The sequence below is a fragment of the Glutamicibacter sp. JC586 genome (assembly GCF_009805585.1).
GTDB lineage: Bacteria > Actinomycetota > Actinomycetes > Actinomycetales > Micrococcaceae > Glutamicibacter.
In genome coordinates, this window is the sequence record NZ_VHIN01000002.1 from 230,687 (window position 1) to 461,372 (window position 230,686).

At 55.3% G+C, this 230,686-nt stretch carries 195 protein-coding genes, 11 tRNA genes, 1 pseudogene and 1 riboswitch (2 of these 208 cut by a window edge); of the genes and pseudogenes, 70 read left to right on the forward strand and 137 right to left on the reverse strand.

Features of this window, described 5'->3' with window-relative positions:
* The 3 genes from uvrA to FJV47_RS01270 form a co-directional block, all read right to left on the reverse strand.
* Positions 1–1,864, reverse strand: partial view of an excinuclease ABC subunit UvrA gene (gene uvrA, locus FJV47_RS01260; RefSeq protein ID WP_159609329.1) — the 5' portion only. 1,007 nt of this gene lie to the left of the window's left edge; the window shows 1,864 of its 2,871 coding nt (coding positions 1–1,864); its start codon is at positions 1,862–1,864; the stop codon falls past the left edge of the window.
* Positions 1,865–1,970: 106 nt separating this feature from the next.
* A complete protein-coding gene (locus FJV47_RS01265; RefSeq protein WP_159609330.1) occupies positions 1,971–3,527 on the reverse strand; it encodes a hypothetical protein in 1,557 nt (518 codons plus the stop codon).
* Between the two features lie 168 nt (positions 3,528–3,695).
* The gene (locus FJV47_RS01270; protein WP_159609331.1) at positions 3,696–4,073 is read right to left on the reverse strand and encodes a GntR family transcriptional regulator; all 378 of its coding nucleotides are present in this window, start codon (positions 4,071–4,073) and stop codon (positions 3,696–3,698) included.
* A 94-nt stretch (positions 4,074–4,167) separates the two neighbouring features.
* Between FJV47_RS01270 and FJV47_RS01275 the strand changes: the two genes are divergently transcribed.
* Positions 4,168–4,821 carry an MBL fold metallo-hydrolase gene (locus FJV47_RS01275; RefSeq protein WP_159609332.1) on the forward strand — a complete coding sequence of 218 codons (654 nt, stop codon included), beginning with the start codon at positions 4,168–4,170 and terminating at the stop codon, positions 4,819–4,821.
* 83 nt (positions 4,822–4,904) lie between these two features.
* Here FJV47_RS01275 and FJV47_RS01280 read toward each other — a convergent pair whose 3' ends face one another.
* Positions 4,905–5,699 (reverse strand): methyltransferase domain-containing protein, encoded by a 795-nt coding sequence (locus FJV47_RS01280; protein WP_159609333.1) that lies wholly within the window; start codon positions 5,697–5,699, stop codon positions 4,905–4,907.
* Positions 5,700–5,776: 77 nt separating this feature from the next.
* Between FJV47_RS01280 and FJV47_RS01285 the strand changes: the two genes are divergently transcribed.
* From FJV47_RS01285 to FJV47_RS01295, 3 genes are read left to right on the forward strand one after another with little or no spacing between them, the layout of a single operon-like run.
* Positions 5,777–8,308, forward strand: coding sequence for an RNA helicase (locus FJV47_RS01285; protein ID WP_159609334.1), 2,532 nt, complete (start codon positions 5,777–5,779; stop codon positions 8,306–8,308).
* Positions 8,309–8,314: 6 nt separating this feature from the next.
* Positions 8,315–8,725 carry an NUDIX domain-containing protein gene (locus tag FJV47_RS01290; RefSeq protein ID WP_159609335.1) on the forward strand — a complete coding sequence of 137 codons (411 nt, stop codon included), beginning with the start codon at positions 8,315–8,317 and terminating at the stop codon, positions 8,723–8,725.
* A 32-nt stretch (positions 8,726–8,757) separates the two neighbouring features.
* The gene (locus FJV47_RS01295; RefSeq protein WP_159609336.1) at positions 8,758–8,952 is read left to right on the forward strand and encodes a hypothetical protein; all 195 of its coding nucleotides are present in this window, start codon (positions 8,758–8,760) and stop codon (positions 8,950–8,952) included.
* A 17-nt stretch (positions 8,953–8,969) separates the two neighbouring features.
* Here FJV47_RS01295 and FJV47_RS01300 read toward each other — a convergent pair whose 3' ends face one another.
* Together FJV47_RS01300 and FJV47_RS01305 are read right to left on the reverse strand one after the other, a co-directional pair.
* Positions 8,970–9,155, reverse strand: coding sequence for a hypothetical protein (locus FJV47_RS01300; RefSeq protein ID WP_159609337.1), 186 nt, complete (start codon positions 9,153–9,155; stop codon positions 8,970–8,972).
* A gap of 38 nt (positions 9,156–9,193) precedes the next feature.
* A complete protein-coding gene (locus FJV47_RS01305) occupies positions 9,194–9,946 on the reverse strand; it encodes a metal-dependent hydrolase (RefSeq protein WP_159609338.1) in 753 nt (250 codons plus the stop codon).
* A 62-nt stretch (positions 9,947–10,008) separates the two neighbouring features.
* Between FJV47_RS01305 and FJV47_RS01310 the strand changes: the two genes are divergently transcribed.
* Both FJV47_RS01310 and FJV47_RS01315 read left to right on the forward strand, forming a co-directional pair.
* The gene (locus FJV47_RS01310; RefSeq protein WP_200831923.1) at positions 10,009–10,494 is read left to right on the forward strand and encodes a GNAT family N-acetyltransferase; all 486 of its coding nucleotides are present in this window, start codon (positions 10,009–10,011) and stop codon (positions 10,492–10,494) included.
* A 2-nt stretch (positions 10,495–10,496) separates the two neighbouring features.
* Positions 10,497–11,780: an alpha/beta fold hydrolase gene (locus FJV47_RS01315; protein WP_159609339.1), complete on the forward strand. Its 1,284-nt coding sequence runs from the start codon at positions 10,497–10,499 to the stop codon at positions 11,778–11,780.
* Positions 11,781–11,882: 102 nt separating this feature from the next.
* Here the strand turns inward: FJV47_RS01315 and FJV47_RS01320 are convergent, their stop codons facing one another.
* The 5 genes from FJV47_RS01320 to coaE form a co-directional block, all read right to left on the reverse strand.
* Positions 11,883–12,335 (reverse strand): MarR family winged helix-turn-helix transcriptional regulator, encoded by a 453-nt coding sequence (locus tag FJV47_RS01320; RefSeq protein WP_159609340.1) that lies wholly within the window; start codon positions 12,333–12,335, stop codon positions 11,883–11,885.
* 98 nt (positions 12,336–12,433) lie between these two features.
* On the reverse strand, positions 12,434–13,471 hold the full coding sequence (locus FJV47_RS01325; RefSeq protein WP_159609341.1) for a TerC family protein: 1,038 nt from the start codon (positions 13,469–13,471) through the stop codon (positions 12,434–12,436).
* Positions 13,472–13,714: 243 nt separating this feature from the next.
* Positions 13,715–15,802 (reverse strand): excinuclease ABC subunit UvrB, encoded by a 2,088-nt coding sequence (gene uvrB / locus FJV47_RS01330; RefSeq protein WP_159609342.1) that lies wholly within the window; start codon positions 15,800–15,802, stop codon positions 13,715–13,717.
* Between the two features lie 73 nt (positions 15,803–15,875).
* Positions 15,876–16,124, reverse strand: coding sequence for a hypothetical protein (locus FJV47_RS01335; RefSeq protein WP_159609343.1), 249 nt, complete (start codon positions 16,122–16,124; stop codon positions 15,876–15,878).
* A gap of 14 nt (positions 16,125–16,138) precedes the next feature.
* Positions 16,139–16,723 (reverse strand): dephospho-CoA kinase, encoded by a 585-nt coding sequence (coaE, locus tag FJV47_RS01340; protein ID WP_159609344.1) that lies wholly within the window; start codon positions 16,721–16,723, stop codon positions 16,139–16,141.
* A 25-nt stretch (positions 16,724–16,748) separates the two neighbouring features.
* Here coaE and FJV47_RS01345 point away from each other — a divergent pair, with 25 nt between their 5' ends.
* From FJV47_RS01345 to FJV47_RS01355, 3 genes are all read left to right on the forward strand, one after another.
* The gene (locus tag FJV47_RS01345) at positions 16,749–17,423 is read left to right on the forward strand and encodes a YigZ family protein (protein ID WP_159609345.1); all 675 of its coding nucleotides are present in this window, start codon (positions 16,749–16,751) and stop codon (positions 17,421–17,423) included.
* A complete protein-coding gene (locus FJV47_RS01350) occupies positions 17,420–18,586 on the forward strand; it encodes a class I SAM-dependent methyltransferase (RefSeq protein ID WP_235026296.1) in 1,167 nt (388 codons plus the stop codon). Before FJV47_RS01345 ends, FJV47_RS01350 begins: the two co-directional genes overlap by 4 nt.
* Before the next feature lie 79 nt (positions 18,587–18,665).
* The gene (locus FJV47_RS01355; protein WP_159609346.1) at positions 18,666–20,312 is read left to right on the forward strand and encodes an HNH endonuclease signature motif containing protein; all 1,647 of its coding nucleotides are present in this window, start codon (positions 18,666–18,668) and stop codon (positions 20,310–20,312) included.
* A gap of 943 nt (positions 20,313–21,255) precedes the next feature.
* On the opposite strand, the gene rpsA is transcribed toward FJV47_RS01355, so the two are convergent.
* The 3 genes from rpsA to polA form a co-directional block, all read right to left on the reverse strand.
* Positions 21,256–22,734, reverse strand: a complete 1,479-nt coding sequence (gene rpsA, locus FJV47_RS01360) for a 30S ribosomal protein S1 (protein WP_159609347.1) — start codon at positions 22,732–22,734, stop codon at positions 21,256–21,258.
* Between the two features lie 219 nt (positions 22,735–22,953).
* Positions 22,954–24,267, reverse strand: coding sequence for a GNAT family N-acetyltransferase (locus FJV47_RS01365; protein WP_159609348.1), 1,314 nt, complete (start codon positions 24,265–24,267; stop codon positions 22,954–22,956).
* A 181-nt stretch (positions 24,268–24,448) separates the two neighbouring features.
* Complete coding sequence (polA, locus tag FJV47_RS01370; protein ID WP_235026322.1) at positions 24,449–27,061, reverse strand: DNA polymerase I; 2,613 nt, start codon at positions 27,059–27,061, stop codon at positions 24,449–24,451.
* Between the two features lie 85 nt (positions 27,062–27,146).
* Between polA and FJV47_RS01375 the strand changes: the two genes are divergently transcribed.
* The gene (locus FJV47_RS01375) at positions 27,147–27,629 is read left to right on the forward strand and encodes a hotdog fold thioesterase (protein WP_159609350.1); all 483 of its coding nucleotides are present in this window, start codon (positions 27,147–27,149) and stop codon (positions 27,627–27,629) included.
* On the opposite strand, the gene FJV47_RS01380 is transcribed toward FJV47_RS01375, so the two are convergent.
* From FJV47_RS01380 to FJV47_RS01395, 4 genes are all read right to left on the reverse strand, one after another.
* The gene (locus FJV47_RS01380; protein WP_159609351.1) at positions 27,630–28,175 is read right to left on the reverse strand and encodes a dihydrofolate reductase family protein; all 546 of its coding nucleotides are present in this window, start codon (positions 28,173–28,175) and stop codon (positions 27,630–27,632) included. It abuts the gene before it with no gap.
* Between the two features lie 89 nt (positions 28,176–28,264).
* Positions 28,265–28,513, reverse strand: coding sequence for a hypothetical protein (locus FJV47_RS01385; RefSeq protein ID WP_159609352.1), 249 nt, complete (start codon positions 28,511–28,513; stop codon positions 28,265–28,267).
* On the reverse strand, positions 28,510–29,742 hold the full coding sequence (locus FJV47_RS01390; RefSeq protein ID WP_159609353.1) for an inorganic phosphate transporter: 1,233 nt from the start codon (positions 29,740–29,742) through the stop codon (positions 28,510–28,512). The genes FJV47_RS01385 and FJV47_RS01390 overlap by 4 nt, the downstream gene beginning before the upstream one ends.
* Positions 29,743–30,047: 305 nt before the next feature.
* Entirely contained in the window at positions 30,048–30,665 is a 618-nt protein-coding gene (locus tag FJV47_RS01395; protein ID WP_159609354.1) for an ANTAR domain-containing response regulator, read from the reverse strand.
* A 189-nt stretch (positions 30,666–30,854) separates the two neighbouring features.
* On the opposite strand from FJV47_RS01395, the gene FJV47_RS01400 reads away from it, so the two are divergent.
* Positions 30,855–30,939: transfer RNA gene (locus FJV47_RS01400), tRNA-Leu, on the forward strand.
* A gap of 182 nt (positions 30,940–31,121) precedes the next feature.
* On the opposite strand, the gene pyk is transcribed toward FJV47_RS01400, so the two are convergent.
* The 11 genes from pyk to hisI form a co-directional block, all read right to left on the reverse strand.
* A complete protein-coding gene (pyk, locus tag FJV47_RS01405; protein ID WP_159609355.1) occupies positions 31,122–32,633 on the reverse strand; it encodes a pyruvate kinase in 1,512 nt (503 codons plus the stop codon).
* Positions 32,634–32,718: 85 nt separating this feature from the next.
* Complete coding sequence (locus tag FJV47_RS01410; RefSeq protein WP_159609356.1) at positions 32,719–34,188, reverse strand: glutamate synthase subunit beta; 1,470 nt, start codon at positions 34,186–34,188, stop codon at positions 32,719–32,721.
* Entirely contained in the window at positions 34,181–38,800 is a 4,620-nt protein-coding gene (gltB, locus tag FJV47_RS01415; RefSeq protein WP_159609357.1) for a glutamate synthase large subunit, read from the reverse strand. Before gltB ends, FJV47_RS01410 begins: the two co-directional genes overlap by 8 nt.
* 597 nt (positions 38,801–39,397) lie before the next feature.
* On the reverse strand, positions 39,398–40,396 hold the full coding sequence (gene lgt / locus FJV47_RS01420) for a prolipoprotein diacylglyceryl transferase (protein WP_159609358.1): 999 nt from the start codon (positions 40,394–40,396) through the stop codon (positions 39,398–39,400).
* Positions 40,396–41,178: a tryptophan synthase subunit alpha gene (gene trpA / locus FJV47_RS01425; RefSeq protein ID WP_159609359.1), complete on the reverse strand. Its 783-nt coding sequence runs from the start codon at positions 41,176–41,178 to the stop codon at positions 40,396–40,398. Before trpA ends, lgt begins: the two co-directional genes overlap by 1 nt.
* Positions 41,179–42,510 (reverse strand): tryptophan synthase subunit beta, encoded by a 1,332-nt coding sequence (trpB, locus tag FJV47_RS01430; protein WP_159609360.1) that lies wholly within the window; start codon positions 42,508–42,510, stop codon positions 41,179–41,181.
* A 108-nt stretch (positions 42,511–42,618) separates the two neighbouring features.
* Positions 42,619–43,443, reverse strand: coding sequence for an indole-3-glycerol phosphate synthase TrpC (trpC, locus tag FJV47_RS01435; RefSeq protein ID WP_159609361.1), 825 nt, complete (start codon positions 43,441–43,443; stop codon positions 42,619–42,621).
* Position 43,444: 1 nt separating this feature from the next.
* Positions 43,445–43,693: an HGxxPAAW family protein gene (locus FJV47_RS01440; protein ID WP_159609362.1), complete on the reverse strand. Its 249-nt coding sequence runs from the start codon at positions 43,691–43,693 to the stop codon at positions 43,445–43,447.
* A 154-nt stretch (positions 43,694–43,847) separates the two neighbouring features.
* Entirely contained in the window at positions 43,848–44,441 is a 594-nt protein-coding gene (locus FJV47_RS01445) for a Trp biosynthesis-associated membrane protein (protein ID WP_159609363.1), read from the reverse strand.
* Entirely contained in the window at positions 44,438–46,009 is a 1,572-nt protein-coding gene (locus FJV47_RS01450; protein ID WP_159609364.1) for an anthranilate synthase component I, read from the reverse strand. Before FJV47_RS01450 ends, FJV47_RS01445 begins: the two co-directional genes overlap by 4 nt.
* Before the next feature lie 43 nt (positions 46,010–46,052).
* Positions 46,053–46,454 (reverse strand): phosphoribosyl-AMP cyclohydrolase, encoded by a 402-nt coding sequence (hisI, locus tag FJV47_RS01455; protein ID WP_159609365.1) that lies wholly within the window; start codon positions 46,452–46,454, stop codon positions 46,053–46,055.
* Positions 46,455–46,570: 116 nt separating this feature from the next.
* Between hisI and FJV47_RS01460 the strand changes: the two genes are divergently transcribed.
* The 3 genes from FJV47_RS01460 to FJV47_RS01470 all read left to right on the forward strand — a co-directional run bounded on the left by FJV47_RS01460 (position 46,571) and on the right by FJV47_RS01470 (position 49,221).
* Complete coding sequence (locus tag FJV47_RS01460; RefSeq protein ID WP_159609366.1) at positions 46,571–47,230, forward strand: TIGR03085 family metal-binding protein; 660 nt, start codon at positions 46,571–46,573, stop codon at positions 47,228–47,230.
* A 435-nt stretch (positions 47,231–47,665) separates the two neighbouring features.
* Entirely contained in the window at positions 47,666–48,292 is a 627-nt protein-coding gene (locus FJV47_RS01465) for a DUF6318 family protein (protein ID WP_159609367.1), read from the forward strand.
* A 104-nt stretch (positions 48,293–48,396) separates the two neighbouring features.
* A complete protein-coding gene (locus FJV47_RS01470) occupies positions 48,397–49,221 on the forward strand; it encodes a hypothetical protein (protein ID WP_159609368.1) in 825 nt (274 codons plus the stop codon).
* Between the two features lie 51 nt (positions 49,222–49,272).
* On the opposite strand, the gene hisF is transcribed toward FJV47_RS01470, so the two are convergent.
* From hisF to FJV47_RS01535, 13 genes are all read right to left on the reverse strand, one after another.
* Complete coding sequence (hisF, locus tag FJV47_RS01475; RefSeq protein WP_159609369.1) at positions 49,273–50,043, reverse strand: imidazole glycerol phosphate synthase subunit HisF; 771 nt, start codon at positions 50,041–50,043, stop codon at positions 49,273–49,275.
* 20 nt (positions 50,044–50,063) lie between these two features.
* A complete protein-coding gene (gene hisG, locus FJV47_RS01480; RefSeq protein WP_159609370.1) occupies positions 50,064–50,912 on the reverse strand; it encodes an ATP phosphoribosyltransferase in 849 nt (282 codons plus the stop codon).
* Between the two features lie 138 nt (positions 50,913–51,050).
* Complete coding sequence (locus tag FJV47_RS01485; protein WP_022876460.1) at positions 51,051–51,314, reverse strand: phosphoribosyl-ATP diphosphatase; 264 nt, start codon at positions 51,312–51,314, stop codon at positions 51,051–51,053.
* A gap of 71 nt (positions 51,315–51,385) precedes the next feature.
* Positions 51,386–51,877 carry a 6,7-dimethyl-8-ribityllumazine synthase gene (gene ribH, locus FJV47_RS01490; RefSeq protein ID WP_159609371.1) on the reverse strand — a complete coding sequence of 164 codons (492 nt, stop codon included), beginning with the start codon at positions 51,875–51,877 and terminating at the stop codon, positions 51,386–51,388.
* Between the two features lie 29 nt (positions 51,878–51,906).
* Positions 51,907–53,154, reverse strand: coding sequence for a 3,4-dihydroxy-2-butanone-4-phosphate synthase (gene ribB, locus FJV47_RS01495; RefSeq protein WP_159609372.1), 1,248 nt, complete (start codon positions 53,152–53,154; stop codon positions 51,907–51,909).
* The gene (locus FJV47_RS01500) at positions 53,154–53,777 is read right to left on the reverse strand and encodes a riboflavin synthase (RefSeq protein ID WP_159609373.1); all 624 of its coding nucleotides are present in this window, start codon (positions 53,775–53,777) and stop codon (positions 53,154–53,156) included. The genes ribB and FJV47_RS01500 overlap by 1 nt, the downstream gene beginning before the upstream one ends.
* Positions 53,778–53,805: 28 nt before the next feature.
* A complete protein-coding gene (gene ribD, locus FJV47_RS01505) occupies positions 53,806–54,843 on the reverse strand; it encodes a bifunctional diaminohydroxyphosphoribosylaminopyrimidine deaminase/5-amino-6-(5-phosphoribosylamino)uracil reductase RibD (protein ID WP_159609374.1) in 1,038 nt (345 codons plus the stop codon).
* Positions 54,844–54,855: 12 nt separating this feature from the next.
* On the reverse strand, positions 54,856–55,557 hold the full coding sequence (gene pnuC, locus FJV47_RS01510; protein ID WP_159610036.1) for a nicotinamide riboside transporter PnuC: 702 nt from the start codon (positions 55,555–55,557) through the stop codon (positions 54,856–54,858).
* Between the two features lie 115 nt (positions 55,558–55,672).
* A riboswitch (FMN riboswitch) is annotated at positions 55,673–55,809 on the reverse strand.
* A 42-nt stretch (positions 55,810–55,851) separates the two neighbouring features.
* Positions 55,852–56,514 carry a ribulose-phosphate 3-epimerase gene (gene rpe, locus FJV47_RS01515; RefSeq protein ID WP_159609375.1) on the reverse strand — a complete coding sequence of 221 codons (663 nt, stop codon included), beginning with the start codon at positions 56,512–56,514 and terminating at the stop codon, positions 55,852–55,854.
* A gap of 37 nt (positions 56,515–56,551) precedes the next feature.
* Positions 56,552–58,075, reverse strand: a complete 1,524-nt coding sequence (locus tag FJV47_RS01520) for an RsmB/NOP family class I SAM-dependent RNA methyltransferase (RefSeq protein WP_159609376.1) — start codon at positions 58,073–58,075, stop codon at positions 56,552–56,554.
* Positions 58,072–59,004: a methionyl-tRNA formyltransferase gene (gene fmt, locus FJV47_RS01525; RefSeq protein ID WP_159609377.1), complete on the reverse strand. Its 933-nt coding sequence runs from the start codon at positions 59,002–59,004 to the stop codon at positions 58,072–58,074. Before fmt ends, FJV47_RS01520 begins: the two co-directional genes overlap by 4 nt.
* Positions 59,005–59,007: 3 nt before the next feature.
* The gene (gene def / locus FJV47_RS01530) at positions 59,008–59,571 is read right to left on the reverse strand and encodes a peptide deformylase (protein ID WP_159609378.1); all 564 of its coding nucleotides are present in this window, start codon (positions 59,569–59,571) and stop codon (positions 59,008–59,010) included.
* Between the two features lie 93 nt (positions 59,572–59,664).
* Positions 59,665–60,507, reverse strand: coding sequence for a PD-(D/E)XK nuclease family protein (locus tag FJV47_RS01535; protein ID WP_235026297.1), 843 nt, complete (start codon positions 60,505–60,507; stop codon positions 59,665–59,667).
* A 192-nt stretch (positions 60,508–60,699) separates the two neighbouring features.
* Here FJV47_RS01535 and FJV47_RS01540 point away from each other — a divergent pair.
* The 9 genes from FJV47_RS01540 to FJV47_RS01580 all read left to right on the forward strand — a co-directional run bounded on the left by FJV47_RS01540 (position 60,700) and on the right by FJV47_RS01580 (position 63,134).
* Positions 60,700–60,775, forward strand: a tRNA-Gly gene (locus tag FJV47_RS01540).
* A gap of 18 nt (positions 60,776–60,793) precedes the next feature.
* Positions 60,794–60,866 (forward strand) — tRNA-Gly (locus FJV47_RS01545).
* Positions 60,867–60,918: 52 nt separating this feature from the next.
* Positions 60,919–60,990 (forward strand) — tRNA-Val (locus FJV47_RS01550).
* A 24-nt stretch (positions 60,991–61,014) separates the two neighbouring features.
* Positions 61,015–61,087 (forward strand) — tRNA-Gly (locus FJV47_RS01555).
* Between the two features lie 54 nt (positions 61,088–61,141).
* Positions 61,142–61,212 (forward strand) — tRNA-Cys (locus tag FJV47_RS01560).
* A gap of 27 nt (positions 61,213–61,239) precedes the next feature.
* Positions 61,240–61,311, forward strand: a tRNA-Val gene (locus tag FJV47_RS01565).
* A 45-nt stretch (positions 61,312–61,356) separates the two neighbouring features.
* Positions 61,357–61,432: transfer RNA gene (locus tag FJV47_RS01570), tRNA-Gly, on the forward strand.
* A 162-nt stretch (positions 61,433–61,594) separates the two neighbouring features.
* The gene (locus tag FJV47_RS01575) at positions 61,595–61,816 is read left to right on the forward strand and encodes an antitoxin (protein ID WP_159609379.1); all 222 of its coding nucleotides are present in this window, start codon (positions 61,595–61,597) and stop codon (positions 61,814–61,816) included.
* A gap of 133 nt (positions 61,817–61,949) precedes the next feature.
* Positions 61,950–63,134, forward strand: coding sequence for a benzoate/H(+) symporter BenE family transporter (locus tag FJV47_RS01580; RefSeq protein WP_159609381.1), 1,185 nt, complete (start codon positions 61,950–61,952; stop codon positions 63,132–63,134).
* A 35-nt stretch (positions 63,135–63,169) separates the two neighbouring features.
* On the opposite strand, the gene zapE is transcribed toward FJV47_RS01580, so the two are convergent.
* Entirely contained in the window at positions 63,170–64,210 is a 1,041-nt protein-coding gene (gene zapE / locus FJV47_RS01585) for a cell division protein ZapE (RefSeq protein WP_159609383.1), read from the reverse strand.
* A 214-nt stretch (positions 64,211–64,424) separates the two neighbouring features.
* Here zapE and FJV47_RS01590 point away from each other — a divergent pair, with 214 nt between their 5' ends.
* From FJV47_RS01590 to ybaK, 3 genes are read left to right on the forward strand one after another with little or no spacing between them, the layout of a single operon-like run.
* A complete protein-coding gene (locus tag FJV47_RS01590) occupies positions 64,425–65,339 on the forward strand; it encodes a sulfurtransferase (RefSeq protein ID WP_159609385.1) in 915 nt (304 codons plus the stop codon).
* Positions 65,336–65,776, forward strand: a complete 441-nt coding sequence (locus tag FJV47_RS01595; RefSeq protein ID WP_159609387.1) for a SufE family protein — start codon at positions 65,336–65,338, stop codon at positions 65,774–65,776. The genes FJV47_RS01590 and FJV47_RS01595 overlap by 4 nt, the downstream gene beginning before the upstream one ends.
* Before the next feature lie 3 nt (positions 65,777–65,779).
* On the forward strand, positions 65,780–66,283 hold the full coding sequence (ybaK, locus tag FJV47_RS01600) for a Cys-tRNA(Pro) deacylase (protein WP_159609389.1): 504 nt from the start codon (positions 65,780–65,782) through the stop codon (positions 66,281–66,283).
* A 77-nt stretch (positions 66,284–66,360) separates the two neighbouring features.
* On the opposite strand, the gene FJV47_RS01605 is transcribed toward ybaK, so the two are convergent.
* Positions 66,361–67,584, reverse strand: a complete 1,224-nt coding sequence (locus FJV47_RS01605) for a S9 family peptidase (RefSeq protein WP_159609391.1) — start codon at positions 67,582–67,584, stop codon at positions 66,361–66,363.
* A 62-nt stretch (positions 67,585–67,646) separates the two neighbouring features.
* Between FJV47_RS01605 and msrB the strand changes: the two genes are divergently transcribed.
* From msrB to FJV47_RS01650, 9 genes are all read left to right on the forward strand, one after another.
* The gene (msrB, locus tag FJV47_RS01610; protein ID WP_159609393.1) at positions 67,647–68,090 is read left to right on the forward strand and encodes a peptide-methionine (R)-S-oxide reductase MsrB; all 444 of its coding nucleotides are present in this window, start codon (positions 67,647–67,649) and stop codon (positions 68,088–68,090) included.
* A 150-nt stretch (positions 68,091–68,240) separates the two neighbouring features.
* Positions 68,241–69,626, forward strand: a complete 1,386-nt coding sequence (locus FJV47_RS01615) for a DUF6421 family protein (protein ID WP_370514877.1) — start codon at positions 68,241–68,243, stop codon at positions 69,624–69,626.
* 24 nt (positions 69,627–69,650) lie between these two features.
* The gene (locus FJV47_RS01620) at positions 69,651–70,355 is read left to right on the forward strand and encodes an SDR family oxidoreductase (protein WP_235026298.1); all 705 of its coding nucleotides are present in this window, start codon (positions 69,651–69,653) and stop codon (positions 70,353–70,355) included.
* 36 nt (positions 70,356–70,391) lie between these two features.
* The gene (locus FJV47_RS01625; protein WP_159609395.1) at positions 70,392–71,453 is read left to right on the forward strand and encodes a low specificity L-threonine aldolase; all 1,062 of its coding nucleotides are present in this window, start codon (positions 70,392–70,394) and stop codon (positions 71,451–71,453) included.
* 60 nt (positions 71,454–71,513) lie between these two features.
* Entirely contained in the window at positions 71,514–72,152 is a 639-nt protein-coding gene (locus FJV47_RS01630) for a DUF3000 domain-containing protein (protein WP_159609397.1), read from the forward strand.
* A 49-nt stretch (positions 72,153–72,201) separates the two neighbouring features.
* Positions 72,202–73,452, forward strand: coding sequence for an HRDC domain-containing protein (locus FJV47_RS01635; protein WP_159609399.1), 1,251 nt, complete (start codon positions 72,202–72,204; stop codon positions 73,450–73,452).
* Positions 73,453–73,609: 157 nt separating this feature from the next.
* Positions 73,610–74,860, forward strand: a complete 1,251-nt coding sequence (locus FJV47_RS01640) for an acetyl-CoA C-acyltransferase (RefSeq protein WP_200831924.1) — start codon at positions 73,610–73,612, stop codon at positions 74,858–74,860.
* A gap of 10 nt (positions 74,861–74,870) precedes the next feature.
* The gene (locus FJV47_RS01645; protein ID WP_159609401.1) at positions 74,871–76,994 is read left to right on the forward strand and encodes a 3-hydroxyacyl-CoA dehydrogenase NAD-binding domain-containing protein; all 2,124 of its coding nucleotides are present in this window, start codon (positions 74,871–74,873) and stop codon (positions 76,992–76,994) included.
* Between the two features lie 118 nt (positions 76,995–77,112).
* A complete protein-coding gene (locus tag FJV47_RS01650) occupies positions 77,113–77,583 on the forward strand; it encodes a ubiquinol-cytochrome c reductase iron-sulfur subunit (RefSeq protein WP_200831925.1) in 471 nt (156 codons plus the stop codon).
* A 97-nt stretch (positions 77,584–77,680) separates the two neighbouring features.
* On the opposite strand, the gene FJV47_RS01655 is transcribed toward FJV47_RS01650, so the two are convergent.
* Complete coding sequence (locus FJV47_RS01655; protein WP_159610048.1) at positions 77,681–78,655, reverse strand: aldo/keto reductase; 975 nt, start codon at positions 78,653–78,655, stop codon at positions 77,681–77,683.
* Positions 78,656–78,787: 132 nt separating this feature from the next.
* On the opposite strand from FJV47_RS01655, the gene argG reads away from it, so the two are divergent.
* A complete protein-coding gene (gene argG / locus FJV47_RS01660) occupies positions 78,788–80,215 on the forward strand; it encodes an argininosuccinate synthase (RefSeq protein WP_159609403.1) in 1,428 nt (475 codons plus the stop codon).
* 149 nt (positions 80,216–80,364) lie between these two features.
* On the opposite strand, the gene FJV47_RS01665 is transcribed toward argG, so the two are convergent.
* The 7 genes from FJV47_RS01665 to FJV47_RS01695 all read right to left on the reverse strand — a co-directional run bounded on the left by FJV47_RS01665 (position 80,365) and on the right by FJV47_RS01695 (position 85,941).
* Positions 80,365–80,697, reverse strand: a complete 333-nt coding sequence (locus FJV47_RS01665; protein WP_159609405.1) for a hypothetical protein — start codon at positions 80,695–80,697, stop codon at positions 80,365–80,367.
* A gap of 2 nt (positions 80,698–80,699) precedes the next feature.
* Positions 80,700–81,191, reverse strand: a complete 492-nt coding sequence (locus FJV47_RS01670; RefSeq protein WP_370514878.1) for a GNAT family N-acetyltransferase — start codon at positions 81,189–81,191, stop codon at positions 80,700–80,702.
* A 15-nt stretch (positions 81,192–81,206) separates the two neighbouring features.
* Positions 81,207–81,776: a hypothetical protein gene (locus FJV47_RS01675; protein WP_159609408.1), complete on the reverse strand. Its 570-nt coding sequence runs from the start codon at positions 81,774–81,776 to the stop codon at positions 81,207–81,209.
* A 43-nt stretch (positions 81,777–81,819) separates the two neighbouring features.
* Positions 81,820–82,410, reverse strand: a complete 591-nt coding sequence (locus tag FJV47_RS01680) for a DUF402 domain-containing protein (protein WP_159609410.1) — start codon at positions 82,408–82,410, stop codon at positions 81,820–81,822.
* A complete protein-coding gene (gene dxs, locus FJV47_RS01685) occupies positions 82,407–84,374 on the reverse strand; it encodes a 1-deoxy-D-xylulose-5-phosphate synthase (protein WP_159609412.1) in 1,968 nt (655 codons plus the stop codon). Before dxs ends, FJV47_RS01680 begins: the two co-directional genes overlap by 4 nt.
* Positions 84,375–84,538: 164 nt before the next feature.
* Positions 84,539–85,396 carry a phosphotransferase gene (locus FJV47_RS01690; RefSeq protein WP_159609414.1) on the reverse strand — a complete coding sequence of 286 codons (858 nt, stop codon included), beginning with the start codon at positions 85,394–85,396 and terminating at the stop codon, positions 84,539–84,541.
* A gap of 2 nt (positions 85,397–85,398) precedes the next feature.
* The gene (locus FJV47_RS01695) at positions 85,399–85,941 is read right to left on the reverse strand and encodes a GNAT family N-acetyltransferase (protein ID WP_159609416.1); all 543 of its coding nucleotides are present in this window, start codon (positions 85,939–85,941) and stop codon (positions 85,399–85,401) included.
* 84 nt (positions 85,942–86,025) lie between these two features.
* On the opposite strand from FJV47_RS01695, the gene FJV47_RS01700 reads away from it, so the two are divergent.
* Positions 86,026–86,637 carry a class I SAM-dependent methyltransferase gene (locus tag FJV47_RS01700; protein ID WP_159609418.1) on the forward strand — a complete coding sequence of 204 codons (612 nt, stop codon included), beginning with the start codon at positions 86,026–86,028 and terminating at the stop codon, positions 86,635–86,637.
* Positions 86,638–86,744: 107 nt separating this feature from the next.
* Here FJV47_RS01700 and acnA read toward each other — a convergent pair whose 3' ends face one another.
* From acnA to FJV47_RS01715, 3 genes are all read right to left on the reverse strand, one after another.
* The gene (gene acnA, locus FJV47_RS01705; protein ID WP_159609420.1) at positions 86,745–89,453 is read right to left on the reverse strand and encodes an aconitate hydratase AcnA; all 2,709 of its coding nucleotides are present in this window, start codon (positions 89,451–89,453) and stop codon (positions 86,745–86,747) included.
* 191 nt (positions 89,454–89,644) lie between these two features.
* Positions 89,645–90,967 carry a class I SAM-dependent RNA methyltransferase gene (locus FJV47_RS01710; protein WP_159609422.1) on the reverse strand — a complete coding sequence of 441 codons (1,323 nt, stop codon included), beginning with the start codon at positions 90,965–90,967 and terminating at the stop codon, positions 89,645–89,647.
* 26 nt (positions 90,968–90,993) lie between these two features.
* Complete coding sequence (locus FJV47_RS01715) at positions 90,994–92,991, reverse strand: APC family permease (RefSeq protein WP_200831927.1); 1,998 nt, start codon at positions 92,989–92,991, stop codon at positions 90,994–90,996.
* 144 nt (positions 92,992–93,135) lie between these two features.
* Here FJV47_RS01715 and FJV47_RS01720 point away from each other — a divergent pair, with 144 nt between their 5' ends.
* Together FJV47_RS01720 and FJV47_RS01725 are read left to right on the forward strand one after the other, a co-directional pair.
* Positions 93,136–93,813, forward strand: coding sequence for a TrkA family potassium uptake protein (locus FJV47_RS01720; protein ID WP_159609424.1), 678 nt, complete (start codon positions 93,136–93,138; stop codon positions 93,811–93,813).
* Between the two features lie 14 nt (positions 93,814–93,827).
* A complete protein-coding gene (locus FJV47_RS01725; RefSeq protein WP_159609426.1) occupies positions 93,828–94,493 on the forward strand; it encodes a TrkA family potassium uptake protein in 666 nt (221 codons plus the stop codon).
* On the opposite strand, the gene FJV47_RS01730 is transcribed toward FJV47_RS01725, so the two are convergent.
* The 4 genes from FJV47_RS01730 to dut form a co-directional block, all read right to left on the reverse strand.
* Positions 94,490–95,218, reverse strand: a complete 729-nt coding sequence (locus tag FJV47_RS01730) for a DUF3159 domain-containing protein (RefSeq protein WP_159609428.1) — start codon at positions 95,216–95,218, stop codon at positions 94,490–94,492. The two genes, FJV47_RS01725 and FJV47_RS01730, sit on opposite strands and share 4 nt — an antisense overlap.
* Positions 95,219–95,282: 64 nt before the next feature.
* Positions 95,283–95,657 (reverse strand): hypothetical protein, encoded by a 375-nt coding sequence (locus FJV47_RS01735; RefSeq protein WP_159609430.1) that lies wholly within the window; start codon positions 95,655–95,657, stop codon positions 95,283–95,285.
* Positions 95,658–95,659: 2 nt separating this feature from the next.
* The gene (locus tag FJV47_RS01740) at positions 95,660–96,349 is read right to left on the reverse strand and encodes a DUF3710 domain-containing protein (protein ID WP_159609432.1); all 690 of its coding nucleotides are present in this window, start codon (positions 96,347–96,349) and stop codon (positions 95,660–95,662) included.
* 39 nt (positions 96,350–96,388) lie between these two features.
* Positions 96,389–96,844, reverse strand: a complete 456-nt coding sequence (dut, locus tag FJV47_RS01745; RefSeq protein ID WP_159609434.1) for a dUTP diphosphatase — start codon at positions 96,842–96,844, stop codon at positions 96,389–96,391.
* 140 nt (positions 96,845–96,984) lie between these two features.
* Here dut and FJV47_RS01750 point away from each other — a divergent pair, with 140 nt between their 5' ends.
* Positions 96,985–97,518 carry a DUF3093 domain-containing protein gene (locus FJV47_RS01750; protein ID WP_159609436.1) on the forward strand — a complete coding sequence of 178 codons (534 nt, stop codon included), beginning with the start codon at positions 96,985–96,987 and terminating at the stop codon, positions 97,516–97,518.
* An 86-nt stretch (positions 97,519–97,604) separates the two neighbouring features.
* Here FJV47_RS01750 and FJV47_RS01755 read toward each other — a convergent pair whose 3' ends face one another.
* Positions 97,605–97,904, reverse strand: coding sequence for a DUF4193 family protein (locus FJV47_RS01755; protein ID WP_159609438.1), 300 nt, complete (start codon positions 97,902–97,904; stop codon positions 97,605–97,607).
* A 259-nt stretch (positions 97,905–98,163) separates the two neighbouring features.
* On the opposite strand from FJV47_RS01755, the gene sepH reads away from it, so the two are divergent.
* Positions 98,164–99,222 (forward strand): septation protein SepH, encoded by a 1,059-nt coding sequence (sepH, locus tag FJV47_RS01760; RefSeq protein WP_159609440.1) that lies wholly within the window; start codon positions 98,164–98,166, stop codon positions 99,220–99,222.
* Between the two features lie 74 nt (positions 99,223–99,296).
* Here the strand turns inward: sepH and FJV47_RS01765 are convergent, their stop codons facing one another.
* The 3 genes from FJV47_RS01765 to FJV47_RS01775 are packed head-to-tail and all read right to left on the reverse strand — an operon-like array spanning position 99,297 to position 103,782.
* Positions 99,297–100,487: an alkaline phosphatase family protein gene (locus tag FJV47_RS01765; RefSeq protein WP_370514879.1), complete on the reverse strand. Its 1,191-nt coding sequence runs from the start codon at positions 100,485–100,487 to the stop codon at positions 99,297–99,299.
* The gene (locus FJV47_RS01770; RefSeq protein WP_159609442.1) at positions 100,484–101,071 is read right to left on the reverse strand and encodes a DUF5998 family protein; all 588 of its coding nucleotides are present in this window, start codon (positions 101,069–101,071) and stop codon (positions 100,484–100,486) included. Before FJV47_RS01770 ends, FJV47_RS01765 begins: the two co-directional genes overlap by 4 nt.
* 50 nt (positions 101,072–101,121) lie before the next feature.
* Positions 101,122–103,782, reverse strand: coding sequence for a GNAT family N-acetyltransferase (locus tag FJV47_RS01775; RefSeq protein ID WP_159609444.1), 2,661 nt, complete (start codon positions 103,780–103,782; stop codon positions 101,122–101,124).
* Positions 103,783–103,880: 98 nt separating this feature from the next.
* Between FJV47_RS01775 and FJV47_RS01780 the strand changes: the two genes are divergently transcribed.
* Complete coding sequence (locus FJV47_RS01780) at positions 103,881–106,502, forward strand: DNA topoisomerase (ATP-hydrolyzing) subunit A (RefSeq protein WP_159609446.1); 2,622 nt, start codon at positions 103,881–103,883, stop codon at positions 106,500–106,502.
* 74 nt (positions 106,503–106,576) lie between these two features.
* Here FJV47_RS01780 and cydC read toward each other — a convergent pair whose 3' ends face one another.
* Genes cydC through FJV47_RS01795 form a run of 3 tightly spaced genes read right to left on the reverse strand, consistent with a single transcriptional unit; the run spans position 106,577 to position 112,556 of the window.
* Positions 106,577–109,885 (reverse strand): thiol reductant ABC exporter subunit CydC, encoded by a 3,309-nt coding sequence (cydC, locus tag FJV47_RS01785; RefSeq protein ID WP_159609448.1) that lies wholly within the window; start codon positions 109,883–109,885, stop codon positions 106,577–106,579.
* 26 nt (positions 109,886–109,911) lie between these two features.
* Positions 109,912–110,937 (reverse strand): cytochrome d ubiquinol oxidase subunit II, encoded by a 1,026-nt coding sequence (cydB, locus tag FJV47_RS01790; RefSeq protein WP_159609450.1) that lies wholly within the window; start codon positions 110,935–110,937, stop codon positions 109,912–109,914.
* Positions 110,938–110,960: 23 nt separating this feature from the next.
* Entirely contained in the window at positions 110,961–112,556 is a 1,596-nt protein-coding gene (locus FJV47_RS01795) for a cytochrome ubiquinol oxidase subunit I (protein WP_159609452.1), read from the reverse strand.
* A 350-nt stretch (positions 112,557–112,906) separates the two neighbouring features.
* Here FJV47_RS01795 and FJV47_RS01800 point away from each other — a divergent pair, with 350 nt between their 5' ends.
* Entirely contained in the window at positions 112,907–113,278 is a 372-nt protein-coding gene (locus FJV47_RS01800) for a BlaI/MecI/CopY family transcriptional regulator (protein WP_159609454.1), read from the forward strand.
* 22 nt (positions 113,279–113,300) lie between these two features.
* Positions 113,301–114,266, forward strand: coding sequence for a M56 family metallopeptidase (locus FJV47_RS01805; RefSeq protein WP_159609456.1), 966 nt, complete (start codon positions 113,301–113,303; stop codon positions 114,264–114,266).
* Positions 114,267–114,341: 75 nt separating this feature from the next.
* On the opposite strand, the gene FJV47_RS01810 is transcribed toward FJV47_RS01805, so the two are convergent.
* Entirely contained in the window at positions 114,342–116,450 is a 2,109-nt protein-coding gene (locus FJV47_RS01810; protein ID WP_159609458.1) for a type IIA DNA topoisomerase subunit B, read from the reverse strand.
* A 221-nt stretch (positions 116,451–116,671) separates the two neighbouring features.
* Between FJV47_RS01810 and FJV47_RS01815 the strand changes: the two genes are divergently transcribed.
* Entirely contained in the window at positions 116,672–116,896 is a 225-nt protein-coding gene (locus tag FJV47_RS01815; protein WP_131088526.1) for a hypothetical protein, read from the forward strand.
* A 119-nt stretch (positions 116,897–117,015) separates the two neighbouring features.
* On the opposite strand, the gene FJV47_RS01820 is transcribed toward FJV47_RS01815, so the two are convergent.
* From FJV47_RS01820 to FJV47_RS01835, 4 genes are all read right to left on the reverse strand, one after another.
* The gene (locus FJV47_RS01820) at positions 117,016–118,218 is read right to left on the reverse strand and encodes an RNA polymerase sigma factor (protein ID WP_159609460.1); all 1,203 of its coding nucleotides are present in this window, start codon (positions 118,216–118,218) and stop codon (positions 117,016–117,018) included.
* Between the two features lie 252 nt (positions 118,219–118,470).
* Entirely contained in the window at positions 118,471–119,574 is a 1,104-nt protein-coding gene (locus FJV47_RS01825; RefSeq protein WP_159609462.1) for a DUF4192 domain-containing protein, read from the reverse strand.
* 83 nt (positions 119,575–119,657) lie between these two features.
* Positions 119,658–120,920, reverse strand: a complete 1,263-nt coding sequence (locus tag FJV47_RS01830) for a nitrate/nitrite transporter (RefSeq protein WP_159609464.1) — start codon at positions 120,918–120,920, stop codon at positions 119,658–119,660.
* Entirely contained in the window at positions 120,917–121,969 is a 1,053-nt protein-coding gene (locus tag FJV47_RS01835) for a proteasome assembly chaperone family protein (protein WP_235026299.1), read from the reverse strand. The genes FJV47_RS01830 and FJV47_RS01835 overlap by 4 nt, the downstream gene beginning before the upstream one ends.
* Positions 121,970–122,138: 169 nt before the next feature.
* On the opposite strand from FJV47_RS01835, the gene FJV47_RS01840 reads away from it, so the two are divergent.
* The 4 genes from FJV47_RS01840 to FJV47_RS01855 all read left to right on the forward strand — a co-directional run bounded on the left by FJV47_RS01840 (position 122,139) and on the right by FJV47_RS01855 (position 127,632).
* The gene (locus tag FJV47_RS01840; RefSeq protein WP_159609466.1) at positions 122,139–123,650 is read left to right on the forward strand and encodes a leucyl aminopeptidase; all 1,512 of its coding nucleotides are present in this window, start codon (positions 122,139–122,141) and stop codon (positions 123,648–123,650) included.
* Positions 123,651–123,935: 285 nt separating this feature from the next.
* The gene (gene lpdA, locus FJV47_RS01845; protein WP_159609468.1) at positions 123,936–125,315 is read left to right on the forward strand and encodes a dihydrolipoyl dehydrogenase; all 1,380 of its coding nucleotides are present in this window, start codon (positions 123,936–123,938) and stop codon (positions 125,313–125,315) included.
* 117 nt (positions 125,316–125,432) lie between these two features.
* Positions 125,433–127,172: a 2-oxoglutarate dehydrogenase, E2 component, dihydrolipoamide succinyltransferase gene (gene sucB, locus FJV47_RS01850; RefSeq protein WP_159609470.1), complete on the forward strand. Its 1,740-nt coding sequence runs from the start codon at positions 125,433–125,435 to the stop codon at positions 127,170–127,172.
* Between the two features lie 109 nt (positions 127,173–127,281).
* Complete coding sequence (locus tag FJV47_RS01855) at positions 127,282–127,632, forward strand: hypothetical protein (protein ID WP_159609472.1); 351 nt, start codon at positions 127,282–127,284, stop codon at positions 127,630–127,632.
* 75 nt (positions 127,633–127,707) lie between these two features.
* Here FJV47_RS01855 and FJV47_RS01860 read toward each other — a convergent pair whose 3' ends face one another.
* Entirely contained in the window at positions 127,708–129,072 is a 1,365-nt protein-coding gene (locus FJV47_RS01860; RefSeq protein ID WP_159609474.1) for a protein kinase, read from the reverse strand.
* A gap of 240 nt (positions 129,073–129,312) precedes the next feature.
* Between FJV47_RS01860 and lipB the strand changes: the two are divergent.
* The 3 genes and pseudogenes from lipB to FJV47_RS01875 all read left to right on the forward strand — a co-directional run.
* Positions 129,313–129,972 (forward strand): annotated as a pseudogene (gene lipB / locus FJV47_RS01865) (lipoyl(octanoyl) transferase LipB); the annotation flags it as partial.
* Between the two features lie 32 nt (positions 129,973–130,004).
* Entirely contained in the window at positions 130,005–131,003 is a 999-nt protein-coding gene (gene lipA, locus FJV47_RS01870) for a lipoyl synthase (protein WP_159609478.1), read from the forward strand.
* Positions 131,004–131,170: 167 nt separating this feature from the next.
* Complete coding sequence (locus FJV47_RS01875) at positions 131,171–131,923, forward strand: DUF4191 domain-containing protein (RefSeq protein WP_159609480.1); 753 nt, start codon at positions 131,171–131,173, stop codon at positions 131,921–131,923.
* Between the two features lie 70 nt (positions 131,924–131,993).
* Here FJV47_RS01875 and FJV47_RS01880 read toward each other — a convergent pair whose 3' ends face one another.
* On the reverse strand, positions 131,994–132,431 hold the full coding sequence (locus FJV47_RS01880; protein ID WP_159609482.1) for an RDD family protein: 438 nt from the start codon (positions 132,429–132,431) through the stop codon (positions 131,994–131,996).
* A gap of 284 nt (positions 132,432–132,715) precedes the next feature.
* Between FJV47_RS01880 and glnA (FJV47_RS01885) the strand changes: the two genes are divergently transcribed.
* Both glnA (FJV47_RS01885) and FJV47_RS01890 read left to right on the forward strand, forming a co-directional pair.
* Entirely contained in the window at positions 132,716–134,140 is a 1,425-nt protein-coding gene (gene glnA, locus FJV47_RS01885) for a type I glutamate--ammonia ligase (protein ID WP_159609484.1), read from the forward strand.
* Between the two features lie 91 nt (positions 134,141–134,231).
* On the forward strand, positions 134,232–134,600 hold the full coding sequence (locus FJV47_RS01890; RefSeq protein WP_159609486.1) for a hypothetical protein: 369 nt from the start codon (positions 134,232–134,234) through the stop codon (positions 134,598–134,600).
* On the opposite strand, the gene FJV47_RS01895 is transcribed toward FJV47_RS01890, so the two are convergent.
* Genes FJV47_RS01895 through glnA (FJV47_RS01905) form a run of 3 tightly spaced genes read right to left on the reverse strand, consistent with a single transcriptional unit; the run spans position 134,587 to position 139,501 of the window.
* Entirely contained in the window at positions 134,587–135,075 is a 489-nt protein-coding gene (locus FJV47_RS01895) for a DUF1990 family protein (RefSeq protein WP_159609488.1), read from the reverse strand. The two genes, FJV47_RS01890 and FJV47_RS01895, sit on opposite strands and share 14 nt — an antisense overlap.
* A 5-nt stretch (positions 135,076–135,080) precedes the next feature.
* A complete protein-coding gene (locus tag FJV47_RS01900; RefSeq protein WP_159609490.1) occupies positions 135,081–138,107 on the reverse strand; it encodes a bifunctional [glutamine synthetase] adenylyltransferase/[glutamine synthetase]-adenylyl-L-tyrosine phosphorylase in 3,027 nt (1,008 codons plus the stop codon).
* A gap of 53 nt (positions 138,108–138,160) precedes the next feature.
* Complete coding sequence (glnA, locus tag FJV47_RS01905) at positions 138,161–139,501, reverse strand: type I glutamate--ammonia ligase (protein WP_159609492.1); 1,341 nt, start codon at positions 139,499–139,501, stop codon at positions 138,161–138,163.
* Between the two features lie 137 nt (positions 139,502–139,638).
* Here glnA (FJV47_RS01905) and panB point away from each other — a divergent pair, with 137 nt between their 5' ends.
* Positions 139,639–140,475, forward strand: coding sequence for a 3-methyl-2-oxobutanoate hydroxymethyltransferase (gene panB, locus FJV47_RS01910; protein ID WP_159609494.1), 837 nt, complete (start codon positions 139,639–139,641; stop codon positions 140,473–140,475).
* Positions 140,476–140,582: 107 nt separating this feature from the next.
* Here the strand turns inward: panB and FJV47_RS01915 are convergent, their stop codons facing one another.
* Positions 140,583–140,777, reverse strand: coding sequence for an SPOR domain-containing protein (locus tag FJV47_RS01915; protein ID WP_159609496.1), 195 nt, complete (start codon positions 140,775–140,777; stop codon positions 140,583–140,585).
* Between the two features lie 134 nt (positions 140,778–140,911).
* Between FJV47_RS01915 and map the strand changes: the two genes are divergently transcribed.
* Entirely contained in the window at positions 140,912–141,787 is an 876-nt protein-coding gene (gene map, locus FJV47_RS01920) for a type I methionyl aminopeptidase (RefSeq protein WP_159609498.1), read from the forward strand.
* Between the two features lie 76 nt (positions 141,788–141,863).
* Here the strand turns inward: map and nrdR are convergent, their stop codons facing one another.
* The 24 genes from nrdR to dinB all read right to left on the reverse strand — a co-directional run bounded on the left by nrdR (position 141,864) and on the right by dinB (position 170,269).
* Positions 141,864–142,352, reverse strand: a complete 489-nt coding sequence (gene nrdR / locus FJV47_RS01925) for a transcriptional regulator NrdR (protein ID WP_159609500.1) — start codon at positions 142,350–142,352, stop codon at positions 141,864–141,866.
* Positions 142,353–142,434: 82 nt separating this feature from the next.
* Positions 142,435–143,787: a histidinol dehydrogenase gene (gene hisD / locus FJV47_RS01930; protein WP_370514883.1), complete on the reverse strand. Its 1,353-nt coding sequence runs from the start codon at positions 143,785–143,787 to the stop codon at positions 142,435–142,437.
* Positions 143,788–143,856: 69 nt separating this feature from the next.
* On the reverse strand, positions 143,857–147,420 hold the full coding sequence (gene dnaE, locus FJV47_RS01935; protein WP_159609502.1) for a DNA polymerase III subunit alpha: 3,564 nt from the start codon (positions 147,418–147,420) through the stop codon (positions 143,857–143,859).
* A gap of 110 nt (positions 147,421–147,530) precedes the next feature.
* Positions 147,531–148,475 carry an RluA family pseudouridine synthase gene (locus FJV47_RS01940; protein WP_159609504.1) on the reverse strand — a complete coding sequence of 315 codons (945 nt, stop codon included), beginning with the start codon at positions 148,473–148,475 and terminating at the stop codon, positions 147,531–147,533.
* A complete protein-coding gene (lspA, locus tag FJV47_RS01945) occupies positions 148,472–149,041 on the reverse strand; it encodes a signal peptidase II (RefSeq protein WP_235026300.1) in 570 nt (189 codons plus the stop codon). Before lspA ends, FJV47_RS01940 begins: the two co-directional genes overlap by 4 nt.
* A gap of 109 nt (positions 149,042–149,150) precedes the next feature.
* On the reverse strand, positions 149,151–149,933 hold the full coding sequence (locus tag FJV47_RS01950; RefSeq protein WP_159609506.1) for a DivIVA domain-containing protein: 783 nt from the start codon (positions 149,931–149,933) through the stop codon (positions 149,151–149,153).
* 229 nt (positions 149,934–150,162) lie between these two features.
* A complete protein-coding gene (locus tag FJV47_RS01955; protein ID WP_200831928.1) occupies positions 150,163–150,459 on the reverse strand; it encodes a YggT family protein in 297 nt (98 codons plus the stop codon).
* Positions 150,460–150,481: 22 nt separating this feature from the next.
* Entirely contained in the window at positions 150,482–151,036 is a 555-nt protein-coding gene (locus FJV47_RS01960) for a cell division protein SepF (RefSeq protein ID WP_159609508.1), read from the reverse strand.
* A 125-nt stretch (positions 151,037–151,161) separates the two neighbouring features.
* Positions 151,162–151,884, reverse strand: coding sequence for a polyphenol oxidase family protein (locus FJV47_RS01965; RefSeq protein WP_159609511.1), 723 nt, complete (start codon positions 151,882–151,884; stop codon positions 151,162–151,164).
* A 19-nt stretch (positions 151,885–151,903) separates the two neighbouring features.
* On the reverse strand, positions 151,904–153,103 hold the full coding sequence (gene ftsZ, locus FJV47_RS01970; RefSeq protein ID WP_159609513.1) for a cell division protein FtsZ: 1,200 nt from the start codon (positions 153,101–153,103) through the stop codon (positions 151,904–151,906).
* A 219-nt stretch (positions 153,104–153,322) separates the two neighbouring features.
* Positions 153,323–154,057: a cell division protein FtsQ/DivIB gene (locus FJV47_RS01975; protein WP_159609515.1), complete on the reverse strand. Its 735-nt coding sequence runs from the start codon at positions 154,055–154,057 to the stop codon at positions 153,323–153,325.
* 61 nt (positions 154,058–154,118) lie between these two features.
* On the reverse strand, positions 154,119–155,516 hold the full coding sequence (murC, locus tag FJV47_RS01980) for a UDP-N-acetylmuramate--L-alanine ligase (RefSeq protein WP_159609517.1): 1,398 nt from the start codon (positions 155,514–155,516) through the stop codon (positions 154,119–154,121).
* 4 nt (positions 155,517–155,520) lie between these two features.
* The gene (murG, locus tag FJV47_RS01985; protein ID WP_159609519.1) at positions 155,521–156,642 is read right to left on the reverse strand and encodes an undecaprenyldiphospho-muramoylpentapeptide beta-N-acetylglucosaminyltransferase; all 1,122 of its coding nucleotides are present in this window, start codon (positions 156,640–156,642) and stop codon (positions 155,521–155,523) included.
* Positions 156,643–156,737: 95 nt separating this feature from the next.
* Positions 156,738–157,988 carry a putative lipid II flippase FtsW gene (gene ftsW / locus FJV47_RS01990; RefSeq protein ID WP_159609521.1) on the reverse strand — a complete coding sequence of 417 codons (1,251 nt, stop codon included), beginning with the start codon at positions 157,986–157,988 and terminating at the stop codon, positions 156,738–156,740.
* Between the two features lie 43 nt (positions 157,989–158,031).
* Entirely contained in the window at positions 158,032–159,576 is a 1,545-nt protein-coding gene (gene murD, locus FJV47_RS01995; RefSeq protein ID WP_159609523.1) for a UDP-N-acetylmuramoyl-L-alanine--D-glutamate ligase, read from the reverse strand.
* Positions 159,558–160,661 (reverse strand): phospho-N-acetylmuramoyl-pentapeptide-transferase, encoded by a 1,104-nt coding sequence (gene mraY, locus FJV47_RS02000; RefSeq protein WP_159609525.1) that lies wholly within the window; start codon positions 160,659–160,661, stop codon positions 159,558–159,560. The genes murD and mraY overlap by 19 nt, the downstream gene beginning before the upstream one ends.
* On the reverse strand, positions 160,658–162,115 hold the full coding sequence (gene murF, locus FJV47_RS02005) for a UDP-N-acetylmuramoyl-tripeptide--D-alanyl-D-alanine ligase (RefSeq protein WP_159609528.1): 1,458 nt from the start codon (positions 162,113–162,115) through the stop codon (positions 160,658–160,660). The genes mraY and murF overlap by 4 nt, the downstream gene beginning before the upstream one ends.
* Before the next feature lie 50 nt (positions 162,116–162,165).
* Positions 162,166–163,758 (reverse strand): UDP-N-acetylmuramoyl-L-alanyl-D-glutamate--2,6-diaminopimelate ligase, encoded by a 1,593-nt coding sequence (locus FJV47_RS02010; protein WP_159609530.1) that lies wholly within the window; start codon positions 163,756–163,758, stop codon positions 162,166–162,168.
* Positions 163,752–165,566, reverse strand: coding sequence for a penicillin-binding protein 2 (locus FJV47_RS02015; protein WP_235026302.1), 1,815 nt, complete (start codon positions 165,564–165,566; stop codon positions 163,752–163,754). The genes FJV47_RS02010 and FJV47_RS02015 overlap by 7 nt, the downstream gene beginning before the upstream one ends.
* A 73-nt stretch (positions 165,567–165,639) precedes the next feature.
* Positions 165,640–166,422, reverse strand: a complete 783-nt coding sequence (locus FJV47_RS02020; RefSeq protein ID WP_159609532.1) for a hypothetical protein — start codon at positions 166,420–166,422, stop codon at positions 165,640–165,642.
* 1 nt (position 166,423) lies between these two features.
* The gene (gene rsmH, locus FJV47_RS02025; protein ID WP_159609534.1) at positions 166,424–167,416 is read right to left on the reverse strand and encodes a 16S rRNA (cytosine(1402)-N(4))-methyltransferase RsmH; all 993 of its coding nucleotides are present in this window, start codon (positions 167,414–167,416) and stop codon (positions 166,424–166,426) included.
* 171 nt (positions 167,417–167,587) lie between these two features.
* Positions 167,588–168,001, reverse strand: coding sequence for a division/cell wall cluster transcriptional repressor MraZ (mraZ, locus tag FJV47_RS02030; RefSeq protein ID WP_159609536.1), 414 nt, complete (start codon positions 167,999–168,001; stop codon positions 167,588–167,590).
* Positions 168,002–168,538: 537 nt separating this feature from the next.
* Positions 168,539–168,922: a DUF3040 domain-containing protein gene (locus FJV47_RS02035; protein ID WP_159609538.1), complete on the reverse strand. Its 384-nt coding sequence runs from the start codon at positions 168,920–168,922 to the stop codon at positions 168,539–168,541.
* Between the two features lie 180 nt (positions 168,923–169,102).
* Entirely contained in the window at positions 169,103–170,269 is a 1,167-nt protein-coding gene (gene dinB / locus FJV47_RS02040) for a DNA polymerase IV (RefSeq protein ID WP_159609540.1), read from the reverse strand.
* A 162-nt stretch (positions 170,270–170,431) separates the two neighbouring features.
* Between dinB and FJV47_RS02045 the strand changes: the two genes are divergently transcribed.
* A complete protein-coding gene (locus FJV47_RS02045) occupies positions 170,432–171,538 on the forward strand; it encodes a polyprenyl synthetase family protein (RefSeq protein ID WP_159609542.1) in 1,107 nt (368 codons plus the stop codon).
* Positions 171,539–171,648: 110 nt separating this feature from the next.
* On the opposite strand, the gene FJV47_RS02050 is transcribed toward FJV47_RS02045, so the two are convergent.
* On the reverse strand, positions 171,649–172,002 hold the full coding sequence (locus FJV47_RS02050; RefSeq protein WP_159609544.1) for an Rv2175c family DNA-binding protein: 354 nt from the start codon (positions 172,000–172,002) through the stop codon (positions 171,649–171,651).
* 206 nt (positions 172,003–172,208) lie between these two features.
* On the opposite strand from FJV47_RS02050, the gene FJV47_RS02055 reads away from it, so the two are divergent.
* Positions 172,209–173,927, forward strand: a complete 1,719-nt coding sequence (locus tag FJV47_RS02055) for a LysM peptidoglycan-binding domain-containing protein (protein WP_159609546.1) — start codon at positions 172,209–172,211, stop codon at positions 173,925–173,927.
* A gap of 76 nt (positions 173,928–174,003) precedes the next feature.
* On the opposite strand, the gene FJV47_RS02060 is transcribed toward FJV47_RS02055, so the two are convergent.
* The 5 genes from FJV47_RS02060 to FJV47_RS02080 form a co-directional block, all read right to left on the reverse strand.
* Complete coding sequence (locus tag FJV47_RS02060) at positions 174,004–175,491, reverse strand: sensor histidine kinase (protein WP_159609548.1); 1,488 nt, start codon at positions 175,489–175,491, stop codon at positions 174,004–174,006.
* A gap of 9 nt (positions 175,492–175,500) precedes the next feature.
* Entirely contained in the window at positions 175,501–180,309 is a 4,809-nt protein-coding gene (locus FJV47_RS02065; RefSeq protein ID WP_235026303.1) for an NAD-glutamate dehydrogenase, read from the reverse strand.
* An 87-nt stretch (positions 180,310–180,396) separates the two neighbouring features.
* On the reverse strand, positions 180,397–181,668 hold the full coding sequence (locus FJV47_RS02070; RefSeq protein ID WP_159609550.1) for a P-loop NTPase: 1,272 nt from the start codon (positions 181,666–181,668) through the stop codon (positions 180,397–180,399).
* On the reverse strand, positions 181,665–182,327 hold the full coding sequence (locus tag FJV47_RS02075; protein WP_159609552.1) for a hypothetical protein: 663 nt from the start codon (positions 182,325–182,327) through the stop codon (positions 181,665–181,667). Before FJV47_RS02075 ends, FJV47_RS02070 begins: the two co-directional genes overlap by 4 nt.
* A gap of 91 nt (positions 182,328–182,418) precedes the next feature.
* Positions 182,419–182,979, reverse strand: coding sequence for a hypothetical protein (locus FJV47_RS02080; RefSeq protein ID WP_159609554.1), 561 nt, complete (start codon positions 182,977–182,979; stop codon positions 182,419–182,421).
* A 122-nt stretch (positions 182,980–183,101) separates the two neighbouring features.
* On the opposite strand from FJV47_RS02080, the gene FJV47_RS02085 reads away from it, so the two are divergent.
* Together FJV47_RS02085 and FJV47_RS02090 are read left to right on the forward strand one after the other, a co-directional pair.
* The gene (locus FJV47_RS02085) at positions 183,102–183,821 is read left to right on the forward strand and encodes a LysM peptidoglycan-binding domain-containing protein (RefSeq protein ID WP_159609556.1); all 720 of its coding nucleotides are present in this window, start codon (positions 183,102–183,104) and stop codon (positions 183,819–183,821) included.
* Between the two features lie 41 nt (positions 183,822–183,862).
* Positions 183,863–184,399 (forward strand): Rv3235 family protein, encoded by a 537-nt coding sequence (locus tag FJV47_RS02090; RefSeq protein WP_159609558.1) that lies wholly within the window; start codon positions 183,863–183,865, stop codon positions 184,397–184,399.
* On the opposite strand, the gene secA is transcribed toward FJV47_RS02090, so the two are convergent.
* From secA to FJV47_RS02155, 13 genes are all read right to left on the reverse strand, one after another.
* The gene (gene secA, locus FJV47_RS02095) at positions 184,396–187,044 is read right to left on the reverse strand and encodes a preprotein translocase subunit SecA (protein ID WP_159609560.1); all 2,649 of its coding nucleotides are present in this window, start codon (positions 187,042–187,044) and stop codon (positions 184,396–184,398) included. The genes FJV47_RS02090 and secA overlap by 4 nt on opposite strands.
* Positions 187,045–187,177: 133 nt before the next feature.
* A complete protein-coding gene (locus FJV47_RS02100; RefSeq protein WP_255474734.1) occupies positions 187,178–188,350 on the reverse strand; it encodes a winged helix-turn-helix domain-containing protein in 1,173 nt (390 codons plus the stop codon).
* Positions 188,351–188,370: 20 nt separating this feature from the next.
* Positions 188,371–189,069: a ribosome hibernation-promoting factor, HPF/YfiA family gene (hpf, locus tag FJV47_RS02105; protein ID WP_159609564.1), complete on the reverse strand. Its 699-nt coding sequence runs from the start codon at positions 189,067–189,069 to the stop codon at positions 188,371–188,373.
* A 168-nt stretch (positions 189,070–189,237) separates the two neighbouring features.
* Entirely contained in the window at positions 189,238–189,840 is a 603-nt protein-coding gene (locus FJV47_RS02110; RefSeq protein WP_159609566.1) for a ComF family protein, read from the reverse strand.
* Positions 189,841–190,094: 254 nt separating this feature from the next.
* Complete coding sequence (locus FJV47_RS02115; protein ID WP_159609568.1) at positions 190,095–191,798, reverse strand: LpqB family beta-propeller domain-containing protein; 1,704 nt, start codon at positions 191,796–191,798, stop codon at positions 190,095–190,097.
* Positions 191,798–193,603 carry an MtrAB system histidine kinase MtrB gene (mtrB, locus tag FJV47_RS02120; RefSeq protein WP_159609570.1) on the reverse strand — a complete coding sequence of 602 codons (1,806 nt, stop codon included), beginning with the start codon at positions 193,601–193,603 and terminating at the stop codon, positions 191,798–191,800. The genes FJV47_RS02115 and mtrB overlap by 1 nt, the downstream gene beginning before the upstream one ends.
* Positions 193,600–194,280: an MtrAB system response regulator MtrA gene (gene mtrA, locus FJV47_RS02125; RefSeq protein WP_159609572.1), complete on the reverse strand. Its 681-nt coding sequence runs from the start codon at positions 194,278–194,280 to the stop codon at positions 193,600–193,602. Before mtrA ends, mtrB begins: the two co-directional genes overlap by 4 nt.
* 136 nt (positions 194,281–194,416) lie before the next feature.
* Complete coding sequence (locus FJV47_RS02130; protein WP_159609574.1) at positions 194,417–195,475, reverse strand: hypothetical protein; 1,059 nt, start codon at positions 195,473–195,475, stop codon at positions 194,417–194,419.
* The gene (locus FJV47_RS02135; protein WP_159609576.1) at positions 195,468–195,839 is read right to left on the reverse strand and encodes a chorismate mutase; all 372 of its coding nucleotides are present in this window, start codon (positions 195,837–195,839) and stop codon (positions 195,468–195,470) included. Before FJV47_RS02135 ends, FJV47_RS02130 begins: the two co-directional genes overlap by 8 nt.
* A 104-nt stretch (positions 195,840–195,943) precedes the next feature.
* The gene (locus tag FJV47_RS02140) at positions 195,944–197,635 is read right to left on the reverse strand and encodes an ABC transporter ATP-binding protein (RefSeq protein WP_159609578.1); all 1,692 of its coding nucleotides are present in this window, start codon (positions 197,633–197,635) and stop codon (positions 195,944–195,946) included.
* Positions 197,632–198,618 (reverse strand): ABC transporter permease, encoded by a 987-nt coding sequence (locus FJV47_RS02145; protein WP_159609580.1) that lies wholly within the window; start codon positions 198,616–198,618, stop codon positions 197,632–197,634. Before FJV47_RS02145 ends, FJV47_RS02140 begins: the two co-directional genes overlap by 4 nt.
* A gap of 2 nt (positions 198,619–198,620) precedes the next feature.
* Complete coding sequence (locus FJV47_RS02150; protein ID WP_159609582.1) at positions 198,621–199,709, reverse strand: ABC transporter permease; 1,089 nt, start codon at positions 199,707–199,709, stop codon at positions 198,621–198,623.
* A gap of 138 nt (positions 199,710–199,847) precedes the next feature.
* Positions 199,848–201,476, reverse strand: coding sequence for an ABC transporter substrate-binding protein (locus FJV47_RS02155; protein WP_159609584.1), 1,629 nt, complete (start codon positions 201,474–201,476; stop codon positions 199,848–199,850).
* Positions 201,477–201,704: 228 nt separating this feature from the next.
* Here FJV47_RS02155 and FJV47_RS02160 point away from each other — a divergent pair, with 228 nt between their 5' ends.
* A complete protein-coding gene (locus tag FJV47_RS02160; RefSeq protein ID WP_159609586.1) occupies positions 201,705–202,064 on the forward strand; it encodes a hypothetical protein in 360 nt (119 codons plus the stop codon).
* A 73-nt stretch (positions 202,065–202,137) separates the two neighbouring features.
* Here FJV47_RS02160 and mnmA read toward each other — a convergent pair whose 3' ends face one another.
* From mnmA to FJV47_RS02175, 3 genes are read right to left on the reverse strand one after another with little or no spacing between them, the layout of a single operon-like run.
* On the reverse strand, positions 202,138–203,274 hold the full coding sequence (gene mnmA, locus FJV47_RS02165; RefSeq protein ID WP_159609588.1) for a tRNA 2-thiouridine(34) synthase MnmA: 1,137 nt from the start codon (positions 203,272–203,274) through the stop codon (positions 202,138–202,140).
* Entirely contained in the window at positions 203,271–204,506 is a 1,236-nt protein-coding gene (locus tag FJV47_RS02170) for a cysteine desulfurase family protein (RefSeq protein WP_159609590.1), read from the reverse strand. Before FJV47_RS02170 ends, mnmA begins: the two co-directional genes overlap by 4 nt.
* A 20-nt stretch (positions 204,507–204,526) precedes the next feature.
* Positions 204,527–205,345: a hypothetical protein gene (locus FJV47_RS02175; protein ID WP_159609592.1), complete on the reverse strand. Its 819-nt coding sequence runs from the start codon at positions 205,343–205,345 to the stop codon at positions 204,527–204,529.
* 113 nt (positions 205,346–205,458) lie between these two features.
* Between FJV47_RS02175 and folP the strand changes: the two genes are divergently transcribed.
* Both folP and FJV47_RS02185 read left to right on the forward strand, forming a co-directional pair.
* A complete protein-coding gene (gene folP, locus FJV47_RS02180; protein ID WP_159609594.1) occupies positions 205,459–206,385 on the forward strand; it encodes a dihydropteroate synthase in 927 nt (308 codons plus the stop codon).
* Positions 206,386–206,399: 14 nt separating this feature from the next.
* Positions 206,400–207,143, forward strand: a complete 744-nt coding sequence (locus tag FJV47_RS02185) for a pyrimidine reductase family protein (protein ID WP_159609596.1) — start codon at positions 206,400–206,402, stop codon at positions 207,141–207,143.
* Here FJV47_RS02185 and FJV47_RS02190 read toward each other — a convergent pair.
* Positions 207,127–208,029, reverse strand: a complete 903-nt coding sequence (locus FJV47_RS02190) for a diacylglycerol kinase family protein (RefSeq protein ID WP_159609598.1) — start codon at positions 208,027–208,029, stop codon at positions 207,127–207,129. The two genes, FJV47_RS02185 and FJV47_RS02190, sit on opposite strands and share 17 nt — an antisense overlap.
* 114 nt (positions 208,030–208,143) lie before the next feature.
* On the opposite strand from FJV47_RS02190, the gene FJV47_RS02195 reads away from it, so the two are divergent.
* From FJV47_RS02195 to FJV47_RS02205, 3 genes are all read left to right on the forward strand, one after another.
* Complete coding sequence (locus tag FJV47_RS02195; RefSeq protein WP_159609600.1) at positions 208,144–209,043, forward strand: J domain-containing protein; 900 nt, start codon at positions 208,144–208,146, stop codon at positions 209,041–209,043.
* A 44-nt stretch (positions 209,044–209,087) separates the two neighbouring features.
* On the forward strand, positions 209,088–209,549 hold the full coding sequence (locus FJV47_RS02200) for a tRNA (cytidine(34)-2'-O)-methyltransferase (RefSeq protein WP_159609602.1): 462 nt from the start codon (positions 209,088–209,090) through the stop codon (positions 209,547–209,549).
* A 123-nt stretch (positions 209,550–209,672) separates the two neighbouring features.
* On the forward strand, positions 209,673–210,239 hold the full coding sequence (locus tag FJV47_RS02205) for an anti-sigma factor domain-containing protein (RefSeq protein ID WP_159609604.1): 567 nt from the start codon (positions 209,673–209,675) through the stop codon (positions 210,237–210,239).
* 91 nt (positions 210,240–210,330) lie between these two features.
* Here the strand turns inward: FJV47_RS02205 and FJV47_RS02210 are convergent, their stop codons facing one another.
* The 4 genes from FJV47_RS02210 to FJV47_RS02225 all read right to left on the reverse strand — a co-directional run bounded on the left by FJV47_RS02210 (position 210,331) and on the right by FJV47_RS02225 (position 214,619).
* Complete coding sequence (locus FJV47_RS02210) at positions 210,331–211,092, reverse strand: PIG-L deacetylase family protein (protein ID WP_159609606.1); 762 nt, start codon at positions 211,090–211,092, stop codon at positions 210,331–210,333.
* Positions 211,089–212,033: an electron transfer flavoprotein subunit alpha/FixB family protein gene (locus FJV47_RS02215; RefSeq protein ID WP_159609608.1), complete on the reverse strand. Its 945-nt coding sequence runs from the start codon at positions 212,031–212,033 to the stop codon at positions 211,089–211,091. The genes FJV47_RS02210 and FJV47_RS02215 overlap by 4 nt, the downstream gene beginning before the upstream one ends.
* Before the next feature lie 12 nt (positions 212,034–212,045).
* Positions 212,046–212,867, reverse strand: a complete 822-nt coding sequence (locus FJV47_RS02220) for an electron transfer flavoprotein subunit beta/FixA family protein (RefSeq protein ID WP_200831929.1) — start codon at positions 212,865–212,867, stop codon at positions 212,046–212,048.
* 189 nt (positions 212,868–213,056) lie between these two features.
* Positions 213,057–214,619, reverse strand: coding sequence for a S1C family serine protease (locus FJV47_RS02225; protein ID WP_159609610.1), 1,563 nt, complete (start codon positions 214,617–214,619; stop codon positions 213,057–213,059).
* Between the two features lie 246 nt (positions 214,620–214,865).
* Here FJV47_RS02225 and FJV47_RS16670 point away from each other — a divergent pair, with 246 nt between their 5' ends.
* Positions 214,866–216,947: a TPM domain-containing protein gene (locus FJV47_RS16670; RefSeq protein ID WP_159609612.1), complete on the forward strand. Its 2,082-nt coding sequence runs from the start codon at positions 214,866–214,868 to the stop codon at positions 216,945–216,947.
* A 70-nt stretch (positions 216,948–217,017) separates the two neighbouring features.
* The gene (locus FJV47_RS02235) at positions 217,018–217,785 is read left to right on the forward strand and encodes a PspA/IM30 family protein (RefSeq protein ID WP_159609614.1); all 768 of its coding nucleotides are present in this window, start codon (positions 217,018–217,020) and stop codon (positions 217,783–217,785) included.
* Between the two features lie 134 nt (positions 217,786–217,919).
* Here the strand turns inward: FJV47_RS02235 and FJV47_RS02240 are convergent.
* From FJV47_RS02240 to FJV47_RS02260, 5 genes are all read right to left on the reverse strand, one after another.
* Positions 217,920–217,996, reverse strand: a tRNA-Met gene (locus FJV47_RS02240).
* A 209-nt stretch (positions 217,997–218,205) separates the two neighbouring features.
* Positions 218,206–218,279: transfer RNA gene (locus FJV47_RS02245), tRNA-Met, on the reverse strand.
* Positions 218,280–218,431: 152 nt separating this feature from the next.
* A tRNA-Met gene (locus tag FJV47_RS02250) sits at positions 218,432–218,505 on the reverse strand.
* Positions 218,506–218,567: 62 nt separating this feature from the next.
* Positions 218,568–221,606: a UPF0182 family protein gene (locus tag FJV47_RS02255; protein WP_159609616.1), complete on the reverse strand. Its 3,039-nt coding sequence runs from the start codon at positions 221,604–221,606 to the stop codon at positions 218,568–218,570.
* 128 nt (positions 221,607–221,734) lie between these two features.
* Entirely contained in the window at positions 221,735–222,850 is a 1,116-nt protein-coding gene (locus tag FJV47_RS02260; protein WP_159609618.1) for a PDZ domain-containing protein, read from the reverse strand.
* 180 nt (positions 222,851–223,030) lie between these two features.
* On the opposite strand from FJV47_RS02260, the gene FJV47_RS02265 reads away from it, so the two are divergent.
* Entirely contained in the window at positions 223,031–224,464 is a 1,434-nt protein-coding gene (locus tag FJV47_RS02265) for a zinc-dependent metalloprotease (protein WP_159609620.1), read from the forward strand.
* Positions 224,465–224,524: 60 nt separating this feature from the next.
* Here the strand turns inward: FJV47_RS02265 and FJV47_RS02270 are convergent, their stop codons facing one another.
* The 3 genes from FJV47_RS02270 to nudC all read right to left on the reverse strand — a co-directional run bounded on the left by FJV47_RS02270 (position 224,525) and on the right by nudC (position 228,236).
* On the reverse strand, positions 224,525–225,085 hold the full coding sequence (locus FJV47_RS02270) for a M48 family metallopeptidase (RefSeq protein WP_159609622.1): 561 nt from the start codon (positions 225,083–225,085) through the stop codon (positions 224,525–224,527).
* Positions 225,086–225,186: 101 nt separating this feature from the next.
* Positions 225,187–227,310 (reverse strand): ATP-dependent DNA helicase UvrD2, encoded by a 2,124-nt coding sequence (locus FJV47_RS02275; RefSeq protein ID WP_159609624.1) that lies wholly within the window; start codon positions 227,308–227,310, stop codon positions 225,187–225,189.
* The gene (gene nudC, locus FJV47_RS02280; RefSeq protein ID WP_159609626.1) at positions 227,307–228,236 is read right to left on the reverse strand and encodes an NAD(+) diphosphatase; all 930 of its coding nucleotides are present in this window, start codon (positions 228,234–228,236) and stop codon (positions 227,307–227,309) included. The genes FJV47_RS02275 and nudC overlap by 4 nt, the downstream gene beginning before the upstream one ends.
* Positions 228,237–228,402: 166 nt before the next feature.
* On the opposite strand from nudC, the gene FJV47_RS02285 reads away from it, so the two are divergent.
* Entirely contained in the window at positions 228,403–229,773 is a 1,371-nt protein-coding gene (locus FJV47_RS02285; RefSeq protein ID WP_235026304.1) for a phosphotransferase, read from the forward strand.
* 33 nt (positions 229,774–229,806) lie between these two features.
* Here the strand turns inward: FJV47_RS02285 and FJV47_RS02290 are convergent, their stop codons facing one another.
* On the reverse strand, positions 229,807–230,686 hold the 3' end of the coding sequence (locus tag FJV47_RS02290; RefSeq protein ID WP_159609628.1) for an ATP-dependent DNA helicase. 2,438 nt of this gene lie beyond the right edge of the window; only the last 880 of its 3,318 coding nucleotides appear in the window; its start codon lies beyond the right edge, outside the window; the stop codon is at positions 229,807–229,809.

The following is a 230,686-nucleotide window of genomic DNA, read 5'->3' on the forward strand; positions in this document are numbered from 1 at the left end:
GACGCTTAGCTGGGATGTCAATCTGCTTACGTCCGGAGAGATAGTCACCGGTCAATGATCGCGTATTGGCCTTCAAGCCCTCGACAGACCCGGAATGAACTACTTCACCGCCGTGCTCGCCAGCGCCTGGACCGATATCTACGATCCAATCCGCTTCGGCAATGGTGTCTTCATCGTGTTCAACGACGATCAAGGTATTGCCTAAGGAACGAAGATGTAGCAGGGTGTCGATCAGTCGACGGTTATCACGCTGGTGCAACCCGATGGACGGCTCGTCCAACACATACAGCACACCAACCAACCCCGAACCGATCTGGGTAGCTAAGCGAATGCGCTGCGCTTCCCCGCCAGACAGTGTTCCGGCAGCTCGCTCAAGGGTCAGGTATTCAAGGCCCACATCAAGTAGGAACTTCATGCGAGCGTCGATTTCTTTGAGCACCTGTGCTGCAATCTTTGCTTCACGCGTCGAAAGCTCGATGGTCGCAAGGAAGTTTGCTGCGCTGCGTAGATCCATGGCGGAGACTTCGGCGATGGATCGACCTCCCACGAGCACCGACAGTGATGCTGGGTTCAGACGCGCACCACCACAAGTTGGGCATGGAATCTGACGCATGTACTGCTCGTAACGATCCCGGGCGTGGTCCGATTCGGTCTCTTCGTGCTTGCGATGCACGTAAGAGATCACGCCTTCAAAACCGGTGGAGTACTTTCGCTCCCTACCAAAGCGATTCTTGTACTGAACTACGACCTTATGGTCCTTACCGCTCAAGATTGCTTCACGAGCGGTAGCAGGAAGATCCTTCCATGCCGTGTTCATCGTGAACCCAAGCTCTTGACCCAAACCCTCGATCAGGCGGTTCCAGTACTCGGTGGTCGCCTTGCCCAATGACCACGGTGCAATGGCACCCTCGGCAAGGGTGACTTCTGGGTCTGGGACGATCAGGTGCTCGTCAACCTCAAGCTTCGTACCGATACCCGAACACGCAGAACATGCTCCAAATGGGTTGTTAAAGGAGAACGTGCGAGGTTCGATCTCGTCAATTGCCAGTGGGTGCTCGTTAGGGCAAGCCAAATTTTCGGAGAAAGCTCGTACTCGCTGCGGATCATCCGCTTCGAGATCGACAAAGTCAGCCAAGACTCGACCGTCAGCAATCCCCAATGCCGTTTCAATTGAATCGGTGAGACGTTGCCGCGCATCTTCCTTGATAGCCAGACGGTCAACCACCACCTCAATGGTGTGCTTAACCTGCTTGGCTAGTTTCGGTGGATCCGTTAGTTGAATGGTGGTGCCGTCAACACGTGCACGAGAGAAGCCTTTTGAAGAGAGCTCAGCAAAGAGGTCAACAAACTCTCCTTTACGCGAGCGGACTACAGGCGCAAGAATCTGGAAACGAGTTTTCTCCGGTAGTTCCATCAGCTGGTCCACAATTTGCTGGGGAGTCTGCTTAGAGATTGGCTCGTGACAAATTGGACAATGCGGACGACCTACACGAGCCCATAGCAGGCGCATGTAGTCGTAAACCTCGGTGATTGTACCGACGGTCGAACGGGGGTTGCGGCTGGTCGATTTCTGATCAATCGACACCGCAGGAGACAAGCCCTCAATAAAGTCAACGTCTGGCTTGTCTACTTGCCCGAGGAACATACGAGCATACGCAGAAAGCGACTCGACGTATCGACGCTGACCTTCGGCGAAGATCGTGTCAAAAGCCAGAGAAGACTTGCCGGAACCGGATAGTCCAGTAAAGACGATCATCGAATCACGAGGAAGGTCGATGTCGACATTCTTTAGATTGTGTTCACGCGCGCCCTTAACAACCAGGCGAGTGAGGTCTGTTTTCTTGCTGTCTGCAGTAGTAGCCACGTGCCCATACTAATCGAAAACTACTTCGAATAAGTGTACGAGTGGACCTATCTCACAGAAATTTTTTTACAAGTTTTCCCCGGGCTCGGCGAGCGCAGTTGCGAACCTACTTTCCTTCTTCGGGCGTCATTCGGTAGGCAGTCATGCCCTCCAACCCGCTGAACACAACTAACTGTTCATCCCTAAAACCGGCTCTCTTGAACTCGTCAACGTTAGGAATTGCTTCAGTTGGCTTCCATGTACCGCGTTTGCAAACTGATTGCGCGTCAACAAAATAGGTTTCTCCAGAAGCCTTATGCTCCCACGGAGCTTCGGTTCCCAAAGTGGAAGAGTAAATATAGTAGGAATCTCGGTCGACGTTACATAGTACGTTTTCACCGATCTCGTCTTGCAAAGGTGCTTCCTCCCCAGCGACATTAACAATCTTGTCACCACTCGCCGTTGGGAGAATCCATGAGGAATCTGAGGAGAACGGGCGGCCAGCGCCTTCCTTGCGCTTCGAGAATTCGTAAGGGTCCTGTAATCTTTTCCGCCATTTCACTTCACCAGATCTGACAGCAATTCCTACGACCTTCCACGTGGCATCTTCGCTCTTGGATTTGTATCGATCCTGTCGAGTCGAAGTTAAAGTTTGTTTGCCGCTGTCGTAATAGCATGTTGCGAGAATCCCATTCTTGACCGACATTCCTTGCCCTTCCATAGACCCACAAGACCAAGCAACGCCTTTTTGATGCCATAGTTCGCGACCAGATGTTGCGTCAAGAGCGACTACTTTTGAAAGGTCCGCAAGGGAGTACGTGACCTTCTTCTTATCATCTTCGAAAAATTCGTCCTGGGCGTGGGCTCCATAGCCGAGTAAAACATTTCCGCTTTCTCCGGTTGCTTCCCAAACAGCACCTTCCCAAGATGAATAGCCGTTGGCGAAAACATTTTCATAATGACGATTCCAAAGGGTCTTACTTCCACGCGTGTAGCTGAGCATTTCTTGGTCATCATCCCAATACGAGATCACGCCTTGGCCTAATCGTTCGCCGTCTTTTTTGAGTCCCAGCGCAACATCATCGTCTGGAAGCGAACGCCACTGCTTTCTTCCCCAGTCAAGTTTGAGATGGATTTTCCCTTGAAACTGATTGTCTCGGGCCATGGCACCTGACGTACAAAAAGTCTCGCCACACACGTACGGTCGCTCGCCCCAGTAATCAAAGGTGTTTTTAACCTTGAATTTCTTGCCTGTGGCAACGTTTGCAAGATTGAGTTCACCGTAGCCGCCGGTTCTCGCACCAAGGTAGGCAATGTATAAGTTGTCCTCATGATCGAGAATTTGGACTTCTGGGGGTACTCCCCGCATATCCGATGCTCCCAGAGCTTCGTCTTTCCAAATTTGCTTACCGGTCTTCAGATCCCTCGCAATGATTTCCAACTGAGGACCTTGGCGCCGATAAGCAATAGCTACGTTGCCCTCAACATACACATCAGAGACGAGCACCTCTTTGCTTTTCCATGCGACAGTGGCCGGAACAGCTGCTTGTATATGAGGTGTTTGCTCTGTTGATTGGCCGTGGCTCGTGGTGCAACCTGACACAGCTAGGCTGAAAATCCGTGCGCTGGACGTCGCCAGCTTGGCAGCAATGGATGCCTTGGAGCCACTTCGGTCCGAAATCATGGTGTTTCCCTACCCCGTGAAACGTTGAATAGTTCCAGAGTCTAGGCCCAGATTTCAAAATGATTCGGGGGTTATCCACAAATTTCCGTGAACCGTTTCTCTCGGTTCGAGTACCTAGCTTCGCTGACGCTGCAGCGCCCTCATTCGATACTTTCCAACGACACGTGTCTAGCGTGGCAGGGAGCTAAAGGCGGCTCGAAGGTATTTGACCGCTGTGGCTTCGTCCACTGACCAGAGCTGGGCAATTCGAGCGAGGTCTGCGGCAGCATCACTCACTTCTTGTTCGCCACGGTCATCGGCTGCCTGTACTACGGTTCCATGTCGACCACGGGTGACTACAGCTCCCTGCAGTTCGAGTTCTTTGTACACTTTGGCAACGGTGTTGACCGCCAGATTTAGGGTCCCTGATAACGCCCGAACAGAAGGCAACTTAGTACCCGGGGCCAGTTTGCCTTTGGCAATCGCAGAGAGGATTTGTTCGCGGACCTGTTGGTACGGCGCCACGGAGGACTTGGGGTCAATTTTGATGAATGCTAATTCGCTCATGCTACGCTCCTGTCGTTGAACCTGTATCTTCTGCTGCACCGAGCCTATCTTTAATGGTCGCATTGACCATGTATTCCGTCGTAGTGTGAGTGGTATGAATGAACTATTGCTAGATGATGTGACCATTCGCTGGACCTCTGTTTCAGACATGGCTAACAATGTTTACCTCGTGACCAATCGTCGCTCGGGCGAACAACTTTTGATTGATGCCGCCGACGACGCTCCCGCAATTGCAGAGCTCATTCAGGCTGCACAGGGTGATGCGCAAAACGCTCAGATCGTGGCAGTGGCAACCACCCATCAGCACTGGGACCATGTTCGTGCGCTGGCCGACGTGATCGAAAAGCACCCGGTTACAACCTACGCCGGGGCTGAAGACATGGCTGGCATTGCCGAAGAATCCGGGGTTCAGATCACGAATGGACTGAATCACGGTGACCAGCTCAAACTTGGGGACGTGGTAATTGAAGCCATTCACCTACGCGGACATACGCCTGGCTCCCTCGGTTACGCGCTGGTCGATTCCTCCGGCCAGCCTGTCCTTTTTAGTGGTGACAGCCTGTTCCCTGGCGGAGTGGGCAACACCTGGAAAGACCCGCAGCGATTCTTATCGCTCATTACCGACGTTTCCGAAAGAGTCTTCGATCGTTTCCCCGACGCAACCAAGGTACTGCCGGGTCACGGAGATACTACAACGCTAGGCACCGAGCGCCCACACTTAGATGAGTGGCGCGAGCGCGGCTGGTAAACAACTTGGTGAGGTGCCCGGAGACAGTTCTCCGGGCACCTCATTGCTTGTATTCTCGTGCACGCGTGCAGTCCCGTAGTGAATTACCGGGCCAATTTGTGACCAACCATGAACAGACGACGGAACGGGAAGTTCGTCAGTCTCGTCCCATCAGGCGCTTGGAAAGAAGGATAGGACGCAGAAACCGCAGCACGATAATCGTTTTCGAATTCCACATACTCCGACGAATTCAAGGTCGCCTTTACGGGCAGCAATGCAGTGCCGCGTACCCAGTCAACGATGGGGTCATCGCCCATGAGTAGCTGATGGAAAGTACTCTCCCAAACATTAGCCTGGAACCCTGCGCTCAACAGCAAACGTTGATATTCATCTGGTTCTCCCACAACAGTGCCGCCGCGAAGGATTCCCCCGAGTTTGTGAACCCATTTGGGACTCTCGGCGACCTCCCTCATTAACGCATGTGATGGGGAGGCGAAGTTGCCCGGCATCTGAATGGCTACGTAGGATCCTACCTTCATGTTCTCCAGCCATGAGGTCAGTAGCTCACGATGCTCCGGAAGCCACTGCAACATCGCGTTGGAAAACAACAAATCGGTCTCTTCTTCTGGTTGCCAGACTCTCGCGTCGGCCAGCGCAAACTCCAAGTTCTCTTCATGTTCGGCAGATTGAGCTTTGGCGATCATTTCTGCCGACGAGTCAAGCCCCGTCACCTGAGCGTCGGGCCACCGTTGCGCCAATAACCGAGTCATATTTCCCGGGCCGCAGCCCAGATCGACAATCTTCTTAGGGTTAATCTCGGATAATTGTCCGAGCAGATCCTTATATGGCCGTCCGCGATAGTCGGAGAATTCTGTGTACTTTGCTGGATCCCATTTCATGCCCTAAGCCTAAACCTTTAGCTCTGCGCCTCAATAGGCACTCAGCCACCGGTCTCACCCGATAGGCTAGTAGCATCATGTTGCTCACCGATTACTTGCCAGCAGACAGCAAAAGCGTTTCCGACGACGAAATCTATGAGGCTTTCGGCCAATGGGTTACCTCCCGCGGCATCAACCTCTACCCCGCCCAAGATGAAGCCTCAATGGCGCTGGCCGGCGGCAATAATGTCATCCTTGCCACCCCAACAGGCTCCGGCAAGTCAATGGTCGCCATCGCCGCTCACTTCTACGCGATGTCCCGCGATCAAATCAGCTTCTACACCGCCCCAATCAAGGCGCTCGTCTCGGAAAAGTTCTTTGATCTATGCAAGATTTTTGGGGCCGAGAACGTTGGCATGGTGACCGGTGACTCCTCGGTAAATGCCGATGCCCCGATCATCTGCTGTACCGCAGAAATCCTGGCAAATATTGCGTTGCGCGAAGGATCCAAGGCCGACGTGGGCTGCGTGATTATGGATGAGTTCCACTTCTATGCTGATCCGCAGCGAGGCTGGGCGTGGCAGGTTCCGCTCATTGAACTGCCTCAGGCACAGTTCCTCCTCATGAGTGCTACCTTGGGCGATGTGACCCGCTTTGAGAAGGAACTCGAAGAGCGCACCGGCACACCAACAGTAACCGTCGCTCATACCGAGCGTCCGATCCCTCTGCACTTCTACTACTCTATGGAGCCGGTGCAAGAGGCCGTAGAGGAACTGATCAAGACCAAGCAGGTCCCGATCTATATAGTTCACTTCTCCCAGCTCGACGCGATCGATCGAGCAACCGGGTTGATGAGCATCAACGTGGCAACTCGTGAGGAAAAAGAAAAAATTTCCGAAATGATTGGCGGCTTCCGTTTTGCCGCTGGTTTTGGCAAAACGCTAAACCGTTTGGTTCGGCATGGCATCGGCATCCACCACGCCGGAATGCTTCCGAAGTACCGCCGACTCGTTGAGCAATTGGCCCAAGCAGGTCTGCTCAAGGTGATCTGCGGTACCGACACCCTGGGCGTGGGAATCAATGTCCCCATCCGCACAGTAGTACTCACGGCCTTGTCGAAGTTCGATGGTACGCGCACTCGCATCGTTAATGCTCGTGAATTCCACCAGATTGCTGGGCGTGCGGGGCGGGCCGGTTTTGATACTGCTGGCACCGTCTTGGTTCAGGCCCCTGAACACGCGATCGAAAATCACAAGGCCATGGAAAAGGCACTGAAGAAGCACGGCGAAGGCTCCTCGAAGCTCAAGCAGATTCCGAAGAAAAAGCCACCACAGAACTTCGTCACCTGGGGCGAGAAAACTTTCGAAAAGATCGTCGCCGCTGCCCCAGAAACGCTCAAGTCCTCTTTCCAAGTCTCGCACTCCATGCTGCTGAACCTGCTAGAACGCGAAGATAACGCCTTCGAAGCAGCCGTCCGGTTGCTCAGCGAGAATCACGAGACTCCGGCAACTCAGCGCAAGTTGAAGCTACGCGCCTTGGGGATCTTGCGCGAGTTGATCGCCACCGAGGTCGTCGTCCGTCGAGACGAGCCTGATGAATACGGGAACTACTACGAGCTGACCGTGCATTTGCAGCAAAACTTTGCACTCAACCAGCCGTTGTCGCCCTTCGCACTCGCGGCCCTGGATCTCTTGGATCCAGATTCAGCCAGCTACGCACTGGATGTGGTATCGGTCATCGAAGCTACGTTAGAAAAGCCACGCCAGGTGCTCTCCGGTCAGGAGAAGAAGGCCCGCGGTGAAGCTATTGCCGCGATGAAGGCTGATGGCATGGACTACAACGACCGGATGAATGCTCTGGATGAGATCACCTATCCAATGCCACTGGCCGAAAAGTTGGAATCGGCCTTTGAGCAGTACCGTACAGGTGCGCCATGGCTCGCCGATTTTGAGGTGCAGCCAAAGTCGATCGTGCGCGACATGTACGAACGAGCCATGGGCTTCTCCGATTTTGTTCAGTACTACCAGCTGGCACGTTCTGAAGGGGTGCTCTTGCGCTACCTGACCGACGCGTACAAAGCGCTGCGCCAAACGGTTCCGCAAGATGCACTTCGCGAAGATCTCGAAGATTTGATCGAGTGGCTCGGCGAAATGATCCGACAGATTGACTCCTCGCTGCTGGACGAGTGGGAAGAGCTCTCTCGCGGTGAACTGCACGAGGAAACCGAAACTGCGCCACCTCCGACTCCGGAAAAGCTGACCAGCAATAAGCGGGCCTTCCGTGTGATGGTGCGCAATGAAATGTTCCGCAGGGTCAAGCTTTTTGCCGATGAACAAGACCATGCCCTCGGTGAACTCGATGCTCACAGTGGCTTCGACGCCGATGCTTGGGCCGATGCCTTGGACGGTTACTTTGATGAGCACGATGACATCGACGACGGTCCGGCCGGTCGTAGCAATGCTCTATTCATCGTCAACGAACTACCCAACCGTGTGTGGGAAGTTCGCCAGATTTTCGCCGACCCAGCAGAGCACCACGACTGGGGAATCAGCGCTACGATCTCATTGGACGACTCAGATGAGGTCGGCTCCCCCGTGGTGACGGTAACGTCCGTGGGCCGATTGGACTAGCTTTAGTTGACGGCGATTGTTTATGCGCTACTAATTCGTGAATGCCAGGTCTTGCTGCAACTGCGGCAAGGCACTGGTTTCATGGACGGCATGTGGAGCGCGGCTGCTGCCGGACACATCGAACCCGGGGAATCGCCCACAGCGGCAGTGATTCGTGAAGCCCGGGAAGAACTCGGACTCTGCCTTGAGGAGGCAGATTTGCACCCACTTGCCGTTGTGCAACGGCGAGATGACCGGACCGATTCAGCAAAGTTCGTCGAAGACCATTTCTTCTTCACGCGGAAGTGGTCAGGAAATCCAGCGATTGCCGAACCGGATCGGGCAGCAGATCTCCGCTGGTTTTCCCTCAAGGATCTTCCGCCCAACGTTGTTCTTCATGAACTATCTGCCTTGCATCGGCTAGCACAAAAACAGTAGCCAAGGACGAGCCGTTGTCGTAGGGTATGGCCATGAACGGATTCCAGCTTCGCCTCTTGGGGGCGTGCGTCGTGCTGTTTGTGATGATCGGCTTGCTCAGCGGCTGGTCAGCGCTGTTTGCCACCGAAGCGCTCGTATTTACGCTCTTCCAGTTCGGGGTTTTGGCGCTCGGTTTGGCATTGATCTATCTCGGGGAAAACCTACGGATCCCCAAGGCCAATAACTGATAAGTAGCAAACGTTCGTTAAGGGGCCTTGGCAAAGACCACTCTGCCGTCGCGCAGTTCAAGGAGATCTGCACTTCCCGGCGAAGAACCGCCAAAATGGCTGGTAGCTTGGACCACCGCTGCGCCTAGCGCCCGCTCGATCAGTGAACGTAACTCACTAGGAATCTCAGCCCATGGCAACCGTCGGGTGAATTCGATGTGCATAAAACGGATGATGCCAGATCAAAAAAACAGTCAACAACCTAGGCAACGATCAGTGCGATACCTACGTAGGTAGTCAGCAAGGTTGCTAAAAGCCATTCGGCCGTCGAGCCTGTCTCTGCAAGGACCGGAATTGCTAATCGTCCATTGGCCTTCCAACAACCGCCGATCAACGGCAATCTGCGGAACCAGCGCGGGGAGCCAATTTTAATCGGCCAAATCAAGTTGCAGCCGCCCACGGTCAGCATGTCACCGACCACGTGGACTATCACTCCGACGGCCACCGCCAACAGGAACCAAGCGTTTTCTTCCGGCGCGTTCACCCCGACAAAGGCGCCGGTAGCCAAAGCTATGATCCAGCAAAGCATCGGCGGCATGAACTTCACCGACTTCACTGCGAAGGAAATGAGCAGAATCGCGAACAGCGCCGCGCCTGGGTAAATAGTTCCCAGGGCCGCGGTGGCAACATCCCACCCGTTGGCCAACCACGCGAGAAGAATGAAGAAGGCGATCCCGATGATGGAGTGTGTACCGTTTCGGTGTCCGCCGGATACTTCACCAACCACTCTGGCAAAAATCGACGAAAATGGTGGCAGTGATCGAGCGATCGTTGCACCGTGGTGGTCAGCGTCCGGCAACAGTGCGGCACCCGCGCATACGATGGCGCCGGCTAGGGTTTCCCAACGGTCCATATGGAAGGTGCCAAGCCCCAGGTTCACCGTTCCCACGGTGACTGGAGTTGTAATTGCCAACCATGCGGCTGCGCCGCTCACCGCGTGGTGTCCACCCATCATGCATTCAACCTTAGGACTGGTCACCGACGTTTTAGCGACATGACAGCGGTAAGCTAGAACACATGAGTATTGTGCGCGAAGCGGTCGTCGAGGACTGCTCTGAGATTTTGGAACTAATTCAGGAACTGGCGGTGTACGAAAAGGAGCCGGATGCGGTACGCAATACCGTGGCCCAGCTAGAAACGCACCTCTTCGGTCCTAGCCCACGGGCTTTCGCTCACGTCGCTGAAGATCAGCAGGGCCAGATCGTTGGCATCGCCATCTGGTATCTCACCTACTCCACGTGGGAGGGGCGACATGGTATCCATCTGGAAGACCTTTACGTACGTTCCAGCCAGCGAGGCTTAGGCACCGGAACGGCTCTACTTCGTCAGCTGGCACAGATTTGTGTCGAGCGCGGCTACAAACGTTTGGAATGGGACGTGCTGGATTGGAACGAACCCGCCATCAAATTTTATGACTCAATCGGCGCGGGATCTCAGGATGGCTGGACTACCCGCCGACTAGATGGCTCCGCTTTGGAAGCACTTGGATCGCAAGGAGAATAGCCATGGCACAGTACCGGGGCATGAACGTCACCGATCATCGCATCGACGTTCCGCTAGACCACTCACGTCCTGAAGGCGAACAAATTACGGTTTTCGCCCGTGAGGTGAGTACCGATTCGACCAAACCCTACTTGCTCTTCTTACAGGGTGGACCTGGCGGAAAGTCTCCTCGACCTGGTTCGCTTTCTGGCTGGTTGGCCGAGGCGACCAAGCATTTCCGCGTGCTATTACTCGATCAGCGCGGCACCGGCCTATCCACGCCAGCCAACCGACAGACCCTGCCACTGCGCGGAGATTCCGCTGCTCAAGCACGCTATCTAGAACATTTCCGTGCCGATTCCATCGTGAGAGATGCCGAGGCGCTTCGTATGCATCTCGGCGTGGAGAGGTGGAGTACCTTTGGTCAGAGCTACGGCGGATTCTGCACCCTGACTTATCTATCAATGTTTCCGCAGTCGCTCACCCGCAGCGTGGTCACCGGCGGTCTAGCATCGCTAGATCAGGACGCAAAAACGGTGTATCGGGCAACCTATGCACGAATGGCTGAGCGCAACCGTGAGTTCTTCTCTTGGTACCCCCAGGACCTGAACGCTCTGCATGATATCTATCAGCACGTGAGGGAGAACCACGACGAGCATCTGCCCAATGGCCAACAAGTCACGGTACCGCTAGTACAAATGTTGGGCATGTACCTTGGCGGTAATACCCGAGTGCACCTGTTGCACCACATCTTTGAAGAGGCCTTCTGCCAGACTCCAGGCGGTCGTCGCCTCTCAGATACGTTCTTGGACGCGTTGCAGGCACAGGCCTCGTTCGCATCGAACCCACTGTATGCGCTGATGCATGAGACGATTTATGCTCAGGGTCAGCCAACGAACTTCGCTGCCGAACAAGTGCTTGCCGAGTTCCCGGAGTTCACCTCGCAGGCTGACACACCGTTACTCACCGGCGAAATGATCTTCCGTTGGCATTTCGCCGAAGACCCCGCTTTGCGCCCTCTCGAAGACGTGGCACGCATCTTGGCCGAGCACGAACATTTCGCCCCACTGTACGACCTCGAGGTGCTGGCGAAAAACACAGTTCCCGTGGCTGCAGCGGTGTATCACGACGACGTTTACGTCGATCGGGAACTGTCCTTGCGCACCGCCTCGCAGGTGGCAGGTCTGCAGACCTGGGTCACCGATCAGTACCATCACGATGGAATCGGCGACGATGGACCAGCCATCTTCCGCCGCCTACTAGCCATGACCAACGGTGAGGATCCCGAAGTAGCCGCCAAAGACTAACCTGACCAAAACAGCAAAGGCGTGTGCCTCCCATCCTCATAGTGGGAAACACACGCCTTTTTCTGTGCGGTACTGATACTGCCTAGTTACTACGACCAGTGGCTAGTCATCTAAGTCGTCCGCCATCTCAGCGTTGAGCCGTTGCATGAGTACTAAGGCCCTTGCTAAAACTGCTTGGTCTTCTTCACTGAACGCTTCGATGCCATCAAGCAAAAGGTTTGTGGCCCGTTCGCGATAGCGACCTACAGCCTTCTGCCCGCGCTTAGTCAGATTCACTAGGGCTACACGGCGATCTTTTGGATCACCATGGCGCTTGACCATTCGATCTTTTTCAAGCCGGATCACCAGACCGGTCATCGTTGGTTGAGCGACCCGCTGTTCGGCGGCCAGCTCACCAACACGTTGCGACTTCACACGTTCCAACGAACCGAGCACACGCCACGCTGTATCTGAACGACCCTCCCCGACGCTTTCACCCAGTAAACGTGTCATCTTCCCCGAAGCCTGCGCCAGCTCAGCCGCTATCGCGCCAAGATCAATCGGTGCATCGCTCATGAGATTTCTCCCTCCAAAGATGTTCGATGGTTTCAATGGGGCCAGAAAAGCCCGCCAGAGCGATCCCTAAGGATCGTCCGGCGGGCATCCGGGAATTATTAGATGTCGTCGCGCGAAGCACGATCCGAGCTCGAGGTCATCGACTCTGCCTCTGCGTTGGCCGCAGCACGCTTGCCCCATGGAGTCCACAGAGAGAGCACCGTGGCAACAATAATCGCACCAAGGATCACCAGCAGGGATAGTCCGGTGGAGATATCCAGCCATGGGTAATCCAGGTGATGGCCACCGTTGATGAATGGCAGGTTGTTTTCGTGCAGTGCGTGGAAGACCAGCTTTACACCGATGAAAGCAAGGATGAAGCTCAGCGCGTGCTTCAGGAAGACCAGTCGGTTCATTAGACCGCCGAGCAGGAAGTAGAGCTGGCGCAAACCCATCAGCGCGAAGATGTTCGCGGTGAATACGATGAAAGCAGACTTGGTCAAACCGAAGATTGCGGGGATCGAGTCAAAGGCGAACAAGAGGTCGGTCATACCGATGGTGACGAAGACCAACACCATTGGGGTGAACAGCTTCTTTCCGTCGACCACGGTGCGCAGCTTGGCGCCGTCGAAGTCATCGGAGATTGGCATGCGGCTGGTCAGCTTCTTAACCAGGCCACTTTCTTCGTCCTCGTCTTCGTCCTTGAGCTGGTTCCAAGCGGTCCAGATCAGGAAGGCACCGAAGATATAGAACACCCACGACCACTGCTCGATGAGCGCTGCACCAAGGACGATGAAGATCGCGCGCAGGATCAGCGCAATAATAATGCCGAACATCAGCACTTCTTGCTGATACTTTCGCGGCACCGAGAATCGCGCCATGATAATGATGAAGACGAACAGGTTATCTACGGACAACGCGTATTCGGTGACCCAACCAGCGTAGAATTCTTGGCCGATCTGAGGTCCTGCCTGCCACCAAAGAATACCGCCGAAAATGAGTGCAAGGGCGATATAGATGCCGACAAAAATGCCGGCTTCCTTCATGGAAGGAATGTGCGGGCGCTTGGTGACGTATAGCAAGTCTGCGATAAGTACCGCACACAGCACGACTAGCGCGATGATCTCGAATTGAATGGTTAACCCATGAGTGCCCACGGACGAGCGACCTTTCGTTGGAGGGTATGGAAAATCGCCGCAAGTCTCTCCGCCCTCACCCTGACCTCCGAATACATCGCAAGTCGGTTTCGTGATCGGCTGCTGCGCCCGGCGAATCGCCATTGATTCGCGTGTTGACGTTCACAGCATTGGGATACTCCCCTACGTCCAAGCATCCATTGTAGCGCACAGCATTTGCACAGACTTATTTACTCACGCAATCGTGGATTAATCTACCGAGGACTAAGCGTGACCGGCCGCCTTCATCTGACGCAGTTCCTTCTTGAGCTCTGACACCTCATCACGAATACGAGCAGCCAGCTCAAATTGCAGCTCGGCCGCTGCCGCGTGCATCTGTTCGGTCATCTCCTCAATCTGCGTCAGCAGGTCCTCCGCCGGCGCGGCGGCCAAACCATCTTTGCGGACCGATGAGGAAGCCTTGGTGCGCTTTGCATCTTTAGCTAAACGATTATTGTTCAGTAACTCCTGTGTGTCGGCGTCTTCACGAGCCAACTGATCGGTGATGTCGGCGATCTTCTTGCGCAGCGGCATCGGGTCAATGCCGTGTTCCTTGTTATGAGCTTCTTGAATAGTCCGACGGCGATTGGTTTCTTCGATCGCTTGGTCCATGGCGTCGGTGATCTTATCCGCGTACATGATCACCTGCCCCGACACGTTACGCGCGGCACGACCAATAGTCTGGATCAGCGACGTGGCCGAGCGCAGGAAGCCCTGCTTGTCGGCATCCAGGATGGCCACAAGCGAGACCTCGGGCAAGTCCAAACCTTCACGCAGCAAGTTGATGCCCACCAGCACATCAAATGAGCCCATACGCAATTCTCGCAACAATTCCACACGGCGAATGGTATCCACATCGGAGTGCAAATACTGCACCCGCACCTGATGCTCGGTCAGATAGTCGGTCAGGTCCTCGGCCATCCGTTTGGTCAAGGTCGTTACCAGAACACGTTCATCACGATCCACGCGGGTGCGGATCTCATCAAGCAGATCGTCAATCTGGCCCTTGGTCGGCTTCACTATAATTTCGGGGTCGATCAGTCCGGTCGGACGAATAATCTGCTCCACGAACCCATCGGATTTGCCTAGCTCGTACTTCCCTGGGGTAGCCGAAAGGTAGACGGTCTGCCCAATGCGCTCCAAGAACTCATCCCACTTCAGCGGACGATTGTCCATGGCGCTAGGCAGACGGAATCCGTGCTCCACGAGTGTACGTTTGCGCGACATATCACCCTCGTACATGGCACCGATCTGCGGAACGGTCACGTGCGACTCATCAATCACCAACAAGAAGTCATCCGGGAAGTAGTCGATCAAACAGTGCGGGGCAGACCCCGCGTCACGGCCATCAATGTGGCGCGAATAGTTTTCGATGCCGTTGCAGAAGCCCATCTGCTCCATCATTTCCAAGTCGTAGGTGGTGCGCATGCGTAGTCGCTGGGCTTCAACTAACTTATTTTGGGATTCCAGTTCTTTGAGGCGCCCCGCGAGCTCGTCTTCGATGCGTTTGATGGCTTTGCCCATCCGCTCGGCGCCGGCAACATAGTGACTGGCCGGGAAGATGTACATTTCGGTTTCTTCACGAATCACTTCGCCGGTCACCGGGTGCAGGGTGTAAATGGCTTCAACTTCGTCGCCGAAGAATTCGATGCGTACCGCTTGCTCTTCGTACATCGGGATAATTTCGACCGTGTCTCCACGTACACGGAAAGTACCGCGATGGAAGTCCATGTCGTTTCGGGTGTACTGCATGGCCACAAACTGGCGTAGCATCGCGTCGCGGTTCAGCTCTTCCCCCGCACGAACGGTCACCATACCGGCCACATACTCTTCTGGAGTACCCAAACCATAAATACACGACACCGTGGCGACCACGATCGTGTCTCGGCGGGTTAACAGCGAATTGGTGGCCGAGTGGCGCAACCGCTCGACTTCCTCGTTAATAGAGGAGTCCTTTTCGATGAAGGTATCGGTCTGCGGCACGTAGGCCTCGGGCTGGTAGTAGTCGTAGTAGGAGACGAAATACTCCACCGCGTTATTGGGCATCAGCTCGCGGAATTCGTTGGCCAGCTGCGCCGCCAAAGTTTTGTTTTGCACGAGCACCAAGGTGGGGCGTTGTACCTGTTCGACCAACCACGCGGTGGTGGCGGACTTACCGGTACCAGTCGCACCGAGTAGCACAATGTCTTTTTCACCATTGTTCAGCCGCTGTGTCAGTTGCTTAATTGCCTCCGGCTGGTCACCGGCTGGCTCATATTCGCTGATAACTTCGAATGGGGCGACGACCCGCTTAATCGGCTGTGCAAGACTCATGCTTCCAGCATATCCACTGTGTCCCACGCTTTGGGACCCAGCCTAGCCAGCTTTCAGCTTAAAGACCTGCTGACTACTTACGCATCCCATAGCGGATGGCGTTACGGCGCACGGTGCGGCCGATCGATTGCGAGAAGAAGCCCATGGTCACGATCGTGGCTGCGATAATTCCGAGCAGGGCTAGCCACCCTGAAATGTAAACCACCGGTGAGTACGGGCCTTGTTCCTGGCTGACAAATTCGGCTCGACCGCCAAAGCCTAACCAGAGCACTAGGGCCACCGCGAAGGAAGCGAGCATCGTCCATTTGGCAATTTTGCGCATTTTTCTCCTACTGCTTACGTCAGCTGCTGGTACAGGGCACTCACTTGCGCCTGTAATTCGTCTAAGGTACCGGAATTATCCAACACATAATCTGCGACCGCGGCCCGCTGCTCATCGGTCGCCTGCGCCGCCATACGGGATTTCGCTTCTTCTTCGCTCCATCCGCGGTCCTGAATCATCCGTCGGATTCGTTCATCATGAGGGGCCTGTACGACGATGACCGCGTCGAACCTGTCGGCCTGTGAAGATTCAACGAGTAACGGGATGTCTTCGACCACGAGCGCATTGACCGGTGCTTGGCTACGAAGCTTGGCTGCCGCCTCACGCACCAACGGGTGCACGATGTTGTTGAGCTTGAGCCGTTGTTCCTCATCAGAGAAGACGATCGCACCCAACGCCTTGCGGTCCAAGGAAGAATCGGGCAACAGAATATCTGGACCAAAAGTGTTGTTGATGGCATTTAGCCCCGGGGTGCCGGGAGCCACGACCTCGCGCGAAAGCGCGTCGGCGTCGATCACTACCGCGCCGAGTTCAGCCAATTTAGTCGCCACCGCCGATTTTCCCGAGGCCACTCCCCCGGTCAGTCCCACATGCACCATGCTTCCACCCTATAAACTATTAGCGATGAACACCAACGAATCGGTCGCAACCCGCTACACTACTTTGCGCAGCGACAGCGTGCACGAGCTGGAAATTAAGCGCTCGCGCTTCATCACCTACCTGTTCCGGGTTGAATCCGAGTCCGCCGCGCGCGAGCACATTGCGGCTTTGCGCAAGACCCATTTTGATGCTCGTCACCATTGCACCGCGTTCATTCTTGGCCCTGACCGGATGACCCAACGTTCAAATGACGACGGTGAGCCCTCGGGGACCGCCGGGATTCCGATGCTTGATGCCCTAGCCAAGCGGGAAACCGGCGATGATGGGGTATTGACCGACGTTTTGGCGGTGGTCGTCCGTTACTTTGGTGGCATTAAGCTTGGTGCCGGCGGCTTGGTTCGTGCCTATTCAGAGGCCGTCTCCAGTGCCTTGGATCAGGCTGCGCTGCTCCCCCGCCAGCGCCTGCGAATTTACACCATGCCCGCAGCTCATGCCACCGCCGCCCGCTACGAAAACGAACTGCGCGCCGCCGGCTACCAGATCGAACCGACGCAGTGGTTGGCCGAATCCGCGCTAGTGCACATCGGCATCCCCGATACCCCGGCCGCCGCTGACGAACTACACACCCACGTCGCCACGCTCACCGCCGGCGCCGGAAAACTCACCGCCGCCGACACCCGATGGGTTGATCTGATTTGAACACCGTACCCGAGCCAACTGCCGACCTTGACCAGCTGTTCACCGCGCTGAGCCGTTGGCCCGACGTGCAGGCGCCAAACCTCTTTGCCGCGGACGCCGCCGACCGGCTGATCATCGATACCTGCGCACAGTCCCACTCCACCCAGGATCAACCTTGGCCGGCGTCCATCACGATCGTCGGCGATCACTACGGCGCACTGACCCTCGGCGCGCTGGCGCTGGGCAGCACTCAGGTTCGGGTTCACACCGATTCGCTTACCGCCCGCCGCGCGATCGAAGCCAATGCGCAAAAACTTTTGCCGCAATTGACGGATCGGTTGAGCTTCTACACCCTGGCGCAAGTCGCCGATCAGGCCTCGACGATTCTTTTGGCCCTACCCCGTGGCTTGGATGTTTTGGACGAGCAGGTCGCTGCCTTGGCCAGCTCCGCCACACCTACCGCACGGTTATTCGCCGGCGGCCGCATCAAACATATGAGCCGTTCGATGAACGAGGTTTTATCCTCCCGCTTCGCTCGTGTTGATGTCTCACTCGCACGACAAAAATCCCGCGTTTTGACGGCCAGTAATCCCCTAGCCGAACAAACCGCCAGTAATTTCCCGGCCACCGCCATCCACACCGTGCGTGGCACCAGCTTCAACCTGCACGCCGGCGCCGGCACTTTTGGGGCAGCCCGGCTGGATCCTGGTACCCGTCTACTCCTTGAGCATTTGCCCGACCTTTGTGCACACGCCACCCTAGTGGACTTGGCCTGCGGCAACGGATCCATCGGCGTATATGCGGCGCTGACCCACCGCCACTTGCGTGTCGACGCCTCGGATCATTCGGCCTCCGCGGTAGCTTCCACTTTGGCCGCCGCCGAAGCTAACGAGGTGTCCGAGCGCATCACCGCCGTGCAGGACGACGCCCTGTCCCGACTGCCGGAGAACTCGGCCACGCTAATTACCCTCAACCCGCCCTTCCACATCGGCAATACGGTCACCGCAGACATCGCATTCAAATTGATCGACGATGCCGCCCGCGCTCTTACCCCCGGTGGCACCTTGTTGTGCGTTTTTAATTCGCACCTACGCTACCGCCACGAATTGGAGCGCCGCATCGGGCCGACCACACAATTGGCGCGCGACAAGACCTTCACCGTCACCTCCACGATCAAGCTCTAAGCGCGAACGCACCGTCGAACTTTTCCACATCCGGCGGCGACGTGTTGTCAGCGCCGTTTTGCCGGTGCATCCTTGGTCCATGAGCGAATCTGTTGGCCAGGCGATTGCCGTCCTTACCCTAGCGATCACGGAATCTTCGTGCCTCACAGCCGATGATGCCCTAGAGATCGCCACGCTCATCGCGACCCTGCAACGGAGCATCACCCCAGATTCTGTTGCAGGGTCGGCACTCTCGCCGGAGCATACGCAGGACCCGCGCTTTGCACTGGCTCTGGCCAGCAGCGCCGAAACGATCGCACAGGAATCTCTGCGGACCCAGATTTACACCGCTCACTTGGTCGAAGCTACCAGCGCCCACACCCTCACTGTTGAAGAGCTCGACGCTGCACGCGCGGGCATCGTTGATTTTGACACTTCCGCTCAGCGAACTGGTCAACGACCCTCCATGCCATCGGCCACTGCTTTGAGCGCGACCTGGCTGCACATTGAGTACTTCGAAGCCACACGTCGTATGGATAGCGCCCACCACGTTTATGCTCAATTCGACTACCAACATCAGCAGTATCCACCACAGTTTCCCCTGCTCACACAGCGTTTTCGTGACCACGACCGCCCGCCGGCCGAGGTTCTTTCCGTGGCCCGTCGTCTGAATTCTCTGGAGCCAAAACGCGACGAATTTGCCCTGCCGACGACCTCCACCTTGCTCAACGGCGATGGGCAGCTACTTGAATCCGAGCTTAACGAGAAAATGGCCGAGACGGACCCAAAAACTCGACGCAAGGCCATCAATGAAGTCATGAGGGCCGCCCGCGAACGTCAATCCGAGGACCAGCCGGAGGCGCAGGAAGGAATCTTCCGCAAGGGTCTACACCACGGCTTGGTTCATTATGAAGTTGCACTGCGACCACTTCGCTCTGAGCTTTTCGAGTCATTGCTCGCCCAAAGCGACAATCCACGCTCAAGTGCTGGCCAAGCGGCGCGTGAGCCTTACAAGGATGAGTCCTCCAAAAATCATCAGGCTACCGACGAACATCCCGACTTTGTCACCGACGAAGAAGCCGCTGGCGCACAGGAACCAGATTCTGCCGAGGTATCGGTCGCGGGTCGACACCTGAACGCGCTAATGCTCCTACTCGGACTCAATTCCAAGCGCCTGAAGCGTCTTGAAGAGAAAATGACCCACCGGACTACCCCGGATGACGATTCAGCAACTGAAGCAGCTGATCCAGACCCGCCGGTCGTCAAACCTCAGGTGGTGGTCACATTGACTCTGGAAGAGCTGGAAGGCCGAGCAAAAACGCACGGTATTACTGCACACGGTTTCAAACTCAGCGCCACAGACCTGCGCCAAACCCTGGCCGAAGCCAAAATTATCCCGATGGTGTTGGGCGGCAAGGGCGAAATTCTGGACATAGGTCGTAGCCATCGTAAACATCCGCGCTACATGAGACTTGGCGTTGCAGTGCGCGATGGTGGCTGCCTCGTCCCTGGATGCAGCATGGAACCCGAACGATGCAATATCCACCACATTAGGTTTTGGTCTCAGGGTGGTGTCACCGCGGTCTATTGGAGCGCGATGCTCTGCGATACGCATCATCACGACGTGCATGCAGGTTTGATCAAAGTCATTCCCGACGACGGGGTACCTAAGGTGATACTTCCTCAGTTTATGGACCCCACACAGACCCCGGTGCGCAACACCTACCACCGCGCTGACGTTGCCTAGTTAGTAGCGCCCGTTCATGCACGCGCCTAAATGAGAAATCGCCTGGCCCCGTGCGCCCGGACGACCACTGCATATACGCCTACCGATCGCAGGCTAGTACGATCGATCTCTTCTCGTGTATTCGTCTCGATCGAATCGGGAATCGGCGTGTTACCCGCTGGGTCTACGACCTTCAGCTTTCGCCTTGCGCGACCTATCGGTTCTAATGCTGGCAGCGGGGCAAAATACTCGTTAGCCTACACTCGGGCTCTATGGAGGCGCGGCGACCGTACCTCATTGGGATGCGAACCCCAAACGGTCAGACCGACAAAGTGCATATATTGGTTGGCAACCGCGAGTATTTTTCCGGTCAGATGGTGTCCATACACCCACGGTTGTGTCGAACGAGCCAGAAACTGAGTTGACGTCAAACTGTTGACCATTTCAATGCCGTGCACCAGACAGAAGTCCGAGGTAAAAATGAAGCGTGGATCCACAAATTATTTTCGAACTCTTGTTCGTCTGAGAGGTCCGGTAGCTACAACTCATGGTCTCTAGCGCGCTCATGATTGTTCGTCCCATTACGCGTAACCCAGTTGGTCCGGTGCAAACACTGACAGGATTTTCCCAAGCCACGATACCCAACTCACCTGCCTCAGAGCGATGGACTAACCCCGTGAGCACTCGATGTTGCTCGTCGCCCGCCCGTTCATGCCCGTACCCAACTTGACCTACCTGTCGATAAATGACCGGTCATGATTAGCGGCGCTTTAGTCTATAGCCCGAAAATTTTGCTTGTCTGGTCAGTGCGAACTATTCCACTAGCGGATCTATCAGCGCAACGAGTGCCGCCGATGACGTCGTGAACGCACCTGGTTATGCAAGAAGGCCCAACCCCTAAGGGTTGGGCCTTCTCATATCAGCTAAAGCTAACTACGATTCCTGCGCGAGACAGGAGGCGAAATTAGTTGCCGGTCAGCTTCTCGCGCAGTGCAGCAAGAGCTTCGTCGGAAGCCAAGGTACCTGCATCGGTGGCTGGAGCCTCCGAGGAGTACGAAGCTGGAGCTGGCTCGTTGCCACCGGCTGCAGCAGCAGGCTCTGCTTCTGCGTCGGCGACGATTGCAGCTGCAACCTGCTTCTTGTGTGCTTCCCAACGCTCCTGAGCAGCAGCGTACTGTGCTTCCCATGCAGCGCGCTGGGTGTCGAAGCCTTCGAGCCATTCGTTCGACTCTGGGTCGAAGCCCTCTGGGTACTTGTAGTTGCCGGCCTCGTCGTACTCTGCAGCCATGCCGTAGAGTGCTGGGTCGAACTCGGTGCCCTCTGGGTCAACACCTTCGTTAGCCTGCTTGAGCGACAGCGAGATACGGCGGCGCTCAAGGTCGATGTCGATAACCTTGACGAACAGTTCGTCGCCAACGGAGACAACCTGCTCAGCCAGTTCAACGTGACGAACTGCAAGCTCGGAGATGTGAACCAGGCCTTCGATGCCGTCTTCGACGCGTACGAACGCACCGAATGGAACCAGCTTGGTAACCTTGCCCGGTACAACCTGACCCAGTGCGTGAGTGCGGGCGAAGGTCTGCCAAGGATCTTCCTGGGTAGCCTTCAGCGACAGGGAAACGCGCTCGCGGTCCAGATCGACTTCGAGAACCTCCACGGTTACTTCCTGGCCAACCTCGACAACCTCGGATGGGTGGTCGATGTGCTTCCAAGACAGCTCGGATACGTGTACCAGACCGTCTACGCCGCCAAGGTCCACGAATGCACCGAAGTTGACGATGGAGGAAACAACGCCCGGACGAACCTGACCCTTTTCCAGCTTGTTGAGGAAGGTCGAGCGAACCTCGGACTGGGTCTGCTCAAGCCATGCACGGCGGGAAAGCACAACGTTGTTGCGGTTCTTGTCCAGCTCGATGATCTTGGCTTCGATTTCCTGGCCGATGTATGGAGCCAGGTCGCGCACACGGCGCATCTCGACGAGCGATGCTGGCAAGAAGCCACGCAGGCCGATGTCCAGGATGAGGCCACCCTTGACAACCTCGATGACGGTACCGGTAACGACGCCGTCCTCTTCCTTGATCTTTTCGATGTCGCCCCAAGCACGCTCGTACTGAGCACGCTTCTTGGACAGGATCAGGCGACCTTCTTTGTCTTCCTTGGTCAGAACCAAGGCTTCAACGCTGTCACCAACGGTGACAACTTCACCTGGGTCAACGTCGTGCTTGATGGAAAGCTCGCGGGAAGGGATGACACCTTCGGTCTTGTAACCGATGTCGAGCAGAACTTCGTCGTGGTCAACCTTGACGACGGTGCCTTCGACGAGGTCACCATCGTTGAAGTACTTGATGGTGGCATCGACTGCGGCCAAGAAGTCCTCAGCAGTTCCAATGTCGTTGATTGCGACGACTGGTGCGCTGTTGTTCTCGTTCGAGGTGATGGTCATGTAGTAGGGACTCCGATGTGGATAGATTTGGTCAGTCGAAACCCCGGAAGTCCCGGAATTTCGAACGGGTAAAACTTGGTTGCGGCCATAGCTGGAGCCATGGCACGACTTTACAAGTCTACGCGTATACCAGAGTGCGGGTCAAAGTGTAACCCGCTAACATCCACGTCAGCATTTTGTGAACTTCGTCATAACGAGCCCTGAAATTTAGGCTCAAACCTAAAAACTATGTGGTGTGAATGCTTCGTTCACGACGTCGAACATCTGTAGAACCTCTGCCGACGTTTCCGTACCGGCCAGCTCAGCCCGACCAGAGGCCAGAAGCTGTTGCAATGACAGGGTTCCCAAGTACAGACCAGCCAGATCCCGCTCGTCAAGACTAACTTGTGGAAGATCCGGCAGGTTTGAATCAGAACTGATCTGGGCTATGTGCGCTGATCCATCAGATACCTCAAACAGGTAATCCCCCGAGATGAGGTTGAGTCGATCACGAATCGACAGTACAACTTTGGCGTTGCGCAGGTACTGGCGGGCCTGAAACGCGTCGACGACGTTCAACACTCGCAACCAGAGCGCATCGTCAACGGAGCGGACTTCATAGTCACGCGCGTTCGCAAGAACCTGTCGTAGTGGATCTGCGAGCGGTCCTTGACCGTGCACTTCTTTAATGAGGTCGTGATTACCGAGGTATTCGAAGAGTTTGAAGCGCGCCGAATCGCTCGTCGCAATAAGTTTGTGGACCACCAATTTTTCGGTCGGCTCGTCCCATCCGGCAAACTTGTAGGTGACAAAACCGCCTAGAGTGCCACCAGCGTCATAGTACGCGGCGAAGCGCAAATTTTTGGGCTTGTCCATCGTTTCCCAGCTGTCCCAACGGCCCAATGCGTAGCCATCGTCAAACGCAGAACTATCGATGGAGCCAAAGGTGGCCTTCATTGCGCGATCTGCCAGATCAGCAAATTCTTCTTCAAAAAGCGCCGGGTCGATCTCCACCACTTGTCCGGGAATCTTTACGCGCAGCTTCAGCCCCTGCGCACACTTGAGTTTGAACCGTGTTTGATAAGTTGCTGGTTCGAAACCGTACCGGCCGTAAATCGTCGCTTCAGAGGCGCTTAGAGCAGCCAATGGGTACCTTGCTTCTTGGGCGTAGTGAAGGTCAGCAGTAATTTGTTCGGTGAGAAGCCCTCGGCGACGATAACTGGGAGCAACCGTGACAGCGGTAATCTTATGCACCGGCACAAGTGAATTGCCCCCTGCGTTGAGCGATCCCGGGAAGGTTCCATAGGTATGCACTGGATGAGCCGCATGGCGGGAGGCCGACGGTGCGGCGAGATCGAACACCATTGAGACTCGCATGCGCTGCGCGTAGGTGAGTGTCAAAACCTCGGCAAACTTCTCCTCGGCCGGAAACTGCTCGTAGAACCCAATGCCCGTGGCTTGGTGAAATAACTTGATGGCCGCGTCGTTTTGCTCGGTACGCTCGGTCGCCTGATAGGTGCGCGTCTGGGCGTGCAGCTTCGCAGTTTCGTTCATGAGTCCTCCCACAATGGCGTTCTCGAATACCCCCAGTCTATTCGTCGCGTCTTCTACGGCAAGGTCCGCTTCAGCAAGACCTACACAGTCCAGGCACCGTCGGAAGTTGCCGCAATTAACCGTTCAAGAAGACAACAAGGGCAGGCGCACCATCGTGCGCCTGCCCATAATCGTCAGCATTTTAGTGTGCAGCCTCGTGCCAAGTACGGCCGATGCCTGGCTGAACATCCAGCGGAACCAAAAGGTCAGCTGCCTGACCCATCTCTCGCGTCATCAACTCCTGAACAGCGTCCAGCTCGCCTGATGCCACTTCAACGATGAGTTCGTCATGCACTTGCAACAGCATCCGTGACTTGTACTGCCCTGCACGCAGGCCTTCGTCGATCTTCAGCATGGCCACCTTCACTAGGTCAGCTGCCGAACCCTGGATGGGGGCATTCAGCGCGGCGCGCTCAGCAATGTCGCGAAGACGTCGATCTGAGCTGTTCAGCTCCGGCAAATAGCGACGGCGACCAAAGATGGTTTCGGTGTATCCGTCCTTGCGGGCTTGGTCGACGACCGAGCGCAGATAGGTTCGCACGGCACCAAAGCGGTCGAAGTAGTCCTTCATGAGCTTGCGGGCTTCGTCCACGCCGATCTTCAGCTGCTTTGACAGGCCGAAGCTGCTCAGGCCGTAGGCTAGACCGTAGCTCATCGCCTTCACCTTGGAACGCATCTCGGAACTGACTTCGGATGGTTCAACGTTGAACACGCGCGAACCAACGTACCGGTGCAGGTCTTCACCGTTTTGATAGGCCTCGATCAGTCCGGCATCTTCGGAAAGGTGCGCCATGATGCGCATTTCAATCTGCGAGTAGTCGACGGTCAGCAGGCTTTCATAGCCCTCGCCCACCATGAAGACGTCGCGAATACGTCGACCTTCTTCCGAACGCACAGGGATATTCTGCAGGTTCGGGTTCAGGCTGGAAAGTCGTCCGGTGGCAGCAACGGTCTGCGCGTAGGTGGTGTGGATTCGTCCGTCACTGTGCGTGGCTTTGAGCAGTCCGTCGACGGTCTGACGCAGTTTGATCGCATCGCGGTACGCCATCAGTGCAACCAGGAAGGGGTGGCCGGTCTTGACCAGCAGGTCCTGTAATGATTCTGCATCGGTGGTGAAACCGGTCTTGATTTTCTTGGTCCGTGGCAGATCAAGTTCCTCAAAGAGCACCACCTGCAGTTGCTTGGGGCTCGATAGATTGACCTCATGGCCAATCGCGGCAAAGGCGTCGTTGGTGGCCTGATCCACCTGGCTGGTGAAGTGGCCGCGCAGTTCATTAAGTCGGGCGACGTCGACCGCGACACCGGCACGTTCCATTTCGAAAAGCACTGGAATCAGCGGCAGCTCCATTTCAGCAGCCAGCTGATCGGCGTGTTTCTCCGCCAGTTTGGTGGCCAAGAATGCTGAAAGGTCGTGGATGGCTTGAGCCTGAGCAAGGGTTGGTTCGGCCAGATCTGAAGTCAGGCCCAGATCCAGTTCGCCCTTCTTCGCCTCGTGAACTGGCACCGCATATTTCAGGTGGTATTGCACCACGTCCACCAGATCATGGCTGCGCCGATCCGGCTGGATCAGATAGGCGCTGATCAACGTGTCGTCTTTGATACCTGCGATGCGCAGTCCACGTTCGATCAGCAGGTGCATTACCGCTTTGGCATCGTGGAAAAGCTTCGGCGCGTCTTGGTCCGCGAGGAACGCCGCCAACTCCTTGTCGGTGGCCTCATCCAGTTCGGCTAAATCAAGCCATACCGCCTGAGCGCCTCGGAACAGTGCAAGGCCCACCGCTTCATTGCCCACGACCGCAGGCTGGATGGCGATCGGCGCGGATTCACCGGCATCGATAAATTCGCGTAGTGCTTGCGCATTATCGGTCGCCACGCGAGTGAAGGCGGCCACCTCTGGGGCAACTTCTTCCTCTTGCGCGGCGAAGAGGTCAAAGAGGCGTTTGCGCAAGGTATTAAATTCCAGTGCGTCGAACAGGTTCTCGATCTCTTCGCGGTTGGGCGCGACAAGTTCCATCTGTTCTAGGCTGACCGGAAGTTCAAGATCGTGCTTGAGCTGGTTCAAGCGACGGTTACGTGTGACGTTATCAACGTGTTCGCGCAGGGATTCGCCAACCTTGCCCTTGATCGAGTCGATATTTGCCAGTACGCCGGCCAGATCTCCGTAGAGGTTGATCCATTTCGCGGCGGTCTTCGGGCCAACTCCCGGTACGCCAGGAAGATTGTCCGCTGTTTCGCCGACCAAAGCAGCAAGGTCTGAATACCGTGATGGTGGCACAAAGTATTTTGCCTCCACCGCGGCCGCATCCATCGGCGGAATATCGCTAATACCCTTTTTCGGGTACAAAACTAGGGTCTTGTCGGTGATCAGCTGGAAGGCGTCACGGTCTCCGGATACCACCAGCACGTCAAAGCCAGCGTCTTCGCCCATGGTTGCCAGGGTGGCTAGGATGTCGTCGGCCTCAAAGCTCTCCAGCGTAATAGCGGGGATGTTCATCGCCTTCATGACCTCTTGGATGAGGTCGATCTGCCCGTAGAACTCTTCAGGCGTCTTATTTCGACCGCCCTTGTACTCCGTGTACTCCAAGGAGCGGAAGGTCGGAGTGTCCAGGTCGAAGGCCACAGCTACGTGGGTAGGCTTCTGCTGACGGATCATCGTCAGCAACATCGACACGAACCCATGCACCGCGTTGGTGTGCTGTCCCGTACTCGTCGCGAAGTTCTCCGCTGGCAGCGCATAAAACGCGCGGAACGCCATCGAATGTCCGTCAATAATCAGCAGTCTCTTGTCCGACGCAGGTGTCGGCTTGGTAGTTTCGCTCACACCTGAAAGCCTAGTTGCCATGAACGACAATTTCACTACTGGACCCACGCAATCTTCGGCACACCCGTTCGAACGGCAGCTGACCGAATGTGGCATTCCCGAATCTATGTGGCCCTTTTTGCGCACCAATGGTGTTGGTGAACTCACCGAGAAGCTGGGGATTGTCTTTACCGAATTCACTCGCGATCAATTGAGCGCCACCATGCCTGTGGCGGGAAACACCCAGGTCTACGGGATCTTGCATGGTGGAGCCTCAGCGGCTTTAGCCGAAACACTTGGGTCCATGGCCGCCGCGCTACATGGGGCGCCAACCTCGCAACCTGTGGGAGTTGACTTGAATATCACCCACCACAAGGCAGGGCGAACGGGGATAGTGACAGCGGTGTGCACCCCAGTGCATTTGGGTCGCCGTAGCACCTGCCATGAGATCGTAATCAGTAATGAGGACGGTCAACGGGTAGCAACAGCGCGCATTACCAACATGCTGTTGCCCATCGAGTAACTATCCTACGGAGTACCGCGTGACCACCGTGTCATCGCCGAGGTCTTGAACGCTCATCGCCGAGAGCTCAACACGCACCGAGCGCCCAAAAATACTCGTCCCTGTCCCAAGTACCACCGGGACTCTCACCACTAGGAGCTCATCAAGCGCGTTCGCTTGGATGAACCCTCCGGCCAGATCGGCTCCGCCGGCAATCCACACGTCGCCAGCACTAGCACTACGGGCGATGTCTTGACTCCAGAATCCGATTTCTCCGCGGATAAACGTTAGATCGATACCCGGCAGAGTCGGTAGCTCATGATGGGTAAACACCCACACCGGCCGGTCCCCGAACATCCAGGGCATCGTGCCTTCGGAGACCTCTCGGGCGATATCTGCATAGGTTTTGCCGCCGATCACGACCGCGCCGATGGAGTCGAAGAACTTCTCGAAATGCGCTTTAACCCCCGGTTGCTTGGCGAAGGTGGCGAACCAGTGAGTATCGGAGCTGCCATCGGCGATAAAACCATCAACGGAGGCACCCACATAGTACTTGAAGCTAGTCATGGCTCCAGTCTAGGGGTGCCTCCGTGGAAGGCAATATTAAGTTCTCGCTTCCCAGTTGACTCCGGCGAAGCGTGATTCCCTGCGCGTCCTTAGTGACTTGAGGAGAAGCCGAGCACCGCTTCGCTGAGCTGCGGAACGATAAGCACCACTCCGAAGGCCACAATCAGTCCGGCAACCGTGAAGCAGGCGTACGCGCCAGTCTTGCTCAGGCTCGTGTTCTTACCCTCATCCTTAGCTACCGCCAAGAGTCGAACACCAAAAGCGTAGGCGGCGACGATCAACATGGCTGAAATCCAGGTGACGATCGCGACGATTCCAAAGGCGACCCAGTCGATCATGAGTTATCAGCTTCCTTGTTTGCGGCGGCCAGCTTGGCCTGTGTAGCGTCTGCCTTAGCCTTTGCCCGTCGTTGCTTCTTAGTCAAAATGTTGACGGCCGCACCGGAATTATCAATGTCGGACATCGTCGTCTCGGCCCCATGTGGTTGCTTACGCGAGGCGAACCAGATGGTTAGCATCGCGCCCACACCAAGAACCGTGACGATGATCAACCCGGGAGTACCAAAGTGGACGATCCAGGCTGCGATGCCGCCGACGATCGCAGCTGCAGGGAGGGTAAAGAGCCACCCTAGGGCGATTCGTCCAGCAGTCCCCCAGCGCACTTCGCCACCCTTACGTCCCATACCGGAGCCGATCACGGAGCCAGAAGCGACTTGGGTAGTCGAGAGGGCGAAGCCGAGGTGGGATGAAGCCAAGATGGCCGAGGCAGTAGAAACTTCAGCGGCGAAGCCCTGCGCAGGCTTCACATCAGTTAGACCGGAACCCATGGTCTGGATGATGCGCCAGCCACCGGTGTAGGTACCTAGAGCAATGGCCAGCGCACAGGCAGCAACCACCCAGAGGTGAACTGGCGAACCCGAATCCTGCAGGCCGGAGGCCACCAAGGTCAGGGTGATGATACCCATGGTCTTCTGCGCATCGTTGGTACCGTGCGAGAGTGCGACCAGGGAAGATGAGAAGATCTGGCCATAGCGGAAACCTCCGCGCTTAGGCGAAGCACCGTTTTGGCGCTTGGTGATGGCGTAGGCCAACTTGGTGCACAGATACGCTGAGACACCCGCAATCACCGGCGCGCAGATCGCCGGCAACAATACCTTGGAAAGCAGCACGGAGTAGTTCACCGAGGCTACGCCGGCACCAATAATGGCTGCGCCGACTAGACCGCCGAACAAAGCATGTGAGGAGCTCGAGGGCAGGCCCAGTAGCCAGGTCAGCAAGTTCCAGATCACTGCGCCCATCAGGCCGGCAAAAATCATTGCTGGGCCGATGGCGACGCCGGTGGAGGGGTCTTCATTAATGATGCCGCCAGAAATGGTCTTCGCGACCTCGGTGGAGAGGAACGCTCCGACCAGGTTCAAAATTGCGGCGAGGGCAACTGCCTTTTTAGGGGTAATTGCACCGGTTGCGATCGGGGTGGCCATCGCATTGGCCGTGTCATGGAATCCGTTGGTGAAGTCAAAAAACAACGCCAAGGCAATGACTAGGACGACGATCAGCGTCAAATCCATTTAGTACCAGCCTGAGAGGTCGAACGGCAAGGGGAAAGTGTACGGGCATCAACCAAACTCCCCCGCAAAATTTTTTGGCATGCGGGTCTTGGTTCTCAGCGCAGTTTCAATCTTAGGCGTACTGAGCGGTTCGTCAATCTAGAAAGTCAACCAACGGCCAATGAATTTTCAAACTATTCACCGTGCTCAGTAAGCATTATTGAGCTATTGCGGTGGCTATGGGAGCCCGCAGCATAAAAATGTGCACCAAAACACACACGGCGTTTTGGTGCACATCATTGTTTCTACCAACGATCGAAATCGAGTTACTTGACCTGATCAACGACGGTTTCGGCGACCTGGCGCATGCTCAGACGACGATCCATCGAGGTCTTTTGGATCCAGCGGAACGCTTCTGGCTCGGTCAGACCCATCTTGGTGATGAGCAAGCTCTTAGCGCGGTCCACAAGCTTACGGGTCTCAAACTGCTCTGCGAGGTTGCTTACTTCCTCTTCCAAGGCACGCAGTTCGTCATTGCGCGAGATCGCGATTTCAATGGCAGGAGTGAGGTCAGCCGGGGTGAATGGCTTAACCACGTAAGCCATGGCTCCTGCTTCACGGGCACGCTCTACTAATTCTTTCTGGCTGAACGCGGTGAGCAGAACAACCGGGGCGATGCGTTCTTTGACGATCGCTTCGGCGGCAGTGATGCCATCCATAACAGGCATCTTCACATCCATGAGCACCAGGTCGGGCTTCAGTTCGCGAGCTTTCTCCAGCGCGGCCTGTCCATTGTCCGCTTCGGCGACGACATCATAACCCTCAGATCTCAGGATTTCGACGATGTCCAGACGGATGAGGGTTTCATCTTCGGCGACGACCACACGGCGCGGGGTGGTTTGCACCTCGGATGGAATACGGGTGACTTCGGGTAGTTCGCTCATTTGCGCCTTCCTCCATGATCAAAAAATCCTGCCCAAGCGGTGGAGGGCAGATAGATGGTTTCCGTCAGCGAAGCTACGTTGCCTCGGTTTCACATATAAGCCTACTTGCATGTACTGTAGTTCACGCGATGACGCGAGGATCCCGATTAGGAAATCTGGAAAACCTCTAGTAAAGTAGTCAAAGTGCCAGCCCAAGTGGCGGAATCGGTAGACGCGCCGCACTCAAAATGCGGTATCGAAAGATGTGTGGGTTCGAGTCCCACCTTGGGCACCAAATTTGAACCGCTGGTTCGGAGTAATCCTCCGGATCAGCGGTTTTTTTCTACCCAAAATCAACGCAGATGTGACTGAGTGCACAAAACTTGTTTTCGAGGTCCATAGACAAAAAGTTCCGTTTCCGTCCACCTGTAGATGAACGAAAACGGAACTTTAAGGCATCAGCGTAAAAGCGAGATGCTAGAGGGACTCAGGAGTTGAAACATTCTCCGGTGCCCAAGGCCCAACCTTTTCGCGAGCCGGCATTGGCTTACCGTCAACCAGCTGACCTGCGTCGGCCAGATCGCCAACCTTGTGCACTCGAATGGAGTTGGTCGAGCCGGCCTGTCCTGGAGGCGAACCGGCCGCGATGCAGACGGTGTCGTTGACATCGGCCAGGCCTTCAGTCAACAATGCCTCATCTACCTGAGCGGTCATCTTGTCCGTGTGGTCTGCGTAGGCAACCAAACGTGCCTGAACTCCCCACATCAACGTCATGATGTTGTAGGTCTGCTGCAACGGGGTGAAAGCCAAAACTGGCTTCTTTGGTCGCAAGCGTGAGAGGCGACGAGCCGAGTCACCGGACTGGGTGAACGCAACGATGTACTTTGCGTCGACCTGATCGGCGATTTCTACTGCTGCACGAGTGATAGCGCCACCGGTGGTCTTAGGCTTGGAGCCCAAGCGTGGGATGCGTTCCAAACCATGCTCTTCGGTGGAAGAGATGATGCGGGACATGGTTTCCACGGTTTCAACTGGGTAAGCACCCACCGAGGTCTCCCCCGAAAGCATGACTGCGTCGGCACCGTCGAGCACGGCGTTGGCGCAGTCGGAGGCTTCTGCACGGGTAGGAGTTGGCGACTCAATCATCGACTCAAGCACCTGAGTAGCGACAATCACGGGCTTAGCCCAGCGACGTGCCAGCTCAACGGCGCGCTTCTGCACCACTGGAACTTCTTCCAACGGCAGCTCTACGCCCAAGTCACCACGGGCAACCATGATGGAATCAAACGCGTCGATGATTTCTTCCAGAGCTGCCACTGCCTGTGGCTTCTCGATCTTCGCGATCACTGGAACACGTCGACCTTCTTCGTCCATGATCTCGTGAACGCGGGAGATGTCTTCTGCGTTGCGCACGAAGGAGAGTGCAACCATGTCGATGCCGGCGCGCAGCGCCCAGCGCAGATCGTCCTCATCCTTCTCGCTCAACGCAGGAACATTCACCGCAACACCAGGTAGGTTAATGCCCTTGTTGTTGGAGACTTCGCCGCCGACGACAACCTCGGAACGCACCGAGGTGGCATCTACAGATACTGCCTTGAGCTTCACTTTGCCGTCGTTGATCAGCAGGAAGTCCCCCGGCTTTACGTCTTCTGGCAGTCCCTTGAACGTGGTCGAGCACAGGTTTCGGGTGCCCTCTACGTCGTCGATGGTGATGGTGAATTCTTCGCCGACCTCAAGGATGTACTTTGCGTTGTCCTTGAAGCGGCCCAGACGAATCTTGGGGCCCTGCAGGTCAGCAAAGATGCCGACCGCGCGGCCGATCTCTGCCGCTGCGTTGCGCACATTCGCCAACGATTGTGCGTGCATGGAGTGGTCTCCATGGCTCATGTTCAGGCGTGCGACGTCTACGCCCGCATTTAGTACCGCTACAGTGTTTTCGTAGCTTGCTAGGGCTGGTCCCCAGGTCGCTACAATCTTTGCGCGTCTCATTCCGTCAGCCAAATGCCTTTCTTGTCCACGCAGGCAAAATGCGGCCCATCCACTTCGGGATGCGCCGCATTTAAGCCTACGTCACTCAAATGATGCTGATGGCTCTATCGGTTGGAGCGACCGGTGCTGGAAGAATCGTCGTGCCCATGAGGAACTTATCGACCGAGGCGGCGCAAGCGCGACCTTCAGCGATAGCCCACACGATCAGCGACTGCCCCCGACCGGCATCTCCGGCGACGAACACCGATTCGGTATTCGTCATGTAGTAGCCATCTCGGGCGACGTTGCCCCGGTTGTCGAATTCGATACTGACCTGTTCGTCCAGGCCGGAAGCTTCCGGTCCAGTGAACCCGAGGGCGAGCAAAACCAGATCCGCTTTGATTACGCGTTCGGTTCCAGGCTTCGGGAGGCGCTTGCCAGCAACAAATTCTGTCTCTGCAACTGTAACACCGATCACCTTATTCTGCTCAGTTCCCTCACCATTGACAAAGTTCACAGTAGAAGCAAGGTAGGTACGTTCCCCGCCTTCTTCGTGCGAAGATTGCACCTCAAAGAGCACAGGCATCATCGGCCACGGGTGAATCTCGCTACGCTCAGTGCCCGGCTGCTTGCCGATCGCCAGGGTCGTGACACTGGCAGCACCCTGGCGCAGAGCGGTACCGATGCAGTCCGAACCGGTGTCACCGCCGCCAAGGACCACAACGTGCTTGCCCTTAGCATCGATGGTGCGTTCGCTGGAAGTACCGGCAACAACGCGGTTGTTATCGGTGAGGAATTCCATGGCGTGGTGTACGCCTTCCAACTGATTACCTGGGATTGGTAGTTCGCGTGGAACGGTAGCACCGGTAGCAACGATCACCGCGTCATAGTCGCGGCGTAGCTGTTCCCAGGTGATGTCTTTACCAATTTCGATGCCGGTGCGGAAGATCGTGCCTTCCTCACGCATCTGAGCCAGACGCAGATCGATGACCTGCTTTTCCAATTTGAAGTCAGGAATGCCAAAGCGCAACAGACCGCCGATGGCTTCGTCGCGCTCGTACACGGCCACCGTATGACCGGCCCGAGTCAGCTGCTGTGCGGCAGCCAACCCGGCGGGACCGGAGCCAACAATGGCCACGCGGTGTTCGGTGTGACGTGCTGGCGGAGCAGGGACAAAGTCGCCCTGGTCCATCAGATGTCCGGCCAGTTCGGCTTCGACCTGCTTGATGGTCACGGCAGGCTGGTTGATTCCCAGCACACATGAGGACTCACAAGGGGCCGGGCACAGCTTTCCGGTAAGCTCCGGGAAGTTATTCGTGGACAGCAGTCGGGCTGCTGCTTCATCCTTCTGGCCACGGTAGGTCAGGTCGTTGAACTCCGGAATCAGGTTACCCAGCGGGCAGCCCTGATGGCAGAACGGAATACCGCAGTCCATACAACGCGAGGCCTGCTGCTGCAGGGTCCCGTCTTTCTGGCGTTCGACGACCTCTTTGTAGTCCATCAATCGCACCGGTACCGGGCGCTTGGGTTGGGTGACGCGCTCGGTCACCTTCAGGAATCCGCGTGGATCAGCCACGGGTCACCTCCAAAATCTTGTTCCATACCTGTGGCGAATCAGGGTTCTGCCCGTTAGCTTCCGCTTCACTACGCACCTGCTGCACCGCTGCGAAGTCGCGCGGGGTGATGCTGGTGATGCGGGTGCGGGTTTCTTCCCAGTTCAGCACGAGGCGCTGCGCCAGTGGCGAAGCAGTTTGTGCGATGTGCTCGGTGAGCAGTTCGTGAATGCGCTGTGCCTCGGCATCGGAGACGGGGTTGATCAACAGATCGCCCTGGCTGGCGGCCAATGGGTTGATCTTGTCCGTATCAAAGTCCACGACCCAGGCGACACCACCGGAGAAGCCGGCGCCGAAGTTACGCCCGGTTTCGCCCAGAATCAGAACTTCACCACCGGTCATGTACTCGCAACCATGTTCGCCAATGCCTTCGGTGACGATGCTTGCCCCGGAGTTACGCACCGCGAAGCGCTCGCCCACCATACCGTTGATGAACATCGAACCGCTGGTGGCACCGTAGCCCACAACGTTACCGGCGATTACCTGCTGCTCAGGGTTCGAGGTAGTGGTTTTTGGTGGGTGGATGACGATCTTGCCGCCCGATAGGCCCTTACCGACGTAGTCGTTCGCGTCGCCATCAAGGCTGAGCGTAATGCCCGCGGGCAGGAACGCACCGAGCGACTGACCGGCACGGCCTGCAAGGTTTACCGTGATGGTGTTCTCATCCAAGGTCTCCAGTGCGAAGGTCTTGGTGACATGGTGACCCAACAAGGTGCCCACCGAGCGGTCGGTGTTCACGATGTCTGCGTCGATGGTGACCGGGATACGATCAGCCAACGCAGGCGCGGCAGCAGCCAACAGACGCTGGTCAAGGTGTGCATCCAGCCCGTGATCTTGGAAAATACGGCGACGACGCGCAGCAACTTCTACCGCTGGCTCGTGGGTGATGGCCTGAAGGGCCAACCCAGTCACCTTACGGTGTGCACCAATTTGCTCGGCATCTGTTTCTAGCAATTCAACGCGGCCGATCACTTCATCCAAGGTACGAGCCCCCAGCGAAGCGAGCAGTTCGCGCACCTCTTGAGCAATGAACTCGAAGAAGTTCACCACAAATTCGGCCTTGCCGCTGAAGCGCTCACGCAACACAGGGTTCTGCGTCGCGACGCCCACTGGGCAGGTGTCTAGGTGGCATACGCGCATCATGATGCAGCCCGAAACCACCAGTGGGGCGGTGGCAAAACCGAATTCCTCGGCACCAAGCAGGGCGCCGATCAGCACGTCACGGCCGGTCTTGAGCTGGCCATCGACCTGCACGGTGACACGGTCACGCAAACCATTAAGGATCAGCGTCTGCTGTGCCTCAGCTAGGCCGAGCTCCCATGGAGTGCCAGCGTGCTTGAGCGAGTTCATTGGCGACGCGCCGGTACCACCATCGTGACCGGAAATCAGTACCACGTCGGCCTTGGCCTTAGCCACGCCGGCAGCCACGGTACCGATCCCGGACTCGGAGACCAGCTTCACGTGCACGCGCGCGCTCGGGTTGGAGCACTTCGCGTCGTGAATCAGCTGAGCCAGGTCCTCGATGGAGTAGATATCGTGGTGTGGAGGCGGGGAAATCAGGCCAACACCCGGGGTGGAGTGACGAGTCTTGGCCACCCATGGGTAGAGCTTCTGGCTCATCAGCTGGCCACCCTCGCCTGGCTTTGCGCCCTGAGCCATTTTGATCTGGATGTCATCGGCGTTGGACAGGTACAAGCTGGTCACGCCGAAGCGGCCCGAAGCGATTTGCTTAACTGCGCTACGACGCTCGGGATCGAGTAGACGCTCAGGATCCTCGCCGCCCTCACCGGTGTTGGACTTGCCACCCAGCCGGTTCATTGCGATCGCCAGGGTCTCGTGAGCCTCGGCGGAAATCGAACCGTAGCTCATCGCACCGGTAGCAAAACGCTTGACGATTTCGGAGACCGGCTCCACCTCATCAATGTCGATCGGGGTAATACCCTCGGTCTTGAACTTGAGCAATCCACGTAGCGTCTTGAGCTCTGCGGCCTGATCGTCCACTGCCTTGGTGTACTCCTTGAACACGTCGTAGCGACGGGTACGAGTGGAGTGCTGCAGGCGGAAGACGGTCTGCGGGTCAAATAGGTGCGGCGGGCCGGAGCGACGCCACTGGTATTCGCCACCGGTTTCCAGTTCATTGCCCTGGGAACTGCCGTCGATCTCTGGGTAGGCACGAGCGTGACGTTCGGCAGCCTCGGCGGCCACCACATCCAGTTCGATGCCCGAGAGTTTAGTGGTGGTACCGGTGAAGTACTGATCGACCACGCGCTGAGATAGGCCTACAGCTTCGAAGGTCTGTGCACCGCAGTAGCTGGAGACCGTGGAGATGCCCATTTTGGACATGATCTTCAGTACGCCCTTGCCCAGCGCCTTACGCAGGTTAGTGCTAGCGGTGGCGCCGTCGACGCCCGGCAGCTGGCCCTCTTCAGCCATCTGCTCCACGGATTCCAAAGCAAGGTAGGGGTTGATCGCGGCAGCGCCGTAACCAATGAGTACCGCAATGTGGTGCACTTCGCGGGCGTCGCCGGATTCGATGATCAGCGAGGCGCGGGTACGGTTTGAGCTCTTGAGCAGGTGGTGGTGGACCGCGCTGGTCAGCAGCAACGAAGGGATCGGAGCCCAAGCGGCCGAAGAATCGCGATCGGAGAGCACAATGTAACGCACTCCACGGTTCACCGCGGCTGAAACCTTCTCGCAGATTTCCTGCAGGCGTGCACGCAGTTCTGATTCGCCACCGGCCGGACGGTACAAACCGCGAACCTTCAGCGAGAGCTTGGAACCAGCATCGTCGCGCAGGTTCACGATCTTAGCCAACTGGTCGTTGGTCAACACCGGGTAGTCCAGGGCGATCTGCGACTGCGGAACCTTCTCCAGGCTCAACAAGTTGCCATCTGGTCCGATGGTGGTGCGCATCGAGGTGACCAATTCTTCACGGATGGCATCCAGTGGCGGGTTGGTGACCTGTGCGAAGGACTGGGTGAAGTAGTCGAAGAGCAGGCGCTGGCGATCGGCCAGGGCGGCGATCGGCGTATCGGTTCCCATGGCGGCCAGCGGCTCGGCGCCGGTGGTGGCCATCGGCGCAAGCAAGATGCGCAACTCTTCGGTGGTGTATCCGAAGGTGAGCTGGCGCAGCAGCACGGAGGCCGAGTTGTGGCGTACGTGTTCCAGATCTGGGAAGTCCTCGAGGGTCTTCATGTTCTGCGAAACCCATTCGCGCCATGGCTTAGCCGAAGCGACCTCGGCCTTGATTTCGGAGTCTTCCACGATGCGTCCGGCATTTAAGTCAACGGCGAACATCTTGCCCGGTGCCACACGTCCCTTGGAGACTATGTGCTCTTCTGCCACGTCGATCACGCCGACCTCACTGGCCAGTACTACCAGGTCGTCGTCGGTGACCCACCAGCGAGCTGGGCGCAGACCATTACGGTCCAGCACCGCGCCAGCCATCTGGCCATCGGTGAAGCACACTGCTGCCGGACCGTCCCATGGCTCGATCAGCATCGAGTGGTACTGGTAGAAGGCGCGCAGATCGGCGTCCATCTGGGTGTCGTTTTCCCACGGCTGCGGGATCATCATCATGATCGCTTCGGTGACGTTGCGCCCCGAAAGCATTAGCATTTCGGCGACCTCATCGAAGGAGGCGGAGTCCGAAGCACCTGGGGTGCAGATCGGGAACAACTCTTCCGGGACCTCACCGAGCAGCGTGGAGTCCAATGTGGACTGGCGTGCGCGCATCCAGTTGCGGTTACCCTTGACCGTGTTAATCTCGCCGTTGTGCGCGATGGTGCGGAATGGCTGGGCCAGTGGCCACGAAGGGAAAGTGTTTGTGGAGAAGCGGGAGTGCACGATCGCGCAACGGCTGGCGAAGCCGGTGTCCGAGAGATCTGGGTAAAACGGTTCGAGCTGCGCGGTCGAGACCATGCCCTTGTATACGATGGACTGCGCGGAGAAGGACGCAAAGTAGATGCCCATTTTATTGTGTGCGCGTCGGCGAATACGCCATGCCGCGGCGTCCAGTTCGCGGCTACTCAAGGCCGGGGCACCGGCAGGACCGGAAACGAAGAACTGGGTAATGTACGGCATGACCTTGCGGGCCGAGGCACCGAGCACCGACGCGTCAACTGGAACTTCACGCCAGCCGAGCACCGAAAGGTTCTCTTCTAGCGCTAGGGCCTCAAGTTCAGCTTGAGCGAACTCGCGCTCTTTGGTTTCAGCGGGCAAAAAGCCCATACCCACGGCATATGCGCCGGCAGCAGGCAACGGGAAATTGGTTGCGCTACGCAGGAAAGCGTCTGGCATATGCAACAGGATTCCTGCACCGTCACCGGTGCCTTCGTCAGCGCCGATGGCGCCGCGGTGTTCTAGACGGCGTAGCGCAGTGAGTGCGTGCCCGACGATCTCGTGGCTAGAAACATTCTTCAGCGAGGCGATCATGGCCAGACCGCAGGCATCTTTTTCGCCAGCAGGATCATAGAGGCCCTGGGCGCTAGGCAGTGCTGAGAAGCGTGTATATGGCGAGAGGACTGCCTCGCCGGAGCCTGGCGAGGCGTTCAGTGGGACTCCGGTCATGCTCATGAGCGTGCCTTTCTGTGGTTCATGCAGGACGGGCGCGCCGAACCCTTTGCTCGTGAGGATTATTCCTTAAAAGGGCGACCGGCCGCCTTGATGTTTCGTCAACCTGAAACTACCTACGTGTCTCGGGCGGGGTATGCCTGCGCGTCGAAGTTTCAGAGAGGAACATTTCCCACCTCATTGTGGTGCTGCATCGCAGGTCCGCTCCAGGGGGTTGAGGGTCCTTCTACGATGCCAACATCACACGTTACGCAATTTTTGTTTCTCAAGAGCGACCGTTTATGTTTCGAAAATGTTAAACACTGGGGTCCACGCCACACTGAGGGCAAGCCCAGAAGTTTCGCTGGGAGCCTAAAACCCGTTGTTGTCTACTAATTTTCGGGTGTGAGCTATGTTTCAAACATGTTGCCGGCGCTTTTCGCTACCATCTAAAAATTGGGCCTCAATTTTTTGCCAGATTTCGCCATACTTCACTTGTAGCGCGTCATGAAACCGCTGATCGAAGTTTGGCGTCGGTAAACGGTATGGCTGTGGCCGGCAAGTCAGGTTGCTTGCCGGCCACGTGATGGTGCCAAGAGTTCGAACATCGCAGCACTCGGGCTACTTCAGTTCTTCGCCTCCATGTTTCTGTTCAGCCTGTGCCGCTTCCCCTGTCTGATCGGCTGTGCCGTGATCTGCCGGGCTTAGTTCTTCTGCCTGTGGCTTCCGGCCCGGAAGGAAGAACGTATCAACTTGCTGTGGCCGGAATTTTTTGAGCACGAGTGCCAGCGCGATCGCCCCGGCGATCACGAGTCCAATGGCGAGCCACTGATGAACACGAAGACCCAGTGGTCCGATGTGGATGATTTCAGCCGGATCCAGTCGCAAGGACTCGGTGAAGGTTCGACCGATGCCGTACCAAATCATGTAGCAGCAGAACAGCGCCCCGCGACGAAGCTTAAACTTGCGATCGAGCGCGATCAGGACCAACGCGCCCAGCACGTTCCACAGTGACTCGTACAAGAAGGTCGGATGAAAGAGCGTGTCGGCAGGAAGCCCCGCGGGGAAGTTGTAGCTGTTCGGGTCGATCTCAAGCCCCCAGGGCAAGGTGGTTGGTGAACCAAAAAGTTCCTGGTTAAACCAGTTACCCCAACGCCCAATGCCCTGAGCAATCAGCAACCCCGGCACAGCCGCGTCAGCAAATGCTGACAGGCGCACACCGGTGCGACGACAGCCAATCCAGGCCCCGAGGGCGCCCAGAGACACCGCGCCCATGATGCCCAGACCGCCGAGCCACAACTGTGGAATTTCGGCCCAGTGTGCTGACTGACCGCCCAACCCAAAGTAGTACATCGGGTCGGTAATCAACACATGGTAGAGACGGCCACCGATAATGCCGAAGGGGATCGCCCAAATGGCAATGTCCCAGAGCATGTCCGAGTTACCGCCGCGGGCCTGCATGCGCTTATTGGTCAACCACAGGGCAATAAGAATGCCCAGCAGAATGCACAGCGCGTAGGCGTGAATGGTCAGCGGGCCGATGCTAAACTTCGAAAATTCCGCCGGTGGCGACGGAATGGAGGCTGGCACTGCAAGTGCCAGCTGCGTTGCTAATGACATTAGGCCCGTCCGCTAAGTTGTGCGGCGAGTTCTGCCACGGCCGGTACTCCCCCGTCGCGTAGGGCAGCAACCAAGGCGGTGCCAACAATCACGCCATCGGCGTAGGCTCCGATCTCTTCCACGTGCTCACGGCGCGAGACACCCAAACCAACGCAGGCATTTTCTGCTCCGGCCTTGTGGGCGGCGTCGACTACGGCTTGTGCCGCCGAGGACACCGAAGAACGAGCTCCGGTGACACCCATCAGCGAAACGCAGTACACGAAGCCGCTGGAGGCGTCCACGGTGCTGAGCACTCGGGCTTCAGATGAGGACGGCGCGATCAAGAATACGCGTTCCAGATCGTACTTGGTGCTCGCTTCGATCCACTCGCCGGCTTCATCAGGCACAAGATCTGGGGTGATCAGCCCCGCTCCGCCGGCTTCGGCAAAGCGACGCGAGAACTCGTCCACGCCCATCCGCAGTACCGGGTTCCAGTAGGTCATAACCATCACGGCCACGTCGGTGCGTTGGGTAATTCCACGCACGATGTCAAAAATCTGCGCAACCTTAAAGCCGTTGGCCAAGGAATGCACGGTGGCTTCCTGAATGACCTGACCATCCATCACCGGATCGGAGTATGGAATTCCGATCTCGATAATGTCCACACCATTTTCCGCCAGCGCCACGGCTGCTTCAATGCTGGTCTGTACATCTGGGAAGCCGGCAGGCAGGTAGCCAATTAGGGCTGGGCGGCCTTCTGCACGAGCAGCGGCGATCTTCTCGGCACTCATCACACGGGTCATTTACTTCTCCTCGGAGTTCTGCGAGCCGGAGTTCTGCGAATTGGCCACGTTGATTTCAGCTTCAGCGTCTTTTTCGTCGATCATGTTGAACCAGGCGGCGGCGGTTCCCACGTCCTTATCCCCTCGGCCGGACAGGTTGGCGATGATGATGGTTTCCTCTGGGTTCACCCCTTCGGCGACCTTGCGCTGGGCCACACGGATGGTGCCTGCCAGGGCGTGGGCGGACTCGATCGCCGGCAAAATGCCTTCGGTGCGGCACAGCGCCTTAAAGGCATCCATCGCTTCGGTATCGGTTACCGGCTCGTAGCTCACGCGACCGATGTCCGAAAGATAAGCGTGCTCCGGGCCCACACCTGGGTAGTCCAGGCCAGCGGAGATGGAGTGCGATTCGACGGTCTGGCCGTCTTCGTCCTGCATCAGGTAGGACTTTGCCCCATGCAGTACCCCGGGACGACCCAGCGTGATGGTGGCCGCGTGGCGGTCGGTATCAACACCGTCACCACCGGCCTCAAAGCCGTAAATTTCGACCGAAGGGTCATCAAGGAAACCATGGAAGATGCCGATCGCGTTCGATCCGCCGCCAATACAGGCGGTCACCGCATCGGGCAGGCGACCGGTCTGCGCGAGAATCTGTTCGCGGGCCTCGTCGCCGATCACCTCGTGGAAGTAACGAACCATGGCAGGGAACGGTGCGCCACCGGCGGCGGTTCCCAGCAGGTAGTGGGTGTTTTCAACGTTGGCGACCCAGTCGCGCAACGCCTCGTTAATCGCATCCTTCAGCGTCTGCGAGCCGACGGTTACCGGGATCACGGTGGCACCCAAGAGACGCATTCGCGCCACGTTCAGTGCCTGGCGACGGGTGTCTTCTGCACCCATGTACACCACGCACTCTAGGCCCATCAATGCGGCTGCAGTGGCCGAGGCAACACCGTGCTGCCCTGCGCCGGTTTCGGCGATGATACGCGTCTTGCCCATGCGCTTGGCCAACAAAGCCTGACCGAGCACGTTGTTGATCTTGTGGCTGCCGGTGTGGTTCAGGTCTTCACGCTTGAGGAAGATCCGTACCCCGCCGCAGTACTCCTGCGAGAAACGCTTAGCTTCGGTGAGCAGCGATGGTCGACCGGAGTAATTCTTGTTGAGGTCTTTGACCTCGGCGATGAATTCTGGGTCGTTCTTGGCGGCTTCAAAGGTCTCGTTCAACTCGTCCATGGCGGCCATCAACGATTCAGGCATCCATCGTCCACCATAAGCTCCAAAGTAAGGGCCACTGGCGTGCCTGAGCGACTGTGCATCGATTGACTGGCTTAGCTCGGAATTCTCCGGGGTGCTCATCGATTCCCTCTTTTCTTGAACGAAACTTGATTCGTGGTATGTTTCGTGCCCCGCCGGAAGATCCAGCGGGGCACGAGAAAGTTAGTGCTGGTTGCCCCCGCGCTGTGCTTAGCGTTGCGGTTTGGCTTGGGTTCCAGCGGTGATGAATTCGGCGACGGTGGCTCGCGGGTCCGCGTGTTTCACCAGCGCTTCACCCACCAAGATCGCATCGGCGCCAGCGCCGGCATACTGCCTTACCTGATCGGCTGATTCAACTCCGGATTCTGCCACAATCACTGCCTCGGCAGGGATCAAGGGAGCAAGTTTGCCAAAGGTCGCTGGGTCGACGTCGAGCGTCTTCAAATTACGCACGTTCACGCCGATGATTTTTGCGCCGACCTTCAGTGCCCGTGCAATTTCCTCTTCGGTGTGCGTCTCCACCAAAGCGTTCATGCCCAACTGATGTGTCAGGTCCAAAAACTCGGCCAGTTGCCGATCATCGAGGGCCGCCACGATGAGCAAGATCAGGTCCGCACCGTGGGCGCGGGCCTCGTAGATCTGGTACTCATCGACGGTGAAGTCTTTACGCAGTACCGGGATCTGCACCTTAGCGCGCACCGCGTCCAAATCAGCGAGTGACCCGCCAAATCGTCGCGCTTCGGTCAGCACCGAAATGACCGAGGCGCCTCCGGCTTCATATTCCGCTGCGAGCACTGCAGGCTCGGCGATATCAGCCAAGGCACCTTTGGACGGCGACTTGCGCTTCACTTCGGAAATAACCCGCAGGGTGGTGTCTCGCGAGCTGGGCTGCGCCGAACCGCCTAGTGCTGCAAAGGCGTCCACTGCCGGGGCAGCCTGCGCAGCGGCAGTTTTGACCGAGGCTAGATCGGTGATTGCGCGACGGGCGCCCAGGTCTTCCCGGACGCCCGCGATGATGTCATCAAGAACGCTCAATTTAGTGTGCTGCTCCGCTACGGGCGCCACCAACACCAAAACCAGCTGCCTTCAAGATGGCGCCAGCGATCAGGCCCAAGATGACAATGCCGCAGCCGACCCAGACAATTGGCCATGCTAGGTAAGCGAAAGCAATGCCGCCTACAACGAAACCTACGGTCATGATCAGCACGCAGCTCCACGCTGCAATGGAGTTACCGTGGCCAATCTCTTCGGTGTATACCGGATCGATCTCGGTGTTCTGCGACATGTCTCGCGTTCTCCTCATGTTTGTTACTGCGTCGTTGATGGGCCATTAAGCCCGCGACGTATCTCTTCAAAAACTATTCTGCCATCTGTGCCCGGTCACATCCTATTTACCCGGGCTTTCGTTTCGCTTCGGTGGCGCGAATCACCGCCGAAAATTACGAACGCGGCTCAGATGTTGGGTCTTCGCCGGCCGAAAGCTGCTCCCAGCTAGCGATGTTGCGCGAAGAATCGTCGTTGGCCACCGGCGCCTTTTTTGCGGCCTGACGATCGTACTTACTCGCTTTAGTGGGCCAGCGCGAGGCGAAGACGAAGATCAGCACCGCTTGCAGGGCGATGATCGCGCCGCCTACGATCGCTACCGCCGGCCACGCAGTCACCGAGTAGTCGCCGGCATTTTGGGCTAATCCCGTGGCCTCTGACACCGCTGTTGCCGCCACAGACTGCGGGTCAGCCAACGCGCCTACCCCGGCAGCGATCGACGCGGCCCCAGCCAATAGGCTGAGCCCGCCAATAATGTAGCGCGAAACTTTACCGGCAATCAGTAGTGCCAAGGATCCGGCCAACACCACCACTGCGACCGCGGTAACCGAAGCTGCTGCGTCGGCCCCGTCGATCACTACTTGCGGGATTTGTACCGAGGTCGCTTTCACGTCCACGGTGATCCAAGTGCGTGTGGCCGACCAGAAGCCGAGCAACGCGCCAAGGACACCGAGCAGGGCAAGATAGCGGGCGCTGGTTAGTTTTTTCACTTGCTTTCACCTAGTTCGGTGTTGATGGTGTGCGCATCATGCATCGACTGGGCAGCCCAGACGGCGCGCAATGGTGCGGCGGCTTTGTTGACGGTTTCCAGTGCTTCGTCTTCAAACTTTGAGTCGTTCACGATGCCGCCACCGGCCTGAACGTAGGCTCGTCCGCCTTTGAGCAAGGCCGATCGAATAGCGATGGCCATATCCATATCGCCGGCAAAGTCGAGGTAGCCAACGACGCCACCATAAATGCCGCGTCGGTATGGCTCGTACTCATCAAGTAATTGCAACGCACGGGGCTTGGGCGCTCCGGAAAGGGTTCCTGCCGGGAAGGTGGCCGCCAGCACGTCATAGGCGTCGATGTCCGCACGGGTTTTGCCTACCACGTTGGAGACGAGATGCATGATGTGGCTGAAGCGTTCAACCTCCATAAACTGGGTGACCTCTACGGTACCGGCCTGGCAGACCCGGGACAGATCATTGCGTGAAAGATCGACCAACATCAGATGCTCGGCGCGTTCCTTCTCATCGTTGATCAGCGACTTCTCAAAAAGCTGGTCATCTTCGTAGTTGGCACCGCGCGGACGAGAGCCGGCAATCGGGTGGGTGACGACATGCGAATCGTTGACCGTCACCAATGCTTCTGGAGAGGACCCAACAATCTCGAACGCTTCGCCGTCTTCGTTCTCAAAGTTGAACAGGTACATATACGGGCTGGGGTTGGTCGCCCGCAGCACCCGGTAGACGTCTAACGCTGAGGCCTGAGTTTCTAGCTCAAAACGTCGTGAAACCACGATCTGGAAAACTTCACCGTCGACGATCGCGGTTTTGGATTTGGCCAGGGCATCCAGGTATTCGTTTTCGGCCCACGAATGAGTAACCGCATCCATCAGTGTCTCGCGGGCAACATCGGTACCAGAGAGTACCGAGGCGGTAGCTTCCACCGGCTGCCCGAGCTGGTCGAGCATCGCCTGCAGGCGGGCTACCGCTGAGTCGTAGGCCTGGTCAACGTTGTTGTCGCTTCCATCAAAGTTGATGGCGTTGGCAATCAACGTCACCGTGCCCTCAGCCGAATCAAGCGCCGCCATATCAGCCACAAGGTTCATGCTCAGTTCAGGCAGCTTCAGGTCATCAACGGGAGGCGCAGGCAGCTTCTCCCAGTGTCGCACGCAGTCCCAACCAACAAAGCCGACCATGCCACCGGTCAGCGGAGGCATACCCGCAACGGGTTCAGTCTTCAGCGCACGCACGGTATCGCGCAAAACTTCAACGCCGATGCCACCGTTGGGCAGACCCTCGGGGGCATGGCCCTGCCAGTAGGCTTCTCCCCCGCGGGTGCTCAGGGTTGCCGGCGAATTCACGCCGATGAACGAGTAGCGGCTCCACACCCCGCCCGGGGCTGCGGATTCCATCAAGAAGGTGCCAGGTCGGCCCTGAGCGAGAGTGCGGTAGAGGCCAATAGGGGTCAACGAGTCAGCCAGCACCGTGATCGTTACGGGAATAACGCGTCGGTCGATAGCCATCGTGCGGAATTGTTCGCGCGAAAGGGAAATTTTGCCCAAAGTTTTCATCAGTGTTCTTCTTCTACGTATTTAGCCGGCCGGTGCGGTGTTTTTATTCCGGGCGGTGTCCGATAACCGCGTCGAGGGCGCGGTCGGTGAAGCAGGATTCGGTTCCGGTGTGGCAGGCTGCGCCCACTTGATCCACCTGTACGAGCAGTGCGTCGCCATCGCAGTCCAAGGCAACAGATTTGACGAACTGGTAATGCCCGGAGGTATCTCCCTTGCGCCAATACTCCTGGCGCGAGCGCGAGTAGAAGGTCACTCGTCCCGTGCTCAGAGTGCGTCGCAACGCCTCGTCGTCCATCCAACCAATCATGAGCACCTTGCCGGTGTCATATTGTTGTGCGATGGCCGCAACCAGTCCGTTGTCATCTCGCTTGAGCCGATCGGCGATCGCTGGATCCAGGCTTTGGGTTTCGGGGCTCAGATTCGAGCCGTCGTTAGAAGTAGACATCCCTCTTAGCATACTGGTTTCACCTGTGTTTCAGCGCCCCATGACGTACCGCTCTTAGACACATCGCAGGACTTAAGCGACACTGCTCGCGCGTTGCACAATTCAGTGCGCACTGCATGCTAGTTTCAGAAGTGATGCACTTAGTTCAAGCTTCCAGACTTGCGTTGGCCGAGACCCTGCTTGCCGCGGGCCCGACCGCCAACACTCTTTGTGACGGGTGGGAAACCCGTCACCTTGTCGCGCACCTCGTGATTCGCGAGCGATCGGCTCTCGCCGCTGGCGTAGTTTTTAAACCGCTCTCCAAAAAGCTTGACGCCAAGATCGAGGAACTGGCGGCCGCCGCGCAATCCCCGGAGGGCTATGCCGCGCTCATTCGCACCTTCCGGTCCGGGCCAGCTAAGTACTCCCCTTTTGCCATCGATAAGTTCGATCAGGCAGCCAATCTCTCTGAGTACTTCATTCACACCGAAGACGTACGACGTGCTCGCGGCCAGTGGGCACCGCGCGTCCTCGATAAGCAGTACACCGAGATGCTCTGGCAGAACCTCACACGTGCCTCGCGAATGCTCTTCCGCAAAGCGCCTGTTGGCATCATCCTCACCCGCCCCGATGGTCAGCGCCACGTTGCCAAGAAGGCCCCCAACGCAGTGTCGATCACTGGCCCTGTCACGGAACTGATGCTGTATGGATTCGGCCGCATCGATCAAAGCCTCGTACTCTTCGAAGGCGGAGAAACTGCGCTCGAAATCGTCAAGGGCTTCAAGCCTGGGCTTTAGTCTGCGTTCCATACGAACAGTCGCAACTCGACCACTGCGTAAATACTGTTAACCCGGAACTAGAAGTCATGCGATAAAAGCTTCGAACTGTAGAGGCCGTAAACCTTGCGCTTTGTCACTAGGCCGTGCTTAACCACGTATTTCAGCGCACCAGTGAATATTCGTATAGCGAGCCCGAGTCGCTACCCTGCAATTCACCACAGGAAAATAACGGAGTCACAAATTCGCCAACCCCCAGTCGGATCAACGGTAGAACGCAACCGAGATAGAGTCCGAACCTACCTGCGCACTTTCGATAGGGTGAAAGTCGCAAGCAGCAGCTAGCCGTTCTAAGTGGTTATCCACGAGTTTGCTAGCTCCCCTACTCAACATCTGCGGAACAGAATAGTATTTGCTTCAATCTCAGATTCAAATTTGATGTTGGGCGGTAGCTTAATGCAGATCAGAAAAATCATCCTTCTGACCATTTGTTCCATCCTCGTGCTGTCAGCTTGCACAGGCCAACCAGCGGAGCCCCTGCCAACGAATAAAGAATCGACGGAAACGTCGACGGGAACATCAGAATCACCTTCCGCCACGCATGCCCCACCATCTTCATCGTATATACCTGGAAATGCGGAAGCCCCTGCACGCAACGTTCCATTTCCAACAATGCCGAAAAAGGCCCAGGAATTTTCCGAAGATGGCGCCGAAGCTTTCACGTTGTATTACTTCGATCTACTAAATTACGTGATTGACACCAGCGACGTTGCAGCGATGAAAAAACTTACTGAAGACGATTGCACAGTTTGCCACAAACAAATAATCAAAGAAGCCGAAAAAACCAAAAATGCTCATCGATGGCAGGTTGGAGGAAAACACCATCCTAAGGTTGTTGATTCCTATATATCAGGTAAAGATATTGCCATCGTAACGATGGCATACACGTCTGACGTGGGTAACGTTTATTCTGCCCCAAATACGGTTCACGAAAAGATAGTCAGGCAGGAGGATGCCCGGCTCGCTTTCGATTTGTCTTATGACAAAGGATGGACGGTTCACAAGATAATGGGGGCCGATTGATGAGAACCAAGACAAAACTACTAATGTCGGTAGCGGCATTCTTTCTTGCCACTTTAACGTCTCAAGGCGCTCCTGTTATGGCAAGCTACAAAGGGAGCATATCAATGAGCACGACGCTCAATGAGGACAAAGTCAAGGAACAGATCGTAAAGGAACAGAAAGAAGAACAAAAAGCTAGGACCAGGGACAAGCCTAATTCTGACTCAACGAAGAGCAAAGACCACACCCAGAAACGGCAACCGAGCAACCGAAATAAATATCATTTTCGGGATTATCAGACTTGCGTCCCCGGCACCGAGAACGTTAAAGGCTGCGATAGCAATCCCGATCAAAGCACTTGTCCCGACGGCACATATCCGATTAATCGCCAGCTTTTGGATACAAAGGGTCGTTTGGTCGACCAGTATCAATATTGCCCCGGAGATCCACCAAAAATGGAAATACCTGAAGATGGCCGGATCGAAGAAGCACCAAGAGCGATCATAATTACCGTCGAGAAGTTTCGCAGTTACCCGATCAAGGCTTCAAAGATACAGAGTTCTCCTAACAAGTTCTCGCTACGCAACGGGCACACTCATTTCTGGGCTAGTAAGGAAGTCCAAGAGTTCAAATCTGAGATTTCAGATCAAAATGTAAAGATCAAGGCGATCCCGATTCAGTGGAATTGGAAATATGGAGACGGCGCCAAGAGGAACCTAACTTTCCCTGGCGAGGCGATGCCGTCTCACACGCTGCACGATGAGACCAAAACCAGTCATTCCTACATCAAAACCGGAAAGTTCGGCGTCACCGTAACGACGCTCTACCGAGGCGAGTTCAGCGTTGATGGCGGTCCGTGGCAGGCGATTCCGGGACAGGCCGCGGTCCCGAGTAACTCATTGCCAATCGATGTTTGGCGTACCGAGAAAGAACTCATCGCCAACGATTAGTGCCCATGAAAAATGCCCAGTCCACATGGACTGGGCATTTTTTGATCAAACCTAGCGAACTGGGTAGCCAGCGTCGCGGATCGTCTGCTTAACCTGAGCGATCATGTCCTTGGGACCAAAGTGGAAGATCGAGGCGGCAAGAACCGCATCGGCGCCCGCCTCAATGGCTGGCGGGAAGTCCTCGGGCTTGCCTGCTCCCCCGGAAGCGATCAGCGGAACCGAAACTGCAGCACGGACCGCGCGAATCATTTCCAGATCGAATCCATCCTTGGTACCGTCGGCGTCGATCGAGTTCAGCAGGATTTCTCCGACGCCTCGTTCAGCCGCCTCCTTTGCCCAAGCAACTGCACACATGCCGGTACCGGTACGACCACCATGAGTTGTGACTTCAAAGCCAGAAGCGATCTTTGGATCGTTGGTGCGACGAGCGTCGACCGAGAGAACGAGTACCTGAGAGCCAAAGCGCTCGGTAATTTCGTTGATAACCTCGGGTCTGGTAACAGCCGCCGTGTTGATGGAAGCCTTGTCCGCACCGTTTCGCAGCAGGCGATCGACGTCTCCTGCGGCACGAACACCTCCACCGACGGTCAACGGGATGAACACCTCTTCGGCGGTTCTGCGCACTACATCGTATGTGGTTTCGCGATCCGAACTGGACGCGGTGACATCTAGGAAGGTTAGCTCGTCAGCACCGGCCTCGTTGTACCGGCGGGCGAGTTCCACCGGATCGCCAGCGTCACGAAGACCCTCAAAGTTGACGCCCTTAACAACACGTCCGGCATCAACATCGAGGCAAGGGATTACACGAATGGCAACGCTCATTGAAGTACGTTCCCTATCTACTAGATGCGGCAAGCGTGGATCTGGCTGACCAAGATGGCGCGAGCGCCAACGTCGTACAGTTCGTCCATGATGTTGTTGGTCTGCGACTTCTTGACCATTGCTCGCACGGCAACCCAATCCGAGTTGGCTAGGTCCGAAACGGTCGGCGACTCCAAACCCGGGGTCAGTGCACAAGCTTCCTCGGCCTGTTCGCGGCGGACATCGTAGTCAAGCATGACGTACTGGCGGGCCACGAGCACACCGTTGAGACGACGAATCAGCACGTCAAGACCGGAAGGCTGGTGGCCCACGCGACCGATTAGCACAGCCTCAGACTTCAGCAGTGGGTCGCCAAAGATCTCCATGCCGGCAGCCTTGATGGTGTTGCCGGTTTCGACAACGTCGGCAATCGCATCGGCCACGCCCAGGCGGACCGAGGATTCGATAGCACCGTCAAGGCGAACGATCGAAGCTTCAATGCCGGCCTTTTTTAGTAGGTTGCGCAGCAGGATGTCGTAGCTGGTGGCGATGCGCTTACCGTTAAGCTGCTGTGCATCGTTGAAGGCGCCAACCGGAGCGGCAAAACGGAAAGTGGACTTCCCGATGCCCAAAGACAGTTGCTCTTCAACGTCGTCGTCCACATCGGCGTCCAAGTAGAGATCGCGACCGGTGATACCAACATCGAGGATGCCGCGGCCTACATACACGGCAATGTCTCGCGGACGCAGGTAGAAGAATTCAACTTGGTTTTCTTCGTCGACCAGAACCAGTTCGCGAGAATCGCGGCGCTGGAGATAGCCAGCTTCCTTAAACATAGTGGAAGCAATTTCAGATAAAGCACCCTTGTTGGGTAGGGCTACGCGGAGCATTGTTGACTCATTTCGTCAGTGTGGCGCTGCGGCGTTCAGCCATAAACAAGCGCCAAGGATTATTTTCGTTGGCCGTTGTTTCTGCCGTGCAGTCCCGGCGACCAGATCTATTGGGATCTGGCCGCGGACGTGCGACGGCTATAGATGCTTGTAAACGTCGGCCAAGGTCATGCCCTTGGCGATCATGAGAACCTGAAGGTGGTAGAGCAGCTGGGAGATTTCCTCAGCAGCGGCCTCGTCGGATTCGTACTCCGCAGCCATCCAAACTTCGGCGGCTTCCTCGACAACTTTTTTTCCGATGCCATGGACACCAGAGTCGAGTTCGGTGACGGTACGAGAGCCTTCCGGGCGTTCTTGTGCCTTGAGCGATAGTTCGCTGAAGAGCTCGTCAAAAGTTTTCACGGTACCAATCTTAGCCCTGTTCAGGGCGGTAACTATATTCCGGTAGCCCATTGTGACGAGCCACCAGGTAGTTAGGCCAGTGCCGCCACGGTCATTACGGCGGCCGAGTACGCTTCATAACCCTTGTCTTCGCTGGAATTTTCCAAGCCAGCGCGGTCTAGCCCCTGCTCTTCGTTATCGCATGTGAGCACGCCAAAACCAACAGGAGTCTTCGTGTCCACGCTCACATTGGTTAAGCCATGGGTCGCGGCCAAGCAAACGTAGTCGAAGTGCGGGGTGCCACCACGGATGACCACACCGAGGGCGATGATCGCGTCGTAGTCCTTGGCTAGGCTGGCCGCTGCTACCGGCAATTCAAAGGTCCCGGGAACACGAATCAAGGTAGTTTGCTCGGTCAATCCGGCGTCTTTGGCGGCGCGCTGGGCACCATCGATGAGCCCGTTCATGATGACTTCGTGCCAGCTAGCAGCGATGATCGCGACCTTGAGACCGGCGTATTTTTTACTCGCAGCCAGTTCTTGGAGCTGATCGGCGACGTTAATAGGTGCTCCGTGCTTGCTCATGTAGTTATTCCTTTGAGAAGTGGTAGGTTCTAGGCGCCGTGGTAGGCGTTGGCTTCGGTAGCGGTCAACGTATCTGGCAGGTCCAACCGGTGGCCGAACCTGGCTTGCTTAGTGTGCAAATACGCCGAATTCTGCTCGCGCGGAGTGATACGTAGAGCGACCAGGTCCTCTACTGCGATCCCGGCATGGCGCAGTTTGGCTTGTTTATCCGGATTGTTGCTTAGCAATCGGATGGCATCGAGCCCCATGGAGCGAAGGATGGCTGCCACAACAAAATACTCGCGGGCATCGGCCGGGAAGCCTAGATGCAGATTGGCGTCCATAGTATCCATCCCGGCCTCTTGCAATGCGTAGGCACGCAACTTGTTGGCCAGGCCGATGCCACGACCCTCGTGGCCACGGATGTAGATAATATGCCCACCTTCGGCGGCGATCTGCGCCATCGAAGCGTGCAGCTGCTCACCACAGTCACAGCGGTACGAACCAAAAATGTCGCCGGTCAGACACTCGGAGTGGATGCGCACCAAATTACCCGGCGCACTGCCGTCAGGCCCGGCATGGCTCAGGATCATATGCTCGTGGCCTTCTGCGGTGGCGGCTCGAGCAGTGAACTCACCGAATGCTGTGGGCAGATTGATCGGTTCGGTCAGCGCAATCTCGTCGTTTACACGGCGCCAACGAGCCAGATCGTCGATGGAGATCAGCGGAAGCTGGTGCTCGGCGGCAAAACCTCGCAGGTCATCAAGGCGCATCATCTCGCCGTCGTCCTTGGTAATTTCACCGATCACACCCACCGGCTCCAAGCCGGCCGCCTGGCACAAATCCACCGCCGCTTCGGTGTGCCCGCGTCGTTCCAGGACCCCACCGGGGGCAGCGCGCAAGGGGAAGATGTGCCCGGGGCGGGAGAGCTGAACCGGGGTAGCGTGCGGATCGGCGAGCAACCGCGTGGTCAGGGCACGATCGGCTGCAGAAATACCGGTAGTAATTCCCTCGGCTGCGTCGGTACTGATGGTAAACGCGGTGCCCTTGGCATCTTGATTGATCCCTACCATTGGGGCAAGCCCGAGGGCATCGGCGCGTGGGGCAGGCATCGGCACGCAGATCACCCCGGAGGTGTAACGAATGGTAAATGCCATCAGCTCACGGGTGGCGTGCTGGGCAGCAAAAATAATGTCACCCTCGTTTTCCCGATCTTCATCGTCGACCACCACCAGCGCGCCGCCGGCAGCCAACGCTGCCAAGGCAGTCTCAATGGAATCGAGGGTGGAACCAGCCATTACTTTTGTCCCCCAAATTCGTTCAGGCGAGCTACGTATTTGGCCAGCACATCGACCTCGATGTTGATTTTGTCGCCGATCTGGCGTGAACCCATCGTGGTTTCGGCCAGCGTGATCGGGATAATTCCCACTTCGACCCAATGCCCGCCGGTGGAAGTGGCTGGGGAAACGCCGGTGATGGTCAACGAGATGCCATCTAATGCGATGGATCCTTTTTCAGCGGTCAGCGGCGCGTAGGCATCGTCGATCGAAATTCGGAATGTGGTCCACTGGCCGTGGTCTTCACGTCCCAGAACTTCTCCGACCGTATCAACATGGCCTTGAACCACGTGCCCGTCTAGACGAGCCCCTGCCTGGGTACAACGCTCCAGATTCACGCTGATCCCGGTGGTTAGCTCACCGGTGGTGGTGCGACGCAGGGTTTCACCCATGACATCTACCTTTAGAGTCTCGCCGTCGAGTTCGGTCGCGGTCAGGCAGACCCCGTTGACTGCCAAGGAACCGCCGAGCCCGAGATTCTCGGTGTGCCCTGGGGCGCGCAGGGTAAGAACTGCTAGGTCCTGCTCGGGGAAAGATTCGATGGCCTCGATGGTGCCTTGGCCGGTTACGATTCCGGTAAACATGGTGCTCCTAAAAATTTGTGGGTGTCGACTAAGAGTGTGGAAGTGGTTCCAGATGCAGCATGATGTCATCACCCATGCGGGCGAGTGACTCGTTGCTGGCCACATCTAGCCGATAGCGGTGCGCTTGAGACAAAGTGGTGGTCGGTAGGGTCACCGAAGCTTTCCCTGCTCCGATAATCAAGGGGGCTTGATAGCAGTAAAGTTCGTCAGCTAGGTCGGCGTCGATAAACGCCGAGGCCACGCTCGCCCCGCCTTCGATCAAAAGGTGACTGATGCCAAGCTCATTGGCGCGGTTAATGACCTCGTGCACATCGTGGGTGCGAATTTGCTCCCAGTCAGGACTTTGCATCAGCGCTAGATCCGCCGGCAATTCGCGCTGACCCATCACTAGTCGGTAGGGCTGATTTTCATACAGCAAAGCATCGGGCGTCCTGGCGCTGAGCCGAGGATTGTCTAGCACCGCAGTATTAGTCCCTACCAAAATCGCATCAACGCGGGATCGCAAAGAATGTGCGTGGTTGCGTGAGGCGACGGACGTGATCCACTGGCTGGTGCCGTCGGGGGCATTGATCCGCCCGTCCATGGACTGTGCCAGCTTGACCGTAATAAAAGGTCTTTGCGCCTCTTTGGCGAGGAACCATCGATGGTTGAGGTTTTTCGCTGCGGTATCGTCGGCAAATTTGCTGACCGTAATCCCCTGCGAACGCAGGTACTGCGCTCCGCCACTAGCCGAGGTGTTGTCGCTGACCGCGTAATGGACCTGGCCAATACCTGCCTGGGCGATCGCTTGCGCGCAGGGTCCGGTACGACCAGTATGGTTGCACGGTTCTAGGGTGACAATCATCGTTAGTTCAGCGGCCGTTGACTTTGCGATTTTACCTAGGCGGCGCAACGCGTCAACCTCAGCGTGTGGGTGGCCGGCGCCCAAGTGATAACCGGTGGCGATAATATTGCCGGCCGCGTCGAGGATGCAGGCGCCGACCAGCGGATTGGCGCCACGGTGCCCACGCCCGGCGGTTTCCAAGGCAGTGCGCAGGGCCGCGTCGAGTTGTTGTGGATTAACCATCTGAGTCTGCCCCTAGCGCTGCGAGCTGATCGTCGGATCGGGTAAATCGGTGTCGATCCGAGGCTTTTCATCCCGCTTGGACTTGGCCCAAACGAAGAAACCGATCAGGGTGAAGGCCCCGTAGAACAGGTACATGAACGCGCTGGCATAGTAGCCGGCGGAAAACAGTAGTGGCACGCCCACCGCGTCGACTGCTACCCAGATCAGCCAAAATTCGACCCAACCTTTGGCCATGCCATAGGTGGCCAGCATCGACCCAACAAAGGTCCAGGCGTCGGCCCATACCGGCTCATAGGATCCCAGAACCCGGAAGAGCGGGGTCAGTGCAATGGTGCCAAGAATCAGGACAGCAATCAGAGCAAGCCGAGCTTTATTGGAAGCCCACTGTGGAGTTACCGCATGACCTGTACCGTTTTTAGCTTGTTTCCAGCGGTACCAGCCGAATACCGAAACAGCGATGAACATGATCTGGCGACCGGCTTGGCCCCATAAGTTCGCCGTGTAGCCGGTGTCAAAAAGACTGCCCAAAAAGACCGTGAGCAGAAGTAGGTTCCCGACAATACCGATCGGCCAAGCCCAGACTTTGCGACGCATTCCGCCGACAGCACTAGCCAGACCAAAAACATTGCCAACTACTTCGCGCACAAGAAGTGCCGAGGAGCCGAGAACAATTTGTGAGTTAAAAGCTTCAATGAGCCACCGCAGGAAATCCATCATTTCACCCTTCTCGAAGCGGCGGCTCCGGGGGTGTGCATTTGATGGGCCTATGGCTCTGCATTGCAAAGATGCCCGTTAGAGGGGCACCGGCAGTACCAGTAGACAAATCAAATTCGTGCTTCTCCCATCCAGACTTTAACTGTCGGTACCGGAATTTCACCAGTTCAACCGTTCCCTTGGCCTAAGCTTTGGTAGCGGGTCGCGGACTATCACCGCCGGTTCGGACTTTCACCGACCCCGGAGCACGTATTCGTGTTTACTAGAAATTATTGTGGCACATCCGCGCCGGTTTTAGTGACCGCCCAGTGCAAGATTGCGTAATACATCAATTTCGACCGATGGATCTGGCGCGGAGTAGACCGCTGATCCGGCCACAAAAACATCAGCTCCAGCTTCCGCCGCCCGCAAGATCGTGTCGCGCGAAATGCCCCCGTCCACCTGCAGTGCAATCGGCTTTCCGGTGCCTTCGATCGCTGCACGAGTGCGCTTGATCTTGGGTAGCACCAAGTCAAGAAACTTTTGACCGCCAAAACCTGGTTCCACGCTCATCAGCAGAACCATGTCCAGTTCATCGAGCATGTCCAGGTACGGCTCAATGGGTGTTGCCGGGCGCAGGGCCATCGCGGCTTTGGACCCAGCTGAGCGTAACTCCCGTGCCAAACGGATAGGTGCGGCAGAAGCTTCGGCGTGGAATGTGACCGAGTCCACCCCGAGCTGCGCATACTCAGGCGCCCAGCGATCGGCGTCTTCAATCATCAGGTGCACGTCGATGGGGAGCTTGCTGACCTTTTCCAGCGCTTCGACTACCGGAAGACCCAGGGTGAGGTTCGGGACAAAATGGTTGTCCATCACATCAACGTGGACCGCGTCGGCGGTATGGATCCGCGTCAGCTCGGTGGCCAGGTTGGCAAAATCAGCGGACAAGATCGAAGGATTAATCCTTGGGTGACCCATTGGTACTCCTTGTGACTGGGTGAGACGGGAGAGGTGACTAGGACTTTTTGGTCAGGATCGCCATGAACATCGCGTCGGTGCCGTGCACATGCGGCCACAGCTGCACGGTGCTTCCTTCCCCGAGTGCGTGTCCAGCGGCGGGCGAACGCTCATACATCACCGATGAGACAGCCGCTGAGGTATCTAGTAGTGCAGCTTTCTGATGGCGTTTGAGGAAGTCCTCGACGACCAGTCGGGTTTCTGCTTGGTGCGGCGAGCAGGTGACGAAACCGATAACTCCGCCGACGCGCACAGCATTAAAGGCGGCATCCAAAAGTTCACCTTGCAGGGCGGTCAGCTCGGGAATATCACGCGGGGCCTTGCGCCAGCGCGATTCGGGGCGGCGACGCAGGGCACCAAGACCCGAGCAGGGAGCATCGACCATGATGCGGTCGTAGTCCCCCGCATAGTCTTCCTGGCCAAAGAGGCGCCCGTCTTCTTCGGTAATCATCCAGTAGTCGTGTGGGACTGCATCGAGCGAATTGGCGACAAGACGGGCGCGGTGTGCGGTCGGTTCGTTGGCCGTTAAACGGGCGTCACGTTGCACCGCGAGGGCACCAAGCAATGCAGCCTTGCCGCCGGGCCCGGCGCACAAATCCAACCAGTAGCGATCCTCGCCAGCTTCCGGAAGCGCCACGTTGGCCAAGGCGCGGGCCATCACTTGGCTGCCGGCGTCCTGCACACGCACGGTACCTTCTTTGACTCCGGGCACGCGGGCGACGTCGCCATGCTTGTAGGTCGCAGAATCGGCAAGTAAGGTCCCCGGCTCGGCGCCAGCTTCGAAGGCTGGTGCCAGATCACCCAGACCCGGCAAAGCAACCAGGTTCACCAGTGGTGCGAGGTTATCAGCTTCCAAAAGTGCTTCTAGTTCGCTCGCATCGCGACCGTGAGCGATCAGTGCGCCGCGCAGGGCGCGCACGATCCAGTCCGGATGCGAGTGCTCGATTGAAAGGCGCTGTGAATCTGAGGTGGCGCTGGCGGCCAACTGCTGCGTCCAGGCTTCGGCTTCTTGAGCTGAAACCCGACGTAGTACCGCATTGATGAGCCCGGAAGGACCGGCACCGATCTGCGCACGGGCCAAAGACACTGTCTCATCTAGGGCAGCATGCTTTGGCACGCGCATTGCCAGTAGCTGGTGCGCGCCAAGGCGTAGCGCGTCGAGAATCGCCGGATCAAGTTCAGCCAACGGACGATCAACCAAGGTGGAAAGGATCGCGTCATAAAATCCTTGGCTGCGCAGGGCGCCGTAGGCCAGTTCGGTGGCGAATCCAGCGTCGCGTCGATCCAACTGGTATTCGCGAATGAGTTTGGGCAGGACCAAGTTGGCGTAGGCATCGGCGCTGGATACTTCACGCAGTACTTTAAAAGCGACCAATCGGGCAGGGTTGGCTGCTCGCTTACGCTGCCCCGGTGCCGACTTTGAGAATTGGCGAGGACCGGAGCCACCACGATTTCTGGTGCGGCCCTGTTCATTACGTCTCGGTTCGTTATCGCGGAATCCCCCGCGTTGCTGCTCGCTCATGCGAAGCTCACTTTCGTTCCCTGGGTGAGCACGCCACGTGCCCAGTCGGAGGCGTTCATCATCTTTTTGCCCGGAGGCTGAATCTGGGTGGGTTCAAGGGCCCAAGTTGCGGTGCCAATGAGGACCTTGGGTTGTTTACCCGGTTCGATCCACACTTCACCGGCGGACAGATCGCTAATATCGCGGTGCTCGCGTAGTGGACCAAATTTGAACCGCTGACCCTCAACCTTGACCCAGGCGCCCGGGAACGGCGTGGTCCCATGGGCGCGACGGCGAATTTCAGTGGCTGGACGGTGGAAGTCGAGTTCTGCGTCGACGTCGGTAATTTTCGGCGCATAGGTATGCGAGCCGCTCTGTGGCACGCAGGCAGCTTGTCCCGAATCTATGGCCTGCAAGGTCTGAACCAACAGGTTGGAGCCCGACTCACTGAGCCGCTCCAGCATGATGCCGGCGGTGTCCAACTCGTTGATCACCTCGGTGACTTGCCCAAAGACTGGTCCTGTATCCAGACCAGTTTCCAATTGGAAGGTGACCGCTCCGGTGATGTCATCACCGTGAATGATCGAGTGCTGCACGGGAGCAGCACCTCGCCATTGGGGTAACAACGAAAAGTGCAGATTGATCCACCCGTGGGTTGGAACGCTCAAAGCGGATTCAGGAACAAGCCCACCAAAGGCAACGATCGCGGCAGCGTCAAGGTTCAACTCACGCAGCGCCGCGGTAGTTTCCTCGGTAATTTTTGCTGCCTTAATTATCGGCAAGTCTAGTTCTGCTGCCCGGGCCGCTACTGGCGAAGGAGTCAGCACGCGCTTGCGCCCTAACGGGGCGTCTGGGCGGGTGAGCACCGCGGCGATTTCAAATCCTGCTTCGTGCAGATAGTTCAGCGAGGTGACCGCCACCTGCGGCGTGCCGGCAAAAAGGATTCGCATGTTCTAGTTCCCCAATCCAGCGCCAAAGCTAGAGCCCAATGCTCCGGCACGTTGTTGCACGGTGGCGTTGGCGGTTTTCGAATAGTTTGCCGCGCGCAGTGTCCGGTAAGCCTTTTTCTTTTCCTCTGGAGCCAGTCGGTCCAGGAACAGGACCCCGTCAAGGTGGTCCGTCTCATGCTGGAAGCATCGCGCCAGCATGTCCGCACCTTCGAGTTGCACCGGGTTGCCGTACTTATCAAAACCGGTCGCTTTCACATAACGGCGGCGTGGAACCGGAGCTGCAACTCCCGGAATGGACAGGCAACCCTCAACTTGATCGTCTTGGTAGTCATCACTCAGTTCCAGTACTGGATTGACGATGTGACCGCGTTCTTCACCAATCTGATAGGTGAAGACCCGGAGTGAAACACCCACTTGCGGGGCCGCCAGACCGGCACCATGGACATCTTCCATCGTTTGATCCATGTCTTCGACGAGCTTCTGGAGCTCCGGGCCAAAGTCGGTCACCTCCTGCGCTTGCGTGCGTAGAACGGGGTCTCCGATGATCCGAATTCCCAAAATCGCCATTATTCGCTGGTACCTTCCCTGCCGTTGACATTTCTGTGAGCTCTCGCACGGGCGAATGCTAACCGTTCTAGTCTACGCGGTCGCGACCTCGCATTATTGAGTTGGCGGCGTGATTTCGGACAGTGAAGCGCGGGATTGAGCAATCTTATTCGTCACTTCCCAGTTGCGCTTCAATACGAAGAACTTCGCCCAATAGTCAGGGAGCGCTGCTGGCGGCGCCATAAAGGTCCTGGTGCCGGTATCCCCCAAAGCAACAGCGAGCAGCATTGCGTCGGTACCGTACTCCCATGGTTTCCAAAGGCCGCGCTCTGCGTCGACGATTTGTTCTTCGGCCTTACAGGCAGCGGCGAGTTGCATAATGACTTTATCGTCGGGGCGCTTTACGATTCCCTCTCGGTCCGAGGTCTTCGTTTTGTAATCTACGATGCAAACCCGCCCGCCGATTTTCGCCACAAGGTCAATCGTTCCGGCATAGCCGACAGTTTCGTTCCACACGGAGACCTCTGCGGCAAGTGGTTCAACTTGATACTCGGCCCACCACGTTTCAAAATGCTGCAAATATCCCAGTTCGTGATTTTCTTCCAAAGCGGACCTTGCAGCAAGAAGATCGTGCTCAAGACCTAGTTCACGCAACGCATAGGCTTCTGCATAGTTATGAACTCGGTCCCCGCGCGCTGCGGCGTGATCACGGTAGACCTCGGCAGCTCCTGACGCGGCCCGGACTAACGAACGCATTTGTCGCGGGTCATTGACGGCTTGTGAAAGCTGCGGATCTTCAGAAAGTGCTTTGGCCGCCATGTAGCCAGCCCACCCGGAGAGGTCTAGTGCATCCATCCCAATGACCGTGGTGATGGATGGGACAATCCCTGGTCCACCAACCTGGCGACTGTACATGCGCCCGGAGTTGGTCTGATGAGCTAATTTTGGAGACGTCATGCACACGATCATGGCATGCACCTCCCCCGCTTCGCTCCTAGTCGTGACGGAAAAACCAAATTTCCCCGTAGATCCGCGGTTTTTAAGCTCTGTGAACCAGATCTCAGCGTTTCGATTTGGACGGATGCGAATTCTCGTATAGAGTTTTTACTCGTTGGAAAGAACGGAAACGTTCAGAAAACAGCACATTTTGCGGACATAGCTCAGCTGGTAGAGCGCAACCTTGCCAAGGTTGAGGTCGCGAGTTCGAACCTCGTTGACCGCTCCATAACTTCATATAAATCCTGCGGTCATAGCTCAGCTGGTAGAGCGCAACCTTGCCAAGGTTGAGGTCGCGAGTTCGAACCTCGTTGACCGCTCTGTGAATTCAGAATTTTTTGGATTCTGTCGAGATTCATTCGTGAATCTTCGGCGCGATTGGCGCAGCGGTAGCGCGCTTCCCTGACACGGAAGAGGTCACTGGTTCGATCCCAGTATCGCGCACTGAACATCTTTATCGATGTTCATGCGGTCATAGCTCAGCTGGTAGAGCGCAACCTTGCCAAGGTTGAGGTCGCGAGTTCGAACCTCGTTGTCCGCTCGCAAAAAGATTCACCGACTAGGTAAAACTAGTTATTCTGACTTCGGTCAGTATGGTGGGGTGGCCGAGAGGCGAGGCAGCGGCCTGCAAAGCCGTTTACGCGGGTTCGAATCCCGTCCCCACCTCGCAATGAAGATTGCTTGATCTTTTTTGCGCGATTGGCGCAGCGGTAGCGCGCTTCCCTGACACGGAAGAGGTCACTGGTTCGATCCCAGTATCGCGCACGGACTCATGGTTCACCAGACCATGGATCTCAAAAATAAATATATGCGGTCATAGCTCAGCTGGTAGAGCGCAACCTTGCCAAGGTTGAGGTCGCGAGTTCGAACCTCGTTGACCGCTCCAAATAAAGATGGGAATCACTCCAAGTGGTTCCCATTTTTCTTTAAGTTTTGTGACCTGACACGCCCGAGTTTTCCACCGCTCTTCCCTCATCAGTATTTTCGTCCTAGGGTGGAAAGCAGTTGTGGAGCTAAAGGGGTTCCCACAAACGAATGGAGGTGCAGCATGGTAGGTTTTGATGATCTGCGTGGCAAAGCAGAGGAATTCGCGAAAGAGAACCCAGAACAGGTCTCCCAGGGCATCGATCAGGCCGGCGATTTCATCGACGACAAGACCGGTGGCAAGTTCGCTGATCAGGTCGACGGCATCCAGGGTGGTGCTAACGACTTCGTGAACGGACTCGGCGGAGGCGCTGAGGGTGGCGAAGGCGAGAATAACGAGGGCTAATTACCTCGTTTACTCCCCTCGGCTTGGCCGAGCATCCCGAAAAGGTACCGACTGCGGTCGGTACCTTTTCTGCGTTAACTTCACAAACTGAAGAGAATATCCCCAAGCCCGAGTACACCTGCAAAAATAAACTATGGTTGAACGCACGCCCTCACAAGATCAAATAAGTCAGCCCATCATCGCTGGGTTGATTACAACGATGGTCGGCTTTGTCGCCTCCTTCGCTGTAGTCCTCGCAGGTTTGTACCAAGTCGGAGCTAGCCCATCGCAGGCAGCCTCGGGGTTGCTTGCTCTGTCGGTGCTCGTGGGCCTGTGCACGCTGGTGCTCTCATGGCGGCATCGGATGCCGATCAGTATCGCTTGGTCTACACCTGGTGCCGCGATGTTGGCCTCGCTGGCTCCAGGAGCATTCAGCTTTGAACAAGCTGTTGGCGCGTTCATCGTCAGCGGTGTCTTGATTATTCTCACCGGACTCCTTCCCGGTCTGCACAAGCTACTGACTAAAATCCCGGTGCCGATTGCCCAAGGCATGCTCGCCGGTGTGCTCTTGCCACTATGCATCAAGCCCTTTACCGCTTTAGGGACCATCACCTTACCGGCACTAGGAATCCTTCTCGTTTTCCTGATTGGTCTGCGAGTGCTACCGAAGTTCGCGGTGGCCTTGAGCATGCTGGCAGCGGTGTGCTTCGGGCTCTGGCATATTGGGGTCAATGATGCGTGGGGGCAGCTTCAGGTCCTGCCGCATTTGGAGTTTGTGGTGCCGGAGTTTTCGTTGCCCGCCATCGTGAGCATCAGCGTGCCATTATTTATTGTGACTATGGCCTCGCAAAACATTCCCGGCGTCGCGGTGCTCGGTTCATTCGGATATGAGTTGCCGTGGCGCCCCTCCATGATTTTCACTGGGGTCGGCTCAGCGGTTGGTGCGTTTTTTGGTGGTCATGCCATCAATCTGGCCGCTATCACCGCTGCTTTGGCGGCTGGCGAGCAGGCGGGTGCGAATCCGAAATTACGCTGGCGAGCCGGATGCAGTTCCGGATTCTTTTATCTAGTCTTCGGGGCGCTGAGCGCACTGATCGTGTCTTTGGCCAGCGCCTCCCCCGAGGGTCTCTTCCAAGCCGCAGCGGGCCTCGCGCTGCTGGCAACACTAACCAATGCCTTGCTCGGCTCGATGGGTGATCCTTCGTGGCGGTTGGGTGCTTTGGTCACCGTGTTGGTGGCGGCCGGAAATCTGACGATCTTCGGCATCGGCGGAGCCTTCTGGGCGCTAGTGGCAGGGCTGTTAACGCACTTCATCGCCGAGCGCAGTGCTCGGCGATGAAGTGGCGATGAAGTACAGTTCGGGCTTGTGAAGATCTAGTTAGCTGGCTCGCCAGCCTGGCCCTCACGGGCCAAGGCGGTCAGACGCGAGACCGCGCGGAAGTACTTCTTCTGGTAACCGCCGGACATCATCTCGGGGGTGAACAAGTCACTGAATGGCTTACCCGAGGCGACAAGAGGCACATCCTTGTCATACAAACGGTCGGCAAGAACCACGAAGCGCAAGGCGATGGCCTGGTCGGTGATTGTGCCGACATTGTGGAGCACTAGTACGTCCGTATCAGAGAGCAACTGGCGGTAACGCGAAGGGTGAACCTGGGAGAGGTGAGCGACCAGATCGTCAAAGTTATCCACGGCCAGGGTCTTCTCGGCGTAGCGTTGCGCTGCGAAGTCTTCAATTTGCGAATCTTCCAGTGGCTGCGGAGCATCGGGCAGTCCACGGTGACGGAAGTCTTCGCCATCTACGCGGTGAACGTCGAATTGCTCGGAGAGCGTTTTGATCTCGCGTTGGAAGTCTACGGCGGCAAAACGTCCGTCCCCCAGGGCACCAGGTAACGTATTTGAGGTGGCAGCCAGCTTTACCCCGGCGTCGGATAGTTCACGCATCAGGCGGGACATCAGCACGGTGTCGCCCGGATCGTCCAATTCAAATTCGTCAATGCACACTAGCGAGTACTGGCTGAGCACCTCAACGGTCTGACGGAAGGAGAGGGCACCGACCAAGTTGGTGTACTCCACAAAAGTTCCGAAAGCCTTGCGGCCAGATGATGCGTGCCATAGCGAGGCGAGCAGGTGGGTCTTGCCCACACCGAAGCCACCGTCGAGATAGATACCGTTTTTGGTTTCCTTCTTTTTGCCAAAAAGCTTAGAGATGAAGGAGCCTGAGCTATTCTTCCCAACGGTCTCAGCGAAGGCCTTAAGCTTGTTGACTGCCTCAGCTTGCGAAGGCTGGGTCGGGTCGGGACGGTAGGTATCGAAGGACACTTCACCAAAGCGGTAGGAGGGGTGGAAACCTGCCAGCAACTCTTCGATGGAAACGTTGGGCTTGGTTTGGCTCAGGTGGGTGATCGTCGCCATTGGCTGTGAGAGTCCTTTTGTTGATTGCTCAATAATTCGCAGCCTGCCACAGCAAGCCCAACGGTCAGTTTACCTTGAATGCTCGCGATGATTGCCTAAAATGTCGAAGCCCACACTGTGTTCCTTGGCGTTCGGGACTAGGCTAGAAGTAGAGCCCAAAGCCCGTTACATCCCACGGGCTACATCATTAGAACTACAAGGATCGTGATTATTAATGTCGCTACCTGTTGAGTCCAACGAGAAGTACGCCGCCTACGCCCACCCCGAACGATTGGTATCCACCTCCTGGGTCGCCGAAAATTTGGGAGCCGAAAATCTCGTTGTGTTGGAGTCCGATGAGGATATTTTGTTGTACTCCACTGGACATGTTCCGGGCGCGTTGAAGATCGACTGGCACACCGAACTGAATGATGAGATCACCCGAGACTACGTCGACGGTGAAGGTTTTGCTGCACTGATGGCAGCAAAGGGCATCACCCGTGAGAGCACTGTGGTGATCTACGGCGACAAGTCCAACTGGTGGGCAGCGTACGCGCTGTGGGTCTTCACCCTCTTTGGCCATCAAGATGTACGTCTGATGGACGGCGGACGAGACAAGTGGATCGCTGAAGGTCGCGAGCTGAGCACCGATAAGCCACAGGTTGAAGCCACCCAGTACCCCGTCATCGAACGTCAGGACGCAGAAATCCGTGCCTTCTTACCTGAGGTTTTGGCACATTTGGGTAGCCCGTTGATCGACGTGCGCTCCACTGAAGAGTACACCGGTGAGCGCACCCACATGCCTAACTATCCTGAGGAAGGCGCCTTGCGCGGTGGTCATATTCCTAGCGCAGCTTCGGTGCCTTGGGCAAAGGCCGCTGCTCAGGACGGAACCTTCCGCTCGCGCGAAGAGCTTGAAGCCATCTACCTTGGGGATGCAGGACTGAAGCCAGGCGACGACGTGGTGGCCTACTGCCGTATCGGTGAGCGTTCAAGCCACACTTGGTTTGTGCTCAAGCACCTATTGGGCTTTGAGTCCGTGCGCAATTACGACGGTTCGTGGACCGAGTGGGGCAATGCGGTTGGCGTGCCGATCGTTCGTGGTGAAGCTAAGGGTGAAGTTCCAGCGGCACGTGGGGTTCGCGCATGAGCCAGCTTCCTTCTGAACTAAAAGAGATCGTCGAAGAGTTTAGCGAAGTTCCCGAGGCAGAACGCCTGGAGTTGCTGTTGGAATACTCCCGTGAGTTACCTGCTTTACCTTCGCGCCTGGCGGACCATCCGGAACTCTTTGAGCAGGTAGTCGAGTGCCAGTCGCCCTTGTTCTTGGTGGTGGAGGTGGCCGAGGATGCAGGGCACACGGTCAGCCTGTTCTTCTCGGCTCCCCCAGAGGCACCGACCACGAGAGGATTCGCTTCGGTGCTATCTGCCGGCTTGGACGGTGCAGATGCCAACTCAATTTTGGCGGTTCCCGACGACATGCCACAACAGCTAGGACTAACTCGGGCACTATCGCCCCTTCGTATGCGCGGCATGACAGCGATGCTGGGGCGAATAAAACGTCAAATCTCTGAACAGCTGGCGGCCTAGTGAATGGGCAAGAAGAAACGCGCCTCCTCCACCCCGGCAACCGCAGCCCTGGACGCTGCCGGCATTAGTTATGTGGCGCATAGCTACACACATAGCGACTCGGCAGAAAGTTACGGTGACGAGGCTGCTCAGCAGTTGGGTGTGGAGCGCGGACGAGTTTTTAAGACCCTGATGGTTTCAACCGGCTCCAACGCGAGCGAGGATCTGGCGGTGGCCGTAGTACCAGTGGCAGCCATGCTGGATCTGAAAGCTGTGGGGTTGGCTCTGGGCAAGAAAAAAGCTCAGATGGCTGATAAGGCTGCGGCTCAGCGCCGTAGCGGTTACGTGTTGGGTGGAATTTCGCCCTTTGGGCAACGTCAGCCTTCAACCACGGTGATCGATAGCACTGCTCAGGATTTTGAGACGGTCTTCATTTCCGGCGGTCGCCGAGGCTTTAGCCTAGAGATCGCTCCGCAAGACGCGGCCAAGGCCACCTCGGCGATCCTCGCACCGATCGCCACCGAGTAATCCCTGGGACATAACAAGGACGCTGTCTGTACCTTTCGTGTTCTTCAACGAAGGTACAGACAGCGTCCTTGTTAGATTCAGGCTTCGGAGCGGATCACGATGCGCTTGGACAGGAAGTTCGTGACGGCCTGTTCGAATCCTTGGGGATCAACATTTGGTTCACGGGTGTGCCCCGCCTTGGTAAAGGTCCGCAAGGTGACCAGATCCGGTCGAAGTGCAGCCAACTTGAGGCTCGGCCCGTTGGGAACAAATTCGTCGTCGCGACTGTGCATGATCAAAGTGGGATGCTTAAGTTCGCTAGCTCGCTCCACCCAGTTCAGGCGTTTGAGGTTTACCGGTGCGGCTTGACCGGTGACCCACCGTCCGGCTTTATTAGACAGTAGCCATTGGCCAAAACGGCCCACCGATTGTGGGATGCGATTGGTTCTAGCCTGATGTGAGAGTACATCGACCCAGTTGATCACCGGCCCAACGAGCATCAACGAGTCAATGTCCGCCGCCAATTCACTACGGTCAGCGGTTTGGAGGCTGATCGCACCACCCATGGACCAACCGAGCAAGATGATCTGTTGCGCCCCGTGTTCTTTGGCGAATTGCACGGCTGATTGCACGTCGTGCCATTCGGTATCGCCCAATCCGTAGCGTCCGTCTGCCGCGTTCGGAGCGATACCATCGTTGCGATAGCTCATCAGCAACGTACTGACGCCCACTGCAGCTAATGCCGGCAAGGCCCTGATTGATTCGTTGCGTCTGGCACCTCGTCCGTGGACTCCGATAACCCAAACATTTTCATGTGTTGTGCCACGAACAAGCCAGGCCGGGCCGTCGCCGTTTTCCAATGGAATGGCTACGTCCTCGGCAACGAACCCTAGGTCAGCCGGATGCTCATAGACGGCGCCAGAAAGGTATCCACGTCGCACTCCTTCAAGGCTCCCGCGATACACATGCTCAATCTTTCGGGCAACGATTTTGGGCTTGCCCGGCACTTCTACTGGTGAGGAGAGTCTGATGGAGCAGGCATCGAACTCAGTAAGGAATATGCAGGGGCCAGGCTGATTAGTTTCGGCGTCCTTGGCGAAGTGGACCCAGAGTTTACCTTCGTGATCCGTAACCACTTCGCGGATCATACTGTTTCCGGTACGCCGCTCTTCCGGGGTAACAACCCGTCGAGCGAAATATCCGGCGAGCGCCGAAACGCTGGCAGCGACTAATGACCCAGCGCCGAGCCCCAGACCAATGCCAAACAGAGTTGCTGGGATCGTCTTGCGTGGTTCCAAAGTGTCTACGATGTTCCGAGCCATACTTTTATCTTTCCACGATGTGCCGTGGGAATCATCTATGACTGCTGTACGTTTCTATGACTATGAGCGAAGAATCTGTTAACGATAAGAGTCACCAGCCAGTGGATCCCACAGCCCGCACGCAGATGCAGTGGCAAGAAATTCTCTCGCCTGAGGAATTTAGGGTACTGCGTCAGGCTGGTACGGAGCGTCCATTCACCGGCGAATACTGGGACACCACCACCGAGGGCGTTTATGCCTGTCGCGCGTGTGGGGCCGAGTTGTTCGCCAGCACGACGAAGTTTGACGCCAGCTGTGGCTGGCCCTCGTTCTACGCGCCCTTGGCCGAAGACCGCGTTCGTTACATCACCGATGAATCGATGGGCATGAAGCGCGTTGAAGTTCGCTGCGCTACGTGCGATTCACATATGGGCCACGTTTTCGAAGGTGAAGGCTTCAACACTCCTACTGATCTGCGGTACTGCATGAACTCGGTAAGCCTGTCGTTGCGTAAGGCTGAGGGCTAATTAGACTGATAGTGGGGCGGGTTACGTCACACTTAGAATAAGACCTACTTATTCACCAGTTATCCAGCATCAACTTTTCTATTGTTTGGGCGTAGCGTTCATGTCAAGCACATGAGCGCTCCCCGAACTTCAAAAAGAAGGTGTACTGAAATGACCCAGATCTCTACCAAGCCAATGCCGGCTACCGACGAACAAGTACTGCAGATCGCGCATAGCGAAGCGTGGTTGACTCTCAAATCGGCCACCGCCGAGTTCCAGGGCCTGCAGGCTAAAGATGGGTCCATCACGCAGGGGGCGAGCCGTTCTCGTGCCGCCGAACTAATCGACTCAATCGTTGCTTCGGTCCACGGTCTGAAAAGCTACTTTGCGCACGACGCTGAATATCTAGAACAGCTTGTGAGCGACCTTGAAAATTGGAGCGAGGGCGGTTTTGGTGTTCCAGACTTCTTGGACTCCCTACTTCGCTTCCAACCACAGGCTCAGCGCATCGACGGTTTGATTCACCTAGTACTTTTCCCGATGTACACACAGAACGGTTCAACCAATCGTCATCTCGAAGCGGTACTCGTTCAGGTCATGTGGCCGGAATTCATTGCGCAACTAGAGAGCACCAATTACACCAACGCGTTGTTTGTTCCCTTGCGTTTTATTGACTTCACCGAGGGCTACAACACCAACTCTGCAGTGCTCTTCCCAGAGTCGGTGGCCATACGTGAGACCCCATCATTTACCTGGGGCGCAATCTTCCAGGATCGTGAGGCCGCACGCTTCCGCAAGGTGCTCCAAGAAGCCGCAACAATTACCAATCTGCAGCTACCAGATGATGCGGCAGCGTTACTGACAGATCAGCACCTGACCGAAGAAACCTTCATCATGTGGGACTTGATCCACGACCGCACCCATATGCGTGGCGATCTTCCCTTTGATCCGTTCATGATCAAGCAACGCATGCCGTTCTTCTTGTACTCGCTAGAGGAACTGCGTTGCGATTTGACCGCCTTCCGTGAGTCCATGAAGATCAGCAATGACCCAAAGGCCGATCCCAAGACCGCAAAGATGGCCAAGCTAGTCCAGTATGCGGTGATCTTCGACCGCATCTTCCGCTTTGCCATCACCGGCTCGCGTGTGCGTAACTACGATGGCCTGGGCGGCCAGCTGTTGTTCGCTTGGATGCACCAGCACCATGTCCTTCACTGGACCGACACCAAATTGAGCATCGACTGGGATCAAGTACCAGAAGTCGTCGCCGCGTTGGGCGATGCAATCGACGAGCTCTACTGGAAGTCCATCGACCGCCCCAAGTTAGCGCACTGGCTTGCGGCTTACGAATTAGTCTCCCAAACCGTCACGCCAAATCCGGCCTCCCAATGGGCCAAGGGACCACAAGCATTGCCGCTCACCGCTCCCCTACGCGAAATCACCGATCAAGTGATGGATGATGAGTTCCCATTGTCGATGTTCTATGAGGCGCTGAATAAGAAGATGGCCAGCGTCATCGAGTCCACCAAGGGCATGACTGGCACCTCGGCAATCTAGGATTCCTGTCTTAGGGTAGGAACTGTGAGCAAAGAAAGACTCTTCTTGAATCAGACACTACCAATAGTGCTCATCGCTGGCGCCACTTCGGCTTCCGGAATCGCATGTGCTCAGGCCCTGCACACCGCTGGAGCCCAGGTGCTGGCGGTGGGCAGTAGCCAGACCCGGTTAGATGAGCGCCTTGGATTCACCGAGGGCAGGTACGAATGCGACCTAACCGATTTTGACGCGGTACAAGATCTGGCTCGTCTCATTCATACCAACCATGGGCCAATAGATGCGCTTATCCATCTGGTCGGCGGTTGGCGAGGCGGGAAATCGATCGTTGGACAAAGCGATGAAGACTGGGATTTCCTTCACCGCTCAGTGATGGGCACCCTGCGCAATACCACTCGTGCTTTTGTTGACGACTTGATCAGCTCGACCTCAGGCCGTTTGGCCATCGTCAGCGCCGAGGCAGTCACCAATCCAACTCCGTCAAACGCCAATTACGGGGCCATCAAAGCTGCAGCCGAACACTGGGTCAACGCGGTGGCACGACTATTTAGCAAAAACGCGCCCAATGCGGCAGCTATCAGCTGGGTAGTCAAAGCACTGAGCGAGCAATCACCTGACTTGGCTCCTTCCGGGCACACCTCAGTGAGCTACCTGGCCCAAGCAGCGGTAGAATTATTGGCCGATCGCGCAGTGTCCCAAAATGGCACTCGCATCGCGCTGCCTCGCGCCTAGCCTCATACTTCACGACAGTTTAAGGAACGACACAACATGACTTCACTGCACGACACCGCTGTTCGAGGCTTTGCTTCAGATAACTACTCCGGGGTCCACCCACGAATCCTTGAGGCGATTGCCCGCGCCAACGGCGGACACCAAATCTCCTACGGCGAGGACCAGTACACCGAACAGTTGGGCACCGTTGCTCACGAAATCTTCGGTGAACAAGCCACTATTTTCCCGGTCTTTAATGGCACCGGAGCAAATGTCACCGCCCTACAGTCGTTACTGCCACGATGGGGTGCCGTCATTTGTGCCACCAGCGCGCACATTAACGTGGATGAAAATGGTGCCCCAGAACGAGTCGGCGGCTTCAAACTTTTGCAGGTGCAGACTCCCGATGGCAAACTCACCCCAGAGCTGATCGATCAGGAGGCATGGGGCTACGGCGATGAACACCGCGCCCAACCCTTGGCCGTTTCCATCACTCAGGCCACCGAACTAGGCACCTTGTACACCCCGGAAGAAATCAAAGCCATCACCGAGCACGCCCAGAAGCTGGGTATGAAGGTGCATCTAGATGGTTCGCGCCTATCAAATGCCGCGGCCGCGCTTAATGTTCCACTGCGGGCTTTGACCACCGATGTTGGCGTAGACATCGTGTCGTTGGGTGGAACCAAAAATGGCATCCTGCTGGGCGAAGGCATTCTGGTCTTGCGCAAGGAACTGGCCGATGACATGAAGTACCTGCGCAAGATGAACATGCAGTTGGGCAGCAAGATGCGATTCATTTCCGCCCAGTTGATCGAACTGTACGGAACCGAGCTGTGGAAGGAACTAGCTGGTCATGCCAATGCAATGGCAGCCCAACTAGCCCAAGCCGTGGAGCAGATCGCTGGAGTGGAATTGGTTTACCCAACCCAGGCCAATGGTGTGTTCGCCAAGCTACCAACCGAAGTCAGCGACGAACTTCGCAAGCACTTCCGCTTCTACGATTGGGATCGCGCAGCCGGTGAAGTGCGCTGGATGTGTTCCTTTGATACCACCGAAGAGGATGTTGCGGCGTTCATTTCCAAGTTGCGCGAACTCATGGGTTCCTACGTCCCCGCTTAGCATTTGTGTGACTCGGCGTGCCGTACCACGGTGGGGGTACGGCACGTTTAGACTCAAATTGTGACCAACGATCGCCCTGCCTCAGCCATTCCGAGTGCCTTCGCCAAGGCCCTTGAAGAGCTGTCGCACGCCAAGGTACGCAAAGAGCTGAAGTTCACCGAGATCCCTGCACCAGGGCGCCTTGCACCGTTTGCGTTGGCCCTGAGTGGAGACGTCATTGATATGGTGCCCCCAGATCACGGCCCGCACGGCCAAGAGATCGGCCGCACCCCATTCCTTCAGCCACAGGAGCAGCTGGCCACGGGCCGCTTTATCCTCCTATACGATCCTGCTGGTCAAGAGATGTGGAATGGACAGTTCCGTATCGTGACTTATGTCCGGGCTCGCCTTGATCACGACATGGGGCAGGATGCAATGCTCGCCTCGGTGGCGTGGTCTTGGTTGGAGGACTCTTTGCGTGAGCGCGAGGCGTTCCATCATTCCGCAGGTGGCACTGCAACCCGTGTCATTTCCGAGTCTTTCGGTAACCTTGCCGGGGAACAAGACCACATCGATATTGAACTACGCGCTTCATGGTCACCAGAAACCGATAATCTCGGACCACATTTGAGTGCCTGGGCGGACTTGGTTTGCACCTTTGCTGGCCTACCGCCGCTACCTGATGGCGTCCAGCAGTTACCACACCGTCGACTCAGCTAGATTACCGGCGCAGTTCCCGGTTCGCAGTTGGATCTAGAATAGAAGTATCATGCCGAATTCTGAGACCACCGCTTCTTCATCTTCTACCGCTGATTCCCAGTCACCCGAGCCAGTGCTAACGCCCCTGACTCATCCGCGTGATGGGATTCCAGAGGTCATCAATACCCCGGCCGCCTTGCGCCGTGCGGTGCGCGAGCTCAGCGCTGGCAGCGGAGATTTGGCGGTGGATACCGAACGAGCCAGTGGCTTCCGTTATGGTCAGCGCGCTTTCCTCTTACAGATCCGTCGTGAAGGCGCAGGGACATGGCTGATCGACCCCGAAGAACTTGAGGACCTGAGCGTGTTGCGTGATTTCATGAATCAGCAACCATGGATTTTGCATGCCGCCACCCAGGACCTCCCTTGTCTTCATGACCTAGGCATGTCTCCCACCGCATTGTTTGACACCGAACTCGCAGGTCGCCTCGCTGGATTCCCCCGCGTTTCGCTGGGGACCATGGTCGCTGAACTGCTGGGCCTGCAATTGGCCAAGGAACATTCTGCGGTGGATTGGTCCACCAGACCATTGCCAGAATCGTGGTTGAACTACGCTGCTTTGGACGTTGAAGTCCTTGAAGAATTACGTCAGGAAATCTCGAAGATCCTGATCGAGCAGGGCAAGATGGAATTTGCTAGACAAGAATTTGAATACGAGCGCAATCTTCCTGATCCGCAACGCGCCGAAGAACCGTGGCGCAAACTCTCCGGCGTCCACAAGCTCAAAGGGCGCCGTAACCTGGCTATCGCCCGTGAGCTTTGGCTCTCCCGCGAGTCACTGGCACAAAGTCAGGACATCGCACCGGGTCGACTTCTTTCTGATCGTGCCATTATGGCTGCCATCGAGCAGCGTGCCACAACCGTGCCTGCACTGCTTCAAATCCCGGGGTTCCATACCCGCCATGCCAAACGCGACGCGCCGCGTTGGATCGACGCTATTCAGCGGGGCCGATTGACCCGCGACCTGCCTGAATTACGAGCCGGCAAAGCTGGTTTACCGCATCCTCGCTCGTGGGCAGAAAAGAATCCTGCCGCCTTTGCCCGCCTTGAATCAGCCAAGCTGGTGTTGGCTGAGGTCAGTGAGCACTGGAATATTCCTATCGAAAACCTGCTCACCCCGAAGTTGGTTCGCGAGCTTTGTTGGAATCCGCCGGCCCTGATCAGCGCCCAAGGTATTGATGAACAACTGAGCCTTTTGGGCGCTCGTGACTGGCAACGAGATCTCCTTGTTGACGGGCTTGCTCAGGGATTCGCCCAGGTCTAGCCGCCTCGGGCAAGGTTTGGTTTTCTTACTGAAACCAAACTGTGATGCCCTGCACTTGCACTTCAAGTTACTACTGAGTAACGTATGGTTTAGGTCACAGTGATGCTGGCCACTGCCCTACCCCGGGCAGCATGAACCAACCCCAAGGAGCCCGACGGTGAGTGCCAACGCTTCGACCGTGCCCAATAACGTGCACCCTTCGCTCAACGACCGCGACGTAGTCTTCATCGACGGGGTACGTACTCCGTTCGGCAAGGCCGGCGAGAATGGCATTTACCACGGTACCCGCGCCGATGATCTTGCAGTCAAGGCCGTACGTGGACTACTAGAACGCAACCCAGAAGTACCTGCTGAGAAAATCGACGAAATTTCGATCGCTGCCACCACGCAAACGGGAGATCAGGGACTAACCTTGGGCCGCACCGTGGGCTTGCTCTCGGGCATTCCAAAGTCTGTTCCCGGCTTTGCTATTGATCGCATGTGCGCTGGAGCCATGACTGCGGTCACCGCGACAGCAGGCGGCATCGCCTTCGGCGCCTACGACATCGTCGTCGCTGGCGGCGTCGAGCACATGGGTAATCACCCGATGGGTGCAGGTGCCGATCCAAACCCACGGTTCCTCTCCGAAAAGATCGTGGACCCGCAAGCCCTGAATATGGGCAACACCGCAGAGAACTTGCATGACCGTTTTCCTGCGATCACCAAAGAACGCACGGATCGTTACGCCGTGACATCGCAAAATAAGCTCAGCAAGGCCTACGAAAACCAGCAGATCCAGCCTGATCTCATCCCAGTGGCCGCTAAGCGCCCAGGCGAAGGTTGGAAGGTCAACACCGCCGATGAGCCTCCGCGTCCAGGTACCACCATGGAATCCTTATCGGATCTTCGCACTCCATTCCGCGCCCACGGACGAGTCAGCGCCGGCAACGCCGCAGGACTGAACGACGGGGCCACCGCAGCATTGCTCAGTAGCGGTCAGGCCGCTCGCGAGCTGGGGCTACAGCCAAAAATGCGCATGGTTTCTTTCGCCTTTGCCGGTGTTGAACCGGATGTCATGGGCTATGGTCCGGTTCCCGCCACCGAGAAGGCCTTAGCCAAGGCCGGACTGAGCGTTGACGACATCGGCCTGTTCGAAATCAACGAAGCCTTCGCCGTCCAGGTTCTGTCCTTCCTAGACTTCTACGGGATTGACCAGGATGACGATCGTGTCAACCGCTACGGCGGTGCCATTGCTGTCGGCCACCCGCTGGCCTCCTCTGGAGTTCGTCTGATGACCCAGCTGGCTCGCCAGTTCTCCGAGGACCACTCGGTACGTTACGGGATCACCACCATGTGCATTGGCTTAGGCATGGGTGGCACCGTCATTTGGGAAAACCCGAATCATGCAGACTTCGGCAGCAAGGCATAAGGAAAAGACAATGACTGTAGACACCAAGAAATTCGCAGCCGTCGCGCAAATGATGCATGACGAAACCGTCACCCATTCATTCGTCACCGACGTCGCCCTTCCCAGTGGAAAGACTTTGGCGCTGCTGACCCTCGATAATGGACTCGACCACAAGAAGCCGACTACCTTAGGCCCCAACAGCCTGCTGGAACTTCGCGCGACTTTGGAAACGCAAGCGGAACGTGCCAAAGCCGGAGAAATCCATGCTTTGGCCATCACCGGCAAACCGTACTTCCTAATTGCCGGAGCCGATTTGTCGGCAGTAACCCGACTGAGCGAACCCGAGCAGGCCACCGCGATGGCGTCGTTGGGCCATTACACCTACGAACTGCTGGCAGATCTGGGCGTCCCAACCTTCGCATTCATCAATGGCTTGGCCTTGGGAGGCGGACTAGAAATCGCCCTGGCCTGCAACTACCGCACCGTGAGTACCGCCGCTGGTGCGTTGGGACTGCCAGAAGGGTTCCTCGGATTGATCCCAGGTTGGGCCGGGGTCTACCGCCTGCCACGCTTGGTCGGACCTGAAAATGCGTTGAAGGTCATGATCGAGAACCCACTGAACAACAATCGCACTCTCTCGGGGCCAGCTGCCTACAAGATGGGAGTTGCCGACGCAATATTTGAACCGGCAGATTTCATCGAACACTCCGTGTCCTTTGTTGAGTCAGTACTTGCAGACAAGGATCAGATTCAGCGACCAAACGCTGTAGATCCTTCTGATCCAGAAGTCGCTCGCCGCTGGTTGGAAGCAGCTGACAAGGCCGAACAATTTGTAGATGCAAAGCTCTCCGGAGCTGCACCGGCGCCCTATAAAATCCTCGAGGTCTTCCGTAAGGGCCTTAGCATTTCTCAGCAGGAGTCGGCTGCACTGGAAATTGAAGCGTTGACCGGACTGATGCGGACCAACCAATTTCAGAACACCGTCTACGCATTCTTGGATCTGGTGCAGAAGCGGGGCAAGCGCCCAGCAGGAGCACCCGATGCCAAGCTCGCCCGACCAGTTTCTAAGGTCGGCGTAGTCGGTGCTGGCCTGATGGCCGGTCAGCTTGCACTATTGTTCGTGCGCCGTCTAAACGTGCCTGTAGTAATCACCGACTTGGATCAGTCACGCGTCGATAAGGGCATCGCTTACATCCGCGGCGAAATCGACAAGCTGAATGCCAAGGGGCGTATGAGCCAGGACGCTGTGAACCGCACAAAGGCACTGGTAACCGGTTCGGTCACCAAAGAAGCCTTTGCGGACGCAGACTTTGTCATCGAGGCCGTCTTCGAAGAGCTGAACGTCAAGAAGCAGGTCTTCGCCGAAGTTGAGGCAGTGGTCTCCCCAGAATGCATCCTCGCCACAAACACATCCTCATTGTCCGTGACAGAAATGGGCCGGGATCTCAAGCATCCAGAGCGCTTGGTTGGCTTCCACTTCTTCAACCCGGTAGCACTCATGCCGTTGTTGGAAATTGCGGCCACGCAGTGGACCAACGAAACTTCGCTGTCCACGGCCTTCGTTGTCGGCAAGAACCTGAAGAAGACTACCGTGAAGACCCAGGACGCTGCAGCCTTCGTGGTCAATCGTGTACTTCTGCGCTTGATGAGCGAGGTACAAGCGGCCTTCGATGAGGGTACCGATGCACCCACTGCGGACTCAGCGCTGGCTCCGATGGGCCTGCCAATGAGCCCATTCACTTTGTTGGCCATGGTCGGTTTGCCCGTTGCTCAGCACGTGAATGAATCACTCAACGCAGCCTTTGGAGACCGATTCGCTGTCTCAGAGAATTTGCAGAAGCTCATCGATGCCAAGATCACGGCACTTTGGGTCAAGAATGAAGACGGCAGTGAACAACTAAATCCTCAAGCTGTCGAACTTCTGGTTCAGGGCGATAAGCCCTCCACGAAGGACGAAATCCTCTTGCGAGTTCAGAACGCTCTCGCAGAAGAAATCGGACTACTGCTTGCTGAAGGCGTTGTTGCTGAGGCCGCGGATGTTGACCTTTGCATGATCACCGGCGCTGGTTGGCCAATGCATCTCGGCGGAATCACTCCTTACCTTGATCAGGTAGGCGCTTCTGAACGGGTGAACGGCAAGAAGTTCAACAGCTAGAGCTTTGCTAATCTATGGGCCTCACTTCTTTGAAGTGGGGTCCATAGGCCTTGGCAGGGACAATACGTGGTCGCCAAATTCCTAGCATGACCACAGGGATCTCTGCCAGAATATGTTCATGACTGACAACGTCTTTCCAGCCCGACGCACCTTCATGTGCGCGTCCGCGGTCCTTGGATCAGCCGCCCTGTTGACCGCCTGCGGTGATGGCCACTCTGAAGCCGACACCCCTGAAGCATCCTCTGTACCGAAGCCAACTGGCCAGTCGCAGGTGGTGATGAAGTTAGCCGACCTTGAAGTCGGCGCCCGCACATCTGTACAAGCAAAGCATCCATCGGGCAAGGAAATACCTGTACTACTGTTCCGTCCGGATGAAAAAACCGTATTGGCGTTTTCCAGCGTCTGCACGCACCAAGGCTGTGTTGTCACGGCCGAGTCTTCCCAGGATGACTTTTTCTGTGCCTGCCACGGATCGCGATTTAAGCCAGCCGACGGAACAGTATTGGAAGGACCCGCGATCGCTCCGCTGGTCCGTTATGCCACAGAGATCAAGAATGATCAGATTTCGGTCTACGTCACCGAGTCCTAAAAGCCAGTCGGATTAACGACAAAAAACGAGGTTGCACCACTACATCAGTGGGGTGCAACCTCGTTTTTGGATAACTACCAGTTAGCTCATCGGCAACTTAGAAAAGTGCTACCTTGTTCGGTACTGGGAAGATTGCGTCGAGTTCTTCACGCTCAGCGGCAGTGGGCACCCAACGAACAGCTTTGGCGTTCATCTGGATTTGCTCCGGACGCGTGGCGCCAGCAATCACTGAAGTTACCGGCTCCTGAGCGGCCAGCCAGGAGAAGGCAAGTTCAATAGGAGCTAAGTCCCGCTCAGAAGCGAACTGGGCAAACTTATCCAGCTGCTCAAAATCTGTGGTCTCTACCAACTGCTGGCGTGCGTGAGTGAGTCGGCTTCCTTCAGGCGCGTAGCCCTTAGAGTACTTTCCGGTCAGCAGCCCGTTAGCTAGCGGGAAGTACGGAAGCACACCAAGGCCAAATTCACGGGCGGCCGGCAACACTTCAAGTTCTGCACGTCGATCAATGAGGTTGTAGTGGTTTTGTGCTGAAATGAACCGTTCGGTACCCAACTCGCGTGCCACGTATTCTGCTTGGGCGATCTGCCATCCAGCACGGTTTGAATGACCGATATAGCGCACCTTGCCACTGGTGACCAGCTCGTCCAAGGCGCGTAAGGTTTCATCGATGGGCGTGTTCGCATCGGGAGTATGGAATTGATATAGATCAATATGATCGGTGCCCAAACGCTTCAACGAAGCTTCAACGGACTTCATGATGTACCGGCGGGATCCGCGAGCGTTAAAATCCGGTCCATTTGCTCCGGCAACGTCCATACCGAACTTGGTTGCCAAGACAATGTCATCTCGGTTCTTGCCCAACGCTTTGCCCAGTCGTTGCTCAGAGAGTCCGGCGGTCTTACCGTAGTTGTCCGCAACATCAAAGAAGGTAATCCCCGCGTCCAAGGCTGCGTGAACTACCGCATCGGTACCCTCTTGGGATTCAGTTGCGGTCCCGGTTCGCCCTAGGTTATTACAGCCCAAGCCGACGACCGAAACGCTCAAACCACTACGGCCTAATTGACGGAATTCCATGAACACCTCACTGATTTGTGTCTGTCGCTTCACAGTGCGACCTGATACCCCTAGGCTATCTGTTAGGTCTGTGAAGCGAAGAGTTCAAGACACAATTCACTGCATTGCATATTTATCCATTAGGATGGAAACATGTCTAAAGTTCTTACCAATCTTCCTGTAGGCGAACGCGTCGGAATCGCGTTCTCTGGTGGCCTCGACACCTCGGTGGCAGTAGCGTGGATGCGCGACAAGGGCGCAATTCCTTACACCTACACTGGCGACCTAGGCCAGTACGACGAGCCGGACATTGACGCCGTTCCAAGCCGTGCGCTGGAATACGGTGCCGAGAATTCTCGTCTGGTTGACTGCAAGCCAGCACTGGTCGAAGAAGGCTTCGCGGCTCTGGCTTGCGGCGCATTCCATATTCGCACCGGCGGCAAGACCTACTTCAACACCACCCCGCTGGGTCGTGCCGTCACCGGCACCCTGCTGGTACGCGCAATGCGCGAAGATGGCGTGGATGTGTGGGGCGACGGTTCGACTTACAAGGGTAACGACATCGAGCGCTTCTACCGCTACGGATTGATGGCTAATCCAAAGCTGCGCATCTACAAGCCTTGGCTGGATCCTAACTTCGTCACCGAACTTGGCGGACGCCAGGAAATGTCCGAGTGGCTGCAGGAACACGGTTTCCCTTACCGTGATTCGGCGGAAAAGGCTTACTCCACCGACGCCAACATCTGGGGCGCAACCCACGAAGCTAAGACTCTGGAACTGCTGGACAGCTCTATTGAATCTGTTGAGCCAATCATGGGTGTGAAGTACTGGGATGAAAGCGTCGCGATCAAGGCCGAAGACGTTTCGGTTTCCTTCGTTGCCGGTCGCCCAGTGGCGATCAATGGCAAGGAATTCACTGACGCTGTAGCCCTGGTCAACGAAGCGAACATCATTGGTGGACGTCACGGTTTGGGCATGAGCGATCAGATCGAAAACCGTATCATTGAAGCTAAGTCCCGTGGCATCTACGAAGCACCTGCAATGGCACTGCTGTACATCGCTTACGAACGCCTCGTCAATGCGATCCACAACGAAGATACCGTTGCCAGCTACCACAACGAAGGCCGCCGTTTGGGCCGCCTGATGTACGAGGGTCGCTGGTTGGACCCACAGGCTCTGATGTTGCGCGAATCGCTGCAGCGTTGGGTTGGCTCGGCCATCACCGGTACTGTCACCATCCGCCTGCGCCGCGGCGATGACTACACGATCGTTAACACCGAAGGCGAAAACCTCAGCTACCACCCAGACAAGCTGTCCATGGAGCGCGTGGGCGATGCAGCCTTCGGCCCCGTGGATCGTATCGGTCAGCTGACCATGCGTAATCTGGACATCGCTGACTCGCGTGGCCGCCTGGAACAGTACGCCAACATGGGTCTTGTCGGTGGCACCACCGCAGAGCTGGTTGGTTCATTGGAAGCTGGTGGCGCTAACGATATCGTGAACGCTACCCACGTTGATAGCGATGATCTGGCAACCGATCGTGCCATTGAATCTGCAGCTTTTGACGCTGGCACCGACTAACCGTCGAGTACTAACCGACTAAAATGGTCGGGTCTTCTCTTTGATGAGAAGGCCCGACCATTTTTGATTTACCACCACAGCTGATGGCTATCGAGAGAAACCATTCAATGCGAGGGGACGCAGTGAACTTCGCCCCCGCTCATTGCTCATTATTCGAGCAACGAGAGCAACGGGCTGACGGTTAGCGTGAATCCAATCAGAGACAGCAGGCGAAGCACCAGTCTCGATCGAGCACCGGGCTTAGTGTTAGGCGCCGGAAGTGGAAAAACCTGTTCTACGGCCCAAGTAACGATCACAACGATCACCCCGGCCAGAGCTAGTCGAGCAGGAGCCATGCCGGAGAGTAACGAGGCAATTCCCAGTCCGATGAGAACACCAATAAACCCCTGAAATGCCAGGTGCAATGGCGTTCGAGTTGCGCCTACTGATGGTGCCTTCTTCTTAGCACCAAGAGTTTCGTCCCGGTCTTCCTGTGGAATCATTTCTACTGTTTTCCTTCTTCGTTGGGCTCGACGCCTGCAATCTCATGCTGGGAGAGATCCTTGCGCAAAAGTAATCCCGCCCCACCAGTAAACTCAATATTTCCAATTCGCGCAGCACCAAACATTTGATCGAATCCAAGTGAAAGTTGCAGCGCTATCGAAGCTTCGTTTCTCGCATTCACAACGCACCATGCCTCCTTGGCACGTTCCGAAATCCAGCGAAGTCGCGCCCGAGACAGAATAGCTGCAAACCCCTGACGTTGGTACTGCCTGGAAATTTCAACCCCAGACAAGTAATACCCACACGGAACGGCCTGGTCTTGAGGATCCCACCAAGCAGCTCTCGCCCAACCGACCAACTGGCCTGTGGCATTTTTGAGCACCAGTTGACACTCATTGTTACCGAACAGCTCAGGGCGGCTATTGCGTCCCAAGGACTTCGACAGAGCTCGCACTGCGTCGAAGTCTTCTGGGAGCATTAGCTGCGGGCGCATCGAGAAAGTTCTTGGCTAGCTAAGCGTCATTGGCTTTGCTGGCAAGGGATGAACGCTTTTAATCTTCTCTGGCGTTGCATAGTCAGCGATGCCAAGGCTCATCTTGGTGAAATCGAGTTTGGCTTCGCGGATGCAGGTCTTGATGGCAGCCACAGCAAGCTTTGGTGCCGGAGTAAGGACGCGGATGTTCAATTTGCGTGGTGCAAAGTCGCTAGACTCAACTGTTCCTAGGCCACGCCATGCCAGGTGACCGGTGAGAGCTTCCTTGGCTTTCTTCTCCAAGTACTGATCACGCTCGGTACCGGATGCAGATTTCAATGCGTACTGCACAATGACCCACGACTGATCTTCGTCTTTGACTTCTGCGTAGCCTTCATCGGTGCAGGCCTGAAGGAAACCAGCAAAAAGCTCGTCGGCACGATCATTGTCAACATCTTGCACGTCGCTGGTGGTGGACATGTGGCCAACACTGCCATGGTTAATAACGAATTGGCCCAGTTCACCATCTTCGAACTGCTGGAACCACGCTTCACGGAAGTGCAGCACGTTCTTGTCATCTAAACGGTAGGTGCGAATAATCGCCATTGTTTTCCCTCTTCAGGTAAGTAGAAAATTCAAGTGAGAGTGTCTAGCTGGTGACTAGGCTAGCCACCTTGGCAAGCCATTGGTTTCTGTATTCCTGACTAAATGGAGCTGCGTCAGAGGCGACTTGTTCGAGTAGCTCACTAGCTGCCGCTCTCATGCTGGTCTTTAGATCGTCGGGATAGCCCATGGATGCACTGTGTTCTTCAAATTCGTCTTCATCGTCTAGGAACGTCCCTCGGCTATGCGAACGAATGACGTCCAAATCGAGATCTATTGAATTCACTTCCCAGCCGCCGGACTTCATCGGTTGCCAGCCGATCTGGTGAGATAGGTCGATATATACATCAAAATCTTCGGCACTGTCCGAATACAACGTCGCAATCCACGAGCCTTCGTGCGGAATCAGACATAGCGCGTCAGTTTCAGCCAAATGAGCAACACCAGGTCGGGCTACCAGTGATCCACTTGGCTGGTGTAGCCAGTGTCCATGTTCGTCGTGACCGAGGTAAAACCCCGGAACTACCCAGTGCGGCGTGCGGTTATATTTCCACGCGCGTGCGACAACCAACTCCCCGAAAGGGATTTCCCTCGGTGAGCGTGGCAGCCCTTCAGGACATCCCTGAATCTGTGTCATAGCTTTGGGATCTGTCCGGTCGGAAGGTCTTGGCCTGGGAGAGGTCGGGCAAAAGGTACCTTGGTTCCCAGTACCTGCGCAAGGGTGTCGCGGGCAACCTGTTGGGCGGTCAGGCCCACCCGGTCAAGAACCTCCGAGCGTGTACCGTGCGCCAAGAATTCGGTGGGCAATCCAACTTCGTTCAGTGCGGTGTCCACACCTGCTGCGCGCATTTCGGTACGCAATCGAGAACCTACGCCACCGGCACGAACGCCGTCTTCTATGCAAACAACGATGCGGTGGCGGGCAGCCAGAGAAATTACGGAGGTTGGCATCGGCAGAACCCAGCGTGGGTCAACTACGGTCACAGACACGCCCTGGCTATTCAGACGTTGCGCAACATCCAAGGAAATTTCACTCATGGCGCCGACGGACACGATCAGCACATCTGGAGCGGACCGGTCCCCCAAACGTGCCAGCACGTCAACGCCGTCAGGCAGGCGGTCTACAGCCTCAACTGGTTCTCCTACTGACCCCTTGGAGAAACGAACCACGCTGGGTGCATCGTTAATTTCTAGAGCTTCGCGTAATTCTTCTCGAAGACGGTCAGCATCGCGCGGTGCCGCCAAGTGCAGGTTCGGCACGATCTGCGTCAAAGCCATATCCCACATTCCGTGGTGGCTGGCTCCATCTGGTCCGGTGACACCGGCACGGTCCAGGACGATTGTCACTCCGGCCTTGTGCAGAGCCACGTCCATGAGTAGCTGGTCAAAGGCCCGGTTCAGGAAGGTTGCGTATACGCAGACCACTGGATGCAAACCACCAAATGCCAGACCCGCCGCGGTAGTCATCGCGTGCTGCTCTGCAATACCTACGTCAATAACACGCTCAGGGTGTTCTTCAGACATCTTCTTTAAGCCCACCGGCTGCAACATGGCACCGGTAATAGCTACGATGTCATCACGCTCATTAGCGACCTTGGCAATTTCTTCGCCAAACACGCTAGTCCAGCTTTGAGCGCTTGGCTTTGAAACTGGCTTGCCCGTGGCCGGGTCAATCACGCCTACTGCGTGGAACTGGTCGGCTTCATCGGCCAGGGCCGGAGCATAACCGTGCCCCTTTTCGGTCAATGCGTGCACAAGAACCGGGCCACCGTACTGCTTGGCCTGCTGCAAAGCCTCTTCTACAGCTGCCTGATTGTGACCATCGATAGGGCCGATGTATTTGAGTCCAAGGTCTTCGAAGAGTCCCTGCGGGGCCCACCAGTCTTTGATGCCCTTCTTGGTGGCGTGCAATGACTTGTAGGTGAATTTGCCGACTGGACCTGAATCTTTTAGACGACCCTTGAGTTTGTCCATGGCGTTCTCGTACGCCGGATGGGTGCGGAACTTATCTAACTGCTGACGCAGACCGAATAGTTGATCGGCTAGACCACCAATGGTAGGTGCGTAGGAGCGACCGTTGTCATTGACCACGATGATTGCCTTGCGGTCCTTATCGGCAGCGATGTTGTTGACCGCTTCCCAGACCATACCGCCGGTCAGTGCGCCGTCGCCGACCAAACCAACGGCATAATTCTCGGTGCGACCGGTGAGCTTGTTGGCACGTGAGATGCCGTCCACCCAAGAAAGTGAGGAGGAGGCGTGTGACGATTCTACGATGTCGTGTTCAGACTCTGCCCGGTCGGGGTAACCAGAGAGGCCTTCCTGCTGGCGAAGGGTTTCGAAGTTCTGGCGACCTGTCAGCAGCTTATGAACATACGACTGGTGACCGGTGTCGAACACGATGGAGTCCGTGGGTGAGTCAAAGACCCGGTGAATGCCAAGAGTTAGTTCAACTACACCAAGGTTTGGACCAAGGTGACCGCCGGTACGGGCGACGTTGTCGATGAGGAAGGTACGAATTTCCTCGGCAAGGTCATGTAGTTGTTCTAGGGATAGCGCCCGAAGATCGCTTGGTTTCTTGATGGTCTTAAGCAAAGACACGCTCGTCCCCTTTACATATTCGCCCGTAGTGGCTGTGAGCCCATGCGAAATACTTAGTCTACCGCGTTGGAATCTTCTCCCATTATCCGCCACCGTTTCTCATAGCGCGAATTTCTGGGCAATGAGCTTGGATACCTTGACCCGTGTTGATGAACAGTACACATTTATTCGAACCTAGCTAGAGCCTCGTGAATCATCTGATGTCCTTGTGCCTCAAACTCGACATCCCCGACTTGGTAAGCCCAAATCGCTGTGCCGATGGCTTCGCGCAATAGCATGATCGACCATTGAGGTTCCTGCCGTGGATCTTCGCCATAACCTTGAACGAAAGCTGACTCTAGCGCTGGGCGTCCTTTGAATTGTTGGCTGGCCAATCTAGCGAAGTCGCTTGCGGCCGGGCGGAACTCGAACCTTCCAAAATCTATGACGCGCATCCGCCCGTCCTCCACTAGCCAATTTCGTGGTTGCCAATCGCCATGCGTTGGTACAAGCAAAACGCCCTTTGGATCTTGCGCACCTAAGATTCGTTCCATCTGCTGGCATTGGCCGAAGCTAATGCGATGTTCCGTCGATAATAGGTGACGGATTTTTTCGGTCAATCGGGACTCATAGTGTTGGTCGAGGTGCTCAGCTTGTTGGTGGAAGAGCTTCAGTGCGGCCCCGGCTTGATGGTAAATGTCGGGACTAAATTCATGACGTGTACCTACGCACAGTGTGCCTGTTAGATATTCCAGGACCATCAACCGTAGTTCCTCGTTATGGAACAACATCCTTGCGGCGAGACCATGCGATATCAACGAGTCGGTATGACGTCGGTGTGCCTGGAGCTCACGAGAAATATGATGGCTTCCTTCTCCCCCAGTTTTGAGAATGAGATCCCGCTCATTTGAGCGAATGTGGAGCACTTTTGTGTCGCTAAGGTTCCACGAGTAGTCGCTGACCACCTCAACATCCCCAAGCCACCCGTTAATCTGGGCTGTTTGTTCAGCATCCAAAAACTGTGCCAGATGAAAATGGACCATTATTACACCGTGTGCTTCTTATACACCAGATGCTCCGCACTTGCGTATCCGCTGGTGAAGCCAAGAAATTGTAGCCCCAATCGGTCGCAGACTTTCTGCGACGGATAGTTTCGCGGATCCACGATCGCAAGCACCTGCTGTCTTGCATTGGACTGCTTGGCATACTCAAGCACCACACTGGCAGCTTCTGTGGCGTACCCGCGTCCTTGAGCCTCGGGGTGCAAGTGCCAGCCAATTTCGCTGGGTTGATCTTCAAGGTTGATGTCGATGTAGCTTTGCATGTTTTTACTCATCGGCTTGCACAATAGATTTCCGACGAGCCTACCGGTGTCGCGTCGTTCAATAGCCCAGATCCCTTGCCCCGCTCCACACACATCACGTCGTCGATTTATGGATGCCTGTGCTTGTTCAAGGGAATTCGTCAGGCTAGTTCCTGGTCCAAGATAACGCATCGTTTCATATCGCGATTCTAGGTCCAGTAGGAAAGGGGCATCCGCCACATCCCATGAACGTAAGCGCAACCGTTTAGTGAACAACTCCTTCACCCCATCTCCTTTCCGCAAAACGTGAACCTTGATCGTGGGCGCTGGATCATAGAGTTCAGCTTCATCTCTGGGTAGGCTGTAGCTATGTCAGAGGATGTTCCGGTGAGTCACACCACGCAACGATATTCTTCTTTGGCCACAGCTTATATCCAGCTGTTCGGCAACGTTGAGCGGGCAGAGCCTGAAGATTACCATCTCATCACACACTGGGTCCAAGGGCTCAACGGCCCTGTCTTGGATGCTGGATGTGGACCAGGTCAATGGACGCAAGTTCTTCATGGTCCCGATCATCCGGCTACTGGTGTGGACATGGTTCCCGAATTCTTAGAACACGCCACAGCAAATTTTCCTGGCTGTTCATTTCAGCAAGCTGACATTGCGGCGTTGCCCTTTCCTGACGAAACCTTTTCCGGAATCCTCTCCTGGTACTCGATCATCCACACCCCACCAAGAGCGCTCACTGAGGTTTTGAAGTCATTTGCACGGGTGTTAGAACCCGGAGGCCAGCTGCTTCTTGGTTTCTTCGCGGGTAATCGGGTAGAAGCTTTCGATCACAAGGTCGCTCAAGCATGGTATTGGTCGCCCGAAGAGTTATCCTTCCGGCTTAGCCAGGAGGGTTTCGAGGTGACAGATACCGTGGTGCGAACTAACGATTCCACGCGAACGCATGGTCATCTGCTAGCAATACGCAGATAGTAGTCAGTTGACGATGAGAGGCCCAAGGCAAAATGCCTTGGGCCTCTCATGTACCGGTGTTGCGGTACTACCTTCGATTCTTCTCAGCCTGAGCCGAGTAGTACCTACTAGTTAGCAGCAGCGATCTGGCGCAGTACGTACTGCAAGATGCCACCATTGCGGTAGTAGTCAGCTTCACCTGGGGTGTCGATGCGCAGAACTGCGTCGAACTCGGTAACCTTACCCTCTGGCGAGGTTGCGGTAACCTTCAGGGTCTTCGGGGTGACACCGTTGTTCAGCTCGGTCACGCCTGCAACCGAGAAGGTCTCGGTACCGGTCAGACCCAGCGAATCAGCGGACTCGCCCTCTGGGAACTGCAGTGGCAGAACGCCCATACCGATCAGGTTCGAACGGTGAATACGCTCGAAGGACTCGGTGATAACAGCCTTGACGCCCAGCAGTGCGGTGCCCTTAGCAGCCCAGTCACGCGAGGAGCCCGAGCCGTATTCCTTACCACCAAGAACAACCAGCGGAGTGCCGGCAGCCTTGTAGTTCTCTGCAGCGTCGTAGACGTAAGCCTGCGGAGCACCTTCCTGGGTGAAGTCGCGGGTGAAGCCACCCTCAACGCCGTCCAGCAGCTGGTTCTTGATGCGGATGTTAGCGAAGGTACCGCGGATCATGACTTCGTGGTTACCACGACGCGAGCCGTAGGAGTTGAAGTCCTTGCGATCCACACCGTTCTCGATCAAGTAACGGCCAGCCGGGGTTTCCGACTTGAACGAACCTGCAGGCGAGATGTGGTCGGTCGTGACCGAATCGCCGAGCTTGAGCAGAACGCGAGCGCCGTCGATATCCGAAACAGGCTGAGGCTCTGCGGTCATGCCCTCGAAGTAAGGTGCCTTACGTGCGTAGGTCGACTTTTCGTCCCATGCGAAGGTTGCGCCTTCAGGGGTGTCTAGTGCCTTCCAGCGCTCGTCACCTTCGAAAGCGGTCTCGTAGCCCTTGGCGAACATGTCCTTGTCAATCGACGAGTCCATGATTTCCTGGACCTCAACTGGCGATGGCCAGATGTCCTTCAGGAAGACGTCGTTGCCCTCGGAGTCCTGACCCAGTGCGTCGGTCTCGAAGTCGAAGTCCATGGTGCCAGCCAGTGCGTAAGCGATGACCAATGGCGGGGAAGCCAGGTAGTTCATCTTCACGTCTGGGTTGATACGGCCTTCGAAGTTACGGTTACCGGTCAGAACTGCGGTAGCTGCCAGGTCGTTGGCGTTGATAGCCTCGGAGATTTCAGCGTCCAACGGACCGGAGTTACCGATACAAGTTGCGCAACCGTAGCCAACAACGAAGAAGCCAAGCTGCTCCAGGTATGGCATGAGGCCGGACTTCTCGTAGTACTCGGTGACAACCTTCGAGCCTGGTGCGACCGAAGTCTTAACCCATGGCTTGGAGGACAGACCCTTTTCGGCTGCGTTGCGAGCCAGAACGGCTGCGGCCAGCATGACCGAAGGGTTGGAGGTGTTGGTGCACGAGGTGATCGAAGCGATCGAAACCAGGCCGTGGTCCAAGGTGAACTTGGTGCCATCTTCCTTGGTAACCTCTACTGCGGTCGACGGACGTCCAACACCCTGGGTGTCTTCTGCGTCGGAAACGTAGTTGTGCAGATCCTTGCGGAACTGTTCCTTCGAGGAAGACAGCTCGATGCGGTCCTGCGGACGCTTCGGGCCGGCGATCGATGGAACAACGGTGGACAGATCCAGCTCGATGAATTCCGAGAAGCGGATTTCGCGGCTTGGGTCGTGCCACATGCCCTGTTCCTTGGCGTAAGCCTCAACGAGGGCCACGTTCTCTTCGCTACGGCCGGTCAGGCGCAGGTAGTCGAGGGTGACATCATCGATTGGGAACATTGCGGCGGTGGAGCCGAATTCTGGAGACATGTTACCGATGGTGGCGCGGTTTGCCAGTGGCACCTGTGCAACACCTTCGCCGTAGAACTCTACGAACTTGCCAACCACACCGTGCTTACGCAGCATTTCGGTAATGGTCAGAACCACGTCGGTTGCGGTAGCGCCGGCTGGGATCGAACCAGCGAGCTTGAAACCAACAACGCGAGGGATCAACATGGAGACAGGCTGGCCAAGCATTGCTGCTTCGGCCTCAATGCCACCAACGCCCCAACCCAGAACGCCCATGCCGTTGACCATGGTGGTGTGGGAGTCGGTGCCAACGCAGCTATCTGGGTAAGCACGCAGTACACCGTTGACCTCGCGGGTCATTACGGTGCGAGCCAGGAATTCGATGTTGACCTGGTGCACGATACCGGTTCCCGGTGGGACGACCTTGAAGTCATCAAACGCGGTCTGGCCCCAGCGCAGGAACTGGTAACGCTCGCCGTTACGCTGGTACTCGATTTCCATGTTGCGCTCTACAGCGCCCTTGAAACCGAAGGTATCAATCTGCACAGAGTGGTCGATGACCATTTCAGCCGGCGCAAGTGGGTTCACGCGGGTTGGATCGCCGCCGAGTTCCTTGACGGCCTCACGCATGGTGGCCAAGTCAACAACACAAGGCACACCGGTGAAGTCCTGCATCAGGACTCGAGCTGGGGTGAACTGGATTTCAGTGTTTGGCTGCGCCGACGCATCCCACTGACCCAGTGCATTAATGTGCTCGTTGGTTACGTTCGCGCCATCTTCGGTACGAAGCAGGTTCTCAAGCAGAACCTTAAGGCTGTAGGGAAGGCTTTCTGAGCCTTCGACCGTATTTAGTCGGTAAATTTCGTATTCGGTTCCATTGACGTCAAGTACGCCCTTGGCACCGAAGCTGTCCACATTGCTCACGTGGGACTCCTCTCGCCAGACACTCATACTGTTGCACACGCACACTGTAATTCCAGTTAGGAGTTCCTAACTGAGATAGTCAGGGTCCTAGCGCGGCAGAGCTAAAAACAGTCTATCGCCAACTGCCAGAAAAAGACTCCTCGGAATAAATTTTCGCCTAAATTCGTGTCTCAACGGACAGATTTATGTGACTAACGGCGCACAAAAAGCCCGATGGACTCCATATGGTGCGTATGTGGGTATAAATCGTGAATTTCCATGTGCTCTAATTCGTAGCCTCGGGAGGTCAAACGAGCGATATCACGTGCCAAAGATGCCGGGTCGCAGGACACGTAACAAATCCGAGAGACGCCACTTGACCCCAATTCCGCAGCCACTTGCTTATCAATTCCGGTACGCGGCGGATCGAGGACCACCGCATCAAGATCTGCGTCGCGGGCCACCTGACGAAGAACCTTTTCAACCCGTCCACGGATAACGGTGGCCTGAGAGTAATCACGCAAATTCTTCTTGGCGTCAGCGTGCGTTCCCGGCGCACCTTCGATAGAAAAGACTCGTCCCTCGCGCCCCACCGCCTTGGCCAGCGGAGCAGAGAACAGGCCGGCACCAGCGTAGAGATCAGCGATCTTTTCACCACGAGCAGGATCCAACAAATCCATGACACGTTCGCTGAGTAGGGTTGCGGCCGTGCGATGAACTTGCCAGAAGCCTTCACCGGTAATCCGGAACTTCTCCCCCAGAACCTTTTCATTCAGCCACGGCGAACCGGCTAGTGTCTGCAACGACCCCTTGCCATCAGCTGCTGACCCTCCACGCTGACTGAAGGATGCCACGTTAACCCCTTCAGGGAACTGCTTAGCCACCTTGGCAGCTGCACCTGGGGAAACCTCTGAGAGCAGCACCAAAACGGTACGATCATCCGCGCTCGAAACGGCAACTTCAACACGATCAATACCCGAGTAGTTGACCGTGTAGATTCCGCTGGCTTCAATGGCCGGATGCGCTAGCGGCATGTGGGCAATAGGGGTCAGTTCATTACTTCTGAACCCGCTCATTGCTAGTTTCCCGCCGGCATCCACCGAGTAGGACATGCGGGTGCGCCACCCCAGACCGTCAGCTGATCCGGCAACGGCTTGCACCTGAGGGAAGTTGTAATCTTCAGCTTTCAGCCCACCCAAGCGCGTGAACTGTTCGGCAGCAACCCGCGATTTGAGCTCACGTTGATGTTCCAATGAAATGTGCCCAAATTCGGCACCGCCCACAGGATCACGGTGCTTTAGCGCATCAGCGGCATCCCAGAAGTGGGGCACTCGATGGTCACTTGCTTCATGAACCTCGACGACGTCCGCGCGCCAAAATTTTGCCTCCGTGGCAGAATCGGTCAAACGAACCGACACAAGCTCTCCAGGAATGCCGTGACGAACGAAAATTACGCGTCCTTCATGGCGGGCAACGGTATGTCCACCATGGGCGATGTTGCCCAAACGGACTTGGAGCATAGGTGATTCAGTCATGATATTTTCTTTCGTAAGAAGCATTTTTAGCGGTGCGCGGAGTACTCTTCAGTGGCTCCGCCTCCACGTAGTTCGGGGTTGGCACTACGCAATCGCCATGGAACTGAAGCAATAACAACTCCAGGTTCATAGTGCAGGCGGTTCTTTACACGTAAGGCAGTCTGGTTGTGCACCAGCTGTTCCCACCACTTCCCCACTACGTATTCGGGAATGTAAACAACAATGAGTTCTCGCGGCGAGGCACGTTTGATGGAGCGAATATGCTCAATCAGCGCGCCTGGAATATCTCGGTAGGGCGACGCCAAAGCCGTAATTGGAACCGGGATTTCTAGTCGATCCCAATCCTTGAGAGTCGTCTCAGTTTTTTCTCGCTCAACATCAACAATGATGGCTTCTAGCTTTGAAGGTCTGGAAGCTCGGGCGAAGGCCAAAGCTCGTAGCACCGGCTTGCGAACCGAAGAAACCAAAACCAACGCGTGCACACGAGACGGTAGGGCCGTGACGGCATAGTCTTCATCGACTTCCAGCTCGTCGTCGACCTTTTGATAATGACGTTGCAAGGAATCCATAATCAGCATCAGAACCAGAATGCCCAGCACCGCAAGCCACGCGCCGTGAACGAATCTGGTAACCAACACAACAACAAGCACCAGTGCAGAAAGGACCAGTCCTACGAGATTTAGCAAACGCTTACGCTGTTTTGCTGCGCGGATTCGCCGGTCTGAAATAGGTACCAAGACACGTTTCCAGTGTTTGAGCATTCCTAGCTGGCTGAGCGTAAAGGAAACAAAAACACCCACAACGTACAGCTGTACCAGCAAGGTAACGTCACCCTGGAACAGCAGTACTAAGATGATCGCCGCAACCCCTAGGGACAAGATGCCGTTGGAGAATCCCAGACGATCACCACGCGTTCGTAGCTGACGAGGTAAAAACCCGTCAGTAGCCAGATGGCTGGCCAGCAGCGGGAAAGAGTTGAAGGCTTGATTACCGGCCAGAAGCAGAACGGCGATGGTCAGGACGGATACGATGATCAGGCCCAAGGTGTAGTCACCAAATACGGCCTGAGCAAGCTGTCCCAAAACCGGTACCTGTACGAAATTCGGTGAAATCGGCTGGCCATGAAGTAAGAAGGAGGACTGAGGATCAGCCACCACCTTGATGCCGGTGGCTCGGGCCAACATGAGCGTTCCCAAGGTTAGAACGCCAGAGAGTAGACCAAGAACCAAAAGGATCCGGCCGGCGTTTTTTGCTCGTGGCTTGGCCAAGGTCTGAACGTTAGAAATAGGAACTTCGATACCAGTCAAGGCTGCAGAGCCGGTACTGAAGGCACGCAAAATTAGCAAGGCACCAACAACACCGTGCAGGCCATTTGTGAACTGAGCCTCGGGAACGATGGTGAACTCGGCGCTTGGGGCGTGGCCGAGGTTTCCGGTCAGTGCCATCACACCACCGATGGCGATCAGCACCAACATTCCCGCCACAAATAGATAGACGGGAATGGCCAGAGTCCATCGCCCCTGCCCGGTGCCGCGTAGGTTGCCGACGACCAAGACTGCCACCAATGTTGCAGCTACCCAGGCTTTGTACTCGCCCAGGAACGGGAAAATCGCGCTGAGATACGCGGCGGCCGAGGAAGTCGAAACTGCGACTGTCAATACGAAGTCAACCAAGAGCGCCGCGGCCACTGCTGTGCCAGGACGTGCGCCGAGGTTCTTCTTAACGATTTCGTAGTCACCGCCGCCCGAGGGGTACTCAACCACGGACTGTCGATACGAAAGCACCAACACCACCAGGACCGCGAGTACCGCAAGGCCCACTACTGGCGAGAGCATCGTGGCTGCAATACCAGCCATGGCTAGGGTAAGCAGGATTTCATCGGGCGCGTACGCCAAAGAGGACAGGGCGCTGGAGGAGAAAATCGGCAGCGCAACGTTAGGTGGGAGCGGCTTCTTTTTCAGCTGTTCAGTGCTGAAAGGCCGGCCCACAAGAATCCTCTTGAGACCATCAAATAATGCAGGCACGAGATAACGTTATCGCAGGTGCGCAAGCCACACGGGAGGTTCACCGCCAATAATCTTTGCCCGAACAGCGCTATTGTTGCATTCGGAGCACACTTAGACAGTGCACCTAACAAACAGCACGAGCAGCAATCCAAGGAGTTCTTGGTGGCACATTTTGTGATCATGGGATGCGGACGCGTCGGCGTTTCACTGGCCCATACACTGGATTCAGCAGGGCATTCAGTAGCCATTATTGATCAGGATGCCCATGCGTTCCGGCGCTTGAGCAAGGACTTCTCTGGACTGACGGTCACTGGTCGCGGTTTTGACCGAGATACCTTGCAAGCCGCTAAAATCGACGAAGCTTATGCTTTTGCCGCTGTCTCCAGCGGTGATAATTCCAACATTCTTGCTACGCGGGTAGCTCGCGAAAGCTATAACGTGCCACATGTTGTCGCACGTATTTACGACCCAGGGCGTGCCGAAATATATCAACGTCTAGGCATCCCCACCGTAGCTGCCGTGCGTTGGAGTACAGATCAGGTCCTACGCCGAATCTTGCCGGACTATTCGATGCGCGGAGACTACCGCGAACCTTCCGGCCGTTTGGTACTTTCCGAAGTTGCCCTACATCGAGAGTGGTATGGCCGACTGGTTAAGGATTTAGAGGCTGCATCCGGAGTTCGCGTGGCTTATCTGACTCGCTTTGGCGAAGGGACCATCCCACAAAACCGCACGCGGATCCAGGGCGGCGACTTAGTGCATGTGATGATGCGCCTAGACCAGAGCAAGGATGTTGAAAAAATTCTTGCAAGCCCCCCGACTCCACTGTCCAACGACTAATTGAGAGGACCTCGATGAAGGTCATGATTGCCGGAGCCGGTTCAGTAGGTTCCTCTATCGCCCGCGAGCTCGTGATCAACGATCATGAAGTACTACTCATTGATATCGAACCAGAAATGGCCGAGCGAGAAGATCTTGAAGGCGTCAAGTGGCTGATCGGAGATGCCTGCGAATTAGCGGTCCTGCAGCAAGCGCGGCTTGAAGATTACGACGTGGTCGTCTCTGCCAGTGGTGATGACAAAGTTAATCTTGTCGTCTCGCTCCTAGCAAAGAGTGAGTTTGGAATTCGCCGCACCGTGGGACGTGTGAACAATCCTAAGAATGAATGGATGTTTGATGATGCGTGGGGCGTGGACGTTGCGGTCAGTACCCCTCGTTTGATGACCGCCTTGGTTGAGGAAGCCGTGGAAGTCGGGGATCTCGTGCGCCTGCTAACCCTGAAGACCGGTGAGGTCTACATGGTTGAATTCACTGTCCCCCACGATTCAGCACTCATTGGCCGAACTATCGGTCGAATTCCTTGGCCGCAAGACACCACGCTCATGGCGGTGGTGCGCGACAAGACGCCATTCCCACCAAGCGCCGATGATGTGATTGAGGGTGGCGATGAAATCTTCTTCATCACCACCCCAGAAGCAGAATCGTTACTGCGCCGTACCCTTCGCGACGCGACCCGCTAACTTTCAGTCGACTCCTGAACGGAGGTAGTCGCATCCGCAGCAGGCTTGGAAAGCAACCAAGCAAACCACAAACCTGCGGCGTACAGAGGAACGCCCATGAGCGCACGCGCTAGACCCAACGCCACAACATGGTCCGTGTAGTACATCGGCAGTTGGACCGCGAGTCTGGCCGCAAACACGCCGATGACTACCCATGTAGCAATCTGATAACGACGTAACCGGTCCGCTTTTTTGCGCCATTCAACGCCTTCATTGCGGATGAAACCAAAAAGCAATCCGATCAATGGCCACCGAATTACTACTGAAATGATCAAGCCCAGCAGATAGGCGCCGGAAGTGTAAAAGCCCGGAATGTAGTAGTCCTTGGCATTACCGGAATGGCGTGCCGCGAACGCACAAATGAGGATACCGATCAGCCCGGAAGCGGACTGGATGAGGCTAGAGCGTCTGGCTAAGCGAACCACCATGAACAGCACCCCAAGGCTTATTGAGGTGATCAGCGCCCAGCCCAGGTTCGACGTCAGTGCAAAAACCATGATGAACAAGAATCCGGGCACCACGGTTTCCAAGATTCCGCGCACACCACCGACGGTGGATAGCAGGTCGATTCCTCCATCAGCGTTCTGCGAGATCTTTGAATTTGCACCAATCATCTCGGCAAAACTCGGCTTAGAGTCTTGCGCTGACTCCGATGGCTCTTCAGACCTTGGGTCCTCGTTGCGCATGCTGCTCACTTTCATTGGTTCAACAGCATGTTTGCTGCCCCGCCTCAGCGGAAACTTTGTTCAATCATCCTCGCACCACGGGAACGATAACGTAACGAGGATTAAAGATGGTGGGAACTTGATCAACTGGTGCGACCATTCCCGAGTATTCGACTTTTACTCCCGGCTTGATCCCTGGAACAGATTTCTGCCCCATGAACACCAGCCTCACGTGTGCCACAGTTCCTTGTCGTGCTGCCTCGCTACCCAGCTTGTCAACAACCACGGCTTTGAGCAGTGGAGGCTGATTCGGTGGTGAATAACTCACCGACTGGACGTAGCCCATATGCTTCACTCGGCCTTTGACAGGCAATTGGTCCAAGTTCTCCAAACACAGGTAATCCACTGTTGGATCGGCAGGACCGAGTTGCGGCGTTATGGGGTTTTCTCTGAGCGACATCTCTAGCCGATCTGGGTGATTTCTGGTCCGCGCTCTGGACGCTTCAGATCTGGCTGGGCGTCTTCACTAACTGGGCGGGTCTGCGCATTTGCTGGCACGCTCAGCGGCAACAATTCTGCAGGAGGCAACGGCTTGTCTCCGCGGTTCACGATGACATCTTGCAGAACACTCTCAACGGTTTGTGCCGCTTCTTCGTCGGAAATGGCATTACCACCAATGACGGCCCGCAGGAACCAACGTGGTCCGTCAATGCCAACAAAACGCAAGGCTACATGGCCTGCGCGACCGTCAGGCAGTTGCTGAGGAACACGCGCCAGCAGCTCTTCACCGTAAGCGCCATCGCGTTTGAAAATCTCACCGTTCTGGGCGGTGATATCACTCTTGATCTTGTCCTTGATGCCGGGCCAAAGGGATTCAGACTTGGACGAGGAGAAGGCCATGAGCTGAACGCGAGACTCTGCAATTTCCAGTGACACTGCGATGACTCGTTGGTTGGACTCTTCAACGTCCATTCGTACTTTCAAACCAGTCACCGGCTTGATGAGTATGGACCCAAAATCTAGGTATTCATCAGTATTGTCGACATCTTTAACATCGAACGGGCCAGTTTTTGGCTCTTCAGCCTCAACGACCGCCTCGGTTGATTCAACCGCAGGTTCCTGCTCTTTGGATTTTTTACGCTTAAAAATCATGGTGTCCTTAAAATCTGCGTTTGCTGTCCGCGCTAGTACTTAAGCGCTGAATCCACCAGTGGATCCAAAGCCTGAAGCTCCCCGTGCAGTCTCTTCCAACGAATCAACTTGGGTGAAAGCGGCCTGCTCAACTTTCTGAATTACTAGCTGGGCAATGCGGTCTCCGCGGTTCACGGTGAACGGCTCTGTCCGATCAGTATTGAGTAAGGTGACCATGATCTCACCACGGTAACCAGCATCAACAGTACCCGGTGCATTGACCACAGTAATTCCGTGCTTAGCGGCCAGACCGCTGCGTGGATGCACGAGGCCTACATAGCCGTGCGGAATGGCCAAGGCAATGCCGGTACGCACCAACGCACGCTCTCCTGGCTGAAGTACGACGCCTTCACGTGCGTGCAAGTCAGCACCCGCATCAGATGGATGCGCGTAGCTTGGTACAGGTAGTTCGCTGTCAAGCATTTTGATGGCAATCGAAAGTGTTGGCTCACTCATCGGTGTGGTAGTCCCCCGGATGTCTAGCGACATGATCGTTCATATGTTTCGTTGACTTAACTCTATCGCGCAGTCCTTAGAAAGACCTGTTCACACCGGTGCAGTCTGCGTTCAAAGAAATATTGCCTAGACTTGGAATCATGAGTAATACCAGCCCCGAGGCTTCGCGCGTTCTGTACACCGAAAAACTTTGGCCCTCGGCCAGCACCTGGATTTGGCCAGTCATCATTGCGATCACCGCAGGCGTTGCAGTTGCCCCAATCAACGCTATTCTCGGCTGGAGCGTTGGCGTGGCATTTCTGATTGCTTTGGTCGTAATCTTCATCGTGCGAGTACCGGCCATCGAAATTACCGAAAGCACCATTTCAGCGGGCCGCGCGAGCATCGAACGCAAATACATCGGTGAAGTCACCGGTTACCGCGGCGAGGAAGCCTTCAAGCAGCGAGGTCAAAAACTTCACGGCTTGGCGTACATGGTCCTTCGAGGCTATCTCGACGGTGTAGTGAAGATGGAGGTCACTGACGAGCGTGACACCACGCCATACTGGTTGGTTTCAACCCGTCGTCCTGAAGAATTCGCCGCTGCCCTCTCCGGGGTCATGTATGAGTTCACCGAAGAAGGCAAACTCGAATCCGAGGAGCGAGAGCAGGCTCACGAAGCCAACGAAGAATAACAGCACCTCACCAGCTCTTCTGAGCGGGTTACCAAGAACCCACCAGTACCTCTAGATCCTCAACACTTCTGAAAAGTGTTGGGGATCTATCCTTCGCACTCGCTACAGAATTTCTGACCGTTATCCTCACGGACCAGCTGTGTACGGTGACGGACCATAAAGCACGAAGCACAGGTGAATTCATCTGCTTGCTCGGCCATCACTTCGATGCTTGCTTCTTCTTGGGCAGTTTCTCCGCCAGGCAAGACGAAATCTTCGGCCAAGGAGATTTCTGATTCGTCGATGAGGTTAGCCATCTCAACGCCCTTGGCAGCTTTGAGCTTGGCAATTTCCTTGGCGCGTGCTTCATCGGAGAGGATCGTCGGTGCAGCAGATTCAGATGTCATGATAATTTTTTGCTCTTTTCTGCAGGTCATCGTCCAGGCCGGTAACATCATTGAGTGAAAAATTGTACCGGCATAGAAGTATAACGTTCTTAGGCAGGATCCATTCCTTCGCTGCTCTGGCTATGCCACGGGCAGAAGGAATAGGAAATACGACGTGAAGTTGATGACTATTCTTGCGCCACACCCGGTGCGGTGGTAGGAAATCAGCCTCCAAGGTGGCAGAGTTTTACTCAGGAAATAGAGCGTGTGGAGGGTATTAATGCGTCAGCTGAGACTGGTAGGAATTCATGAAAATGGTTCCAGCCTGCAGGTCAGCAGTGACGACGGGATGAGCTATGAACTCCCCGTTGACGATGCACTGCGCAGTGCAATGGCAGAAATCGCTCGTTCACGGGCCCCAAGGAACCGCGAAGAATCTTCGGTCCACTCGCCACGTGAGATTCAGGCGCGCGTGCGTGCTGGCGCTTCTGCTTATGATCTGTCACTTGAATGGGACGTCCCCATCGAAGACATCGTGAAGTACGAAGGCCCGGTTCTGGCTGAACGCGAACACATGGCTGAGCTAGCTCGTCGTGTCGAAGTTTCAGGCCCACAGACTGATGCTGAATACCGTGAAGTCTTTGGCGAAGAGCCAGCAGACTTGGGCTCCATGGTGGTGCATCGCTTTAACCAGTTGCACATCGACAGCGAAACTGCTCGTTGGAATTCGTGGAAAGATCCAGAAGGTCAGTGGATCATTACCGTTGAATTTGATTCGCCGCTACCCAGCGACAATGTTGAATCCATTGGTTCCGAGTCGAAAAACGCAGCTGAAAATGTTGCTCGCTGGTCATTCACGCCAGCACGTAAGTCTTTGAAGAATTTGAACCGCTGGGCACAGACTCTCAGCGAGCAGGTTGCTCCTGAATACTTCCGCCCAGTTGCTGCAGTAAGTCAGGCTGAACCTGAGCCACCTGCATCCAATGTTCCCGAAGCTGACGAGACCGAAGAGTTGGTAACCCTGCTCAACGCTCGTCGAGGGCAGCGTCCTAAGGATCAAGATCCTGAGCGCGAGTCCCGCTTCAACGACATCATTGAACGCGGCATGAGTAAGTACGACGCTGAGGAAGAAGACTCGTTGCCGAATCTTCCGCAGGGCATTTCGCCTCGTACCTCGCAATTGATGGTTGTCACTGATTCGAGCAATGACGAATCTGATACGCAGGATAAGTCCTCCGAACAGGATGACGACACTGCCCCACGCAAGGCTAAACGTTCGTCGGTTCCAAGCTGGGACGACATCATGTTCGGAAAGCGCAAGAAGGATACGGATTCCTAAATCCCACTGGATGCCAAATACGCGACGGGCTAGCACCAATTGGTGCTAGCCCGTCGCGTATTGGTTTGTTCGACTTATGCCGTTCTGTGTACCAGCAGAGGTACGAATCGCTCCCCTGCTGTGAGCGAGCCGTGCTGGCCAACCATGTCAAAAGCCATCGGAGCGACTCGGCGACCGTCGTAGAAAGCAATGGATTCTGCTGCCAGGATCATCAAGTCCCCCAATCGCGCTAGATGCTCGGCGGTGATCGGACCAAAGTATCCGCGCTCCACTGCCTCTTGACGAGTCAAGATCCACGCTTTGGTACCAAATGCTTCGTGCCAGGCGGCTTTCACTCGATCTCTGCAGGCCTCGTCTGCTTCGGGCGCGAAGGTAAGCTGAACCCCGCGAGGTTCCCCACTGGTCAGTTCCACCGACTCAATGAGTTCTGGATACTTGCTGTAGTCGATGCGTTGAGATTCAGGAACATCAACCATTCCATGGTCTCCGGTAATTAGCACCGTAGTTTCCTCAGGCAAGCGAGAGACCAACGATTTGATGACGTAGTCGAGTTCTTCCAGGGTGTCTCGCCACTGACTCGAGTCCACACCGAACTTGTGCCCGGTCTTATCTAGTTCGTTGAAGTAGGTGTAAACCAACGCGCTGCGATGCTTTTCGAATACTGTATGGGTGGCTTTGGCTCGCGCCATGGGTTGGTTCGCCGCGACAAAGACCGGTCCACGTAACGAAGCACGAGTCAGCGCAGACTTTGCGAACATCGGAATGGACACTGTGGCTACATGCAGTCCATGGTCCGCTACCTTTTGGAAAACGGTAGGTTGCGTTTGCCATACTTCAGGATTCAAATCGGCCGGCCAACCACCCAACTGGTTCACCACTCGACGCTTATCCGGATCAACCACATCGTATCCAAGCATGCCGTGCTCTCCGGGAGTCACTCCGGTAGCCAAAGAGCTCAGGGACGTTGCAGTGGTTGAGGGGAAGCCAGTGCCCAACTTTTGCCCTGAGGCAAACAAAGACCGAAGGAATGGGGCATGCCCAGTATGGCTTTTGAGTTGGTTCCAGCCCAGACCATCCACCATGATGACCACAACGCGCTTAGTTTTTTTCAAGCCCAACACGTTGGCGAACCCTGGAACTCCTAGAGCTGCTGCTGCCGACGGAAGAATCTCCGAGAGGGTGGCTTGCCCATATTTAGGTGCCTCGGGAATCTTAGTTGCTGGCATTGCAAGTTCGGGCACGGCGAGCTCGTTGCTATCGCTCAAGAGATTGTCGCCAAACGTAGTCGAACAGCAAATTCACGAGCCTTATTCACCGCACGTTGCCCATCAGCTTCAGCGCTGACGCGAATGACTAAATCTTCTGGTTGCGAAGTTCCGTTCAAACCATGGTCAGCTTCGCACTGTGGATCTCCACAATCGGCTGGAGCTAGATCGATGCGTTTGGTACCGCCCCATGACATGCCAAAAGTCAGTTCCTTGACCGGATCTGCGGCCGAATAGTGCTGCGGCTGGTGGTAAACAAAGCTGGTTGCCACAGAGGCAATCCGCGACAGTGCGATCATTTCGACCGAAACCTGAGCCATTACATCTCGTCCGTGATCATCAAGTTGCTGATCATCAACATGCAAGATAAACAGCACTTTTTCGCTCATCACCATGACCGTAATGTGTCGGTGAACCTCTGTGTTGTCGAAATGAGTTTCCAGATGAACGTAGTGGTCAAGCACGGGCTGATTCATCATTGCTTCGGCAAGGACATCTTGAACCATCTGCGGATAGAATCCTGCCCGCACCAGATCGTCTTGAAGCTCAGCGCCAGGAGCAGTCGAATATGTTGGAGAACTCATACGTCAATTCTACTCAGTCGCCATCATCAATTCACGTTGGCCAACGTCCGTCAGCTTCTCAATGCGCGGCGCACGCTGTCAGTACGTTGCTCAGCATTGCTGATCTGAATATTCACGGCTAACACACTGAGCGAATTTGCCGATACCGAAATTGGCGCAAACTTGGCCACCGTGACTTCTGGATGGTTATCTTTGAACAGCGAGACCCTGGTAATAAAGTCCTTGAGCGCCTCTAGGTCCACGGCTGCTAAACCCTGATACCCCAGCAGGCGAACGCTGCTTCGAGGGCGCCTAATTAGTTGCTCAAGATCGTGCAACGACAGTGGCGCTACGCCGTGGGCCCAGTCGTCTAGAAGGTTCACCGGATCTCCGCTGAGGCCAAAGGAGATTACCGGTCCAAGCAGTGGATCTTCCACTGCTTTAAGTACGCAAGCTTGGCCGGCCGGTGCCATGCGCTGCACTTCAAGGGTTTCAACTCCGTAGGACTGCATCAACAACTTCATGTGGGTGAAATTTGATTCAAGGCTGGCACGGTCGGGAATGCTCAACCGTACGCCGCCCAGATCTAAGCGCTGGCGTAGGTCGGGGTCGTTGGCCTTCAGTGCTACAGGCCAGCCCAGTTCGTCTGACGCCGCGACGGCCTCCGCGACTGTGTTTACAACGCGAGAGCCAAAAATCTGAATCCCGTAGAAGCCCAATAGTTTTTGCGCTTGAGCTTCGCTCAGCTCTAGTAGGTTAGAGCCGGAGACGGTTTTCCCCAGTTCATTCAGGTACCCTGCAGCACCTTCCACATCTATGCCTGCAGGATCATCGATGGCCTCATACGGTACATCGAGCCACTGTTGGTAACCGTAGGCTTTCGCAAGCGCACCTATCGCCGTTGTCGGAGAAGTGTACAAAGGAACGCTTTGGTTCAGGCCGCCAGTAATCTTGTGATCCGATAAACCTGGTACTAGACACAACACTGGCTTGGTCTGGTCAAGGAATTCACGCGCTACTTTGAGAACAGCCGAAGTTTCCAATCCGGAGTATGGAAGGTGCGCCAACACTACCGCGTTTACTTCAGGATCTTTGATTAGTTCTTGAATCCTGCGGCGCAGCATTGGTATCGCCCGGGACTGGCCAACCGCATAGTCCAGCTCCTCTCCGTCAATCTTCGTGTTCAAGTTCCGAGTTTCAGCGACGTCGCAAACCACCTCGGCAATCGTCGAAGAATTTGATAACACGGCCACGTTGGGTCCAAGCGGTGGCGGAAAGACTGAGAGCAGCGAAGAAACATCGAGCAGCTCTTCCGAAGAACGAACACGGATCACCCCGGATTGGCGCAAGATCGCATTCATCGCTCCCGCTGGCGCCTGCCCTACACGCACAGAGTGTCCAGGAGGTAGCCTGCGCCCCATCACGTCAGTCTTAGCAACGACCACTGGTTTACGTCGGGCTAGTCTGCGGGCGATGCGCGCAAACTTACGAGGGTTGCCGAAAGACTCCAGATACATCGCTACAACGCCGGTACGAGGATCGTCTTCGAAGAATTGCATGGCGTCGTTGCCCGAGACATCGGCACGCAGGCCTGCCGAGATCGCGCTACTGACCCCGACACTTTGTTGCAATGCAACACCTTGCAGAATCATGCCCATGGCGGCTGACTGGGAGAAGATACCCACATTGCCAGGCTTGGGCGATCCGGAGCTGCCCGAAGCGTACAACTTCACCTCTGGATCGGTATTAATCAGCCCCAGCGAAGCCGGTCCGACCACGCGCATTCCGTTAGCACGAGCATATGCTACCAGTTCTCGCTGCGCGCCGAGACCCTCAGCGGATTCGTAGCCTGCCGACATGATTACCAACGCCTTCACACCGTGGGCAGCGCAGTCCGTGATGGCTTCCAAGACACGCTCGCGCGGAATACACAGCACTGCGACGTCGACGTCTCCAGGCACTTCGGTAATTTTTCCGTAGGCCACCATACCGCCGACCTCCAACGCCGCCTCATTGACGGCGTAAACGGTGCCGGAGAATCCTGATTCGATGATTCGTTCCAGTACATCGTGACCGAGTTTGCCCCAGGTGCGGCTAGCACCAATGATGGCGACGGAATCCGGTGAAAGTAGTCCAGCTACGCTACTGGCTTCGGCACGGTGCTCCCGAGATTCGGTGACTGCTCGTGACTTCTCGGTAGGGCTGATGGAAAATTCCAGCATCACCACACCGTCTTCAAAGTGACGGGCAACGGCGTAGCCGGCTTCCGAAAAAACGGTGAGCATCTTGCGGTTTTCGGGCAAAACTTCTGCGGCGAACTTTTCGATACCTTTTTCTCGAGCGGCGGCTGCGAGATGTTCGAGCAAGATCGAACCGATACCGGTGCCTTGATATTCATCGGAGACGTTGAACGCCACTTCAGCTTCCAGTGGATTATCCAGTCGATCGTATCTACCGACTCCAATAATTTTGGTACCGCGCACCACGGTGAAAGCTACCCGGTTGCTGTGGTCCACGTTGGTGAAGCGTTCGAGCTCTTTAGGAGTCAGCGATGACTTGTACGTAAAATAGCGTAGGTAGACCGAGGCTTCAGATTGATGTTTGTGCATTTCTTGCAGCGCCTGCGCATCCTGCGGGGTGATTGGACGCAGATGAGCTGTCGTCCCGTCGCGCAGCACAACATCAGCTTCCCAATGTGCCGGATATGTCGCCGAAAGTTTACGATCCACCATAGGCTTAGGATAGTCGGGAGTTTCGCGTTGTGCCCAGACGCAACACGAAGTCTCGACCGTTGATGCCGCAAGAGAGTAAGTGAAGGACAAAAAGAGTAATGGCTCGAAAGAAGTCAGAAGAGATTCCAGAGGATTTTGTTGAAAACATCGTCGACATCGACGTGACCAATGAAATGGAATCCTCCTTCTTGGAGTATGCCTACTCGGTGATCTACTCACGTGCTCTGCCCGATGCACGAGATGGACTAAAGCCGGTCCAGCGTCGCATTCTTTTCCAGATGGCGCAGATGGGTTTGCGCCCTGAAAAGGGACATGTGAAGTCCGCTCGCGTGGTTGGCGAAGTCATGGGTAAGCTACACCCCCACGGTGACGCCGCGATCTACGACGCAATGGTGCGTTTAGCTCAAGATTTCTCGCTCCGTTTGCCGCTGATTGATGGCCACGGAAACTTCGGTTCGCTCGATGACGGTCCGGCAGCACCGCGTTATACCGAAGCGCGGCTGGCTGCCTCGGCGGTAGCCATGACCGCCAATTTGGATGAAGACGTTGTGAACTTCATTCCAAACTACGACAACCAGTTCATGCAGCCCGAGGTCCTCCCGGCTGCTTTCCCTAACCTGCTTGTTAATGGCACCACCGGCATTGCCGTAGGCATGGCCACGAACATGGCGCCACACAATTTGGGCGAGGTAGTCGCCGCCGCCCAGCACTTGTTGGTTGAACCTGAGGCCACCGTTGAAGAACTGATGAAGTTCATTCCCGGACCAGATTTACCTTCCGGTGGCAGCATCATTGGTTTGGATGGGGTGAAGGACGCCTACCGTACCGGGCGTGGATTGTTCCGTACACGAGCCACTGTGGCATTAGAGAAGCTTTCGGCACGCAAGTCAGCGTTGGTCGTTACCGAGCTGCCCTATGGCGTGGGTCCGGAAAAGGTCATCGAAAAGCTCAAAGACGGAGTTAATAACAAGAAGATCTCCGGCGTCTCAGATGTCGTTGACTTAACTGACCGTCACCACGGGCTCAAATTGGTGATTGAGCTGAAGAACGGCTTTAATCCCAACGCTGTGCTGACTAGCCTGTACAAGTACACACCGATGGAAGATTCCTTTGGTATCAACAACGTGGCACTGGTCAATGGTCAACCACGCACCATGGGTCTACGCGAACTGCTGACCGTCTACGTTGACCACCGGCTGGACGTGGTTCGCCGTCGTACCGCGTACCGTTTGGCAAAGCGCGAAGATCGTTTGCACCTGGTTGAAGGTCTGTTGATCGCCATTGTCGATATCGACGACGTGATTGCCATCATCCGTTCCTCCGAGCAGACCAATGAGGCCCGCCAGCGACTGATGACGGTCTTTGACCTCAGCGAAGCGCAAGCCAACCACATCCTGGAACTGCGCCTGCGCCAGCTGACCAAATATTCGAAGCTGGAATTGGAAACCGAAGCCGAACAGCTGCGTGAAGAAATTGAAAAATTGCGCGCCATCTTGGCTTCCGATCAGCTACTGCGCAGCCTAGTCTCCGAAGAGCTGGGCACCATGGCTGAAACTTTCGGCACACCTCGCCGGACCAAATTACTCAAGTCTGCGCAACTGGCGCCGCTGAAGGGAACAGCACTTCCAGAAGCTGTTGGCAACGGCAAAACCGCCAAACTGGCCATGGAAATTTCCGACAGCGCCTGTTGGGTTCTACTCTCGGCCACCGGACAAATTGCACGGACTCACGATCGCAGCCCAGTGGACTTCTCTGCGGCGCGGATAAAGCACGACGTGCTTGTCTCGCAGGTCCCATCCACTGCGCGCGGCGAAATTGGCGCATTAACCAGCACCGGCCGGATTATCCGCGTTTCGTTGATCGACGTACCCGTCCTGCCCGAATCCCATGGCTTCCCGCAATTGGCCCAGGGCGTGCCAGTAGCCGAGTTCCTGAAGCTGGCCAAGAGTGAAAAAGCGATCGCTTTGGTACCGCTTAATGAGGTTCTGGCCATCGGTACGCAACAAGGAGTGGTCAAACGAGTCACTCCGGAATATCCACTGAACCGCGATGAGTTTGAGACCATCACGCTCAAAGACGGTGATACGGTAATTGCCGCCGGCGTGGCTGGTGAAGATGACGAATTGGTCTTCCTGACTCGCGATGCTCAACTGTTGCGTTTCCCTGCCTCTGCGGTGCGTCCGCAGGGTCGAACCGGCCGAGGCATGGCGGGCATCAAGCTCGGTGCAGATGATCGGGTGATCTTCTTTGGTGTAGTCCCAGCGAATGCGCAGCACACCGTGGTGGCTACCATCGCCGCCGGATCACAAACCTTGCCAGGAACTTCCGGTCAGTCGGTGAAGCTGACAGAATTTGCACAGTTCCCTTCCAAGGGCCGTGCCACCGCGGGCGTTCGCGCACACCGTTTCGTCAAGGGCGAGGACCACTTGCAGCTCGCATTCGCTGGACAAGGTCCTGCTCGCGCGAGTTCCACTGCTGGCATCGTACGAGCCTTGCCCACTGAGTACGGCAAGCGCGACGGTTCAGGTGCTCCGCTGGCGCAGTCGATCAATGTCCTTGGCGGCACGCTCAGCGTTGCCGGCGCCCCAGCTGCAGCATCGGTCCAACCGGTTACTAGTGAGCCCGACTCCCCCGTTGAGGTTCAGCAGGCTAGACCCGCTCCAACGTTTACACCTGGCGAAGACACCTTGCCATTTGATGATGGCGGAGTAATTCTCTAACTTGAGGCACGGTGCGCCAAAGGTGCCGTCATGAATCACCACTGTCGATTCATGACGGCACCTTTTTACTTGCCCTACCGTGCCAAACTTCGAACGCCCAAATCGATGCTGTGATCGCATTCTTGCGCCAATTTTTCATCGTGAGTAATGAGCACCACGGTACGAGTGGCTAAGGCTTGGCGAAGGGTGTCAATCAGTTCTTCGCTTTCATCAACCCCAAGGTGTGCGGTGGGCTCATCCAACAAGATCACTTGATGACCGCCAAGAATTGCTCGCGCTACGGCAAGCTTGCAGCGTTGGCCTCCTGAAAGATTGTGTCCGCCCGAACCGATCTTAGTTTCAAGCCCATTACTCTGATTCTGGTACCAGGACGACAGGCCAATCTGTTGGAGGACCGCGATGAGTTGATCATCCGTTCGTTCTTCGTTCTCCGGGACACCGAGCATCAGGTTCCGGCGAATAGATGAGTCAAAAAGATGCGCCTCTTGAGGACACCACGCCACCGATGAGAGATCTGCTTGTTCAATGCTTTGTCTGTGGCCGGTTGCATCCACGCCATACAGCTGTCCCGACCGCACCGGCAGCGCTCCCAGTAACGCCGTCAGTAGGGTCGACTTGCCCGCGCCCGATGGACCAACGATGGCGGTCCATTGTCCTGGAGGAATTTGCGCGGACAATTCTGACACCACGTTCTTCGCGGAACCATACCCCAAGCCCACGTCCTGAAGTTCGTAGCCGACCACGGGAGCTCGCAGCTCATCGGTGGCTTGCTTCTGTGCCATTGGATGAGAATTTCGGCTGGTCAATCCGTTGGCCTCAAGTTGTTTGGTCAGGTGCTTCAGCGACGCACCCTGTTGCACTGCCATCAGCGCATTGCCTGCGCTGTCGCCCAAGGCAAGACTGAGCAAAACAGCCAATGCCGTCATGGAAGCAGTACTGTGCGACATGGAAGTAATGACCACTGCCATCAGCACGCTGAAAAATACGGCGAGCGCAGATGCGGTGCCTTGGCCCAACGCGTGACGCCGGGCCACCATGGTGTTGGCTTGTTCCTGGGTGTCCAATGATTTGATCGCTTGTTTCAGCGACTGGTTGATCCGCAGCGCTGATTTGTGGCGCAGGATGCTCACAATTGACTGGTTCATGGCAAATCGATGGTTCATCTGCTTTACCAGTTGTTGGCCTTCTACGCGCCGAACCAGCCAACGAACTGGGAAGACAAGAACTAGCCCCGCCAGGGTTGCTACCCAACCAAATTCGGGCTGAATGATAAACAGGGCAACGGTGGAAAGAACCCACAACGTGATGGCGGACAATGGAGGGAAAAGTACCCGCGCAAGCTGGTCACGCAGTTCGTCGACCTCGGCCAGCAGGAAACGTAAGACCACCGATGAGCGGCTGAATAGTCCCCATCGCGAAGGGTCTGCAATCATCGCATTCCACATTTTTTCGCGCAGCTTGCCTGCGTAGCCTAGTACTGCGTCGTGGATGGCTAATTGTTCTAGATAGCGGAAGGCCGCCCTTCCAATGCCAAGTGCGCGGACCATAACAAAGGCTACGCTCAAGTGCAGGATCGGTGGTTGATAGCTTGCTTCAACGATCAACCAACCACTGAGTGCGGCCAGCGCTGCGGCGCACAGGACGCTAATGCTCCCCCACAACACGGCTTTGCGTGCACTTAGATAGTTCTTCAACAGCTCGGTACGAGGTGCGAACGGTGTAGTGGTCCCTTGGGTTGCGGCATAGCCTTCGTTGTCTCTATGCAGATCCTCTGCTACTTCCGATACCGTTCCCGCAGTGGTTACAGGCGCGCTGATGACAGGACTTTGCTCAATAAGTGGATCGTGACTGGCAATGAGTACTGCGCAGCGTTCAGGGAGCCGTTTGAGCAATCCGCGAATCTGTTCGGCATTGTGCTGATCCAAGTGCGCGGTGGGCTCATCAGCAAGCAGTAGCGTGCAGTCCGGTTCGCTGTGGACGCGCAGCAAAGCTCGCATCACTTCAAGTCTGCGCAGTTCTCCGGGTGAGTATTCAGCGATGTTTCGCGCAAGCAGGTCATAGAGTGACAGGTGGGTCGCTAGGTCCGAGATCATCTCTCCGGTCGCCAGCGGCGCATCCTGTGCGATCTGTTCACTGCCCGTACTCGCGTCAAAGCGTGGATGCTGAGTGATAGCTGCGATTGACCCGGAATAACTGATGGCGCCCTGTACCAATGCAGGATCAAATGTATTGTCACTGCTGTATGCCTCGGCGACCAAGGTAAGCAGAGTCGTTTTGCCTGTGCCACTGGGGGTGGCGATGATGTGGCGTTCTCCGGCTGCCAGAGCCAGATCAAAATCTTTGTAGACTTCAGCGCCATCCTGGTAGCGCAGGGTGAGCTTTTCAATTTCTAGGATGTTGCCTGCGCTGGCGGATGCTTCCTTCTTGAGTCCCGACTTTGACGGCTTCGTGGTCATCTGTGCATAACGCTGGAATGCGGCCAGTCCGTCGTCTGCGGCATGATAAGCGGAACCAACTTCGCGCAGTGCAGAGAAAACTTCGGGGGCCAGGATCAAGATGGTCAGTCCAGCCGATAGTTCCATGGATCCGTTGACTAGCCGGACTCCGATAAATACCGCGAGCACCGCAACAGAGAGTGTCGAAATCAGTTCCAGCCAAAAACTCGACATAAACACAGTCTTGAGGTTGGCCATCGTCGCAGCTCGATATTTTTCACCAACTTTGGCAATGGCGTTTCCATGTTCGCGTGCTCTGCCGAGACCCAATAGAGCCGGCAACCCCTGAGCTAGCTCATATAGTTGACTCGCCAGCCGGTCCAAAGACGCTTGAGATTGGCTTAGGGTGTCTTGAGTATGCATTCCGATCAACGCCATGAACACTGGAACGAGCGGGACTGTCAGCAACAGAATGATGGCGCTGACCCAATCCACCTTCAAAATATAGAGGCCAACGAGAAGAGGTACAGCGACAGCACCAATAAGCGCAGGGATGAATTTGGTGAAGTAATCATCAAGCTTCTCAATTCCATGGCTCGCCAACGTTGCCACCACAGGAACTGCGTCTTGGCTTTGAGCAACGATGGAGGGATGAGCTGCTTGGGACTGTACGAGATTCTTACGTAGCCGTTCCTTGACTCCCAAGCCCATCCGCCGCGATGCCACATTCAGTCCCCATGCAGCGACGGCTCGTACCACCGCGCCACAACCAGCCACATACAGCAGCACGGTTTCTGGGTTCTCCCCTTGTGCCATCGCAGCAATCCAAACTCCGAGGGCATAAGCGACAAGCACCAGCCCCACTGCCTTGATGACGGAGAAAGTTGTCAGCAAGGTGAACTGGCGCGGGGAAATCAGTTCTCGTGGTAGAAAACGTGGGGCTGGCATAGCTCGACTTTCAGTTTTACGTAGAGTTAGTTGACGATCGAAGTCACGCGATGAGTCTCTGGGATGTGTTCTTCACGCAGGCGTTTGCGGAATACCCAGTAGCTCCACGCTTGATAGGCCACTACCAGTGGTACGCCGAAGGCAGCGATCACGCTCATGAGCTTCAATGTGTAGGCGGTGCTGGAGGCATTGGCAGTCGTTAGGTCGAATGCGGGATCCAGCGTGGATGGAAGCACGACAGGATAAGCTGCCAAGAAAATAGCGGCCATTGCTCCTAGCAACATGATTCCCAGTGCCGCGAAGGAGACCCCCTCTTTGTGGTTTCGGCCTGTGATCACAGCGATCACGAGAGCGATCAAAGAGACCGCAAAGCTAACCCAGGCCAGCGCCGAGCCGCTGGTTACTAGCACCCATACGACCCACGCCACTAGTGGGAGTACCGCTACTGGCAACCAGCGCGAAACCAACTTGCCTGCTTCGAACCGGACCAAACCGTCAGTTTTCAAACGCAAGAAAGCCAGCGAGTGAATCCAGCAGAAGGCTACGACTGCTACGCCGCCAAGAACGGCATGCCAGGTAAGCCATGCGAACGGTCCCCCAATGCGGTCACCGTTTTCGTTCAGTGGCAGGCCGATTGTGGTGGAGGCGAGCATCGCGCCAACGCCAAAGGCAGCGAGCAACGAGCCAACTCCCAAGGCTAGATCCCAAAGATTTCGCGTAACTACGGTGATCGCTTTTCCGCGATATTCGATGGCTACGGCTCGGAAGATCAGCGCGACCAGAACCATGGTGAGCGGAATATACAAGGCCGAGAACAGCGATGCGTACCAGTGTGGGAACGCCGCAAACATCGCTCCGCCGGCCGTGATCAGCCAAACTTCATTCCCGTCCCAGACGGGCCCAATAGTGTTCAGTAAGAGTCGTTTTCTTTTCTCCGTTGGTCTACCCAATCCGATGAGCATGCCTACCCCGAGGTCAAATCCTTCAAGAAAGAGGTAGCCGCACCAGAGCAGGGCAATGACGATGAACCACAGTGTTGGTAGCCATTCCATGATTTTCTCCTTTGGTCCTGGGGCTAGTACGCGAACGCCAAAACGTCGTCGTCATCATCGTTGTTGCCGGAATCAGAATGATCACCGTGATTAGCGGTGTCCAGCTCAGGCATCGCCGAAGCGACACCACCGCGGATGTACCGAGTGAGCAACACCAATTCAACGACAAGCAAGACAGCATAAATCGAGGTAAGGGTGATCAACGAGAAGAGAAGTTCACCCGCGGTCACGGTCGGTGAGACTGACGCGGCGGTATACATGAATACTTGGTCTACTCCGCCCATTTGTGGATTCGGTGCCACGGTAAAAGGCTGCCGGCCCATTTCCGTGAATATCCAGCCGGTGGCGTTGGCACCGAATGGTGCAGCAATACCTAGGACCGCCAGTCGTGAAATCCATTTGTTCTCAGGGACCGTACCCTTGCGCGTAATCCATAAGGCCAGTGCGGCTGCTGCCGCGGAGAGGCCACCGAAGGTGATCATGAGACGGAAACCCCAGTAGGTCACCTCCATCACTGGCAGGTAGTCAATTTTCTGCCCCGCGTACGCTCCGAAGGACTCATCGTCCGGGTAGTACTCGCCATATTTCTGCTGGTATTCCGGAATAAGGGTGTTGACCCCTTTTACTTCCGTCGTGAAGTTTCCGTTTGCGAGGAATGAAAGCAGACCAGGTACTTCAAAAACAGCTACTACATCGTCGCAGTCGGTGGCACCGTGTGCGCTGATGTCCCCGAGTGACAAGACGGAGAATCCAGTGCCGTCGTGGCAAGCGGCTTCGGCGGAAGCCATCTTCATGGGTTGCTGTTCAAACATAAGTTTGGCTTGCTCGTGTCCGGTCAGGGCTACGCCTAGGAAAGCTACGACCGCGACACTGGCACCGATCCTCAAGGACTTGATCCACACTTGGTAGTCGGTTTTGTCGCGGTTTTTGCCGCGACTCGTGTCTTCTCCGACGATCACATAACCGTTGGCATCAACGGTATCGATTCCCGCTTTCCGGCGGCGATAAAGGTGGAACCATGAGATTCCCAGCAGGAAACCACCGGCGACGGCAAATGCTCCAAAGAGTGTGTGAGGGAAGGTAATTAGAGCGGTGTTATTGGTGAAGACAGCCCATGCATCGGTCATAACGGCTCGACCGTCAACGATCTTGGTCCCCACCGGGTGCTGCATCCATGAATTGGCAACAAGAATAAAGTAGGCCGAGAGTATGGTCGCCAAGGAAGCGCACCAGATGGTGGCCAAATGGACCAGTTTGGGCAGTTTCTTCCAGCCGAAGATCCATAATCCGAGGAACGTTGATTCAACGAAGAACGCGAGTAGCGCTTCCATGGCCAGTGGTGCTCCGAAGACATCGCCGACATAACGGCTATATTCGCTCCAAGCCATTCCAAACTGGAATTCTTGAACGATGCCTGTGGCCACGCCCATGATGAAGTTAATCAGGAAGAGCTTTCCCCAGAACTTCGTCATACGCAACCAGTGTTCGTTACCGGTGCGGTGCCAGATGGTTTGTAGTACTGCGACGGTCAGCCCAAGGCCGATGGTCAGCGGCACCATGAGAAAGTGGTAGACCGTGGTTATGCCGAATTGCCAGCGGGCAATTTCCAATGCATCCATTGATTCCTCAATTTATCGCTTTGTAGGAGCTTCCGAGACTTTTCTACGTATCGTAGAAGTGCCTTTACGTATCACCATAGACGATTTCGACAGCTTGTAGAAGTCGAGCTTATCGAGATCCCTCACACAGTAACGACTCGCAGGCTTTCACTTGTCGCGATATTGTCACTCGCCCCAGGGCCACTGGTCTTGGAGCCGCAACTCATGATCCGCCTCCGCGACTCGCTACACTTTTACGCCGTGTAGAAATCTGGTCCAAATGTCGCTACAATTAGTGTTTCAAGCTGTACGTTCGGGCAAAATCCGGAAGAGTGCAGCGAAAGAACTAAAAGCAAGTGAGGTAAGAGCTAGTGGCCAGCCTTGGCGATCTGGAACGTTCCGTCATGGATCTTCTGTGGGACTCCGCAGAACCACTCACCGCGAACGACCTTCGCGATGATCTCGCAGCACTTGGCACCGATGCGAAAGAACTCGCAGTAACTACGGTGCTCACAGTGCTTGCCCGCCTTGAAAAGAAAGGTCTCGTGGAACGCGAACGCTCCACGCGTCCTCATCGTTACGCTGCCTGTTCATCCCGTGAGGATCACACCGTTGGCCTGCTCAATGAAGCCCTCGGTTCCGCACAGGATCGTGAAGCAGTGTTAGCCCGTTTCATTGGTGGCATAACCGCGGATGAGGCAGCTTCTCTGCGTGCTATCTTGGACTCAGTAAAGTCCGCATAATTTAGACAACTTCGGGGACTGAGTGCTTCTCACCTCATATTTCCTAGCGGCGTTGGCCATCGCATTAGCGTGGCCGACGCCGTTGGCATTATCAAAAGCTAAATGGATTACCCGCGCCCCAGTCCAGGCCGTACTCCTATGGCAGGCCATCGCCTTGGGTGGTGGCCTGTCCATGATCGGATCCATGCTGGTTTGGGGGCTAACGCCTCTTGGCGACAACCTCATTTCTGCCCTGCATGGTGGTTGGCGCCTGCTGATGGGTGACCCCGGGGTGCAGTATCCGGGAGTTGTTCACCTCTTTGCGCTCAGCACAGCGTTCCTCTTTGGGTTCCATCTGGTACTGACACTCATCCGAGCAGCTTGGCGCACTTCAAGGCAGAGGGCTAAGCATCGTCAGCTACTACTTCTGCTGAGCAACCCCTCAGAGACCAGGCCTAACACGCTGGTGATTGATCACGATATGCCAGTAGCTTACTGTGTACCAGGTATTTCAAATTCAGTCACCGTTCTGTCCCGCGGCCTGCTGACTCAACTGACTCCAGAGGAACAGCAAGCGGTCATCACCCACGAGCGTTCTCACTTAGACCAGCGCCATGACTTGCTGATCTTGGCGTTCACAGCATGGAATGAAGCACTACCCTGGTTACCAACATCCAAGTTGGCCCTCGAGGCAGTCCGCCAGCTAATCGAAATGCTCGCCGATGACAGAGCACTGGAACGAGTAAATCGCCAGACGCTCCTCAAAGCCATCGTCACTGTTGCCACCGCCGCTGCCGTTGAGGAAAGCACGAGCGCGAATAACTCGGCCAATGCTCAATTAGTTGGCATGCCTGGCGGCGAAGTTTCCTCCCGCCGGCTTCAGCGTCTACTTTCACCTGAAAACTCGCTAAATCGGCCATCAAGAATTCTGGTACTAACCAGCACAGTATTGCTCTTGGCCTGCCCCACGGGATTATTAATTGCTCCTACCCTACTGTCGTGGAACTAGGATCCCGTTATTTCCAGACAGCAAAAAGTCCTCGGACTAAGCTTTTGCTCAGTCCAAGGACTCTTGCGAAGTTTGTTAGACGTCGATGCGTTCTCGCTCTAAGTCATCGGCACCGTCAATAATGAATTTCTTGCGCGGGGCGACGTCTGAACCCATCAGGAGATCGAATACTTCTTCTGCTGCCTGCGCATGCTCAATTCCGACACGGCGCAACATGCGGTGGCGACGATCCATGGTTGTCTCGGCTAGCTGGTCGGCGTCCATCTCGCCCAAGCCCTTGTACCGTTGGATCGGCTCTTTGTACCGCTTTCCCTCTTTTTCAAGTTTGGCAAGAAGACGATTCATTTCAGCTTCGGAGTAGGTGTACACCACTTCATTCTGTTTGGATCCGGAATTGATAATCTCAATTCGGTGCAGTGGTGGAACTGCTGCGTAAACGCGGCCGTGCTCAATCATTGGCCGCATGTAACGGTAGAACAATGTCAGCAACAACGTACGAATGTGCGCGCCGTCAACGTCAGCATCGGTCATCAGCACGATTTTCCCGTAACGCGCCTGCTCAATGTCGAAGCTTCGTCCGGACCCTGCACCAATCACCTGAATCATCGCCGCGCATTCAGCATTCGAGAGCATGTCTGAAATCGAAGCTTTCTGCACGTTCAGGATCTTGCCACGAATAGGCAGCAGTGCCTGATACTCGCTGGATCTGGCCAATCGAGCAGTACCTAATGCACTGTCGCCCTCCACGATAAACAGTTCGGACTTTTCTACTTCTTTGCTTCGGCAATCCAACAGTTTCGTGGGAAGCGACGAGGACTCCAAGGCAGTCTTACGACGCTGAGTCTCCTTATGCATACGAGCGGAGACACGAGATTTCATCTCGTTGACTACCTTTTCAAGCAAGGTAGATGCTTCCGCCTTTTCTGCTCGCTTATTGGACCCAAGACGATCATTTAGCGCTTTCTCTACCACCTTGGTGACAATCTGACGCACCTGAGGAGTACCGAGAATTTCTTTCGTCTGACCCTCGAATTGCGGTTCCGCCAAACGAACGGTCAAGACTGCAGTCATGCCAGCAAGAACGTCGTCTTTCTCCAGCTTGTCCTTTTGTCCGAACTTGAGTTTTCGAGCGTTCGCTTCAACATTTTTTCGGAAGGACTTGAGCAATGCCTGTTCAAGGCCAGCGCTGTGGGTACCACCCTTTGGAGTCGCAATGATATTTACAAAGCTTCGCACGGAGGTGTCGTAGCCAATCCCCCATCGCAGGGCCACATCGACTTCACAAATTCGTTGTACGTCTTCCATGTGGCTGCGTCCCTTGTCGTCAATGACCGGAACCTTTTCATGGAATGAGCCACTACCTTGGAAACGCCATATGTCCGTGACCGGCGAATCAGTGCTCAGGTAGTCCACAAATTCGCTGATGCCACCATCATGTTGGAAGATCTCTTCGTGTGGCCCTTCGGCACCTGGAGTACCCGCCAGCCCGCGTTCATCACGAAGAGTGATACGAAGGCCCGGCACCAGAAAGGAAGTCTGACGGGCGCGATCTTGCAGATCCTGATACGAGAACTTCGCATCCGGGGTGAAGATATGGTTATCCGCCCAGTACCGGATTCGGGTTCCGGTGACACCACGTTTTGCCTTACCAATTATCTCTGGTGCCGTAGCTGTTTCATGCGGTGTAAATGTAGCTTCCGCCTTCTTGCGACCTCTATCCGCAAACTTCCCTGGTTCGCCACGTCGGAACTGCAATCCGTAGGTTTTGCCTCCGCGGTCAACTTCCACGTCTAAACGAGCAGACAGCGCGTTGACCACCGAAGCACCCACACCGTGCAGACCACCGGAAGCGCTGTAGGAGCCACCACCGAATTTGCCGCCGGCGTGAAGCTTGGTGAAGACCACTTCCAGTCCACTCAAACCAGTTTTAGGTTCAATATCAACCGGAATGCCTCGGCCATCATCATGTACTTCGACAGATCCGTCAGCGTGCAAGATGACGTTAATTGCCTGGCCAAAACCGCCTAACGCCTCGTCAACAGAGTTGTCGATAATCTCCCAAAGGCAGTGCATAAGGCCGCGGGAATCAGTGGAACCGATATACATGCCCGGGCGTTTACGTACCGCCTCCAGGCCTTCCAAAACGGAGAGATGTCGCGCGCTGTAATTGTCGGATGAAGCCACTGGGCCTTAGTCTCCTACCTACATTTGAAAGAACGTCTTGCGTTCTATTCTAATCGTTAATGTGTTCGAATACCTGACAATTTCCACCGATAAGCTCTGCCGATAAGTGTTATGACCTTATCCACATCGACTACGCGGTGAGCGAAAGACACCCGTTTTAGGGATAAAGTCGAAGCCCAAACTGGTTCTATAGAGTAACCATCAACTTTAGGAGGCTGGCAATGACTACTACGACCGCTAGTCGTGAACTGAACGCCCTCGACCGGTGCGACCGCTGTGGCGCACAGGCCTACGTGCGAGCCGTGCTGGCTTCAACCGGCGGTGAGTTGCTGTTCTGCGCTCATCACGCCCGCGATGTAGAACCAAAACTACGCCCACAGTCCTCTGTTTGGCAGGACGAATCTTCGCGACTTTACGAAAAGCCAAAGGTAGACGCCAACGACTAGTCTCGTTTCGTCCAACTATAAATTGGTGGCCCACATTTGTGGGTCACCAATTTTTTGGATATAAAACAATCGGGCCAGCCAAAACATAACTGTTTTGGCTGGCCCGATTGGTTTGATTCTTAGTCTAGGTAGTCACGCAAGACTTGCGAGCGCGATGGGTGACGCAGCTTAGACATCGTCTTAGATTCGATCTGACGGATACGCTCACGCGTCACTCCGTAGACCTTACCGATCTCGTCTAGTGTCTTCGGCTGACCATCAGTCAGTCCGAAGCGCATGGCTACAACACCAGCTTCACGCTCAGAGAGTGTGTCGAGAACGGAGTGAAGCTGTTCCTGAAGCAAGGTGAACGATACGGCGTCGGCCGGAACGACTGCTTCAGAGTCTTCAATCAGATCACCGAATTCCGAATCGCCATCTTCGCCCAGTGGCGTGTGCAAGGAAATCGGTTCGCGGCCGTACTTCTGAACCTCGACAACCTTTTCAGGAGTCATGTCCAGTTCCTTAGCCAGCTCTTCTGGAGTTGGTTCACGACCGAGATCCTGCAACATCTGGCGCTGCACTCGAGCCAACTTGTTAATGACTTCAACCATGTGTACCGGAATACGGATGGTACGAGCCTGGTCAGCCATAGCACGAGTAATAGCCTGACGGATCCACCACGTCGCGTACGTGGAGAACTTGAAGCCCTTGGTGTAGTCGAACTTTTCAACAGCTCGGATCAGTCCCAAGTTACCTTCCTGGATCAAGTCCAAGAAGAGCATGCCACGACCGGTGTAACGCTTAGCCAGCGAAACGACCAAGCGAAGGTTAGCCTCCAGCAAGTGGTTCTTAGCGATCTTGCCGTCGTGAATAATCTGCTCGTAGTCCCAGCGCAAGCGCTGATCCATCGAGCCGTCGTCCTTCTCAAGCTTATCTGTAGCAAACAGACCTGCTTCAATGCGCAGGGCCAGATCGACTTCCTGCTCAGCATTCAGCAGCGCGACCTTACCGATCTGCTTCAGGTAATCCTTAACCGGATCAGCAGTTGCACCGGCAACCATAACCTGCTGCTGAGGAGCGTCATCGTCACCGCTGGAGAGGGTGAAGCCCTTCGAGTTGTCGTCAGACTTCGCGTCGGTGCTTTCTTCAGCATCGTCGTCGCCTTCTGCGACAGCTGGGGTTGATTCGTCCTGTTCTGCAGTATCTGCAGCTACCTTTTTGGTCCGAGGCTTAGCCTTGGTTGCACGCTTCTTCGCCGCAGGAGTTTCTGCTGATTCTTCTGCCTCGATGACCTCGGCTTCAGTTGCTTGACGATTAGCGTTCGTCTCAGAAGATGACACGAATAACCTTTCTAACGATGCGTTCCGGATGCACCTGCCGGTAACACCACTATGACCCTGTCAAGTCCGAAGACGTTTAATCAGTGACTAAACGCCGGGGCTGGCACATTGGTAACAACGCTTCAAGCCCGCCTTCTGTTCCCAAAATCAGTAGATTTCAGGCCAAGGCAATTCGAACCTAACCGGGTCTGTAGTTTCATTATCCACGAATTACCGCCCATTCACCACTTGAGGCCTTCCGGCGAGCCGGTTTCACGAGAAGTTCGCACGCCAAGCACGAAGCTGGTCCGTCGACCACGAGGGCATGATCCCGTGCGACATGAGTTTCTGCAATAAAACGGCCAACTCATATTTTTCGTTTTCCGCCACAGCTTGACGCAAGAGCACCAGGGACATCGAGCCACGCCCGCGTGCCCACTCAATCCAAGCTAGGATGCATAAAAGTGCTTGGCGGCTATCTCCGTGCGCCACTCCTAGCAGGTCACGAGCTACCTCCCACAATCGATCGACTCGTCGCCAGTCGGGCGCGTACCATCCTCGTCCGAGTAAAAAATCAGTCAGTGGCGCAAGCGCACCCTCTTGAGCTTCAAAGGAAACGCCAAAAATGATATCCAAGGTGTCTTCTAGGCCTTGGCTGGCCAGGTAGGGCACCAAATCGCGAATGAACTTGGTACCCAAAGATCCTAGAAGCACGGCTGCAAGCTCCGGATCCTCATGGAGAGTAACGGCCGAATGGGACTGAGCCATATCAAGGATCCGTTGCCAAGCTTCCAGACACTCCATGACATTGTCGTCTTGGCTAACAACCAGTCGAAGTACTTCTCGAGAATTAGACCATTCGCTAACTCCCGTACCGTCCCATGGTCTTTCCATCGGTGCAGATCCCGCCAGGATCATCGAAAGGTGCGTTTCGTTCGTGTCTAGTGGCGGGACTTCGGTTGCGCAGTCAATTTGCTCTGGATCGTAATCCCACAGCATCGTCCCACGACGGCACCATGCGTGTCGTAGCCTCAGATCCTGCTGACTCAATGCATCTTCTAGAGAATTGACGATCTTTTGATAGGGAGTGCCGACCTCTGCATGTTGTTCTTCTGGCGCATAAATCACCAGAGCGACGTCCTGAATCGTGGGGATTCGCGCGAGCAGTCGAAGTACTTGGTTAGTCCACGTTTTGATGTCTTCACCACGAGAAGTCGGTGGTAGATCAACGCGTAGTGTAGCTTCAAGTCGATCATTATCGATAAGCAGCAATACTGCTGAATTTTGCGGGTGAAACCCGAGAGCATGCGGGACGTAGGCCAGAATGTCTCTGTAGTTGGAGAGCGAGATCGGTCGTCGTTCGGGTGTAGTAGTCATGCACTTACGGTGCATGGATACCAACTAGTTGAGACCTCATCGCTAACCAGTTGTGGAGAAACCTGAGCTGCCAATGACGCTGGTTAGTTCTCAGCGAGGAAGCGGCGTGCCTTGCGTCGTTCGATCAGCATGAAAGTAATGCCTACGCCAGCCATCACAAATTGCACTGACAAAGCGATTCTGAACGAACCGAGGTTGTACAACTCCCCAGTGGAACCGTTGGCTTTGTCGAGCAGATCAAGAATGAACCCGACTACGTAGATGGTCACGAACGCACCGATGAACCCACCGGTGTTCACCAGCCCGGTGGCGGTGCCCAAGATTCGAGGTGGGTTGAAGGTGCGAGCGAAATCAAATCCGATCACCGAAGCAGGTCCACCGGCAGCAACACTGATCATCAATAAGATCAGCAACCATAGCGGTGCGTGTCCTGGCCATAAAAGGACCACGGTCCACAACACCAGCATCAGGCCAATAATGCTCAGCGCATAGTTGGATCGATGCTGTGCATGACGTGCGGTAAGTGTTCCCAAAACCGGGCCAAGGACGACAGCAACAACGACAAATACGGACATCAGGCCAGAGGCCAACGAACTGTTGATCCCTTGGCCTTCGACGAGGAATGGGTACCCCCACGTCATCATGAAGGTATTTGCCATAAATACGGTGGTGAAATGGGTCCAAAAACCTAGCCGAGTTCCGGGTTGTTTGAGAGCTAAGAGAATCCGTGAATCCGTGGAGTGGGGTCCAGCGCTGGCTCCCTGCCAGCTATTTCCGTTTCGTACGAATGCCACCGTGGTGATGAAAGTTGCGAAGGCGAAACCTGACATCACGGAGAACGCCGGCGACCAGCCGGCATTGAGCAACATCATGTGGAACGGGAAGATGCTGATGAGCTGCCCAAGCTGGCCGAAGGTACCCGTAAGCTGCGTCAGCACAGGGATCTTGGCCCCGGAGAACCATAATGGCAATAATTTCAGTACGGATACGAAGACCATCGCGTCGCCCATGCCGACCATTACGCGCCCAATCAAGCCCATTGGTACATTCACGGACATCGCAAGGAATGCTTGCCCCGCCGACATGAGTAGCGCACCACCGGTAATCAAGATTCGCGGCCCGAACTTATCCAGTAGTAAACCGACCGGAACTTGAGCACCTGCGTAAACAACGAGCTGAACTACGGAGAACGTCGCGAGAATCTGCGCGCTTGCATGAAACCGTTCCGTGGCTTCGATACCAGCAACACCAAAGCTAGTGCGTTGCGAAATTGCCGATACGTAAGCAAGAATTGCGAAGCCGAAAACTAACCATGACTTCTTTGAATTCAAATGCGTTTGACTCACTGTTCTTGATCACCTGGTTGGCCCTGGTCATGGCCGTTCCCCAACCAGTCGTCGGTGTTCTCAATGAGTGACAAAAAGTGTTCTGCGCTGGCACCCAATTCCTCAGCGTCTGGCATCTGCTTATCCTCGTCAAGGAGCAAGGAACGAGGTTCATGCTCCTTGACGTGGGCGTCAAAACGCTCTTCAAACCCATCCACCATCTGGCGAACATCCTTATTGCTTTCAAGCTGTTCGGCTAGCTGTTGGTCGACAAGACGTGCCGCTTCGCGAAGATTCTCGGTGGGTAGCGCCAGCTTCAAAGCGGCTCCGACGTATTCGAGTGTCGCAACTGCAACGGCCGGGTATTCGGATTCAGCCAAATAATGTGGTGTGTGAAGTGAGTACCCAACGATGTCTCGTCCTGCCTCGGACAGACGGATTTCGAGCAACGAAGTAATTCCCGCTGGTGATTCGACAGTGGGGCTCCATGTCGAGATATTTTCGATCAGATCTTTGCGGTTACCGTGAGCTGTCACGCCTACAGGTCGCGTATGCGGAACCGGCATAGGAAGCGATGCCGATCCCACAACCAATGAAACGTTAAAAGCGTCAATGAATCCGAGAATGTCGGCGATCACGCGTTCCCATTTAAGGTCAGGTTCTACTCCGGTGAGGAACCAGAATTTTCGATCCATCTCATCGGTCATTAGGTAAATTTCGATACGAGGCGCTTGGTAGCCAGCGAAGTGATCACCGAGAAAAGTTAGCCGGGGCCGCTGGGACGTGTAAGCAACGAGTTCATCAGCGTCAAAGGTCGCGAAGAGCTCAGAATCCAGGCGTCCGAAAAGTTCATTGGAAACCTGCGCTTGGCTTTGCCCGGCATCGCTCATGCTCCTGAGCAAAATGTACATTCCCAGGCCTTGTAAGCCTGAATTATCCAAGTCGTCTGCGACCAACGTCATCAACGATTCCTTGGACATTTTCTCCTCATTCAATGCCCAGTCCGTCGAAGACGAGCGACGGGCAACTTTGGTCGTACTTATGGCGCCATTTTGAGCGCGGTATTTCATACTATCTCTTCTGCGCTTACGCTCGCTGTGAAGTGACGCACGATGAACCATTTCCTCGGATAACCTAAGAGGTATCAAGTGTTTGCCTCCACAGCATGCACTTAGTTGCGCATCACCATTGCGGAACATTTGACCTCAGACCCTACAAAGGCACAGAAGGAATGATTTTGTGATCAACTCAAGTGATCTCACTTTGAGCGCCATCGGCACTGACATCAAGCGCAAGAGCGCAGATACCCTCGTTTTGGGTGTATTGAAGACTGATGGGAAAGCAACCGTCGTTGCCTCGCCTTTCACTTCGGAAACAACTTCTTCGCTAGAGCAGTCGCTGACCGCACTTGGCGCCACCGGCAAGGCAGACGAGGTCACCTTGCTCCCGGGTGTTGAAGGGTCCAAGGTCAAAGTTTTGTTGGTCATTGGTTTGGGTGTCGCAGAGCTAGCAGAACTGACCAACGAACAGCTTCGTCGCGCCGCCGGTTCGGCAGCACGTCAGCTGAGCAATGCCAAGACCGCAATCTTCGCACTGCCTTCCGACTCGGTAGAACGTGTTGCCGCGATCGCTGAAGGTATCGCCCTAGGCAGCTACCGCTATGAGAACCACCGCTCAACTAAGAGCGAGAAGCCTGTACTCGCCGAGGCTCAGATTGTTACTTCCGTTGCCACGTCGAAGGACCTTCCTGCCCTGCTCAAGCGCGCTGCGGTACTCGGACGTGCTGTTCGCGCAACCCGCGACCTGATCAACGCACCGGCTAACGTACTTTATCCTGAGTCATTTGCCACTGCGGTCAAGGATTATTCCAAGTCCCTGCCGCTGAAAGTTACCGTATTGGATGAAAAGCGTCTTGCTAAAGATGGCTTCGGCGGCCTACTCGGCGTTGGTGGAGGTTCAGTTCGCCAGCCGCGTCTTGTCAAGGTCGAGTACTCCCCTGCCAAGGCCACCAAGCACATCGCACTAATCGGCAAGGGAATCACCTTTGACACTGGTGGCACTTCGCTCAAGCCAGCAGCTGGCATGCACGCCATGAAGTCGGACATGTCCGGCGCTGCCGCAGTCTTCCAGACTGTTGCAGCCGTCGCCGAGTTGGGCTTGAACATCAAGGTCACCGCATGGTTGTGCTTGGCAGAAAACATGCCAGGTGGCGCGTCGACTCGTCCAGGTGATGTCCTGACCATGTTCGGTGGGAAGACCGTTGAAGTCCTGAACACCGATGCCGAAGGTCGCTTGGTCATGGCGGACGGTTTGGCTGCAGCTAGCCTGGAGAAGCCAGATGTCATGATCGATATCGCTACACTCACCGGTGCACAGATGCTGGCACTTGGTTTGCGAACCGCCGGCATCATGGGCGAGTCTCAGGTAACCAAAGACCTTGTTGCGGTCTCTGACCAAGTCGGCGAACTCGCTTGGCCAATGCCACTGCCTGAAGAACTTCGTCCAAGCATCGAATCTCAGGTTGCCGATCTCGCCAACATCGGTGAGCGCATGGGCGGAATGATGACGGCTGCTGTCTTCCTTAACGAATTCGTCGGCGAAGTTGATGGCAAGAAGATCCCTTGGGCACACATTGACTTTGCGGGTCCTGCATTTAACGAAGGTAGCGCTTGGGGTTACACCCCTAAGAATGGAACTGGTTCCCAGGTTCGGACGCTGGTCGCCTACGCCGAGCAACTCGCCGCAAATTAAGCACCGTTATGCACTCTGCCTTTTAGGTAGGTGCTGCAGAAGAGCTCTTCCCGGCATCGAGGTTGTTTGCCTACCGATGCCGGGATGAAGTCAAAAATAAGAGACATGCCTGACTTTTACGCCCCCGAAGGTGACTCTTACGGGCAAGCGGTACTAAGGTAAGTTTTGAAACATCACCGTGGATCACTGGTGCGCGCCAACCAGCGTCATGCTGCCAATGATCTGCGACCGATCCCCTGGTCGGCCAAAGCCGGCCTCACTTAGCGAATACGAGGGAGCGTTCACGTGGCCGATTCGGCAGCAACGCAAGAATTTGATGTCCTCATCCTCGGCGGTGGATCCGCTGGATACTCGGCAGCATTGCGCGCCATCCAGCTGGGCTACACCGTCGGCTTGATTGAAAAAGAAAAGCTGGGCGGCACTTGCCTGCACACCGGCTGCATCCCAACCAAGGCTTACCTGCACGCTGCAGAGTTGGCTGAAAACGCTCGCGAAGGTGCCAAGTACGGCATCAACTCCTCGCTCGAGTCGATCGACTTGGGTGGCGTGCGTAAGTACAAGGAAGGCATCGTAGCCGGAAAGTACAAGGGCCTTCAGGGCCTACTCAAGATGAAGAAGGTCAACGTTATCACCGGTAACGGCCGTCTTGTCTCTCAGGATTCCATCGATGTTGATGGCACCGTTTACAAGGGCAAGTACATCATCTTGGCCACCGGCTCCACCTCCAAGACCTTCGGTCTTGAAATTGGTGGCCGCGTTATGACCAGCACCGAAGCACTGAACATGGAAGACATGCCAAAGAGCGCCATCGTGCTCGGTGGCGGCGTCATCGGTGTTGAATTCGCTTCTGTATGGAACTCGTTCGGCGTCGATGTCACCATCGTTGAAGGCTTGCCTTCACTGGTTCCTAACGAAGATCCAGCCATCATCAAGACCTTGGAGCGTGCTTTCAAGAAGCGCGGTATCAAGTTCAACACCGGTGTCTTCTTCGAAAAGGTCGAGCAGGATGCCAACGGCGTTAAGGTTTCGCTGGCAGACGGCAACGTTCTGGAAGCAGACATCGTTCTGGTTGCAGTTGGTCGCGGTCCAGTCACCGAGGGTCTTGGCTTCGAAGAGCAGGGCATCACCATCGATCGCGGCTTCGTGATCACCGACGAGCGCCTGCACACCGGCGTCGGCAACGTTTACGCAATTGGCGACATCGTCCCAGGCGTACAGCTTGCACACCGCGGTTACCAGCATGGTCGTTTCGTGATCGAAGAAATCAACGGCCAGAAGCCAGCGATCATCGAGGACATCAACATCCCGAAGGTCACCTTCTGCGAACCTGAGATTGCATCCGTAGGCTACTCCGAGCCAAAGGCTAAAGAGAAGTTCGGCGCCGACCAGATCGAAACCACCGAGTACAACCTCGCCGGTAACGGTAAGTCCGCCATCTTGGGCACCAGTGGCCTCATCAAGATGGTTCGCGTCAAGAACGGCCCAATCGTTGGCGTTCACGGCATCGGCGGTCGCATCGGTGAGCAGATCGGCGAAGCACAGTTGATTGTTAACTGGGAAGCATACCCAGAAGACATCTCCCCGCTGATCCATGCACACCCAACCCAGAACGAAGCTTTGGGCGAGGCAGCTATGGCTCTGGCCGGCGCTGCACTGCACGGCTAATAGCTTTTGAAACCACTAGGCAGCGCGTTCACTGAACGCGCTGCCTAGTGCACAAAGCTCGGAGGCTCAGCCTCCACCCACAATTCAAGATTTTAAAAACCAAGGAGATACGGGACGATGTCTGAAACCGTAAACCTACCCGCACTGGGTGAAAGCGTTACCGAAGGTACGGTAACTCGCTGGCTGAAGCAGGTTGGCGACCGTGTAGAGGTAGACGAGCCGTTGGTGGAAGTTTCCACTGACAAAGTAGACACTGAAGTTCCTTCGCCAGTTGCCGGCGTTATCGAGGAAATCTTCGTGGCCGAGGACGAGGACGCTGAAGTTGGCGCCCCATTGGTTCGCATTGGCGACGGTTCAGGATCTGGCGAAGCCGCTCCTGCTGCCCCTGCTGCTGAAGAAGCACCAGCCAAGGAAGAAGCACCAGCTGCTCCAGCAACTGAAGAAGCTCCAGCCAAGGAAGAGGCACCTGCTGCCGCTGAATCCACTGGCTCTGCTTCGGGCACCGAGGTTACCCTGCCAGCACTGGGCGAATCGGTCACCGAAGGTACCGTTACCCGTTGGCTGAAGGAAGTTGGCGAAGAAGTAGCCGTCGACGAGCCATTGCTTGAGGTATCCACCGACAAGGTTGACACTGAAGTTCCTTCCCCAGTTGCCGGTACCCTGCTGGAAATCCGCGTTCCTGAAGATGAGACCGCTGAAGTAGGCGCTGTTCTTGCAGTTATCGGTGCCGCTGGCGCTGTTGCACCTGCCAAGGAAGAGGCACCAGCTGCACCCGCCAAGGAAGAGGCTCCTGCTGCTCCTGCAGCTCCAGCCAAGGAAGAAGCACCTGCTGCGCCTGTCGCACCAGCTACTCCAGCAGCTCCAGCAGCTCCAGCCAAGGAAGAAGCACCAGCTGCTCCTGCCGCAGAGTCGAACAACGAGTCGGGCTACGTAACGCCACTGGTTCGCCGTCTTGCTAACCAGCACGATATCGATATCGCTTCGGTCAAGGGCACTGGCGTTGGCGGTCGCATCCGCAAGCAGGACGTGCTTGACGCAGTTTCTGCAAAGGAATCAGCTGCACCAGCAGCTTCGTCAGCTCCAGCAGCTGCACCTGCAGCCAAGGCTGCTGCCCCAGCTGTCGAGGCTTCCTCGCTGCGCGGAACCACCGAGAAGGCTCCACGCATCCGTCAGGTGATCGCCCGTCGTATGCGTGAATCGCTGGACGTTTCGACTCAGCTGACCCAGGTCCACGAGATCGACATGACCCGCATCGTCAAGCTGCGCGGTTCGGCTAAGTCCAGCTTCAAGGCCACCAACGGCGTGAACCTGACTTACCTGCCATTCATCGCCAAGGCTGTTGCCGAAGGCCTGAAGGCTCACCCGAAGCTGAACGCAGAGTACAACGAAGAGACTCAGCAGATCACCTACCACAATGCCGAGCACTTGGCATTTGCTGTCGACACCGACAAGGGCCTACTGGTTCCAGTCGTATCGAACGCTGGGGATCTGAACCTTGCCGGTCTGGCTTCGCGCATCGCTGACGTTGCTGCACGTACCCGCAGCAACAAGATCGGTCCAGATGAGCTGTCGGGCGGCACCTTCTCGATCACCAACATCGGTTCGGTTGGCGCGTTGTTCGATACCCCAATCATCAACCAGCCTCAGGTAGCTATCTTGGGCACCGGTGCAATCGTCAAGCGTCCAATGGTTATCACCGATGCTGATGGCAATGATTCGATTGCAATCCGCCACATGATGTACCTGTGCTTGACCTACGATCACCGTTTGGTTGACGGCGCCGATGCAGGTCGCTTCCTGCAGACCGTCAAGGCTCGCCTTGAGGGTGGCGCATTTGAGGGCGACCTAGGACTCTAAGTCTTAGATCCGGCTTCAAGGCCTAACCATTGATCGTCCCTGCTGAACTATTCAGCAGGGACGATCTTTGTTTTTCTACGATACGTCGAATTTAGATTAGGCTAGGACTATGGAATTCCTTAAAGTCATTTTGGTATTTGTGCACATCCTTGGCGCTGCTGCGATCTTCGGTGGTTGGCTAGCAAACTTCAAGACTCCAACCGTCAACGTATGGCAGTGGTACGGTGCTTTGGCTCAATTGGTTACCGGCCTTGCCTTGGTAGGTATCGCCGAAGCTGGTACCGATCCAGTAAATCATGCAAAGATTGCGGTCAAGGTCATCATCGCGCTCGTCATTGCCGTTGCCGCGTTCATTGGTCGCAAGAAGATCAAGGCCGGCGAAGAGGTATCGACTGGTATCGCTCACGCCGTCGGTGGCATGGCATTCATCAACATTGCCGTAGCCACCCTCTGGGTCTAAACAACGCCCTATCCTTTGGCAGGAATCGGATTCAGTGCACAAACCGCACTGGACTTCGGTTCCTGTCAATGATGTTTAACGGCGAATAACCTTGCCAATTCTCCAATGCTCTTCAATCAACACGAGCTCGATCTCAACCCGTTGAGGACCGGTAGATTTGACTGTGTGCACATGCTTACCTTTGAGATCCTGATACGCATAATCAGATTGCGTTGAAGTCGCTGCAAGCATCACCGTATTGCCCTGGCCTCGAGCAGTCACCGTTACATCCTCCATTCGGGTGCCCAGACCATCAAATATTAGTTTCATTTCCCGCAAGGTAGATATCGTCTCCAGATCACGTTTGAGTTGAGCTGAGCCCGGCGCATAGATAGTTTTCAACTTTTTCTCGTTCATCGCACTCATGGCGTCATCGCGCCTTTTCGTCAGATCCAGAAATGCCGAGGTAACGGTGTCTTGTTGCACGATACAGGCAGGTTCATGGCCCGCATCATCTATTCGGCAGCTTGGCTGGTCGAGAGGGGCTGCTGCTTTAGCGCTGGGGTCAGAGGCTATGGCGGCTCGAAGGTGATTGACACCCACAAGACTGCCGCCGAGCACTGATAACCCTAGAACCAAAGCCGCCGCCACTTTGATTCCACCAGGGGTACGACGTAGTTTGTGCAGATTTGCACTTGCTTCAGACCCAGCCAGCAGCTTGTATCTTGTCCGGTTCTGCTTATGCTGACTACGGTTTCGGCGTTGCCCTCCACTGACGTCAGGGTGAATGGTTTCCATCAAGTGGGTGGCTTCCTCGCTGACGTGCCCTTCCCAATGAATTGGTTCGGCGTCAGCACAGGAAAATAGAGTTCTCGCGAACTGTTCAGCTGTAGGGCGGCAGCCCGGATCTTCGTTCAAAGATTCGATTAGTAGCTCGTGGAGAATCTCCGGAAGCATGGGGAACTTTACGCTGGCCGGAGGCCTGATTAGTTCTGGGTCGGGTGGCTGCCCGGAGAGTAAAAACCACAGGCAAGTAGCCAGAGAATAGACGTCCTGCTCCCCCACCTGACTTTCCAAGGCCCCTGCGCGTGATTCGGGGGCCAAAAATCCCGGTGTGCCTGCGCCGGAGCCTTCTTGCTCCGCAGTAGCTGATTCTTGAAAATCGATTATTTTAGGCATTCCGCTGGCCGTCAGTAGGACATTGGCCGGTGATAGATCGCCATGTCGCGTACCGTTAGAATGCATGACAGACACCGTTTGGGCAACGGGAGCCAAGGCCGTAATACATTCGCCGAGGCTAAAGACGCCCCGATTGTGAACCAGGTCAGCGAGACTCCCTCCCGGGCAATATTCCATGAGTAACCCGTCACCCAATTGTGTCGATAAGGTCCCGTAAAATTCGACGACATATTTCCTCGTCTGAGCTATCGAATTCTGTCTTAACGAGGTGACGTTCTCCATAGTCAAACTCAGTTTTAGCACCATGTAACTCTGGTCACGCTCGCGACGAAGCAACCATACTTTGCATGGTGACTTGGCACTTAAGGGCTTGACAGTGACATACCCCGGACTAATCGGCCACGATAGGACATTCGTTGATTCATTCATGACTCAGTTGTAGTCCAAAAATAGGAAACACAATCTGGTTATCCACAGTTAATGGTTCCCAACTCGGATTAGCGACAGCAAGGACATCAGCGTAGGGTAACCATCATGGCGATCGAATTCGAACGAGTCGGACTAGGCTCAAAATTTGTGCCCTATATGGAAGCCTGGGACTACCAAATCCAGTTGCACGAAGCGGTACTCGAGGACATAGAGTCCCCACGAGTTTTGTTCCTTGAACACGAAGCGGTTTACACGGCGGGCAAGAGGACCGAACCAGAGGATCTTCCCTTAGACGGCACTCCGGTTGTGGACGTGGACCGCGGAGGTAAGCTCACCTGGCACGGACCAGGTCAGTTGGTTGGCTATCCCATTGTTAAGCTTCGCAAAAAGAGCGCGATTCGCCTCTACGTCGAAACTATCGAGGAAGCACTGATCAATGTCGTCAGTGAACTAGGTATCCCTACCGCTCAAATCAAGGGTCGTTCCGGAGTTTGGGTTCCAGGTAAAGATGGCGAGCAGGACCGAAAGATAGCTGCAATTGGCCTTCGCATCAGTCAAGGCGTCACGATGCATGGATTTGCACTGAACTGCTCCAATGAGCTCACCAGTTACGATCAAATCATTCCGTGCGGAATCACCGATGCCGGCGTCACCACAATTTCCGCCGAGCTGGGACGAACTGTAACCCCCGAAGACATCGTCGATCGCGTGCAGATCGAACTCGAACGACTTCTTACCCCTCAAGTCGTCTAGACAATCATTCCCTCCGAAAGAAAGAGCCGATAATGAGCGTCGCACCAGAAGGCCGCCGAATGCTTCGCGTTGAAAAGCGCAACGCAGCAGTGCCCGTGGAACGAAAGCCCGAGTGGATCAAAGCCAAGCTGAACATTGGTCCTGAATACGTTGGTTTGAAGAACCTCGTGCAGTCCGAAGGGCTGCACACAGTCTGCGAAGAAGCAGGCTGCCCGAATATCTTTGAGTGCTGGGAAGACCGAGAAGCGTCATTCCTTATCGGCGGGTCCGAATGTACTCGACGCTGTGACTTCTGCCAGATCGCTACCGGTAAACCTTCACCAATTGATCGTTCGGAACCTTTTAAGGTCGCTTTGAGCGTGAAGAAGATGGACCTGCGTTACGCAACAGTCACTGGTGTTGCCCGCGATGATCTTGAAGACGAAGGCGTCTGGCTCTATGCAGAAACCGTCCGTCAGATTCACAAAATGAACCCCACCACCGGTGTTGAGTTGCTGATTCCTGATTTCTCCGGAAAGCCAGAGAATCTGGACGCCATTTGCGATTCCGCTCCTGAAGTTTACGCGCACAACGTAGAAACTGTTCCGCGCATTTTCAAGCGCATTCGTCCGGCTTTCCGCTACGACCGTTCAATGGACGTAATTTCTCACGGCCGTAATCGTGGCCTGATCACAAAGTCGAACCTAATCCTAGGTATGGGAGAGACTCGTGAAGAGATCTCTGAGGCAATGCGCGACTTGCATGAGGCAGGTTGCGATTTGCTGACGCTGACTCAGTACCTGCGCCCTACCGACCTTCACCTGCCGGTAGATCGCTGGGTTACTCCTCAGGAATTCATTGAACTGCAGCAAGAAGCTGAGGAAATTGGTTTTGCTGGCGTCATGTCCGGGCCGCTGGTACGTTCTTCGTACCGTGCCGGACGGCTTTGGGCAGGTGCCATGCGCAAGAAGGGACGCGAGATTCCAGAAGAACTCTCGCACATCGAATCTTCGGGCAACACCCGACAGGAAGCAGCTTCCCTGATCAAGTAATAATCTGTAGGTCGTTTTCGTCCTAGGCCCCGTAGTCAGCTGGTTCAGTTTTGAACTGTTGGTACGGGGCCTTTGGCATAAGAACTTTTCGTCACATGCAGAAGATTTTCTTCCTGCCACGCGCTTGGCTTAGAACTCTGATCAATATCGCGTAGAATTAAGGCACTATGGCCAAAAACTCCGACAACGAAGCAGCTGCTCAATCAAAGCGCGGCCTGTTTTCGCGTAAACCAAAAGCTGAGAAACAGAACAAAGAACCGGGCCGATTGAAGCAAATCGGACAAGTCTTCCAGATGACCCGCCGTAATGACCCTATGGTTGTTTGGTGGATGGCTCTGGCTGCCTTGGCTGTAATTGCCGTCTGTTTGGTCATCGGTATCTTGATCAACAACTGGATCACCATGTTGATCATTGCTATTCCGCTAGCACTTCTTGCGGCAATGTTCATCATGTCACGCCGTGCTGAAAGAGCCGCCTTCTCTCAGTTGGAAGGTCGTCCCGGTGCCGCCGGCGCTGCCATGAGCGTGTTGCGTCGTGGCTGGATCCTGAAGCAGGAGCCAGTAGCTTACAACCGCCACCAGGATTTGGTTTTCCTCGCTGTCGGACGTCCAGGCGTTGTTCTTGTTTCTGAAGGTCCAAAGAACCGTGTTCGCGAAATTGTGGGCTCTGAGCGCAAGCGAATTGCTCGAGTACTGCCTAACGTTCCAATCCACGTTATCAACGCTGGACAGGACGAGGACCAAACTAGCTTGGTCAATGTTGCCAAGGAAATGAAGAAGTTGCCTAAGGCCATTACCAAGCTTGAGGTTAGCGCAATCGATAAGCGTCTGAGCACGTTGACTGCCAATCGCCTGCCAATTCCTAAGGGTGTCGATCCAAACCGCGCTAGGCCAAACCGCCGCGCAACCCGTGGTCGCTAAGAACTAGATAAAGAAGAAGCCGCAACAGGATTTTCCTGTTGCGGCTTCTTCTTTATCTTTGATTTCTGCGCTATCGAATATTGACCAGAATGCTCTTGGGTAGCCGATCATGAAGACCGCGCTGATCCTTGTCCGTAATGAACACGGGAATAGCCAAGCACAGCAGTACAGATCGAATAAGTCCCTGCAATGGCTTGAGCGCTGTTCCATCCATTGATTGCACCTGCAGTCCAAAGGTTCTGTGGCCAATCGTGTGACCCGTAAACCCGACACCAACAATTTGTCCGACGCAGAATAGTAGCAACGTCGCTATGTCGGCGAGGTCAAAGAGCAACCAACTGACCAACATTGATAAACCCCAGTCGATAAACAGCGCTCCGACTCTTCTAGGGAAGCGTCCGATGGAACCCGGACCTTTTTCGGGACGCCCGAGATCTTGGCCGGGCCACTGCTGGGTACTATGCTGTGGCGGGCCTTCAAGCCACGAACTGAAGTCTTTTCTTTCCACGTTCTCAGTCTATCGAGGGTTTCTGTGCGTTGTTGCACGGCACTTCAGACACCCTAAATAGCAAGCATGGCCTCAAAGACAGTTTGTTACGAATCGAATCATGCCTAATCAGAGGCACGCGACATCCCGAAGCGTTACCTTTGTAACAGGCCGGAAACAATAGAGACACCATTCAGAAACGGATTATGAGTAAGCTCTATTTGTAAGCAAGAGAACCAGTCGGACCAATCTGTCTGATAGTTCTGTTTACCACAACTCATATCTCACCAGGGAGTCACCTGCACATGTTTACCAGTCCAGAAGAAGTCTTGGCATATATTGCCGAAGAGGACATCAAGTTCGTCGATATCCGTTTCACCGACCTGCCAGGCGTACAGCAGCATTTCAACGTGCCTGCAAAGTCCGTAGACGCCGACTTCTTCGTCAATGGCCAGCTGTTTGATGGCTCGTCCATCCGCGGCTTCGCTGGCATCTCTGAATCAGACATGCAGTTGATCCCAGATGTCAGCACCGGCTTCATCGATCCATTCCGCATCGAGAAGACCTTGGCTTTCAACTTCTCCATCATCAACCCACGTACCGGTGAGCCTTACCACCGCGACCCACGTGGCGTTGCAGAGCGTGCCGAAGCCTACCTCGAGTCCACCGGCATTGCTGATACCGCATTCTTCGCTCCAGAAGCAGAATTCTTCATCTTCGAAGACGTTCGCTACGAATCAAAGCCAGAAGGCGCCTTCTACTCGATCGATTCCGACGAAGCTCCATGGAACACCGGCCGCAAGGAAGAGGGCGGCAACCGGGGTTACAAGACTGCTTTCAAGGGCGGCTACTTCCCAGTTGCACCAACCGACAAGCAGGCCGATCTGCGCGACGCAATCTGCGTTGAGCTGGATAAGGCAGGCCTTGAGGTAGAGCGTAGCCACCACGAAGTTGGCGCTGCCGGCCAGGCTGAGATCAACTACAAGTTCAACACCATGGTTCACGCCGCGGACGAACTGATGCTCTTCAAGTACATCGTGAAGAACACCGCTGACGCTTGGGGCAAGTCCGCAACCTTCATGCCAAAGCCAGTCTTCGGTGACAACGGTTCGGGCATGCACGTCCACCAGTCGCTGTGGACCGGTGGCGAGCCACTGTTCTACGACGAAAAGGGTTACGCTGGCCTGTCCGACGTTGCTCGCTGGTACATCGGTGGTCTGCTGAAGCACGCTGACGCAGTGCTTGCATTCACCAACCCAACCGTGAACTCCTACCGTCGTCTGGTCAAGGGCTTCGAAGCTCCAGTCAACATGGTTTACTCGCAGGGTAACCGCTCGGCTGGTATCCGTATCCCAATCACTGGTTCGAACCCTAAGGCAAAGCGCATTGAGTTCCGCGCACCAGATGCTTCCTCGAACCCATACTTGGCGTTCGCTGCACAGCTGATGGCAGGCCTGGACGGCATCAAGAACCGCATCGAACCAGCAGAGCCAATCGATAAGGACCTCTACGAGCTTCCTGCCGAAGAAGCTAAGGACATCCAGCGCGCACCAGAGAGCCTAGAAGACGCTCTGAAGGCACTGGAAGCTGATCACGAGTTCCTGCTTGAAGGCGGTGTCTTCACCGAGGACCTGGTCCAGACTTGGATCGAATACAAGCGTGAAAACGAAATCAAGCCACTAAGCCTGCGCCCGAACCCATTTGAATTCGAGCTCTACTACGGCTGCTAATCACTGATCTGCGGTTATCGCAGACAGATTAGTCAAAGCTGGGTCCCACCAATTGGTGGGACCCAGCTTTTCTCGTTGATAGCCTGTTGTTATGGAACCAGGAAATTGGGTCAGTGTGCAGCGTGATGACGGCGAAACCGTGGGATACCTAGATCCTGTGACCTCCAACTACGACGTAGTAGTCCCCCGCAACATCTTGGGACAGCAGATTGGCGAACCTAGCGACTATGCAGTGGCCGAGGCGCTAGTTGAAGACCGCGGCATAGGCGAGCTGATGAACCTTTGGATCCTTGACGGGCAAGAAGCAGTGGTTGGTGACGAGCTAACCATTCTAGAAGTATCGCCCGACGGCATCGTGTTGGCTAACGCGCTTCGCGTCAAAGCGCTAGAGTCTACCCAGCGAATACATATCCCGTGGCCCGATGTATCTCAAAGGCTCACGAGCGTTAAACGTCCTTGAGTAAAGCTGTGGCGTAGCGTCGACGAGTGAAGAACTGGGCTACTAGTAGCAAAGGAAACATCGCCCTGAACCCTCGATGATCCGAGGCAGCGGTGAGCGAGCGAATCTCCAAAAAGACCTCGTCGCCCTCTCGGAACAAAATAAAAGCTTCTTCCCCGCTTACCGGATGTCCGCTACGCGTTGCGTAAGCAAATCCGACCCGTGAGTAAGATTCGAGTACGTCCACGACTTCGATTGGCTCTTCAATAGACCACGGACCGATGATGGCCCGGAGCTGAGGTTTCGCTCCTTGCACCACCCGTGGATTGCCCACGACAGAAAACCCACTACGCGTCTTGATTTCCCAATGAAGCAACGCTTCTGTGCACCGCTCCCAGAAGGCATCTGAGGTCCCCAGACAGATCCGTCGTTCCCAGCGTCTATAACCAGTGGGATGAGCTGTCCATTGCTCCTGATGAATCTGGGTCAATGACATAAGAGCTAGTCTTCAAATCCGTAAAAAAGGACTTCAAAAATGCTTCTGGCATGGCGGGTTGCCCTGAGGTAGTCTTCCTCAAGCTCCGCCCCAAAGTGTGGCTCGTATCCGCACCATCTGGCCACTGCTTCCATATCACGCGAAGAACTAGGCAAGACATCACTAGAACGTCCTGAGGTGATGATTTCGGCGCTACGAATCCGGGTAGCTAGACGCCACGCTACTGCCAGCTGTTGCGCGTCATCATCTGAGATCAATTCAAGCTTCGCTAGCTCTTCCAGAGCGCACAATGTAGAGGTAGTCCGCAGTTCCTCATGTCTCCACGCGTACTGCAGCTGATAGAACTGGACAAGCCATTCGACATCGGAGAGCGAACCACGCCCCAATTTCAGGTGCCTGTTCGGGTCAGCTCCGCGAGGCAATCGCTCAGATTCGACACGGGCTTTGATCTTGCGAATATCACGGATCTCGCTCTCTTCTAATCCTTTTCCATAACGAACAGGTTTGATCAGAGCGATAAAGTCCTCGGCCAAGGTGGCATCGCCTGCAAATGGGCGCGCCCGTTGTAAAGCTTGGCGCTCCCACACTTCCACCCAGCGTGAGTAGTACGTCTCGTACGCGTCAATGGAACGAACCAGGATGCCCTGGCGGCCCTCGGGACGAAGGTCAGAATCGACCTTCAACTTCACTTCGGCAGGGATCGCGGGCTTCAACGGCTTGGAGGTCCACGAAACTAGGTCGGTCACCACACGCAAAGCCTGTTCCTGAGCAGCCTGAGCCTGGGCTCCGGGGACAGCACGCTGGACAAAGAGAACGTCTGCGTCCGAGCCATAACCGATTTCTCGCCCGCCTTGGCGTCCCATCGCAATCACCGAAATGACCGCTTGCTGACCGTGCTTTTCTTGATCGGCACTCAACAGAACTTTGAGTACTCCGTCAATCATCGCGCCATCAATATTTGAAAGAGCCTGACCGACTTCATCAACTGTCAGTAGCCCTGCTCCATCCGCCAAAGCCACACGGAGGAATTCACGCCGACGAACCATTCGAATCATTCGGATGGCACTTTCTGGCTGCTTGGTCCGATGAATGATGGACTGGTTCTGTTGCAATAGGCTCTCAAGACTCTGAGGAGCCAAAGATGCGTCGGAGCCTAACCATGCGGCGGCTGCCGGTTCATTGGCCAACAGATCAGTAAGGAAGCGTGTATTAGACAACAAATGACTTAGTCGCTCTGCGGCCGCGTTCGTATCGCGAAGCATGCCTAAGAACCAATGAGTTTTGCCCAAGGATTCGCTGAGACGACGGAAACCGAGCAATCCGGCATCCGGGTCTACGCCTCGGGCAAACCAGTCGAGGAGTACCGGTAGTAGCTGTCGTTGAAGCGAAGACCTACGTGATACTCCCCCGGTTAATGCCTCAATGTGGCGCATTGCCGCCTTGGGGTCGAGATAGCCTAAGGCGCGTAAGCGGGCTTGCGCCGACTCGGCAGTCAACCTAACGTCATCTGCAGAAAGGTTGGAGCTGCTGACCAGTAGCGGGCGGTAGAAGATTCGCTCATGAAGTGAACGCACCATGCGCTTTGTTTCGTTCCAGCGGCGCATCAGCTTTTCCGGGCTGGTTGGCTGAAGATCCGCAGCCCCGCGAATGGAACGCGCAAGCACCCGTTGGGCAGCTTCTACTCGTGGCATCAGGTGCGTACGGCGCAACTGACTGAGCTGAATGCGGTGCTCCAAAAGCCGTAGGAAACGGTATGAATCGTCAAAGTTTGTTGCGTCTTCGCGCCCGATATACCCGCTATCACTTAGGGCATGAATTGCCAGGGTGGTGGTGGGAACCTGGATGTCTTGGTCAACTCGGCCGTGCACCAGTTGCAGAAGTTGTACGGTAAATTCAACGTCGCGTAGACCACCGGGGCCAAGTTTAATCTGCCAGGGAACATCATCTTTGGATATGTTGTCGCTGACCCGGCGGCGCATAGCTTGAACGGATTCGACGAAACCGTCTCTTTCAGAGCTGGACCACACCATCGGGGAAACCATCCGCTCATACGAGCGTCCCAAGTCAGGGTCACCAGCAATACAACGAGCCTTGAGCAGAGCTTGGAACTCCCAAGAATGAGCCCATCGACGGTAGTAGGCCTCATGCGAGGACAGGGTACGGGTCAGCGCACCGTCCTTGCCCTCGGGACGCAGGTTCGCGTCCACTTCCCAGAGCATCGGTTCAGGGCCTGGAACCATCAACGCGCGCGCGGTGTTGCCGCAAATCACGGTGGCGATGGCTGAAGCGAGATCTTCCTCGATGCCCGGCGCGGAACCATGCACGTAGATCACGTCGACATCGGAAATGTAGTTCAGCTCGCGTGCTCCGCATTTACCCATGCCGATGATGGAGATCTTCACGCGGTCTACATCGTTCGGATCGTATTGTTCGCCGGCCTCAGCACGAGCAATGGCCAATGCACCTTCAAGCGCCGCCCCGGCCATATCGGCTAGTTCCGCAGCCACGTTAGGTAAGATCCTTTGCGGGTTGCTCGCCCCCAGATCACGATGGGCCAGGGAGAGCAATGCCTTGCGATAACTGGTGCGCAAGCGTTGGCGACCTTCAACGCCGATATGAGAGGAGACCCAATGGCCACCCTGGGTCCGTGTGGCCTCGATAGATTCGAGCATGCTGTGCACCAACTGCTTGGAAGTTTCTTGAACAAACTCGGTGGAAGGTGCGGTGCGTACCGTCTCTAAGGCCTCGGGGCAACGGATTAGAAATTCGCCCAGTGCAGAAGAGCTTCCCAAGAGCCTGACCAAACCCTGACAACTCTGCGGATCCATGAAAATCTTGATGGCTTCAGGATGACGATCCACGAGTCGCAAAGCCAACAGCAATGCCTGGTCCGGATCTGGCGCATGAGCCATCTTGCTCACGATCAGCGTCGAATCTATCGGAGCCAGTTCCTCTGATTGTAAGAACTTCTTGGCCCGTTCGATATCGCTGAATCCAGCGTTGATCAGTGATCGTGAGGATACTTCAGGCATGGTGATGTGCGTTTCTTCCACAAATCGCCGCGTGCAAGCACGCGGCGATTTCTCTAGAGGGTACTCAGATTCTTATTGAGCTCATATGGGGTGACGACTTGACGGTAATCTTCCCATTCAGCACGCTTGTTGGAGATGAAGGAATTGAATACCTGCTCGCCGAGGATTTCAGCCATTAGTTCTGACTCCTCCATGACGCGTAGGGCTTCATGCAAGCTACCCGGTAACGGAACGTGGCCGGAAGCGCGACGTTCGGCCGTGGACAAATTCCATACGTCGTCCTCGGTTGGCTCTTCGAGCTCGTAACCTTCACGAATACCCTTCAGACCTGCACCAAGCAAGCACGCGTAGGCGAGGTACGGGTTAGCGGCCGAGTCGATGCCACGGTACTCAACGCGAGCGCTCTGGCCCTTGCCGGGCTTGTACAGGGGCACGCGCAGCAGAGCAGATCGGTTGTTGTGTCCCCACGAACGATGGCTCGGGGCTTCTCCCCCACCCCATAGACGCTTGTAGGAGTTTACGTACTGGTTGGTGATTGCCGTCATCTCGGGTGCGTGATGCAAGATACCGGCGATGAAGGAACGCGCCACGTCGGAAAGCTGGTATTCACGACCGGCTTCGAAGAACGCATTGCTGTCACCTTCGAACAGCGAGAAGTGCGTGTGCATGCCACTGCCTGGGTGTTCGGAGAACGGCTTAGGCATAAAGGTTGCGTGGATACCCTTCTGCATCGCCATCTCCTTGATGACGGTGCGGAAGGTCATGATGTTATCGGCCGTCTGCAAAGCGTCTGCATAACGAAGATCGATTTCGTTCTGGCCCGGACCAGTTTCGTGGTGTGAGAACTCTACCGAAATACCTAATGCTTCAAGGGTTGTCACCGAGGCACGACGGAAGTCTTGACCTACTCCATCAGGCACGTGGTCAAAGTAGCCACCGGTGTCGATGGGCTGCGGACGTCCGTCGGCGTCGAGTTCATCGCTCTTGAGTAGGTAGAACTCGATTTCAGGGTGCGTGTAGCAGGTGAAGCCCATATTGGAGGCTTCGGTAAGCTGGCGCTTGAGCACCTGACGAGGATCTGCGTTCGACGGTTGACCTTCTGGGGTCAGGATGTCGCAGAACATACGAGAGGTAGGTTCTACTTCACCGCGCCAAGGCAGGATCTGGAAAGTCGATGGATCGGGCTGAAGCAACATGTCAGATTCTGAGATTCGGGACAGCCCGTCGATGGACGAACCGTCGAAGCCCAGACCCTCTTCAAAGGCGTCTTCAACTTCAGCAGGAGCCAACGCAACGGATTTCAACGAACCAACTACGTCGGTAAACCACATTCGCACAAATCGAACGTCACGTTCTTCAATGGTGCGCAGCACAAATTCCTGCTGACGATCCATTTTCCACCACCTTTGGACTTCTGATATCCGGCTCTGATCACGGCCGGCTAGAAAAAATGACCTGTGGCAACACTATATCGGTTCTGGCATGGTCAATGGGCAAGCATCGCCCAGTCCAAGTGCGATAAAGTCATTTTATGCCTCAACCATACCTAGGGAATCCTGAAAAAGGCCCGTCCCGCATCCGTATTCATCACTTGCAGCAGGCAAAAGAGCGTGGCGAAAAATTTGCCATGTTAACCGCCTATGACGTAATGATGGCCGAAATTTTCGATTCAGCAGGCATCGAGATCCTGTTGGTTGGCGATTCTGCAGCCAATACCGTGATGGGCTACAACTCGACGTTGCCAATCACGCTCGAAGAAATGATTGTCTTCACTAAGGCCGTCACCAATGGAACCAAACGAGCAATGGTCGTTGTTGACCTTCCGTTCGGCAGCTACGAGCAATCCCCTGCGCAAGCCGTTCAGAGTGCAGTTCGTCTGATGAAGGAAGGTGGTGCACACGCGGTGAAGATGGAAGGCACCGCCCAGTACGCTGCGCACGTCAAGGCGATGGTCTTGGCTGGCGTTCCGGTCATCGGACATATCGGCTTCACCCCTCAAGCCGAGCACGCGCTGGGTGGATACCGCGTGCAGGGACGCGGTGAGGCTCTGGAGCAGATGAAGTCGGACGCACTGGCCTTCCAAGACGCCGGGGCCTTTGCCATTCTTATTGAAATGGTTCCTAGCGATGCAGCCGCCCAGGTTGATGCTGCTCTTCGGATCCCAACAATTGGTATCGGTGCCGGGTCGGCCACCACTGGCCAAGTATTGGTATGGCAGGACATGCTGGGCCTAGGTGAGCGACGCACCCCGCGCTTCGTGAAGAAGTACGCAGACCTGCGTAGCGTCATTGGGCAAGCCGTGAGTGAATATCATCAGGAAGTCGTATCGGGAACTTTCCCTTCGGCTGACTATGAATTCAAAGAATAGCTGCGCAACACAGAATGCAAGAGGGCGGTGCTGGTACGGGTGAATCATCACCCTAACCAACACCGCCCTCGTACTATTAAGCTATTTCCTGTGCTTGAATCGAGCTGTTACTGATCTTCTTGCTCAGATTCGTCCCACGCTTCATTGCGCGCCTGTACCTTGCTCATGGCCGCTTCCGCTTCCGCAGCAGTCTCGTAAGGTCCCAAAAGCTGCGACCAATCCGACTGTGGGCCCTTTTCCACACTCTTGGTTGAAACGTTGTACCAGTACTGACCTTCGTCAGGTGTGCCAGCTGAGCTCATCACAAACTCCTTAATTCTCGGTTCGTACTTCCATCTACACGTTAGCCGACGATCGCGAAAATAGGTGGAACACCACCTCGTCGTCAGTCAAAATCGAGACTTTCCATAACCTGCATAAAGCTAGAATGAGTTTCATGGCTACTGCTGATACTGCTCCCATTGGAAACTTGACCGCCGGCACCATCTCCCCGGAACTACCGGTGCCCAAACACATCGAACGACCAGAGTACGTCGGCAAAAAAGAGCCTTCTGAGAACACTGCTTCGGAAGTCAAAAGTCCCGAAGTTATAGAGCGTATCCGCATTGCCTCACGCATCGCTGCCCAAGCCCTAGAAGAGGTGGGTAAGGCTTGCCAACCAGGTATCACCACCGACGAGCTAGATCGCCTCGGCCATGAGTTCCTCATGGACCACAACGCCTACCCTTCAACCCTGGGCTACCGCGGATTCCCTAAATCCTTGTGCTCATCATTGAACGAGGTGATTTGCCACGGAATTCCTGATTCCACGGTGCTCCAAGACGGGGACATTATCAACATTGACATCACCGCCTACATCGGTGGTGTACACGGCGATAACAACGCCACCTTCCTGGTAGGTGACGTTGATGAAGAATCCCGACTTCTAGTGGAGCGCACCGAAAACTCGTTAAAGCGCGCGATCAAGGCTGTCATGCCAGGCCGTGAAATCAACGTGATCGGCCGCAGTATCGAAACCTACGCCAAGCGCTTTGGATATGGAGTGGTCAAGGACTTCACCGGCCACGGGGTTGGTGAATCATTCCATTCTGGCCTGATCATCCCTCATTACGACGCTGCCCCGGCTTACAACACACTTATCGAGCCGGGCATGGTCTTCACTATCGAACCAATGCTGACCTTGGGAACTATTGAATGGGACATGTGGGCCGATGATTGGACAGTGACCACCAAAGATAAGAAGCGCACCGCGCAATTCGAACACACATTATTGGTCACTGATGACGGTGCAGAGATACTGACCTTGCCATAGCCATGAATTCTTAAAATGACAGTGCCGGGAGTCAAATAATCATTTGACTCCCGGCACTGTCATTGAGGCCTTGATCTTACTCGGCGGTCAGCGGTCGCTCGTTGCCCTGCGGTGGCGTGCTCCGACGATCCCGCAAGCGAGCGATGGCACTTTCGAAATCTGAGAGCGACTGGAAGTTGTGATAAACACTGGCGAAACGCAGGTAGGCAACTTCGTCTAGGCGTGAGAGCGGCTCCAAAATGGCCAGGCCGACTTGGTGCGCAGGTATTTCTGCCGCACCGGAGGTTCGCACTGCCTCTTCGACTTCCTGAGCCAACACCGCCAGATCATGGTCGGTGACGGGGCGTCCCTGGCATGCTTTACGCACTCCGTTGATCACTTTATTACGTGAGAATGGCTCTACCGCCCCAGACTGCTTTAGCACGCTAAGGCTCGCAGTTTCCGTTGTGGTGAAGCGCCGTGAACATGCAGTGCACTGGCGGCGACGACGAATTGACACGCCGTCGTCAGCGACTCGGCTGTCGACCACGCGGGAATCTGCGTTACGGCAATACGGGCAATTCATGGCACCTCCATCTACGGCCAGTGAAGCACTCTCGGTGGCGTTGCCACCAAGAGTCTACTCATGTCACCAACAAGTTTAGCGTCTAATGAGCGTTTCGTACTGCCACTGCGTCACCGTGAGCTGGTAGGTCCTCTGCATTAGCCAAATTGATTACGTGCGCTGCCACGTCTCCCAGCGCTGCTTCACTGTAATTGATGACCTGGATTGCCTTCAAAAAGGTATTGACGTTCAGCCCCGAAGCGTGAACCGCCGTACCGTTGGTTGGCAAGACATGGTTTGAACCGGCGCAATAATCCCCTAGAGATACCGGCGCGTACGAACCGACAAAAATGGCTCCTGCTGCGGTAATACGCGAGGCGGTTGCCGGTGAATTTTCTACCATGATTTCAAGGTGTTCTGCAGCATAGGCATTGGCAACGTCGATGCCTTGCTCCAGATCCTTGACCAAGATGATGGCCGATTGAGTTCCGGACAGGGCCTGACGTACTCGTTCGGTGTGCTTGGTAGCAGCGACCTGCACTACTAATTCGCCACGCACTGCGGTGGCTAGTTCCGCCGAGTCTGTAATCAGAACTGCCGCCGCGTTGGCATCGTGTTCTGCCTGGGAGATCATGTCAGCAGCAACAAATTTCGCGTTCGCACTTTGGTCGGCCAAGATGGCAATTTCGGTAGGACCCGCCTCAGCATCGATCCCCACGACGCCTTTAACTAGACGCTTTGCCGTGGCCACAAATACGTTGCCCGGTCCAGAGATCACATCAACGGGTTCGATTCCTCCGCGCTCATCGTTCTGAACCTCAACTCCGTAGGCGAAAGCGGCCACGGCTTGGGCGCCACCCATGGCGTGCACTTCTTTAATTCCCAATAGCTTGGCTGCCGCCAGGATGGTGGGGTGTGGCAGCCCGCCAAATTCTTTTTGCGGTGGGCTAGCCAAGGCCAACGAGCTCACCCCAGCGGCCTGTGCGGGCACGGTATTCATGATCACCGACGATGGGTACACCGCCAAGCCGCCTGGCACATACAATCCGACACGTCGGACAGGTACCCAGCGCTGGGTTACTGTCGCGCCGTTTGAGTAGCCGACTTCGGTGTCTTCGGGACGCTGTGCGGCCGCGAAAACGCGTGCACGGTCAATGGACTCTTCCAGTGCCTTGCGAACTAAAGGATCCAGTTCTTCCAAAGCGCGATCCAGCTCATTTTGTGGCACGCGGGTGTGGTCCAGTTCCACATGATCAAAACGCTGCGCAAGTTCGCTGAGCGTCTGCATGCCGCGGGCACGAACATCATCGATAATTCCCTGAACCGCAACGGTCGCCGTCTGCGTATTCATTTCTGGGCGTGGGAGGCTGGACTTGAGCTGTGCGTAGCTCATGGTTTCATTGCGCCAGTCGATGGTGGCTAGGTCTGAAAATTCGGTCTCTGGAATAGTGCTCACGTACCTAGCTTAACGCCGATGACCGGGCGAGGTTTTATTGATTACCTCGCCCGGTCACCGAATTAGCGTTTAGACGTCCAAACAGTGCGGGCCGAGCAGCACCTTCAGGTCGCCAAAGAGGGCAGGATTTGGGTTCACCCGGAAATTCATCCCTAGACGCATCAGCGAAGTTCCCCGGCTACCGGTAAGCTTCACCCGTACTTCGGTATTGCCCGTATGTGTTCGAAGCACTTCACCCAGACGCTGAACCAGTGATTCGGTCGCCTTATGCGTTGGAATTCCGATGACAATTGGTCCACCATTAGCGTCTTCGGAAATTTCCGGGATCATCATTTCTTGGGCGTTCAGAGTGATCGAACCGTCGTCACGACGCTGGACGCGTCCCTTAATGACCACGATCAGGTCATCGGCAAGAATTTCGGCAATGGGCTGGTACGCCTGGCCAAAGAACATGACTTCCATGGAGCCGGAGAGATCCTCGATCTCACAGCGCGCATAGGGATTGCCACTCTTCTTGGCGATTCGACGCTGCAGTCCAGAGATCATGCCCGCAATGGAGATGATGTGCCCATCTTGCGGACCATCATCGGAAAGTACGTGGGTCACTGGCATATCGGCGTACTGATCTAGAGCGGAGCCCAAGCCTTGCAGCGGGTGGTCCGAGACGTACAGGCCCAGCATGTCGCGCTCGTAAGCCAGCTTTTCTTTCTTGTCCCAGTCAGGCAGATCAGGAATTGCCACGTTCATTGAATCTGAGGCTTCTTCAGATCCCAGAGCACTAAAGAGGTCAAACTGGTTCGCAGCCTCGTTGCGCTTGACTTGGATTACCGAGTCAACAGCTTCTTCGTGAATTGCTACCAAGGCACGACGAGGGTGCTTCAGCGAGTCGAAGGCACCCGCCTTGATCAGCGATTCAATGGTTCGTTTATTACAAACGACTGCTGGAACTTTGCTCAAAAAATCACTGAAGTCGTTGTAGTGACCTTTTTCTTGGCGCGCTTCAACGATGCCGGCCACCGCGTTGGTACCGACATTTCGAATAGCGCCCATACCAAAGCGGATGTCCTTGCCCACTGGGGTGAAGTTCAATGCGGATTCGTTGACATCCGGAGGCAGAACGGTGATGCCAATGTGGCGACATTCATTCAAGTACAGCGCCAGCTTGTCCTTGTCATCGCCCACCGAGGTCAACAGGGCAGCCATGTATTCGGCTGGATAGTGAGCCTTAAGGTACGCAGTCCAATAGGACACCACACCATATGCGGCCGAGTGAGCCTTGTTGAAAGCGTAGTCGGAGAACGGAAGCAGAATATCCCACAGGGTCTGTACTGCAGCATCGGAATATCCGTTGTCATTCATGCCCTGTTTGAAGCCGGCGAACTGCTTATCCAGTTCCGACTTCTTCTTCTTACCCATCGCACGGCGCAGAATATCCGCCTGTCCCAGAGAGTATCCGGCCAACTTCTGCGCGATCGCCATAACCTGCTCTTGGTAAACGATCAGACCATAGGTGCCTCCCAGGATCTCAGCCAACGGCTCTTCAAGCTCAGGGTGGATCGGGGTCACGTCCTGTAGCCCGGTTTTACGCAACGCATAGTTGGTATGCGAGTTTGCGCCCATCGGACCCGGACGATACAAGGCGATCACTGCCGAAATGTCCTCGAAGTTATCCGGGCGCATCATTTTCAGCAATGAGCGCATTGGCCCACCATCAAGCTGGAACACGCCAAGGGTGTCACCACGTGCCAGAAGGTTATAGGCCTCGACGTCGTCAATACCCAAGGTTTCGAGATCGATCTCGTCACCGGTGTTGTACCGGACGTTTTCCAACGCATCGGAAATGATGGTCAGGTTTCGCAGTCCCAAGAAGTCCATCTTGATCAGCCCGAGGCCTTCACAAGTGGGGTAATCAAACTGTGTAATAACTTGACCGTCTTGAATACGGCGCATGATCGGGACAACGTCAATGATGGGATCAGAACTCATGATCACACCAGCTGCGTGCACGCCCCACTGACGCTTCAGACCTTCAAGGCCCTTGGCCGTCTCAAAGACGCGAGCAGCTTCAGGGTCGGTCGCTACCAGATTGCGGAAATCCCCTGCTTCCGAGTAACGCTTGGCCTCCGGATTTTCGATATCGTTCAAGGCGATGTCCTTGGCCATGACCGCTGGCGGCAGAGCCTTGGTCAGGCTTTCGCCCATGCTGAACGGATAGCCCAGCACGCGCGAAGAGTCTTTCAGCGCCTGCTTGGTCTTGATCGAACCATAGGTAACGATCATGGAGACTCGCTCGTCGCCATACTTCTCGGTCACGTATTTGATGACCTCTGAACGGCGACGATCATCGAAGTCAACATCGAAGTCGGGCATGGACACACGTTCAGGGTTCAAGAAACGCTCGAAAATCAAACCGTGAACCAACGGGTCCAAGTCGGTAATGCGCATAGCGTAGGCAACCATCGAGCCTGCACCTGAACCACGACCTGGTCCTACGCGGATCCCGTTGCGTTTGGACCAGTTAATGAAGTCCGCAACGACGAGGAAGTAGCCGGGGAACCCCATCTTAATGATGACGTCGAGTTCGTAGTCTGCCTGCTTGCGTGACGCTTCGGGAATGCCGTCCGGGTAACGGTAATGAAGACCCTTATCAACTTCTTTGATGAGCCAGCTGGTTTCATCTTCCCCCGGTGGGCAGGGGAACTTTGGCATGTAGTTGGCGCTGGTATCAAAGTCGACTTCAACACGGTCAGCGATGGCTAGGGTGTTGTCACAGGCTTCTGGGAATTCCTTGAAGAGCTCGCGCATTTCACGCGCGCTCTTGAGGTAATAGCCAGTACCGGAAAAGGCAAAGCGGCTACCGCCCTGGTCATATGTTGGTTCATCAAGCGTGGATCCCGAGTTGATAGCCAGCAACGCTTCGTGAGCCTTAGCGTCGGCTTCGTGGGTGTAGTGCAAGTCGTTGGTGGCGACCAGAGGAATGTTTAATTCCTTGGCCAGTCGCAGCAAGTCCTTGGTGATTCTGCGCTCGATCTCCAGACCGTGGTCCATGATTTCGCAAAAGTAGTTTTCTTTGCCAAAAAGATCCTGCAGCTCAGCGGCAGCCGCTTTGGCCGCGTCATACTGGCCCAGACGTAGTTTAGTTTGCACTTCACCGGACGGGCATCCGGTGGTGGCAATAATACCTTCGTGATGCTCGTTCAAAAGCTCGCGGTCCCAGCGTGGGTACTTACCAAAGACCGAGTCCAAGGAGGCCCGCGATGAACCTTTAAAGAGGTTGTCCATGCCAACGTTGTTGTAGGACAAGAGCGTCATGTGGTTGTAGAGGCCACCGCCAGATACATCGTCGCCCTTTTGCGATTCGTCGGTGCGCCACTTCACACGAGTCTTATCGTCGCGGGCCGTACCCGGGGTGACATACGCTTCAACACCGATAATCGGTTTGATGCCGGCGCCGGTGGCTTGACGCCAAAAATCAAAGGCTCCGAAGAGGTACCCGTGGTCCGTAATAGCCAGAGATTCCATGCCTTGACGATTAGCCTCAGCAAAAAGTTCGCCGAGTCGGGCAGCACCATCCAACATGGAGTATTCGGTGTGGGTATGAAGATGAACAAATCCGTCGCGTGTAGCACTCACCCAAACAGTCTAACGAGTCTGAGCAGTCCTTTGGGCCAGCACAGAGCCTACGGTGACTGTGGTGATCCTGACAGGATCAATGACACACAATTCCATGCTCAAGAAACTGTTTAGTAATCGCCCTCGCGTAGTAGCTCGACGGCCCCTTCGAGGTCCGACGGGTACTCACTTTCATACTCCACCCACTGCCCCGATACCGGGTGACTGAACCCCAGACGCTTAGCATGCAACCATTGGCGGGTTAGGCCAAGAGCAGCTCCTAGCTTCGGATCCGCGCCATAGGTTTGATCGCCGGCGCACGGGTGTCCAAATGCGGAGAAGTGAACGCGAATCTGGTGTGTGCGTCCGGTTTCTAGGTGCACTTCAACAAGCGAGGCGCGTCCGAAGGCTTCTATCACCTTGTAGTGAGTCACCGATTGCCGCCCGCCCTCAAGCACCGCAAATTTCCAGTCGTGTCCCGGATGACGTCCGATGGGCGCGTCGATAGTGCCTTCCAACGGATCAGGCAGACCTTGGACGACTGCATGGTATATCTTCTTTGGCGTACGTTCTTTAAATGCGCGTTTCAAGGCGGTGTAGGCACGTTCAGACTTCGCGACCACCATAAGCCCGCTAGTTCCAACATCCAGACGGTGAACGATGCCCTGGCGCTCTGCGGCACCGGAAGTCGAGATGTTGTATCCCTCGGCCATGAGTGCGCCCACGACGGTAGGACCGACCCAGCCTGGAGACGGGTGGGCTGCGACACCGACGGGCTTGTCGATGACCACGTAGTCATCGTCATCAGCGATGATCTTCAGCTCTTCCACTTTCTCAACCTTAATTTCTAATGGATCACGTTGCGGAGGAATGGTGACATGAAGTTTATCTCCGGCCTTCAGCTTGACGGCTTTGGAAACCGTTCGGCCGTTAACTTGGATCTGCGAGCCCTTGCACAGAGTTGAAGCAAGAGTTCGTGGAATTTCCAAGCTCTTGGCTAGATAAGAATCCAGACGTGCTCCTGCGTCATCTGGGTCTACCTGCAATTCGTGAACGGTGATTTGCTCGGAGATCATGCCTTCGGCTCCGTTTCGTCGGTGATTGGCTTCTCACCTTTCGCTGGATCTCCGATGGTGCCATCGAGGTTTCGTCCTCGGATCAGCATGTAGGCGACGGCGATCATGGAACAAACGATGAAGGAGTCGGCAACATTAAAGATCGCGAAATGGTTCACGGAGAACATATCGACAACATGGCCGAATCCAAACGCTGGTTCACGGAAGATGCGGTCACCAAGATTACCCAAGACCCCGCCAAGTAGTGCACCCAGAGCTAGTGCCCAGCTTCGAACCCGTACTCTCTTGCTGAGCAGGAAGACCACGAAGACTGCCACTGCTGCCTGAAGTATGGCAAAGATGATGGTGAAGTTCTCTCCAATGGAGAAGGCCGCGCCCGGGTTCAGAATATAGTGAATGCTCAAGAAGTCTGGAATGACTTCAAATGATTCACCAAGATGCATGTTCTGTTCCACCGCGATCTTCACGGCTTGATCGAGGATCAAGGCGATCAGAGCAATAACTAAGCCAAGGCCCAGAAACTTTTTGGGTGAGCGGGATGTGCTCCCGGGTTGAACTGCGTCCACAGTGATACCTATTGATTCCTCTTAAACGTCAACGGTGGTGCCCGGATTTGATCCGTGCACCACCGTTGATCTTACTAGAAAGCTAGATCAGGTTTTGACCTGTCACTAACTAGTTTGCCTTGGTTGCATCTGCATCGATGGAACCCTGGGACTCAAGGTCACGCAGCTGTCCTTCGATGTAGGTCTTCAGGCGAGCACGGTAATCGCGCTCGAATCCACGAAGCTGCTCAAGCTTGCGTTCAAGAACCGACTTCTGCTGTTCCAGAGCCGACAAGGTCTTGCGGCTCTTTTCCTCTGCAGAGGTAACAAGAGTGTTCGCCTCGGTCTTTGCGTCCGAGATGATCTTGTCACGCTGCTCAACACCCGAGGCAACGTACTCATCGTGCAAGCGCTGAGCCATCGACAGCACGTTGGCTGCAGACTCTGCGGACTCGGTACGAGGAGCGGCTGCTGGAGTGGCAGCGGCAGCTGGTGCGGCCGAAGCAGCTGGTGCAGCGGCAGGAGCTGGAGTAGTTGCTGCAGCTGGTGCTGCCGCTGGCTTCTCTTCAGCAGCTGGCTTTGCTTCAGTCTTCTTCTCTTCAGCAGGCTTAGCAGCAGGAGTTGCAGCCTTAGCTGGCTCTGCAGGCTTGGTTTCGGCCTTCTTCTCTTCAGCAGGCTTTGCTGCTGGAGCTGCCGATACTGGTGCAGGAACGGTCTGTTCCTTGGATACCGAGCCGGCATCTTCACCGAGCTCAGCGAGTCGGTTGCGGAGAGTTTCGTTCTCACCGGTCAGGCGACGCAGCTCCACTACGATCTCGTCGAGGAAGTCATCTACCTCGTCTTGGTCATAGCCTTCACGGAACTTGGTCGGCTGAAACCGCTTATTGACTACGTCTTCTGGCGTTAAAGCCATTGGGTCACCTCAATACTGGGATCATTTCCGCACGACCATGTCTTGCCTTGCGAAACACTTACCTTATGTTGTCAGGGTCGCGACCGGTGAAGTCGGAGCACCATTTCCTAAAGGATATAACGATTTGGACACTAAATACGAAATCGAGCTAATGCTCGTGTCTCATATTCTTTGAATCTACAGGGTTTGAACTCTCAGAACAATCCCTGCTTCGACGAAAACCGCCTAATCAGATCCCTGTACTGTTACCAACACTGAACACCACTGCTTTGACAAGCATTACAACGATGAACAGCAACAGAAACGACAGGTCAAGACGAATTCCGCCAAGATCTAGGGGCTTGATCCGCTTACGCAACCAGCGCAAGGGAGGATCTGTAATCGACACGATTGCAGTCGCTGCAATCAGTGCGATGCCTTTGGGGCGCCAGTGGCGAGCAAAGCTTTCAGTAATATCCAGCACAATTCGCATCAACAGTAAGATCTGCAGAATTGCTAGCGCGAGATAGATAATCCCGAACACCATTTGTATGTGTGCTCCTGGCCTCTTAGCTCTGGTTGAAGAAAGTAGCCTGAGCTTCTGACTTCTTGTGATCTTCCCCAAGAACCTCAACGGTTGAAGGGGAAAGTAGGAACACCTTGTTAGTCACGCGCTCGATTGAGCCGTGCAAAGCGAAAACGAGTCCGGCCGAGAAATCAACGAGACGCTTGGCATCGGTCTCGCCCATGTCGGTGACATTCATAATCACCGGGATTCCGTCGCGGAAGTTCTCACCGATGATCTTGGCATCGTTGTAAGAACGTGGGTGGACGGTTGTAATCTGACGCAATTCGGAATCCTCATCCCGTACTGAAGGGGCACGCTTGATTGGGGTGACCGGAGCACGGTATTCCGTCTCTGGTTCTCTAGCTTGTGACTGCGGCGCAGCTGGTCTTGCGACAGCTTGCGGACGTGGGGATTCTGCAGGGCGCTGCGTAGGGGCAGCCTCCTCAACAACACGCACCTGACTCTTGGGTTCGGCGTATGTTGTCTGGGTTTCTTCTTGCTCGACGGCGTCCGCCAAGCCGAGATATACCATTGCCTTACGTAGACCGTCAGCCACGATGTTTCTCCTCGTTTATCCCTTGCATGCAACCCCATTGCATGCTTCCGCTACTTCGACGCTACCGTACAAATTTCGGCAGGCATCGTTTATTCGTTCAATTCTTGGCGGTGTGTCGCGCACGCCTACGCAGCTGACCAAATCAGTCCCGCAAGTCGCCCTGCGCTTGGTGTGCGTCGGTATGAAAAATAGTTTTCATCCTCCAACGTGCAGACCTGGCTCTGACGCACTTGAACACCGAGTGAGGATAATTCACGTTGCGCTGTGGCCGGCAAATCTAACCCGCTACTTCCCCAGCGGGTTTCGGTACGGATGCCCGTTCGAAGGGTCTCTGATTCTTCGGCCATTTGAGGTGACACTTCATAGCATCGCCCACAGATCGATGGGCCAATAATGGCTTCGATCAGACTGGCACCATGAGCACGGAGCTCTTCAACGGTCCGAGTCAAGATTCCGTCCAACAAACCTCGGCGTCCTGCGTGCGTTGCTGCGGTCAGCGTGCGATCGGTAGCTATATCTTTACCAACAAAAAGTACAGGTAAGCAGTCAGCAACCATCACCGCCAACGGGTACTCCCCGGTGGGGTCAATCAAACCATCGCAAGTAGGTGCCGTTGGCTCCAGCCAGGAGGTTCGTGCTACCGGATCAACAGTGAAGACATCCGCCGAGTGCACTTGATTCATGAAATTAAGCGAGAAACGTCGAACCCCGATCGTATCTTCCAACCGGCTTCGATTCTCCGCCACGAGGCGAGGATCGTCGTTCACGTGCAAGGCGAGGTTTCCCTCTTCTCGCGACGTGAACGCCAGATGAATATTTGGATCGAGGTCCGACGTGAAATGTAGCACTGCTCAGCTTCTCGCTGTTTTACTTCAGGAAGTCAGGTACGTCCAGGTCGTCATTCGAGCCATTGAGGTCCGAATCGACAACGTCAGGAAGGTCCTGGAACGAGCCGTTGTTGTTTTCAGCAGCAGGCTTCTCTTCGGCAACCGGTGCTGGCTTTGCAGCTGCAGGAGTTGCAGGTGCCTGCTGTTCTGATACCGCAGCAGGTACTGGCTCAACTGGACGCGTAGATACAGCTGGCTTTGCTGTAACCGGTGCCATTGGCTTGCTGGTTACATCTGGCTCATCAAAGCCGGCAGCAATCACGGTCACGCGTGCTTCATCACCCAGGGCATCGTCAATGACGGCACCGAAGATAATGTTGGCTTCAGGGTGAGCAACCTCCTGAACCAGGCGAGCGGCTTCATTAATCTCAAACAGACCGAGATCAGAGCCACCCTGGATGGAGAGTAGTACACCGTGTGCACCATCGATGGATGCCTCAAGCAGTGGCGAAGCAATCGCCAGTTCGGCGGCCTTGACGGCACGGTCTTCACCGCGGGCAGAACCGATACCCATAAGTGCGGAACCTGCACCCTGCATAACTGACTTAACGTCGGCGAAGTCCAAGTTGATCAAACCGGAAGTGGTGATCAAGTCGGTGATGCCCTGCACACCGGAGAGCAAGACCTGGTCAGCCTGGCGGAATGCGTCCAGAACCGAAACGTTGCGGTCCGAGATCGAGAGCAGTCGATCGTTCGGGATCACAATCAAAGTATCTACTTCGTCGCGTAGGGCTTCGATGCCCGACTCGGCGGAGTTCGCACGGCGGCGACCTTCGAAGGTGAACGGACGGGTGACGACACCGATGGTCAATGCACCAAGCGAACGGGCAATACGTGCCACGACCGGGGCGCCACCGGTACCGGTGCCACCACCTTCGCCAGCGGTTACGAAGACCATGTCTGCGCCACGCAAGACATCTTCGATTTCTTCTACATGATCTTCAGCTGCCTGGCGGCCCACATCTGGGTTAGCGCCAGCGCCCAGGCCACGAGTAAGTTCGCGTCCTACGTCCAGTTTGACGTCGGCATCACTCATAAGCAGAGCCTGAGCATCGGTGTTAATGGCGATAAACTCTACGCCCTTGAGACCGACTTCGATCATTCGATTGACTGCGTTTACACCGCCACCGCCGATTCCGACGACTTTAATGACCGCGAGGTAATTCTGTGGAGCTGCCACGTCCCGCTTCCCTTGTTAGATGTGCTACATATTTCACGACTCCAGCTGAAAACCTTCATCTTTAGCCTTAAGCTTTAGGTTCTGTCAAGCTGTCGTTATTAGAAACGCTATGAGTCGTGTGGTCTTTGTGCAACGACCGCCTAGGCGTGTCGCTTGTTCAAAACTATCTTTCCAGAATTTGTCGGCTTATTCGTCCTCCCGCGCCCAGAAGGCCGAGACTTAATAAACGACTGGATTCTCTGGATTGGTAACGTCGATCGTGGTCTTGGCTGAATCTTTGTCGCCAAGTTCTTTCACAAATATCTTCGCTACCTGATTTTTCAGTGCCGACTTGGAGTTGTCTCCCCATATCAGCGTCCGCTTCTTGGGAAGCGCCAGTTCGGCGAAGCCTGCCTTAGACAGCGTTGCGGTGGAGACTTCCTTGAGCACGTCCTGATCTACCGAGCTCAAGATGCTGGTGAGCAGTTTGAACTTCTCCGGATCCTTTGTCTCATTACTTGCCTTGACCTTCGGAAGCTTCGTCTTGTCGTTCTTCCCAAGCGTCCTTAGCTTCTTGCCGGTCTCGGAGACGAGGTACTGCTTGTCACCATCAACCAAGATGGCCACTGGATCTGCCTCAATGACCTCAACAACCAAGGTGTCAGGCATCTGTGCTTTAACAACAACGCTATCAATAGCCGGTTGCTCGCCAATGAGTTCTTGAACCTTTGATTCTGAAATCCGCGGAAGCGGAGTTCCCTTCAGCGGTTCCAAAGACTGGCTCAGCTTCTTAGCATCAACCAGTTTGGTGCCTGAGACTTCGATTTTCTTAGCCGCCAGTAAGGGAGAAAAACTCAAGATCAGCACCGCCACGAGGCTGAGCACCACAATGCTCACCCCGACTATGATCAGAAGCTTACGTCGCTTCTTCTCGGGACTTTCCGGAAGTACTACGACTTTTGAATCTTCACCCATGGAACGCCTTGTGTGGTTGATAAGACCAATGAACTTGGCCAACGACTATTGCATGCTGAATTTAGCTCAGCGATTTCACGATTTCTGGACCAAGAGCCGTAACATCGCCGGCACCAATGGTCATCACAACATCTCCGGGTTCTGCTTTTTCAACCACATGTGCGACTGCAGCAGCAGGTTCAAAGACATTGGACGGCACCTCAACCCGGGATGAAATCAGCTCACTGGTCACCCCTTCGATTGGCTCTTCGCGTGCCGGATAGATTTCCAAAACGGCAACCGAATCGGCCAATGAAAGCGCCTGCGCGAACTCTCGGTAGAACTCTTTGGTACGACTAAATAGGTGTGGCTGGAAGACCACGTGCAGTTTGCCTTCACCGGCAACCGTGCGTCCTGCCGACAAGGCTGCCTGCACCTCTGTGGGGTGGTGAGCATAGTCATCGAAGACGCGGACTGCTCCCACCTCACCTTTGAACTCAAACCGGCGTGCTGCCCCGGAGAAACTTGCTAGCGCCTGCAGTGCTTGGTCAGCATCAAGCCCGGCGTCCAACCCAACGCAGAGTGCAGCGGTAGCGTTGAGCAAGTTGTGCTGACCGGGTACTGCCAGATCCATGGTGTGGCGCTGGCCGTCATTTAGGTCAACTGTTGCGGTAAAACGTCCATCAGCTGTGGACTGCGCACCAGAGAGTCGAAGATCCGCATCTTCGCTGAATCCATAGGTCAGCACACGCAGCTCACCCCGTTCGGCCCGCATCTTCGTCGCTAATTCATTTGCTCCTGCATCATCGGCACAACAAATGAGCAGGCCGTCTTCGGGCAACAAACGGGCAAAGTCCACAAAGGCTTGGTGAACGGCTTCGGCAGTTCCGTAGTGGTCCAGGTGATCGGCTTCAACGTTGGTCACGATGATTACGTCAGGACGGTAGTTCAAGAACGAAGCGTCTGACTCGTCAGCCTCTGCCACAAAGTAACCGCCTGCACCAAGCTCCGCGTTGGTGCCCAGGCTTGGAATGTTCGCGCCGACAGCGAAGCTTGGACGTGCGCCCACAGCTTTGAGCATATGAGCGGTCAACGAAGTGGTGGTGGTTTTGCCGTGGGTACCGGCAATGGTCACGATCTTTTCATGACCGCGCATGGTTGCTTCCAGCCCTTGCGAACGGTGCAGAATTTTCAGGCCGCGACGTACCGCTTCATCGTATTCCGGGTTGCCGGGCTTGATGATCGAGGAGATGACCACGGTCTGGGCATCTTGAAGGTTGGCAGGATCATAGCCAACGTGGATTCGGGCTCCGCGTTCACGTAGACCCTCCAACACGGGCAGGTCCTTTGCATCGGTGCCCGAAACTTCCAGTCCGTAGTCCAGCAGCAATCGAGCCACTGCAGAAACTCCAACCCCGGCAACGCCCATCAGGTGTACTTTGCCGAGTTCAGCTTGCAGTTCGTTGGCGCGCAATGCCATGGTTCTAGCCTTCCTGACCCGCACCACGACGGGTTGAAACTTCTTCAATAATTCGACGTGCCATGATTTGTGCAGCGTCGCGCTGACCTAGTGAGGCAGCGGCTTGAGACATCTGTTCAAGTTTATGCTGATCGCTCAGTAATTTGATGACATTTTCGGTGACATAGGCCTTGGAAAATTCGTCATCAGAAACCAGTACCGCTCCCCCAGCAGCGACTAAGTCACGGGCGTTGAGTTGCTGCTCACCATTACCGATGGGCAGGGGAACCAGCACAGCAGCGGTCCCGGCCACTTCAAGCTCACATACTGTACCGGCGCCCGAACGGCATACCATCAAATCGGCTACCGCGTACGCGTACTCCATACGATCCACGTATTCGAGCTGCGTGTATCCCTCGTGCTCCAGCGGCAGGCCCGCTGCATCGAGGATCTGTTTTCCGCGTCCCGTGATGTGTACTGTGTGCACTCCAGCGGCATTAAGCTCATCGAGAGAGTCCGCGATCGCCGTGTTGATACTTTGCGCACCTGAGGAACCGCCGGTTACCAGAAGCACTGGCTTGTTCTTCGGCACCGCAAAATATTCGCGTGCTTCATCGCGCAGAGCATGTCGGTCCATTTGAGCGACGTTCGAACGCATTGGCATACCAACTTGAACTTCGCCTGGCAGTCCTGTGTGGGCGAAAGTGGTTCCGACAAACGCAGCAGACTTGGCACCCAACTTGTTAGCCATGCCGGCCACCGAGTTTGCCTCGTGAACGAAAATCGGTACCCGTAGTTGTTTAGCCGCTAGGTAGGCGGGAGTGCAAACGTACCCTCCTACGCCCAGCACCGCTTCGGCCTTGTTCTCTTTCAGAACACGCTTAGCTTGGTTTAAAGCGGAGAGGAACCGGAAAGGGAACTTGAACAGGTCGAGGTTCAGGCTGCGAGGCATCGGAACCTTGGGAATTAGTTCCAGCTGATAGCCCGCTTCCGGAACCAGCTTGGTTTCTAATCCGCCCGGCGAACCCAAGGCAGTGATCTGGGCACCGGCTTGTTCGTCCTTCACCGCATCGGCAATCGCCAGCATAGGTGAAATGTGACCGGCAGTTCCTCCGCCTGCTACGACAAGACGCATAGCTTCAGTCATTGGTTCTCTTGCTCCTTAAGACCCCGAAACCCGGGTTTGTTGCCCGTCAAGGTCATCTCGGGGCTTCAACGTTTTCTTAGCGTGCGGTCGACGCGCTATTTCTGCTTGGCGGGGATGGTCTTGTCCTTGGCCTTGCCCTCGCCGGCTTCAAAGGCGAGCTTCTGCGCACGCGCTGAAGACAGGACATAGCCCATGGCCAACATAATGGCTAACATCGCCGAGCCACCTGATGAAATGAATGGCAGCGGGACACCAATGACCGGAAGAACACCGGTAACGGTACCGAGGTTGACGAACGTCTGGCCGATAACCCATGACATCAAGCAACCCATGAGGACCTTGGTGTACATGTCGCTGGCTCGCATAGCGATGCGGTACATGGCCAACGCCAAGACGATAAACATGGCAAGAACGAACAGCACACCGATCAAACCGAACTCTTCACCCAGAATAGAGAAAATAAAGTCATTCTGAGCTTCTGGCACGTAGGACCACTTCATGCGCGACTGTCCAGCGCCTACGCCAAACCAGCCACCGGAGGCGAAGGCATGCAGCCCCATGCTGGCCTGATAACACAACTGGTCGCTAGGACCACAGTCGGTATCCAACCAAGCAAGAACACGCTGTCGACGGTTCGATGAACCCATGACGGCAACGGCCAAACCGACAAAGCCGACGGCAGCAAAACCTGCCAACCACTTCATCCGGATTCCGCCCAAGAACATCGCTGCGGCAATTACCATCAGCAGTACCAGCGCGGTACCGACGTCCTTACCCACGACCACCAAACCAACAATGGTAATACCCACGGGAATCACGATGGGAACAACCAAGTGCTTCATGTCGTGCAGGAGATGCTGCTTCTTCTCCAGCATAAAAGCGGCAAAGACGGCAAGAGCCAACTTGGCAAATTCACTGGGCTGTAGACCCAGCGGGCCGATTCTAATCCAGTTTCGGTTACCCAGAACCGTATGTCCCAAGGGGGTGAAGGCGACCAGGAACAGCAGGAGAATGGCACCCAACACCGAGGGCCAGCCCAACCGCTTAAGCGTGCTTGGCTTAATGAATTGCATCACCAACATGAGCACGATGCCCACACCGGCAAACGTGGCCTGGGACAGCGCGACGGTGAAGCCGTCCTTGCCCTTGGCGATGGCTTCCACCGAGGCTGAGGACTGAACCATCAGCACACCAAAAACTGCCAATACTACCGAGATGGCAAGAACCATCCAGTAGTCGATGGACGCCATGCGACCGCTGGCGCTTTCCACTATGCCGATCAGTCTGGTCAACAAGGGAGTTTTTGCCGTGGCCTCCGTGGCTGGCTGATGTTGCTTAGTCGCCATCGGTGCCTCCTGCCTTGATGTTATCTGTACGGTAAACGGTTGCTTAGTGCTCTTCGCCCGCGTTATCCATCAGATCACTCACGGAGCTGATAAACGCGTTGCCACGCTGGGCGTAGGAGCTGAATTGGTCCATCGATGCTGCAGCCGGCGCCATCAACACGGTGTCGCCGGGCTCAGCAACTTCGTGAGCCTTCGCCACTGCTTGGGCCATGACTTCAAGTCCGGTGGGTGCCTGAGAATCAGCTGACGGGGTCAGCGCGGTGATGTTGATGACCTCAACCGCAGGTGCTTTGGCAGCCAACGCACTGATCAGCCCGGCAGTATCGGTTCCGATGAGCAATACCTTAGCCAAACGATGTGCGTGCTTAGCAATTAGCTCTTCGTATTCGACACCCTTTGAGAGTCCTCCGGCAATCCAAACCACGCGGGTGAACGCCGCCAAAGAGGCATCGGCGGCATGCGGGTTGGTAGCCTTCGAATCGTTGATCCACAGGATGTCGTTCTTACGGGCAACAGCCTGGATTCGGTGATCCCCAGCGTCAAATCCGCTCAAACCCTGGAACACGGCTTCTGGTTCGACGCCATAGGCACGGGTCAAAGCCGCGGCAGCCGCAGCATTCGCCGCTGTATGTCGAGGGACGATCTCACCAATCTGATCCAGCGGAATCAGTTCAGCCGCGCTGTTCTTTCGATCATCAATGTAGGCGCGGTCAACCAGAAGGTTCTCCACCACACCAATCATGGACATCGCTGGGGTGTCGGTGGTGAAACCGATAGCGCGACATCCATCCACGACGTCGGCATTTTCTACCATCGAAATGGTGCTTTGCTCGTCCACGTTGAAGATAGCTGCAACTTGGGTGCGCTCGTAAATCTTGGCCTTGGCAGCCTTGTAGTTTTCAAAGCCGTCGTGCCAGTCCACGTGATCTTCTGCGATGTTCAAGACCACGGAAGCCAAAGGCGAGATGCTGTGGGTGTAATGCAATTGGAAGCTGGAGAGCTCAACCGCGAATACGTCGTAGTCAACTGGTTCACGTACGGCATCAAGAATTGGAGTACCAACGTTGCCTACGGCGATGGCTTTCAACCCTGCGGCACGCAAGATCGATTCGGTCATGCCTACGGTGGTGGTTTTTCCGTTGGTTCCGGTAATGGCCAACCATTTTGGTGCTACGTGTCCAGCACGGTTCTGCACGCGCCAAGCCAACTCGATATCGCTCCAGACCGCGATATTCAGCTTTTCAGCTTCGGCGATGACGGGGTGGCGAGGATTCCATCCCGGGGAAACCATTACCAACTGTGCCTGCGCTGAATCAACCAGGGGCAGGGATGTCACGTGTTCGGCGCCGAGCAGGACCTCATGGGCACCGACAATTTTCAGGGTTTCGCCTCGCTGCTGATTGCTCTGATCGTCCCGCCCGTCAATGACGGTCACGATCGCGCCAAGTTCGATCAGCGTGTCAGCGGCGGAGAACCCAGAAAGTCCTAGCCCGGCCACGACAACGCGTAGCCCTTTCCAGTCAGCATCCCAGCTGGTTAGTGAGTCCAAAAGTTCTTTGGCATCTGCGCTCACAGTGCGACAACCCATTCAGAGTAGAAGAGTCCCAGACCGGCAGCGACGAAGAGTCCGGCCAGGATCCAGAAGCGAATAACGACGTTTTCTTCGGACCAACCCGAAAGTTCAAAGTGGTGCTGCAGTGGGGCCATCTTAAAGACTCGCTTACCACCGGAGATCTTGAAGTAACCCACCTGGATAATTACCGAAACGGCAACGATTACGAACAGTCCCGCGATGATAACCAGCAGCAGCTGGGTGCGCGAGAGTATTGCGAAGGCAGCGATGGCACCGCCGATAGCCAATGAACCGGTATCCCCCATGAAGATCTTCGCCGGTTTGGCGTTAAACCAGAGGAATGCGATCAAAGCGCCCGAGAGCGTAGCACCAAGCAGAGCCAGGTCCTGTGGGTCTCGCACCGAGTAACACACGTCCATGGAACTGATGTTTGCGCAGGCTTGATTCTGCTGCCAGATCCCCATCAGCGTGTAGGCGCCGAAAACCATAATTGCAGCGCCGGTGGCCAGTCCGTCTAGACCGTCGGTGAGGTTCACCGCGTTGGTGGTACCGGTAACAATGAAGTTTGCCCAGATCACAAACAGGACCAGCCCCAGCAATGGTCCGGCGAATGCCAGATCAATGTTGGTATCGCGCAGGAATGAGATCGCGGTGGATCCTGGAGTCAATCCCCGCTCGTTGGGGAACTGTAGGGCCAATACCGCAAAGCTGATACCGAAAATGGCCTGCAGGACAATCTTCTGCCACGCGCGAAGGCCCAAGGAGCGCTTCTTGAAGATCTTGATGAAGTCATCCAAGAAGCCGATCAGTCCCATGCCTCCAAAGAGCAGCAGGGCGAGCAATCCGCTGGCCGTGATACCCGATGATTGGCGTCCCATCAGGGCCAGGATGCCGTGGGTGGCGAAGTAGGCAACAAATACGGCCAAGACAAAGACCACACCGCCCATGGTGGGGGTGCCCGACTTTACGGCGTGAGAGTTGGGACCGTCATCGCGTACTACCTGCCCATATTGCTTGGCGGTGAGTAGTTTGATGTACAGCGGCATGGCCACCATGGTTAGTACGAGGGCAATACCTGCCCCCAAGATCAATGCGATCACGCGTCTTCGCCTTCCTTCACGAATGCTGCGATGTCGTCGCCAAGGAAGCGCAGACCGGCCCCATTAGAGGACTTGAATAGGGCAATATCCCCTGGCTGAAGTTCGGCTTGCAATAGCTGCCGAGCCTCATCCACGGATTCAACGTAGTAAGCCTCGTCGCCCCAGCTGCCTTCGAGCACAGCCGAGTTGTAGGCAGGTTTAGCCCCTGCACCGACGACAACGAGTTTCTTGATGTTCATACGAACGGCCAAGCGTCCGAGCATGTCATGTTCGTGGATTCGTTCATCGCCGAGTTCAAGCATTTCCCCGAGCACTGCCCAGGTACGACGTGGTGGCTGCCCATCATGACCCAATCCCAATTCGGCCAGTGTCACGAGGGCTGCCCGCATGGACTCGGGGTTGGCGTTGTACGCGTCGTTGATGATGCTCACGCCGTCGGCACGTTCGATGCGTTCCATTCGCCAGCGGCTACCCGCGGCTCGTCCCTCAAGGCTGGAGGCAATCGTCTCGGGGCTGATTTCCAGGGCGTAGGCTGCATTAGCGGCAGCCAGAATATTGCTCACATGGTGTCGTCCAAGTAGCCCGGAGGTTATCCGCTGGCTGTAGCCGTTAGGGAATTCAAGGGTCAGCTGTGGCTCTCCGGCACCGTTGACGACAATGTCACTGGCCCACACACCTGCACGTTCAACCTTGCGGTCGCTGGTTCCAAAGAAGCGTACCTCGCAGCTGGTACGCGACGCCATGCGTGCCACGCGCGAATCGTCGGCGTTCAAAATGGCGATGCCATCGGCATCGAGGGATTCGACAAGTTCGCCCTTGGCTTTCTCGATATTCTCGACGCCGCCAAATTCGCCAGCGTGAGCGGTACCCACACAAAGCACCACGCCGACCTGCGGATGCACCATGTCGGTGAGGTAGGTCAAGTGACCTATACCGGTTGCCCCCATCTCGATAACAAGGTACTTAGTTTGTTCCGTCGCGGTGAACACGGTCAGCGGCACGCCAACCTCACCGTTGTAGGAGCCGATCGGCGACACGGTAGGTGCCACGTCCGCAAGGATCGCGGCCAACAGGTCCTTGGTCGTAGTTTTCCCGGCCGAACCGGTAATGCCCACTACCTTGGCGTCGTTTTTAGTTTTGAGGTACTCAACAATGTGAGCGGCAATCTTGCCCATAGCTTCGACAGCGTCGTCAACGATGATCGCCGGATGTACGTTCCGCGCGTCGTCATAGGTCACTCGCTCAGCCAGGGCCAGCACAGCACCGGCGGCGAGGGCGCGATCAATAAAAGCGTGCCCGTCGGAGAATTCCCCCGGCTTGGCAACAAATAGGCAACCTGAAGTCACTTCACGCGAATCAGTGGTCACGGACGTGATCAACGTGTCGGAAGCGGCGGTTGGGCTCGCTTCTCCCCCGGTGATCTTCAATAGGTCGGTCAAAGACAGTTCAATCATGGCATTAAGGACTTTACACTCGTGCGGTGGCGTTAGTGGTCTTGTACTATCTAGGATTTGGTCACAAATCCATGAAGATTTAGCGCGTTGGCTAATTCCACACGGTCATCAAGTTCCACACCAATTCCGGCAACGTCTTGGCTGACCTCGTGACCACGACCGGCAACGAGGATGGCGTCATTAGCCTGGGCCAAACTCACAGCGAATTCCACGGCTTTGGCGCGTGGCGCGATGTTGTAAAGCACCGTTTCGCTACGTTCGGAGTTAATGACCTCTTGGGCACCGGCCGCAACCTGCTCACGAATCGGCGCTGGTTCTTCGCCATGCGGGTCATCGTCGGTGACAATGACAATATCCGCGTGACGTGCCGCCACAGCACCCATATCTGGGCGCTTTGTCTTGTCGCGCTCACCGGTGGCACCGAAGACGATGATTCGTCGGCCTTGTGCTCCTGGACGAATCGAATCCAACGCCTTAGCTAAAGCATCCGAGTTATGTGCAAAGTCCACGACGGCAACCGGTGATTCGGCAACCACCTGCATGCGTCCTGGTACTGCAACCGAGAGTGGATCTTTGGCATCCAGTGCGTTTTGCAGGGCGGTGATATCAACCCCGCTGGCCAGCACCATAATGGTAGCCAGCGCGGCGTTGGCTACGTTGAACATTCCGGGCAGTGCGGTGCGGGTACGAAGTTCTTGCCCGTCACGGTGTGTCAGGGTGAAGCTATGTCCTAGGCCAGAGTGCTCCAGCTGCGATACTCTCCAGTGGGCCTGGGTATTTTTCTCGTCCAGGCTCAATGACAGGGTCGGGATCTGAGCCTGTTCAGCCAGTCGAGCACCGTACTGGTCATCAACCATGACTACCGCGCTCTGGCTACGTTCGGGGGTGAACAACTCGGCTTTAGTTTGGAAGTACTCTTCCATTGTGCCGTGCAGGTCCAGGTGGTCTTGGGTGAGATTGGTGTACCCGGCGACCGCAAAGTTCAGCGCGTCCACTCGACCGTAGCTCAAGGAATGGCTGGAAACTTCCATGGCCACGGAGGTGACCTCTTGTTGGGCCATGCGGGCCAGCACGCCGTGCAGCTGCGTTGACTCGGGGGTGGTCAATACGCTGGGAATGATCTGACCGCGGGCGGACATTTCGATCGTGCCAATCAGCCCGGTTTCTTCGCCCAAGGCTTCAAGGATTGAACGAATCATAAAAGTGGTCGTGGTTTTACCGTTGGTACCGGTCACTGCGAAGAGCTGTGGGCTGTTCTCCTTGGTGCCATAAATGACCTGCGCTATCTGTGCAGCACAGGCGCGGACGTTGGCCACCACAGCCACTGGAATGGATAGATCTTCAGGCAAGAAGTCCAGACCTGCGGTATCGGTGATAACGGCTACTGCGCCGTTGGAGATGGCAGTATCTACAAATTCTGCGCCATGTCGTTTGGAACCTGAGATACCAAGGAAGACATCACCTGGCTGAACGACCTGCGGGTTCAAACTCACTCCGAAAACTTGGACAGCAGCTTTGAACTGTGCCCCAGTCCGTACTGCGCCAGCAGCGCCGCAGACCTGATCGAAGCCCAAGCCGGCCATGTTTTCTGGACGAAGGTACCGCTCCAACTCGCGTGGAGTTTCGGGATTCTGGGCTACCAAGATTTCTTTTGTTCCTTACCTGCAAAGACGTCGTACGCCTCTGAATCTGTTGTGCTCGGTGGCACATTGAATGTGTTAAGCGTGTGGCTCATGACGTCGGTAAATGTGTCGGCCACAGTGAAGGCTTTCCAGTCACCCTTAGGGCGGTACATGGTTGCAACCACTACGTACTGTGGGTCTTCCAACGGTGCTACACCCGCAAAGGAATAAGTATAGCCGTCGTATCCCTTGGCCCCGGCGGCCTGACCGGTACCGGTCTTGCCACCGACACGATACCCCGGGATGGCTTCCTTGTAACCGGTACCGTAGTCCACTACTGATTCCATCAGCTTGAGCATCTCTTTGGCGGTGGTTTCCTTCACCACTCGCTTCTGCTCCGGGTCAGGAATCTTGGTGACCGATCCGTCATCATTTCGGTAGCCTTCGATCAGGCTAGGCGATAGGCGGACGCCACCGTTGGCCAAGGTCTGGAAGATCGAGGCGGTGTGCAGCACGGTCTGAGAGTAGCCCTGACCGAACATCGTGGTGTACTGCTGACGACGATCCCAGTTTTCTGGTTTGGCCAGCTGACCGGCACTGGCACCATTCAGACCCACCTGAATCGGCGTACCCAACCCGAACGCTCGCATGTAGTCGTAGCGCGTCTGCTTGCTCATCTTGTTGCCGACCATCACGGTGCCGGTGTTGTAGGAGCGGGCGAAGACGCCGGCGACGGTCATGTCATAGGTGGGGTGACGCAAGGAGTCGTTGATGGTCTCCTTGGTAAAGGTCTTCTTATTCGGCACGGTCAAGACGTCGGTGGCTTTCACCACGCCCTGATCAATGGCCGCAGCGAAGATGGCAGCCTTACCGGTGGAGCCGGGTTCAAAAGCACGAGTAATTGAGGTGGAGTGGCGGAATTCAGGATCCGTTGCACCCGGGTCGTTGGGATCAAGCTCAGCAGAATCACCGATGGCTAGGATCTTGCCGGTTTTTACTTCCATGGCCACGACGGAGACCCATTCCGCGTTGAACTCATCGCGCTTCTTTTCGGCCGCGCGCTGAGCCACGTAGTTGATGTCCGAGTCGATGGTCAGCAAGACATCCTGACCGTTGACCGCTGGATTCTCTTCAACTTCGGTGACGGGGATTCGAACACCGTCGGCGCTGATCTCGTACTTACGGCTACCGGCAGTACCTGCCAAGTGATCTTCCTGGCTCAGTTCCAAACCTTCGGCACCAACTACCGAGGTCTGATCATCAGAGTTCTTCACAAAACCCAGAAGCGGTCCGGCGATCACACCCTGCGGGTATTGGCGTTCGCTTCGAAGCAACGAGGATAGGCGTGGAATACCGATTTCGTTAACTTCGTTGCGGACTTCCGGGGTCACCGACTTTGCCAGCACCACATAGCCTTTGGGTGTGGCGTCGCCCTGCGGACGCACCTTCTTGGCTAGCTCATCTCGGTCTTGATCCAGGGCCTTGGCTAGTTCGTCGATGGCCTGGTCCCATGAGACCAGCTCGTGTCCATTGGATCCATCGCGTTTTGCACGGCGAATGTTTTCATCTTGCTGGCGCTGATCGATCACCAGGTCATAGCGGTCGACAGACACGGCCAGGGTTGTTCCGTTGCGGTCCTCAATGGAACCACGAGTGGGAGCGATGGTCTCTGTACGTTCGCGATTTTCCTGCGCTGCGTTGGCGACGGACGTTGCGTTGATCCCCTGGACCCAAACCAATCGGGCCAAAATAATCACCAACAAGAGCACTGAGAGAAGTAGTACAAAGCGCATGCGCTTTTTCACAGTGTCGATTGCCGTCGAGCTCACAATGAACCTAACTTTCCCTCAGCGTGGTTTCCAGCAGTATCCGCTAGCTCTTATCTAGCTTAGGAAGATCTGGCTACTCTGCTGGGGATTTGATACTTGGAGCCGGAATCGTGCCGCCGTTGAGTTCCGAGTCCTGGAACACTGGACGACCAGATTCGGAGACTTCGCGGTCACTCTTCGCGGTAGTCACCGCGGTTTGTACAGATTCCTGAGAGGAAGCAGAGGACTGGCTCTCATCCTGTGAGGTCTTACCCACAGTGGTCTTGGGCGTAGTCGATTTCTCGTCCTTGGCCGCTTCAGAGTCGCTCTTCTTGCTTTCGCTCGCAGTCGAGCCTGGAAGTGGTAGCGTCCCGTATTCCTGCTTGCTGTCCTTGGCCTTGACCGCTGCCTCAGCGTCCTGGGTTACTTTGCTCTCCGAAAGGCTGATCAGTCCAGGAGCCCCCGGTGAAACCAGTCCAAGGTCTTTAGCTTTGGCCGCCAGTGCCTGTGGTGCGCCCAGGGACTGAGCTTCCTTGAGCAAGGATTGGTTTTCTTGAGACAAGGCACGTTCTTGGTTGCGCAGCGAGACGATATCGTACTGACGCTGGGCTACAGAGGTGTTGAGCAGAACCAAGGTGACGATCACGCTGAAAGCAAGAACGACCAGAATCGCAGACATGGTGATCATGGAACGGCGATTAGATTCTTTAATCCGTGGGACTAGAGAAAGGGTCACTCGCTGGCGCAAATCGCTCTTTGGCAACTCACTAGCAAGCACGGGCTCGGGTCGTAAGGCTCGTGCAGCACTGCCTTCAACAACTGGCTGGTTGTTCACGATTGCAGAGTTCTGCACGCGACGCGGGGCTCGCTGGCTCATCCTAGCTCCTCTTCAACACTCGCTCCACAGCTCGCAAACGAGCTGAGGCTGCACGGGAATTTTCTGCAATTTCCTGATCGCTTGGCTTTTCAGTGCCCTTGGTAAGGACCTTGTATTCAGCCTTGTGCTCTTCTAGTTCCACCGGGAAGCCCGGAGGAGCCGAAGACGTCGCACCTTGTACAAAGTGACGTTTGGTGATCTTGTCTTCCAAGGAGTGATAACTCATCACTACCACGCGTCCCCCGACGTTCAGTGCTCCCATTGCTGCTGGGATGGCACGTTCGAGAACATCAAGTTCTTCGTTGACTGCGATGCGCAACGCTTGGAAGGTTCGTTTGGCCGGATGACCGCTAGTGCGAGCCGCTGCCGCTGGCACGACGCCGCGGATAACCTCAACCAGTTCGGCGGTGGTGGTGATGCGCGACTTTGCTCGTGCTTCCACGATTGCAGTCGAGATCCGCCCAGCAAACTTCTCTTCGCCCCACTGTCGGATAATCCGCAACAGTTCCTCGCGGTCCAGGTCATTGACTAGATCCTCCGCGGTGGGACCAACGGAGGTATCCATGCGCATATCCAGCGGAGCATCGTAGGAGTATGCGAAGCCACGCTCGCGCTCGTCTAGCTGCAAGGAGGATACGCCAAGATCAAAGAGGACTCCGTCAACACCGGGGAAGCCCAAGTCTTCGACGACATCTGCAATCTCGTCGTAGACAGCGTGGACCAGATCGATACGATCCTCGAATGGCTTCAAACGGGCGCCAGCTAACTCGTGTGCCTGTTCATCACGGTCAAGACCGATCAAGTGTAGGATTGCAAAGCGCTTCAAGATGGCTTCGGAATGGCCACCCATGCCCAGGGTACAGTCCACAACGATTGCTCGACGGCCTTCAGCATTTGCCCGTTCAATACCCGGTGCTAGTAGATTGACGCAACGGTCCAGAAGTACTGGAACGTGGCGTTCTGATGCAGGTCGCTGAGAATCTTGATTTGGCACTGCGCCCCCTTTCGATGTTCTAAGTCGTGTTGGAATCAGATCCCCCTCCAACCAAGTGGAAGTTCAATCTTCTGGCTCCGGGGAAGTGGAGCCAGACGATCTTCCCCCTCTAGGTGGCTGGAGATCTCATCCCAACATCTTGTGCTGGTGGATTGGACAGCGCTCTAAGCCCTAGTCCTCATCCGTATCCGAGAAAACTTCTTCCTGTTCATCCAGATACTGTTGCCATGCCTGCGTATCCCAGATTTCGATGCGGTTACCCGCACCAATTACCGTGACTTCGCGGTCAAGGCCACCGTAGGTACGCAGTACCTGCGGAATCGTGACTCTGCCTTGCTTGTCCGGAACTTCGTCAGATGCTCCCGAGAGGAACACACGTGCGTAGTCGCGTGCTCGTCGTGAGGTCAAGGACGCCTGAGCTAGCTGCTCATGCTGTTTCTCAAACTCCCGCTGACTAAAAACGTATATGCAACGTTCCTGTCCACGAGTGAGAACCAGCCCATAGGACAATTCATCACGATATTTAGCGGGAAGAATTAGACGACCTTTTTCATCGAGTCGGGGCGTATACGTTCCCAGGAACATGCACACCGCCTTTCCGCGAAGTGGCCGGAAGCCCCAATCTTCTCTACTTGTCTCCACTTTACTCCACAACCCTCCACTGTCAACGCGATTTCATTGGTTTCGCGAGGGTCTGGAGATAAAAATCAGCTAAATCTAGCGGATTCTCAGGCTTAGTTAAGGTGGAGGGAACGAGCGGTGAACGTTCAGATACCCTCAATTTTTCATAGATCTCAGGATGAAAACCTGCGGATTCTAGGCATTTAAGGACCCAGTGGTGGGAGGTGGGGCGCACCGGGGAGGAAAGTGGAGCTGCAGCATTTCAGCGACATAAGTGCCAAGCTTGGAATCTGCCGGGAATTTAGACTCAGTCTTTGAGGCGTGTCGCCCAAGCCACCAATTGTCGCCTGCTTGTTCCGGGGATAGAAACGTTCGCTAGGGCCCGATGCAATGACAGTTATTTATAAACCTCAACCATGCTCAGTTAACCGTCACCGAAGTGGATTCTGGGCACAAAAAAGAGGTGCAACCCGAAGGGTTACACCTCAACTTCACGTCCGACTAGCTGTCCGACTGATCCCGCTTTCGCTGATTCCACCGTTCCTCAAGTCCAGACATGAACTGGGAATTATTCTTAGCGGCAGATTTGGATCCAGCGTTTCCGGCAGATCCTAACTTACCTGACGCCGACTTGGTTAGGGCCAGCAGTACTCCGCCAAACATCACCACAAAACCGAGCACTCCAAGAATGATGATGTGCTGGGAAATGCCAAATATGAGGCCGGCGAGGCCAGCGATCACCAGAAGAATACCTAGCGCAACATTACGCGTGGAAAGGCGACCCGCACTAGCAGGTCCCTTCATACTAGAAGCGAAGCGACGATCTTCGTGCAACTGCTTTTCAAGCTGCTCCAACAAACGCTGCTCGTGTTCCGATAGCGGCATCGTCTTCTCCTTCCGAGGCAATCTTGACGGTCATTTACCGCCGTCAGGTTCAACGCAGATTCGGAGCAAAAAGTTCCCCGAATCATTTGATCCGTACAACTAGGATAGTCTCTTTTACCACCGGCCTGCCACTTGATCTTTGCCACTGGCCCAGATACCCACCTGACACACAGGAACGAATTATTCTGGTGGTCGCAAAAATCGCGCTGGCGTCACCAAAGACTGCGGAAATTTCTGTCCGATCAAGTCAGCCATCCGTTCAGCCTCCCTGACTTTTTCATCTTTTGGATCCAGGCTCAGCTGCAAACCAACTTCAGGATCCTGTAGCCGTTCAGCACGCACACCAACCAGCCGTACTGGTTGAGCTAGAGGTGACAATTTGTGAAGTAGTGACAATGCCGCGTCACCAATAGCAGACGAGGAATCCGTGGCCGCGCCGAGCGTTTTCGTTCGAGTCACCCCAGTGAAGTCTCGATACTTAATCTTCAATCCGACGCCACCGGCAGCGCGCCCATGCCCACGCAGTCTCTTGGCTACCCTATGACTCAGTCGCAGAAGCTCACCCTCCAAGACTTGTACGTCGGAAACATCTGCGCTGAACGTGTGCTCGGCCGAAATACTTTTTTCATCCCGAGTCACCTCAACCGGGCGATCATCAATGCCTCGTGAAAGAAGGTATAAAGATCTGCCATGCTCCCCCAGCCGTGAGACCAGGCGAGCTTCTGACTCCCGAGATAGTTCCCCGACGGTCTCGATACCTAGAGCGTGAAGCTGTTCCCCGGTCTTCTTGCCGACGCCCCACATTTTGGAGACCGGTAAGTCCCGAAGGAATTCTTCAGTCCTCTCCGGCGCGACGACAGCCATTCCATTGGGCTTTGCGTATGTTGAGGCCAATTTGGCAACAAATTTGTTCTTGGCAATTCCGACACTTGAGGGCAACCCCATGTTCTGGCTGATGTGCTCACGTATCGTTTGAGCGATCTGCACCGGACCGCCGAGCATTCGCACGCTCCCGGTAACATCTAGAAACGCTTCGTCAACACTAATCTGCTCGACCAAGGGGGTGAGCGAACGGAAGTACTCCATGATCTGTTCGGACGCTTGAGCATATTTATGATGGCTCGGTTCAACAATCGTGGCTTCGGGCATCAAGGGGATCGCTTGGCTCATCGGCATGGCCGAATGCACTCCCCTGGCCCTACAGTCGTAGGAGGCGGAAAGCACGACGCTCCTTCCTTCCGGGAAGCCGACGATGACCGGCTTGCCGACTAGCTCCGGACGGTCGAGTAGCTCGACAGAGACAAAAAACGCGTCCATGTCTACGTGCAATATCGCTCGATGCGCCATACCCACCTGCCTGCTTAATCATTCCGAACACATCTACCATACTCGAATATATGTTCGGTTTTCGCTAGGATGTTTGTAAGAAGTTATTTGACCAACGGTGTCGCCCAATCACCGGTAGAGTTGTTCCTGCCACCTGTCGTTCACTCAAAGAAATGATTTTGCATGTCGTTGCCTGATTCTTTGCCCTCCGCCGAGACCGAAGCCCTCGAACTGGGTCGGGCTTACACCACGAAGGTCGCGCTGGGCTTGGAGGAATTCCTGGTCTCTAAGAGTGTTGAAGTTGGGCAAATTACGACCAGCGCAACTGAGATCGTTAGCGCCATTGCCGATCTAACCCGTGGTGGAAAACGCCTGCGCCCGCTCTTCGCTTATTGGGGATATCAAGGAGCAGGTGGCGACAAGGAATCAAATGACATCGTTCGACTCGGCGTCGCTTTAGAACTATTCCAAGCTGCCGCTCTAATCCACGATGACATTATCGATAACTCCGACACCCGACGAGGGCAACCAAGTGTCCACAAGCGTTTTGAGGCTCAGCACCAGAAGCTCGGCCTTTCGGGTAGCGCCTCAGCCTACGGAACGGCCAGCGCCATCCTTACCGGCGATCTTTGCTTATCACTGAGTGAAGAGGCGTTCTCAGAGATTGAAGTACTACCCTTTAATGCACGACAGATCTTTAATCGAATGCGGACTCAGGTCATGGCCGGACAGTACCTAGACGTCCTAGAAGAATCAGCTGGGCCTGCTTACGATCCCCGTGAAGCGGTCAAACGTGCACGAACCATCGTGACGTACAAGTCCGCCAAGTACTCGACGGAAAATCCATTCTTAATTGGTGGCGCATTAGCCAGCGCTAGCCAGGAGCTACTTGATCACTATTCGGCGTTCGCGCTTCCGCTAGGCGAGGCATTCCAACTTCGTGACGACGTACTTGGTGTTTTCGGAGATGCGGAAGTCACTGGTAAACCAACTGGTGGCGACCTGCTTGAGGGTAAGCGCACGGAGTTGATCGCGCATGCACTCCTATTAACTGACGAATCGCAACGTGAATTCATTCAGTCGCGTCTCGGCGCCGAAGACATGTCCAATGAGGAAGTTCAGCGCCTTAGCAACATCCTTCGAGATAGTGGTGCTCTTGCCGCTACCGAAAACAGTATCAGCGAACTGACCAGGCAATCCCAAAAGGCTCTCGAAGCCCTCTCAATCTCACCAGTGGCTTTGGCAGGCCTTCAACATCTGAGTGACGCGGTGACGAAGCGTTCTAAATAGCTCATCTAAGGTCCATATTTGATAACAAAAGGTCTCAACCTTCCGTAACCCACGGAGATGGTTGAGACCTTATTGTTGTCTGCTGCCTTTGCGAATGCTGGTCGGGAGTCTTACCAGCCGAGTGCTTGCGCGCGGCGACGAATTTCCGTCTTGCGACCTGAGCGTAGGGCATTCATTGGTGTACCCGGAAGCGAGTCGTCCTCAGTGAATAGCCATACGATCGCTTCTTCATCCGAGTAAGCCGCATCCAAAAGTACCGAGAGCGTGCCCTTCAGGCTCTCGACAACAGAGCCATCCTGGAGAAAATCAGCAGGAATCGAACGAATGTTGCGTTCACCGATTCTTACTGACACGATCGCACGCTCATCTAAGAGGCGGTGGACCTGACGAATGTCGATTTCTAATTCTTCTGCCACGTCGGGCAAGGTCAGCCATTGGCCGACGAGATTTACGATTTCCTTCACTCCTTAAGGTTCCCACAAAATCGCAAACTCCGCAGAAACTTTGGGAAAACTGGCCACAGTGGTTTCCATGCGACTCACTAGTAGTGTAAATTTCCTTGTATCACTTTGATAACAATTGCATCACGAACAACATTAGAAACGTATGTCTCTCGCGTTGCAGTGAAGTAGTGACCGTTATTTTCACCGTATCTTTGAGGATCGACTCCATGCCCCACGAATCGAAACATGTCTCTAAGCATGCTTTAGGCGTAGTAGCAGGCGCGGCCATCCCAGCCGCAGTCATTGGTAGCCTTGCGCTGGCACCAGCCGCGCAAGCAACCCCCGTATCCCTCCCCAAAACCTCAGGCAACCTAGCTAAAGCTGTAACCCCACAAACCATCAAGGTTGCTGAAGAACAGATCAAGGCCCACTTGATCGCATCGCGAGTCTCAACACTCGGACTTCCCGCCAAGCGTGACGTGAAGGAAATCAAGATTCCTGCCGGCGCGACTCTCTCGGGCATCGCCAAGGAATACAGCATCTCCGTTGCTGAGCTAAAAAAGATCAACGGTTTGAAGAGCGATGTCATCATCGCTGGCAAGACCCTTAAGGTCTCTGGTAAGTCCGACTCCTCGAAGTCTTCAAAAAAGGACTCTTCGAAGTCCAGCAACTCTTCGGGAACAAAAACTTACACCGTGAAAAACGGTGACACGCTCAGCGCGATCGCGAGCAAGCACAACATGTCCTTGTCATCGCTGCTGAGCAAGAACGACATCTCCGCCAGTAAGGTCATCTTCCCGGGCAACAAGCTGAAGGTTAATGGATCCGGCTCGGACTCGAAGGAACAAGCTTCGAAAGCGAAGCCTAAGAGCAGCTCTTCGAGCTCCGCAACCTACACCGTAAAGTCCGGCGACACCTTGGGTAGCATCGCGGTCAAGCACAACATGAGCTTGTCTTCGCTACTAAGCAAGAACAATATCTCCGCCAGCAAGGTCATCTTCCCAGGCAACAAACTGAAGGTTAGCGGTTCGGGCTCGAGCAATGAGTCCAAGTCATCCAAGAAAAACACATCTTCTGCGCCGAGCACTTCAAGTTACACTGTGAAGTCCGGTGACACGTTGGGCGCAATCGCTGCAAAGCACGATATGAGCTTGTCTGAGCTGTTGAAGATCAACGATATCTCGGCAAGCAAACCGATCTTCCCTGGCAGCAAGATCAAGGTATCGGGTGGTTCTTCCTCTACGAAGACAACGACTCAGAGCAAGCCTAAGGCCAAGACCTCCAGCTACACCGTCAAATCCGGTGACACCCTCGGTGGCATCGCGATCAAACACGATATGTCGCTGAAGTCATTGCTCAATCTGAACCCTTCACTGAGCACCAGTTCCCCCATTCGAGTTGGGGACAAGATCAAAGTTTCCGGTTCGTCTGTAGCTCCAACCGGTACTGTCAAGAAAGACAAGATCGGTAATACCTTTGAAGGTCGCACCTACGAAGACCATGTGGTGAGCAACGCCAACGACAACAAGGATTACCTTGACTCGGTTAGCGTACCAAGCCGATCAGAGATGCAGTCCCTGATTCGCTCTACTGCGCTGAGCATGGGTGTTGATCCTGCCCTGGCACAAGCACATGCTTACCAGGAATCTGGTTTCAATATGCGTGCGGTATCCCCTGCCAACGCGGTGGGCGTCATGCAGGTGCTTCCAAGCACCAGCGACTGGATCGCTTCAAGCATCGGCCAGAGCCTGAACCCGTTGAACCCACGTGACAACGTGGTTGCCGGTGTAGCGGTCATCCGATACAACCTGAACAACACCGATGATCTGGACACCGCAATTGCTGCGTACTACCAGGGCTTGGGTGGCGTAAAGAAGAACGGCATGTACGAGGACACTAAGCGCTACGTCGCAAGTGTGAAAGCGCACATGAAGAACTTCCGCTAATTAGCAAAAATCGATGGCCGGTCAAACACTTAGATGTTTGATCGGCCATCGTTGTCTCTGGGCCTACGACTTGGAGCTAGGAGTTCCTACGTTCTAAGTCCAAAGGCATCTCAATGAGCACCTTGGTACCACCGCTGTCCCCCGGCAACCAACGAATCTCACCAGAAAGTTCGCTATTAACCAACGTGCGAACGATCTGCAGTCCAAGGCCTTCACGCCGTGGCTCCGGTGGCAACCCATGACCATCGTCCTCGATCACGACCCGAAGCCAATCCACGCCATCGGTGCCGATGTAGCGCTGCGCAACAAGTGAAACTTCTCCGTCGCGTTGAGCCAAACCATGTTCTACTGCGTTAGTCACTAGTTCATTGATCACCAACGACAACGGTGTTGCGAGGTCTGCGTCTAGCATGCCAAATTCGCCTTCTCTGCGAGTTGATACTCGCTGTTCAGGAGAGGCAATCTCAACGATCAGTCGGAACTGACGATCCATCAAATCATCAAATTTCACGGTCTCATTCAGACCCTTGGAAAGGAAATCGTGCACGGAGGCAATGGTTGAAACGCGACGCATTGCCTGTTCCAGACCCTGTTTGCCATCTTCGGAGGTCATCCGACGCGATTGCATGCGCAAGAGGGCGGCCACTGTTTGAAGGTTGTTCTTGACCCGGTGGTGGATCTCTCGAATCGTCGCGTCCTTGGTAACAAGTTCCTTTTCCCGACGACGTAGTTCCGTCACGTCACGGCAGAGTACCAAGGCGCCCCAACGTTTGGATTCGTTACGCAGCGGAATAGCGCGCAGCGAGAGTGTGACACCCCGGTGTTCAACTTCTGTACGCCACGGCATTTTTCCTTGAAGAACCAGGGGTAAGGTCTCATCGACGACTCGTCGGTCGCTGACCAAAGCCATGGTCAAATCCGATAGTGGTTGCCCTTGAAGCACATCCGCAGCTCCGAGGCGCCGGAATCCGGACACCGCATTAGGACTCGCGAATTCAACGACTCCAGCTACACTGAGCCTGATGAATCCATCGCCAACTCGTGGCGCACCGCGACGCGAGCCGGTGGGGCTGGCAAATTCAGGCCAGAGGCCTTGGGTTCCCATCTGCAAAAGGTCATCCGCGCTTTGGCGATACACCAGTTCCAGATTGGAGGGAGTCCGTGATTGGTTGGGATCAAAGTGCGAAGTAATTACGGCCACGGGGCGATTCTGGCGGACCAGAGGAATCGCTTGAACCGTGGTGAGTCCCATGATGATGTCGTTACCGACCTGCTCTGCCGAACGTTGAACCTGCAAGGTATCCCAGGCCTGATCCACCATAAGGCGCAAATCCTTGCGGATCCGCTCTCCCACAAAATCACTGTGGAAGGCGGTATGCGAGGTTGAAGGCCTCACGTGTGCCAGAGCAACGTAAGATCCATCGCCGGAGGGGAACCAGAGTACAAGATCCGCGAACGCAAGGTCCGAGACCAGTTGCCAGTCCCCCACCAGCAGGTGGAGCCAGTCCTCATCACCGGGCGCTAGTGCAGCACGTTGACGTAGTTCTTCGGTGATGAGGGCCATTGGCGATATTTACCTTCGTACGATGGAACGCAACAGGCGAAGGGCAACGGACAGAGACGCCATATCGTCTCGTTCGAGGCTGTTCACTTCAGCAAACATTGTCTTCGCACGATCAAGGTTAGCCGCGTTAACGTCTTCCCACGCAGCAACACGCTCTGCAGGATCGTCAATATCGCCATGCGCGTCCAAGATATTGCCAGTCAGATCCATGATGGTGGTGTACAAATCGTCGCGCATCGCTGCACGGGCCAGAGCCTGCCAGCGATCCGAGCGAGGCAACCGTGTGATTCGATTCAGCAAACTATCCACGCCGAATAGGTCATAAAGCACGAAGTAGGTTTCTGCTACCTTCATGGCCGAGACCGAAGTACGGTGCACGTACTGAGCGATATCCAACAGGGCGAAGGACTCAAACTGGGTAGCCCACATGCTTGCCCGAAGCTCTGGAATACCGTAGCCCAGTGCTTCGTCACGCCATTCGTTGAATCGCGCAAGGTCGTTTCCACGAAGGATGCTCGGCAGTGCCTTGCGTAGTTCGGTGACGGTGTCCTTAAAACGATTGACCGCTTCAGACACGAGCAGCTGCTCGTCTACACCGTTAATGAACCAACGGGTGGCGCGGTCCAGCAATCGACGCATGTCGTGGTGCTGCTGACCCCAGTGATCCAAGCTGGTCCCGGCCGGCTGAGCATTGATCGCATCAAACTGACGGTCAAAACCGTAGATCTCACGCAAAGCACAGAAGACCTTAGCGATCTGGACCTCGTTGGCGCCGGTTTCTTCCATGGCGCGGAAGACGTAGGTGATACCGCCAACGTTGACCACATCATTGGCAACCACCGTCGCAATGATTTCCTTACGCAACGGGTGGTCCTGCAGCTGGTCTCCAAAACGCTCAACGAGCTGCTCTGGGAAGTATCCACGCAAGATCTGCGCGAAGTACGGATCTTCAGCGATATTTGACTCGGTCAACGCATTAGCCAATTGAATCTTCGAGTAGGCTGCAAGCACCGAAAGTTCCGGTGTCGTCATGGCTCCACCCGTTGCCCGACGCTCTTCGAGCTGCGCAGTACTAGGCAAGAATTCCAACTCACGGTTAAGATCAGCAGCAGATTCAAGCCACTGCATCAAACGTTCATAAGCTGGAGCCCAAGTTTGCGCTGCATGCTTCTCGTTGAGCAACAACACGTTTTGTTCAAAGTTGGTCTTCAACACAAGATCGCCGACATTGTCAGTCATCGACAACAAGAAATCGGTGCGTTCCTCAGGGCTGAGATTACCCGCTGAGATCTGACGGTCAACGAAGATCTTGATATTTACTTCGCGGTCTGATGTATCAACACCAGCTGAGTTATCGATGGCATCAGTATTCAGCAATACGCCCTTGCTTGCAGCCTCAATACGGCCCAACTGGGTCATGCCCAAGTTGCCACCTTCACCAACAACCTTGGCACGCAGATCCTTGCCGTCAATGCGGATTGCATCATTGGCACGGTCACCGACCTGGCCATTGGTTTCGGAACCTGCCTTGACGTAAGTGCCAATACCGCCGTTGTACAACAGGTCGACAGGAGCCGAGAGGATCGCCTTGAGCAATTCGTTAGGGCTCATCTTGGTCGTGGACTGGTCCAGTCCCAAGACTTCACGAACCTGAGAACTAATCGGGATCGATTTCAGGGTGCGCGAGTACACGCCACCACCAGCAGAAATAAGTTCCCTATTGTAGTCCGCCCAGCTGGAGCGAGGAAGATCGTACAAACGCTGACGCTCGTCAAAAGCTACCTGCGCGTTAGGCGTTGGATCCAAGAAGATGTCACGGTGATCAAAGGCTGCCACCAGCTTGACGGTAGGAGTACGGCGTAGTCCGTTACCGAAAACATCACCGGACATATCGCCCACACCGGCTGCGGTGAACTCGTCACGCTGAGTATCTACACCAAGCTGGAAGAAGTGGCGCTTGACTGATTCCCAAGCTCCACGTGCGGTGATGCCCATGCCCTTGTGGTCGTAGCCCACGGAGCCGCCTGAGGCGAAGGCATCCCCCAGCCAGTGGCCTTTCTCAGCTGAGAGAGAGTTGGCGATATCGGAGAAGCTTGCAGTGCCCTTATCGGCAGCGACAACGAGGTAGGAATCATCGCCATCACGACGAACAACGTTTTCTGGTGCAACAATGTGTTCCCCGTCCGTGTCGGTGACCATGTTATCGGTGAGCTGCAGCAAAGTGCTGATGAAGACCTTGTAGGCCCCCTTGCCCTCTTCCATCCATGCTCCACGATCCTGTGCAGGATTAGGCAGTTGCTTGGCGTAGAAACCGCCCTTGGCGCCGGTAGGAACAATCACCGAGTTCTTAACCATCTGGGCTTTGACCAGTCCCAAAACTTCGGTGCGGAAATCTTCTCGGCGATCGGACCAACGCAGACCGCCGCGAGCGACGGCTCCAAACCTGAAGTGCGTTCCTTCAACACGTGGCGAGTAAACCCACAGTTCGTGCTTCGGGCGTGGGAATGGCGCAAAGTCGATCAGTTCTGGTGCGAGTTTGAACGCCAACGCCTGATGTTTGGTGAAGTAGTTGGTTCGCTGGGTCGCTTCGATCACTTTCACAAAACGGCGAAGCAATGTGTCGGCGTCCAAGGTCGGTACTGCTTCGAGTGCTTCAGCAATCTTATTCTTTGCCGATTCACGGGCCGCCTCAGATTCTTCGCGGCTCAGCGCCGGGTCGAAGGTGGCCTGGAAAAGCTCCACGATGCTGTGAGTGACCGAAGCGTTCTCCACGAGGGTGTTGGCGATAAACCCGGTCGAGTTGGGCACACCCAGCTGCAACAGGTAGTGGGCGTAGGCGCGCAACATGGCCACCTGCTCCCATGAGATGCCCTCACGTAGGACCAGGGCGTTCAAACTATCGGACTCAGCAGCGTTACGAACTACCGCACTGTAGGCTTCGGCGAGCTTGGTCTCAACGGCTTCAAAATCGATGGCATCATCGAATTTTAGGCCCATGTCATAGATGTAGCGCTGACCGATGCCCTCCGGGTTCAATTCGTAAGGTCGTTCATCGACTACATCCAGACCAAGGTCTTGAAGAACCGGCAGAATCCGTGAGAGCAACAACGGACGGGTCACGAAGATCTTCATCCGTTTGGACACCGATGATTTTTCGTCACGGGTAGATGGGTCGTAGAAGGACACGACCGGACCGCTTTCGGTCTCTTGGTCAAGGGTAGTTAGCAGGTTGACGTCCTTGAAGGCGTCTTCAATCTCAAACTGCACCTTGTAAGCGGCCGGGAAGGCCTCAGCCCAAGCATTGGATAGAGTGTTCGCGTCACCCAGCTCGAGATTCGTACGGGCGGTGTCTACGATCGCATCCGACCAGGAACGTACTGCCTTGGCGATTCGATCTTCCAAGGCGTTACGATCCACCTGTGGTGCTGCAACATTGCGCTGCAAACGTAGGCGATAGAACAAGCGAACCAGCGCACCGGCACCCAGTTGCGCCTCGTACTCCACCGAGTCCGCGTTGAAGGTTTCCTGCAACTCCTGCTCGACACGCAGTCGAACGTCTGTGGAGAATCGATCACGTGGCAAGAACACCATGGCGGTAACAAAACGGCCGTAGTCATCAGTGCGAAGGAATACTGAGGTGCGTCGACGTTCCTGAAGTCGCAGGATGCCCAAGGCGGCTTGGGTCAAATCCGCTACGGAAATCTGGAACAGCTCGTCACGTGGGTAGCTTTCCAAAATCGTGGTGATGTCTTTGCCGGAGTGCGAGTTCACAGCGAATCCGGTGCTCTTAAGGACAGCCTGAACCTTCTCGCGAACGACCGGGACGGTTTTAACGCTGGAGGTGTAAACACTGGACGCGAACAGGCCGATGAAGCGGCGCTCACCATTGACTTCGCCGTTCGCATCAAAGCTCTTGACCCCGACATAGTCCAGGTACACGCCGCGGTGGACGGTGGAACGGGAGTTAGCCTTGGTGATAATCAGCGCGCTCTTATCGCGAGCGGTGATCCGCCCCTGCTTGGTCAGGTGCTGCGGGCCCTGCGATTCAAGTTCACGCATGAGTCCCAGTCCGCTGCTGGGCCGAGCGACGAGAACTTCTTCGCCGTCCACCGACTCCAGATCATATTCACGGTATCCCAGGAAAGTGAATTGCCCATCAGCCATCCAGTCGAGCAATTCCGCTGCCTGAGACAGTTCCGCGATCTGTTCGGCGTGAGCGGTCTGTGGCAGAGACTGTGCAATGTTCTTAGCCTGGTCCAGCATGGCTGGCCAGTCGTTAACTGCGACGCGTACATCGGCAAGAACACTGTAGAGACGCTCTACCAGTTCTTGTGCCTGTTGGTCGTTCAGTTCGCGGGCAAGCTCAATGGAAATCCATGACTCGACGTGAGTGGCCGAACCGGCCGAGATCAAAGTGCTCAGATCCGAGAGTGCTGCGGTGTCGCCGCTTGCCACGTGCTGTAGTCCAGCGTGGCTAATTCTTACGATCTCGCCTGTATTGTCGTCACGTGAGACCACAAAGGTCGGATGAACAACGAGCTGGATTGGTGAGTTGAGCTGCACCAAAGCTGCGGTAACCGAATCAACCAAGAATGGCATGTCATCAGTGACGATGTGTACTACGGAGATTCCGTTGTTTCGGGTGATTGCGACGTTCGGGGTGTCCGCCTCGCGCTCATAACCGATTTCTAGGTGTGCAGCCACACGCGATTCGAGTTCGTCGGGCCGGTAGGCCGCCACATCCTCGGTCGCAATCTGGCTATAGTACTCGCTCACCAATCTTGGGGTGAGAGTCGCATCCATGAATGATTCTGACATGCTGGATTCCGACGAGTTCAACTGAACGCCCTCCAAGAACAAAGTTCGATGGGCCCGCGCCGTTGCGGACCTCTAGTCTTATCAACCCTACCCGGTTTTTGCACCCGAGGTCCGTGAGTTCTTCCTAAATCGACGTATTGCCCGTTTCTTGGGCAGATCCGTAGATTTTATGCCGGTCAAGGACCGGATTTCAGAACGCAATGAACTCTTTGGTGCAATCTCCAACAAAGGGCTTCCTGCTAACACTGACGCACTGCAGACTGCACTGTCATTAGGCATAAAGCCAACCACGTCGTGCATTGGACCAAAGCGATCCCATGCTTCGATCAAGCGACGTTTTGGACTGCGTCCGCTGCTGGAGACACTCACCCTGTTGAAGACGATTTTTGGGTGAATGTCGGCATAGGATTCCTCGAGTTCATCAATGGCTCTAATTGCTCGTGGAATACCTACACTGTCTGAATTGACGACCATAAAAATCTCGTCTGAACACTGAAGCATTTCTACAGTCACCGCATTGCGTTGCGGTGCCTGCGTATCAAAGCTCAGTTGTTCGTCCATAGCTATATGCGGTGCCAAGTCGACGACTACGAGATCGTAGTGCCCCTTGAATACCGCACAAGCACGGCGCAGTGCTGAAGCTCGCACTTCGGGCCATCTGCTGGAACGTGGAATTCCGGTGGCAACTCTGATCGTTGAATCGGCGACCTGAACTAGCGAGCACGCGGCGTTGAGTCGAGCTATATCCACGCTACCCGAATCTATGATTCTGCAGATTTGGGCAACTGAGGCTGACTCGTCCATCAGACCCAGTTGAATCGATATTGACGCCGCATAAGTATCAGCGTCCAACAACACCACGTTCTTCCCTGCTGCCGAACACTCCACTGCGTAGTTCAACGCGATCGTACTTCGTCCGGGCGATCCAGGTGCGCTCCAAAAACTAACGATCTTTCCTGAGGCGCGTTGTTCCCGACCAGCCTCGTGGGGGTTGGTTTTCTTTTGTGCACTCTGCGGCTGTTTCAACGACAGGACAGTCGCCACGATTCGCTGTTCTAGCTCAGAAATGGCAATGTCCGCAGGAACCTGCAACACATCGGGCAGAGGGTGTAGATCCGTGGGGCTATCAATCAGGCAAACTATGGCCGTGCGATGAGCTAGCAAGTCGTCAACTTGTTCCATGGGCGGAACCAATTGAAAATCGGCGACGAGCAAGACGTCGGCGGCACCGTCCGAGCAAGCTGCGACGGCTTCGGCCATATCGGCGCAAACCCTGGTGACGATGAGCTCGCCTTGGTACCCCTCGATCTGTCTAACGATAGATTCTTGGTCACCCAGCACCACGACCGAGATGCTCACTGTGTTGCTCCTGCAGGGTTGTAGATAACGATAATTCGTGAATCATTGGCCAAGGCCTGGAGCAAAGGTTCAAGTTGGTTTGGTTCCACCAGAAGCTCTAAGTTAGTTCCTTGTCTGTCGACCAATCCCCCGCCACTTTCTACTCGGGCGGCCACTTCGACCATAGACGACAGCTTCTCTGGGACCCCATAGCTGTTTCCTCCAGACTCTTTCTTGGCAATCCACACATCCACGAAACTTCCTGGAGCAATAGATGAACTCAAGTCCGCCGGAAGCTCAACGTTGATCGGTCTTCGAGAGCCCAGTTCGCTTTGCGTCACAGAGGTCATTGGAATCAGTTCGCCAGCACTAACAAATGTGTTGACGCGAGAATTCTTATCTAGCCCTGACTCTGGATGTAGATATCTGCCGGCGGTATCGCCTAACTGAACTTCTTGAGTTTTTAGATTTTCATCGGTCAGCTGTTCGCCGAGAGTGATGTTTGAACGTGCGACATAAACCGTGGTTGTTTCATGCATGGCACCCACCAGATACGTGGTCCCGGCCACCGAGGCGAGCACGAGTACAGCGCCCAGAGCCAGTCTAGGGTCCTTCCATCCTGGTCGACGCACGCGCGCAGCTTTTGTTGCGCGTTCACCTTGGACAACTTGGTCACTCATCAAGGCTCAACCCTCCGCCGCTGGATGTGTTTATGAATCGTGAGCCTACGACAACTTGAGCCCGGAGAGAAGACCTTTTCACAGTTGTGGACTAATTTAGCTTTGTCGCTACGACCCATCCAATGGAATCTAACGGGATGAGCAGGCGGCCTGAGATGTCACCAGCCCGCGCAAATTCGTCGCGCGGATGGACAGCGATCATCAAGTAGTCCTTGGCCACCTGTGCCAACGTACCTTCGGCTAATGCACGCCCATCGTGGCCATAAACCTGGCATCTTGATCGGTCGCGCAGCAGGCTTCGAATGACACTGGAGAACCTAATGGACTTGATCTGTCGACGCCGGTCTATCCCTGCGCCGTTCTTGCTTGGCAGTGAAATTGACTGAATTACGCGGTTGGTAATGACCCATTGAGTACTTTCACTTTCTAGACAGAGGTAGTCGACAGCGATGGGGCCCAAAGCGGCCCGGACTTCGCTCTCCCCCGATAAGTGGATCGTAAGTTCTTGACCCTGAAAACGCGAGAGTGTGTGAATCAGTTCTGCCGTTGAACGCTCGATGCGAATGTTTTCAGAAATTTCGTCGCGCATTTGAGCGCGATCTTGCTCGGCCATTTGAGCTTCTAAATCGTCAAAGAGTGAATCCCAGCGCATGTGGCAACTGTACGAGACAAAAACTTGTTTCAACACCCTCTTCACAAATTCACCTCAAAGTGTCATTATCATTATCAAATAATATCAAATTGCATCAAACGGTCACTAAGGAAGTGATTTGAATGTGTTCGACCCGGGTCATCGCCATCCTGTTCCTATTCATCGCAGCGGGCGCGGTCCTTGTCTTCGTGGGTATTCAGTGGATTACGGAATTCCACGCACTCAGTGCGGCCACGAATCCAGGCTCGTACATACTTTTGCTGCTCACTCTGGCTACCTTTTTCCTTGCCGGTATGTGTGGCATGCACTTCCTGGCGCGTCGTTTACTCATCTGGGCATTGAGAAGTCAACATCTGGCGGTCATTCTCTTCTTCCAGCACATCGCACCGAAGTTCACTCGTAACGTGCTCGGATCTTTACTCGGTACCTCGATCGCTTTGTCGACCGCAATCGCGGCCAGCGCGACCCCGGTAGCACCCATGGACAGTCAAGCCTCGGTACAAAGCGCCGATAAGAATGTCCAACCCGAACGAACGGGAGTTGAGTATCAAAGTGTTCCCAATGCTCAGTGGTTTCCCGAACAAGTCAGCGTACCGATGAATAACTTGATCTCGCCGAAAACGCCCCCAAAGCGCGAATCAGCAAGAACTGGAACAGACGTGGTAGTAGCCGAAGGCGACTCGTTATGGAGCATCTGCGCCAAACATCTCGGCCCCCAAGCCACAGTCGAAGAAATAGCTACCTACTGGCCACAAATCTACAAGGCCAATGAACGAACCATCGGTGCAAATCCCGACCAACTGATGCCCGGCACCGTCATTGAGTTACCACCCACGCGCTAACGCGCCCGTCGTCACTAATCCACACGCCATCAGGAGTCATCATGAGCACCATCACTCTCACCCCTCGAACCATCGGCCAAGAGCTACTAGGTTCAGACCTCGAAATTCAGGACACCGCGCTCCAAAATGACCTAACCGCAGCCACGAGCACATCGACGCAATCCGAACCACGTGTCACACCAGCACATCTGAGCCGCGCTATGGACAACATCTTTCGCCGCAACGAGATTTGCCGGCCAGAGCGTCGGGCCGTGGTGGAGATTTCGTACTCCGTTGCTCGCGCGGTATTTGAGATCGTCGCTGGTTACCGCAGCGTGAGCCAGCTGGCTTTTGTTGTTGAACCACAGTGCATCGATAAATTGCGGCGTAGGGCGCTACTAGAAACGTCCCGCTACACGGTAGACCCAGTGCCCGGAACAGCGCATGGTCACATCATGTCGCTACACCTGGACAGGTGCTTGTCTGGCGCGTGGGAATGCACAGCCATCATTGGCTTTAAAGACCGCGTCCGTGCCGTAGCTCTCAAAATTGAGCCATGGCACGGACGCTGGCAAGTCACCGACGTGGAACTAATTTAGTTACGCTTGGACTTCTTTTTCTTCTTGTTACTTGTCGCCGGTGCACGCTTGGTGCTGGCTTCACCGTCTTCGTCGGGGCCGGTGAACTGGAGGTTCTTAGGCTTGGCCGATTCGTCAATCACTGGGTTTTCTTCAGCAGCTTCTGAACCCGATGGAATATCAAGGTTGAACAGGGCGCCGATGCTTTCCTCTCGAATCCCCTCCATCATGGTCTGGAACATCGTGTAGCCTTCACGCTGGTATTCAACCAACGGATCACGCTGCGCCATGGCACGAAGGCCAATGCCTTCCTTGAGGTAATCCATCTCGTAGAGATGTTCTTGCCACTTACGACCAATGGTGGAGAGCACCACTCGGCGTTCCAGATCTCGCATGGTCGAGGAGCCAACGCGTTTTTCGCGCTCCTCGTACTGGTACTGAGCGTCCGAAAGGATTTCACGTTCCAGGAATGAACTGGAGAGGTGGCTTACTCCACCGGCTTCTTCAACAACCTCATCCAGGGTGATACCGATTGGGTAGAGTTGCTTCAGGTTGGTCCACAGGGACTTCAGCTCCCACTCATCTGGATTACCGACCTGGGTAGCTTCCAGAACCATGGCCTTGACGACGTCCTCAAGGAAGTGACCCACCTTCTCTTCAAGGTCACCACCTTCAAGGATGGCTCGACGATCAGCGTAGATTGCTTCACGCTGGCGGTTCATCACGTCATCGTACTTCAGCACGTTCTTACGTTGTTCAGCGTTGACGCCTTCAACCTGGGCCTGTGCCGACTCAATGGCACGGGAAACCATCTTGGATTCCAATGCCACCTCTTCGGGCATCGATGGGTTGTTCATGATGCGCTCTGCCATGCCGGAGTTGAAGCGTCGCATCAAATCATCGGTCATCGACAGGTAGAAGCGTGATTCGCCTGGGTCGCCCTGGCGGCCGGCACGACCACGCAGCTGATTATCAATGCGACGCGACTCGTGGCGTTCGGTACCGAGAACGTACAGTCCACCGAGCTCGGCGACTTCTACGGATTCCTTGGCGACGGTCTGCTTTGCCTTAGCAAAGACGTCATCCCAAACTTTATTGTACTCTTCTGGGTTGTTCTCTGCGTCGAGAGCGCGACGTTCCATCTCAGCAACTGCAAGGAATTCCGCGTTACCGCCAAGCATAATGTCGGTACCACGACCGGCCATGTTGGTGGATACGGTCACGGCGCTCTTTCGACCAGCCATGGCCACCACGGCGGCTTCGCGGGCATGCTGCTTAGCGTTCAGAACTTCGTGACGGATGCCCTTCTTGGACAGTAGCCGCGAGAGGTACTCGCTCTTCTCGACGCTGGTGGTACCAACAAGCACTGGCTGTCCAGTAGCGTGACGTTCAGCGATGTCCTCGACCACTGCGTTGAACTTCGCGACTTCATTCTTGTAAATGTAGTCGGACTGATCCTTACGAATTGCCGGCTTATTGGTAGGAATTTCTACAACACCCAATTTGTAGGTGCCCATGAATTCCGCGGCCTCGGTCTGCGCCGTACCGGTCATGCCCGAAATTTTGTCGTACATGCGGAAGTAGTTCTGCAGCGTAATGGTGGCCAGAGTCTGATTCTCCGCCTTGATCGTGACGCTTTCCTTGGCTTCAATAGCCTGGTGCATGCCCTCGGAATAGCGGCGGCCTTGCAATGCACGCCCAGTGTGCTCGTCAACAATCATGACTTCGCCGTTGACCACGACGTAGTCCTTGTCCTTCTTGAACAGTTCTTTGGCCTTGATGGCGTTGTTCAAGAAGCCGATAAGCGGAGTGTTGTTGGCTTCATAGAGGTTATCGATGCCGAGGTAGTCCTCAACCTTTTCGATGCCCGATTCCAGAACACCGATGGTGCGCTTCTTCTCGTCAACTTCGTAGTCGTCTTCGCGCTTGAGCGTGGAAACGATCTTCGAGAAGACGGTGTACCAGCGGTTCACGTCACCTGAGGCCTGACCGGAAATGATCAGTGGGGTTCGAGCCTCATCGATCAGGATCGAGTCAACCTCATCGACAATGACAAAGTTGTGGCCACGCTGAACAAGTTCATCCTTGCTCCAAGCCATGTTGTCGCGCAGGTAATCGAAGCCGAATTCATTATTCGTACCGTACGTGATGTCGGCTTCATACTGCTTGCGGCGATCTTCTGGTTTCATATTCGCCAAGATGCAACCGCAGGACAGACCGAGGAAACGGAAGACACGGCCCATAAGATCCGACTGGTACTGGGCTAGGAAGTCGTTGGTGGTAACCACGTGCACGCCGTTACCGGCCAGTGCGTTGAGGTAGGCCGGTGCTGTAGCGACCAAGGTTTTACCTTCACCGGTACGCATTTCAGCGATATTACCTAGGTGCAGAGCTGCACCACCCATGAGCTGAACGTCGAAGTGGCGCATGCCAAGAACGCGGTCTGAAGCCTCACGAACCACTGCGAATGCTTCGGGGAGCAAATCATCCAGCGTCTCACCGTTAGCCAAACGTTCGCGGAACTTATCGGTTTCGCCCTTGAGCTCTTCGTCTGAAAGTTCGCGAATTTCGACTTCCAACGTATTGATTGTGTCGGCGTACTTACGAAGAACCTTTAGGGTCTTCTTGTCGCCGGTACGCAAAATACGTTCTAGCAATGATGCCACGTGGTAGCTCCCAATATCTCAAGCACAGTATTTTCTGGCGTCTTTAGTCTACGTGAGGAAATCAGCGCTTCTGGCAATTTCCCGTAGATGACCGCTGTTCTTGTAGCGAACAACAATAGGATGGACAGGCCTTTCACAGGCCAATTTGTATGTTTTCCAGCTTCAGCCATCGGGCCATGCGTTCAAGTTCAACACGTAATGGCTCTTCTGCGCGAACCTGGCACCCCGGCTCATAGTGCACACTCTTGGCATGTAGAACACCGCGGGCACGGTCTGCTTTGAGGTCTACACGACCAACAAATTCTTCTCCGAGCAGCATCGGGAAGACATAGTATCCGTAGCGTCGTTTCGGTTCCGGAACATAGATTTCTATCCGATACTCAAAGTTGAAAAACCGTTCCAGTCGGCGCCTGTTAAAGACCATCGAGTCAAAGGGCGAGAGTAGTCGAAGATCTTCTTCAATGCGTCGTGGGATCTTTGTTCCCAGAGGCATAAAGCAAACTTCGCTAAGGCCCCGCACCTGCACACGCTCGATCTGTCCAACATCGGCCAACTGCGTCAAATAAGCTTTGACATCCTTGATAGGCAGACGGAAATATTCAGCAACGCAGTGAGCCGTGGCTATGCCTTGGGCAGCAAGAGAACGGTGAATGAGACGTTCTAAGGCTTCCTGACGGTGTGATTCATCAACTTCGATAGGAGTGGCAAGAACGTCTTCGGCTAAGGCGTATCGTCGTTCAAAATGGGTGTTGCGCCCCAAGGTGAGTATTTTCGCCCGGGCGAAAAGCGACTCGGTGACGTATTTGGTGTCATTCCAGTTCCACCCCCAATGCTCCTTAGACTTGGCCGGTGCGACATCTAACGCCTGGCTGATGTCGCGCGCACTAGAACGAGGATTCTTCGCTAGGAATTCGAGTACTTGTTCAGAGAGATCGTGCTGCTCCGCGGAAAACTTATCCGACTTATCGATCCATGTGCGACGTTGCCAAACACGTAAGTCTGGAACGAGTTCGGCACTGACCACAGAGGCTTCATGGGCCCAGTATTCGGTTAGCGGACTTTTTGCAGTCGCCAGAATGCCATCGAGAGATTCAATGTCGTACTCGCCTAAACGCGCAAACATTGGCATGTAGTGGGCGCGTCGAACCACGTTTACGGAATCAATTTGTAGCTGCGCAATTGACTGGACTGTGTTGACTAGTTTTCGCGCGGATATTGTTTGTTGCGTTCTGCCACGAGACAGACCTTGGGCGGCCAACGCGATCCGTCGAGCTTGTTTGAGGCTCAGGACGCGGTGGCCGCCCACTGTGCTTGGGGTACTAATGATTAGCCCTCAGTCGCTAGGGCCTTGTCACGGTACCCGCGGGTCTCCGTGGTGGCTTCCTGGTCAGATTCCAGTGATGGGTCAAGCGAGATCACACCGTACTGGTACTGGGTGCGTCCGTAGACCACTGCATGTTCACCCGTGGCTTCATCAATGAACAGGTAAAACGGGTGGCCAACAAGTTCCATGCGGTCAACTGCGTCGTCAACGCTCATCACTTCTGCAGGGAAGGACTTGCGACGAATGACCACAGGCGAGTACTCAGCCTCGGTCTGAGCTTCGGCAGCCTCAGCGGCCTTCTGCGACGCAAGCGTCTCTTCAACGAGTGACTTATCGCTAGAGACTGGAGGCAAGGTACTGGTTGCTTCGTGTACTGCCACTGGTGTGTGGTTACCACGGTGAACCTTGCGCTTGTCGCGAGCCTTGCGCAAGCGTTCAAGCAGCTTGGCGAAGGCGATGTCAAAAGCTGCGAATTTGTCAGCCCCACGAGCTTCAGCTCGAATGGCCGGGCCACGGCCAACAACGGTCAATTCAACGGACAGCGCCGTGCTCTGGTCACGGGCATGTGATTCTTTGAGGACCTTGACGTCAATGCGTTGCACCTTAGTGGCCAGCTGGTCAACCTTGGTTATCTTCTCATCCACGTACTCACGGAAACGATCCGAAATGGTGATATTGCGTCCGCTGTAATTCAGCTCCATGGTGTCCTCCAATAGGGAGTCGGGTGACACAACAGTCCGGAAATTCCATCCTTCCGGACTGAAGATGGGCTTTTCGCTGCATCTGTGATGCAACCCATACTTCACCTTAGGCCACCACGGCCAAGATTCAAGTCTCCGAGCCCAAAATTCCTATCGCGCTCAGCGAAATCACTGTTCAGGCTCCTGATTTGGCGGTTTTGTCAGCGCCAAAACTACGGCAAGTGTCACGTCATATCCGGCTTCATGACATGCCATTGCGGCATGTCGCAGAGTTGAGCCTGTGGTTAGAACATCATCGATGAGGATGATCGGCGCTCCCGAAACCGGTGCACGCTCAGCAACAAAATGTTTACCGGATCCGCGACGGGCAGAGCCACTTTTGAGTTTCTGCGCTCCCCCAAATGCTGAGCGAACGCGATAGTGCAGAACCGAACGGCAAACCAGTTGCTCCGAATACAGTCCGTTTCGCATCCCTTGTTGAAGTATTGAGAGCACTGGTGAATAGCCGCGTTGGCCCACGGCCTTTAGAGAGCTAGGAACGGGAACAATCAGTGTAGGTACCTGACCTGGTTGTGGAATGCTGCTGGCGTTGATGACCGCTGCCAGGTACGGGGCAAAAACAGTCCTCAAAAAGTACCGTTGCTTATTTTTGAACGCCAAGACCGCACGAGCCAATTCTTTCCCATAGATCCCGCACGAGCTCACCGATAGCTGGTGCGCCAGCAAAGGCAACTCGACATAGTGTTGATGACCATCGGGCAAGGGAGGCATGAAGAGCTGGGACTGTATTTCTCTCCGGCATTCTGGACACAAGCGAAAATCGGCTCGTGAACACACCGCACAGCTGGTGGGGATCAAGAAGTTGAAAAGTTCCCGTAGACCAAAGCCAAGCCAGCGTATTGACCTACGCTGACAAAGCTCGTCAACGCGGCGCAACCAGTTCCAAGAGGTTTCCATGGCTCACCCTAAACGCGCCAGAGCAATTGGCAGAAAAAATGTGCGTCAATTGTGGACGAAATCGGAAACTAGCCCGGGTAGGAAACGTCCTGCGCGAAGTCATCTAGCTCATGCCATGAATTTCCGACCCGCGTGTACAGCTTTTCCTTGGTCTGTGCGTATACTTCACGCCCACCACCGACACCGGTAGCAATGCCAATCATCCCCAGTAGTAACTGTAGATGTTCACTGCCGCCTTCAAAGGTGATCTGGGCGGCTTCGACGGCTTCAGAATCTTCGAGTTTGGCGACGATAATTGAGCTATCCGAATCCCACAACGCGGTGTTGACCGGAACTTCCGGGTAGATCTTCATGGGCGTGTCAGTTAAGCCACGTGGCACTCCCTCGGCATCACGAATGATGCCTGCAACATACACGGACGTGGATGACCCTTCCGTAGCTACAATCAATGCGCGGGCACCGTCACGGGAGATGCGGAAAGAGTCAATGTTTGCGCCCTCAAGCCACGCTACGTCGATGGGGCGAGCTTCGCCCTTGCTGGCAGTGTCTTTCGGTATGGCCATGATCGGAGTCTCGGCCCCGTTATCGGCAGTCCACGTCCACCCGGCCACATCCATGGTTGGCTGAATCAAATCTCGGCCGCGCAGTTCGAGTCGAAGCTGGCCTTTATCATTGATCCCCCACAGCTGTGTTCGGCGATCGTTGAGGAAGGCGTAGCTATTGCCTACGGGAGACATCGCGGGGTCACGTGGATCATAAGCGGAAACGTCAGGAAGACCACCTACTGGAATGATCGAGCGCCCTTTGACGTAGACCAAGTCTTGGTCTGAAACACCGATCAACGTATCTTGGGTGCTCGGGTTGATCTGTGCAGGCTCGATCTTTGAATCTTCGCTGGCCAGATTAACATCGTTTTCCTCGCGGAGCATCTTGACCGAGTCCACCGAGGATAGGCCGGTCAGCGTCGCTTCAACTTGCTGTTTCATCAGTAGCAGCGTGGTGTCCGTGGTATCGGTGAATGAATCAGAATTTAGATCGATAGTTGCTTGCCGATCGCGCACTGGGACAGCAGAACGCACCAATTGGCTAGCCGAGGAGAAAGCAGAAACCACAGCGTTCTGTAGATACGGTGCAGGGCCTTTCAACAAAGCCTCAACCATGGACGTCGTAGTTCCAGAACCGGAAGTAAACCACCGAATATCCGGGACGAGATAGGAATAACTCGCATCGTAGAAGTACAAGGTCTGGGCGGCAAAGATCTTCGTGAAAGTGGAAGCTTCGAGCATGGTGCCGTTGGGTGCCTCGACGATGCGCCACTGATCATCGATCTTGGCTACCTTGATATCCACCGCACGAGTGCTGTGGTTCGGATAGTTGGTTCGTACCCCTTGGGCGTCAACTTCCCCAGTAATTTCCAACTGGATGGTGTACTGATTCGCATCCGCACCATTAACAACGTTGAAGGCTTCGTAAATCAACGTCTGCGTGTCTCCACGCCAGGTATTGCGCAAATCGGCACTCATGTACTCGCGAGCGACGGCGTAATCTTCAGCGACTGAACGGCCAGCTTCGACAAAGCCATCCACAATCTCACGTGCGTCCGCCCCGTCGGCTGGTCCTTCCGCCGTATAGCTGTAAGTTGTACCGCTGGTGTCTTCTTCGCCGGCTTCTAGCTGTTGAACACCGGATGATCGTGGAATCGCAGCGCAACCGGTAAAGGCCAAGACAGAAATTAGGAGAGTCGACAGGTAAAAGAGTGCTTTGTTTTTCACTAGTTGCGCTCCTTCTTAGATTCGGAGCTACTGTTTTGTGGATCGGTCACGTCGTCGTCTTCTTCAATTTCGGACGTGAGAATCAACGGCGTGTAGCCGATCTTGGGAACTTCACCTGTCAGCGGGAAACTGTCCCCGACCGTATTGAGGATGGCTTCAGAAATCGCTGGCTCCAGCGGAAGCGGCGAAGAATCAATCTCATGATCTTCAGCCTTGGGCAGGGTCAGCCGGAAGACTGATCCCACGCCGGGCTTACCCCAGGCTTCCAACCGGCCTTCATGAAGCCGAGTGTCTTCCATGGAAATGGATAGTCCCAAACCAGATCCGCCAGTGGTTCGCTTACGAGCAGGGTCCGCTCTCCAGAACCTATCAAAGACATGCTGGGTGGCTTCTTCGCTCATACCGATCCCGTAATCACGTACGGTGACCGCTACCGCCGAATGGTTTTCAGCAATGGTGATGTCGATGGGATTGCTTTCGCCGTGTTCTACCGCGTTGAGCACCAGGTTTCGAATAATGCGTTCCACGCGACGCGGGTCAACTTCTGCAACACAACCTTCTGCAGGCGCACTGAGACGAATGATCGAACCATAGTCATCGGCCACCGGCGTCGCGGTGTCAACCACCTTGCGCGCGATCGAATTCAGGTCTGTGGACTCTCGATCCAATACAGCCACACCCGCGTCAAAGCGAGAAACTTCCAGTAGATCGTTCAGCAGGTGCTGGAAACGTTCAATTTGGTTGTACATCAGCTCAGCAGAGCGTGAGGTCAAAGGGTCGAAGTCTTCGCGCGCATCGTGAATCACCTCGGCAGCCATGCGCACCGTGGTCAGTGGCGTACGTAATTCATGAGAAACGTCGGAGACGAATCGTTGTTGCATCGCAGAGAGGTTATTCAGCTGAGTAATCTGCTCCTGCAAGGACTGGGCCATGTGGTTAAAGGCAGTACCCAGTCGAGCCACCTCGTCTTTGCCTTCGACTTTCATTCGTCGATCCAAATCACCGGAGGCGATGCGTTCGGAAGCATAGGCAGCATCAGCCACAGGCCGTACCACGGTACGTGCTACGGACCACGCAACGAAACCCACGACAACTAGCAGAATCAGGCCGGTGAAGGACAGCGCGCGGTTAATGAACTCCAACGTATCTTGCACGCTGGAGAGGTCATAAACCAGGTAGAGTCCGTATTCGCGGCCCGGTGGAATCAATACTTTGGTACCAACAACCAACCCGGGCTGTGCCTGGTCGGCGCTGCCAAGTTCAACTGAGCGCCAGTAAATTCCCTGTTCCCCGGCTACGCTTTCGGCCAGGTCTTGCGGAATCACTCGGGTAGTTAACGATCCCGAAGCCATGGGGCCAACGTAGAGACTTTGGTCTCCGGCGATCGGCATCAGCACAAAGTCTCGGACCACGGTCGCCCCGTCGCCTTCAAGCGAGGCCAAGGTCGAATTCACCAGGGCCTGAGTGGAGGCACGGTCGGTGGTGGATGCCGATTCAAGGATGGAGCGGGCCTGGGTCAGGCCACGCTCGGATTCCTTGGAGATCTGGCTGACGCGCTCATCGTACAAAGTGGAGGCGATCTGATTGGACAGGAACGCTCCGGCGGCCAGTAGGGCAAGGGTGGTAAAAAGCAACGTGGAAATCACGGTGCGATAAATCAAATGACGCTGCCAGCGCAGCTTCAATGCTATCCAGGGGCGCCTGATCCAAGAACGGAGATTGGCGATGGTAAAGCGTTTGGGCTTAGCGTGGACAGACACGTCGAGCGGAACCAACTCTTTACCGGTCGACGTGTGTGAACTCAACTTGCCGAACCTGCCTTATATCCCACCCCGCGCACGGTTTGGATAATCTGAGGCTTTTCTGGATCAAGCTCGATCTTTGAGCGCAAACGCTGAACGTGTACATTGACCAAGCGGGTGTCGGCAGCGTGACGATATCCCCATACAGCTTCCAACAGTTGTTCGCGGCTGAAAACCTGCTTCGGTTTGCGAGCCATGGTGACCAGAAGGTCAAATTCCAGCGGGGTTAATGACACCGCCTGATTGTTGCGGGTCACCTGGTGGCCGGCAACATCAATTGACACTTCTCCCACCTGCAGAGTTTCCGCCGCGTGGGTTTCATTCGGACGAAGGCGTGCACGCACACGTGCCACCAATTCGGCCGGCTTAAAAGGCTTAGGAACGTAATCGTCGGCCCCAGATTCTAGCCCGCGAACCACGTCAGCTGTGTCCGACTTAGCGGTCAGCATGACCACGGGAACGTCCGACTCGGCACGGATCTGCTTGCAGACCTCGATACCGTCGATGCCCGGCAGCATCAGGTCAAGAAGGACCAGATCTGGGTTAAATTCACGGAAGGCTTCCAACGCGCCTGAACCCTCATAACAAAACGCGGCGTCAAAGCCGTCATTTTGTAAGACGATACCAATCATTTCCGACAATGCTTCATCATCGTCAACGACTAAAATCCGTGCTTTCATCCCTTGTCCCCCTGCAACCGTTGCCTTGAGGTTTCAACCATCTGTTCAAACCGGGCAGATCAGCATTACTACTGTTTCAAAGATACATGATTCGCCACTAATTTCCGGCTGTGACCGGCACTAATAACACAATCGATTACGCGTCGACGCGAGTTTGCTCCAACGCTTGGGCATAGGCGGAGAGCTTGCCCAAAGTGTCCACCACCTGCGCGCTGGTGCTTTGCGAAAAATCGCCACGCGGCATGAGGGTCAGTGAACCCAGTTGCCCCTCGCCCAGACCCAACTGACGCCATGGTCGAAGAATCGAATGCACTGCTTCAACAACGCCCGGAGCAGGCAAGCCCGGGGTGAGGACCTGCAAGAAGATCTGCCCGTGACCTTCAACGAATCCAGCGACGCGTTCCCACTTGCGATGGTTCAGTACCTGCGGATCAATAATCAATCCAGTGATGCCTGCCTGGTTGAGCAGATCAACTCGCTGGATCCACTGTTCATCGGCACTGGGCAGATTCACCACGGGATGAACCTCGAACTTCGATTGGTCCGCAATGAGCACTGCGAGAAAATCTTGATAGGCGCTACGTACTTCAGAGCGAGGGATAGAACGCAATGTCCGATAACCGCTGGCGGTCTTGATCGTGCCATCAAGGACGTCGCTGAACAGAAGTTCGTCCAGCTGCACAGTGAAGGAACGCACGCAGGTGATTCGTGCCAAGCGCTCAAGGTGTTCTCTAACGCCATGGGCGTAGGAGGCGATGATGTCCCGGCGAGCGCCATGGTCGCTTAGGGAGCGTTCGCCGTTGCTCAGAAAGAGGCTGGCCACCAGTGAAAACGGGCCGAGTACGGTGAGCTTGAGGCGTTGCGCTGGTTTCTGTTCAGCGCCCAAAATATCTGCCAGTAGGTTTTCGTCGCTGCGCAGAATGCTTCGCGCCCTGCGTGCGTCGATGCCATCGGTGACACCGACTCGCCAGCCGTGTGGCTGTAGGTCAAAGCCAAGGTCCGCGAGCATTGTTGCGCTACGGCCCACTGTGTCGGCTCCGACCCCGCGATCGGCTAACTGTGGGAGTACCGCGAGGTTGGGCTCACCTAGCTCTCCGCGGACCACCTCATGCACATCCATGGGGTCGGTGCCGGGAAATTGGCAGAAGGAGGTGGCGAAAACATCGCCGCGTTCAGGCAACTGCTCGTCAGGCATCGTTATGTGATTCAGAAATGTTCTGGTGGTGACGAATAACCTCGGAAATAACAAAGTTGAGCAGCTTTTCTGCAAATTCTGGATCGAGGTGTGCTTCGATGGCCAGGGCGCGCAGTCGCTCTATCTGAGCCTTTTCGCGGTTTGGATCGCTCGGTGGTAGCTTGTGGACGGCCTTGAGGTGGCCCACGCGCTGGGTCGCTTTGAAACGCTCTGCCAGCAGGTACACCAGCTGTGCGTCAAAGTTGTCGATGCTTCCACGGATGGCGTAGAGCTCTTCGAGGACTTCATTCTTTACCTCGCCGTGCAACGAGCTAGCGTGCGGGTCGAATGACTCGTTAGGTGCAGTGTTTTTCGGCTCGTTCATGGGATCAAGTTTACGGGTTCACCAGTCGAATGATGAACAAAGTGACATGCCCCAGATGCGGCGGGTCGCGCATCTGGGGCATGTGTGAGCTTGCTGGTTTAGCTTCAGGCTTGGTTCAGTTCTTCGATCAGCGCTCGACGTTGGGCCTGCTCGCGTGGATCTGGCACCGGCAGGGAGGCGATCAGGCGTTGGGTGTAACTTTGCTGAGGTTCGGCCAGGACCTTGGAGCCTAAGCCTTCCTCAATCAAGCTTCCGCGGTAGAGCACTCCCACCCATGTGGCCAGCTGATCAACCACTGCCAAGTCATGAGAAACGAACAGGGCAGCAAAGCCCAGCTCTGTTTGCAACTCCCTAAACAGTTCCAGCACCTTGGCCTGAACTGAAACGTCCAAGGCGCTGGTTGGCTCATCGGCGATCAATAGCTTTGGATCCAAAGCAAGGGCGCGTGCCAAGGAGGCGCGCTGCCGTTGGCCACCGGAGAGCTCATGCGGATAGCGCTGGGCAAATCCTGCAGGCAGCTGGACGGCTTCAAGCAGTTCGTTGACCTTTTTCCTGCTCTGGGCAGGGTTCAGATCCCGGTGCACTGCCAACGGTTCGGCGACACATTCACCAATGGTCAGGTGTGGATTAAAGCTTGCAGCTGGGTCTTGGAAGACGAAGCCGATCTGTTCGCGCAATGGCTTGAAGCTGCGCTCTTTGAAGGTGGCCATCTCGTATCCCAAGACCTTCAGGGAGCCGGAGCTGATCCGATTCAGTCCAGCGATGCTTCGACCGATGGTAGTCTTGCCCGATCCTGATTCACCAACTAGTCCGTAGACTTCCCCAGCGTGAATCTTCAGGTCAACTTCTTTGACCGCGGTGAAACCTGGGGAGCCCAAACGTCCAGGGAAATGGACACCTAGTCCTTGTGCTTCAACCACGACCTCGGCATCAGCATGCGGACGCGTTGCCAGTGATGCCGAAGCACTTTGTCGCCCTAGGTGAGGTACCGCAGCCAGTAGGGCTTTGGTGTAATCCTCTTGCGGGCGCTCGAAGAGTTCTAGGGCGGGTGCCTGTTCGACAATCTTTCCCTGGTTCATCACCACAACCCGGTCAGCAATATCAGCCACCACACCCATGTTGTGGGTGATGATCACGATCGCGGTACCGAGTTCTTCTCGCAGCTCTCGTAACAGCGAAAGGATCTCTGCTTGTACGGTAACGTCCAAGGCAGTCGTGGGCTCATCGGCCACAATCAGCTGTGGCTTTAGCGCCAAGGCGGCAGCGATCACTACACGTTGCTTCTGACCACCCGAGAACTGGTGAGGATAGTAGTTCACCCGTTGTTCTGGGTCTGGGATGCCCACTTGCCGCATAGCTTCAACCGCGCGTGCTTTGGCTTCCTTTTTGGAGATATTATTGTGGGTTCGAATTCCCTCCATGATCTGCCAACCCACGGTGTATACCGGATTCAGCGCAGTGGATGGCTCTTGGAAGACCATGGCCACATCGCGTCCACGGACGGCACGAAGTTCATGGCCACGCAGGGTGAGCATGTTTTTCCCGTTGAGATAGACCCCTCCGCGAGCCGCCCCGTTCTCTGCCATGATTCCCAGGGCGGTGCGAGCAGTCACGGATTTGCCCGAACCGGACTCTCCGACGATAGCTAGGATCTCCCCTGCTTTCACATGAAGATCCACGCCGCGAACGGCAGGTACTGCTCCGGCGTCGGTGACAAAGTCAATGTTCAGGCCTTGAATGCTAAGTACATTCTCTGCATCGTTGACCGCCGGCGGAACTGTTGAACTGTGTTTCACTTGTCTGCTCCTGACTGTGCCGACTGGGTAATGCGCTGTGCTTTTTTGCGGCTAAAACGTCGCAGTCGAGGGTCGTTGAGATCATTCATGGATTCGCCGACCAGGGTCAATCCCATCACGGTCAGTACGATGGCTAGGCCTGGGAACAGGCCTGTCCACCAAATGCCACTGGTGGCATCGGACATCGCACGGTTCAGGTCATAGCCCCATTCTGAGGCGGCCGTTGGTTCAATGCCGAAGCCCAAGAAACCCAACCCAGCTAGGGTCAGTAGGGCCTCGGTGGCGTTGAGCGTGAAGATCAGCGGCAAGGTCCGGGTGGAATTGCGTAGCAGGTGGGTAAACATTACTCGCCATGGGCTAGCGCCGATCACTTGTGCAGACTCAACAAAAGGTTCTGCTTTCAGGCGCATTACTTCGGCGCGAACTACACGGAAGTACTGCGGGATGAAAACGACAGTAATCGAAATTGCGGCGGCCATGATGCCTCCAAAGAGCGAGGACTGCCCCTGGGAGATCACGATGGACATCACGATGGCCAGTAGCAACGACGGGAAAGCATAGATAGCATCCGCGAGGACCACCATAATGCGATCGAACCAACCGCCGAGGTAGCCAGATATCAGGCCCAAAAGTACACCGATAAACAGTGACATCACTACGGCTGCCAAGATAACCCAAATGGCGGTTTGTGCCCCAAAGAGGGTCCGAGAGAACACGTCGTATCCGGTGGAGGTTGTCCCCCAAAGGAACTTCGCATCTGGTGCAGCTTGGCGTGGGAAGTCACCGCTAGCGTCAGAGGACTGAGCGAACCCGAAAGGTGCGAGCAACGGAGCCAGCAGAGCACTGAGGATAAATACTGCGCAAAGTATCAGACCGGCGACGAGCATGCCTCGTTGCAGCCCCGAGGACATGCGCAGATGTGAAATGACCGGCAGCGATTTGAACCGTGATCCGGCCGAGCTAGACATAGTTGGTGTAGTCATGTTTAGTACCTGACTCTCGGGTCGATCAACGCAGCAACCACGTCAACAATAAAGTTCGTCACGGCGACAATAATGGCCAGTAGCACCACGATTCCCTGAACCGCTACGAAGTCGCGGGCGGTGAGGTATTCAGCGAGCTTAAAGCCTAGGCCAGACCATTCGAAGGTCGTCTCGGTAAGTACGGCGCCGCCGAGCAACATCGCGATCTGCAATCCCATGACAGTGATAATCGGAATCAGTGCGGGACGGTAGGCGTGCTTGGTGGTCAAGCGGAATTCGCTGACGCCACGTGATCGGCCCGCCTCAACATATTCGCGGCCCAGCGTACCGATGGCGTTGGTGCGTACCAAACGCAAGAACACGCCACCGGTGAGCAGCCCCAAAGCTAACGCTGGGAGCAACGCGTGCTGGAATACATTCCCGAAGGCCTGCATATTGCCACTTCGCAGTGCATCAAGCCAGTAAATCCCAGAAGGACTTTGCAGACCGGTAAGGGTTAGTTCTGTTTCCCAGTCGGCACGACCGCTAATAGGCAGCCAACCGAGCCACACGCCGAACACCAGCTTCAGGATCAGCCCGGCGAAAAATACGGGAGTGGCATAGCCCAAGATTGCTAGAATGCGCAAGATGGCATCTGGGTAGCGGTCACGGAACTTGGCCGCAACTAGACCCAGCGGGATGCCCACGAGCAAGGCCACGATAACTGCGTTGATGGCCAATTCCAGGGTTGCTGCCCCGTAAGTAGTCAGTACTTCGGTTACTGCGCGGTTATCGCTGAGCGTGCGACCTAAATCGCCGGTAAAGATTTGTCCGAGGTACTCGAAGTATTGGATAAGGATGGGCCGGTCATATCCGGCTTCGTGGATTCGCGCGGCCAGCTGATCTGGAGTGAGGCGTCCACCCATGGCTGCGGTGATCGGATCGCCGGTCACGCGCATCAGGAAGAAGACCACTGTGATGAGGATAAAAACAGTGGGAATGATCAGCAAGAATCGGGTGATCAGGTAGCGCAGGAAACCGCCACCTTGATTCTTGGCTTTAGGTGCTGCTATCGGGCTAACTTCTTGGCCCGGAGGTGACGTGATTGTCATCGTCAGTCCTTATTTTTCAGGATGCTTGGTGTGCCGCAGACAGGTTCACCGCAGGGGCACACCAAGGGGATCTAACCTGCGCTGTTTACGTTGCGCACGTCAGATCCCCTTCGATTTAGTGTTTTTCTACAGAGCTAATTACTTGCTCAGCACGCCTAGGCGGAACTTGAATGAAGCATCCAAGGTCTTGTCCACGTCCTTGACGTCCTTAGCGGCAATGGCCACCTGCGAACCCTGTAACAGTGGCAAAGTCGACAGGTCTTCAGCCACCATGGTCTGCAGCTTTTCGATGGCTGCAGTACGCTCGCCCGCGTCCTTCATGCCACGCTGATCAGCGATGAGCTTGTCGACCTCTGGGTTGTCGTAGTTGTTCGACAAGAAGTTGTCCTTGGCGAAGAACGGCGAGAGGTAGTTATCAGCATCCGAGTAGTCTGGGAACCAACCCAGCTGGTAGGCCGGGTAGTCGGTGACACGCTGCTTCTGGTAGGTCACCCATTCGGTGGACTTGAGGTCAACGTCGAAGAGTTTGTCGGCTTCCAGTTGCTTTTCGACCAGTGCGTATTCATCACCCGAGTTTGGACCGTAGTGATCCGGGTTGTACTGCAGCGCCAACTTGACTGGGGTTTGAACTCCCGCGTCTTCAAGAACCTTCTTGGCCTTGGCGGCATCTGGCTTGCCATCGGTGCCGTAGAGATCCTTCAGAGGTTCAGCTGCCCCGGTAAAGCCCTGGGGAACGAATGAGTAGGCAGGAGTGTAGGTGTCCTTGTACACGTTCTTGGCAATGGCTTCACGGTCAACGAGGTGAGCTGCAGCTTGGCGAACTGCCAAAGCCTTCTTTTCGTCGGCATCGCTGGTCTTTGCACCAAATGGCATGGTGTCAAAGTTGAACACGATGTAGCGCAGCTCGCCACCGGGGCCCTTGTGAACGGTCAAATTCTCGTCCTTGCCCAAGTCTTCGATGTCAGTTGGGGTCAGTGAGCGCCATGCGACGTCAATCTTGCCCTGCTGAACTTCGAGCTTCAGGTTGTTGGCATCCGCGTAGTACTTGATGGCAGCTTTGCTGTTGGCGGGCTTACCTAGGACACCAGCGTACGAATCATTGGCGCTGAAGGAAATCAGATTGTTCTTGTTATACGAATCAATCACGTACTGTCCCCCAAACGCCTTGCCTTCAACGATCTTCTGATCATCAAGGACCTTGTCAGCTGGGAACACTTCGTCGTCAACGATCGGACCTACCGGTGAGGTCAAAACCTGTGGGAAAGTCTGATCGTTAGCGACCTTGAGCTTGAAGACAACCGTAGAGGCGTCTGGCGCAGTGATGGATTCGACGTTACCCAAAAGCGAGGATGGCCCGTTGGGATCAGCGATCTTCAGCTGGCGATCAAAACTGAACTTAACATCCTTAGAGTCAAGGTCGTGGCCGTTAGCCCACTTGAGTCCACTCTTCAGCTTGACCGTGTACTCGTTCGGGGTGGTGAATTCTGCCGACTCAGCCAACGAATTTGACGGATCTGGGCTGCCCGGTTCTGAGTTGAGCAGGAATGGGAAGATCTGGTTCATGACCATGAATGAGCCGTTGTCGTAGGATCCTGCTGGATCCAAGGAAGTCACTTTGTCGGTGGTTCCCAAGGTAATAGGGGCGCTGGAATTGCCCGAGTCACCGGAGTTGCTGTCTTCTGCGGCCGAGGTGCAACCGGTGAGAGCCAGGGCGGAAATACCCACAACGGCTGCTGCGAGTCGCAGTCCGTTCTTTGTGCGAGTCATGAAAGATCCTTTTCTAGGTACGCGCATGTGTGGTGATGATTAACACATGTTTCACATATCCTAAGTGATGCACGGCACAAAAGACGAACAGATCATTCGTTTGCCGGTCGAGAACGCCTCTGGCAACATCCAAATTTATGCCGGAGACCACAGCTTTTTGCGCAAAGTACTATGCGCAGAAAAAAATTCTTCACACCAGAAATCTGGCGTGGCATAAGCTAGATGTCAATGATGACTCGTAGAGACGCGGCAATCGCGTTAGATATCCCTGTAGAGATGGCCAAGCGCCACGGAGTTCCTTCCAAAATGAGCGAAGCTGAATTTCGTGAATTGAATACCAACCCACCAGCGTGGCTGGCTCAATCGCGCGAGAACCGGACCGGCAAGCGCCCGGTATGGATCCACTTGGTCTGTGAAGTCTGTGGTTTCAGTGAGTATGAACGCCCCAAGAAGTGGTGGCCTACCTTCGACTTCGTCCATTGCCATATCCACTCCCCAGCGCAGCTTCCCAAACTGGAGGCCGGCAAGACTCGGGTGGAGTACCAAGACATTTCAGCCCACATGTTTGGCATTGTCGACGAAAGCTAAAGTGTCACACGTGCCCAAACATACGAAAACCTCTCGATTCTGAGTCAGAATCGAGAGGTTTTTTCTACATGGACTACTTTACTTTTTCGGAATCCCACGCGCTGGAGCGGGCCGAATCAAGAGTGGCCTGTCCTAGAACACGGCTGCCTTGGTAGACCACCATGGTCTGTCCTGGTGCCACGCCACGCATGCCTTCAGGAAGATTGACCACTAACTCGTCACGTCCGTCTGCCGAACGCTCCATATGCGCTACGGCTTCTACCGGATCACCATGAGCGCGAACCTGAACCATGCAGTCAAACTTTTCGCCGGTGAAGATTTCAGCAATTGGCACACCAGCCCACGAGATCCTGATTCCGCGCAACTGATCAACGGCCAACAGAGCTTCGGGGCCGACGATGACTTTGTTTTCCTTCGGGCGGATTTCAAGGACAAAGCGTGGCTTGCCATCGGACGCCGGACGCCCCAAGCGCAGGCCCTTGCGCTGACCCACGGTGAAAGCCTGAGCACCTTCGTGTTCACCTAAGGCGTTTCCTTCGTGGTCCACGATTTCGCCCGGCTTCATCTCGATGCGTTCAGCGAGCCAACCTCGGGTATCACCATCCGGGATGAAGCAAATGTCGTAGCTATCGGGCTTGTTAGCCACGGTCAACCCCCGAGCGGCCGCTTCGGCGCGGACTTCAGCCTTGGAAGGGGTTTCTGCAAGCGGGAACATGCAGTGTTCGAGCTGCTCATGGGTCAGGACGCCCAGAACGTAGGACTGGTCCTTGGCCCAGTCGGCGGCACGGTGCAGTTCTGGTGCACCGTTCTCATCACGCAGGACCTTGGCGTAGTGTCCGGTACATACCGCATCAAAGCCTAGAGCTAACGCCTTTTCAAGCAGGGCTGCAAACTTGATCTTCTCGTTGCATCGCATACAAGGGTTTGGGGTTCGTCCTGCTTCGTATTCGTCAACGAAGTCTTGGACTACGTCTTCTGCGAAGCGGTCGGAGAAGTCCCAGACGTAAAACGGGATTCCCAACTTATCGCAGGCGCGCCACGCATCATTGGAATCCTCCACGGTGCAACACCCACGAGAACCAGTGCGCAAAGTTCCAGGCATACGCGACAGGGCCAAGTGGACACCAACCACATCGTGGCCGGCTTCAACTGCGCGGGCTGCGGCTACCGCCGAGTCCACGCCTCCGGACATCGCTGCTAGTACCTTCATCGTGTAAACCCTGTTCCTGCCGTGTGGATGCTACTTTCATCGGCTGCCATGCCAGCCTTCTTCGCCCGAGCGTACGCTTGAGGCAAAGCTTCTATTAATGCGTCAACGTCTGCGCGAGTGGATGTATGCCCCAATGTGAAGCGTTGCACACTGCGAGCGCTACGCGCATCACGTCCCATAGCCAGCAAAACATGAGAAGGCTGTGGAACGCCAGCTGTGCATGCTGATCCTGTCGACGAGGCGATTCCCACCATGTCCAGAAGGAAGAGTAAGGAATCACCCTCGCATTCGGGGAAAGTGAAATGCAGATTACCCGGCAAACGAGTACCTTCGTTGCCCGCATCCCGCGGCCCGTTAAACTGAGCTTCGGGAACCAGTTCGGTGATTCGTTGTACCGCGTATTCCCGCAATTGGCTCAATCGCGTAGCTTCGTCCTTCAAATGGGCACGCACCGCGGTGGCTGCTGCAGCAAACCCTGCAGCACTGGCAGCATTCAGCGTTCCAGAACGTAGTTTGCGTTCATGCCCTCCGCCATGTTGCACCGGAGTCAGGACGATATCGCGACGAACCAGCAACCCGCCGATGCCCACCGGGCCACCGATCTTGTGCGCGCTAATGGCCATGGTCGCTAGATTCGAGTTCGCGAAATCTACTTCCACCGCACCAAATGCTTGAACCGCGTCCGAGTGAACTGGAATACCGTAACCGGCCGCGAGTCGGGCAAAGGCCGCCACCGGCTGTACCGTACCCACCTCGTTATTCGCCCACATCAAGGTGGCTAGGGCAATCTTCTGGTGGTGCTCAGCGAAAAGCGTGGCGGCTGCAGCTAAATCAATGACACCGTCCCCATCTACCGGCAACCAGAGCAGAGTAGCGTTCTCATGCTCTTCTAGCCACATTGCGGTGTCGAGCACCGCATGGTGTTCAATACCGGTCAGAGCAATAGTGCGGGCCTGATCATTAGCTGCCACGCGATTCCAGAACAAACCCTTGATCGCGAGGTTATCCGATTCGGTGCCGCCGGAAGTGAAAATCAGTTCGCTGGGGTGAGCGCCGGCCGCAATGGCCACCGCTTGACGCGATTCATCAACAACTCGGTTCGCACTGCGCCCCGCCCCATGCAAGGAGGAAGGATTGCCGGTACGTGAGTACTGTTCGGTGATGGCAGCCAATGCTGCCGGGTTCAGATCCGTGGTTGCCGCGTGATCCAAATAAACGGCGGAAGTATTCATAGCTCTTTAATGGTACGGCTTTACTCCGCCTCGTTTGAATGGCCAATCCGTGTGAATTCGCCGACCCCAATGGTTTCCAGATCGGTATTTGCCAGTACTGCGTCAATTAGCGTTGCGGGGCCGGCAAGGATGGTGCAGTCATCATATGGTTCGGTGGAGAGCATCCACCGGTGATCACTGGCAAAGGCCAATGCCGGACGCTGAGTCTGTTCACCCTCTGCGGTGCGCGCCCACAGCGGCTCCTCCAGGAATTCTTTGTCCACCTCGAACAGGTGATAGTTCCGGTAACCGCCACCTAGTTCTAAGGCAGGCGCCTGAAGAACTTCCGGGCCAAAGGCAGGTTGCTGAGCGAGGGCCAACGCTGCCTGATAGGCCGCCTGGTTTTCTTCGTCGCTGAGCGTAGCATCTGGTTCCAAATCAATTTGGATGCGATCTCCACCTTCGATGAACGCATACCCCGCCCAGAGCCCGGCCACATACTTTTGCTCCGCATTATCACCAGCGGTCAAGGTGTTGATCAGTGATTTCCATGCAGGTTCGGGAAGCTGATCTAACGGCAGATCGGTGTCCACCCAGGCATCTTCGGCGACTGGATTACCTTGTGCGTCCAGACCTGCCACAGTTTCAAAAAGGTCGGCGCCGGTAATGATGTGGTTGCGGCTTTTCGCAGCCGTCCCCCAGCTGACCAATTGATCATCTTCGTCTAAGGCTGGGTGCAAGATCCGAACATAGCGTTCGTAACCTACGGGCACTTGGGCGACTACGGTTGTTGGGTCCGCTGATGCGCAGGCGGTAGCGATCCACTGGCCATGCTCGGCTGGAATATGTGAAAACTGCATGTCCTTAGCCTAACGATCTCTGACATCTAATTCTGCTTTGGACCGCAAGTCAATGGTATGAATGAGTCAGGAGCGCACGGCACCAGATAGTTACCGCAAGGGAGAAGTTATCGATGTATAAGCCTGACCTATTGGTTCCGGTGCATGAGTTTTCTCGAACAACCATCGATTTCTCCCGACAGATTGCCATCATGGCAGTGATCAACCGCACCCCCGACTCGTTCTACGATGCCGGTTCGACCTTTGGGTTAGATCAGGCAGTCAGCGCTGCAATCAAGGCCATCGAAGCTGGCGCACATTGGGTAGATATTGGTGGAGTCCCGTTCTCCCCTGGCCCAGACTTAGCGTGGGAAGAAGAAGCCGAGCGCATCGTTCCAGTTATCCAAGCGGTCCGCGAGGCCAGCGACGTGATCATCTCGGCCGATACATTTCAGCCCAAAGTCGCTCAAGCGGCCATCGAGGCCGGCGCCGACGTTATTAACGATACGACCGGTTTGGCCTACCCAGAGCTTGCTCAAGTCGTTGCGAAAAATGACGTACACCTTGTGATCACTCACTCATTGGCCAAACCCAGAACGATCTACCCCCGTCCGACTTACTCTGATGTTGTCGCCGAAGTCCGCCAGTACCTCAGCGATAAGGTTCAAGTGGCTATCGAGGCAGGAATTTCGCCATCAAAGATCATTGTGGATCCCGGCCACGACCTGAATAAGAACACAGTTCATACTTTGGAAGTCACCGATCGCTTCCAAGAGTTCGCCAACTTAGGCTACCCGGCCTTAGCCGCCGTCTCTAATAAGGACTTCATCGGGGAAGCATTGGATTTGCCTAAATCGGAGCGTACGCTCGGCTCCATGGTTGCCGCGACTATCTGCGCCATGAATGGGGCTCGCATTTTGCGCATGCACAACATTGCTGAGTCAGTTCAAACGGTGCGCATGATCGAAGCTACCCATGGCTGGAGAGAACCTGCCTATCAAATTCACAATATGGGCGAAGTCAATCCACCAGCCCACCCAGAACGCCATCTCAACCACTAACAGGAGTACACCAAATGCGGGCTTTGCTACCTGAACCAATTTCCGAGATCACTAACGAACAGCTTCTTGAACGCTATGGTAGCGACCAGCGACCATTCGTGAGATTTAACTTTGTCAGTAGTATCGACGGTAGTGCGCAGGTTGATGGTCGCTCTGCTGGTTTGGGGTCGCAGGCAGATCAAAGGATCTTTGCCCTGCTGCGCCGTCTGGCCGATGTGATTGTTGTCGGGGCTGGCACTGTACGTGCCGAAGGTTATGAAGGCTCGTTGGTTTCAGATGAAGACCGGGAATGGAGAACTTCGCACGGGCTCCGCGCTCACCCGACATTAGCTGTGATTTCAGCGGGCTTACATTTGGAGCCGTCCGACGAAATTTTTACACAGTCCCCGATACCGGTAGTCGTCTTCACCTCGGTCGAGCTCACCGATGAACTTATCCGGTCATATGGTGAGAACGTTCGATTGGTACAGGTCGAGAAACGCGATGGAGGTTGTGATCCAGCCCAGATCGTTGCCTATCTCGATGAACAAGCACTGAGCTTCATTCATTGCGAAGGCGGACCTCGCATCTTTGGACAGTTCGCCAGTGCTGGCGCCGTCGATTCTACTTGCGTGAGCTACTCCCCTGTTCTTGTTGCCGGAGAAGGCAAACGCATTTCGGAGCACGAGAAGGAAACCTTGCAGCAGTTCTCGCTGCACTCCCTCTTCGAAGACGATGACATGCTGTTCTGCGACTACAGAATCAACAAATCAGCTTGATAGCTCCGGGAAGCACCTTCACGCCAAAATTCCCCGTACCGACAAATTCACCATCGGCATAACAATCTTCCTGCGTCCTAATCTGTGCCTGACTTAGTACGTGGCTCACCTTCCGGCGATGGTTGGCACCGACTAGAATTTTTGGCACTAGCGGCAAGACCGGCATCAATCGTGATCCTTGAACCAAGGATAGTTCCAGCTTTCCGTCTGAAAAGTCAGCTTGTGGGAAGAGTTTAATCCCGCCTCCCAACGAGCGAATATTGGCGATACTTGCTACTAGTGCTGCTCCGTCGAAGCGATAAGAACCACACTGAATTGTGGTGTGAAAGCCTTTGAGCTTAGGGACAGTAAGTAGGAGCCCCAGAATGTAGCGAAAGGATCCGAGCTGGCGGGGCAATGCATTTGCAGCAGCGTTAATCCTGGCTTCTGCTCCCCACGAGATCGCCCCTATCGCGTATTTCGGGCTTTGATCTGCGATCTGTTCAAATTCGAGTTGAATCACGTCCACGCTGGTAGTTGCGGCACCAGCGACACAGTAGTTGATGATCTTTTCTAAGGACTGATCACGGTGACGATGCCCGGCCATACGCCAGAAATCATTGCCGCTACCGGCAGGCATGATCCCGACCGGCACGGTTGAATGAATCATCTGCGGGATCATCCGATGAATGAGGCCATCACCACCAACGATGATCAAAGCCCGGTAGGAGTTAGGCAATGCCGGAATCTCGCTACCCTCCGCTATGGACGTGTCCACCAATTCGAACCCGATTCCATGTTCTTTCAGCGCCGCCGCTACCTCGCGTGCTCGCATCAGTGCCTTGCCATTACCGGTTGCGGGATGAAAGACAATGCGGACGATGCTTGAAGAGTCAATGGGTTCCATACACATAGAGATTACTGAGGTGGTCAACACAACCCAAAGACCTCCCAGTATCGATTAGCTAAAATGGGGTGTAACGGTAATTAACCGTTGCCGTCGAAAGGATCTCACTGGACCATGAGCAGACCGAGCCCGTTTGAAATACTTGGTGTTGCTTCTTCGGCCAGCATGGAAGAAATCAAGGTCGCCTACCGTCGTGCTGCGCGTGCCACCCACCCTGATCTGGGCGGCAGTGAAGAAAAGTTCCGCGAAGTCCAACAGGCATTTCAAGATATTTCCGAGCTACATAACCCGATAAGCCACGATCAAACCTTCCAAAATCCAGGCGACGCACCTCGTGCAGGATTCTCCGCCCGTCCCTTTGACGAGCGCCTTCGTACTACACCTCAGCAGCCGAAAGCACAGTTGGCTACCCAGTACGTGCCAGAGTTGAATGATGAGTCCTTCACCTGGTTGAGCCGGTCTCTGTCTGAACAACGAATTCATGGTGAACCACGCAAGCGCGGGTTATTTGCCAACCGTTCTCGTTTGATTCGAGAAGCTAACACCATTAATCTGCTCAACAAGAATGTGCTCAGTGTGCTTCCGGCGGCTCGATTGGTCAACGGTCTAAATTCCCCACAAGGTGGGCAATATGATCATGTGATTCTTGCCGGGTACCGTATGGCTGTCATCAACACCATGACCCTGCCTGAGGGCTATTACTCCTTCGACGGCAGTGTCCTTCGCCATGGCAATAAGCTGACCCAGCCACCAACATTTTCAGTCGCGTCGCTTCAGCGCAATTTCATGCAGATGAATGTGGTGCCCTTTACCTTGGTGCTCTCCCCTAACGGGAATCGGCATGAGCCAGTTATTGAGTACCGGAGGAACGCGGATCCGACTTTGGCTACGACTCCGAATGTACTCAACGCTGCAGCGCTGATTAGAGAGCTAAAGCTCTTCTTGGGTTCTGGACCTACACCAAATGTTGTTGACCGTATGGCCCTAGCCCACCTACGTGAGGGTATGTACTAAGTTCAATGGCGCCATAGCGTGTGATGAACGCTTAAACTGGTTAAGTGTTCCGTATCGTTTTCAACGCCCCAGAGATCCCGGGTAATTCCGGCAATGCCATCCGCCTCTCCGCTATCACCGGTGCACAACTGCACCTAGTAAAGCCCTTAGGCTTCAATTTCGAAGATGCCAATCTGCGACGCGCGGGTCTGGATTACCATGACATGGCTAATGTCACTGTTCATGAAAATCTTGACGCGGCATTCGAAGCATTAGGTGAAGGACGCGTATTCGCATTCACCTCCGAAGCTGAGACTGTTTACACCGACGTCCAGTACGAGCCAGGCGACATCTTGATGTTCGGTAAGGAGTCCGCTGGTCTGACAGCAGAGGAGAAGAAGCATCCTAGGATTACCGATTTGGTTAGCCTTCCTATGCTGCCCGGGCGCCGTTCGCTGAATCTTGCCAACACTGCCTCGATCGTTGTGTACGAGGCTTGGCGCCAACATGGTTTCGAAGGCGCATAAAATACCAGCCTCCAACCGCAACGTATACAGCTTTACCTAATCTTTATAAAGTAAGCTCAGATTGTGCTTGCAGCTTTGTGAGTATTGAACTGTGCCGACGACATTTCGGGAGAATCCAAGACAATGAACGGTAGCGAATCACAGCACCGCGACGAGCCTCAGGACGATGACCTTGGACTAGATCTGGTGAGCCACGTGGCCAGCAGCTCACGAGCCGAGCGGAAGGCCAGACCAAAGCGTTGGATTTTCGTAGTTATCGGAATCGTTGTGATTGCCGTTGTAGCAGCTGTTGCCATTTCCCTGCTTTCGGGCGGACCCAAGGCTTCAAAAGCGTCAAAGGCCAGTGATGCGAAGAGCATGGTAGTGAAACTCAAGAGCGGAGGCCAAGCGGATCTGAGCACCTCGGAATCTAAGAACGCTATTGGAGTTGAACTGACTTCGTTGCCGCCCCTGGATGAATCTGAGAAGTATGTTGCTTGGGCCGTTCATGAATCAGGCAGTGTTTCAGTAATCACCACGAGCTCTGGCGAAGACGAATCGGCTGGTTTTAGTCCAGCTGAAGATGTCATTGCCATTCATATCACTGTCGAGAATTCGAAGATTCCGGATGCACCATCCGAAGATACTGAAGCCTCGGTAGATGTTCCTTTCAGTGAGAAAGACATGGCTAAGAATTCGGACGGTGCATAGCCTAGAATTCAGGTTCTGCAATCTAAAGTGCCCGTGGTTGATGGGAATTTTCCCCATCGGCCACGGGCACTTTTATGTTCGAAAGTTCCGATCAAAAACCGGCAATCGTATCGTCGGCATTTACGGCAACGAGGTGGAACGACTCAGCCAGGTTACCCTTGGCAAACTGCGCGCGTTCGGCATTAGCGTTACATTGCTGGAGTACAAAACGTTCCATTGCTGCAACATCTGGGTGCTGGGTGAAATGGGAGCGTAATGCGTCCATCTTCTTCTCAAAGAAGTCGGTGATGTCGACAAAGCCGTTCTCACGTTCTTTCGGGGCACCGTAGAGCCAAAGCCAGGGCACTTTGTAGGCGTCTAGCCCCTCGTCACGAAGCAGTTCAGGATACGCGAAAGGGTTCTCAACTGCCGGATAGATAGCGCGAGTCACTGCCTCACCGCAGGCCAAATGGTCAGGGTGAGATCGCTGAATCCGGTCCCAATTGCGCTCGGGATGCATGGCCATCACGATAGTTGGCTGGACCTGACGGATTAACCGCACAACCTTGCGCAAGACATCCTGATTGGCTTCAAGGAATCCATCGCGTTCGCCTAGGAAATGTACGGTTTGAACTCCAACTTTGGCGGCGGCCTGTTGCTGCTCGGCATGCCGAAGCGCAGCAGTTTCTACCGGGTCGCGGTCGTCGAATCCGCCTGCATCGCCATCGGTCATGATGCAGTACTGAACTTCAACTCCGGCAGCGGTGAACGCCGCGATGGTTCCCGCCGCACCGAAGTCTAGATCATCCGGATGAGCACCAAAGGCTAGGACTCTTTTGGTGTGGGCACCGATGAATTGTGTTGTGTCGATCATGCTTGGCGGCGTCGAATCTCTTCTGCAGCCTGAGGCAGGACCTTATCCAAGTCTCCCACGATTCCAAAATCAGCGATTTCGAAAACCGGTGCGTCTACGTCCTTGTTGATGGCAATGATGCACTTGCTGGTCTGCATTCCAGCTTTCTGCTGAATGGCACCAGAAATTCCGGCGGAAATGAACAGCTGCGGTGAAACCGTGACACCGGTCTGACCGATCTGCGCGTCGTGAGAAATCCAGCCAGCATCGGTTGCTGCACGTGAGGCACCCACCGCGCCACCCAGTGCATCCGCCAGCGCTTCAACGGCGCTGAAATCACCATTTACGCCACGACCGCCAGCGACAACGACGCGTGCTTCGGTGAGCTTGGGTCGGTCTGAAGCGACTTTCTCTTCCGTAGCCATAATACGCACCGACGGTGCAGTGGCAGCCGAAACGGCCAGTTCTTCTACGGATACTGACACAGCTTGCGCCTGCGGGGTGTCTTCGATGCTGTTTGGCTTGAGGGTTACAAAGAGCACTCCGCCCGAAGCCTGAGCTTGAGCGCTGTAGCTTCCGGCAAGTTCGTCCTTGGTCACCACCAGGTCTGCGCTGATATCGATCGCATCGGTCACGATGGATCCGTCAACGCGCACGGCGATACGGGCAGCGACTTCACGGCTGAAGTTATCATTGGCCACCACGACTACCTGCGCAGCCGACTCTTTCACAGCTGCTTCAAGCGCCGAAAGCGAGTGGTCAAGGAACGAGGACTCATTAGCTGGTGCAACCAGAAGCTTGTTCACTCCGTATGCACCCAGCTGAGTAACAGCAGCTTCAGGAACCTCGGATGCTACGGCTACGGTGGGCTCGCCGATGCTGGCGGCAAGAGTCAACAGCTCACGCTGGGCCTTAGAAGGCGCGTCAGAGAGCTCAGTGAAAAATACTAGTGCTGAAGGCATGTTCAAAATTCCTTAGATCAGCTTTTGTTCGGCCAAGAAATCAACCAGGGCAATTCCTGCCTGGCCGCTGTCGTTGATAATGGTGCCGGCCTCGCGGGCAGGGCGTGCTTCAGCGTTAAGCACCGTGATGTGCGAGCCAGCAGCACCTACTGCTTGCGCGGCAAGGCCAAGATCGGCCAAGCTGACTTCGGTGATGCTCTTCTTTTTGGCAGCCATGATGGCTTTGAAGTTTGGGTAGCGCGGGTCGTTGGCCTGATCCGTGACGGACAGGACCGCTGGAAGAGCCGCAGCTAGGGTCAGGGTACGGTCAGCATGATCGCGTCGAATGCTCAGTTCGCGAGTTGCGCCGTCGAAGTCCACGTTCAGAGCATGGGTGAGCTGCGCAAAGTTCAGTCGCTCGGCCAACTGGGCCGGAACCACTGAGGTTTCAGCGTCAGTCGAAGACATTCCGGTAACAACCAAATCTACGTCACCTACGTGTTCTACCAATGCGGCCAAGGCTTTGGAAGTAACTACGGTGTCTGAGCCGATCAAGGCTTCGTCGTTCAGGTGCACTCCGGAGCTGGCACCCATCTGCAGCGCCTTCTTGATCGAATTGCTGGCACTCTTGGCTCCCATGGTGGCAGCGATGACTTCGTGCCCTGCAGCGAAGCCGCCTTGAGACTCAACCAGTGCTACGGCTGCTTCCACTGCGTACTCATCAAGTTCTGACAACACTGATTCTGAGCGGTCCAACCGCAGTGATGCAGAGTCGATATGGCGATCAAACTGCACATCTGGAACGTGTTTGACCAACACCACTATTTTCAGCGGCGCCGTGTTTTCCTCGGTCATTCGAGCCTTCCTACAAGCTATGGTGTCCACCGGACCCGCAGGTACCAACGGACGTTCTTATTCACTGACTATCGTATCTATACATCTACAGTCACTTCTTGTTTATCGTCGAATATGCAGGAAGTGACGCAGGCAAGTTCGTCACTTGCCTGCGTCACTGATTTCACTACGTCATCATTACGACTTTATTTAGTTATTTGACAAGGTTCCTACGGTCACCTTGGCAGTCTCTTCCTTGCCGTTACGGGTGTAACGGATTTCCGCTTCGCCGTTTGCCGCGATCTCGCGAATCGCTGCGGTCACCGTCTGCGAATCACTCACTGCACGGCCGTTGACTCCGGTGATCACGTCGCCCTTCTTCAGGCCAGCCTTTGCTGCTGCCGAACCGTCGCTCACGCTGACCACCTGTGCACCAACCGAGAACGAGGTGGCGTTATCTGAGCTGCTTGAATCAGGGGCCTGCGCAGTGACCGTTGCACCCAGCAAGCCGTGAGTTGCTGAACCGTTATCGATCAGTTCCTGAGCCACTCGCTTGGCGTAATCGATTGGAATGGCAAAGCCAACACCAATCGAGCCGCCTTCATCACTGGACGTAGTGCTCGATCCGGAGGATGCAATCGCGACGTTCACACCGATGATTTCACCGCTGGAGTTCACCAGAGCACCACCGGAGTTACCGTGGTTGATGGCCGCGTCCGTCTGAATGACGTTCACGTAGATCGATCCGCTGGATTGTTGCTGCTGCTGTTGCTGCTCCTGACCAGGGAATTGGAAGTTGAATTGGTTATTGTCCTGGCTATCGGACGAGCTGCTATCTTCAGGTACCGCCGAAGACGCAATGGAAATCGTACGGTTCACGGTCGAAATGATGCCGTCAGTCACGGTGCCACTCAAGCCCAGGGGCGCACCGATAGCAACTGCGGTGTCGCCGACATTCAACTTCGATGATGAGCCCAACGTCGCTGGCACCAGTCCGTCAGCCTGAATGTTGATAACAGCTAGATCTGACATTGGGTCGGTTCCAACAACCTTGGCGGTGTGCACCGATCCGTCGTTCATCTGAACGGTGATCTTAGGGTCTGCAACTTCACCGCCGAGGGTGACCACGTGGGTATTGGTCAGGATATTGCCCGACTTATCCAACACGATGCCTGAACCTGAACCGCTACTGCCGTTGCCGGAAACTTCGATGGTGACCACGCTTGGGCTGGCCTTCGCCGCCGCAGCGGTCACCTCAGTGACCTTGTCCGGGTTATTGATTACCACGCCCTGGTTCGTGCCCGAGTTAGCGGAACTTGATGAGCTACCAGAATCGTCCATTAGGTACGTGGTTCCGGCGGCGGTAATGCCACCGATTAATGCGGCGGCAACCATGCCCGCGATCAACGTGCTTCCTGCAAATCGCTTCTTATTACGTGATTCCTGCTCAGGTGGAACCGGGTAGGTCTCGTGAGTTGTGGTGCTACCAGCGTATGGTGCACCGTAAGCTGAAGCGTTGTTATTATGCGCTCCAGCGGCGTTCTGGTTCTGATAACCCGAAGCACTTTGCGATGAGGTGCTCATTGGCTGGGTATAAGGTGCAGAAGCCTGGTTTGTTGAGTTAGTTGAGGTGCTTACCTCTGAATCTTGATTCAACCGTGGGTAACGGGTGGTCGGCTCATTGGAACCAGCACCCGTGCTGTTTTGATCATTTGATGGCCCTGCGGAATTACCGAAATTGTCGTCGCGTGGCTCATTCGGGGTCTGGCTCATGGCTTGCCTCTTTCGAACTGTAGTATCTCTTGAGTTCTATTATTCAACCCTGGTCTGTGGCATCAAATTGTGATGACTTTGTGCTTCCTGTGAGTTAAGTATTCTGGAAGCTGAATGTCGTAGACGTGCTTCATTAGGCCAAATAGAATCAATCCTAAGTGTGAATCCATTCTCGGAATCCATGAGGTCGGGTACGTCTCGATCTGAGTTTGACTAAGCTTTTCGGGCAGGAACAAGACAATGGGTATGAAAGCTAGACAAATGATCGCCGGTGCGATTACCGCATCGATAATATCGCTGGGAGCGGCTGCACCGGCATTGGCCGAGTCTCCCATAAGTATTCCAGCAGGTGACTTTGTCATTGACAAGTCAGGCGTACTCGGATCAGATCACTCCCGCCTGGAAAGTGAAGTTAAAGATCTTCGGGTCGATACCGGAATTAGTCTCTTTGCCATCTACGTGGACGAATTTTCGAATCCGACCAAGGCTGCGGACTGGGCACAGGCCGTCGCTGAGAAGAAAGGCATGGGTAATTCCTCTGCCATTCTGGTCGTTGCCACCGACACGCGCCAGGCGTATTTCATGGGCTCTGAAAACGGACCTCTTGCAGCTGATGATCAAGACATTTACCGTTCGGATATTGGACCGGCGCTCAGCGTTAGTGACTGGGCCGGCGCAGTGGACGGAGCCATTCAGGGCATTCGAGATGTAGACAGTGGTGCCTCCACCAGTTCGGGAAGTTCATCATCGGGAAGTAGCAATGGAGGAATAGTGCTCACTGTATTACTTTTGGTAGCGGCACTTGCCGTCGTTGGATTCTTGTTCCTATCGCGTCGTAGCAAGAAGAACTCCCCTACCTTGGCCGGGCAGCAACAACAAGGTATGCCCGGCATGTATGGTGCTCCAAAGCAGCAGCAACCTCTGGTCCCTCTTGAACAGCTTCGATTGCAGGCCGACCAGCTATTAGTTGCGGCCGATGATTCAATCCGTTCTTCCCAGCAAGAACTGGGCTTTGCGGAAGCACAGTACGGCAAACAATCGGTTGACGTTTTTGTACAAGATCTGGCTAAGGCCAAAGAACATCTAACTGAATCGTTCAGACTGCAGCAACAGCTCGACGACGACATTCCAGACACCGAAGCAGACCAACGCTCGTGGCTGACCGAAATTATCAATCGGTGCCAGGAAGTCAATCGCTCTTTGCAAGAGCACGCCAACGAGTTCAAGCAGCTTCGCCAACTGGAACAAAATGCAGAAGCACGCATCACTGAACTCACCGCCAATCAGCAACCGCTGAACCAACGACTCTCAGCCAAGGTCGGCGAACTGGAGCGTTTGGCCGCCAAGTACGATGTCAGTGCCACTAGCCAGGTGAAGGACAACGCAGTTCAAGCAGGCGAACGCCTAACCTTCGCAGCTTCCGCTTTGCAACAAGCTTCACAGAAGCTATCGGGTAGCCGTTCTGAAGCAGCGGTCTTGATTCAAAATGCGGAAGACGCTCAAGAGCAGGCCAGCGTACTGCTGGAAGCCATTGCCAAGACGGGCGAAGCCTTGGAACAGGCGGAACAAGATCTCAAAGCTGCGGTTGCTTTGGCCGAACGCGATCTGGCTCAGGCAAAAGCCACGTTTGCTGCCGGCACCGGATCAGATTTGGCTGGGCCAATCGCTGGTGTCCAGAGCGCGTTGAGTAGCGCACAGCAAGCAATCGCGGGTGGCAAATACAACCCGCTGGCCCTGATCACGTTGCTTGATGATGCCTCCAAACCGCTCAATGAGTCGTTATTGCAGCTCCGGGATCAAGCTCAACAAGATCAGGCAGCCCGCGACCAGCTACAGTCCTTGCTTCACACAGCTGCTTCACGTGTCAATGGTACTGATGACTACATTCGTGCACGTCGTGGTGGCGTACGTTCGTCGGCTCGTACCCGACTCGCTGAAGCTCAGCGAACCTTAGACGAGGCGCACGCGGTAGCTAACTCGGATCCGCGACGTGCCGTCGCCTCTGCCCAGCGCGCCATTCAGCTGGCCGATCAGGCAGCTCAGATGGCCGAAAGCGATGTCAGCGGCTTCGGCGATGGCTTCGGCAACGCAGGATCCATGGGTGGCTATGGGCGTGGGGGCCGTGGCGGCATGTTTGATGGCGTCGGCGGCGCAGTCCTCGGCGGAATCCTCATTAACACCATCCTGGGTGGTGGACACGGTGGCGGCCACTCCGGTGGCAACGACGGCTTCTTTGGGGGCGGTGGCTTTGGTGGTTTCGGCGACGGAGGCGGCTTCGGAGGAGGAGGTGACTTCGGCGGAGGCGGCGGAGGTGGCGGTGACTTCTAATCTTTCCCGCAGAGTTTGTCCAGCAGTACAGAAGTACCAAAGATATTTTGACGAATAGGAAGGTCTCAACATGACCAAGCAATCAATCTTCGGACGCATTTCACAATTGGCCAAGGCCAACATCAACGCACTGTTGGATTCAGCCGAGGATCCACAAAAAATGATGGATCAGATGGTCCGCGATTACAACGACAATATCGCTGAAGCTGAGCAGGCCATTGCCCAGACCATCGGTAACCTGCGCATGCTGGAAGACGACTACCGCGAAGATGAGCAGGCTGTTTCAGAGTGGAGCAACAAGGCACTAGCCGCCTCAAACAAAGCTGATGAGTTCCGTGCCACAGGTCAGAGCGATGACGCTGCGAAATTCGATAATTTGGCCAAGGTTGCAATCCAGCGCCAGATCCAGGCTGAGTCTGAGATGAAGACTGCCGAGCCAACGATCAACTCCCAACGTGAAATCGTTGACAAGCTCAAGACTGGCTTGAACCAGATGAAGGAGAAGCGCACCGAGCTAGCCGGCAAGCGTGATGAACTGATTGCTCGTTCAAAGGCAGCCCACGCGCAGAACCAGGTCAACGAGGCGGTCAAAGCCGTCAACATCATGGATCCGTCCAGCGAAATTGGACGTTTTGAAGAAAAGGTTCGCCGTGAAGAAGCCCGAGTGCGAGGTGCTGCAGAGCTGGCTTCTTCGAGCCTAGATGCTCAGTTTGAGTCCTTGGAAGATCTCGGAGAGCAGACCGAGGTGGAGGCCCGATTGGCTGCACTCAAGTCCAAGCAGGCCGGCGCCATCGAAGGCTCAGCACCGGCTAGACGTCTGACAAGCGATGGTGTGTAGCTGCAAAGCAGCTACACACCATCGTTTTTTTGGACTCAGGCCAGTCTGGAGGCGCCAGGGCCTGTGCCGATGAACGAGCAGTAATCAATGGTTAAACGAAAAGTGGAGATCCTTTCGGATCTCCACTTTTACTTTGGTGGCGGGGATAGGATTTGAACCTATGACCTCCGGGTTATGAGCCCGGCGAGCTACCGAACTGCTCCACCCCGCGTCGGTAATTACAACAATACCAATCGGCGAATGACTTGGCCAATTGAGAGCCAGTGGCCTTTGTCACCACCATTCGAGAACGACTAATTCCGCCACTCACCCCCGGCAGAGACTCGCTCGCGCTCTAAGTGGCGACTGCCCCAACCACGGTGTCCGAGCAACGGTTAAACCAAAAATGGAGATCCTTTCGGATCTCCATTTCCACTTTCGTGGCGGGGATAGGATTTGAACCTATGACCTCCGGGTTATGAGCCCGGCGAGCTACCGAACTGCTCCACCCCGCGTCGGTAAATACAACATTACCAACTGATGAACTCAATAGCCAATCGAGCGAAGTGACCTTGATCGCACGAACACTTTTTGCGTCGACTGTCACAAAAACAACACTGTTTAAACCAAAAATGGAGACCCTCTCGGATCTCCATTTCCACTTTCGTGGCGGGGATAGGATTTGAACCTATGACCTCCGGGTTATGAGCCCGGCGAGCTACCGAACTGCTCCACCCCGCGATGACTAGACAATTCTTGCATCATCGCGGAGCGAAAGCAAATCGGTAAGTTCCCCCTGGCGCTTAGCCTTCGGAACCCTGCGCGGCGTCAGATGGTGCTGGCGACTCGCTTGGAGCGTTCTCGTCAAGCTGCACTTCCCCATCAACTTCGGTGCCGTTGATTGCCGAGTCAGCTTCCATAGCTCGGTTCAGCGCATCTTGCAGTTGCTTCTGCGCTTCACCGTAGGCTGCGAAGTCACTCTTAGAGAGCGCATCCTGACCCTTGGTAATGGCCTTATTGGCATCCGAGAGTGCAGTAGAAAGCTTCTGAGCATCAGACTGGGTCGGAGCCTTTTCGCTTTCCGGTGCGTCCTCACCTGGCGATACACCTTCGGTCTCACCGGTTACCGCACCGGAGTTTCCACCAAAGACCTCATCCAGGGCCTCGGAGAGAGTATCAGCGAAGCCAACCTGATCACCGAAGGAAACCAAAACCTTTCGCAGCGTTGGGTAGCTCGTCTGTCCCGAGGACTGAACGTAGACCGGCTGAACGTAGAGAATACCGCCACCGACTGGCAAGGACAGCAAGTTACCGTTCTTGACCTCGGAAGCACCCTGACGCAACAGGTTCAGTTCCTGGGTCACCCGGGTGTTGGTATCGAAGTTCTGCTGTGCCTGACCTGGGCCAGGAACCGCGGTGTCACGAGGCAGCTCCAACAGTCGTAGCTTTCCGTAATCCTCAGACTTCACGCCAGCCTTGGAGCCAGCATCAGCGGAAGCCGACAAGAACCCAAAGAGCACGTTGCGCTGCTGCCCATTAGAAGCGGCGGCAGGGATGAATGTCGAGGTCAAGGAGAATGACGCTTGGTCTTGGGTCGGCATCTTCAAGGACATGAAGTACGGAGGCTGCTTAACTCCTGCCGCGGACGAGGTCGGATCATCAGGAACAGCCCATGCGTCGTTGGATTCGTAGAACGCGTCAGGATTATCAACGTGATAGGTCGTCAGCACTTCTCGCTGCACCTTGAACATGTCCTCTGGATAGCGGACGTGCTCGATCAGGTCAGCCGACATGTCTTCCAACGGATGCATGGCCGTTGGGAAGATCTTCTGCCAGGCCTTCAAGATTGGCTCATCGGTGTCCCAAGCATAGAGCTTTACTGAGCCGTCATAGGCGTCAACGGTGGCTTTAACCGAGTTCCTCAAGTAGTTCACCCGACCACTCATGGATAGCTCCTGAGTATTCGTCAGTGAATCCGCCACTGCCGAATCCAACTGCTTCTGTTGGGAGTACGGGAATGCGTTCGAGGTGGTGTATCCGTCGACGATCCACTGAACACGTCCGTCAACGATTGCTGGGTAGGCGCTGGAGTCCAAGGTCAGATATGGCGCTACCTTGCTCACTCGATCACGAGGGTCACGATCGTAAAGAATCTGAGATTCATTGTTGACTTGCTGTGAGAGCAACAAGTCAGTCGAGGCAAACTTTAGTGCGTAGACCAGTCGATTAAACATATTGCCAACGTTTGGTCCACCATCGCCGGTGAACGTGTAACGCGTGTCTTGGTTTTCCCCGCCGGTTCCAGGGCGGTCAAGCTCCTGGTCGGTCCAGCCTTCATCCGGTCCACCTACGACGGAGTACTCCGGCGAGTTTTCACCGAAGTAAATACGAGGCTCGTACTCCTTGTCGGTGATCAAATCACCGGAAGTTGGAATACCACCGAGCATGAAGTCCGGTCGGCCGCCAGCGGCAACGCGGTTACCGTAGGCTGCTACAAGCCCATAGCCGTGGGTGTAGTTAATGTGTTGGTTGACCCAGGTGTCATTTTGGTCAATGTTAACTTCACGGGCGGCAATGACGGTATCTTCCACCTTGCCATCTACCTTGTAGCGGTCAACGTTCAGGTTCTTCGGGAAGGTGTAGTACCCACGGAACTGCTGAAGCTGGGCGAAAGCAGTGGAGACCAAGTTAGGATCAAGCAAGCGAATATTCGCAGTGGTCGAGGTTTCCTCAGCCAACGCATTTTTCTCTGTGGAGATCTTTGCGTCGTAGTCAGTAGTCTCAACGTCATCTAGGCCGTAAGCCAGTCGCGTCATTTCGATATTTCGGTCGATGTAGCTGCGCTCGAGTTCACGCTGGGACGGAACAACCTTGTACTGCTGTACCAAGAATGGGTACACGCCACTCACAACGATCATCGTGACCACCAACATGGCAGTTCCGATCAGTGGCAGGCGCCACCGTCCGTTTACGGCAGCGATGACAAAGACAATCGCTATCAAGACTGCAATGATCGCAAGAATCATCTTTGCAGGAATAACCGCGTGCACATCCTTGTACAGCGCACCGGCAACGCGGCCGGACTGGTTGGTCAACGTCTCGTACTGGCCAACCCAGAAGTTCGCGGCCTGCAAAATCAAGAAGACAGCGACTACGACAGCAGCATGGACACGCGCTGCTTTTCCGATGGTGATACCACCGCGCTCTTCAACACGGATTCCACCGTAGAGGTAGTGCGTCAACAGGCCGGCGACTCCGCTCAGCAGGACCACCGAGATTAGGAATCCATTAATGAGCCCAATGAAAGGCAGCGAGAAGATGAAGAAACCCAGATCCATATTGAACTGAGGATCGTTGCTTCCAAATGGAACCTGGTTGAAGAAGAGTAGGACTGTCTGCCACTGCCCCGCTACCGCGACAGCAGCAAAGATGCCAACAACCAGCGGGATGCCAACCATCAAAAAGCGACGGATTGGTTCCAGCTGCGCCTGGTAACGAGACATGGTATCTGGCTGGTTCGCATTGGGTGCGTACACCGGGCGATGCTTGTAGGCGCTACGCATGGAGAACCACATTGGTACAGCCATGAATACCAGTGCGATTACAAAGATCACTAGTTTAGCGATGCGCTCAGTCCAGTAGACCTGCGAAAAACCCAGCTGGTTGAACCAGAGGATATCTGCATAAAAATTGGACAGGAAAACGAATACCGCAACCAAGATCACCACCGCGAAGATGGTCAGAGTCAGCGGTGAAACTTTCCTACCTGATGGCTTGGAAGGTCGTTGCGGTTCACGAGGCCTCGGCGGGCCCCCGAACGGACTATCCGATCCGTATGACACTATTTTATTCCTTACTTTGGGTCCCGCCAGCTGCTTGAAGCCGGAGGACTCGTTTACCTAATTCTTGAACGAGCGATAACTAGCTTTTGATCCTTGCGTCACATTCTTCCCTTGATGTGGCACCAATCCTATTCACATGTCGCGAAACTCGATGGATCTTGACCGTCCGCGATCTTTTCCAGCGCAGAACGAGCTTCTTTCAGAGTTGAAACTTTCACGACATTCAGCCCCTCCGGCACTCGACCAACTACTTCGTTGCAGTTTCCAGCCGGAGCGAGGAATATGGTTGCCCCGGATTTCCTAGCCGAGACCATCTTTTGGGCGATACCACCAATTGGTCCAACGGTTCCATCAGCAGAAATTTCGCCGGTGCCCGCCACGTGGTGCTTGCCTGCCAGTGAGCCTTCGGTGAGCCGGTCAATGATTGACAAGGCAAACATCATGCCGGCGCTTGGACCTCCAACGTTGGACAGACCGAATTTCACGCCGATGGGGAACTTGTGTTCAGTTCCCAAAAAGACCCCGAGTTGACGCTCACCATTCTCTGCGGCCTGGGTCTGAACGGCGACGTCAACGTTCTTATAATCACCCTGTTTGTCAGCTCGCCCTACCGTCAGGGTTGCCGGCTGATCGCCATTGGCATCAAGGGCTTTCTTCAGCTGTTCAAGTGAAGAAACGCTCTTACCTTCGTATTTGAGCAACCGGTCACCTTTTTTGAGCAACTTGGAATTGAGCTCATTGGAAAAGTCTGCGACGGTTAACCACGTCTTGAAGTCATATCCAAGTTCGGTCAGCGCGGCTGCTATGGCTAGATCCTGAGATGAAGTCATCATCATGTCGTTTTGCTGATTTTGCTGTTCAGATGACGTGCTGTGCGCCATGATAGTTTCTTCCGGCACAACGTCTTTGGTGGGATTGAGCAGTGCTTCAAGAACAACTGGAATCGTCACGCGGTTTTGTCCGCCACCTTGTACGTAGACGGTGAGCAAATCTAGTTCGCTATCCGACGCGTAGGTCTTTGCTCCATCGATGGACACCACATCTTTGCCCTCGTCCTTGCCCAAAGTGTTAAACACTGGGCCAGGAGAACGAATCATGAAATTCGTGGGCAAGAACATCATGACGCCCACAAGCAACAAGGCGATGACCCCGGCGCTCGTCTTTTTCAGAGACTTGGAACCTGATGATTCATGACTAGTTTTGTCATGCGCCACCATCGAGTCGTGTGGTTCCTGTTCGTGCACTGGTCCTGCTCCCGCCAACTATCAAAATATCTCTGGTTACGCCCTACAGACGTCACCTCTCTTAGCCTACTGATACATAGGCGATAAAGGCATCAGCAATATGGCGTATTCAGTGTGCCGAAAGCGAACTGTAGCCAAGATTCATGGGAACTATTTGCCAGACACGGTAGTTTTAAAGGCATGGCACAGAACCCCCCGAATAACCGCCCGAACGGCGACGACGACGATAACAACCCGCAGGATCCCCTTTCTGCCATGTTCTCGCAGCTCTTCGGTGGCGGATTTGATCCCAATAGTCTTCCTCCACAACTGCGCGATGCTCTCGGCGCCCAGGGCGATCCAGCAGCAATGCAGAAAATGATGCAGCAAGCCCAAGCAATGATGTCGGCCATGATGAGCAATAATGCTTCGGCTGGCCCGGTGAACTGGAAGCTTGCTGCCGACACCGCGTTGCAGGCCTACGCGAGTGATGATCCGGAAGTTTCGCAGGCGCGCCAGAGCGCAATCAGTGACGCATCGAATTTGGCTGATCTGTGGCTGAATAACTCAACCGTCTTCGAATCCAACGGGCATCCAACCGAGGCTTGGACTCGCAAGCGTTGGTACGACAAGACACTGGCGACGTGGAAACAGGTCACCGAACCAGTGGCTGAGTCCGTCGCCACCGCCATTACTTCGGCTATGAAGGATCAGATCCCTGAAGAGATGAAGGGTATGCTCGGCAATTCCGATTCTATGTTCCGAAATCTCGGAGCAAGTATGTTTGGCATGCAATTGGGTACCGCATTAGGTGGTCTAGCAACCGATGTTTTGGGCGGTACAGATATTGGTTTGCCTCTGGCTGGCTCTACTGCCGGAATCATCGGTACGAACGTCGCTAAGTTCGGTGATGGCCTAGAAATTCCAGAACAGGAAGTTCTGCTTTACATCGTTCTTCGCGAGAACGCGCATGCCCGATTGTTCAGTCGTGTTCCTTGGCTCAGCTCGAAGCTGATTGGAGCCGTTGAGTCCTACGCACGTGGCATTCATATCGACATGTCTCGTATCGAAGAGGCAGTGCGCGATATTGATCCTTCAAATCCTGAGGCGATGCAGTCGGTTCTTGGTGAGGGGTTGTTCGCTCCGCAGCGAACCGCCGAGCAGGACAAAGCACTAGAAAATCTTGAGCTCACCCTGGCGCTGATTGAGGGCTGGGTTGACCACGTGGTTTCGTTGGCTGCGGCAAACTTGCCGTTCGCTGAACACCTGCGTGAGACGATGCGTCGCCGCCGCGCCTCGGGCGGACCGGCAGAATCGGCCTTCGCCGCGCTCGTTGGCCTGGAATTGCGTCCGCGCAAGCTTCGTGAAGCTGCCGCGTTGTGGCATCACCTGTACGACGAACGAGGAATCGACGGTCGCGATGCAGTCTGGGACCACCCAGATCTGATGCCGACTGAGGAAGACCTCAATGACCCAGCAACTTTCACCCAGCGGCGTGAGCTGGCGAACGAAGAGTTTGATGACTTTGACGTTGCGCTGAACAAGTTGCTTTCCGGAGAGTTTGACGACGTTGATCCTCAGACCGAAGATCAGGATCCGAATTCTCCGGACTCGGGCGACGAACCGCAGAAGTAGAGTGTAGAAACCAAGAACCTTCGGGGATGAACCTATGCGTTCATCCCCGAAGGTTTTTAACTAGCTTTGCTCATCATCTCCGAAACCGTCCAGCAGGTTCGGGCCCTGTCCGAGTTCGGCGGCGTACAAGTTGTAACCTGCGTTAAAGGCTTCCAGGTAGAGGTCGGCCTCGGCCCGCCGTTGAAACCGGTTGAGTAAGCGTTGAAATTCGGGGCCGTGACCGGCTTTTGGTGCAGCCAGATGCGCCAGCTCATGAACCAAGACATAGTCGCGCACCCATGCAGGCATATGTTGAAGCTTGGATGAGAGCCTGATCGTTCTTTCCCTGTACGAGGCCGACCCCCAGCGCTTGTTTTGATTGGTAACCCACCGGACGGAAGTTGGATCTGCTAGGTCGTCAAAGTAGAACCGATCTAGTTCTTTCGCACGCTTTTCCAATACAGAATCAGACTGTCCTAGCTCCCTTTTCTGCTGTCCCTGGCGATACTTCTTGAGCATCTCGTCAACAAATCCGCGTTCGGATTTCTCATCTAGCGCTGCCGGTACTTGAACCACTAACTTGTTATCGCGCCACTGGGAGGAGATCGTTTTCCGCCGCTTTTTTGATCTCACAATCTGCACGCGAATATTATCAGGCGCCACAAATTCAACAGTGCTTGGATAAGCTGGCAATGCTTCTTACTCCTCTAGGGTCAATCGTTGATGACAACTCGAAGATATCTTCAGCCTCGGTGTGATTCCAGAACGGCGATGACCGCTTCCCCATAGCGTTCCAACTTACTGCGACCTACACCAGCGATTTTGGACAAGCCCTGTAACGAATCTGGTTGATGTTCCGCAATCGCCATAAGAGTGGCATCTGTAAAGATGACAAATGCCGGCACAGAATTTGAATGCGCCACTTCTGAGCGCCATCCTCGCAAGTTATCAAATAACGCTTCATCATAGGCAGCGGGACAAGATGCACAGCGCTTGAGCTTTCGCTCCTTGGCGCTGGTCAAGAACGTACCGCAGTTAGTACATACTGCTGGTGTAACCTTTTGTTCTCGTCGCTTGTATGAACTTTGCTGCCGGCTGCTAGCCTGACGTACCGATTTAATGCCGTCAAGGAAGCGCGATGGATACCGGTGTGCACGTCCGCCCGAGGTACGGGCCAATGACCACGAGAGGTACAAGTGAGTGCGGGCGCGAGTAATTCCGACGTACAGCAGGCGCCGTTCTTCGTCGTAGCCAGCCTGATCTTTGGCATAGGAGATCGGGACAAGTCCCTCGCTCAGACCCACCAGGAAAACTACGTCCCATTCCAGACCTTTGGCCGCGTGGAACGACGCTAGGGTGACTCCGTCTAGGGTTGGAGCATGTTGAATCGCAGCCCGATCTTCAAGTTCCTTGACCACGTCGTGCAACGTAGCCTCTGTCCCCTGCGAGGATTTTAGGGCCACCACTTCATCGGCTAGTCGTACCAGTGCTGAAAGTGACTCCCAGCGCTGGCGTACTGCGCCTGTTCCACCGCTGGGCGCGTTGACCGAGTATCCGTGCGAGGAGAGGATGTCGCGCACCATCTGAGGCAGTGGGGTGTCGGCAGCAACGCTTAGTGCGGCGCGCAAGGCCAGCATGCCTTCTTTGACTTCTCGCCTAGAGAAGAACCGTTCAGCGCCACGCATAACAAATGGAATGGAGTGTGCACTGAGTGCCTGCTCGAAAGCTTGAGATTGACCATTGGTTCGGTACAGAATCGCGATTTCAGAAATGTCTTGGCCCTGGCTAAGCAGTTTCTGAATTCGCATCGCAACTTCTTCGGCTTCGTTTTCGTCGTCGCCACATTCAAAGAATTCCGGAGCCACTCCGTGATCGCGCTGAGCGATCAATTCCAAAGGTTCTGGCCACGTCACATTGCGGTCGGGGACATTCGACTCAATGCGTCTGGTCGACAGGACCTTATTTGCCAGATTGACGACTTCTGGGGTCGAGCGGTAGTCACGCACCAGCTTCACTACCTTGGCTTCAGGGAATCGTTTCCCGAAGTTCAATAGGAAGTCCGGGCGTGCACCGGTGAATGAGTAGATCGTCTGGGAAGCGTCCCCGACTACGCACAGTTCGTTGCGCTCGCCAAGCCACAGGTCCAAAAGCCGTTGTTGCAATGGCGAAACGTCCTGATACTCGTCAACAACGAAGTGTCGATATTGTTGCCGAACATGGGCCGCGACTTTTTCGTTGTCTTCAAGAATGGCAATAGTCAGCAACAAGACATCTTCAAAGTCAATGACTGACCGATCGTCTTTAAGCTCTTCATAGGTTTGAAAAATTCGAGCCATGCTTACCGGTTCCAACCCGTTGGGCATCTCACGACTTGTTGCGATTTTCGCATAGCTCTCAGGAGAATGCATGGAGACCTTGGCCCACTCAATTTCTGAGGCGAGGTCGCGAACCATAGCTCGGTCGCTAGAGATTCGAAGCCGTCGTGCCGCTTCAGCGATCAAGGGAGCTTTATGCTCCACCAGGTGGGGCAACGTGCCGCCAATGGCTTGTGGCCAAAAGTATTGCAGCTGACGAAGCGCCGCAGCGTGGAAGGTTCGTGCCTGAACGCCAGAGGCGCCGAGCTGGCGCAACCGTGTGCGCATTTCCGCAGCGGCACGTGTGGTGAAGGTTAGGGCCAGAACACTGGTTGGGTTGTATATTCCGGTGTGCACACCGTGTGCTATACGGTGGGTAATCGCACGAGTCTTACCAGTTCCAGCGCCAGCAAGAATACACAGTGGTCCGCTCAAGGTCTGCGCAGCCTGTCGTTGCTCAGCATCAAGACCGGCCAGCAGGTCCTGTGCTGGTGGAACGTCGAATTCTGTCACTTGCTCTGGGCCTCCGGAAGGGGTTTTCCGTACCAACTACGGATCAATGCGTGCGCAATTGAAACGCCCCGCGGTATGTCAATTGTTCCCGCCTCCAGAGCCAGACGGAGTTCGGCACGACTAAACCAACGCAGGTCGTTGATCTCAGCACCATCTGGTATCAATTCGATGCTGGTCGCTTCGGCTGCGAAGCCCAGCATAAGGGACCGAGGCAACGGCCAAGGTTGGGATCCACGATAGGCAACCTCCCCGACAAGTACCCCAGACTCTTCAAAAATTTCGCGGTGCACTGCCGATTCCAATGACTCCCCTGCTTCAACGAAGCCGGCGAGTACCGAATACATTTTTGATTTGAAGTTTGCGTTGGAGCCAAGCAACAGGCGATCTTCGCTGTCGATAACTGATGCGATAATCGCAGGATCGGTTCGAGGGAACAGTTCATGTGAGTTTTCGACACAGCTCTGACCCCACCCAGAATTCGAGGCCTGCACTTCGGAGCCGCACTTCGGGCAATACCGTTCTGACCGAATCCAATTGCAGATGGCTTGGGCTTCAACCAGTAGCTCGGCTTGCAGCGTTGGGAGAATAGTGAAGGCTTCGCGCAGGGTGAACCATTTTTCAATTCCCGCTGCCGAATGATCTTGCGCATCAACGATAGCGACCACGTAGTCGATTGATTCTGCAGTGCCTAAATAAACAAGACGCTCTGCTTCTTTGGCCTTGTAACTCGGTCCTGGCAGGAAGAAGAGCTCCTCTCCTAGGGCGGCCGCGCCTTGGTCAGAGATCAGCATGACTTTGGTTGTTTCTGCTGCAAGTTTGTCTCGTAAGAGATCTGGATTCGGTTGCTCAGTCAATGGACGCTCAATGAGCGAACTTGCAAAAGGTAGTCCAGTTAGCGGAGTTCGATACTTATCTGCCAAAGCCATACATCTAATCTAGTCCACACGCCTGACCCCAGACCCATTTCGAACCTAGTATGGATTACCACGTAGTAGCCCAATTGATCTCGACCCTGAACATTCGCGGTGAATCCCAGCATATTCTGTGCGTCATTCAACCGCTTAGGTCACGATCTCGCATACGGTGGAACATGTGAAACGCACTGCCATGGAACTCGCCGCAATTGCAACAGCCGCCGTCCCCGGATTAGCTCCGGTGGGTTTTGCGGCTCTGTCAGACGACGCAGAAGATTTTGACTCGGCGCTGATTGTTGATGCTTTGAAGCACCGCTGGCGCGTTCGTTCCCCACGACATGATGAAGCCAGCATGCGACTTGAAGCTGAGCTCTCAGCATTGCGCGCGTTTTCCGCCAAGGTACGCACCTCGCTTCCTTTTGCCCTTCCATCAGTGGCCGGCACCGTCCGTCAGGGCACCCTGAGAACCTTCGTCTACAAGGACATGCCAGGACGTGTACCAACGTTGGAAGAGCTAGTCGACGAAGGCAGTAACCTCGCCAAGGCCCTGGGACAGTGCATGGCAGCCATTCACCAGATCCCAGATGAAGCTGTTGAAGTTGCTGGTTTGCCAACGTACTCAGCCGACGAAATCCGTCAGCGCAAGCTCAACGAGCTAGATACTGCAGCTGCTACCGGTAAGGTTCCAAGCGGATTGTTGCGACGCTGGGAACACGCAATGGAAGACGTAGCGCTATGGCGTTTTAATTCAGCTGTCGTCCACGGCGCCTTCGATGAAGAGCAACTCCAGATCTCACACTCGAGCATCACTGCCGTTAAGGGATGGACGGATTTGCATGTTGGCGACCCAGCCGACGACTTTGCATGGCTCTCTGCCATCGAAGACCAGAGCTTCACGGATCGAGTTTATTCCTCCTACATGGAAGCTCGTAACAAGTCTGCCGATCCGCACATCATGCGCCGCGCGGCCTTGGCTGCAGAATTTGCCTTAGCGCAGTGGCTAGTGAAGTCTTTGGATTCCAAGGACTCAGAACGCATCGCTGAAGCCGAAGAGATGTTGCGGGAATTGGACCACAACATCAGTGAGTACGGCGGACAGCCGCTTTCTGTAGTGGAAGCACCACGTCCTATCGTCGCGCAAGCTGATAACGAGATAGCGAAGGAATCCAATCCGGAAAAGGATAAGGACTCTTCGGTGCAGCAAGCATCTACCCCAGAGCCTGTTGCGTCCATTGACACTACGACTCCGCGCATCAACACTTCCAAGGTCACTGCTCTAACCGAAAAAGAGGAAAGTCCTACCTCCGCCACGGGCGCTGAGTCCAAGAATTCGGCTTCCGCGAAGACAAGCGACTCACGTTCAGTTTCGAAGCCAGCAGATCAATCCGGTACGAAAAAACCCGAGTCGGATGACTCTGACTCTGCATCCGTAGAAGTCAAGAACGCTGATGAAGCACCGTCCAAGAATTCCCAAGACGGACAACGAGTCACCAAACTTGAGCCTGTGGATCAAAAGCAACCTGAAGAAACCGACGACGCCAAGAAGTAGACGAATTACTCCCCTTCTCAGCGTCGCCCGATATTAGCTGTCGAGTTGCTCGAAAGCGTTGGAGATCATCGCTTCGAGGTCGGCTTCGTCCGAAAGGTGTTCGGCACGAACGGTGATCCCAGCGGCAACATAGTAGAACGCCGCCTTGATATCTTCCAGTGCGATGCCGTGAAGGCGAGACCACCCGAGCCTATAGACAGCAAGCTGAACCAGTTTGCTCTTGAGATCTTGGCCATGTGGGACGCGTCCGGTTTTCCAGTCCAGCAATAGCCAGGTGCCATCTTCCATCTGGAATACGGCGTCAATTCTGCCTCGAACTGCTACCGGACCCACGCGGGTTTCCAAAGGGACTTCCACATACGCGGGCTGACGCTGCGACCATTCGCTGGCTAGGAACGCCTGCTTCATCGACTCAAGGTCGAGTGCTTCATCAAGATAGGTATCTGCCGGTTCGGTTAATTCTCCAAGATCAAGCATCGAGGTCTTTTCGTAGAATTCCTCAATCCACGCGTGGAAAGCCGTTCCACGACGCGCGGCCAATCCTGGCCGACGTGGTACAGGTCGACGCAGATTCTCTAAGACTGATACCGGATCTTCAGCCAATTCAACGAACAGTGAGGCACGAACGTGTTCTGGCACCTCAACTGCTCGTTCGCGATTACTCAAGAATTCGCGCTGAGCCAGTAGGCGACGCGCTTCATCTGACCATTGTTCTCCTGCTTCGGTCAGCAAAGGAGCTTCCTGGTCTTGACCGAGCACATCCTGAGCGATTTCCTCCATAACTTCGCGGCGAGAGTAGGGGAAATCTTTGCGGGCCATGCCGCCGGTAACCTGAGGTCCCTCTAAAGGGTCATACGGCCACAGTGCTTCTAGGGGTGTCATTGTGCTGGGATTTTGTTCCGGAGCGTCCTCC

Coding starts and splice junctions, on each gene's coding strand:
- FJV47_RS01645 (WP_159609401.1), top strand. CDS start 74,871: ATGACTGTAGACACCAAGAAATTCGCAGCCGTCGCGCAAATGATGCAT.
- FJV47_RS01675 (WP_159609408.1), bottom strand. CDS start 81,776: ATGGCGATTATTCGCACCTACCGTTTAGATGACAAGAACGTGCTGCAC.
- murG (WP_159609519.1), bottom strand. CDS start 156,642: ATGACTGAAGCTATGCGTCTTGTCGTAGCAGGCGGAGGAACTGCCGGT.
- trpA (WP_159609359.1), bottom strand. CDS start 41,178: ATGACCCGTGTGATGAGTGCCGAGAAGATCGCCGCTGCTCGTGCAGAA.
- hisI (WP_159609365.1), bottom strand. CDS start 46,454: ATGTCTACTTCTAACGACGGCTCGAATCTGAGCCCCGAAACCCAAAGC.
- mraZ (WP_159609536.1), bottom strand. CDS start 168,001: ATGTTCCTGGGAACGTATACGCCCCGACTCGATGAAAAAGGTCGTCTA.
- FJV47_RS01280 (WP_159609333.1), bottom strand. CDS start 5,699: ATGAAATGGGATCCAGCAAAGTACACAGAATTCTCCGACTATCGCGGA.
- FJV47_RS01775 (WP_159609444.1), bottom strand. CDS start 103,782: ATGGTGGATCGTAAACTTTCGGCGACATATCCGGCACATTGGGAAGCT.
- FJV47_RS01780 (WP_159609446.1), top strand. CDS start 103,881: ATGGCTCGAAAGAAGTCAGAAGAGATTCCAGAGGATTTTGTTGAAAAC.
- FJV47_RS01295 (WP_159609336.1), top strand. CDS start 8,758: ATGAACGGATTCCAGCTTCGCCTCTTGGGGGCGTGCGTCGTGCTGTTT.
- dinB (WP_159609540.1), bottom strand. CDS start 170,269: ATGGCGCATCGAGCGATATTGCACGTAGACATGGACGCGTTTTTTGTC.
- map (WP_159609498.1), top strand. CDS start 140,912: ATGGCTACTGCTGATACTGCTCCCATTGGAAACTTGACCGCCGGCACC.
- FJV47_RS01310 (WP_200831923.1), top strand. CDS start 10,009: ATGAGTATTGTGCGCGAAGCGGTCGTCGAGGACTGCTCTGAGATTTTG.
- FJV47_RS02035 (WP_159609538.1), bottom strand. CDS start 168,922: ATGCCGCTATCGGAACACGAGCAGCGTTTGTTGGAGCAGCTTGAAAAG.
- FJV47_RS01940 (WP_159609504.1), bottom strand. CDS start 148,475: ATGATCTCCGAGCAAATCACCGTTCACGAATTGCAGGTAGACCCAGAT.
- FJV47_RS02205 (WP_159609604.1), top strand. CDS start 209,673: ATGAACGGTAGCGAATCACAGCACCGCGACGAGCCTCAGGACGATGAC.
- hisF (WP_159609369.1), bottom strand. CDS start 50,043: ATGAGCGTTGCCATTCGTGTAATCCCTTGCCTCGATGTTGATGCCGGA.
- FJV47_RS02160 (WP_159609586.1), top strand. CDS start 201,705: ATGATGACTCGTAGAGACGCGGCAATCGCGTTAGATATCCCTGTAGAG.
- FJV47_RS02220 (WP_200831929.1), bottom strand. CDS start 212,867: ATGACCGAGGAAAACACGGCGCCGCTGAAAATAGTGGTGTTGGTCAAA.
- FJV47_RS01900 (WP_159609490.1), bottom strand. CDS start 138,107: ATGCCTGAAGTATCCTCACGATCACTGATCAACGCTGGATTCAGCGAT.
- FJV47_RS01755 (WP_159609438.1), bottom strand. CDS start 97,904: ATGACATCTGAATCTGCTGCACCGACGATCCTCTCCGATGAAGCACGC.
- FJV47_RS01590 (WP_159609385.1), top strand. CDS start 64,425: ATGTCGCTACCTGTTGAGTCCAACGAGAAGTACGCCGCCTACGCCCAC.
- FJV47_RS02085 (WP_159609556.1), top strand. CDS start 183,102: ATGTGTTCGACCCGGGTCATCGCCATCCTGTTCCTATTCATCGCAGCG.
- FJV47_RS01955 (WP_200831928.1), bottom strand. CDS start 150,459: ATGGTGTTCGGGATTATCTATCTCGCGCTAGCAATTCTGCAGATCTTA.
- FJV47_RS01305 (WP_159609338.1), bottom strand. CDS start 9,946: ATGATGGGTGGACACCACGCGGTGAGCGGCGCAGCCGCATGGTTGGCA.
- FJV47_RS01860 (WP_159609474.1), bottom strand. CDS start 129,072: ATGGAGAACGTCACCTCGTTAAGACAGAATTCGATAGCTCAGACGAGG.
- FJV47_RS01500 (WP_159609373.1), bottom strand. CDS start 53,777: ATGTTTACCGGAATCGTAACCGGCCAAGGCACCATCGAGGCCATCGAA.
- FJV47_RS01650 (WP_200831925.1), top strand. CDS start 77,113: ATGACTGACAACGTCTTTCCAGCCCGACGCACCTTCATGTGCGCGTCC.
- FJV47_RS01635 (WP_159609399.1), top strand. CDS start 72,202: ATGCCGAATTCTGAGACCACCGCTTCTTCATCTTCTACCGCTGATTCC.
- mtrA (WP_159609572.1), bottom strand. CDS start 194,280: ATGAAAGCACGGATTTTAGTCGTTGACGATGATGAAGCATTGTCGGAA.
- FJV47_RS02150 (WP_159609582.1), bottom strand. CDS start 199,709: ATGACAATCACGTCACCTCCGGGCCAAGAAGTTAGCCCGATAGCAGCA.
- FJV47_RS01320 (WP_159609340.1), bottom strand. CDS start 12,335: ATGAGCGATGCACCGATTGATCTTGGCGCGATAGCGGCTGAGCTGGCG.
- FJV47_RS01520 (WP_159609376.1), bottom strand. CDS start 58,075: ATGAGCGAGCAGCAACGCGGGGGATTCCGCGATAACGAACCGAGACGT.
- murD (WP_159609523.1), bottom strand. CDS start 159,576: ATGGGTTGTCGCACTGTGAGCGCAGATGCCAAAGAACTTTTGGACTCA.
- trpB (WP_159609360.1), bottom strand. CDS start 42,510: ATGAGCACCCCGGAGAATTCCGAGCTAAGCCAGTCAATCGATGCACAG.
- FJV47_RS02045 (WP_159609542.1), top strand. CDS start 170,432: ATGTCGTTGCCTGATTCTTTGCCCTCCGCCGAGACCGAAGCCCTCGAA.
- FJV47_RS02190 (WP_159609598.1), bottom strand. CDS start 208,029: ATGGAACCCATTGACTCTTCAAGCATCGTCCGCATTGTCTTTCATCCC.
- FJV47_RS02145 (WP_159609580.1), bottom strand. CDS start 198,618: ATGACTACACCAACTATGTCTAGCTCGGCCGGATCACGGTTCAAATCG.
- sucB (WP_159609470.1), top strand. CDS start 125,433: ATGTCTGAAACCGTAAACCTACCCGCACTGGGTGAAAGCGTTACCGAA.
- pnuC (WP_159610036.1), bottom strand. CDS start 55,557: ATGGATTTCCTGCGGTGGCTCATTGAAGCTTTTAACTCACAAATTGTT.
- FJV47_RS01460 (WP_159609366.1), top strand. CDS start 46,571: ATGCTAGTTTCAGAAGTGATGCACTTAGTTCAAGCTTCCAGACTTGCG.
- FJV47_RS01915 (WP_159609496.1), bottom strand. CDS start 140,777: ATGAGCTCAGCTGGCACACCTGACGAAGGTCAGTACTGGTACAACGTT.
- gltB (WP_159609357.1), bottom strand. CDS start 38,800: ATGAGCATGACCGGAGTCCCACTGAACGCCTCGCCAGGCTCCGGCGAG.
- FJV47_RS02080 (WP_159609554.1), bottom strand. CDS start 182,979: ATGCGCTGGGATTCACTCTTTGACGATTTAGAAGCTCAAATGGCCGAG.
- FJV47_RS01750 (WP_159609436.1), top strand. CDS start 96,985: ATGAGTAATACCAGCCCCGAGGCTTCGCGCGTTCTGTACACCGAAAAA.
- FJV47_RS01535 (WP_235026297.1), bottom strand. CDS start 60,507: ATGACGTCTCCAAAATTAGCTCATCAGACCAACTCCGGGCGCATGTAC.
- FJV47_RS02075 (WP_159609552.1), bottom strand. CDS start 182,327: ATGAGTGACCAAGTTGTCCAAGGTGAACGCGCAACAAAAGCTGCGCGC.
- murC (WP_159609517.1), bottom strand. CDS start 155,516: ATGGCATTGCGCGCCAACGAACTGCAAGCTGAACTCGGCAAAGTACAC.
- FJV47_RS02155 (WP_159609584.1), bottom strand. CDS start 201,476: ATGACTCGCACAAAGAACGGACTGCGACTCGCAGCAGCCGTTGTGGGT.
- FJV47_RS01355 (WP_159609346.1), top strand. CDS start 18,666: ATGAGCGAATCTGTTGGCCAGGCGATTGCCGTCCTTACCCTAGCGATC.
- FJV47_RS02110 (WP_159609566.1), bottom strand. CDS start 189,840: ATGCCTCCCTTGCCCGATGGTCATCAACACTATGTCGAGTTGCCTTTG.
- FJV47_RS01690 (WP_159609414.1), bottom strand. CDS start 85,396: ATGGTCCATTTTCATCTGGCACAGTTTTTGGATGCTGAACAAACAGCC.
- FJV47_RS01440 (WP_159609362.1), bottom strand. CDS start 43,693: ATGTCGCAGAACACCGAGATCGATCCGGTATACACCGAAGAGATTGGC.
- FJV47_RS01575 (WP_159609379.1), top strand. CDS start 61,595: ATGGTAGGTTTTGATGATCTGCGTGGCAAAGCAGAGGAATTCGCGAAA.
- FJV47_RS01450 (WP_159609364.1), bottom strand. CDS start 46,009: ATGAAAACTTTGGGCAAAATTTCCCTTTCGCGCGAACAATTCCGCACG.
- FJV47_RS01725 (WP_159609426.1), top strand. CDS start 93,828: ATGAAGGTCATGATTGCCGGAGCCGGTTCAGTAGGTTCCTCTATCGCC.
- FJV47_RS02130 (WP_159609574.1), bottom strand. CDS start 195,475: ATGCCTGACGAGCAGTTGCCTGAACGCGGCGATGTTTTCGCCACCTCC.
- FJV47_RS01680 (WP_159609410.1), bottom strand. CDS start 82,410: ATGACACAGATTCAGGGATGTCCTGAAGGGCTGCCACGCTCACCGAGG.
- sepH (WP_159609440.1), top strand. CDS start 98,164: ATGCGTCAGCTGAGACTGGTAGGAATTCATGAAAATGGTTCCAGCCTG.
- glnA (WP_159609492.1), bottom strand. CDS start 139,501: ATGGATCGTCAGCAGGAATTTGTGCTGCGCACCATTGAAGAACGTGAC.
- FJV47_RS01975 (WP_159609515.1), bottom strand. CDS start 154,057: ATGGGTGAAGATTCAAAAGTCGTAGTACTTCCGGAAAGTCCCGAGAAG.
- ftsW (WP_159609521.1), bottom strand. CDS start 157,988: ATGGCGACTAAGCAACATCAGCCAGCCACGGAGGCCACGGCAAAAACT.
- ribB (WP_159609372.1), bottom strand. CDS start 53,154: ATGGCTGGTTCCACCCTCGATTCCATTGAGACTGCCTTGGCAGCGTTG.
- FJV47_RS01855 (WP_159609472.1), top strand. CDS start 127,282: ATGGAATTCCTTAAAGTCATTTTGGTATTTGTGCACATCCTTGGCGCT.
- ribH (WP_159609371.1), bottom strand. CDS start 51,877: ATGAGCAAGCACGGAGCACCTATTAACGTCGCCGATCAGCTCCAAGAA.
- coaE (WP_159609344.1), bottom strand. CDS start 16,723: ATGGTGCATGTGGGACTGACCGGGGGAGTGGCCTCGGGAAAATCGGCG.
- FJV47_RS01470 (WP_159609368.1), top strand. CDS start 48,397: ATGAGCACGACGCTCAATGAGGACAAAGTCAAGGAACAGATCGTAAAG.
- FJV47_RS01655 (WP_159610048.1), bottom strand. CDS start 78,655: ATGGAATTCCGTCAATTAGGCCGTAGTGGTTTGAGCGTTTCGGTCGTC.
- msrB (WP_159609393.1), top strand. CDS start 67,647: ATGAGCGAAGAATCTGTTAACGATAAGAGTCACCAGCCAGTGGATCCC.
- FJV47_RS01665 (WP_159609405.1), bottom strand. CDS start 80,697: ATGATTCCACAGGAAGACCGGGACGAAACTCTTGGTGCTAAGAAGAAG.
- FJV47_RS01950 (WP_159609506.1), bottom strand. CDS start 149,933: ATGGCTTTAACGCCAGAAGACGTAGTCAATAAGCGGTTTCAGCCGACC.
- FJV47_RS02175 (WP_159609592.1), bottom strand. CDS start 205,345: ATGCAGTTTTCACATATTCCAGCCGAGCATGGCCAGTGGATCGCTACC.
- def (WP_159609378.1), bottom strand. CDS start 59,571: ATGGCGATTTTGGGAATTCGGATCATCGGAGACCCCGTTCTACGCACG.
- FJV47_RS01825 (WP_159609462.1), bottom strand. CDS start 119,574: ATGACTACTACACCCGAACGACGACCGATCTCGCTCTCCAACTACAGA.
- FJV47_RS02235 (WP_159609614.1), top strand. CDS start 217,018: ATGACCAAGCAATCAATCTTCGGACGCATTTCACAATTGGCCAAGGCC.
- FJV47_RS01270 (WP_159609331.1), bottom strand. CDS start 4,073: ATGAGCGAATTAGCATTCATCAAAATTGACCCCAAGTCCTCCGTGGCG.
- FJV47_RS02090 (WP_159609558.1), top strand. CDS start 183,863: ATGAGCACCATCACTCTCACCCCTCGAACCATCGGCCAAGAGCTACTA.
- FJV47_RS02065 (WP_235026303.1), bottom strand. CDS start 180,309: ATGTCAGAATCATTCATGGATGCGACTCTCACCCCAAGATTGGTGAGC.
- FJV47_RS01380 (WP_159609351.1), bottom strand. CDS start 28,175: ATGACTAGCTTCAAGTACTATGTGGGTGCCTCCGTTGATGGTTTTATC.
- ribD (WP_159609374.1), bottom strand. CDS start 54,843: ATGGTTAATCCACAACAACTCGACGCGGCCCTGCGCACTGCCTTGGAA.
- nudC (WP_159609626.1), bottom strand. CDS start 228,236: ATGGCTTTGGCAGATAAGTATCGAACTCCGCTAACTGGACTACCTTTT.
- FJV47_RS02170 (WP_159609590.1), bottom strand. CDS start 204,506: ATGAATACTTCCGCCGTTTATTTGGATCACGCGGCAACCACGGATCTG.
- pyk (WP_159609355.1), bottom strand. CDS start 32,633: ATGAGACGCGCAAAGATTGTAGCGACCTGGGGACCAGCCCTAGCAAGC.
- FJV47_RS01385 (WP_159609352.1), bottom strand. CDS start 28,513: ATGATCGACTGGGTCGCCTTTGGAATCGTCGCGATCGTCACCTGGATT.
- FJV47_RS01265 (WP_159609330.1), bottom strand. CDS start 3,527: ATGATTTCGGACCGAAGTGGCTCCAAGGCATCCATTGCTGCCAAGCTG.
- FJV47_RS02060 (WP_159609548.1), bottom strand. CDS start 175,491: ATGGCCCTCATCACCGAAGAACTACGTCAACGTGCTGCACTAGCGCCC.
- fmt (WP_159609377.1), bottom strand. CDS start 59,004: ATGCGAATCCTTTTTGCCGGCACGCCGCAGGTGGCGGTCACCTCGCTG.
- FJV47_RS01710 (WP_159609422.1), bottom strand. CDS start 90,967: ATGACTGAATCACCTATGCTCCAAGTCCGTTTGGGCAACATCGCCCAT.
- FJV47_RS02185 (WP_159609596.1), top strand. CDS start 206,400: ATGCGGGCTTTGCTACCTGAACCAATTTCCGAGATCACTAACGAACAG.
- FJV47_RS01605 (WP_159609391.1), bottom strand. CDS start 67,584: ATGGCTCGGAACATCGTAGACACTTTGGAACCACGCAAGACGATCCCA.
- FJV47_RS02195 (WP_159609600.1), top strand. CDS start 208,144: ATGAGCAGACCGAGCCCGTTTGAAATACTTGGTGTTGCTTCTTCGGCC.
- FJV47_RS01625 (WP_159609395.1), top strand. CDS start 70,392: ATGACTTCACTGCACGACACCGCTGTTCGAGGCTTTGCTTCAGATAAC.
- FJV47_RS01580 (WP_159609381.1), top strand. CDS start 61,950: ATGGTTGAACGCACGCCCTCACAAGATCAAATAAGTCAGCCCATCATC.
- rpe (WP_159609375.1), bottom strand. CDS start 56,514: ATGGGTCACCCAAGGATTAATCCTTCGATCTTGTCCGCTGATTTTGCC.
- FJV47_RS01875 (WP_159609480.1), top strand. CDS start 131,171: ATGGCCAAAAACTCCGACAACGAAGCAGCTGCTCAATCAAAGCGCGGC.
- FJV47_RS01465 (WP_159609367.1), top strand. CDS start 47,666: ATGCAGATCAGAAAAATCATCCTTCTGACCATTTGTTCCATCCTCGTG.
- panB (WP_159609494.1), top strand. CDS start 139,639: ATGCCTCAACCATACCTAGGGAATCCTGAAAAAGGCCCGTCCCGCATC.
- FJV47_RS01275 (WP_159609332.1), top strand. CDS start 4,168: ATGAATGAACTATTGCTAGATGATGTGACCATTCGCTGGACCTCTGTT.
- zapE (WP_159609383.1), bottom strand. CDS start 64,210: ATGGCGACGATCACCCACCTGAGCCAAACCAAGCCCAACGTTTCCATC.
- cydB (WP_159609450.1), bottom strand. CDS start 110,937: ATGGAATGGCTACCAACACTGTGGTTCATCGTCATTGCCCTGCTCTGG.
- folP (WP_159609594.1), top strand. CDS start 205,459: ATGTATAAGCCTGACCTATTGGTTCCGGTGCATGAGTTTTCTCGAACA.
- hisG (WP_159609370.1), bottom strand. CDS start 50,912: ATGCTCCGCGTAGCCCTACCCAACAAGGGTGCTTTATCTGAAATTGCT.
- FJV47_RS01895 (WP_159609488.1), bottom strand. CDS start 135,075: ATGTCATTGACCCAGATTCATCAGGAGCAATGGACAGCTCATCCCACT.
- FJV47_RS02225 (WP_159609610.1), bottom strand. CDS start 214,619: ATGAGCCAGACCCCGAATGAGCCACGCGACGACAATTTCGGTAATTCC.
- FJV47_RS01365 (WP_159609348.1), bottom strand. CDS start 24,267: ATGAACGAAACTGCGAAGCTGCACGCCCAGACGCGCACCTATCAGGCG.
- FJV47_RS02055 (WP_159609546.1), top strand. CDS start 172,209: ATGCCCCACGAATCGAAACATGTCTCTAAGCATGCTTTAGGCGTAGTA.
- nrdR (WP_159609500.1), bottom strand. CDS start 142,352: ATGAATTGCCCGTATTGCCGTAACGCAGATTCCCGCGTGGTCGACAGC.
- dut (WP_159609434.1), bottom strand. CDS start 96,844: ATGAGTGAGCCAACACTTTCGATTGCCATCAAAATGCTTGACAGCGAA.
- FJV47_RS01345 (WP_159609345.1), top strand. CDS start 16,749: ATGAACACCAACGAATCGGTCGCAACCCGCTACACTACTTTGCGCAGC.
- FJV47_RS01735 (WP_159609430.1), bottom strand. CDS start 95,657: ATGTCGCTCAGAGAAAACCCCATAACGCCGCAACTCGGTCCTGCCGAT.
- FJV47_RS01700 (WP_159609418.1), top strand. CDS start 86,026: ATGTCAGAGGATGTTCCGGTGAGTCACACCACGCAACGATATTCTTCT.
- polA (WP_235026322.1), bottom strand. CDS start 27,061: ATGGCGTTCCGCGCGTTTTATGCGCTGCCAGCGGAGAACTTCGCGACG.
- hpf (WP_159609564.1), bottom strand. CDS start 189,069: ATGGAGCTGAATTACAGCGGACGCAATATCACCATTTCGGATCGTTTC.
- FJV47_RS01795 (WP_159609452.1), bottom strand. CDS start 112,556: ATGGATGCATTGGAAATTGCCCGCTGGCAATTCGGCATAACCACGGTC.
- FJV47_RS01285 (WP_159609334.1), top strand. CDS start 5,777: ATGTTGCTCACCGATTACTTGCCAGCAGACAGCAAAAGCGTTTCCGAC.
- rpsA (WP_159609347.1), bottom strand. CDS start 22,734: ATGACCATCACCTCGAACGAGAACAACAGCGCACCAGTCGTCGCAATC.
- FJV47_RS01315 (WP_159609339.1), top strand. CDS start 10,497: ATGGCACAGTACCGGGGCATGAACGTCACCGATCATCGCATCGACGTT.
- murF (WP_159609528.1), bottom strand. CDS start 162,115: ATGATTGAACTGTCTTTGACCGACCTATTGAAGATCACCGGGGGAGAA.
- FJV47_RS01395 (WP_159609354.1), bottom strand. CDS start 30,665: ATGAGCGAACTACCCGAAGTCACCCGTATTCCATCCGAGGTGCAAACC.
- FJV47_RS02265 (WP_159609620.1), top strand. CDS start 223,031: ATGGCACAGAACCCCCCGAATAACCGCCCGAACGGCGACGACGACGAT.
- FJV47_RS01815 (WP_131088526.1), top strand. CDS start 116,672: ATGACTACTACGACCGCTAGTCGTGAACTGAACGCCCTCGACCGGTGC.
- ybaK (WP_159609389.1), top strand. CDS start 65,780: ATGGGCAAGAAGAAACGCGCCTCCTCCACCCCGGCAACCGCAGCCCTG.
- FJV47_RS01730 (WP_159609428.1), bottom strand. CDS start 95,218: ATGCGCAACGAGGACCCAAGGTCTGAAGAGCCATCGGAGTCAGCGCAA.
- FJV47_RS02215 (WP_159609608.1), bottom strand. CDS start 212,033: ATGCCTTCAGCACTAGTATTTTTCACTGAGCTCTCTGACGCGCCTTCT.
- argG (WP_159609403.1), top strand. CDS start 78,788: ATGTCTAAAGTTCTTACCAATCTTCCTGTAGGCGAACGCGTCGGAATC.
- FJV47_RS01835 (WP_235026299.1), bottom strand. CDS start 121,969: ATGAAATACCGCGCTCAAAATGGCGCCATAAGTACGACCAAAGTTGCC.
- FJV47_RS16670 (WP_159609612.1), top strand. CDS start 214,866: ATGAAAGCTAGACAAATGATCGCCGGTGCGATTACCGCATCGATAATA.
- lgt (WP_159609358.1), bottom strand. CDS start 40,396: ATGTCATTAGCAACGCAGCTGGCACTTGCAGTGCCAGCCTCCATTCCG.
- FJV47_RS01770 (WP_159609442.1), bottom strand. CDS start 101,071: ATGAGTTCTCCAACATATTCGACTGCTCCTGGCGCTGAGCTTCAAGAC.
- lipA (WP_159609478.1), top strand. CDS start 130,005: ATGAGCGTCGCACCAGAAGGCCGCCGAATGCTTCGCGTTGAAAAGCGC.
- FJV47_RS02210 (WP_159609606.1), bottom strand. CDS start 211,092: ATGATCGACACAACACAATTCATCGGTGCCCACACCAAAAGAGTCCTA.
- uvrB (WP_159609342.1), bottom strand. CDS start 15,802: ATGAGTCTTGCACAGCCGATTAAGCGGGTCGTCGCCCCATTCGAAGTT.
- FJV47_RS01375 (WP_159609350.1), top strand. CDS start 27,147: ATGAACGACAATTTCACTACTGGACCCACGCAATCTTCGGCACACCCG.
- FJV47_RS02020 (WP_159609532.1), bottom strand. CDS start 166,422: ATGAGCCAGCGAGCCCCGCGTCGCGTGCAGAACTCTGCAATCGTGAAC.
- FJV47_RS01740 (WP_159609432.1), bottom strand. CDS start 96,349: ATGATTTTTAAGCGTAAAAAATCCAAAGAGCAGGAACCTGCGGTTGAA.
- mnmA (WP_159609588.1), bottom strand. CDS start 203,274: ATGAAGGTACTAGCAGCGATGTCCGGAGGCGTGGACTCGGCGGTAGCC.
- FJV47_RS01300 (WP_159609337.1), bottom strand. CDS start 9,155: ATGCACATCGAATTCACCCGACGGTTGCCATGGGCTGAGATTCCTAGT.
- FJV47_RS01595 (WP_159609387.1), top strand. CDS start 65,336: ATGAGCCAGCTTCCTTCTGAACTAAAAGAGATCGTCGAAGAGTTTAGC.
- FJV47_RS01390 (WP_159609353.1), bottom strand. CDS start 29,742: ATGGATTTGACGCTGATCGTCGTCCTAGTCATTGCCTTGGCGTTGTTT.
- cydC (WP_159609448.1), bottom strand. CDS start 109,885: ATGCCAGCCCCACGTTTTCTACCACGAGAACTGATTTCCCCGCGCCAG.
- glnA (WP_159609484.1), top strand. CDS start 132,716: ATGTTTACCAGTCCAGAAGAAGTCTTGGCATATATTGCCGAAGAGGAC.
- FJV47_RS01335 (WP_159609343.1), bottom strand. CDS start 16,124: ATGCGCAAAATTGCCAAATGGACGATGCTCGCTTCCTTCGCGGTGGCC.
- FJV47_RS01615 (WP_370514877.1), top strand. CDS start 68,241: ATGACCCAGATCTCTACCAAGCCAATGCCGGCTACCGACGAACAAGTA.
- FJV47_RS02135 (WP_159609576.1), bottom strand. CDS start 195,839: ATGAACGAGCCGAAAAACACTGCACCTAACGAGTCATTCGACCCGCAC.
- FJV47_RS01670 (WP_370514878.1), bottom strand. CDS start 81,191: ATGCGCCCGCAGCTAATGCTCCCAGAAGACTTCGACGCAGTGCGAGCT.
- FJV47_RS01890 (WP_159609486.1), top strand. CDS start 134,232: ATGGAACCAGGAAATTGGGTCAGTGTGCAGCGTGATGACGGCGAAACC.